Source organism: Enterobacter sp. MGH 16 (assembly GCF_000493175.1).
Taxonomy (GTDB): Bacteria; Pseudomonadota; Gammaproteobacteria; order Enterobacterales; family Enterobacteriaceae; genus Enterobacter; species Enterobacter roggenkampii.
The window spans coordinates 1,595,993-1,826,678 of sequence record NZ_KI535695.1; the positions used below are offsets into that span (position 1 = coordinate 1,595,993).

228 protein-coding genes and 7 pseudogenes (2 of these 235 cut by a window edge) are annotated in these 230,686 nt (G+C 54.9%); 107 read left to right on the forward strand and 128 right to left on the reverse strand.

Annotated elements, in window-relative coordinates; genetic code table 11:
- The 7 genes in view from L362_RS15125 to L362_RS15095 are tightly spaced (at most 22 nt apart) and all read left to right on the forward strand, a layout consistent with a single transcriptional unit that may run on beyond the window.
- On the forward strand, positions 1-495 hold the 3' portion of the coding sequence (locus L362_RS15125; RefSeq protein WP_008501698.1) for a MurR/RpiR family transcriptional regulator. Its footprint begins 360 nt before the window's first position; 495 of the gene's 855 nt are visible here — the last part of the coding sequence; the start codon falls outside the window, past its left edge; the stop codon is at positions 493-495.
- A gap of 12 nt (positions 496-507) precedes the next feature.
- Positions 508-1,083: a D-alanyl-D-alanine dipeptidase gene (ddpX, locus tag L362_RS15120; protein ID WP_023344192.1), complete on the forward strand. Its 576-nt coding sequence runs from the start codon at positions 508-510 to the stop codon at positions 1,081-1,083.
- A 15-nt stretch (positions 1,084-1,098) separates the two neighbouring features.
- On the forward strand, positions 1,099-2,631 hold the full coding sequence (locus tag L362_RS15115; RefSeq protein ID WP_023344193.1) for an ABC transporter substrate-binding protein: 1,533 nt from the start codon (positions 1,099-1,101) through the stop codon (positions 2,629-2,631).
- Between the two features lie 22 nt (positions 2,632-2,653).
- A complete protein-coding gene (locus tag L362_RS15110; RefSeq protein ID WP_008501701.1) occupies positions 2,654-3,676 on the forward strand; it encodes an ABC transporter permease in 1,023 nt (340 codons plus the stop codon).
- Positions 3,673-4,566: a D,D-dipeptide ABC transporter permease gene (gene ddpC / locus L362_RS15105; protein ID WP_023327530.1), complete on the forward strand. Its 894-nt coding sequence runs from the start codon at positions 3,673-3,675 to the stop codon at positions 4,564-4,566. The genes L362_RS15110 and ddpC overlap by 4 nt, the downstream gene beginning before the upstream one ends.
- Positions 4,566-5,552: an ABC transporter ATP-binding protein gene (locus L362_RS15100; protein WP_023327531.1), complete on the forward strand. Its 987-nt coding sequence runs from the start codon at positions 4,566-4,568 to the stop codon at positions 5,550-5,552. Before ddpC ends, L362_RS15100 begins: the two co-directional genes overlap by 1 nt.
- Positions 5,545-6,474, forward strand: coding sequence for an oligopeptide/dipeptide ABC transporter ATP-binding protein (locus L362_RS15095; protein ID WP_008501705.1), 930 nt, complete (start codon positions 5,545-5,547; stop codon positions 6,472-6,474). Before L362_RS15100 ends, L362_RS15095 begins: the two co-directional genes overlap by 8 nt.
- Here the strand turns inward: L362_RS15095 and L362_RS15090 are convergent.
- Positions 6,471-7,220, reverse strand: a complete 750-nt coding sequence (locus L362_RS15090; RefSeq protein WP_008501706.1) for an SDR family NAD(P)-dependent oxidoreductase — start codon at positions 7,218-7,220, stop codon at positions 6,471-6,473. The two genes, L362_RS15095 and L362_RS15090, sit on opposite strands and share 4 nt — an antisense overlap.
- Before the next feature lie 116 nt (positions 7,221-7,336).
- On the opposite strand from L362_RS15090, the gene L362_RS15085 reads away from it, so the two are divergent.
- A complete protein-coding gene (locus L362_RS15085; RefSeq protein WP_023344194.1) occupies positions 7,337-8,242 on the forward strand; it encodes a LysR family transcriptional regulator in 906 nt (301 codons plus the stop codon).
- 23 nt (positions 8,243-8,265) lie between these two features.
- Here the strand turns inward: L362_RS15085 and L362_RS15080 are convergent, their stop codons facing one another.
- Complete coding sequence (locus L362_RS15080) at positions 8,266-8,694, reverse strand: OsmC family protein (protein WP_008501708.1); 429 nt, start codon at positions 8,692-8,694, stop codon at positions 8,266-8,268.
- Positions 8,695-8,809: 115 nt separating this feature from the next.
- On the opposite strand from L362_RS15080, the gene L362_RS15075 reads away from it, so the two are divergent.
- Positions 8,810-9,769, forward strand: coding sequence for a hypothetical protein (locus L362_RS15075; RefSeq protein ID WP_023344195.1), 960 nt, complete (start codon positions 8,810-8,812; stop codon positions 9,767-9,769).
- 19 nt (positions 9,770-9,788) lie between these two features.
- Here L362_RS15075 and L362_RS15070 read toward each other — a convergent pair whose 3' ends face one another.
- Complete coding sequence (locus tag L362_RS15070) at positions 9,789-10,664, reverse strand: LysR family transcriptional regulator (RefSeq protein WP_023344196.1); 876 nt, start codon at positions 10,662-10,664, stop codon at positions 9,789-9,791.
- Between the two features lie 110 nt (positions 10,665-10,774).
- On the opposite strand from L362_RS15070, the gene L362_RS15065 reads away from it, so the two are divergent.
- The 12 genes from L362_RS15065 (at position 10,775) to L362_RS15010 (ending at position 25,131) form a co-directional block, all read left to right on the forward strand.
- Positions 10,775-11,626, forward strand: a complete 852-nt coding sequence (locus L362_RS15065) for a Vmh family MBL fold metallo-hydrolase (protein WP_023292348.1) — start codon at positions 10,775-10,777, stop codon at positions 11,624-11,626.
- 232 nt (positions 11,627-11,858) lie between these two features.
- Complete coding sequence (gene bdm / locus L362_RS15060; protein ID WP_023344197.1) at positions 11,859-12,074, forward strand: biofilm-dependent modulation protein; 216 nt, start codon at positions 11,859-11,861, stop codon at positions 12,072-12,074.
- Positions 12,075-12,169: 95 nt separating this feature from the next.
- A complete protein-coding gene (sra, locus tag L362_RS15055; RefSeq protein ID WP_008501714.1) occupies positions 12,170-12,307 on the forward strand; it encodes a stationary-phase-induced ribosome-associated protein in 138 nt (45 codons plus the stop codon).
- Positions 12,308-12,483: 176 nt separating this feature from the next.
- Positions 12,484-14,181, forward strand: a complete 1,698-nt coding sequence (locus tag L362_RS15050) for an NAD-dependent malic enzyme (RefSeq protein ID WP_023344198.1) — start codon at positions 12,484-12,486, stop codon at positions 14,179-14,181.
- 768 nt (positions 14,182-14,949) lie between these two features.
- The gene (locus L362_RS15045) at positions 14,950-16,659 is read left to right on the forward strand and encodes an ABC-F family ATP-binding cassette domain-containing protein (protein ID WP_023344199.1); all 1,710 of its coding nucleotides are present in this window, start codon (positions 14,950-14,952) and stop codon (positions 16,657-16,659) included.
- A gap of 197 nt (positions 16,660-16,856) precedes the next feature.
- Positions 16,857-17,867 (forward strand): alcohol dehydrogenase AdhP, encoded by a 1,011-nt coding sequence (gene adhP / locus L362_RS15040; RefSeq protein ID WP_023327537.1) that lies wholly within the window; start codon positions 16,857-16,859, stop codon positions 17,865-17,867.
- Between the two features lie 149 nt (positions 17,868-18,016).
- The gene (locus L362_RS15035) at positions 18,017-19,636 is read left to right on the forward strand and encodes a TIGR04028 family ABC transporter substrate-binding protein (RefSeq protein WP_023344200.1); all 1,620 of its coding nucleotides are present in this window, start codon (positions 18,017-18,019) and stop codon (positions 19,634-19,636) included.
- A gap of 10 nt (positions 19,637-19,646) precedes the next feature.
- Positions 19,647-20,591: an ABC transporter permease gene (locus L362_RS15030; RefSeq protein WP_023344201.1), complete on the forward strand. Its 945-nt coding sequence runs from the start codon at positions 19,647-19,649 to the stop codon at positions 20,589-20,591.
- Positions 20,588-21,439: an ABC transporter permease gene (locus L362_RS15025; protein ID WP_023344202.1), complete on the forward strand. Its 852-nt coding sequence runs from the start codon at positions 20,588-20,590 to the stop codon at positions 21,437-21,439. Before L362_RS15030 ends, L362_RS15025 begins: the two co-directional genes overlap by 4 nt.
- Positions 21,436-23,043 (forward strand): dipeptide ABC transporter ATP-binding protein, encoded by a 1,608-nt coding sequence (locus L362_RS15020; protein WP_023344203.1) that lies wholly within the window; start codon positions 21,436-21,438, stop codon positions 23,041-23,043. Before L362_RS15025 ends, L362_RS15020 begins: the two co-directional genes overlap by 4 nt.
- On the forward strand, positions 23,040-24,029 hold the full coding sequence (locus tag L362_RS15015; RefSeq protein WP_023344204.1) for a putative FMN-dependent luciferase-like monooxygenase: 990 nt from the start codon (positions 23,040-23,042) through the stop codon (positions 24,027-24,029). The genes L362_RS15020 and L362_RS15015 overlap by 4 nt, the downstream gene beginning before the upstream one ends.
- A 10-nt stretch (positions 24,030-24,039) precedes the next feature.
- On the forward strand, positions 24,040-25,131 hold the full coding sequence (locus L362_RS15010; protein WP_023327543.1) for an alkylhydroperoxidase domain protein: 1,092 nt from the start codon (positions 24,040-24,042) through the stop codon (positions 25,129-25,131).
- 6 nt (positions 25,132-25,137) lie between these two features.
- On the opposite strand, the gene araJ is transcribed toward L362_RS15010, so the two are convergent.
- Positions 25,138-26,313, reverse strand: coding sequence for an MFS transporter AraJ (araJ, locus tag L362_RS15005; protein ID WP_023344205.1), 1,176 nt, complete (start codon positions 26,311-26,313; stop codon positions 25,138-25,140).
- A 165-nt stretch (positions 26,314-26,478) separates the two neighbouring features.
- On the opposite strand from araJ, the gene ppk2 reads away from it, so the two are divergent.
- Positions 26,479-27,297 (forward strand): polyphosphate kinase 2, encoded by an 819-nt coding sequence (gene ppk2, locus L362_RS15000; RefSeq protein WP_023344206.1) that lies wholly within the window; start codon positions 26,479-26,481, stop codon positions 27,295-27,297.
- 58 nt (positions 27,298-27,355) lie between these two features.
- Here the strand turns inward: ppk2 and fdnI are convergent, their stop codons facing one another.
- From fdnI to fdnG, 3 genes are read right to left on the reverse strand one after another with little or no spacing between them, the layout of a single operon-like run.
- Positions 27,356-28,012: a formate dehydrogenase-N subunit gamma gene (gene fdnI, locus L362_RS14995; protein ID WP_008501728.1), complete on the reverse strand. Its 657-nt coding sequence runs from the start codon at positions 28,010-28,012 to the stop codon at positions 27,356-27,358.
- Complete coding sequence (gene fdxH, locus L362_RS14990; protein ID WP_023344207.1) at positions 28,005-28,889, reverse strand: formate dehydrogenase subunit beta; 885 nt, start codon at positions 28,887-28,889, stop codon at positions 28,005-28,007. Before fdxH ends, fdnI begins: the two co-directional genes overlap by 8 nt.
- Before the next feature lie 11 nt (positions 28,890-28,900).
- Positions 28,901-31,948, reverse strand: coding sequence for a formate dehydrogenase-N subunit alpha (gene fdnG, locus L362_RS14985; RefSeq protein ID WP_155249604.1), 3,048 nt, complete (start codon positions 31,946-31,948; stop codon positions 28,901-28,903).
- 220 nt (positions 31,949-32,168) lie between these two features.
- Here fdnG and yddG point away from each other — a divergent pair, with 220 nt between their 5' ends.
- Together yddG and L362_RS14970 are read left to right on the forward strand one after the other, a co-directional pair.
- Positions 32,169-33,047, forward strand: coding sequence for an aromatic amino acid DMT transporter YddG (gene yddG / locus L362_RS14975; RefSeq protein ID WP_023292335.1), 879 nt, complete (start codon positions 32,169-32,171; stop codon positions 33,045-33,047).
- 629 nt (positions 33,048-33,676) lie between these two features.
- Positions 33,677-34,786 carry a porin OmpC gene (locus L362_RS14970; RefSeq protein ID WP_023344209.1) on the forward strand — a complete coding sequence of 370 codons (1,110 nt, stop codon included), beginning with the start codon at positions 33,677-33,679 and terminating at the stop codon, positions 34,784-34,786.
- Between the two features lie 52 nt (positions 34,787-34,838).
- On the opposite strand, the gene L362_RS14965 is transcribed toward L362_RS14970, so the two are convergent.
- The gene (locus tag L362_RS14965) at positions 34,839-35,783 is read right to left on the reverse strand and encodes a LysR substrate-binding domain-containing protein (RefSeq protein ID WP_023344210.1); all 945 of its coding nucleotides are present in this window, start codon (positions 35,781-35,783) and stop codon (positions 34,839-34,841) included.
- 170 nt (positions 35,784-35,953) lie between these two features.
- On the opposite strand from L362_RS14965, the gene L362_RS14960 reads away from it, so the two are divergent.
- From L362_RS14960 to L362_RS14930, 8 genes and pseudogenes are all read left to right on the forward strand, one after another.
- Positions 35,954-36,904, forward strand: coding sequence for a branched-chain amino acid ABC transporter permease (locus L362_RS14960; RefSeq protein ID WP_032637742.1), 951 nt, complete (start codon positions 35,954-35,956; stop codon positions 36,902-36,904).
- Between the two features lie 8 nt (positions 36,905-36,912).
- On the forward strand, positions 36,913-38,019 hold the full coding sequence (locus L362_RS14955) for a branched-chain amino acid ABC transporter permease (protein ID WP_023344212.1): 1,107 nt from the start codon (positions 36,913-36,915) through the stop codon (positions 38,017-38,019).
- A 20-nt stretch (positions 38,020-38,039) separates the two neighbouring features.
- A pseudogene (locus L362_RS14950) lies at positions 38,040-38,552 on the forward strand (ABC transporter ATP-binding protein); the annotation flags it as partial.
- A gap of 105 nt (positions 38,553-38,657) precedes the next feature.
- Positions 38,658-38,783, forward strand: coding sequence for an ABC transporter ATP-binding protein C-terminal domain-containing protein (locus L362_RS25080; RefSeq protein WP_369796354.1), 126 nt, complete (start codon positions 38,658-38,660; stop codon positions 38,781-38,783).
- On the forward strand, positions 38,776-39,495 hold the full coding sequence (locus tag L362_RS14945; protein ID WP_023344214.1) for an ABC transporter ATP-binding protein: 720 nt from the start codon (positions 38,776-38,778) through the stop codon (positions 39,493-39,495). The genes L362_RS25080 and L362_RS14945 overlap by 8 nt, the downstream gene beginning before the upstream one ends.
- 28 nt (positions 39,496-39,523) lie before the next feature.
- Positions 39,524-40,681 (forward strand): branched-chain amino acid ABC transporter substrate-binding protein, encoded by a 1,158-nt coding sequence (locus L362_RS14940; protein WP_023344215.1) that lies wholly within the window; start codon positions 39,524-39,526, stop codon positions 40,679-40,681.
- Between the two features lie 17 nt (positions 40,682-40,698).
- Positions 40,699-41,181 carry an L-2-amino-thiazoline-4-carboxylic acid hydrolase gene (locus L362_RS14935; RefSeq protein WP_023344216.1) on the forward strand — a complete coding sequence of 161 codons (483 nt, stop codon included), beginning with the start codon at positions 40,699-40,701 and terminating at the stop codon, positions 41,179-41,181.
- Positions 41,178-42,404 carry a Zn-dependent hydrolase gene (locus L362_RS14930; RefSeq protein ID WP_023344217.1) on the forward strand — a complete coding sequence of 409 codons (1,227 nt, stop codon included), beginning with the start codon at positions 41,178-41,180 and terminating at the stop codon, positions 42,402-42,404. Before L362_RS14935 ends, L362_RS14930 begins: the two co-directional genes overlap by 4 nt.
- Before the next feature lie 66 nt (positions 42,405-42,470).
- Here the strand turns inward: L362_RS14930 and L362_RS14925 are convergent, their stop codons facing one another.
- Complete coding sequence (locus tag L362_RS14925; RefSeq protein ID WP_021240210.1) at positions 42,471-43,958, reverse strand: MFS transporter; 1,488 nt, start codon at positions 43,956-43,958, stop codon at positions 42,471-42,473.
- Positions 43,959-44,075: 117 nt separating this feature from the next.
- Between L362_RS14925 and L362_RS14920 the strand changes: the two genes are divergently transcribed.
- The 6 genes from L362_RS14920 to narI all read left to right on the forward strand — a co-directional run bounded on the left by L362_RS14920 (position 44,076) and on the right by narI (position 52,928).
- Positions 44,076-44,651 carry a TetR family transcriptional regulator gene (locus L362_RS14920; protein WP_021240211.1) on the forward strand — a complete coding sequence of 192 codons (576 nt, stop codon included), beginning with the start codon at positions 44,076-44,078 and terminating at the stop codon, positions 44,649-44,651.
- A 207-nt stretch (positions 44,652-44,858) separates the two neighbouring features.
- The gene (locus tag L362_RS14915; RefSeq protein WP_023344218.1) at positions 44,859-46,247 is read left to right on the forward strand and encodes a NarK family nitrate/nitrite MFS transporter; all 1,389 of its coding nucleotides are present in this window, start codon (positions 44,859-44,861) and stop codon (positions 46,245-46,247) included.
- Positions 46,248-46,274: 27 nt separating this feature from the next.
- Positions 46,275-50,015, forward strand: coding sequence for a nitrate reductase subunit alpha (locus L362_RS14910; protein ID WP_023344219.1), 3,741 nt, complete (start codon positions 46,275-46,277; stop codon positions 50,013-50,015).
- Complete coding sequence (gene narH, locus L362_RS14905; RefSeq protein WP_023344220.1) at positions 50,012-51,556, forward strand: nitrate reductase subunit beta; 1,545 nt, start codon at positions 50,012-50,014, stop codon at positions 51,554-51,556. Before L362_RS14910 ends, narH begins: the two co-directional genes overlap by 4 nt.
- Positions 51,556-52,251 (forward strand): nitrate reductase molybdenum cofactor assembly chaperone, encoded by a 696-nt coding sequence (narW, locus tag L362_RS14900; protein ID WP_023344221.1) that lies wholly within the window; start codon positions 51,556-51,558, stop codon positions 52,249-52,251. The genes narH and narW overlap by 1 nt, the downstream gene beginning before the upstream one ends.
- Positions 52,248-52,928 carry a respiratory nitrate reductase subunit gamma gene (narI, locus tag L362_RS14895; RefSeq protein WP_014883923.1) on the forward strand — a complete coding sequence of 227 codons (681 nt, stop codon included), beginning with the start codon at positions 52,248-52,250 and terminating at the stop codon, positions 52,926-52,928. The genes narW and narI overlap by 4 nt, the downstream gene beginning before the upstream one ends.
- A gap of 86 nt (positions 52,929-53,014) precedes the next feature.
- On the opposite strand, the gene L362_RS14890 is transcribed toward narI, so the two are convergent.
- The gene (locus tag L362_RS14890; protein ID WP_023344222.1) at positions 53,015-53,464 is read right to left on the reverse strand and encodes a hypothetical protein; all 450 of its coding nucleotides are present in this window, start codon (positions 53,462-53,464) and stop codon (positions 53,015-53,017) included.
- 46 nt (positions 53,465-53,510) lie between these two features.
- Positions 53,511-54,356, reverse strand: coding sequence for an N-hydroxyarylamine O-acetyltransferase (gene nhoA / locus L362_RS14885; RefSeq protein WP_023344223.1), 846 nt, complete (start codon positions 54,354-54,356; stop codon positions 53,511-53,513).
- Between the two features lie 108 nt (positions 54,357-54,464).
- Between nhoA and L362_RS14880 the strand changes: the two genes are divergently transcribed.
- Positions 54,465-55,037, forward strand: coding sequence for a flavin reductase family protein (locus tag L362_RS14880; protein ID WP_008501752.1), 573 nt, complete (start codon positions 54,465-54,467; stop codon positions 55,035-55,037).
- A gap of 35 nt (positions 55,038-55,072) precedes the next feature.
- Here the strand turns inward: L362_RS14880 and fusA are convergent, their stop codons facing one another.
- On the reverse strand, positions 55,073-57,172 hold the full coding sequence (fusA, locus tag L362_RS14875) for an elongation factor G (protein WP_023344224.1): 2,100 nt from the start codon (positions 57,170-57,172) through the stop codon (positions 55,073-55,075).
- Between the two features lie 160 nt (positions 57,173-57,332).
- Here fusA and L362_RS14870 point away from each other — a divergent pair, with 160 nt between their 5' ends.
- On the forward strand, positions 57,333-57,632 hold the full coding sequence (locus tag L362_RS14870; RefSeq protein WP_008501755.1) for an ArsR/SmtB family transcription factor: 300 nt from the start codon (positions 57,333-57,335) through the stop codon (positions 57,630-57,632).
- On the opposite strand, the gene L362_RS14865 is transcribed toward L362_RS14870, so the two are convergent.
- Both L362_RS14865 and L362_RS14860 read right to left on the reverse strand, forming a co-directional pair.
- Complete coding sequence (locus L362_RS14865; protein ID WP_021240222.1) at positions 57,625-58,266, reverse strand: ECs1377 family protein; 642 nt, start codon at positions 58,264-58,266, stop codon at positions 57,625-57,627. The genes L362_RS14870 and L362_RS14865 overlap by 8 nt on opposite strands.
- 121 nt (positions 58,267-58,387) lie before the next feature.
- Positions 58,388-59,719, reverse strand: coding sequence for a 2-hydroxycarboxylate transporter family protein (locus L362_RS14860; protein WP_023344225.1), 1,332 nt, complete (start codon positions 59,717-59,719; stop codon positions 58,388-58,390).
- 415 nt (positions 59,720-60,134) lie between these two features.
- On the opposite strand from L362_RS14860, the gene L362_RS14855 reads away from it, so the two are divergent.
- Complete coding sequence (locus tag L362_RS14855) at positions 60,135-61,820, forward strand: NAD-dependent malic enzyme (RefSeq protein ID WP_023344226.1); 1,686 nt, start codon at positions 60,135-60,137, stop codon at positions 61,818-61,820.
- Between the two features lie 44 nt (positions 61,821-61,864).
- Here the strand turns inward: L362_RS14855 and L362_RS14850 are convergent, their stop codons facing one another.
- From L362_RS14850 to L362_RS14795, 11 genes and pseudogenes are all read right to left on the reverse strand, one after another.
- On the reverse strand, positions 61,865-62,866 hold the full coding sequence (locus L362_RS14850; RefSeq protein WP_023344227.1) for a Kdo(2)-lipid IV(A) acyltransferase: 1,002 nt from the start codon (positions 62,864-62,866) through the stop codon (positions 61,865-61,867).
- A gap of 184 nt (positions 62,867-63,050) precedes the next feature.
- Entirely contained in the window at positions 63,051-63,281 is a 231-nt protein-coding gene (gene pptA, locus L362_RS14845) for a tautomerase PptA (protein WP_008501760.1), read from the reverse strand.
- 37 nt (positions 63,282-63,318) lie between these two features.
- Entirely contained in the window at positions 63,319-63,936 is a 618-nt protein-coding gene (locus L362_RS14840; RefSeq protein ID WP_023344228.1) for a glutathione S-transferase family protein, read from the reverse strand.
- Positions 63,937-63,977: 41 nt separating this feature from the next.
- Positions 63,978-64,865 carry an ABC transporter substrate-binding protein gene (locus tag L362_RS14835; RefSeq protein WP_023344229.1) on the reverse strand — a complete coding sequence of 296 codons (888 nt, stop codon included), beginning with the start codon at positions 64,863-64,865 and terminating at the stop codon, positions 63,978-63,980.
- A 9-nt stretch (positions 64,866-64,874) separates the two neighbouring features.
- On the reverse strand, positions 64,875-65,648 hold the full coding sequence (locus tag L362_RS14830; protein WP_023344230.1) for an amino acid ABC transporter ATP-binding protein: 774 nt from the start codon (positions 65,646-65,648) through the stop codon (positions 64,875-64,877).
- Positions 65,632-66,558, reverse strand: a complete 927-nt coding sequence (locus L362_RS14825; protein WP_008501764.1) for an amino acid ABC transporter permease — start codon at positions 66,556-66,558, stop codon at positions 65,632-65,634. Before L362_RS14825 ends, L362_RS14830 begins: the two co-directional genes overlap by 17 nt.
- Positions 66,559-66,567: 9 nt before the next feature.
- Positions 66,568-67,077 carry a GNAT family N-acetyltransferase gene (locus tag L362_RS14820; protein WP_023344231.1) on the reverse strand — a complete coding sequence of 170 codons (510 nt, stop codon included), beginning with the start codon at positions 67,075-67,077 and terminating at the stop codon, positions 66,568-66,570.
- 9 nt (positions 67,078-67,086) lie between these two features.
- Positions 67,087-69,350 (reverse strand): annotated as a pseudogene (locus L362_RS24885) (NtaA/DmoA family FMN-dependent monooxygenase).
- 16 nt (positions 69,351-69,366) lie between these two features.
- On the reverse strand, positions 69,367-70,488 hold the full coding sequence (locus L362_RS14805) for an amidohydrolase (protein ID WP_021240231.1): 1,122 nt from the start codon (positions 70,486-70,488) through the stop codon (positions 69,367-69,369).
- On the reverse strand, positions 70,485-71,486 hold the full coding sequence (locus L362_RS14800) for an LLM class flavin-dependent oxidoreductase (RefSeq protein WP_023344233.1): 1,002 nt from the start codon (positions 71,484-71,486) through the stop codon (positions 70,485-70,487). Before L362_RS14800 ends, L362_RS14805 begins: the two co-directional genes overlap by 4 nt.
- A 110-nt stretch (positions 71,487-71,596) precedes the next feature.
- Entirely contained in the window at positions 71,597-72,136 is a 540-nt protein-coding gene (locus tag L362_RS14795) for an AAA family ATPase (RefSeq protein ID WP_023344234.1), read from the reverse strand.
- A gap of 341 nt (positions 72,137-72,477) precedes the next feature.
- Between L362_RS14795 and L362_RS14790 the strand changes: the two genes are divergently transcribed.
- Positions 72,478-74,013, forward strand: coding sequence for a methyl-accepting chemotaxis protein (locus L362_RS14790; protein WP_023344235.1), 1,536 nt, complete (start codon positions 72,478-72,480; stop codon positions 74,011-74,013).
- Here the strand turns inward: L362_RS14790 and L362_RS14785 are convergent.
- Entirely contained in the window at positions 74,010-74,408 is a 399-nt protein-coding gene (locus L362_RS14785) for a (R)-mandelonitrile lyase (RefSeq protein WP_021240234.1), read from the reverse strand. The two genes, L362_RS14790 and L362_RS14785, sit on opposite strands and share 4 nt — an antisense overlap.
- A 108-nt stretch (positions 74,409-74,516) precedes the next feature.
- Between L362_RS14785 and L362_RS14780 the strand changes: the two genes are divergently transcribed.
- Together L362_RS14780 and ansP are read left to right on the forward strand one after the other, a co-directional pair.
- On the forward strand, positions 74,517-75,431 hold the full coding sequence (locus L362_RS14780) for a LysR family transcriptional regulator (protein ID WP_008501773.1): 915 nt from the start codon (positions 74,517-74,519) through the stop codon (positions 75,429-75,431).
- Between the two features lie 304 nt (positions 75,432-75,735).
- Positions 75,736-77,232, forward strand: coding sequence for an L-asparagine permease (gene ansP / locus L362_RS14775; protein ID WP_023344236.1), 1,497 nt, complete (start codon positions 75,736-75,738; stop codon positions 77,230-77,232).
- Positions 77,233-77,324: 92 nt separating this feature from the next.
- Here the strand turns inward: ansP and L362_RS14770 are convergent, their stop codons facing one another.
- Positions 77,325-78,386, reverse strand: a complete 1,062-nt coding sequence (locus tag L362_RS14770) for a 7-bladed beta-propeller protein YncE (protein WP_023292302.1) — start codon at positions 78,384-78,386, stop codon at positions 77,325-77,327.
- A gap of 241 nt (positions 78,387-78,627) precedes the next feature.
- Here L362_RS14770 and pqqU point away from each other — a divergent pair, with 241 nt between their 5' ends.
- Positions 78,628-80,742 carry a TonB-dependent receptor PqqU gene (gene pqqU / locus L362_RS14765; protein WP_023344237.1) on the forward strand — a complete coding sequence of 705 codons (2,115 nt, stop codon included), beginning with the start codon at positions 78,628-78,630 and terminating at the stop codon, positions 80,740-80,742.
- 119 nt (positions 80,743-80,861) lie between these two features.
- On the opposite strand, the gene L362_RS14760 is transcribed toward pqqU, so the two are convergent.
- The 3 genes from L362_RS14760 to L362_RS14750 form a co-directional block, all read right to left on the reverse strand.
- A complete protein-coding gene (locus L362_RS14760) occupies positions 80,862-81,530 on the reverse strand; it encodes a GntR family transcriptional regulator (RefSeq protein WP_023344238.1) in 669 nt (222 codons plus the stop codon).
- Between the two features lie 255 nt (positions 81,531-81,785).
- Positions 81,786-82,826, reverse strand: coding sequence for an NADP-dependent oxidoreductase (locus L362_RS14755; protein WP_023344239.1), 1,041 nt, complete (start codon positions 82,824-82,826; stop codon positions 81,786-81,788).
- A 65-nt stretch (positions 82,827-82,891) separates the two neighbouring features.
- Positions 82,892-83,467: a helix-turn-helix domain-containing protein gene (locus tag L362_RS14750; protein ID WP_008501301.1), complete on the reverse strand. Its 576-nt coding sequence runs from the start codon at positions 83,465-83,467 to the stop codon at positions 82,892-82,894.
- Positions 83,468-83,615: 148 nt separating this feature from the next.
- Here L362_RS14750 and L362_RS14745 point away from each other — a divergent pair, with 148 nt between their 5' ends.
- Together L362_RS14745 and L362_RS14740 are read left to right on the forward strand one after the other, a co-directional pair.
- Entirely contained in the window at positions 83,616-84,134 is a 519-nt protein-coding gene (locus tag L362_RS14745; protein ID WP_023292298.1) for a GNAT family N-acetyltransferase, read from the forward strand.
- The gene (locus tag L362_RS14740; RefSeq protein WP_023292297.1) at positions 84,131-84,580 is read left to right on the forward strand and encodes a DMT family transporter; all 450 of its coding nucleotides are present in this window, start codon (positions 84,131-84,133) and stop codon (positions 84,578-84,580) included. The genes L362_RS14745 and L362_RS14740 overlap by 4 nt, the downstream gene beginning before the upstream one ends.
- A gap of 3 nt (positions 84,581-84,583) precedes the next feature.
- Here L362_RS14740 and L362_RS14735 read toward each other — a convergent pair whose 3' ends face one another.
- Entirely contained in the window at positions 84,584-84,817 is a 234-nt protein-coding gene (locus L362_RS14735; protein WP_023292296.1) for a YdcY family protein, read from the reverse strand.
- Positions 84,818-84,917: 100 nt separating this feature from the next.
- Positions 84,918-86,516: an ABC transporter substrate-binding protein gene (locus L362_RS14730; RefSeq protein WP_023344240.1), complete on the reverse strand. Its 1,599-nt coding sequence runs from the start codon at positions 86,514-86,516 to the stop codon at positions 84,918-84,920.
- Positions 86,517-86,799: 283 nt separating this feature from the next.
- Here L362_RS14730 and L362_RS14725 point away from each other — a divergent pair, with 283 nt between their 5' ends.
- From L362_RS14725 to L362_RS14715, 3 genes are read left to right on the forward strand one after another with little or no spacing between them, the layout of a single operon-like run.
- Complete coding sequence (locus L362_RS14725; RefSeq protein ID WP_023344241.1) at positions 86,800-88,149, forward strand: SrfA family protein; 1,350 nt, start codon at positions 86,800-86,802, stop codon at positions 88,147-88,149.
- A 4-nt stretch (positions 88,150-88,153) separates the two neighbouring features.
- Positions 88,154-91,135, forward strand: coding sequence for a virulence factor SrfB (locus L362_RS14720; protein WP_023344242.1), 2,982 nt, complete (start codon positions 88,154-88,156; stop codon positions 91,133-91,135).
- Positions 91,132-93,309 carry a virulence factor SrfC family protein gene (locus L362_RS14715; protein ID WP_023344243.1) on the forward strand — a complete coding sequence of 726 codons (2,178 nt, stop codon included), beginning with the start codon at positions 91,132-91,134 and terminating at the stop codon, positions 93,307-93,309. The genes L362_RS14720 and L362_RS14715 overlap by 4 nt, the downstream gene beginning before the upstream one ends.
- A gap of 70 nt (positions 93,310-93,379) precedes the next feature.
- On the opposite strand, the gene L362_RS14710 is transcribed toward L362_RS14715, so the two are convergent.
- From L362_RS14710 to L362_RS14675, 9 genes are all read right to left on the reverse strand, one after another.
- Positions 93,380-94,135, reverse strand: coding sequence for an alpha/beta fold hydrolase (locus L362_RS14710; RefSeq protein WP_023344244.1), 756 nt, complete (start codon positions 94,133-94,135; stop codon positions 93,380-93,382).
- 86 nt (positions 94,136-94,221) lie between these two features.
- A complete protein-coding gene (locus L362_RS0122910; RefSeq protein WP_013096478.1) occupies positions 94,222-94,395 on the reverse strand; it encodes a GhoT/OrtT family toxin in 174 nt (57 codons plus the stop codon).
- A gap of 182 nt (positions 94,396-94,577) precedes the next feature.
- Positions 94,578-96,002, reverse strand: coding sequence for an aminobutyraldehyde dehydrogenase (gene patD / locus L362_RS14705; protein WP_021240249.1), 1,425 nt, complete (start codon positions 96,000-96,002; stop codon positions 94,578-94,580).
- Positions 96,003-96,026: 24 nt separating this feature from the next.
- Complete coding sequence (locus L362_RS14700; protein WP_023292290.1) at positions 96,027-96,833, reverse strand: ABC transporter permease; 807 nt, start codon at positions 96,831-96,833, stop codon at positions 96,027-96,029.
- Entirely contained in the window at positions 96,823-97,767 is a 945-nt protein-coding gene (locus tag L362_RS14695; RefSeq protein WP_023292289.1) for an ABC transporter permease, read from the reverse strand. Before L362_RS14695 ends, L362_RS14700 begins: the two co-directional genes overlap by 11 nt.
- 1 nt (position 97,768) lies before the next feature.
- Positions 97,769-98,782, reverse strand: a complete 1,014-nt coding sequence (locus tag L362_RS14690; protein ID WP_023344245.1) for an ABC transporter ATP-binding protein — start codon at positions 98,780-98,782, stop codon at positions 97,769-97,771.
- A 17-nt stretch (positions 98,783-98,799) separates the two neighbouring features.
- A complete protein-coding gene (gene ydcS / locus L362_RS14685; RefSeq protein WP_023344246.1) occupies positions 98,800-99,945 on the reverse strand; it encodes a putative ABC transporter substrate-binding protein YdcS in 1,146 nt (381 codons plus the stop codon).
- A 271-nt stretch (positions 99,946-100,216) separates the two neighbouring features.
- Positions 100,217-101,626, reverse strand: a complete 1,410-nt coding sequence (locus L362_RS14680; RefSeq protein ID WP_023344247.1) for an aminotransferase-like domain-containing protein — start codon at positions 101,624-101,626, stop codon at positions 100,217-100,219.
- An 82-nt stretch (positions 101,627-101,708) separates the two neighbouring features.
- Positions 101,709-101,897, reverse strand: a complete 189-nt coding sequence (locus L362_RS14675; RefSeq protein WP_023344248.1) for a cold shock small protein YmcF — start codon at positions 101,895-101,897, stop codon at positions 101,709-101,711.
- A gap of 459 nt (positions 101,898-102,356) precedes the next feature.
- On the opposite strand from L362_RS14675, the gene L362_RS24890 reads away from it, so the two are divergent.
- The 6 genes from L362_RS24890 to hslJ all read left to right on the forward strand — a co-directional run bounded on the left by L362_RS24890 (position 102,357) and on the right by hslJ (position 106,443).
- Complete coding sequence (locus L362_RS24890; protein ID WP_023292286.1) at positions 102,357-102,728, forward strand: hypothetical protein; 372 nt, start codon at positions 102,357-102,359, stop codon at positions 102,726-102,728.
- A complete protein-coding gene (locus L362_RS14670; RefSeq protein ID WP_023344249.1) occupies positions 102,725-103,219 on the forward strand; it encodes a DUF3828 domain-containing protein in 495 nt (164 codons plus the stop codon). The genes L362_RS24890 and L362_RS14670 overlap by 4 nt, the downstream gene beginning before the upstream one ends.
- A 121-nt stretch (positions 103,220-103,340) precedes the next feature.
- Positions 103,341-104,741 (forward strand): cytochrome ubiquinol oxidase subunit I, encoded by a 1,401-nt coding sequence (locus L362_RS14665; protein ID WP_023344250.1) that lies wholly within the window; start codon positions 103,341-103,343, stop codon positions 104,739-104,741.
- On the forward strand, positions 104,741-105,751 hold the full coding sequence (gene cydB / locus L362_RS14660; RefSeq protein ID WP_023344251.1) for a cytochrome d ubiquinol oxidase subunit II: 1,011 nt from the start codon (positions 104,741-104,743) through the stop codon (positions 105,749-105,751). The genes L362_RS14665 and cydB overlap by 1 nt, the downstream gene beginning before the upstream one ends.
- Positions 105,751-105,879 carry a DUF2474 domain-containing protein gene (locus L362_RS14655; protein WP_008501283.1) on the forward strand — a complete coding sequence of 43 codons (129 nt, stop codon included), beginning with the start codon at positions 105,751-105,753 and terminating at the stop codon, positions 105,877-105,879. Before cydB ends, L362_RS14655 begins: the two co-directional genes overlap by 1 nt.
- Before the next feature lie 126 nt (positions 105,880-106,005).
- A complete protein-coding gene (gene hslJ / locus L362_RS14650) occupies positions 106,006-106,443 on the forward strand; it encodes a heat shock protein HslJ (RefSeq protein ID WP_023344252.1) in 438 nt (145 codons plus the stop codon).
- Here the strand turns inward: hslJ and L362_RS14645 are convergent, their stop codons facing one another.
- The gene (locus L362_RS14645) at positions 106,444-106,710 is read right to left on the reverse strand and encodes a putative hemolysin (RefSeq protein ID WP_008501281.1); all 267 of its coding nucleotides are present in this window, start codon (positions 106,708-106,710) and stop codon (positions 106,444-106,446) included.
- A 272-nt stretch (positions 106,711-106,982) separates the two neighbouring features.
- Here L362_RS14645 and nifJ point away from each other — a divergent pair, with 272 nt between their 5' ends.
- Positions 106,983-110,507, forward strand: coding sequence for a pyruvate:ferredoxin (flavodoxin) oxidoreductase (gene nifJ, locus L362_RS14640; protein WP_023344253.1), 3,525 nt, complete (start codon positions 106,983-106,985; stop codon positions 110,505-110,507).
- 388 nt (positions 110,508-110,895) lie between these two features.
- Positions 110,896-112,056 (forward strand): porin OmpC, encoded by a 1,161-nt coding sequence (ompC, locus tag L362_RS14635; protein WP_008501279.1) that lies wholly within the window; start codon positions 110,896-110,898, stop codon positions 112,054-112,056.
- A 338-nt stretch (positions 112,057-112,394) separates the two neighbouring features.
- Here ompC and L362_RS24895 read toward each other — a convergent pair whose 3' ends face one another.
- The 7 genes from L362_RS24895 to L362_RS24610 all read right to left on the reverse strand — a co-directional run bounded on the left by L362_RS24895 (position 112,395) and on the right by L362_RS24610 (position 116,214).
- On the reverse strand, positions 112,395-112,472 hold the full coding sequence (locus L362_RS24895) for a hypothetical protein (RefSeq protein ID WP_223239581.1): 78 nt from the start codon (positions 112,470-112,472) through the stop codon (positions 112,395-112,397).
- Between the two features lie 68 nt (positions 112,473-112,540).
- The gene (locus L362_RS14630) at positions 112,541-112,963 is read right to left on the reverse strand and encodes a GFA family protein (RefSeq protein WP_008501278.1); all 423 of its coding nucleotides are present in this window, start codon (positions 112,961-112,963) and stop codon (positions 112,541-112,543) included.
- 2 nt (positions 112,964-112,965) lie between these two features.
- Entirely contained in the window at positions 112,966-113,163 is a 198-nt protein-coding gene (locus tag L362_RS14625; protein ID WP_008501277.1) for a hypothetical protein, read from the reverse strand.
- A gap of 39 nt (positions 113,164-113,202) precedes the next feature.
- Positions 113,203-113,652, reverse strand: a complete 450-nt coding sequence (locus L362_RS14620) for a hypothetical protein (protein ID WP_008501276.1) — start codon at positions 113,650-113,652, stop codon at positions 113,203-113,205.
- Positions 113,653-113,841: 189 nt separating this feature from the next.
- Positions 113,842-114,183: a DUF1294 domain-containing protein gene (locus tag L362_RS0122915; RefSeq protein WP_032637746.1), complete on the reverse strand. Its 342-nt coding sequence runs from the start codon at positions 114,181-114,183 to the stop codon at positions 113,842-113,844.
- Positions 114,184-114,278: 95 nt separating this feature from the next.
- Positions 114,279-115,802 (reverse strand): EAL domain-containing protein, encoded by a 1,524-nt coding sequence (locus L362_RS14615; RefSeq protein ID WP_023344254.1) that lies wholly within the window; start codon positions 115,800-115,802, stop codon positions 114,279-114,281.
- Positions 115,803-116,004: 202 nt separating this feature from the next.
- Entirely contained in the window at positions 116,005-116,214 is a 210-nt protein-coding gene (locus tag L362_RS24610) for a hypothetical protein (protein ID WP_126287803.1), read from the reverse strand.
- 288 nt (positions 116,215-116,502) lie between these two features.
- Here L362_RS24610 and L362_RS14610 point away from each other — a divergent pair, with 288 nt between their 5' ends.
- Positions 116,503-116,913 carry an ASCH domain-containing protein gene (locus L362_RS14610; RefSeq protein WP_023344255.1) on the forward strand — a complete coding sequence of 137 codons (411 nt, stop codon included), beginning with the start codon at positions 116,503-116,505 and terminating at the stop codon, positions 116,911-116,913.
- Positions 116,914-116,946: 33 nt separating this feature from the next.
- Here the strand turns inward: L362_RS14610 and L362_RS14605 are convergent, their stop codons facing one another.
- Entirely contained in the window at positions 116,947-117,462 is a 516-nt protein-coding gene (locus tag L362_RS14605) for a GNAT family N-acetyltransferase (protein ID WP_023344256.1), read from the reverse strand.
- A 286-nt stretch (positions 117,463-117,748) separates the two neighbouring features.
- Between L362_RS14605 and L362_RS14600 the strand changes: the two genes are divergently transcribed.
- A complete protein-coding gene (locus L362_RS14600; protein ID WP_023344257.1) occupies positions 117,749-118,117 on the forward strand; it encodes a hypothetical protein in 369 nt (122 codons plus the stop codon).
- A gap of 54 nt (positions 118,118-118,171) precedes the next feature.
- Positions 118,172-118,413: pseudogene (locus tag L362_RS24615) on the forward strand (transposase); the annotation flags it as partial.
- Here the strand turns inward: L362_RS24615 and L362_RS23775 are convergent.
- Entirely contained in the window at positions 118,378-119,094 is a 717-nt protein-coding gene (locus tag L362_RS23775; RefSeq protein ID WP_023344258.1) for a YnfC family lipoprotein, read from the reverse strand. The pseudogene L362_RS24615 and the gene L362_RS23775 overlap by 36 nt on opposite strands.
- Positions 119,095-119,245: 151 nt before the next feature.
- Here L362_RS23775 and L362_RS25085 point away from each other — a divergent pair.
- Both L362_RS25085 and L362_RS14595 read left to right on the forward strand, forming a co-directional pair.
- Positions 119,246-119,335 (forward strand): annotated as a pseudogene (locus L362_RS25085) (hypothetical protein); the annotation flags it as partial.
- Between the two features lie 313 nt (positions 119,336-119,648).
- The gene (locus tag L362_RS14595; protein WP_023344259.1) at positions 119,649-120,323 is read left to right on the forward strand and encodes an SOS response-associated peptidase; all 675 of its coding nucleotides are present in this window, start codon (positions 119,649-119,651) and stop codon (positions 120,321-120,323) included.
- A gap of 51 nt (positions 120,324-120,374) precedes the next feature.
- On the opposite strand, the gene cspF is transcribed toward L362_RS14595, so the two are convergent.
- On the reverse strand, positions 120,375-120,587 hold the full coding sequence (cspF, locus tag L362_RS23785) for a cold shock-like protein CspF (protein WP_071787680.1): 213 nt from the start codon (positions 120,585-120,587) through the stop codon (positions 120,375-120,377).
- 288 nt (positions 120,588-120,875) lie between these two features.
- Here cspF and L362_RS14590 point away from each other — a divergent pair, with 288 nt between their 5' ends.
- Entirely contained in the window at positions 120,876-121,094 is a 219-nt protein-coding gene (locus L362_RS14590) for a cold shock domain-containing protein (protein ID WP_023344260.1), read from the forward strand.
- A gap of 240 nt (positions 121,095-121,334) precedes the next feature.
- Here the strand turns inward: L362_RS14590 and L362_RS24900 are convergent, their stop codons facing one another.
- Positions 121,335-121,499, reverse strand: a complete 165-nt coding sequence (locus L362_RS24900; protein WP_213729873.1) for a YnfU family zinc-binding protein — start codon at positions 121,497-121,499, stop codon at positions 121,335-121,337.
- A gap of 150 nt (positions 121,500-121,649) precedes the next feature.
- On the opposite strand from L362_RS24900, the gene L362_RS23790 reads away from it, so the two are divergent.
- A complete protein-coding gene (locus L362_RS23790; protein ID WP_025910815.1) occupies positions 121,650-121,877 on the forward strand; it encodes a hypothetical protein in 228 nt (75 codons plus the stop codon).
- A gap of 172 nt (positions 121,878-122,049) precedes the next feature.
- A complete protein-coding gene (locus L362_RS24620) occupies positions 122,050-122,388 on the forward strand; it encodes a hypothetical protein (protein WP_126328652.1) in 339 nt (112 codons plus the stop codon).
- A 376-nt stretch (positions 122,389-122,764) separates the two neighbouring features.
- On the opposite strand, the gene L362_RS14585 is transcribed toward L362_RS24620, so the two are convergent.
- On the reverse strand, positions 122,765-124,033 hold the full coding sequence (locus L362_RS14585; RefSeq protein ID WP_023344261.1) for a Y-family DNA polymerase: 1,269 nt from the start codon (positions 124,031-124,033) through the stop codon (positions 122,765-122,767).
- A gap of 2 nt (positions 124,034-124,035) precedes the next feature.
- Positions 124,036-124,455 carry a translesion error-prone DNA polymerase V autoproteolytic subunit gene (locus L362_RS0122920; protein WP_032637749.1) on the reverse strand — a complete coding sequence of 140 codons (420 nt, stop codon included), beginning with the start codon at positions 124,453-124,455 and terminating at the stop codon, positions 124,036-124,038.
- Positions 124,456-124,731: 276 nt separating this feature from the next.
- Here L362_RS0122920 and L362_RS14580 point away from each other — a divergent pair, with 276 nt between their 5' ends.
- Positions 124,732-124,971 carry a DinI family protein gene (locus tag L362_RS14580; RefSeq protein ID WP_023344263.1) on the forward strand — a complete coding sequence of 80 codons (240 nt, stop codon included), beginning with the start codon at positions 124,732-124,734 and terminating at the stop codon, positions 124,969-124,971.
- Between the two features lie 135 nt (positions 124,972-125,106).
- Here the strand turns inward: L362_RS14580 and L362_RS25045 are convergent, their stop codons facing one another.
- The 25 genes and pseudogenes from L362_RS25045 to L362_RS14475 form a co-directional block, all read right to left on the reverse strand.
- Positions 125,107-125,421, reverse strand: coding sequence for a tail fiber assembly protein (locus L362_RS25045; RefSeq protein WP_023344264.1), 315 nt, complete (start codon positions 125,419-125,421; stop codon positions 125,107-125,109).
- A 1,561-nt stretch (positions 125,422-126,982) separates the two neighbouring features.
- Positions 126,983-127,390, reverse strand: a pseudogene (locus tag L362_RS23795) (phage tail protein); the annotation flags it as partial.
- Between the two features lie 63 nt (positions 127,391-127,453).
- Positions 127,454-127,687: a phage exclusion lipoprotein Cor gene (locus tag L362_RS14575; protein WP_023344266.1), complete on the reverse strand. Its 234-nt coding sequence runs from the start codon at positions 127,685-127,687 to the stop codon at positions 127,454-127,456.
- A gap of 107 nt (positions 127,688-127,794) precedes the next feature.
- Entirely contained in the window at positions 127,795-128,466 is a 672-nt protein-coding gene (locus tag L362_RS14570; RefSeq protein WP_023344267.1) for a hypothetical protein, read from the reverse strand.
- The gene (locus tag L362_RS14565; protein WP_023344268.1) at positions 128,467-128,781 is read right to left on the reverse strand and encodes a hypothetical protein; all 315 of its coding nucleotides are present in this window, start codon (positions 128,779-128,781) and stop codon (positions 128,467-128,469) included. It lies immediately after the preceding gene.
- A 43-nt stretch (positions 128,782-128,824) separates the two neighbouring features.
- Positions 128,825-132,013 carry a TipJ family phage tail tip protein gene (locus L362_RS14560; protein ID WP_023344269.1) on the reverse strand — a complete coding sequence of 1,063 codons (3,189 nt, stop codon included), beginning with the start codon at positions 132,011-132,013 and terminating at the stop codon, positions 128,825-128,827.
- Positions 132,014-132,063: 50 nt separating this feature from the next.
- Positions 132,064-132,654, reverse strand: a complete 591-nt coding sequence (locus L362_RS14555) for a tail assembly protein (protein ID WP_023344270.1) — start codon at positions 132,652-132,654, stop codon at positions 132,064-132,066.
- Entirely contained in the window at positions 132,654-133,376 is a 723-nt protein-coding gene (locus L362_RS14550) for a C40 family peptidase (RefSeq protein ID WP_023344271.1), read from the reverse strand. Before L362_RS14550 ends, L362_RS14555 begins: the two co-directional genes overlap by 1 nt.
- Before the next feature lies 1 nt (position 133,377).
- The gene (locus tag L362_RS14545; RefSeq protein ID WP_023344272.1) at positions 133,378-134,133 is read right to left on the reverse strand and encodes a phage minor tail protein L; all 756 of its coding nucleotides are present in this window, start codon (positions 134,131-134,133) and stop codon (positions 133,378-133,380) included.
- Positions 134,130-134,477 (reverse strand): phage tail protein, encoded by a 348-nt coding sequence (locus tag L362_RS14540; protein WP_023344273.1) that lies wholly within the window; start codon positions 134,475-134,477, stop codon positions 134,130-134,132. Before L362_RS14540 ends, L362_RS14545 begins: the two co-directional genes overlap by 4 nt.
- A gap of 335 nt (positions 134,478-134,812) precedes the next feature.
- A complete protein-coding gene (locus L362_RS14535; RefSeq protein WP_023344274.1) occupies positions 134,813-137,725 on the reverse strand; it encodes a phage tail tape measure protein in 2,913 nt (970 codons plus the stop codon).
- Positions 137,722-138,036, reverse strand: a complete 315-nt coding sequence (locus tag L362_RS0122935; RefSeq protein ID WP_032637752.1) for a DUF1799 domain-containing protein — start codon at positions 138,034-138,036, stop codon at positions 137,722-137,724. The genes L362_RS14535 and L362_RS0122935 overlap by 4 nt, the downstream gene beginning before the upstream one ends.
- On the reverse strand, positions 138,033-138,344 hold the full coding sequence (locus L362_RS14530) for a phage tail assembly chaperone (RefSeq protein WP_023344275.1): 312 nt from the start codon (positions 138,342-138,344) through the stop codon (positions 138,033-138,035). Before L362_RS14530 ends, L362_RS0122935 begins: the two co-directional genes overlap by 4 nt.
- 64 nt (positions 138,345-138,408) lie before the next feature.
- On the reverse strand, positions 138,409-139,080 hold the full coding sequence (locus L362_RS14525; protein WP_023344276.1) for a phage tail protein: 672 nt from the start codon (positions 139,078-139,080) through the stop codon (positions 138,409-138,411).
- A gap of 68 nt (positions 139,081-139,148) precedes the next feature.
- Complete coding sequence (locus tag L362_RS14520) at positions 139,149-139,559, reverse strand: DUF4128 domain-containing protein (protein WP_023344277.1); 411 nt, start codon at positions 139,557-139,559, stop codon at positions 139,149-139,151.
- Positions 139,556-140,140 carry a hypothetical protein gene (locus tag L362_RS14515; RefSeq protein ID WP_023344278.1) on the reverse strand — a complete coding sequence of 195 codons (585 nt, stop codon included), beginning with the start codon at positions 140,138-140,140 and terminating at the stop codon, positions 139,556-139,558. Before L362_RS14515 ends, L362_RS14520 begins: the two co-directional genes overlap by 4 nt.
- A 1-nt stretch (position 140,141) precedes the next feature.
- Positions 140,142-140,492, reverse strand: a complete 351-nt coding sequence (locus L362_RS14510) for a hypothetical protein (protein ID WP_023344279.1) — start codon at positions 140,490-140,492, stop codon at positions 140,142-140,144.
- Entirely contained in the window at positions 140,492-140,974 is a 483-nt protein-coding gene (locus L362_RS14505) for a DnaT-like ssDNA-binding protein (RefSeq protein WP_023344280.1), read from the reverse strand. The genes L362_RS14510 and L362_RS14505 overlap by 1 nt, the downstream gene beginning before the upstream one ends.
- Positions 140,975-141,010: 36 nt before the next feature.
- Positions 141,011-141,340: an Ig-like domain-containing protein gene (locus L362_RS25090; protein WP_196231164.1), complete on the reverse strand. Its 330-nt coding sequence runs from the start codon at positions 141,338-141,340 to the stop codon at positions 141,011-141,013.
- Positions 141,292-142,245 (reverse strand): major capsid protein, encoded by a 954-nt coding sequence (locus L362_RS14500; protein ID WP_023344281.1) that lies wholly within the window; start codon positions 142,243-142,245, stop codon positions 141,292-141,294. Before L362_RS14500 ends, L362_RS25090 begins: the two co-directional genes overlap by 49 nt.
- A gap of 11 nt (positions 142,246-142,256) precedes the next feature.
- Positions 142,257-143,027 (reverse strand): hypothetical protein, encoded by a 771-nt coding sequence (locus L362_RS14495; protein WP_023344282.1) that lies wholly within the window; start codon positions 143,025-143,027, stop codon positions 142,257-142,259.
- 80 nt (positions 143,028-143,107) lie between these two features.
- Positions 143,108-144,205 (reverse strand): phage minor head protein, encoded by a 1,098-nt coding sequence (locus L362_RS14490; RefSeq protein WP_023344283.1) that lies wholly within the window; start codon positions 144,203-144,205, stop codon positions 143,108-143,110.
- A gap of 1 nt (position 144,206) precedes the next feature.
- The gene (locus L362_RS14485) at positions 144,207-145,595 is read right to left on the reverse strand and encodes a DUF4055 domain-containing protein (protein ID WP_023344284.1); all 1,389 of its coding nucleotides are present in this window, start codon (positions 145,593-145,595) and stop codon (positions 144,207-144,209) included.
- A 1-nt stretch (position 145,596) separates the two neighbouring features.
- Positions 145,597-146,904: a terminase large subunit domain-containing protein gene (locus L362_RS14480; protein ID WP_023344285.1), complete on the reverse strand. Its 1,308-nt coding sequence runs from the start codon at positions 146,902-146,904 to the stop codon at positions 145,597-145,599.
- The gene (locus tag L362_RS14475; protein ID WP_023344286.1) at positions 146,882-147,868 is read right to left on the reverse strand and encodes a terminase small subunit; all 987 of its coding nucleotides are present in this window, start codon (positions 147,866-147,868) and stop codon (positions 146,882-146,884) included. The genes L362_RS14480 and L362_RS14475 overlap by 23 nt, the downstream gene beginning before the upstream one ends.
- Before the next feature lie 53 nt (positions 147,869-147,921).
- Between L362_RS14475 and L362_RS24625 the strand changes: the two genes are divergently transcribed.
- A complete protein-coding gene (locus L362_RS24625; RefSeq protein WP_023344287.1) occupies positions 147,922-148,266 on the forward strand; it encodes a hypothetical protein in 345 nt (114 codons plus the stop codon).
- 824 nt (positions 148,267-149,090) lie between these two features.
- Here the strand turns inward: L362_RS24625 and L362_RS24400 are convergent.
- The 12 genes from L362_RS24400 to L362_RS14420 form a co-directional block, all read right to left on the reverse strand.
- Positions 149,091-149,552, reverse strand: coding sequence for a lysis protein (locus L362_RS24400; protein WP_023344288.1), 462 nt, complete (start codon positions 149,550-149,552; stop codon positions 149,091-149,093).
- Complete coding sequence (locus L362_RS14465) at positions 149,549-150,043, reverse strand: lysozyme (RefSeq protein ID WP_023344289.1); 495 nt, start codon at positions 150,041-150,043, stop codon at positions 149,549-149,551. Before L362_RS14465 ends, L362_RS24400 begins: the two co-directional genes overlap by 4 nt.
- Complete coding sequence (locus tag L362_RS14460) at positions 150,021-150,245, reverse strand: class II holin family protein (RefSeq protein ID WP_023344290.1); 225 nt, start codon at positions 150,243-150,245, stop codon at positions 150,021-150,023. Before L362_RS14460 ends, L362_RS14465 begins: the two co-directional genes overlap by 23 nt.
- A 164-nt stretch (positions 150,246-150,409) precedes the next feature.
- On the reverse strand, positions 150,410-150,832 hold the full coding sequence (locus L362_RS14455) for a hypothetical protein (protein ID WP_131797661.1): 423 nt from the start codon (positions 150,830-150,832) through the stop codon (positions 150,410-150,412).
- A gap of 98 nt (positions 150,833-150,930) precedes the next feature.
- Positions 150,931-151,131 carry a hypothetical protein gene (locus L362_RS14450; protein WP_025913035.1) on the reverse strand — a complete coding sequence of 67 codons (201 nt, stop codon included), beginning with the start codon at positions 151,129-151,131 and terminating at the stop codon, positions 150,931-150,933.
- A 196-nt stretch (positions 151,132-151,327) separates the two neighbouring features.
- Positions 151,328-152,161, reverse strand: a complete 834-nt coding sequence (locus L362_RS14445) for an antitermination protein (RefSeq protein WP_023344293.1) — start codon at positions 152,159-152,161, stop codon at positions 151,328-151,330.
- A complete protein-coding gene (gene rusA, locus L362_RS14440) occupies positions 152,158-152,520 on the reverse strand; it encodes a crossover junction endodeoxyribonuclease RusA (protein ID WP_023344294.1) in 363 nt (120 codons plus the stop codon). The genes L362_RS14445 and rusA overlap by 4 nt, the downstream gene beginning before the upstream one ends.
- 2 nt (positions 152,521-152,522) lie before the next feature.
- Entirely contained in the window at positions 152,523-152,723 is a 201-nt protein-coding gene (locus L362_RS14435) for a hypothetical protein (protein ID WP_032637754.1), read from the reverse strand.
- Positions 152,724-152,727: 4 nt separating this feature from the next.
- Complete coding sequence (locus L362_RS14430) at positions 152,728-153,330, reverse strand: DUF1367 family protein (RefSeq protein ID WP_023344296.1); 603 nt, start codon at positions 153,328-153,330, stop codon at positions 152,728-152,730.
- A gap of 39 nt (positions 153,331-153,369) precedes the next feature.
- Positions 153,370-153,612 carry a hypothetical protein gene (locus tag L362_RS24910; RefSeq protein WP_229764313.1) on the reverse strand — a complete coding sequence of 81 codons (243 nt, stop codon included), beginning with the start codon at positions 153,610-153,612 and terminating at the stop codon, positions 153,370-153,372.
- A 106-nt stretch (positions 153,613-153,718) separates the two neighbouring features.
- Positions 153,719-153,943 carry a DinI family protein gene (locus L362_RS14425; protein ID WP_014832176.1) on the reverse strand — a complete coding sequence of 75 codons (225 nt, stop codon included), beginning with the start codon at positions 153,941-153,943 and terminating at the stop codon, positions 153,719-153,721.
- A gap of 366 nt (positions 153,944-154,309) precedes the next feature.
- Positions 154,310-154,759 (reverse strand): VOC family protein, encoded by a 450-nt coding sequence (locus L362_RS14420; protein WP_023344297.1) that lies wholly within the window; start codon positions 154,757-154,759, stop codon positions 154,310-154,312.
- Between the two features lie 486 nt (positions 154,760-155,245).
- Between L362_RS14420 and L362_RS14415 the strand changes: the two genes are divergently transcribed.
- Positions 155,246-156,427 (forward strand): diguanylate phosphodiesterase, encoded by a 1,182-nt coding sequence (locus L362_RS14415; RefSeq protein ID WP_023344298.1) that lies wholly within the window; start codon positions 155,246-155,248, stop codon positions 156,425-156,427.
- A 341-nt stretch (positions 156,428-156,768) separates the two neighbouring features.
- On the opposite strand, the gene L362_RS14410 is transcribed toward L362_RS14415, so the two are convergent.
- The 6 genes from L362_RS14410 to L362_RS14380 all read right to left on the reverse strand — a co-directional run bounded on the left by L362_RS14410 (position 156,769) and on the right by L362_RS14380 (position 160,483).
- On the reverse strand, positions 156,769-156,987 hold the full coding sequence (locus L362_RS14410) for a hypothetical protein (protein ID WP_014832178.1): 219 nt from the start codon (positions 156,985-156,987) through the stop codon (positions 156,769-156,771).
- Between the two features lie 303 nt (positions 156,988-157,290).
- On the reverse strand, positions 157,291-157,740 hold the full coding sequence (locus L362_RS14405) for a carboxymuconolactone decarboxylase family protein (protein ID WP_014832179.1): 450 nt from the start codon (positions 157,738-157,740) through the stop codon (positions 157,291-157,293).
- A 276-nt stretch (positions 157,741-158,016) separates the two neighbouring features.
- A complete protein-coding gene (locus L362_RS14395) occupies positions 158,017-158,703 on the reverse strand; it encodes a replication protein P (protein ID WP_023344300.1) in 687 nt (228 codons plus the stop codon).
- The gene (locus L362_RS14390) at positions 158,700-159,617 is read right to left on the reverse strand and encodes a replication protein (RefSeq protein ID WP_032637757.1); all 918 of its coding nucleotides are present in this window, start codon (positions 159,615-159,617) and stop codon (positions 158,700-158,702) included. Before L362_RS14390 ends, L362_RS14395 begins: the two co-directional genes overlap by 4 nt.
- An 84-nt stretch (positions 159,618-159,701) precedes the next feature.
- Positions 159,702-160,253 (reverse strand): toxin YdaT family protein, encoded by a 552-nt coding sequence (locus L362_RS14385; protein ID WP_023344302.1) that lies wholly within the window; start codon positions 160,251-160,253, stop codon positions 159,702-159,704.
- Between the two features lie 2 nt (positions 160,254-160,255).
- Positions 160,256-160,483 (reverse strand): transcriptional regulator, encoded by a 228-nt coding sequence (locus L362_RS14380; RefSeq protein ID WP_023344303.1) that lies wholly within the window; start codon positions 160,481-160,483, stop codon positions 160,256-160,258.
- Between the two features lie 72 nt (positions 160,484-160,555).
- Between L362_RS14380 and L362_RS14375 the strand changes: the two genes are divergently transcribed.
- The 11 genes and pseudogenes from L362_RS14375 to ttcA all read left to right on the forward strand — a co-directional run bounded on the left by L362_RS14375 (position 160,556) and on the right by ttcA (position 169,783).
- Positions 160,556-160,972, forward strand: a complete 417-nt coding sequence (locus L362_RS14375) for a helix-turn-helix domain-containing protein (protein ID WP_023344304.1) — start codon at positions 160,556-160,558, stop codon at positions 160,970-160,972.
- 77 nt (positions 160,973-161,049) lie between these two features.
- Positions 161,050-161,487 carry a hypothetical protein gene (locus L362_RS24630; protein WP_023344305.1) on the forward strand — a complete coding sequence of 146 codons (438 nt, stop codon included), beginning with the start codon at positions 161,050-161,052 and terminating at the stop codon, positions 161,485-161,487.
- Entirely contained in the window at positions 161,488-161,871 is a 384-nt protein-coding gene (locus L362_RS0122940) for a hypothetical protein (RefSeq protein ID WP_023344306.1), read from the forward strand. It abuts the gene before it with no gap.
- Positions 161,872-162,278: 407 nt separating this feature from the next.
- Positions 162,279-162,434 (forward strand): annotated as a pseudogene (locus tag L362_RS24915) (hypothetical protein); the annotation flags it as partial.
- Positions 162,427-162,591, forward strand: coding sequence for a YdaE family protein (locus L362_RS24805; RefSeq protein WP_023344307.1), 165 nt, complete (start codon positions 162,427-162,429; stop codon positions 162,589-162,591). The pseudogene L362_RS24915 and the gene L362_RS24805, both read left to right, overlap by 8 nt.
- Positions 162,592-162,731: 140 nt before the next feature.
- Positions 162,732-165,905, forward strand: coding sequence for a RecE family exodeoxyribonuclease (locus L362_RS14365; RefSeq protein WP_023344308.1), 3,174 nt, complete (start codon positions 162,732-162,734; stop codon positions 165,903-165,905).
- A 9-nt stretch (positions 165,906-165,914) separates the two neighbouring features.
- A complete protein-coding gene (locus L362_RS14360; protein ID WP_023344309.1) occupies positions 165,915-167,000 on the forward strand; it encodes a RecT family recombinase in 1,086 nt (361 codons plus the stop codon).
- A 38-nt stretch (positions 167,001-167,038) separates the two neighbouring features.
- Positions 167,039-167,281 carry a DUF4060 family protein gene (locus L362_RS14355; protein WP_020882485.1) on the forward strand — a complete coding sequence of 81 codons (243 nt, stop codon included), beginning with the start codon at positions 167,039-167,041 and terminating at the stop codon, positions 167,279-167,281.
- Positions 167,282-167,345: 64 nt separating this feature from the next.
- On the forward strand, positions 167,346-167,558 hold the full coding sequence (gene xisR / locus L362_RS23810; protein WP_023344310.1) for an excisionase family protein: 213 nt from the start codon (positions 167,346-167,348) through the stop codon (positions 167,556-167,558).
- A 1-nt stretch (position 167,559) separates the two neighbouring features.
- On the forward strand, positions 167,560-168,798 hold the full coding sequence (locus L362_RS14350) for a site-specific integrase (RefSeq protein ID WP_023344311.1): 1,239 nt from the start codon (positions 167,560-167,562) through the stop codon (positions 168,796-168,798).
- 49 nt (positions 168,799-168,847) lie between these two features.
- Positions 168,848-169,783: a tRNA 2-thiocytidine(32) synthetase TtcA gene (gene ttcA, locus L362_RS14345; protein WP_023344312.1), complete on the forward strand. Its 936-nt coding sequence runs from the start codon at positions 168,848-168,850 to the stop codon at positions 169,781-169,783.
- Positions 169,784-169,825: 42 nt separating this feature from the next.
- On the opposite strand, the gene dbpA is transcribed toward ttcA, so the two are convergent.
- From dbpA to L362_RS14330, 4 genes are all read right to left on the reverse strand, one after another.
- The gene (gene dbpA, locus L362_RS14340; protein WP_023327603.1) at positions 169,826-171,199 is read right to left on the reverse strand and encodes an ATP-dependent RNA helicase DbpA; all 1,374 of its coding nucleotides are present in this window, start codon (positions 171,197-171,199) and stop codon (positions 169,826-169,828) included.
- A gap of 27 nt (positions 171,200-171,226) precedes the next feature.
- Positions 171,227-171,391 carry a proline-rich small protein YnaL gene (locus L362_RS24920; protein ID WP_304665500.1) on the reverse strand — a complete coding sequence of 55 codons (165 nt, stop codon included), beginning with the start codon at positions 171,389-171,391 and terminating at the stop codon, positions 171,227-171,229.
- A 291-nt stretch (positions 171,392-171,682) separates the two neighbouring features.
- The gene (gene zntB, locus L362_RS14335; protein WP_023292275.1) at positions 171,683-172,666 is read right to left on the reverse strand and encodes a zinc transporter ZntB; all 984 of its coding nucleotides are present in this window, start codon (positions 172,664-172,666) and stop codon (positions 171,683-171,685) included.
- Positions 172,667-172,821: 155 nt separating this feature from the next.
- A complete protein-coding gene (locus tag L362_RS14330) occupies positions 172,822-173,964 on the reverse strand; it encodes a methyl-accepting chemotaxis protein (RefSeq protein ID WP_023344313.1) in 1,143 nt (380 codons plus the stop codon).
- 457 nt (positions 173,965-174,421) lie between these two features.
- On the opposite strand from L362_RS14330, the gene L362_RS14325 reads away from it, so the two are divergent.
- From L362_RS14325 to L362_RS14315, 4 genes are all read left to right on the forward strand, one after another.
- Positions 174,422-176,545, forward strand: a complete 2,124-nt coding sequence (locus L362_RS14325; protein ID WP_023344314.1) for a putative bifunctional diguanylate cyclase/phosphodiesterase — start codon at positions 174,422-174,424, stop codon at positions 176,543-176,545.
- Between the two features lie 92 nt (positions 176,546-176,637).
- On the forward strand, positions 176,638-177,873 hold the full coding sequence (locus L362_RS14320; RefSeq protein WP_023344315.1) for a sensor domain-containing diguanylate cyclase: 1,236 nt from the start codon (positions 176,638-176,640) through the stop codon (positions 177,871-177,873).
- 74 nt (positions 177,874-177,947) lie between these two features.
- The gene (locus tag L362_RS24635) at positions 177,948-178,088 is read left to right on the forward strand and encodes an Ecr family regulatory small membrane protein (protein ID WP_021240268.1); all 141 of its coding nucleotides are present in this window, start codon (positions 177,948-177,950) and stop codon (positions 178,086-178,088) included.
- Positions 178,089-178,305: 217 nt separating this feature from the next.
- The gene (locus L362_RS14315; RefSeq protein ID WP_008501260.1) at positions 178,306-178,869 is read left to right on the forward strand and encodes a DJ-1/PfpI family protein; all 564 of its coding nucleotides are present in this window, start codon (positions 178,306-178,308) and stop codon (positions 178,867-178,869) included.
- An 89-nt stretch (positions 178,870-178,958) separates the two neighbouring features.
- Here the strand turns inward: L362_RS14315 and L362_RS14310 are convergent, their stop codons facing one another.
- A complete protein-coding gene (locus L362_RS14310) occupies positions 178,959-180,575 on the reverse strand; it encodes a peptide ABC transporter substrate-binding protein (RefSeq protein WP_008501259.1) in 1,617 nt (538 codons plus the stop codon).
- 185 nt (positions 180,576-180,760) lie between these two features.
- Here L362_RS14310 and mpaA point away from each other — a divergent pair, with 185 nt between their 5' ends.
- Positions 180,761-181,474 carry a murein tripeptide amidase MpaA gene (mpaA, locus tag L362_RS14305; RefSeq protein ID WP_008501258.1) on the forward strand — a complete coding sequence of 238 codons (714 nt, stop codon included), beginning with the start codon at positions 180,761-180,763 and terminating at the stop codon, positions 181,472-181,474.
- On the opposite strand, the gene ycjG is transcribed toward mpaA, so the two are convergent.
- Complete coding sequence (gene ycjG / locus L362_RS14300; RefSeq protein ID WP_023344316.1) at positions 181,465-182,430, reverse strand: L-Ala-D/L-Glu epimerase; 966 nt, start codon at positions 182,428-182,430, stop codon at positions 181,465-181,467. The two genes, mpaA and ycjG, sit on opposite strands and share 10 nt — an antisense overlap.
- A 107-nt stretch (positions 182,431-182,537) precedes the next feature.
- Between ycjG and tpx the strand changes: the two genes are divergently transcribed.
- A complete protein-coding gene (gene tpx, locus L362_RS14295) occupies positions 182,538-183,044 on the forward strand; it encodes a thiol peroxidase (RefSeq protein WP_008501256.1) in 507 nt (168 codons plus the stop codon).
- A gap of 275 nt (positions 183,045-183,319) precedes the next feature.
- Complete coding sequence (locus L362_RS14290) at positions 183,320-184,528, forward strand: aldose 1-epimerase family protein (RefSeq protein ID WP_023344317.1); 1,209 nt, start codon at positions 183,320-183,322, stop codon at positions 184,526-184,528.
- A 44-nt stretch (positions 184,529-184,572) separates the two neighbouring features.
- On the opposite strand, the gene tyrR is transcribed toward L362_RS14290, so the two are convergent.
- The 3 genes from tyrR to L362_RS14275 all read right to left on the reverse strand — a co-directional run bounded on the left by tyrR (position 184,573) and on the right by L362_RS14275 (position 188,673).
- Positions 184,573-186,114: a transcriptional regulator TyrR gene (tyrR, locus tag L362_RS14285; protein WP_008501254.1), complete on the reverse strand. Its 1,542-nt coding sequence runs from the start codon at positions 186,112-186,114 to the stop codon at positions 184,573-184,575.
- Between the two features lie 112 nt (positions 186,115-186,226).
- Positions 186,227-187,279, reverse strand: coding sequence for a YcjF family protein (locus tag L362_RS14280; protein WP_023344318.1), 1,053 nt, complete (start codon positions 187,277-187,279; stop codon positions 186,227-186,229).
- Complete coding sequence (locus L362_RS14275; protein ID WP_023344319.1) at positions 187,276-188,673, reverse strand: YcjX family GTP-binding protein; 1,398 nt, start codon at positions 188,671-188,673, stop codon at positions 187,276-187,278. Before L362_RS14275 ends, L362_RS14280 begins: the two co-directional genes overlap by 4 nt.
- A gap of 155 nt (positions 188,674-188,828) precedes the next feature.
- Here L362_RS14275 and L362_RS14270 point away from each other — a divergent pair, with 155 nt between their 5' ends.
- Entirely contained in the window at positions 188,829-189,839 is a 1,011-nt protein-coding gene (locus L362_RS14270; RefSeq protein ID WP_008501251.1) for a LacI family DNA-binding transcriptional regulator, read from the forward strand.
- Positions 189,840-189,873: 34 nt separating this feature from the next.
- Here the strand turns inward: L362_RS14270 and L362_RS14265 are convergent, their stop codons facing one another.
- From L362_RS14265 to pspA, 15 genes are all read right to left on the reverse strand, one after another.
- Positions 189,874-190,788 carry an OmpG family monomeric porin gene (locus L362_RS14265; protein WP_023344320.1) on the reverse strand — a complete coding sequence of 305 codons (915 nt, stop codon included), beginning with the start codon at positions 190,786-190,788 and terminating at the stop codon, positions 189,874-189,876.
- 65 nt (positions 190,789-190,853) lie between these two features.
- Complete coding sequence (locus tag L362_RS14260) at positions 190,854-191,936, reverse strand: ABC transporter ATP-binding protein (RefSeq protein WP_023327612.1); 1,083 nt, start codon at positions 191,934-191,936, stop codon at positions 190,854-190,856.
- 13 nt (positions 191,937-191,949) lie between these two features.
- Positions 191,950-192,615 (reverse strand): beta-phosphoglucomutase, encoded by a 666-nt coding sequence (pgmB, locus tag L362_RS14255; protein ID WP_023327613.1) that lies wholly within the window; start codon positions 192,613-192,615, stop codon positions 191,950-191,952.
- Entirely contained in the window at positions 192,605-194,884 is a 2,280-nt protein-coding gene (locus L362_RS14250) for a glycoside hydrolase family 65 protein (RefSeq protein ID WP_023344321.1), read from the reverse strand. Before L362_RS14250 ends, pgmB begins: the two co-directional genes overlap by 11 nt.
- Positions 194,878-195,936, reverse strand: coding sequence for a Gfo/Idh/MocA family protein (locus L362_RS14245; protein WP_115423251.1), 1,059 nt, complete (start codon positions 195,934-195,936; stop codon positions 194,878-194,880). The genes L362_RS14250 and L362_RS14245 overlap by 7 nt, the downstream gene beginning before the upstream one ends.
- Positions 195,937-195,947: 11 nt before the next feature.
- Positions 195,948-196,736 (reverse strand): sugar phosphate isomerase/epimerase family protein, encoded by a 789-nt coding sequence (locus L362_RS14240; protein ID WP_023327616.1) that lies wholly within the window; start codon positions 196,734-196,736, stop codon positions 195,948-195,950.
- Between the two features lie 17 nt (positions 196,737-196,753).
- A complete protein-coding gene (locus L362_RS14235; protein ID WP_023327617.1) occupies positions 196,754-197,806 on the reverse strand; it encodes a zinc-dependent alcohol dehydrogenase in 1,053 nt (350 codons plus the stop codon).
- 28 nt (positions 197,807-197,834) lie between these two features.
- The gene (locus L362_RS14230) at positions 197,835-198,677 is read right to left on the reverse strand and encodes a carbohydrate ABC transporter permease (protein ID WP_008501243.1); all 843 of its coding nucleotides are present in this window, start codon (positions 198,675-198,677) and stop codon (positions 197,835-197,837) included.
- Positions 198,664-199,545, reverse strand: a complete 882-nt coding sequence (locus L362_RS14225) for a carbohydrate ABC transporter permease (protein WP_008501242.1) — start codon at positions 199,543-199,545, stop codon at positions 198,664-198,666. The genes L362_RS14230 and L362_RS14225 overlap by 14 nt, the downstream gene beginning before the upstream one ends.
- 22 nt (positions 199,546-199,567) lie before the next feature.
- The gene (locus tag L362_RS14220) at positions 199,568-200,860 is read right to left on the reverse strand and encodes an ABC transporter substrate-binding protein (RefSeq protein WP_023327619.1); all 1,293 of its coding nucleotides are present in this window, start codon (positions 200,858-200,860) and stop codon (positions 199,568-199,570) included.
- 14 nt (positions 200,861-200,874) lie between these two features.
- Entirely contained in the window at positions 200,875-202,572 is a 1,698-nt protein-coding gene (locus tag L362_RS14215; RefSeq protein ID WP_023344322.1) for a sugar phosphorylase, read from the reverse strand.
- 196 nt (positions 202,573-202,768) lie between these two features.
- The gene (gene pspD / locus L362_RS14210; protein WP_023292260.1) at positions 202,769-202,993 is read right to left on the reverse strand and encodes a phage shock protein PspD; all 225 of its coding nucleotides are present in this window, start codon (positions 202,991-202,993) and stop codon (positions 202,769-202,771) included.
- A gap of 12 nt (positions 202,994-203,005) precedes the next feature.
- Complete coding sequence (pspC, locus tag L362_RS14205; RefSeq protein ID WP_008501237.1) at positions 203,006-203,365, reverse strand: envelope stress response membrane protein PspC; 360 nt, start codon at positions 203,363-203,365, stop codon at positions 203,006-203,008.
- Positions 203,365-203,589 carry an envelope stress response membrane protein PspB gene (gene pspB / locus L362_RS14200; RefSeq protein WP_023344323.1) on the reverse strand — a complete coding sequence of 75 codons (225 nt, stop codon included), beginning with the start codon at positions 203,587-203,589 and terminating at the stop codon, positions 203,365-203,367. Before pspB ends, pspC begins: the two co-directional genes overlap by 1 nt.
- Before the next feature lie 49 nt (positions 203,590-203,638).
- Positions 203,639-204,307, reverse strand: a complete 669-nt coding sequence (pspA, locus tag L362_RS14195; RefSeq protein ID WP_021240283.1) for a phage shock protein PspA — start codon at positions 204,305-204,307, stop codon at positions 203,639-203,641.
- Positions 204,308-204,458: 151 nt separating this feature from the next.
- On the opposite strand from pspA, the gene pspF reads away from it, so the two are divergent.
- From pspF to L362_RS14150, 10 genes and pseudogenes are all read left to right on the forward strand, one after another.
- Positions 204,459-205,448, forward strand: a complete 990-nt coding sequence (gene pspF / locus L362_RS14190) for a phage shock protein operon transcriptional activator (RefSeq protein ID WP_162790824.1) — start codon at positions 204,459-204,461, stop codon at positions 205,446-205,448.
- A 76-nt stretch (positions 205,449-205,524) separates the two neighbouring features.
- The gene (locus L362_RS14185) at positions 205,525-206,406 is read left to right on the forward strand and encodes a hypothetical protein (RefSeq protein WP_021240285.1); all 882 of its coding nucleotides are present in this window, start codon (positions 205,525-205,527) and stop codon (positions 206,404-206,406) included.
- A gap of 91 nt (positions 206,407-206,497) precedes the next feature.
- Positions 206,498-206,713: a hypothetical protein gene (locus L362_RS14180; RefSeq protein WP_021240286.1), complete on the forward strand. Its 216-nt coding sequence runs from the start codon at positions 206,498-206,500 to the stop codon at positions 206,711-206,713.
- 195 nt (positions 206,714-206,908) lie between these two features.
- Positions 206,909-207,106: pseudogene (locus L362_RS25095) on the forward strand (site-specific integrase); the annotation flags it as partial.
- 66 nt (positions 207,107-207,172) lie between these two features.
- The gene (gene sapA / locus L362_RS14175) at positions 207,173-208,813 is read left to right on the forward strand and encodes an ABC transporter substrate-binding protein SapA (protein ID WP_008501231.1); all 1,641 of its coding nucleotides are present in this window, start codon (positions 207,173-207,175) and stop codon (positions 208,811-208,813) included.
- The gene (gene sapB, locus L362_RS14170) at positions 208,810-209,775 is read left to right on the forward strand and encodes a putrescine export ABC transporter permease SapB (protein ID WP_008501230.1); all 966 of its coding nucleotides are present in this window, start codon (positions 208,810-208,812) and stop codon (positions 209,773-209,775) included. The genes sapA and sapB overlap by 4 nt, the downstream gene beginning before the upstream one ends.
- Positions 209,762-210,652 (forward strand): putrescine export ABC transporter permease SapC, encoded by an 891-nt coding sequence (gene sapC, locus L362_RS14165; RefSeq protein WP_023327624.1) that lies wholly within the window; start codon positions 209,762-209,764, stop codon positions 210,650-210,652. Before sapB ends, sapC begins: the two co-directional genes overlap by 14 nt.
- Positions 210,652-211,644, forward strand: a complete 993-nt coding sequence (gene sapD, locus L362_RS14160) for a putrescine export ABC transporter ATP-binding protein SapD (RefSeq protein ID WP_023344325.1) — start codon at positions 210,652-210,654, stop codon at positions 211,642-211,644. The genes sapC and sapD overlap by 1 nt, the downstream gene beginning before the upstream one ends.
- A 1-nt stretch (position 211,645) precedes the next feature.
- A complete protein-coding gene (gene sapF, locus L362_RS14155) occupies positions 211,646-212,452 on the forward strand; it encodes a putrescine export ABC transporter ATP-binding protein SapF (protein WP_008501227.1) in 807 nt (268 codons plus the stop codon).
- Between the two features lie 148 nt (positions 212,453-212,600).
- Complete coding sequence (locus L362_RS14150; protein ID WP_023327625.1) at positions 212,601-213,542, forward strand: ATP-grasp fold amidoligase family protein; 942 nt, start codon at positions 212,601-212,603, stop codon at positions 213,540-213,542.
- On the opposite strand, the gene L362_RS14145 is transcribed toward L362_RS14150, so the two are convergent.
- Positions 213,523-214,587: an ATP-binding protein gene (locus L362_RS14145; RefSeq protein ID WP_008501225.1), complete on the reverse strand. Its 1,065-nt coding sequence runs from the start codon at positions 214,585-214,587 to the stop codon at positions 213,523-213,525. The genes L362_RS14150 and L362_RS14145 overlap by 20 nt on opposite strands.
- Entirely contained in the window at positions 214,584-215,288 is a 705-nt protein-coding gene (locus L362_RS14140; RefSeq protein ID WP_008501224.1) for a response regulator, read from the reverse strand. Before L362_RS14140 ends, L362_RS14145 begins: the two co-directional genes overlap by 4 nt.
- Before the next feature lie 271 nt (positions 215,289-215,559).
- Here L362_RS14140 and L362_RS14135 point away from each other — a divergent pair, with 271 nt between their 5' ends.
- From L362_RS14135 to pdeR, 6 genes are all read left to right on the forward strand, one after another.
- Positions 215,560-215,946, forward strand: a complete 387-nt coding sequence (locus L362_RS14135; RefSeq protein ID WP_032635959.1) for a colistin resistant protein CrrC — start codon at positions 215,560-215,562, stop codon at positions 215,944-215,946.
- Between the two features lie 95 nt (positions 215,947-216,041).
- The gene (locus L362_RS14130; protein ID WP_023344326.1) at positions 216,042-219,137 is read left to right on the forward strand and encodes a multidrug efflux RND transporter permease subunit; all 3,096 of its coding nucleotides are present in this window, start codon (positions 216,042-216,044) and stop codon (positions 219,135-219,137) included.
- 270 nt (positions 219,138-219,407) lie between these two features.
- The gene (gene fabI / locus L362_RS14125) at positions 219,408-220,196 is read left to right on the forward strand and encodes an enoyl-ACP reductase FabI (protein WP_003856831.1); all 789 of its coding nucleotides are present in this window, start codon (positions 219,408-219,410) and stop codon (positions 220,194-220,196) included.
- Between the two features lie 155 nt (positions 220,197-220,351).
- Positions 220,352-221,338 carry a CMD domain-containing protein gene (locus L362_RS14120; protein ID WP_023344327.1) on the forward strand — a complete coding sequence of 329 codons (987 nt, stop codon included), beginning with the start codon at positions 220,352-220,354 and terminating at the stop codon, positions 221,336-221,338.
- Between the two features lie 88 nt (positions 221,339-221,426).
- On the forward strand, positions 221,427-223,361 hold the full coding sequence (locus tag L362_RS14115; RefSeq protein WP_023344328.1) for an exoribonuclease II: 1,935 nt from the start codon (positions 221,427-221,429) through the stop codon (positions 223,359-223,361).
- 323 nt (positions 223,362-223,684) lie between these two features.
- Positions 223,685-225,676 (forward strand): cyclic di-GMP phosphodiesterase, encoded by a 1,992-nt coding sequence (gene pdeR, locus L362_RS14110; protein ID WP_021240293.1) that lies wholly within the window; start codon positions 223,685-223,687, stop codon positions 225,674-225,676.
- On the opposite strand, the gene L362_RS14105 is transcribed toward pdeR, so the two are convergent.
- Positions 225,673-226,542, reverse strand: coding sequence for a crotonase/enoyl-CoA hydratase family protein (locus tag L362_RS14105; RefSeq protein WP_008501218.1), 870 nt, complete (start codon positions 226,540-226,542; stop codon positions 225,673-225,675). The genes pdeR and L362_RS14105 overlap by 4 nt on opposite strands.
- A 193-nt stretch (positions 226,543-226,735) precedes the next feature.
- Between L362_RS14105 and L362_RS0122950 the strand changes: the two genes are divergently transcribed.
- The 3 genes from L362_RS0122950 (at position 226,736) to osmB (ending at position 228,193) form a co-directional block, all read left to right on the forward strand.
- Positions 226,736-226,918 carry a YciZ family protein gene (locus L362_RS0122950; protein ID WP_021240294.1) on the forward strand — a complete coding sequence of 61 codons (183 nt, stop codon included), beginning with the start codon at positions 226,736-226,738 and terminating at the stop codon, positions 226,916-226,918.
- Between the two features lie 44 nt (positions 226,919-226,962).
- Complete coding sequence (locus L362_RS14100) at positions 226,963-227,715, forward strand: DNA-binding transcriptional regulator YciT (protein ID WP_021240295.1); 753 nt, start codon at positions 226,963-226,965, stop codon at positions 227,713-227,715.
- A gap of 259 nt (positions 227,716-227,974) precedes the next feature.
- Positions 227,975-228,193 carry an osmotically-inducible lipoprotein OsmB gene (gene osmB, locus L362_RS14095; RefSeq protein WP_008501216.1) on the forward strand — a complete coding sequence of 73 codons (219 nt, stop codon included), beginning with the start codon at positions 227,975-227,977 and terminating at the stop codon, positions 228,191-228,193.
- A 105-nt stretch (positions 228,194-228,298) separates the two neighbouring features.
- Here the strand turns inward: osmB and yciH are convergent, their stop codons facing one another.
- The 3 genes from yciH to lapB all read right to left on the reverse strand — a co-directional run.
- On the reverse strand, positions 228,299-228,625 hold the full coding sequence (gene yciH, locus L362_RS14090; protein ID WP_023344329.1) for a stress response translation initiation inhibitor YciH: 327 nt from the start codon (positions 228,623-228,625) through the stop codon (positions 228,299-228,301).
- Positions 228,625-229,362, reverse strand: a complete 738-nt coding sequence (gene pyrF / locus L362_RS14085) for an orotidine-5'-phosphate decarboxylase (RefSeq protein WP_008501214.1) — start codon at positions 229,360-229,362, stop codon at positions 228,625-228,627. Before pyrF ends, yciH begins: the two co-directional genes overlap by 1 nt.
- 185 nt (positions 229,363-229,547) lie before the next feature.
- On the reverse strand, positions 229,548-230,686 hold the 3' portion of the coding sequence (gene lapB, locus L362_RS14080; protein ID WP_021240297.1) for a lipopolysaccharide assembly protein LapB. 31 nt of this gene lie beyond the right edge of the window; 1,139 of the gene's 1,170 nt are visible here — the last part of the coding sequence; the start codon falls outside the window, past its right edge; it ends in the stop codon at positions 229,548-229,550.

The window sequence follows — 230,686 nt, forward strand, 5'->3', positions numbered from 1 at the left end:
GACGCCTTCCGCCAGGTGGTACACCATCTGGCCCACGCGGACGCGGTCTTTGTGCTGGGGATCCAGTCCACGCGCGGGATCGCCAACGCCTTCTTCAGCCACCTTGAATACCTCCGCCCGCGCGTGAGCTATTCAGAGGGTGCATCCGGCAGCTGGGTGGAATCCCTTAACTCCGGGTTTGCGCACCCTTATGTCGTGCTGACCGATACGCGCACCTACTCCACGATGGCCCGCCAGTACTGCCGCGTCGCGAGCGAGAAAGGCATTCCGCTGGCCTTAATCACCGACATCTGGTGCCCGTGGGCGCGGGATTACCCGATGGATTTACTGCAGGTGAAAACCGATACCGGTCATTTCTGGGATTCACTTGCCCCCGTGAGCTGTCTGTTCAACCTGCTGCTGTCGGGCGTGGTGGAAGCGCTGGGCGATGCGCTCCCGGCGCGCCTGGCGGTAAACCGACAATTACAACAAGAGTTTGGTCAATTCGAACGCTAAAGGAGCGGAGCTATGCCCGTAGAGAGTGAACTGATTGATGTGGCGAAGACGTTCCCCACGCTGCATATCGATCTGAAGTACGCCACCGCCGACAACATCACAGGCCGCCCGATCTATCAGGAGACGCTGTGCCTGCTGCATACCGATGCCGCTACCGCGCTGGCAAAAGCCATCAGCATTGCCACGCTGGCCGGGCTGAAGCTGGTGGTCTACGACGCCTATCGCCCGCAGCAGGCGCAGGCCCAGCTGTGGGAGGCCTGCCCGAACCCGGAATATGTGGTCGACGTGGCAATTGGCTCTAACCACAGCCGCGGCACGGCCATCGACGTCACGCTGATGGACGAGCATAACGTCGTGCTGGATATGGGCGCCGGTTTTGACGAAATGCATGACCGCTCGCATCCGTATCACCCTTCTGTGCCGCCGCACGCCCAGCGCAACCGTCTGCTGTTGAACGCCATCATGTTCGGCGGCGGTTTTGTCGGGATCGGCAGCGAATGGTGGCACTTCGAACTGCCGAACGCCGCCAGCTACCCGCTGCTTGATGACCGTTTTGCCTGTTTTCCCCTGACGCACACCTCTCTTTGAACCTGGAGCACTGCCATGAAAACATCGCTTCTCTCGACCGTCATTGCCGCCACGCTGGCCCTGAGCGCCCCGCTGGCGCTGGCTGCCGTCCCGAAAGACATGCTGGTCATCGGTAAAGCCGCCGACCCGCAAACGCTCGACCCGGCCATCACCATCGATAACAACGACTGGACCGTCACCTATCCGTCCTACCAGCGTCTGGTCAAATACAAGCCAGGCTCTACCGAGGTGGAAGGCGATCTGTCGACGGGCTGGAAAGCCTCCGACGACCAGAAAGAGTGGACCTTCACCCTGGCGGATAACGCCAAATTCTCCGACGGCACGCCGGTCACCGCCGAGGCGGTCAAACTCTCCTTTGAACGCCTGCTGAAGCTCAGCCAGGGGCCGTCTGAGGCCTTCCCGAAAGATCTGAAAGTGGAGGCCGTTGATGAGCACACGGTGAAATTCACCCTCAGCCAGCCGTTCGCGCCTTTCCTCTACACCCTGGCGAACGACGGCGCCTCCATCATTAACCCGACGGTGCTGAAGGCCAATGCCGCGGACGACGCGCGCGGCTTTCTGGCGCAAAACACCGCTGGCTCCGGGCCGTTTATGTTGAAAAGCTGGCAGAAAGGCCAGCAGCTGGTGCTGGTGCCAAACCCGCACTGGTCGGGCGACAAGCCGCACTTCAAGCGCGTCTCGGTGAAAATTATCGGTGAGAGCGCGTCGCGCCGTCTCCAGCTTTCCCGCGGCGATCTGGACATTGCCGACTCCCTGCCGGTCGATCAGCTGGCGGCCCTGAAGCAGGAAGGCAAAGTCGCCGTCGCCGAATACCCGTCTCTGCGCGTGACCTACCTCTACCTCAACAACAGCAAAGCGCCGCTCAATCAGGTGGATTTACGCCGCGCGGTCTCCTGGGCGACGGACTATGAGGGGATGGTGAAAGGCATTCTGAGCGGCAACGGCAAGCAGATGCGCGGTCCGATCCCGGAAGGCATGTGGGGCTTTGACGCCACGGCCATGCAGTACAGCTTCGACGAAGCCAAAGCTAAAGCAGCCCTGGAGAAGGTCAAAGACAAGCCCGCCAGCCTGACCTTCCTCTACTCGGACAACGATCCAAACTGGGAGCCTATCGCCCTTTCGACTCAGGCCAGCCTCGGCAAGATCGGCATTAACGTCAAGCTGGAGAAGCTGGCCAACGCCACCATGCGAGACCGCGTCGGCAAAGGCGATTACGACATCGCCATCGGCAACTGGAGCCCGGATTTTGCCGACCCGTACATGTTTATGAACTACTGGTTCGAATCGGACAAGAAAGGTCTGCCGGGCAACCGTTCGTTCTATGAGAACAAAGAGGTCGATTCCCTGCTGCAGGCCGCGCTGAAAACCACCGACCAGGCGGAACGCACCAAAGATTACCAGCAGGCGCAAAAGGTGGTCATCGACGAGGCGGCCTACGTTTATCTGTTCCAGAAGAACTACCAGCTGGCGATGAACAAAGAGGTCAAAGGCTTCACCTTTAATCCGATGCTCGAGCAGGTGTTTAACATCGCCACCATGAGCAAGTAACCGTTTCGCCGGGGGAAAGTGTATGACGTTCTGGAGCATCGTGCGCCAGCGCTGCTGGGGGTTACTCCTGGTGGTGGCCGGTGTCTGTATTATCACTTTTATTATTTCACACCTGATCCCCGGCGATCCGGCCCGTCTGCTGGCCGGCGACCGCGCCAGCGACGACATCGTGCAGAACATTCGCCAGCAGCTGGGGCTGGATCAGCCGCTCTACGTTCAGTTTGGCCGCTACGTGGACGCCCTGGCCCACGGTGATTTAGGCACCTCCATCCGTACCGGACGCCCGGTTGCGGAAGACCTGAAGGCCTTTTTCCCCGCCACGCTGGAGCTGGCCTTTTGTTCCCTCCTGCTGGCGCTGGTCATCGGCGTGCCGCTGGGAATTTTATCGGCGGTGTACCGCAACCGCTGGCTGGATCACCTGGTGCGTTTGATGGCGATGACCGGGATCTCCACCCCGGCCTTCTGGCTTGGGCTGGGCGTCATTGTGCTGTTCTACGGGCACCTGCAAATCCTGCCGGGCGGCGGCAGGCTGGACGACTGGCTCGATCCGCCGACGCACGTCACCGGCTTTTATCTGCTGGACGCGCTGCTGGAAGGCAACGGCGAGGTCTTTTTCAATGCGCTGCAGCACCTGATTTTACCCTCGCTGACGCTGGCATTTGTGCATCTCGGCATCGTGGCGCGTCAGGTCCGTTCCGCGATGCTGGAGCAGCTTAGCGAAGACTACATCCGCACGGCCCGCGCCAGCGGCCTGCCCGGCTGGTATATCGTCCTGCGCTACGCCCTGCCGAATGCGATGATCCCGTCGATTACCGTGCTCGGGCTGGCGCTGGGGGATCTGCTTTACGGGGCCGTGCTGACCGAAACCGTCTTTGCCTGGCCGGGCATGGGCGCCTGGGTGGTGACGTCCATTCAGGCGCTCGATTTCCCCGCGGTGATGGGCTTTGCCGTCGTTGTTTCGCTGGCCTACGTGCTGGTTAATCTGGTGGTCGATCTGCTTTACCTGTGGATTGACCCGCGAATCGGGCGCGGAGGTGCCGAATGATGTTAACGCAGGAAACGCCCGTCCCGGTGAAAACCGCCAGACAACGCATCAACTGGGCAAAGCTGTTCTGGATGCTGCGTCAAAGTCCGCTCACGATCGTTGGCGGCGTCATTATGCTGGTGATGCTTTTCATTATGGTGGCCGCACCGTGGATCGTGCCGCACGACCCGAACGCGCTGGATCTGACCGCGCGCCTGCAGGCGCCGTCCGCGCAGCACTGGTTTGGTACCGACGAGGTGGGCCGCGATCTGTTCAGCCGCGTGCTGGCGGGCAGCCAGCAGTCCATTACCGCCGGGCTGGCGGTGGTGGTAATTGCGGGCGGCATCGGTTCGCTGCTGGGCTGTCTGTCCGGCGTGCTGGGCGGGCGCGGCGACGCCGTTATTATGCGGGTGATGGACATTATGCTCTCGATACCTTCCCTGGTGCTGACCATGGCGCTGGCCGCCGCGCTCGGGCCAAGCCTGTTTAACGCCATGCTGGCAATTGCGATTGTCCGCATTCCGTTTTACGTCCGCCTGGCGCGCGGGCAAACCCTGGTGGTGCGCCAGTTTACCTACGTGCAGGCCGCCCGCACCTTTGGCGCGTCCCGCTGGCATGTGATCCGCTGGCACATCCTGCGCAACGCCCTGCCGCCGCTGATTGTGCAGGCGTCGCTGGACATCGGTAGCGCCATCCTGATGGCCGCCACGCTGGGGTTTATTGGCCTGGGGGCGCAGCAACCGACCGCCGAATGGGGCGCGATGGTGGCCGTCGGCCGTAACTACGTTCTGGACCAGTGGTGGTACTGCGCGTTTCCCGGAGCGGCGATTTTGATTACCGCCGTGGGCTTTAACCTGTTTGGGGATGGCATCCGCGATCTGCTGGATCCGAAGTCAGGAGGTAAACAGTGATGACCGACCCGGTTCTCAAGATTGAAGACCTGCATCTGAGCTTCCCGATTTTCCGCGGCGAGGTCCACGCGCTGAACCACGTCTCGCTGGAGATCGGCAGGGGTGAAATTGTCGGCGTGGTGGGCGAATCCGGTTCGGGTAAATCCGTGACCGCCATGCTCGCCATGCGTCTGCTGCCGGAAGGCAGCTACCGCATTCATCATGGTCAGGTGAAATTACTCGGCGAAAATGTCCTGACGGCATCCGAGAAACAGCTTCGCCAGTGGCGCGGCGCAAAGGTCGCGATGATTTTTCAGGAGCCCATGACCGCCCTCAACCCGACGCGGCGGATTGGCAAACAGATGGTAGAGGTGATCCGCCAGCATCAACCGCTTTCCCGGCGTGAGGCGCAGCAGAAGGCGATTACCCTGCTGGAAGAGATGCAAATCCCGGATGCGAAAGCGGTCATGGCGCGCTATCCGTTTGAACTCTCCGGCGGCATGCGCCAGCGGGTGATGATTGCCCTTGCCTTCTCCTGCGAGCCGGAGCTGATCGTCGCCGACGAACCAACCACGGCGCTTGACGTCACCGTTCAGCTGCAGGTGCTGCGCCTGCTGAAGCACAAGGCGCGGGCCAGCGGCACCTCGGTGCTGTTTATCAGCCACGATATGGCCGTGGTGTCACAGCTCTGCGACAGAGTGTATGTAATGTATGCGGGCAGCGTGATCGAGAGCGGCACCACGCAAACGCTGATCCACCAGCCCGTGCATCCCTACTCTATTGGTCTGCTGCAGTGCGCGCCGGAAAACGGCCAGCCGCGCGCCCCGCTTCCCGCCATCCCCGGCACGGTGCCCAACCTCAGCCAGCTTCCACAGGGATGCGCATTCCGCGAGCGCTGCTTTGCCGCCGGGGCGAAATGCAGCGAAACGCCGCGCTTAGCGCCCACTGGCGCAGAGGGCCAACAGGCCGCCTGCTGGTATCCACAACGGGAGAAAGCCCATGTCTGATGTACTGCTGGAACTGGATAGCGTGCACGTGAACTTTGCGGCGCGCAAAAACTGGCTGGGTCGCGTGACGGAACGGGTCCATGCGCTCAACGGGCTCGACCTTGAGATCCGTCGGGGAGAAACGCTTGGCATTGTCGGGGAATCCGGCTGTGGGAAAAGCACGCTCGCCCAGCTGCTGATGGGCATGCTTAAGCCCAGCACCGGCGCCTGCCAGCGGGCGCACCACGCGGGCGGCATGCAGATGGTGTTTCAGGATCCGCTCTCCTCGCTTGACCCGCGCCTGCCGGTCTGGCGAATCATCACCGAGCCGGTGTGGGTGCAAAAGCGCAGCAGCGAGCGCGACCGCCGCCAGCTGGCTGAAAACCTGGCGCTGCAGGTGGGCATTCGCCCGGAATATCTCGACCGGCTTCCGCACGCCTTCTCCGGCGGGCAGCGCCAGCGCATCGCCATCGCCCGGGCGCTCTCGTCCGATCCGGATATCATCGTGCTCGATGAACCCACCAGCGCGCTGGATATTTCCGTGCAGGCGCAGATCCTTAACCTGCTGGTGACCCTTCAACAGCAGCGTAATCTGACCTACGTGTTGATCTCGCATAACGTCTCGGTGGTCCGGCACATGAGCGACCGCGTGGCGGTGATGTACCTTGGGCAGATTGTGGAGCTGGGCAGCGCCGCGCAGGTGCTTGGCGAGCCGCGCCATCCTTACACCCGCCTGCTGCTCGATTCGGTTCCGCGCACCGGTGAGCCGCTGGATGAAACGCTGGCCTTACGCAAAACGGAGCTTCCCGGCAACCGCCGTCTGCCCGAAGGCTGTTTTTTCCGCGACCGATGCCCGATGGCCGCGCAGGGGTGCGAGCGTCCTCAGCCGTTACAGCCCTCTCGCGAGGGCCGTGACGTCCGCTGCTGGCGCAGTCTGGGTTAGATTTGCGCCATCCCGCCGTCCACGAACAGCTCGGTGGCGTTAATAAAGCTGGCCGCATCGGAGGCCAGAAACGCCACCGCTTTACCCACCTCACCCGGCGCGCCTAAACGGCCGAGCGGTACCTGAGCGGCCAGCGCGTCGTACAGCCCCTGACGGTGTTCTTCCGGCACCAGGTCGCCGAGGCCAGGCGTTTTGATTGGGCCCGGGCTTACCACGTTGACGCGGATCCCGCGGCCCTGCAAATCCAGCGCCCAGGAGCGGGCAAAGTTACGCACGGCGGCCTTGCTGGCGCTATAGACGCTAAAGTTTGCCGTCCCCTTAATGGACACCGTCGAGCCGGTCAGAATAATCGAGGATCCGGCGGAGAGCAGCGGCAGCGCCTTCTGTACCGTAAACAGCACCCCGCGGACGTTAGTGCCGAAAATCCGGTCAAACTGCTCTTCGGTTATCGCGCCCAGCGGCAGCATATCGCCGCCACCCGCATTGGCGAACAGAATATCGAGGCGGCCTTCTTCTTTGGCTATCCGGGCATAGACCTCGTCCAGGTCCGCCAGTTTTGACACGTCAGCGCGAATGCCCACTGCCGTTGAAGCAATTTCAGCCACCGCCGCGTCCAGCTCGGCCTGACGACGTCCGGTGATGTACACCTTCGCGCCCTGTGCAGCAAGCTCCTGCGCCGTGGCAAGACCGATGCCGGTGCTGCCGCCGGTGACCAGTGCGATTTTTCCTGAGAGAGTCGTGTTCATGTCATTTACCTTTTGTTGGGTTTGCGTTGGACAAACTTTAGCCCTTGCGGGATTAGTGAAAAACCAGCAAAAATGAAAATGACTATTCACATACAGAAATAATCAGAGGGAGTCTCATGGATCAGCTCATGGCGATGCGCGCCTTTACCCGGGTGGTGGAAACCGGCAGCTTTACCCGCGCGGCGGACTCGCTGAACATGCCGATCGCCACGCTGAGCAAGCTGGTGAAATCGCTTGAGACGCATCTGGAGATACGCCTCCTGCACCGGACGACTCGCCGGGTGGTCGCGACGCCGGAAGGGATGGAATACTATGAAAAAGCGCTCAGGGTCTTGATAGATATCGAAGATATCGACACCGCGTTTCGCGTTTCCCGCGCGACGCCCAAAGGGCATTTGCGGGTTGACGTGGGCGGCTCCACCGCCCGGGACGTGCTCATCCCCCTGCTGCCGGATTTTATGCGGCGCTACCCGGATATCCGCATCGACCTTGGCGTGGCCGACCGGCCGGTGGATCTGATCAGCGGTAACGTAGACTGCGTGATCCGCGGCGGCCCGCTGGACGATTCGACCCTTATCGCTCGCCATATTGGTAACGCCGAAATGGTGACCTGCGCGACGCCGGGCTACCTGAAAAACCATGGCGTTCCAGCCTATCCACAGGAGCTGTGCAACGGCCACAAGCTCATTAGCTACCTCTCGCCCGTCACCGGGCGGGCGTTTCCCTTTCGCTTCAGGCGGCATGGCGAGGCGATGGAAATCAATATCCCCCATTATCTCGGCATAAATGAAAGTAATGCCCACCTGGCGGCGGCCGTGGCAGGATTGGGGATCGTGCAGACGTTTGAGTATTCGGCAAAGCCGTATTTACAGGCGGAAACGCTGGCGGCGATCCTGAGCGACTGGCGCCCTGCCGCCTATCCGTTTCACGTGGTATACCCGCAGAACCGCCATCTGACGCACCGTCTGAAGGTGTTTATTGCCTGGCTGGCGGAGGTGTTTCCCGCCGCGCTGAAGGGATAGCCGGGCGCCAGCCCGGCTGAGGCTTAGTTAAGCGTATAGTCCAGCGTAATTTCGGCTTTCAGTAGCTGCGAAACCGGACAGCCCGCTTTGGCTTTCTGAATAATACCGTCGAACTGCTGAGGGGCGATGCCGGGAACGGTCACCTTGCTCTTCAGGGCAACCTTGGTGATGGCAAAACCGCCGTCCGTTTTATCGAGGGAGACATCCGCGGTGGTATCAATGGCGTCGGCGGTATAGCCCGCTTCGCCGAGCATCAGCGACAGCGCCATCGAGAAGCAGGCCGCATGTGCCGCGCCGATAAGCTCTTCGGGGTTGGTCCCCTTTTCACCCTCAAAACGGGTATTAAAGCCATAAGGCTGTTGATTGAGAACGCCGCTCTCGGTGGAAACCGTTCCTTTACCGCGCTTAATGTCGCCAGACCAGTGTGCCGAACCGTGCTTATGAATAGTCATTCTTGCTCTCCTTTTGGCTTACAAAGGGTTAAGTATAGACTACGCATCTGACTGCCCCTGGAACACAGACAATTCCGGGACTTACACCTGCTGTACCGACAAAAAGGATAAACCTATGGCGCTAAAAATCAGGATGGCCGTTGCGATCGCTACCCTCGCTCTATCGTTGCCTTTGCAGGCGAAAACGCCCGAGAACTTTATCTATACCAGCTCCGGCGAGCTCGACGCGGCGTTCCCGCTCGTTGTGCGAAGCGATATCGGCGGCGTACAGATCGTCTACAACTGGCGCGCGCTTGAGCCTGAGAAGGATCGCTACGATTTCTCGCGCATTGAACGGGATCTCGCGCGTCTTAAGGCTGCCAGGAAAAAGCTTTTTATCCAGATTCAGGACCGTTTCTTTGAGGCGGACGCGCGCTACGTGCCGGATTATCTGATGCACGATAAGCAATACGGAGGCGGGATTGCGCCGCAGTTCGATAACCCCGGCGAAGGCAAGCCGGTCGGTTCAGGCTGGGTGGCGCGTCAGTGGGATCCCGAGGTGCGCCAGCGCTACCAGGCGCTGCTGGCCGCCCTCGCGAAACGCTTTGATGGCGAGGTATATGGCGTAAACCTGCCTGAAACCGCCATCGATCTTGACGAAAAAAATCCGCCCGCCGGATTTACCTGCGACAGCTATTTTGCGGGAGAAATGGAAAACCTGGCCTTTGCGCGCAAGGCTTTTCAGAAATCACACGTGGTGCAATACGTGAACTTCTGGCCGTGCGAATGGGATAATGACCACAACTACATGGGGCGTCTTTTTGCGTATGCCAGCGCCAACAGTGTCGGCCTCGGTGGGCCGGACATTGTTCCCAACCGCAAGGCGCATATGAAGAATGCCTATCCTTTCTTCCATAAAAATAAACAGACGCTGTCGCTTATCGCCATGGCGGTTCAGGAACCGACCCTGACCTATAAGAACCCTGAGACCGGCAAGCCCTTCACCAAAGCAGAATTTGATCGGTTCGCGGAAAATTATCTCGGGGCGGATATTATTTTCTGGAGCACGGCCTCCCCCTGGCTAAAGGCTAAGTAAACGACGGCAAACGCCGCGCTCAAGCCAGATAGCGGGCCAGCTCATCAAGGAACGCCCGCAGCGCGGCAGGCTGGTATTCCCGGGACTGATAAATGCCATGGATGGCCAGCGGCTTCGGCTCCAGCGCCTCCAGTACCGGCACCAGCCATCCCTGCTCCAGCGCGGCACGCGCTTCACGCTCCGGCAGCATGGCGATACCGCAGTGCTTAATCGCCGCGTCCATCAGCAGCGAAGAGATGCTGGCGCTCAGGTTGCCGCTGACGGCCACGCTCAGGCTTTCGCCCTCCGGCGTCAGGAAGTGCCAGGACTGCCCGGCAAAAAAGCTGTAGTGCAGGCAGTTATGCCGGGCTAGTTCTTCGGGGCTGACGGGGGTGCCGTGCTGCGCCAGATAGTCCGGCGAGGCGCAAAGGACCGAGCGACACTCCCCCAGCCGACGGGCAATCATGCCGGGCTCAGGGTTATCGGTAATGCGTACGGCGACGTCAATGCGCTCTCCCACCAGGCTGACCGGATGGTTGTTCACGTCCAGTTCGATGCGCAGCTGCGGGTAGCGCGAGAGCAGACCGGGCAGGACCGGCGCAATCAGGTGCATGGCGGTAAAGTGCGCGCAGGCCACCCGCAGGGTGCCAGACGGGAGATCTTTTTCCGACTGGCCTTCAATTTCCTGCGAGATCTGCGAGAGCGTCCGCGTTTTTTGCAGCACCTTTTCGCCTGCCGCGGTCAGCGTCAGCTTGCGCGTGGAGCGGTTTACCAGCCGCGTGCCCGCCCATTTCTCCATCTGCTCAAGGTAGCGGCTCACCATTGGGCGGGAAATACCCAGCGCCCGGGCCGCCGCGCTCAAACTTCCCAGCTCGCATATTCGGTTGTAAACCTGAGCGGCAATCACGCGATCCATATCAACTCCATCTGCTCGATTTATGAAACTAAGCATGTCTTGTTTCAGGAATTCTGGCAAATGCGAATTTCCGTACAATAGAGACATTCCTGAACAACAGAGACAACAGCATGAAATTCACTCACCTTGCCCTGCTTTCCACCCTTTTCACGCCGGCTGTTTTTGCCGCGCCGTTAAGCATTGATACCTATAACCCGCAGGAGAAAGGCATTTTCGCGGTCTCCTCCACGCTGGTCTCCGGCCCGAAAGAGGCGGTGCTGTTTGACGCGCAGTTCAGCGTGAAGGATGGCGAAGCGCTGGTAGAGAAAATTCGTCAAAGCGGTAAGACCCTGAACAAGATTGTGATCACCTCCGGCGATCCGGATTTCTATTTTGGCCTGCAGCCGCTGGTCAAAGCCTTCCCGAACGCCAAAGTGGTGGCCACGCAGCACGTGGTTGATCACATCAAGGCTACCAAAGACGCCAAGCTCGCCTTCTGGGGTCCGCAGATGAAAGACGGCGCGCCAACGGAGCTGGTCGTCCCGCAGGTTCTCGCCTCCACCACGTTTATGGTTGACGGGGAGAAGATCGACATCGAACAGCCTGACAGCTATGCGGCCTATGTATGGATCCCGTCCGCAAAGACCATCCTCGGCGGCACTGGCGTAGCCTGGGGGATTCACGTCTGGACGGCGGACACCCAGACAGCGGAAAGCCGTAAGCAGTGGCAGGAAACGCTGGTGAACATGGCGGCGCACAAACCCGAGCGCGTGATCCCGGGTCACTATCTGGGTACCCCGCCAGCCGGGACGGGTGCGATTGATTTTACCCGTGACTATCTCCAGCGCTTTGAAAAGGCCTTATCCGTTCATAAAGATTCTGCGGGCGTCATCAGCACCCTGAAAAAACAGTATCCGAATCTGGCTGAAGAGAGCTCGCTGGAATTAAGCGCTAAGGTGAATACCGGCGAAATGAAGTGGTAATTTAAACGCTGCTCCTGCTATTTTTTCGAGATAGCAGGAGCACCGTCATAATATTCTCTCAGCGCCACGTCGATTTACCCCTGCATTTCAAAAGCACACAAAAGCATACACTTATGTCATTTTTATTTCTAAGATGAATCTGAGCCACAACCGGGAAAATATTTGCCATTCTGTTTGTGAATTAAATTTTTTGCGAGCCGTACCATTAAACAGACAACGACACGGAGGCAGCATGTTTACTTATTACCCGGCAAATACCGCAGCAGCACAACCTCAACTCGTTAACGCGATTGCACAGGGTCTTCACGCCGAGCACGGTGCTGTGACTGAAGATGACATTTTGATGGAACTCACTAAGTGGGTGGAATCCACAGATAATGACATCCTCAGTGACATCTACCAGCAGACCATTAACTACGTCGTCAGCGGGCAAAACGCACCGTTGTAAAAACCTGCTAAGCTGGATCTGCAACCTAAGGGGTTACATTTCGTTTGCGTAAGCAAACTGGTCCTTAAAACTATCAACAGGATTGAGGAGTTAATATGAAATCGAACCGTCAGGCACGCCATATTCTGGGACTGAACTACAAGCTTTCTAATCAGCGCAAAGTGGTGATTGAAGGCGACCACGAAACCCAAGTCACTCACGCCACCGGCAGAAAACGCCACGCCGGCAAGTAAGTTCCAGACTGAGATCCAGAACACCATCGGTAATCCCGATGGTGTTTTTGTTTATGTGTTGCGGTAATTAATATTTAGCTCCTTTATAATACCGCCGGACCGCACCCCATCGCACAGGCCAGAAAGATGACAAACAGCAGTGTCAGGGACGGATCTTCATAAAAAGAGTGAGTGACATGGACAACAAACTGAAAAAACATCGTTCCTTATACATCCCATACGCCGGACCGGTTTTACTCGAATTCCCCCTGCTCAACAAAGGCAGCGCCTTCAGCATGGAAGAGCGCAGCAGCTTTAACCTGCTGGGTTTACTGCCCGAAGTGGTTGAAACCATTGAAGAACAGGCAGAGCGCGCGTGGATCCAGTACCAGGGTTTCAAAACGGAAATCGACAAACACATCTACCTGCGTAACATTCAGGACACCAACGAAACCCTCTTCTATCGCCTGGTGCAAAACCATCTCGAAGAGATGATGCCGGTGATCTACACCCCGACGGTGGGTGCCGCCTGCGAGCGTTTCTCCGAGATCTACCGCCGCTCCCGCGGGGTATTCATCTCTTATCAGAATCGTCACAACATGGACGATATTCTGCAGAACGTGCCTAACCACAACATTAAAGTAATTGTGGTGACCGACGGCGAACGTATTCTCGGCCTCGGCGACCAGGGCATCGGCGGGATGGGGATCCCTATCGGTAAACTTTCTCTTTATACCGCCTGCGGCGGGATCAGCCCGGCGTATACCCTGCCGGTGGTGCTGGACGTCGGCACCAACAACCAGCAGCTGCTCAACGACCCGCTCTATATGGGCTGGCGCCATCCGCGTATTACCGACGACGAGTACTATCAGTTTGTCGACGACTTCATCCAGGCCGTGAAGCACCGCTGGCCGGACGTGCTGCTGCAGTTCGAAGACTTCGCGCAGAAAAACGCGATGCCGCTGCTGAACCGCTATCGCGATGAGATCTGCTCCTTTAACGACGATATCCAGGGCACCGCGGCCGTGACGGTGGGTACGCTCATCGCCGCCAGCCGTGCGGCGGGAAGCCAGCTGAGCTACCAGAAAATCGTCTTCCTGGGCGCAGGCTCCGCGGGCTGCGGTATTGCCGAGCAGATTATCGCCCAGACGCAGCGCGAAGGCTTAAGCGAAGAGCTGGCCCGCTCCCGCGTCTTTATGGTGGACCGTTTCGGCCTGCTGACCGACGGCATGCCGAACCTGCTGCCGTTCCAGACCAAGCTGGTGCAGAAACGCGAAAACCTGAAAAACTGGGATACCGACAACGAAATCCTTTCCCTGCTGGACGTGGTGCGCAACGTGAAGCCGGATATTCTGATCGGCGTTTCCGGGCAAACCGGTCTCTTCACCGAAGAGATTATTCGCGAGATGCACAAGCACTGCGAGCGCCCTATCGTGATGCCGCTGTCTAACCCGACGTCCCGCGTGGAGGCGACGCCGCAGGACATCATCGCCTGGACCGAAGGTAATGCGCTGGTGGCCACCGGCAGCCCGTTCGATCCGGTGGTGTGGAAGGATAAAACCTATCCGATCGCCCAGTGCAACAACTCCTATATCTTCCCGGGCATTGGTTTGGGCGTTATCGCCTCCGGCGCGTCCCGCATCACCGACGAAATGCTGATGTCCGCGAGCGAGACCCTGGCGGGCCACTCGCCGCTGGTCAACGACGGCGAAGGTCTGGTTCTGCCCGAGCTGAAGGACATTCACAAGGTGTCGCGCGCTATCGCGTTCGCAGTGGGTAAAATGGCGCAGCAGCAGGGCGTGGCGGTGAAAACCTCTGCCGACGCGCTGCAGCAGGCCATCGACGACAACTTCTGGAAGCCTGAATACCGCAGCTATCGCCGTACGTCGATTTGATCCGCTTTGACCGTTCCCTCTCCCAGTGGGAGACGCGGTGCGGCCCAATCGCCCGGTGGCGCTTCGCTTACCGGGCCTACGGGGGCTCTCCCTGTGGGCTCAGGAATCCCAGTAATTTTTACCGGATGCGATGAATGTTGCTTCAGGAAAATGAATGACTTACAGCGACGCCCTGGTCCGGCTGTAAATCGCCGAAGCGTTTCCGTAAGGCCGGGGCGAGGCGCAGGGATGCGCCGAGAGGGCGTGGCCTGCAGGGATGCAGGCTCATGCCCGACCCGATAGCCTGAAGGAATAAGCTGAGGGCACCGCGAAGCGGCGATTTACCGCCGGGAGCCCGGGTCGCCAGGGTGGTGGCGACTGAGCCACCCTGGCACGTTCACCGGTCACATCGCTAAAGAGTAGCAAGGAACATAAAGTGAACGTAATGACCACCAGAGCCGTATGTTCCCCTCACCCTAACCCTCTCCCATAGGAGAGGGAATTACATTCGTCCCCCCCTAGCCAAACCCCTTTTCCCCCGCTACACTCCTTTCATCCATTAACCCACTGAATATATAAGGAGGCCAATTATGCTGTATCGTGAAATTTTCAATGTTTCACATACATTTGGTGATCGCACCCGCTCAAGCGTTATCGGTATCGTGCTGCGATAACTTCGGCTTGAGCGAAGACACCAACCCCTGAAATCCCTTCTCTCGGGCTTACTGAGTTATCGTCAGCGATGTTTGACGAGGCATAAACATGCCTGTAACTCTTGGGTAAGCAACAATGAGCACTTTACTCACTGCACAATCTTTACGCGTTGATACGGCGTTTGGCACGCTCTTCGACTCACTCTCCTTTACGCTGAAAAAAGGCGACCGCATTGGCCTGCTGGGCGACAACGGCTGCGGTAAAAGTACGCTGCTGAAGGTGCTGGACGGCACGGATTCCCCTGCTGCCGGAACGGTAGCGCTGGCCGGGCATTGCCTGATGGCGCGCGTGGAGCAACATCTCCCGGACGCTATTTTACCGCTCACCATGCTGGATGCCGTCCTGGCCCAGCTGCCCGTAGCGGAGCGGGACAGCCTGCGCTGGAGAGCCGAAACGCTGCTGGCAGGCATGGGCTTTACGCCGCAGGATATGATGCTGCACTCCGCCACGCTGAGCGGCGGGCAGCACACCCGCCTGCTGCTGGCCCGGGCGCTGATTCACGAGCCGGACCTGCTCCTGCTGGATGAACCCAGCAACCACCTGGACCTGCCGACCATGCTCTGGCTGGAGCACTTTTTACAGAACTGGTCGGGCAGCTTTGTGCTGGTCTCGCATGACAGACAGCTGCTGGATGCCGTCACCAACGGCAGCTGGATCCTGCGCGATAAAACGCTGCACTACTTTGCCCTTCCCTGCACGGCGGCACGTCAGGCGCTGGAAGCCAAAGATGAGACCGACGCGCAGCGCCACAAGGCGGAGCAAAAGGAGATCGACCGCGTGACCGCCAGCGCCAAACGTCTGGCGACCTGGGGTAAGGTTTACGACAACGAAGACCTGGCCCGCAAAGCCAAACAGATGGAAAAACAGGTCGAACGGCTCAAAGAGAGCCAGACCGCGCTCACGGCGGGCAGCCCGTGGACGTTAACCCTGCGCGGCGACGCGCTGCGGGCTGACCGTCTACTGGAGATGGAAAACCTCGGCGTCCCGCCCGCGCCTGGGCTACCGCCGCTGTTTAACATCGAAACGGCGCGGCTGAAAAGCGGCGATCGCGTGGCGATTGTCGGTCGTAACGGCTGCGGTAAATCGTCGTTGATGAAGCTTATCTGGCGACATTTTTCCGATGAACCGGCGGACAGTGGGCTGAAAATCCATCCGCGCGTCTCGCCGGGCTACTACGACCAGACGCTGCATCAGCTGCCGGACAACGCCACGCTGCTCGACGCGCTGGAGCCTTTTGCACCGGATCCGCAGAACCGCAAAATGGCGCTCATCAGCGCCGGGTTCCCGTGGTCCCGCCATGGGCAGAAAGTCAGCACGCTCAGCGGCGGCGAACGCTCGCGCCTGCTGTTCGTGGGCCTGACGCTTGCCCGCTACAGCCTGCTGATGCTGGATGAGCCCACCAACCACCTGGACATGGAAGGCAAAGAGGCGCTGGCGCAAACCCTTCAGCAGTTCGAAGGCGGCGTGCTGCTGGTCAGCCATGACCGTCAGTTAATTAGCCAAAGCTGCAACCGTTTCTGGCTAATTGAGGACGGTACGCTGAGCGAATGGCACGATGCAGAAGCGGTGTTTGAGCGGCTGCGTGAACGCGCGGGGCTCGTGACAGCCACTGCGCCCGCTGTCGCCGCGACGGTTCACCCCTCGCCGCATGACGATCTGCTTGAGCGGCTGATCGCGCTGGAAACGCTGCTGGAAGACGATCTGGCGCGCAAGCCAAAGCATCAAAAGCCGCAGCTCCAGGCGCAATGGCGTAAAGAGATTGAGGAGATAGAAGCCCAGCTGTAAGTCTGCGCCCGGCGAGCGCCTCGCCGGGCCAGCATTTTCCCCCCTTAATTATTAGAGGATCGCCGTATTCTTAATCTGAAATCGAATCAAATGATGACATTATGTTGCCGCAGCCTTGCATTACCAGGCTAATGTATTAATCCTTAAGGGGTATTACACCTGCTATGCAGATTCTTATCATGAACAAGGAGATACACATGAAGGCTGCTGTTGTCACTCAGGACCACCAGGTCAGCGTCACCGAAAAAACCTTACGCCCGCTTAAGCATGGGGAAGCCCTGCTGAAGATGGAGTGCTGTGGCGTATGCCATACCGATCTTCATGTGAAGAACGGTGATTTTGGCGACAAGACCGGGGTTATCCTGGGCCATGAAGGAATTGGTATCGTGAAAGAAGTCGGCCCTGGCGTGAAGTCGCTGAAAGTCGGCGACCGCGCAAGCGTGGCCTGGTTCTTTGAAGGCTGCGGCCACTGCGAATACTGTAATTCCGGCAACGAAACCCTGTGCCGTGACGTGAAAAACGCCGGTTACTCCGTCGACGGCGGCATGGCGGAAGAGTGCATCGTCACCGCGGATTACGCGGTAAAAGTGCCGGACGGTCTGGATTCGGCGGCGGCCAGCAGCATTACCTGCGCTGGCGTGACCACCTACAAAGCGGTGAAGGTGTCGGGTATTAAACCGGGCCAGTGGATTGCGATTTACGGTCTGGGCGGGCTGGGCAACCTCGCGCTGCAGTACGCCAAAAACGTCTTTAACGCCAAAGTCATCGCCCTTGACGTTAACGACGAACAGCTGAAGCTGGCGGCCAGCATGGGCGCGGACCTCACCATCAACTCCCGCAGCGAAGATGCCGCTAAAATTGTGCAGGAAAAAACCGGCGGCGCGCATGCCGCAGTCGTCACTGCCGTCGCAAAAGCGGCCTTCAACTCGGCGGTAGATGCCGTGCGTGCCGGTGGCCGCGTGGTCGCGGTTGGTCTGCCACCGGAAGCGATGAGCCTCGACATTCCGCGCCTGGTGCTGGACGGCATTCAGGTGGTGGGTTCGCTGGTTGGCACCCGTCAGGATCTGCAGGAGGCCTTCCAGTTTGCGGCCGAGGGCAAAGTGGTGCCGAAAGTGACGATGCGTCCTATCGAGGACATCAACGCCATCTTCAAAGAGATGGAACAGGGCCAGATCCGTGGCCGTATGGTGATTGACCTGCGTTCGTAATCACCCACCGTACATCGCCGCTCCTTACCGGGGCGGTTTTTTTATAGCCATTTTCCGGCAATCCTTATCTTAATTCCTTTGTTCCCTTGTTTTCCCCCGCGCCCGATGATGAATCCGACGCTAACAAGAAGATAACAAAGGAATTCACCATGCAAACCCCATTTCGTCTGCCGCTGCTGACGGCGCTCATTCTGACGACCACCGCAGCCTGGTCCGCCGATGCGCCGGTCAAAGGCGGTACGCTGATTTATCTGGAGCAACAGGCGCACACTAACCTCTACCCGCCCGCCGGCGGCTTCTACCCGAACGGCGGCATCCTGAACCAAATCACCGACAAGCTGACCTGGCAGAACCCAAAGACGCTGCAGGTCGAACCGTGGGTGGCCGAAAGCTGGACCACCAACGCCGATAAAACCGAATACACCTTCAAAATTCGCCCGGGCATCACCTTCTCCGACGGCACGCCGCTGGACGCCAACGCCGTAGCAAAAAACTTTGATACCTACGGCTTAGGCAACAAGGCGCAGCGCCTGCCGGTGTCAGAAGTGATCAATAACTACGATCGCAGCGAAGTGGTCGACCCGCTGACCGTGAAGTTCTACTTCAAAAAACCGTCGCCGGGATTCCTGCAGGGCACCGCCACGATTGGCTCGGGTCTGGTCTCGCTCAGCACGCTGAAGCGCAACTTTGAAGAGCTGGGTGACGCCCGGCATATCATTGGCTCTGGCCCGTTTGTGGTGAAGGACGAGAAACTGGGGCGCGAAGTGACGCTGGAAGCGCGAAAGGACTACCAGTGGGGGCCCAAAAATCTGGCGCAACAGGGGCCAGCCAATCTTGATGGCATCAAGTTTATCGTGACTCAGGAAGACAGCGTGCGCGTCGGCGCCCTGCTGGCCGGTCAGGCCGACTTTATTCGCCAGGTGCAGGCGTATGACGAAAAGCAGGCGACCGATCAGGGCTATAAGATCTACGCTGCCCCAACGCGCGGGGTGAACGACAGCATCAGCTTCCGCCCGGATAACCCGCTGGTCTCCGATATTCGCGTCCGCCAGGCGCTGCTGCATGCCACCAATGCAAAACAGGTGGTTGAGACCCTCTTCTCGGCTAACTATCCGCAGGCGAAGTCGGTGATTGCCAATTCCGCCGCTGGCTTTGTCGATCTCAGCGACAAATTGACCTTTGACCCGGCTAAAGCTAACCAGCTGCTGGACGAGGCGGGCTGGAAAGCGGGCAGCGACGGCATCCGCGCCAAAGACGGCCAGCGGCTGGCGCTGACGGTATATGAATCCCTGCCGCAGCCGCAAAATAAAGAGGTGCTGCAGCTGGTTGCCCAGCAGTGGCGTCAGGTGGGCGTGGCGCTGAGCGTGAAAGCCGGTGACGCAGGCAGCCGCACGCTGGATAACCTTGATCCGCTGAAGACCCCGTTAACCGTCTCCGAAGTGGGCCGCGCCGATCCTGACGTGGTGAAAAGCATGTTCTACCCCGCTAACCGCGACGCGCTGCTGCAAAAAGGCGGCTCCAGCGACAAGGTCAAAAGCTTCCGTGACGACAAGCTGAATGCGCTGCTGGTAAATATCTCCTCAGAGGTCGATCCGCAAAAACGCCTGCAGCTGACCGGCGATACCCAGCGCTACCTGCTGGATAACGCCTACGTCATTCCGATTTTCGAGGAACCGCAGGTCTTTGCCGGTGCGCCATGGCTGAAAGGCGTGAATTTTGAAGCGGTCGGCCGCCCGTCGTTCTACGGCGCGTGGCTTGAGAAACACTGAGGAGCTGACGATGTGCCACGCACTTCTTCAACGCTTTGGGCACGGGCTGCTGGTGCTGTGGGCCGCCTTTACCCTCTCGTTCGTGTTGCTCCAGGTGCTGCCGGGCGACGCGGTGCTGATTAAATTTCAGAACCCGGACCTGGGCTTAAGCCCGGCGCAAATCGAGGAGATGCGCGTGGCCTATGGCGCGGACAGCCCGCTGTGGCAGCAGTACGGCCACACGCTGCTGGCGATGCTGCGCGGGGATTTCGGCTACTCGTTACAGGCAGGCGTGCCGGTCAGCGAGCTGATTGCCAGCAATCTGCCGGATACCCTGAGCCTCGCCCTGCCCGCCTTTTTACTCGCGGTCCTGCTGGCGTTTGCGCTGGCCTTTGCGTCGCGTCTGCCGGGTCTGCGCTGGCTAAGTAATACCCTCCAGTCGCTGCCGGTCCTGTTTATTTCCTTACCGACGTTCTGGCTGGGGATTGCCCTCATCCAGCTCTTTTCTTTCCAGCTGCGGCTGATCCCGGTGATTAACCCGACGCCGCTGCAGGGGCTGATCCTGCCGATCGTGACCGTCGCGATCCCGATCTGCGCCCCGCTGGCGCAAATCCTGATGCGCAGCCTGGACCAGGTGGCGACGCAGCCGTTTGTCGCCGTGGCCCGCGCCAAAGGGCTGAGTGAAACCGCCGTCCTGTGGCGTCACTTCACCGGCAACGCCCTGCTGCCGGTACTCAATATTGCCGGGCTGCTGCTGGGCGAGCTGATTGCCGGAGCGCTAATCACCGAAACCGTTTTTGGCCGCAGCGGGCTCGGGCAGCTGACCCAGCAGGCGGTAAATAACCAGGACATCGCCGTGCTTCAGGCGGTGGTGATGATTTCCGCCCTCGGCTTTGTGCTGATCAATCTGCTGGTGGACCTGCTGATGCCGCTGCTGGATCCCCGTCTGCAAACCGTTACCGGAGGTGCATCATGAGCCTGGTCGATTACGCTGCTGCGGCGCGAAAACGCGTTCCCGGCTGGCAGGGCGTCGCGTGGCAGCCGGGACTGTGGCTGGCGTGGGCGGTGATTATTCTCGCGGTTTTTGCCGCCGTGGCGCCCGGCCTGTTAACCCACTACAGCCCGATTGAGGGCATCGCCGGAGCGCAACGTCTGGCGCCGCAGGCGGGCCACTGGCTCGGCACCGATCAGCTTGGCCGCGATGTTTACACCCGTATTGTGTACGGTGCGTCCCACTCCCTGAGCGCGGCGCTCGCTGCCGTCACGATGGGGCTGGTGGTGGGCACCGGTCTCGGGGTGATCGCCGGGGCGTTCGCGGGACGCGTCGAGTCTTTCCTGATGCGTTTTGTCGACGTGCTGTTGTCCATTCCGTCTCTGCTGCTCTCGCTGACGGTCATTATTCTGCTCGGGTTTGGCACCGTTAACGCCGCCATTGCCGTCGGCGTGGCCTCCATTGCCAGCTTCGCCCGCCTCGCGCGCGGTGAAGTGGTGCGCATCCGCCATACGGATTATGTCGAGGCGGCGTTTGGCAGCGGCGGGACGTTCCTGGCGGTGCTGTGGCGACACATCCTGCCCAATGCCTTAACCGCCGTCCTTGCCTTTGCCACGCTGCAGTTTGGTCAGGCCATTCTGGCCCTCTCCACGCTGAGCTTTCTCGGCTACGGCACCCCGCCGCCCGTACCGGAATGGGGCTTATTGATCGCCGAAGGGCGTAACTATCTCTCTACCGCCTGGTGGTTAACCACCTTCCCCGGCGTGGTCGTCATCGCCGTCGTGCTTGCCACCAACCGTATCAGCCAACAGTTCAGCGGAGGCCTGAAATGACCGTACTCTCGGTAGAAAACCTGACCATCAGCTACCGTACCGCGCGCCGGTGGCGCGAGGTGGTGCATAACGTCAGCTTCGCCCTTCGGCGGGGGGAAATGCTGGCCTTTGTCGGCGAATCCGGTTCCGGCAAAACGACCACGGCGCAGGCGATCATCGGTCTGCTGGCGGATAACGCCCGTCGGGATGCGGGGAAAATCGTGCTCAACGGCGAGGAGATTAGCCGGTGGTCAGCGAAGCGTCTCGATACCCTTCGCGGCGCGCGAATCAGCCTGGTTCCGCAGGATCCGGGTAATTCACTCAATCCGGTAAAGACGATCGGCGCGCAGGTCGGGGAAATTATTCAGCTGCACCAGAAGGTGACTCACGCCCAACGCGACGAGCAGGTGCTCGCCCTGCTGAAAAAGGTCGGCCTGAGCCACCCCGAACAGCGCATGACGCAGTATCCGCATCACCTCTCCGGCGGGATGAAACAGCGCGTGCTGATTGCCATCGCCATTGCCCTGAGCCCGGACGTCATCATTGCCGATGAGCCCACCAGCGCGCTGGACGTGACGGTGCAAAAACGCATTCTCGACCTGCTGGATATCCTGCGCCGGGAATCGGGCACCGCCGTTCTGTTTGTCACCCACGATCTGGCCCTGGCCGCCCAGCGCGCGGACAGGCTGCTGGTGTTTCGCAACGGCGAGGTTCAGGAGCACGGCGACACCGCCGATATCGTCCGCACGCCGCAGCACGCCTACACCCGTCAGCTGCTGAGCGATCTTCAGGGCCAGCGCCTGACCATCGCCCCGGTAGCCGGTCTCCCGCTCGCGTCACCGGCCATTCGCGCCCGCGCCATCAGCAAACGGTTCTCGCTGGGTAAAGGTCATCAGCTGCAGGCGCTGGATCGGGTGACGTTTGACGTCAGGCGCGGCAGCACGCACGCGCTGGTCGGTGAATCCGGCTCCGGGAAAACTACCCTCGCCCGTATTTTGCTGGGTTTTGAACAGGCGGACAGCGGACAGGTCATTATTGATGACATTGATGCCACCGACCTCAGCCGCGAGGCCCGCCGTCAGCTGCGCCAGAAGATCCAGTTTGTTTACCAGAACCCGTTCGCCTCTCTCGACCCGCGTCAGACGCTGTTCGAGATCATCGAAGAGCCCCTGAAGAACTTTTCTCGCCTCGCCAAGGCGGAGCGAAAGGTACGGGTGGAAACCGTGGCGCAGCGGGTTGCCCTGCCCGTCGAACTCCTGACCCGCACCGCAAGGGAGCTTTCAGGCGGACAGCGCCAGCGCGTAGCCATCGCCCGGGCGCTGATCCTGGAACCGACCATTCTGGTGCTGGACGAAGCCACCTCCGCGCTGGACGTCACCGTCCAGGCGCAAATTCTGGCACTGCTTCAGCAGCTGCAGCAGCAGCTGGGATTAACCTACCTGTTCATCACGCACGATCTCTCTACCGTTCGCCGGATCGCCCACAGCGTCACGGTGCTGCGCAGCGGTCAGGTGGTCGAACACGGTGACGTCGAGACCTTATTCACGTCACCACAGAACGACTATACCCGCGAGCTGATTGCCGCCATTCCCCATTTTTCACCCGCTAAGGAGGAGTTCGCATGACGCGAAAACGCCTGGGATTTTTCACCCGCCTGCTTGACGACGCCACGCCGAAAGAGCGCTATCGACTGGCTACAGAACAGATCCGCCACGCTGAACGCCACGGTTTTGACAGCGCCTGGATTGCGCAGCACCACTTCCATGAGAATGAAGGCGGCCTGCCATCGCCGCTGTTGTTTCTGGCCCACGTTGCGGCGCATACCGAAACCATTCGGCTGGGCACGGCCATCATCACCCTTCCGATGGAAAACCCGCTGCGCGTGGCGGAAGATGCGGCGGTGCTGGATTTACTCGCCGATGGACGTCTCGAAGTCGGCTTTGGTTCGGGCGGCACGCCGACCTCTTTCCTGCCGTTCGGACTGACGTTTGAACAGCGCGGCGCGGCCTTTGCCGACCATTTACATGTGATCCAGAGCGCCTGGCGCGGGGATTCGCTTACCCATCCGGATAACCACCTCTACCCGCCAGCGCCACAGCTGGCTGACAGGATCTGGATTGCCACCTTTTCCGTCGACGGCGCCGTTCGCGCCGCGCGGGCCGGACACGGTTTGATGCTCTCCCGCACGCAGCCGCGTCCGGCAGACCAGTTGGATCTCACGCTCGACGCGATCCAGAACCCGATTGTGGATGCCTACCTTGAGGCTCTGCCTGCCGGTATCGCACCGCGTATTCTGGCCTCCCGTACGGCATTCGTCGCCGACAGCGATGACTATGCGCTGAAGGTTGCGACGCCGGGTCTCACCAGACAGGCCCAGCAGCATCGCGCTGCCGGACACGCGGTTAAAGGTGACACCGTCACCGATTTTCGTCGCCAGTTCGACGCCCACATCGGTTCGCCCGAGACGGTGCTGCGTTCGCTGCAGGCCGATTCCGTTCTCCGGCGCGCCACGGACATCTCATTCCAGGTCCATTCGGTCGAGCCCACCCATCGAGACACGCTGCGCTCCATCGAACTGATCGCCGAACATATTGCCCCCCACATCCTTTGAGGAGACACCTATGTCATTAAGTCACGACATTCTCGCCGAGCTGGCGGAAATCAAACCCGGTTCCCCTCTGGCAGAGGCGCGCGCCACGCGGGACGCCGCCACGCGCCACGCCCAGGGCAGCTACGAAATCTTATTTACCCAGCAGGATAGCGATTTTGCGCTGGACGAGCGCTTCGCCGTCGCGGCAAAAGTTGCCAGGTGGCACAACGCGGAGGCGCTGGCCGCGCACTATGCGGGATTTGGCCTGGCAGACCCGACCTCAGACCGTCTGACCCCGGCGCTGAATTTCGCGCGCCTGCTGACCTTCTCCCCCGTCGAAGCCACGCCGACATCGTTAAGGGCGCTGACCCAGGCGGGTTGGAGCAAGGAAGGCATCGTGACGCTGGCGCAGCTTATCGCCTTTGTCAGCTTCCAGAGCCGACTGATTGCCGGGCTGCGGCTGCTGAACGACAGGCCCGTCGCCACAAGCGATGCGCCGGTGGCGGCGGGCGTCTGGCACACGACCGCCACCACGGCCACCGGAAAGGCGGCTCCCGTCGCCTTCACCCAGCAGGAGCTGGGCTGGGAGCCGTGGATCGCCGCCAAACCGCTGGCGGATTTTCGTGATGACGAGGTTGCGATCCTGGCGAAGTTTGGCCACACCGATTCCGACTATTTCCGCCTGCTGGGGCGCAACCTGCCGGTGCTTGAACAGCGCACGCTAACGGATAAAGGGATTTTTTATACGCCGGGGGGGTTGCCGCGCGCCGAGCGCGAGCTGGCGGCAACGGTCGCCAGTAAAATCAACGGCTGCATTTACTGCGCATCTGTCCATGCGCGGAAAGCCAGCCAGCTGTCTAAGGATGACGCGGCGGTAGAGGCCCTGCTGGCCGTGCGTCCGGGACAGTCCCTGAGCGAGGGGCAGTCTGCGCGCTGGCAGGCGGAGATTAATTTTGCGGCAGCGCTGTCGGTTACGCCGCCGGCCGCCACGCCGCTGCACCTTGCCGCGCTGGAAAAAGAGGGGCTGGACACCTTAGCCCAGCTTGATCTGGTGCAGTCCGCCGCGTTCTTCGCCTGGGCCAACCGCCTGATGCTGACCCTGGGCGAGCCCTGGCTTGCCTGACTTCCATCAGGCTAGCGCGCGAGCGTTAGCCTGAGCCTGCCTGGCCCGCAGGTAACCGTAGATCAGTAATGCACTCATGGCCGAGAACGAGAGTAACGCCGCAGGCAGCGTGACGTAGCGCCAGCTAAAGCCGAGGGTAATCATCATCCCGCCAAAGTACGCCCCGATCGCACTGCCGAGATTAAACGCCATCTGCCCTCCGGCCGCCCCCAGCATCTCGCCGCCCTTCGCATTTTGCAGAAGCAAAATTTGCAGCGGTGCAGAGAGCGCGAACAGCCCGGCGCAGCAGATAAAGCCCATCACCAGCGAGGCCGTTTTCAGTTCGCCCAGGGCGAAAAGCAGCAGCAGCGAGGCGACAATCACCATGTCGGTAGTCGCCGCAATGCGCAGCGGGCTAAAGCGCCCCGAGAGCTTGCCGCTCAACAGATTGCCCAACACCATGCCAAGGCCCATCAGCATCATGATGATCGTCATCATGCCTTCGGAAAAGCCAGAAACGTTGACCATAAACGGCTTAACGAAGCTGAACCACGCGAACACACCGGCGTTACCAAACATGGTGGCGGCAAAAATCAGCCAGGGCTCCGGTTTCTTCAGGAACTGGAACTGCTCGGTCAGTTTAATTTCTGATTTATCATGAATGTCCGGCACCCAGATCAGCACCGAGAGGATCACCAGCGCATCGAACAGGGCTATCAGGAAAAAGGTATAACGCCAGCTGAACTGGTGCCCCAGCCAGGTGCCGAGCGGCACACCCACCAGGTTGGCGACGGTCATTCCGGCGATCATCCCGGCCACCGCGACCGTCACCTTCCCCGGCGGCGCAATTTTAGACAGAATAATCGCCCCGACGCCGAAAATCGCGCCGTGCGGGAAACCAGAAATCAGCCGCCCCAGCGCCAGCCAGAAATAAGACGTAGAAAACGTAAACAGGGCGTTGCCAACAGCGCACATCGCCACCAGAAACAGCAGCGTGGTTTTTAACGAGAACTTGCCGGAGAAGAGCGCCACAATCGGGGCGCCAATCACCACGCCGAAGGCATAAAACGAGATCATATTCCCGGCGGAGGGAATCGAAATACCGGTGTCATGCGCCAGCTCGGTTAACACGCCCATGATGCCAAATTCAGCCATGCCCAGGCCAAATGTGCCAAGCGCCAACGAAAATATTGTCTTTTTCATACCTCAACCACGGGTTAATCACTCGCAGCGGGCATTATTGAATAATCTTGTATGGTGAGCCAGTTCAAATCAGATGGCTGACAGGTTAATCCATTAATTCAGGTGGATTACACTTCATAGTGCGGCCTCGCTTTTTCCACGCCGGACAACCTGAGGATGACAATCATGGGAAGCAAAAAGAAAACCCCTGTCGCTGTTGATGTCGTATCGAATGCACCGCTTAAGACCAAAGAGTATGAAAAAGAGCTCCGCCGCCTGCACGTCGAACTGGTTAAGCTCCAGCAGTGGGTCGTCGCCAAAGGGTTAAAAGTGTGTATTGTTTTTGAAGGACGCGATGGTGCTGGCAAAGGCGGCACCATTAAAGCGATCACCGAGCGCGTCAGCCCGCGCGTGTTTCGCGTTGTTGCGCTCCCTGCCCCAACGGAAAAAGAAAAAAGCCAGCTCTACTTCCAGCGCTATGTGCCCCACCTGCCTTCGGCGGGTGAAATCGTGATCTTCGATCGCAGCTGGTATAACCGCGCGGGCGTGGAACGAGTGATGGGGTTCTGCACGGAAGAACAGGCGGAGAAATTTTTAGGCGGCGCGCCGGTCATGGAAAAAGCGATGGTCGATGCCGGGATTATCCTGCTGAAGTACTGGCTGGAGGTGACGCCGAAAGAGCAGGAGCGCCGCCTGCGCGACCGTATTAACGATGGGCGTAAGATCTGGAAGCTGTCGCCGATGGATATTAAATCCTTTAACCTCTGGGATGAGTATACCCTTGCGCGCGACGCCATGTTTGAAGCCACCGATACCGCCTGGGCGCCGTGGTTTGTGGCGCGTTCAGAGGATAAAAAACGCGTGCGCCTGAATATTATTTCGCATCTGCTTTCGCAGATCCCGTATAAAGAAATTCACGTCGACAAGGTGGATTTACCGAAGCGCAAAATCGGCAAGGTCAAACCCACGAAATACCCGTTCCGGTATGTGGAAGAGCGGTTCTGATTTGAAGAGTAGGCCCGCGCAAGCGCAGCGCCGCCGGGCAAAGCCGACGGCGCAGGTTTTACTTCATCCCTTCCGTACTTTCCTGTTTTGCTTCCAGTCGCTCCACGTCACGATACCAGCGCGGGTGGTGTTTCTGCGCCCAGCGGCGGCTCACCTTCCCTTCAATCATGCCTTTAATCGATCCTTTCACCCAGAACGCCATATACATATGGATCAGGATGGCGTGAATCAGAATGATGGCCGACGTCGCGTGGATCAGCAGCGCGTAGCGAATCACCTGTATCGGGAAGTAGTGTGCAAAATACGGACGCCAGATCATCACCCCGGTCACCAGCAGCACAAAAATCATGCTCATGATGGTCCAGAACATCATCTTCTGCCCGGCGTTGTATTTCCCCACCTTCGCGACTTTGTGCTCGTTACCCTTCAGGACTTCAACGATCCCTTTCACCCACGGGATATCCTGCTTGTCGGGAATATTGTGATGGACGAAGCGCACGAACATAAACATCAGCACCACGAAAATCAGCACGCCGAAGAACGGGTGCAGAATGCGCCCCATCTGCGGCGTACCGAAGGTTTCGGTCAGCCACTGCAGCGTCGGGAAGAAGAACGAAATTCCCGATACCGCCACCAGGAAGAAGCAGATCACTACCGTCCAGTGACAGGCGCGATCGACAAATTTGGTGCGCACTATCATTTTCGACTTACTCATGATGCTCCTCCTCGTCGTCATCCACCTCTTTGTTTGGCCCGATACCGATGTAGTGATAAATCAGCCCGGCAAAGGTAGCGATAAAGCCCGCCGCGGAGAGCGGCTTGAGCGCCCCTTTCCACAGGTTGATGGAGGTATCGATCGCCGGATCCTTCGGCAGATTGTGGTACAGCTCCGGCTGGTCGCTATGGTGCAGCACATACATGACGTGCGTGCCGCCCACGCCCTGCGGGTTGTAAATGCCCGCTTTGTCGTAGCCCCGCGCTTTGAGCTTATCGACGCGTTCCTGCGCCACCTCCAGCATCTCTTTTTTGGTGCCGAAGTGAATGGCGCCGGTTGGACAGGTCTTCACGCAGGCAGGCTCCTGCCCGACGCTGACGCGGTCCACGCACAGGGTGCATTTGTATACCCGGTTATCCTCTTTATTGAGGCGCGGGATATTAAACGGACAGCCCGCGATGCAGTACCCGCAGCCGATGCAGTTGTCCTGCTGGAAATCGACGATCCCGTTGGCGTACTGGATAATTGCCCCGGCAGACGGGCACGCCTTCAGGCAGCCCGGATCTTCACAGTGCATGCAGCCGTCTTTGCGGATGAGCCACTCCAGTTTGCCGTTCTGGTCGGTTTCGCTAAAGCGCATCACCGTCCAGGATTTGGCACTCAGATCCGCCGGATTGTCGTACACCCCAACGCAGTGCCCCACCTCGTCGCGAATATCGTTCCACTCCGAACAGGCCACCTGACAGGCCTTACAGCCCACGCAGGAGGAGACGTCGATAAGCTTGGCGACCTCTGCCTTGTAGTCCCGCGCGCGGGGCGCGGGCGTTATGGGGTTGGTCGCGGAGCGTTTAATAATGTCTTGTGTTTCCATCGCCATTTAATCGCTCCTTACGCTTTCTCGATGTTGACCAGAAACGCTTTATACTCCGGCGTTTGCGAGTTGGAATCGCCGACGTTTGGCGTCAGGGTGTTGGCGATGTAACCTTTTTGCGCAACGCCCTCAAAGCCCCAGTGCAGCGGGATACCGACAGTTTCTACCTGCTGGCCGTGCACGTTCAGACTTTGCAAACGACGGGTGACCACCGCCACCGCGCGAATAAAGCCGCGCTTGCTGCTCACCTTCACGCGGTCGCCGTTGGCAATGCCCTTCGCTTTTGCCAGCGTTTCGCTTATCTCCACAAACTGTTCCGGCTGCGCGATGGCGTTAAGCCGCGCGTGCTTGGTCCAGGTATGGAAATGCTCGGTCAGGCGGTAGGTCGTCCCTACGTACGGGAACTTGTCCTTTTTGCCCAGGCGCAGCACGTCGTCTTCGTAGATCCGCACCACCGGGCTGGAGACCACGTTCGGGTGCAGCGGGTTGGTGCCGAGCGGCGTTTCCATCGGCTCGTAGTGTTCCGGGAACGGTCCTTCCGCCAGCTTGTTGAGGGCAAACAGGCGCCCCAGCCCTTCCGGCTGCATGATAAACGGCCCGGTGTTGCTGCCCGGCGCGGCGGTGCTGTAGTCCGGGATGTCGTTCCCCGTCCATTTCGCCCCGTTCCACTGGATCAGCATGCGCTTCGGATCCCACGGCTTGCCGTTGATATCCGCCGACGCGCGGTTGTAGAGCACGCGACGGTTCAGCGGCCATGCCCAAGCCCAGCCCAGCGTGTTGCCCAGGCCTGACGGGTCAGCGTTGTCGCGGTTGGCCATCTGGTTACCCTGCTCCGTCCAGCTGCCGGTGTAGATCCAGCAGGATGATGCCGTGGTACCGTCGTCACGCAGCAGCGCGAAGCTGTTCAGCAGCTGGCCTTTCTTCGCCACCAGGTTGCCGTTGGCGTCGTAGAGATCCGCCAGCGCCACGCCGTTGTTCTCTTTCGCGACCTCTTCGGATTCAGGACGATCCGGCTGCTTGTAGTGCCAGCTCATCTTCAGCAGCGGCTCAGCGCCTTTGCCGCCTTCAGTGCGGTACATTTCGCGCAGGCGGTGGTAAATCCCGGCCAGGATCTCGCCGTCGTTTCGCGCTTCGCCCGGGGCGTCCTGGCCTTTCCAGTGCCACTGCAGCCAGCGGCCAGAGTTGGCAATGGAGCCGTCCTCTTCCGCAAAGCAGGTGGACGGCAGGCGGAACACTTCGGTCTGAATCGAGGCCGGATCGACATCGTTCGATTCCCCGTGGTTCTGCCAGAAGGTGGAGGTCTCGGTCACCAGCGGATCGATAACCACCATGTACTTCAGCTTGCTCAGGCTGCGAACGACTTTGTTTTTGTCCGGGAAGGAGGCCACCGGGTTGAAGCCCTGGCAGATATACCCCGTGACGTCGCCCTTATCCATCATGTTGAAATACTTGATGACGTCATAAGCCTGATCCCACTTCGGCAGCCACTCAAAGCCCCAGTCGTTCTCTTTCTGCGCCGCATCGCCGTAGAAGGATTTCATCAGGCTGACGTAGAACTTCGGATAGTTGCTCCAGTAGTTCACCTGATCCGGCAGCGTCGCTTTTGGCGTGTTCGCCGCCAGATAGCTTTGCAAATCCGTCTGTTTTTCAGACGGCAGCGTCAGGTAGCCCGGCAGGCTGGTGGAGAGCAGGCCGAGATCGGTCAGGCCCTGAATGTTTGAGTGGCCGCGCAGCGCGTTCACGCCGCCCCCCGCCATGCCCATGTTGCCGAGCAGCAGCTGGATCATCGCCATGGTACGGATGTTCTGCGCGCCCACGGTGTGCTGCGTCCAGCCCAGCGCGTACAGGAACGTGGTGGTTCTGTCGGCGGCGCTGGTGGAAGCCAGCACTTCACACACCTTCAGGAAGTCCGCTTTCGGCGTGCCGCAGATGTTCTCCACGACGTCCGGCGTATAGCGGGAGACGTGCTGCTTCAGCAGGTTCCACACGCAGCGCGGATGCGTGAGCGTTTCATCGCGCATCGCATAGCCGTTTTCATCGAACTGATAGTTCCAGGACGTTTTATCGTACTGGCGTTTTTCGGCGTCATAGCCGCTAAACAGCCCGTCTTCGAAGGCAAAATCATCCCGCACCAGCAGGTTCGCGTTGGTGTAGTGCTTAACGTAGTCCGCGTTAATTTTGTTGTTTTCGATCAGGTACAGCAGCACGCCGGACAGGAACGTAATGTCCGTACCGGAGCGGATCGGCGCATAGATATCGGCCACCGATGCTGTACGCGTAAAGCGCGGATCGACGACGATAAGCGTCGCATCGTTGTTGTTTTTCGCTTCCATCGCCCAGCGGAACCCCACCGGATGGGCTTCAGCGGCGTTACCGCCCATCACCACCACGACGTTCGCGTTTTTGATATCAACCCAGTGGTTGGTCATCGCACCGCGACCAAATGTTGGAGCAAGACTTGCTACCGTTGGTCCGTGTCAGACGCGCGCCTGGTTGTCTACCGCCAGCATGCCGAGCGAGCGCACAAATTTTTGCGTCAGCATGCCGGTTTCATTACTGGCTGCCGAGGCGCATAGCATGCCGGTGGAAAGCCAGCGGTTGACCGTCACGCCCTGCGCATTCTTTTCAATAAAGTTGGCGTCGCGGTCGGCTTTCATCAATTTCGCAATACGGGAGAAGGCCTCATCCCAGGAGATACGCTGCCATTTGTCTGAGCCCGGCGCGCGGTATTCGGGGTAGCGCAGGCGGTTTTCGCTGTGGACGTAGTCCAGCAGCCCCGCCCCTTTCGGGCATAACGCCCCGCGGCTCACCGGATGATCCGGATCCCCTTCAATGTGATAAATCGCTTCTCTGGCGTTCTTCGCGCCATCGCCCAGGCTATACATTAAAAGCCCACAACCCACGGAGCAGTATGTGCAGGTGTTACGGATCTCTTTGGCGCGCAGCAGTTTATAGTTGCGTGCCTGAGCCAGCGCCATTTTGGGAGCAAATCCCAGCATTGCGGCTGTTGTTCCGGCCATACCGCCCGCGCAGATTTTAAAAAATTGTCTGCGGCTGACGTCCATTGCTGTCCTCGTTATCTGAAAAGACTTCGCGCCGCAAACTAACAGCAAAGCCCCTGATTTTTTTGCGTCAAATCAAGGTCATCAGCCTTCCCCCCCTTAATAGTCACCTCCGCAACGTTTCATTACCCCTTTTTGATTAACGGCTTAAGAGAATAATTCACGACAGCGACAGGCGTAATGCGATACATTTTTCCTTTAATTTTTATTGTGATGGCGAGTAATGGACAGAAAGAGAGCAACGCTTATTGGGCTGGCGGCAATACTGTTATGGAGCACCATGGTCGGCCTTATTCGCAGCGTGAGTGAAGGATTGGGCCCTGTTGGCGGTGCCGCGATGATTTACACCCTCAGCGGATTACTGTGTCTGGTGACGGTAGGATTTCCTGATATCCGACGGTTTTCTCCCCGCTATCTTATTGCCGGCAGCGTTTTATTTGTCAGCTACGAAATATGTCTGGCGCTGTCGCTGGGCTATGCCGCAACGCGATCGCAGGCGATTGAAGTGGGCATGGTCAATTACCTTTGGCCGAGCCTGACGATCGTATTTGCGATTTTGTTCAACGGGCAAAAGTCTACCCTGTGGGTGATCCCCGGCTTGCTCATTTCTCTGCTGGGCGTGTGCTGGGTATTGGGCGGCGAAGAAGGATTACACCTTGAGGAAATAACCCGGAATGTCGTTTCCAGCCCTCTGAGCTATGCGCTGGCGTTTGCCGGGGCCTTTATCTGGGCCGCCTATTGCACCGTCACCAGCAAATTTGCGAAAGGGCAAAACGGCATCACCCTGTTTGTTTTGCTGACCGCGCTGAGTCTGTGGGTGAAATATGCCCTGAGCGATCAGCCCGACATGGTGTTCACGCTTCCGGTAGTCGTGAAGCTGGTTATGTGCGGTATCGCGCTTGGGTTTGGTTACGCCGCCTGGAATATTGGCATCCTGCACGGTAACGTCACGGTTCTGGCTGCCGTATCCTATTTTACCCCCGTGCTTTCTGCCGCGCTTGCCGCCGCGGTGCTAAGCTCCCCCCTGTCATTCTCGTTCTGGCAAGGCGCGCTGATGGTCTGCGCCGGGTCGTTGCTCTGCTGGTACGCCACACGAAAATAACGCTGCTCGACTGGCCGGGGGAATTTCAACCCGGCAACATAATTAACATAAATTTAAAATGTGATCAGGCATCAGAATATTTATCATGATAATAGAGCGTCTGTTTAAGTTCGGTTTATATTGAACGCCTTCTGTAAAGCCATCTGAAGCGAGTTGACATAAACTGACAACTTAATGCAATTAGTGAGTGATGAATATTAACGCCCTGGATAGCATGGCGTGCAATAATTCAGCTCTGACAGTTTTATGATAATATGCGGAATAGACGCTGAAAAATTAAAACAACCCATTGTTTTTAAAGAAAAGTAGCAATACCACCCTCATTAAACCCTCGGAAATTGCGAAATTTAACGCGATAAACAAAAACCATCAGAAATTATAGTAAAAGCAATAATCCCACTGACTAAATAGCTATTAATCGTATAAATTCCAACCACATTGTTTGAATGATCGCCTTCTCAGACGATCGAGATCACACTAATTGAAATTATCTCTAATATTTTGAAACTTATTATTGAAATAAGACTACGAGATTTTTAAGAATAGCATGCCATTGACGAACAGCCTCGTTTAGAAATCGTTCAAAGTGGTTCAGGAAATACCGAAAAAAATTATAAGGAACATTTAAGATGAAACTTAAATTAGTTGCAGTGGCAGTCACTTCCATGCTGGCAGCAGGCGTTGTTAACGCTGCCGAAATTTACAACAAAGACGGTAACAAGCTGGATCTGTACGGTAAAGTGACAGGTCTGCACTATTTCTCTGATGATGCTGGCGCAGATGGCGATAAAACCTACATGCGTATCGGCTTCAAGGGTGAAACCCAGGTTAACGATCAGCTGTCCGGTTACGGCCAGTGGGAATACCAGATTCAGGGCAACAAGGACGAAGGCGACAACCAGTCCTGGACTCGTGTGGCGTTTGCAGGTCTGAAGTTCGCGGAAGCAGGTTCATTCGATTACGGTCGTAACTACGGCGTGATTTACGACGTGACCTCCTGGACCGACGTTCTGCCAGAATTCGGCGGTGACACCTACGGTGCCGACAACTTCATGCAGTCTCGTGCTAACGGCGTGGCAACCTACCGTAACCAGGACTTCTTCGGTCTGGTTGACGGCCTGAACTTTGCTCTGCAGTATCAGGGTAAAAACGGCAGCGTAAGTGGTGAAAACACCAGCGGTCGCAGCCTGCTGAACCAGAACGGTGACGGCTATGGCGCATCCCTGACTTACGATCTGGGCGAAGGCTTCAGCGTAGGTGGTGCAATGTCCTCCTCCCGTCGTACCGCTGACCAGAATGCGGCTGGCGTATACGGTGAAGGCGACCGCGCAGAAGTATACAGCGGTGGTGTGAAATACGACGCGAACAACATTTACCTCGCGGCGCAATACTCTCAGACCTACAATGCAACCCGTTTCGGTACCTCTAACAACAAGCGTACCGACATTTACGGCTTTGCAAATAAGGCGCAAAACTTCGAAGTTGTGGCCCAGTATCAGTTCGACTTTGGCCTGCGTCCGTCTATCGCTTACCTGCAGTCTAAAGGCAAAGACATCGAAAACTTCGGCGACCAGGATCTGGTGAAATACATCGATGTTGGCACGACCTATTATTTTAACAAAAACATGTCCACCTACGTGGATTACAAAATCAACCTGCTCGATGACAACACGTTCACTCGCCAGGCAGGCATCGGTACCGACAACATCGTAGCGCTGGGTCTGACCTACCAGTTCTAAATCTTGTCTCTCCAAAAGCCAGCTGAACAGCTGGCTTTTTTATCGCCCTCTTTTACCCGCCAGACGACTCCCCGCCCGCTGCCCGCCGCAGCCAGTTTTGCAGCAGCTTGCCGTCCTCGGTCATCTCTGAATCTGAGCGCACGCAGAGGTAGTAGTCGCGTCCGTCATCAATCGGTAGGTCAAAGATCTTCACCAGCTCGCCGCTCTCAAGATACGGCGCAATCAGCGGCTCCCGCATCAGCGCACACCCCAGACCCGCCTGTACGCCCGCCAGCGTCAGCAGACCGTCCTCAAACATTGGACCGCTGCGGCGAACGGGACGCTTCACCCCCTGCTGTACAAACCACTGCGCCCACGTAGTACGCTCCTCATCGTGCAGCAGCGGCATCTGCAGCAGTTGCTCAGGCGTGTCGATATGGCCGTGAATGCGCAAAAATGCGCGGCTGCACACCGGCACCATCTGTCCGGAAATCAGCTTTTCACTCTGATAGCCCGCCCACTGGCCGTTGCCAAAACGAATCGACATATCCGATGCGTCGCTCAGATAGTTACGGTGGTTGGCATACACCACGTTGATCTCGGTCTGCGGGTTGGCGCGCATAAACGCAGGCAAGCGCGGGATAAACCACCCCATACCAAAAAGCGGGATCAGGCTGATGGTGACCTGACGCGTTTGCGCCTGCTCCGCCAGGTGCTCCGTCGCCTGGCGCAGCACGTTAAACGCCGCACGGATCGAGCGGTAGTATTCCCGCCCGTGCTGGCTCAGCACCAGCCTGCGCCCCTGACGCTCCGTCAGCGACATTTGCAGGTACCCTTCGAGCACCCTGAGCTGATGGCTGACGGCCGACGGAGAAATGTCCAGCTCCTGCGCGGCCAGCGTGACGCTGCCCAGCCGGGCGATGGCCTCAAAGGCACGCACAGCCCGAAGCGGCGGATCGTTTGCAAGGCGACTTTCTGCATACGCAGGCAGGCCAACCAATTGTTCTGTTTTATTCATATGTTGATTTCTTTAGGCTTTTCACCCAAAAACAGGTCTTCATTATATTTATATAAATCATAAAGATAGAACAATATCTATTTATCATAAGAAATAATAGATGCGTATTTTACAATTTTATTCATTTATTGGATGGTAGCCGCAGAACGAGCACTTTGCGGGTACAGACGTTGGATACACTCATACAACAACTGATCAACGGTGTGATGCTGGGAAGCATCTACGCGCTGATCGCGCTGGGCTATACCATGGTGTATGGCATTTTGCGCATTATTAACTTTGCTCACGGCGATATTCTGATGGTCGGCGCGCTCACCACGCTCTCCGCCATGAACGCCCTGAATACCACTTTTCCGCATATGCCGCAGCTGTTGCAGCTCGGCGTTGCCCTGATGATTGCCATGGCCGTCTGCGCCCTGCTGGCGATGGCCGTGGAACGCTTTGCCTACCGTCGACTGCGCAACGCCCCGCGCCTCGCGCCGCTGATCTCGGGTATCGGCGTTTCGGTCCTGCTGCAAACCGTGGCGATGATTATCTGGACGCGCAACCCGCTGATGTTCCCGCAGATCCTGCCGATGGACCCTATCGCCGTCACGTCAGGCAGCGAAGCGCATCCTCCTGCCATCGTCACCGTCACCGGTATCGTCACCGTTGTCCTTGCGCTGGCGGTGATGACCGGGCTGTGGCTGCTGGTGGAATACACCCGTCTGGGGCGCGGCATGCGCGCCGTGGCGGAAAACCCGCGCGTGGCCACGCTGATGGGGGTTAACCCAAACGCCATTATTACCCTGACGTTTGCCATTGGCGGCGTATTTGCCGCGCTGGCAGGCGTGATGATGGCCAGCAATTACGGTAACGCCAGCTTCTCGATGGGCTTTTTGCCCGGGATAAAAGCCTTTACCGCCGCCGTGCTGGGGGGCATTGGCAACATTCGGGGCGCCATGATTGGCGGCATCCTGCTCGGCATTATCGAAGCGCTGGGCGCAGGCTACCTGGGTGAACTGACCCACGGCGTATTTGGCAGCAACTATCAGGATGTCTTTGCCTTTATGGTGCTGATCCTGGTGCTGGTCTTCCGTCCGGCTGGCCTGCTGGGCGAGCGCGTGGCGAACAGGGCGTAAGGAATTCCATGACAACACTTCAACTCCAGACCCCGGCGACGACGCGCAAATTCTGGTCAGGCATGAGCCTGTTCTGCCTCGCGCTGCTGATTGCGCCCGTGGTGGCCACGCAGCTAGGCGGCAACTACTGGGTGCGCGTCATCGACTTCGCCCTGCTCTACATCATGCTGGCGCTCGGGCTTAATATTGTGGTGGGCTATACCGGCCTGCTGGACATGGGCTTTATCGCCTTTTACGCGGTCGGCGCCTACCTCGCGGCACTGATGGCCTCGCCACACCTGCTGGAGGTGTTTCCGATCCTCGGCGTCTGGTTCCCGGACGGGTTGCACACCTCGTATCTGCTCATTATTCCGCTGGCCGCCCTCGTCGCGGCAGTCTGCGGGATTTTACTCGGTGCTCCTACGCTCAAGCTGCGCGGGGACTACCTGGCGATAGTGACCCTCGGCTTTGGCGAAATTATCCGCATCCTGATGCGTAACCTCGACCGTCCGGTAAACATTACCAACGGCGCAAAGGGCATTACCGGGGTGGATACGCTGAACCTGTTCGGCCTGAAGTTCAGCGGCGTATACCACTGGTTTGGTTTCAAAATACCCGCGCTGTGGCTGTGGTACTACCTGCTGATGCTGGTCATTGTGGCGATTATTTTTGTCTGCCTGCGCCTGCAGCATTCCCGCATTGGTCGCGCCTGGCACGCCATCCGCGAGGATGAAGATGTGGCGCGCGCGATGGGCATCAACGTGCGTAACTATAAGCTGCTCGCCTTTGCGATGGGCGCCTCCTTTGGCGGCGTGGCGGGTGCGCTTTTCGGCGCGTTTCAGGGCTTTGTCTCCCCGGAATCCTTCACGTTACAGGAATCGATTGCCGTACTGGCGATGGTGGTGCTGGGCGGCATGGGGCACATTCCGGGCGTGATCCTGGGCGCGGTACTGCTTACCGCCCTGCCGGAACTGCTGCGCAGCCAGGCAGCGCCAGTTCAGCAGGCGCTGTTCGGTACGGTGCTGATTGACCCTGAAGTGCTGCGCCAGCTGTTTTACGGTCTGGCACTGGTGCTGGTGATGCTGGTGCGCCCGTCCGGGATCTGGCCGGTACGCCACAAGGAGGCGAAGGCATGAGCCTGTTAACCGTACGCAACATGACAAAACGCTTCGGCGGCCTTACCGCTGTAGATGACGTTTCCTTAACCGTGAACAAAGGCGAGATCTACGGGCTGATCGGCCCCAACGGCGCGGGAAAAACCACCTGCTTTAACCTCATCACCGGCCTTTATCCGGCGGACAGCGGCGAGTTTTCGATAGCGGATAAGCCCTATTTCCCAAAACACATAGAGAAAGTGACCGTCGCCGGGATTGCGCGCACCTTTCAGAACGTGCGCCTCTTCAACGACATGTCGGTACTGGAAAACGTGATGGTGGGCCGCCACGTGCGCACCCGTAACGGCCTGTGGGCCGCGCTGAGCCGCCACAAACGCGCCCGTGAGGAAGAGAAACAGACCCGCGAACTGGCCTGGCACTGGCTGGACTATACCGGCATTGCGCAGTTCGCCCACTATCGAGCCTGCGATCTGGCCTATGGCCATCAGCGTCGCCTGGAAATCGCCCGCGCGCTGGCAACGGATCCGCTGCTGCTGGCGCTGGACGAACCCGCCGCCGGGATGAACGCGGCGGAAAAAGTGGCGCTCGGCGAGCTGCTCATCCGCATCCGCGATGACGGCAAAACCCTGCTGATGATTGAACATGACGTCAAGCTGGTGATGGGCATCTGCGATCGCCTGACGGTGCTCGATTACGGCAAAACGCTCGCCACCGGCACGCCGGAAAGCGTGCGGCGCGACCCGGCAGTGATCGCCGCCTGGCTTGGAGGTAACGCTCATGTCTGAATTACTGAAGGTGGAACGTCTGGACGTGCATTACGGCGGCATTCAGGCCGTACGCGATGTCTCATTTGCCCTGCGCGAGGGCGAACAGGCTACGCTGATCGGCGCTAACGGCGCGGGGAAAAGTTCCACCGTGCGCGCCATTACCGGGCTGGAAAGCTTTAGCGGCAGCATTGTCTTCAGCGGTAAAGCGGTGTGCAAACAGAGCCCGGAGACCCTGCTTCGCGACGGGCTGGTGATGGTCCCGGAGGGCCGCGGGATCTTCTCCCGCATGACGGTGCTGGAAAACCTGCAGATGGGCGCCTGGCTCAGGCGTGACACTGTCACCGTCAGGCGCGAGATGAACGAAATTTTCGAGCGCTTCCCGCGTCTGGGCGAACGCCAGCATCAGCTTGCCGGTCTGCTGTCCGGCGGCGAGCAACAGCTGCTGGCCCTTAACCGCGCCCTGCTTAGCCGCCCGCGCCTGCTGATCCTCGACGAGCCGTCAATGGGCCTTGCCCCGAAGATGGTCGAGAACATATTTGCCGTTATTGCCGGGCTGCGCGAGCGCGGCGTCGCCCTGCTGCTTATCGAACAAAACGCCCGGCTCGCGCTGGAGGTGACCGACAGCGCGTGGGTGATGGACAGCGGCAGCATTGTTCATCATGGCGAATCGACAGCGCTGCTCAACGACGACCAGATTGCACAGATTTATTTGGGCGAAATGCCCGTTTAACCACACCAGCCAACATCAGGGAAATACAATGAAAACAGTAAAAATCAGCGCGCTCAGCGCCGCTATTCTGCTCGGCAGCTTTGCCTCAACGTCCGCGTGGGCCGCTGACGGTGAAACCGTGGTCATCGGTCTGGCAGGCCCGCTGACCGGCCCGTCTGCCCGTATCGGGAAAGATCTGGAGAACGGCGCGCAGCTGGCTATCGATGACATCAACAAGCAGCACCCGACCATCGGCGGCAAAGCGGTGACCTTCAAACTGCAGTCCGAAGACGATCAGTCCGACCCGCGCACCGCCGTAGCCGTCGCGCAGCGTCTGGTGGATAGCGGCGTGGCGGGCGTGGTCGGCCACTGGAACACCGGCACCAGCATTCCGGCGGCCCGCATATATCACGATGCGGGTATTGCCCAGGTGGCGCCGGTCGCAACCGGTCATGCCTATACCCAGCAGGGTTTTGACACCAGCTTCCGCGTGATGGGCCACGACGATGACGGCGGCCAGCTCGCCGGTCAGTACGCGGTTAACACCCTGAAAGCCAAACGCATTGCGGTGATCGACGACCGCACCGCATTTGGACAGGGTCTGGCAGACCAGTTTATTAAATCGCTGGAAGCCCAGGGCGTGAAAATTGTCGATCGTCAGTACGTGGATGACAAAACGGTCGATTTCAGCGCCGTACTGACCGCCATCCGCAGTAAAAACGCCGATCTGATCTTCTTCGGCGGCGTCGACAGCCAGGCCGCACCGCTGGCGCGCCGCATCAAACAGCTGGGCATGAACGCCACGCTGATGGGCGCAGGCGGATTCGTCAGCCAGACGTTCCTCAAGCTGGCGCAGAAAGAAGGCGAAGGCGTTGTGGCGCTGGAGCCGGGTCTGCCCGTTGACCAGATGCCGGGTGGTAAAGCGTTCGAGCAGGCGTACCAGTCCCGCTACCACACCCATATCGAACTGCACGCCCCGTTCGCCTATGACGCCACCCGCGTGCTGGTGGCGGCGATGGAAAAAGCAGACTCCGTTGAGCCGTCCGACTATCTGCCCGCCCTGCGCGCCATCAGCTATTCCGGCGTGACCGGACAGATCGCGTTTGATAAAGAGGGCAACCTGAAATCGCCGTCGTTCACGGTCTATAAGGTTGTCGACGGCAAATGGCAGCCGCAGACCGTGCTGGGCGGCGCAAAAGCGAAGTAACGCAGCGAGGCAATGTGATGAGTGATAATAACGAGCTGGGCATTCTCGCCCGCCGCAAAATTGAAGCCGAAATTATTAAGCCAATTTATGAAATCCTGGTGCGCGAGATAGGGAAAGACCGCGCCCAGGCGGTGATTGGTGAGGCCATTGAGCAGGCCGCGATTGATGCTGGCAAAGGGTTTGCCAGCAAAGAACCCAACGGCGCGAACATCAAGAGCTTTATCGCCCTGCAGTATCTGTGGGAGAAAGATAATGCCCTGGAGGTGAAGGTGATCGACGCCGACGACCAGCAGTACAACTACAACGTGACCCGCTGTCGCTACGCGGAGATGTACCACGAGATGGGGCTGGGTGAAATTGGTCACCTGCTCTCCTGCGCGCGCGATGAAAAATTCATCGTGGGCTATGCGCCCGACGTAGAGCTAACCCGCACCACCACCATTATGCAGGGCGGCGCGTGCTGTGATTTCCGCTACCGCTGCAGTAAGGACAAGCCATGATCCGCGTCAACGCCGAACGGCTGTGGTCAACGCTTGAGATGATGGCGCAGATCGGCGGCACGCCCGCCGGTGGCGTCACCCGTCTGGCACTGAGCGAGGAAGATCGCGTTGCGCGTAATCTGCTTCGCGACTGGGCGCTGGACGCCGGTTTTACCTGTGCCGTCGACAGCATGGGCAATATGTTTATCCGTCGTGCGGGGAAAAATCCGCAGCTTGCCCCGGTCTTGACCGGTTCGCACGTGGATACGCAGCCGCTGGGGGGGAACTACGACGGGGTTTACGGCGTGCTGGCCGGGCTGGAGCTGCTGCGAACGCTCAACGACCATCACATTGAGACGGAACGTGACGTTGTGCTGGTCAACTGGACCAACGAAGAAGGCGCGCGCTTCGCGCCAGCCATGCTCGCTTCAGGGGTCTGGACGGGGCAATTTAGCGAAGCGTACGCCCATGCCCGCGCCGATCACGATGGCATCACCGTGGGTGAAGCCCTGGATAACATCGGCTACCGGGGTGAAGCCCCTGCCCGCGCGTTTCCGGTTTACGCCTGCTACGAGCTGCACATCGAGCAGGGCCCGATTCTGGAGGACGAAGGTCTGGATATCGGGCTCGTCCGCGCGGCAATGGGCCAGCGCTGGTTCACCCTGACGCTGGACGGGTTTGCCGCCCACGCGGGCACCACGCCGATGCACAGCCGCCGCGACGCGCTAACCGCCTTCGCGGAGCTGGCGCTGAAGGTGGAGGAGATTGGCTATCGGCATGCGCCGGACGGACGGGCGACGATCGGTATGGCGCAGGTTACGCCAAACTCGCGCAACGTCGTGCCGTCTCGGGTGGTCTGCAGCGTGGAGTTTCGCCATCCGGCGCAGACGGCGCTGGAAGCCATGGAGGCGGCGCTACATAAGGTGGCTGAAAGCCTGAGCCTGCGCGGGGTGGCGGCTGCCGTTAAGCGCATCTTTGACTACACGCCCATCGCGTTTGATGCCGAATGTCTGGCCCGCACGGAGAAGGCCGTGGCGGAACTGGGCTACTCGGCGAAACCGATGGTCTCCGGCGCGGGACATGACGCCTGCTATGTCAGCAAAATTGCCCCTGCCAGCATGATTTTTATCCCCTGCGTGAAGGGCATCAGCCATAACGAAGCGGAAAGGATCCTGCCGGAGTGGTCAGAGAAAGGGGCAAACGTGCTGTTGCACAGCGTGTTGGCCGCGGCCCAGGAAAAATAAACCGGGTGGCGCGGCTCGGACAACCGCGCCCGTAGGCCCGGTAAGCGCAGCGCCACCGGGCGTGTTTTACCCCTTCGGCACCTTCGCCAGGCTGAACCAGATCCCCACTGCCAGCAACAGCAGCATTCCGCCCGCACTCCCCAGCGCCACGCTGTGGGAAGTAATAAACGCACTTTTCGCCGCCTCAATCACCGGCTCCGCGAGGGACGGCGTCAGTTCCTGCGCCACCTTCATCGCTTCACCAATCGATGACGAGGCTTTATCGACGAGCGAGGCATGCAGCCCCTGCGGCAGCGCAATCGACGCCGAGAAGCTGCGGGTCAACAGCAGACCAAAAATGGCGATCCCCAGCCCGGCCCCCAGTTCATAGGACATGGTTTCAATGGCTCCGGCGGCAGCCGCCTTCTCTTTCGGCGCGGCCGCCATAATGGCCGAGGTCGAGGCCAGCAGCGCGCTGGCGGCACTGAAGCCGAGCAGCACCATCAGCCCCCACGCCTGCCACTGCTGCGTGCTGAAGTCGAGCGTCGACAGGCCGATAAAGCTGACCGCGCTCAGCCCCATGCCACCCGCAGCGACAATGCGTAGCCCCAGACGGCCCACCAGCACACCGGCAATCGGTCCGCTGAACCCGCTGGCCACCATTACCGGGAGCATAAACATGCCCGCCTCGAACGGCGTAAAGCCATGGACAAACTGCAGCTCCTGCGCCATCAGCAATTCAAAGCCCACCAGGGCGATCATCGCTGTCATCGCCATTACCACGCCGCTTAAAATGATGCGGTGACAGAACAGGCGCATATCGATCATCGGCACGCGGGCGCGAAGCTGGATGCGCACAAAAATAAACAGCATCACGGCCCCCGTCAGCAGGGTACACGCCACCAGCCACGGCGCCAGAGCGCCCTTAAGCGCGGTTTTGGCGCTGTAGACCAGCAGCAAAATCGCCACAATCAGCATGATGGCATGGCTGATATTCAGCGGCTGCTCCGGTCGGCCCTGTTGACGGGGGACAAAACGCGCGGCCAGCGACACCACCACCAGCACAATCGGTACGTTGATCAAAAACACCGATCCCCAGTAAAAATGCTCCAGCAGCATACCGCCAATCAGCGGGCCAAACGCTGCCCCGCCGGAACCGACCGCCGCCCAGACGCCGAGCGCGATGTTGCGATCTTTCGCATCGGTAAAGAGCGTGCGGATCCCCGCCAGAGTGGCAGGAATGATCATGGCCGCACCAATCGCCAGCGAGGCGCGCGCCGCGATCAGCCACCCTGCTGAGGGGGCAAACGCTGCCGCCAGCGATGACAGGCCAAACAGCGTGCTGCCGATCATCAACAACCGTTTAAAACCGATGCGGTCACCCAAGGCGCCCATCGGCAGCACCATTCCCGCCATCACCAACGAGTAAATATCGATGATCCACAATAGTTCATTGCCGCTGGCGCCCAGCGTCATGCTCAATGTCGGCGCCGCTACGTGCAGCACCGTCGCGTCAATCGCCACCGGGATATACACCAGCACGATAATCACTAACGCTAACCACTGACGAAACATAAATTTCCTTTTCATCTCAAACCTGGACACATGTCCAGATTGCGATCCTACGCAAAGTTGAACGCGTGTCCAGCTTTTTGTTACACTCGTTTCATTCCTATTGAGAGTAGTGAAAAAATGCAATATTTGAGCAAGGAAGAGAGACGGGAAGCGATCCTGCAGGCCGCGATGCGCGTAGCGCTGGCCGAGGGGCTGGCAGCCATGACGGTACGGCGAATTGCCGCTGAAGCGGGCGTCGCGACCGGACAGGTCCACCACCACTTCGCCTCCGGCGGCGAGCTAAAATCGCTGGCCTTTGTGCGCGTGATCCGCGAGCTGCTGGATGCCGACGTGGTGGGTGAAAACGCCAGCTGGCGGGAACGGCTGCACAGCATGCTCGGCAGTGACGACGGCGGGCTTGAGCCTTACATTCGCCTCTGGCGGGAAGCTCAAATTCTCGCCAGCCGGGATCCTGAAATCAACGCGGCTTACGCCCTGACTATGGAGATGTGGCATCAGGAGACCGTGGCGATTATCCGCGCCGGGGCGGAGGCCAACGCCTTTACGCTTACCGATCGCGCGGAAAATATTGCCTGGCGATTGATCGGGCTGGTTTGTGGGCTTGATGGGATCACGATTTTAAATATGCCCGAAATGGACGATGCGGCGTTTAATAAGCATCTCGATAAACTTATCTCCCTCGAATTGGGTTAATACTCCCAACGGAGTATTATTTACCGCGAGTTTTACAATTAGTAACACATTAAGCGAACCCATATTTCCTTTCGAATCTCAGGGGTTCGCTTTTTTATCTATCCTTTCAGTTGTATCCAAAAACATCCAATAATCCAACCAGCACACTCACATCTATCTAACTGTTTTCATTTGTTTTCTCTTCATTCTGGCGAGCAAGAGGGTGATATGTCACAACAAAGTGAGAAGAGTAATCCGCATCTGTTAAGTAACTGGAAACCGGAAAATGTGCAATTTTGGGAAAACAAAGGAAAACATATCGCGCGAAGAAACCTGTGGATTTCCGTCGCCTGTTTGCTGTTAGCGTTTTGCGTCTGGATGTTATTTAGCGCCATTGCCGTCAATCTGAATAAAGTCGGATTTAATTTCACCACCGATCAACTTTTTATGCTAACGGCATTACCTTCTCTCTCCGGCGCGATATTGCGCGTCCCCTATTCGTTTATGGTGCCCATATTTGGCGGACGATACTGGACGGTATTGAGTACCGTCATCCTGATCATTCCCTGCGTCTGGCTGGGGATGGCCATCCAGAACACCGCGACGCCTTACTGGATCTTTATCGTGATTGCCCTGCTCTGCGGCTTTGCAGGCGCCAACTTTGCCTCCAGCATGGGCAACATCAGCTTCTTCTTCCCCAAGGCAAAACAGGGTAGCGCGCTCGGTATTAACGGCGGGCTCGGCAACCTGGGCGTCAGCGTGATGCAGCTGGTCGCGCCGCTGGTGATCTTCCTGCCGATGTTTACCTTCCTGGGCGTGGAGGGCGTACCGCAGGATAACGGTTCCACCCTGTGGCTGGCCAATGCGGCCTGGATATGGGCGCCGCTGCTGCTGCTGGCCACCCTTGCGGCCTTCTTTGGAATGAACGATATCGCCAGCTCCAAGGCCTCTATCGCCAGCCAGCTCCCGGTGCTGAAGCGTTTTCATCTCTGGCTGCTGAGCCTGCTCTATCTGGCGACCTTCGGCTCGTTTATCGGTTTCTCGGCGGGCTTTGCCATGCTGTCAAAAACCCAGTTTCCGGACGTCAACATTCTGCACCTCGCCTTCTTTGGCCCTCTAATCGGTGCGCTGGCGCGTTCGGCGGGCGGGATGATCTCTGACAAACTGGGCGGCGTGCGGGTCACGCTGATTAACTTCGTTTTTATGGCCCTCTTCAGCGCCCTGATCTTCCTGACGCTGCCCGGCTCTGGCTCCGGCAGCTTTGTCGCGTTCTATCTGGTCTTTATGGGGCTGTTCCTCACCGCCGGGCTCGGCAGCGGATCGACCTTCCAGATGATCGCGATTATCTTCCGCCAAATCACGCTCGACCGCGTCAAAAAACAGGGCGGCACGGACGAGCAGGCGCAGCACGAAGCGGTGACAGAGACCGCCGCCGCGCTGGGCTTTATCTCCGCTATCGGCGCCGTTGGCGGGTTCTTCATTCCCAAAGCCTTTGGCACCTCGCTGGCGATGACCGGATCGCCGGTCGGCGCCATGAAGGTGTTCCTCGTGTTTTACATCGTCTGCGTGCTCGTTACCTGGCTGGTGTATGGCCGCAAATCCGCAAAACAAGAATAACTACACGTCCGAAGCAGGAGAAATGTCATGAGCAAACTGTTGGATCGCTTTCGTTATTTCAAAACAAAGGGGGACAGCTTCGCCAACGGGCACGGGCAGGTATATAACACCAACCGCGACTGGGAGGACGGCTACCGTCAGCGCTGGCAGTTCGACAAGATCGTGCGCTCCACCCACGGCGTGAACTGTACCGGCTCCTGCAGCTGGAAGATTTACGTTAAAAACGGCCTGGTGACCTGGGAAACCCAGCAGACCGACTATCCACGCACCCGCCCTGACCTGCCCAACCACGAACCGCGCGGCTGCCCGCGTGGCGCAAGCTACTCGTGGTATCTCTATAGCGCCAACCGTCTTAAATACCCGCTGGTGCGCCGCAGGCTGATTGAGCTCTGGCGCGAGGCGCTGGCGCAGCATACCGATCCGGTGCTGGCCTGGGATGCCATCCAGAGCGATCCGCAAAAGGCGCAAAGCTACAGGAAGGCGCGGGGTAAAGGCGGGTTTATCCGCTCGAACTGGAAAGAGCTGAACCAGCTGATTGCCGCCGCCAACGTCTGGACCATCAAAAACTATGGTCCGGACCGCGTGGCCGGTTTTTCCCCTATTCCGGCGATGTCGATGGTCTCCTACGCCGCCGGCACGCGCTATCTTTCCCTGCTGGGCGGTACCTGCCTGAGCTTCTACGACTGGTACTGCGACCTGCCGCCGGCGTCGCCGATGACCTGGGGCGAGCAGACCGACGTGCCGGAGTCCGCCGACTGGTACAACTCCAGCTACATCATCGCCTGGGGCTCGAACGTGCCGCAGACCCGAACCCCGGACGCCCATTTCTTCACCGAGGTGCGCTACAAGGGCACCAAAACCGTCGCCATCACGCCGGACTTCTCGGAAGTCGCGAAGCTGAGCGACCAGTGGCTGTCCCCCAAACAGGGCACCGACAGCGCCCTCGCCATGGCGATGGGCCACGTGATCCTCAAAGAGTTCCACCTCGATAACCCGAGCGACTACTTCCTTAACTACTGCCGCCGCTACACCGACATGCCGATGCTGGTGCTGCTGGACGAGCAGGCTGACGGTCGCGTGGTGCCTGGGCGTATGCTGCGCGCCTCGGACCTTGTCGACGGGCTGGGGGAAGCCAATAACCCTGAATGGAAGACCGTCGCCTTTGACGTAGCCGGAAACCTGGTGGTGCCAAACGGCTCCATCGGCTTTCGCTGGGGAGAAAAAGGCAAATGGAACCTGGAGCCACAGGCTGCGGGCCACGACACCGAACTGACGCTGTCGCTGCTCATCACCCACGACAGCGTGGCGGACGTCGCCTTCCCCTACTTTGGCGGCAACGAGAACCCGCATTTCCGCAGCGTGAAGCAGGATCCGGTACTGACGCGCCGCGTGCCGAGCAAAACCCTGACCCTCGCCGACGGCAGCGAGAAACGGGTAGTCAGCGTTTACGATCTGGTGCTGGCGAACTACGGTCTCGATCGCGGTCTGGAGGACAGCAACGCCGCAGAGAGCTATGACCAGGTCAAAGCCTATACCCCCGCCTGGGGCGAGCAGATCACCGGCGTGCCCGCCCGGCTGATTGAAAAAATCGCCCGCGAGTTTGCCGACACGGCGCACAAAACCCACGGCCGGTCGATGATCATTCTCGGTGCAGGGGTGAACCACTGGTACCACATGGACATGAACTACCGCGGGATGATCAACATGCTGGTCTTCTGCGGCTGCGTCGGGCAGAGCGGCGGCGGCTGGTCGCACTATGTCGGCCAGGAGAAGCTGCGCCCGCAAACCGGCTGGCTGCCGCTGGCCTTCGCGCTGGACTGGAACCGCCCGCCGCGCCAGATGAACAGCACCTCCTTCTTCTACAACCACGCCAGCCAGTGGCGCTACGAGAAGCTGACCGCGCAGGAGCTGCTCTCCCCGCTGGCGGACGCCTCGAGGTTCACCGGCCACCTGATTGATTTCAACGTCCGCGCCGAGCGCATGGGCTGGCTGCCGTCGGCGCCGCAGCTCAACCTCAACCCGCTGCACATAAAGGCCCGCGCGGACGCGGCGGGCATCACGCCGCAGGAGTACACCGTTCAGGCGTTAAAATCGGGCGATATCCGCTTCGCCTGCGAGCAGCCGGACAACGGCAAGAACCATCCGCGCAACCTGTTCGTCTGGCGCTCTAACCTGCTCGGCTCGTCCGGGAAAGGCCACGAGTACATGCTAAAATACCTGCTCGGCACCGAGAGCGGGATTCAGGGCGAGGATTTGGGCTCAACCGACGACGTGAAGCCTGAGGAAGTGGAGTGGCAGACCGCCGCCATTGAGGGCAAGCTCGACCTGCTGGTGACGCTCGACTTCCGCATGTCCAGCACCTGCCTGTTCTCGGATATCGTCCTGCCGACCGCCACCTGGTATGAAAAAGACGATATGAATACCTCGGACATGCATCCGTTTATTCACCCGCTCTCGGCCGCCGTCGACCCGGCATGGGAGTCCCGCAGCGACTGGGAGATCTACAAGGGCATCGCCAACGTCTTCTCCGAGGTTTGCGTCGGGCATCTCGGCACCGAAACGGACGTGGTGCTACAGCCGCTACAGCACGACTCCCCCGCGGAGCTGTCGCAGCCGTTTGACATTCAGGACTGGCGCAAAGGGGAATGCGATCTGATCCCCGGTAAAACGGCGCCGAACATCGCGGTCGTCGAGCGGAACTACCCGGAAACTTACGAGCGCTTCACCGCCCTCGGCCCGCTGATGGACACGCTCGGCAACGGCGGGAAAGGCATATCGTGGAACACGCAGAGCGAGGTCGATTTCCTCGGCAAGCTCAACTACGTCAAGCTCGACGGCCCGGCGAAAGGCCGCCCGCGCATTGAAACTGCCATTGACGCTTCAGAGGTGATCCTCGCCCTCGCGCCGGAAACCAACGGCCAGGTGGCGGTGAAGGCCTGGGAAGCGCTCGGCGAGCTGACCGGGCGCAATCACACCCATCTGGCGCTGAACAAGGAAGACGAGAAGATCCGCTTCCGCGATATCCAGGCGCAGCCGCGTAAAATCATCTCCAGCCCGACCTGGTCCGGCCTGGAGAGCGAGCACGTCTCCTATAACGCGGGCTATACCAACGTTCACGAGCTGATCCCGTGGCGCACCCTTTCCGGCCGCCAGCAGCTGTATCAGGATCATTCCTGGATGCGCGCCTTCGGTGAGAGTCTGGTGGCTTACCGTCCACCGATTGACACCCGCAGCGTCACCCATATGCGCGAGATCCCGCCGAACGGCTTCCCGGAAAAAGCGCTCAATTTCCTGACGCCGCACCAGAAATGGGGCATTCACTCCACCTACAGCGAAAACCTGCTGATGCAGACCCTGTCGCGCGGCGGCCCCATCGTCTGGATCAGCGAAACCGACGCGCGCGAGCTGGGCATTGAGGACAACGACTGGATCGAGGCCTTCAACGCCAACGGCGCCCTCACCGCCCGCGCGGTGGTCAGCCAGCGCGTGCCGCCGGGCATGACCATGATGTACCACGCTCAGGAGCGCATCCTGAACATCCCGGGTTCCGAGGTGACCGGACGGCGCGGCGGGATCCACAACTCTGTCACCCGCGTCTGCCCGAAACCGACGCACATGATCGGCGGCTACGCCCAGCTGGCGTACAGCTTCAACTATTACGGCACCGTCGGCTCCAACCGCGACGAGTTCATCATGATCCGCAAAATGAAAAACATTAACTGGCTGGACGGCGAAGGTCGAGATCAGGTCCAGGAGGCGAAAAAATGAAAATACGCTCACAGGTTGGCATGGTTCTGAATCTCGATAAATGCATCGGCTGCCACACCTGCTCGGTCACCTGCAAGAACGTCTGGACCGGGCGTGAAGGGATGGAATATGCGTGGTTCAACAACGTGGAGACCAAACCGGGGATCGGCTACCCGAAAAACTGGGAGGATCAGGAGGAGTGGCAAGGCGGCTGGATCCGCGGCATTCACGGCAAGCTGACCCCACGCCTCGGCGGCAAAATGGGGGTGCTGTCGAAGATTTTCGCCAACCCCGTCCTGCCGCAGATTGACGATTATTACGAACCCTTCACCTTTGACTATCAGGAACTGCACCGCGCCCCGGAGGGGGATCATCTCCCTACTGCCCGCCCCCGCTCGCTGATTGACGGCAAGCGGATGGACAAAATCGTCTGGGGCCCCAACTGGGAGGAGCTGCTGGGGGGCGAGTTCGAAAAACGCGCCCGCGACCGCAACTTCCAGAAGATCCAGAAGGAGATGTACGGCCAGTTCGAAAACACCTTCATGATGTACCTGCCGCGCCTGTGCGAGCATTGTCTCAACCCGAGCTGCGTCGCCACCTGCCCGAGCGGCGCGATTTACAAGCGCGAAGAGGACGGCATTGTGCTGATCGACCAGGACAAATGCCGCGGCTGGCGCCTGTGCATCAGCGGCTGTCCCTACAAGAAAATCTACTTCAACTGGAAGAGCGGCAAGTCAGAAAAATGCATCTTCTGCTACCCGCGCATTGAGTCCGGCCAGCCGACCGTCTGCTCGGAAACCTGCGTCGGGCGCATCCGCTACCTCGGCGTGCTGCTGTACGACGCGGACCGTATTGAAGAGGCGGCCAGCACCGAGCATGAAACCGATCTGTACGAGCGCCAGTGCGACGTGTTCCTCAACCCGAACGATCCGGCGGTGATTGAGGAAGCGCTGAAGCAGGGTATTCCGCAGAACGTCATCGACGCCGCCCAGCGTTCCCCGGTCTACAAAATGGCGATGGACTGGAAGCTGGCCCTGCCGCTGCACCCGGAATACCGCACCCTGCCGATGGTCTGGTACGTGCCGCCACTGTCGCCGATTCAGTCCTACGCGGACGCCGGCGGCCTGCCGCAGAGCGACGGCGTTCTTCCCGCAGTCGAAAGCCTGCGCATTCCGGTGCAGTATCTGGCGAACATGCTCAGCGCGGGCGATACCGGCCCGGTGCTGCGCGCCCTGAAGCGCATGATGGCAATGCGTCACTACAAGCGTTCCCAGACCGTGGAAGGCGTGACCGATACCCGCGCCATTGAAGAGGTCGGCCTGACCGAAGCGCAGGTTGAGGAGATGTACCGCTATCTGGCGATTGCCAACTACGAAGACCGCTTCGTGATCCCGACCAGCCACCGCGAAATGGCACGCGACGCCTTCCCGGAGAAAAACGGCTGCGGCTTCACCTTCGGCGACGGCTGCCACGGCTCCGATACGAAATTCAACCTCTTCAACAGCAGCCGCATCGACGCGATCAACATCACCGAGGTGCGCGAACATGGGGAGGGAGAGTAATGCAGATCCTCAAAATCATCGCGCTGCTGATCGAGTATCCCGATGAGATCCTGTGGGAAAACCGTGATGAAGCGCTTTCGTTAATTGCGCAGGACGCGCCCATGCTGCTGCCGTTTGCCCGCCAGCACCTGAGCGCCCCGCTGCTGGATAAACAGGCCGAATGGTGTGAGGTGTTTGAGCGCGGTCGCGCGACGTCGCTGCTGCTGTTCGAGCACGTTCACGCCGAGTCCCGCGATCGCGGCCAGGCGATGGTCGACCTGATGAGCCAGTATGAGAAAGCGGGTCTTGAGCTGGACTGCCGCGAGCTGCCGGACTATCTGCCGCTCTACCTGGAATATCTCAGCATCGTCACCGACGACGAAGCGCGTGACGGGCTGCAAAACGTCGCACCGATCCTGGCGCTTATCGGCGGCCGCCTGAAGCAGCGCGGCGTGGCGCACTATCAGCTGTTTGACGCTCTGCTGGCGCTGGCGGGCACGCGGCTTTCCAGCGACAGCGTGGCGAAACAGGTGTCCGGTGAAAAACGGGATGATACCCGTCAGGCGCTGGACGCCGTGTGGGAAGAGGAACAGGTGAAGTTTATCGAAGACAACGCCACATCGTGCGACAGCTCGCCGATGCAGCAATATCAACGACGCTTTAGCCAGGACGTCGCGCCGCAGTACGTGGACGTCAGCGCCGGAGGCCCAAAATGACACACTACCTGAACGTGTTTTTCTATGACATTTATCCGTACATCTGCGCCACCGTGTTTTTCCTCGGTAGCTGGTTGCGCTACGACTACGGACAGTACACCTGGCGCGCCTCGTCAAGCCAGATGCTCAGCAAGCGCGGGATGAACTGGGCCTCTAACCTGTTTCATATCGGGATTCTGGGGATCTTCTTCGGGCACCTGTTCGGCATGTTAACCCCGCACTGGATGTACGCCTGGTTTTTACCCGTCGCGGTTAAGCAGCAGCTGGCCATGATTGCGGGCGGAATTTGCGGCGTGCTGACGCTGATCGGCGGGTCGATGCTGCTGATTCGCCGCTTGTTCAACCAGCGGGTGCGTGCCACCTCCACCACGCCGGATATCATCATTATGAGTATCCTGCTGATACAGTGCATTCTGGGGCTATCGACCATTCCTTTCTCCGCGCAATATCCTGACGGAAGCGAGATGATGAAGCTGGTGGGCTGGGCGCAGGGGATCGTGACGTTTAAGGGCGGTTCATCAGAAATGCTGAGCGGCGTGGCGCCGATCTTCCGCGTGCATCTGGTGCTGGGGATGACGATCTTCCTCATCTTCCCCTTCACCCGCCTGGTGCACGTGTGGAGCGCGCCGTTTGAGTACTTTACGCGGCGGTATCAGGTGGTGAGATCGCGCCGTTGATTTGTCGGGTGGCGGCTACGCCTTACCCGACCTACGTTCACACGCCCGTAGGCCCGGTCAGGTGTAGACGCCACCGGGCCGCAATGTCAGAACAAAGTACTTCCGCTGACGACTGAAATAACCAACAGCAGCAGCAAGACTGTGACAATCAGACCAAAAGCCAGTAACGCCGCATGAAAAGCGAGCGTGGCCCCGGAAAAAAACAGTGCACCACTCACCCCCCATCTGTTCTCTTTGCGCATCCCAGCCGTGAAGGCAAGCCCTAATGCCACAACGGATAAAATGATTCCGCTATTGATAAGAATGCTGTCGATATCGAACGCTTTCTTTTTTGCCTCAACGGTCGGCTGTTCTCCCTTTATGCCAGCAATGATCCCTTTTTTTACCGCCGAAACCTTTTCAGCCACAACAATTTCAAGGGTCGTCGATTTTGTCGAAAAAGGACCAAAGGTGAACTGCACTAATGAGAGAAGCAGTGCAATAACCCCGAGTAACATTCCCACTGAACTGAATTTATTCCGCAACAAGATTTCCATATCAGCATGCCTTTGATGATGTTTAAACTAACCTGCCGGGTGGCGGCTATTTCCCTGCCTGCGGATGCGTATCAAATCCCGCCATCACTGCCGTCAGCTCGGCCAGGGTAAAGCCGTGCTTCGGGTCATCAACGCCCAGGCCAAACCGCTCCTGCATCAGCTTATACAGCGCCTCCGCATCCGGCAAATGGATCTGCTCCTCCACATGACCGTTCTGCCAGTGGGTAAAGTTGAAGTTGGTCAGCGTCAGCTTGCCGCCGTCCGGCAGATGGCGGCACATCAGCAGATGATGGCGGAAATGCGACTGCGGCCAGTGCGCCGACCAGAAATTTCCCATCACGTAATCGCTGAAATACTGCGTCGTCAGGTCAAAGTGGTACATCGACTGCCAGTGCTCGTGGTGGCGGAACTGCAGCACCCAGTCGTTGCCCTCGCTCAGCAGACGATACAGACCGTGCGGCGTTTCCTGCTCCTCGTTAGCGAGTAAACGAATCGGCGCCGTCAGCGTCTGGCCGCCAAACCCCACGTCGGCAATCCAGCGCTCACCGTTGAGCTCCACCAGCAGCAGGCGGTGCGTGCGCGGCGGCATTTGCGGCGGGCTCGCTAATACCACGCGCCCCAGCACGCTGCGCACGGTAAACCCGACTTCGCGCAATACCCGCTCAAACAGGCCGTTTTGCTCAAAGCAGTATCCCCCACGACGGGCGGTCAGCAATTTGTCGACCAGACACTGGTCTTCGAGATGAATTTCGCGCGGCAGGACGACATCGATATTCTCAAACGGGATCGCGCAGTTGTGATGTAAATGCAGTGCGCGCAGGGTGTCTATATCAGCAGAAGCCGGTTGCTTCCAGCCGATGCGGGCGAAATAGGCGGTCAGAAAGGGGGACATATATCAGTTTCCTTTGATAGTGATGCTGTGTTTATAAACTAATTCTACGCGCTCACTTTGATTTACGTGCTTTTTCGTCATACTCATCGTTACAGATGAGGAGATCCTATGAGCCACTTTCGCCCTGTTGAATTACGTCATGCCAGCCGTCTGCTGAACCACGGTCCTACCGTACTGATTACCAGTCGTGATGAAACGCTCGACAGACGTAACGTTATGGCCGCCGCATGGTCCATGCCCGTTGAGTTTGAACCGCCGCGCATCGCGATAGTCGTGGATAAAAGTACCTGGTCACGCGAGCTGATCGAACGCAGCGGGAAATTTGGCATCGTCATTCCCGGCGTGGCGGCGGCCAACTGGACTTACGCGGTGGGCAGCGTCAGCGGGCGCGACGAGGACAAATTCAACTGCTACGGGATCCCGGTCGTGAATGGCCCGGAGCTCGGTCTGCCGGTCATTGAAGAGAAATGCCTGGCGTGGATGGAATGCCGGTTATTACCCGTGACCTCCGCGGCAGAGAAATACGACACGCTGTTTGGTGAAGTGGTTTCAGCGGCAGCGGATGAACGGGCGTTTATTGCCGGACGCTGGCAGTTTGACGGGGATAAGCTCAATACCCTGCATCATCTTGGAGCCGGGACGTTTGTGGCGAGCGGGAAGATGGTGAAGGCGCTGGATTGAGAAAACCCTCCCCCTAATGGGAGAGGGTGACCGTACTACTTCGCACGCCGTGCAATAATCTCATCCGCAACATTCCGCGGGGCTTCCGCAAAATGATGGAACTCCATCGTATACGTCGCGCGTCCCTGGGACATCGAGCGCAATGTCGTGGCATAACCAAACATCTCCGCCAGCGGCACGTCAGCGCGAATAATCTGGCTTCCGTACTGCTCTGCCATCCCCTGCACCATGCCGCGGCGGGAAGAGAGATCGCCCATGATGTTACCGGCGTACTCTTCCGGTGTTTCCACCTCCACGTGCATGATCGGCTCAAGGATCGCCGGATCCGCCCTGCGGGCGCCCTCTTTAAAGCCGAGGATCGCCGCCATGCGGAACGCCATCTCCGAGGAGTCGACGTCGTGATACGAGCCAAACGTCAGCGTCGCTTTAACATCGACGACCGGATAGTCCGCCAGCACGCCGCTGTTCATCGCTTCCCGCAGCCCTTTCTCAACGGAAGGGATATACTCGCGCGGCACCACGCCGCCCTTGGTGGCATCTTCAAATTTAAAACCACTTCCGGGCTCCAGCGGCTCCAGACTCAGGACCACATGGCCGTACTGCCCTTTACCGCCGGACTGTCGGACAAATTTGCCTTCGATGTCCTTCACCGTTTTACGCAGGGTTTCACGGTAGGTCACCTGCGGACGACCGATATTTGCCTCGACGCCAAACTCACGCTTCATGCGATCGACAATAATCTCAAGGTGTAGCTCACCCATCCCGGAGATAATGGTCTGACCGGACTCTTCGTCAGTGTGCAGGCGGAAAGACGGATCTTCCGCCGCCAGACGCTGCAGCGCGATGCCCATTTTCTCCTGATCGCCTTTGGTTTTCGGCTCAATCGCCAGCGAGATCACCGGGTCCGGGAACTCCATGCGCTCAAGCGTAATGACGGCGTTCGGATCGGTGAGCGTGTCGCCGGTGGTTACGTCTTTCAGCCCCACGCAGGCCGCGATATCCCCGGCGCGCAGTTCGTCCACCTCGTGGCGATCGTTGGCATGCATCAGTACGATTCGCCCGATGCGCTCTTTCTTCCCTTTCACCGGGTTATACACCGCGTCGCCTTTACGCAGCACGCCAGAGTAGACGCGGATAAAGGTTAGCTGCCCGACGTACGGATCGCTCATCAGCTTGAACGCCAGCGCCGAGAACGGCTCATCATCGCTCGGGTGACGCTCTGCGTGCTGCCCTTTTTCATCCACGCCATCAATGGCCGGCACGTCCAGCGGCGACGGCATCAGCTCAATCACCGCATCGAGCATGCGCTGCACCCCTTTGTTTTTAAACGCGCTGCCGCAGAGCATCGGCTGGATCTCGCCCGAGATAGTGCGAATACGCAGCCCTTTAATAATTTCCGCTTCCGTCAGGTCGCCGGTTTCCAGGTACTTGTCCATCAGTTCATCGCTGGCTTCCGCCGCCGCAGAGACCATTTTTTCGCGCCACTCTTGCGCGGTACTGAGCAGATCGTCTGGTACTGGCGCATAGGTAAACGCCATGCCCTGAGTGGCATCGTCCCACAGAATGGTGCGCATCTTGATCAGATCCACCACGCCGGTGAAATGATCTTCGGCACCCACCGGGATGACAATCGGCACCGGATTGGCCTTCAGGCGTTCCTGCATCATCCGCACGACGCGGAAGAAGTCGGCACCCGGACGGTCCATTTTGTTGACGAAGGCCAGACGCGGTACGTGATATTTATTGGCCTGACGCCAGACGGTTTCCGACTGCGGCTGCACGCCGCCCACGGAGTCATATACCATCACGGCACCGTCGAGGACGCGCATGGAACGTTCCACCTCAATGGTGAAATCCACGTGCCCCGGGGTGTCGATGATGTTAATCCGGTGCGGCTCATAACCTCTGTCCATGCCTGGCCAGAAGCAGCTAACCGCCGCGGAGGTAATGGTGATCCCGCGCTCTTGCTCCTGCGCCATCCAGTCAGTGGTTGCCGCGCCATCGTGTACTTCACCCAGCTTGTGGCTCATCCCGGTATAAAACAGGATGCGCTCGGTGGTGGTGGTTTTACCGGCATCGATATGCGCGGAGATACCGATGTTGCGATAACGTTCGAGAGGAATGGGTCGGGGCATGATATTTCCTTAGTCAGTATGACGTGTTTGTGACGACCAGGATGGTCGTGCATTCGTTCGTTTGCTATAATAGTCCCATTGTACGAGTATTATCGAACTATTTTTTAAGGGTTGACCTATTGTTGATATAGCTCAATCTGACGCCATACGCAGGAAAACGATGATCCCTAACCACCCTGAAACTGAACAAATACTGCTGGAAAATGTGCTCTTTGCCCTCGGCAACCCGCTCCGGCTATCGATTATTCGCCGGCTCGCCGACGGCAGCGAACTGAGCTGTAACGCGCTGCGCCCGGAGGACGTGGTGAAGTCCACGATGACCCATCACTGGCGCGTATTGCGCGACAGCGGGGTCATCTGGCAGCGTCCGCAGGGACGCGAAAACATGATTTCATTGCGACGAGACGATCTGGATACCCGTTTTCCAGGGCTGATGGCGATACTGCTGCAGGTTAAGTAATTTCAGTCCCTTCCAGGCGATAGACCGGGACCTGCCGGGTTGTTTTGGTAAGCGTATCGAACACCTCGGCGTTGGACGTCACGATCCGCATCCCTGTTTTGCGTAACCGTTGTACATCAGCCGCGATGCGCTGAATGCCAAACCAGAAAAGCCCGTCGAGCGCGGTCACAGACAGCCCGTTGTCCAGCGCCAGTTTGAGGCGTTCCTTTGGCGCTTTCACCTGCTGGGCAATTTGCCGGTAAGACGCTTCCGTCGCGCCCGTGGCGTCACTGCGCTGGATCCGCGTCTTCAGGTGATAGGTAAACTCGTCAGGTATGCCGTCCAGATCCCGTTTAAGGCTGTAGACGCAGCCAAAGCGCTTGCCGTTAAACAGAACATTTTTCTGACTGAGCTGAAGCTCTTTTCTGACGGCATCAATCAACTGGGGCGCACGGGTGAGAAGCAGCCTGAAGGGCAGCTCGAAGCTGGTGACGTAATCCACATTAAGCAACGCGAGGCGCAGCCGCTCCTCTGCACCGGCCTTTTGCTCACGACACTCCTCCAGAACCTCTGCCCACTGGCGCGTCAGGCGCTCCGGTTCGGCAGCTTCGGTCAGGAGATATTTTTCAATCTGATAATCAACTCTTCCGGTCATCGTGTGGTATCCCGTCGCTGTGGCTGCGGTAATTCTATACAGCGCGGTGAGTTTTATAAAGGACTGAACCGCAGCGACACGCTGTAAATGTCGTTGCGATTCAGTATCCTGCCGATTCGAATCAGTGCGCCATAATCCAGCCCATCAGCAGCGTGGCGAAAATCACCGTTGAGGCACCGCCAATACGCGTCGCGATCTGCGCGAACGGCATGAGCGACATGCGGTTGGAGGCGGACAGAATGGCCACATCTCCCGTACCGCCCAGCCCACTGTGGCAGCAGGTCACAATTGCCGCTTCCACCGGATACATATTCAGACGCGACGCAATCACGTAGCCGCTCAGCGCCATCGCAATCACCACCGATCCGCATACCACTACATAGCCCACCGAGAAGACCGACACCACGCTTTCGAGCGGCACGTATAGCATCCCGAGGCCGATCATCAGCGGCCAGACCAGCGCAGCCGAAACGAATTTATAGCAGCTGTGCGCCCCCTGCTCCATTGAGGCCGGGATCACCCTGAAGTATTTACACAGGACGGCAATCAGGATCATCAGCACCGGGCCGGGAATATGGACCAGTTTTTCAAACAAGCCTCCGACGATGAAAAACGCGCACACCATCAGCAATCCGCCGCCCATCAAATGAAAATCCGTCTGCTGAGCGCCAGGCGCCCCGGCGAACAGGCTGGCGTCGTCTTTACTCCGCGTGAGCATGCCATTTCCCGAAAGCGAAGGACGTTTCGTCCCGAGACGCGCCAGCGAGCCGGCACAAATAATGGCGAAGATATTTCCGACGACCGCAGCGGGAGCCAGCTGCGCCACGTAGACGTCCGGCGTCTGCCCCAGGATTGCCGAATAGGCCAGAGACAGGGGCAAAATCCCCTCGCCAATTCCACCGCCAATGATAGGGACAATGATAAAGAAGAAGGTGTGGTAAGGCGTATACCCAAACAGCGTTCCCACAATAAGCCCGCTCAGCACGGCCATCAGTGTCCCCGCCACCAGCGGAACAAACATGCGCATCATGCCCTGGATCAGCAGCACCCGGTTCATCCCCAGAATGCTGCCGACCACCAGGCAGGCGATGACGAAATAGAGCAGATTCGCCTCCTTCATCAGCAGATGCACCGTATCAAGGGTTTGTTTCCCGAATGCGCCAAAATAGACCAGCACGGAAGGCACCATCAGACACAGGATCGCCGGGCCGCCGATGTCCTTCAGCACGGGGATTTGACGCCCCACTTTGGCAAACGCAAAGCCAAGGGTCATGATGACCGCCAGTCCGCCTATCATATTTTTTGGCAGCAGCCCTGCCCAGGCGGACGTCGCCACAATCGCGGCAATCCCGACGAACAGCATCAGCGGAACCGCGCCCACCTCGGTCGTGTTAAGCCCAAAAGCAAAACGCGAGGTCGACAGCGCGGAAGTCGGTACAGGATTATCTTTCATATAATCACCTGAAATTTGTGTTCGGATATACAGAGAAAGGAATAAGCGGAAAACTATTCCTGTTTCGAATAAATGTTCTTAAATAGAAAATAATGACTTTGGTGGCCTTTTCTCAAAAACAGGCTCAGCGTGAAATTAACATGGGCTTTCGAAGAGAAATGTGAACACAACAGCCCTTTCCTTTTAAATAATTTAATTCATTATTATGTAACTAAAGTTATTCATGGCATTCAATGCAATTCTTTTGAAATTAATAAAAACAGAAATAATGTGACCCTTATCACTCCTGCTCCGTTAGCTAAGCGCTAAATTAGCCCCCCAACAAAACACAGAAAACTCCGTGTCTTTATCATCCTTAAAGTCACTGTTTCTGCTCGTCTTATTTCTGTTTCGTTTAAATATTCAGGAGTTAACCATGTCTCGTAAAGACGTTCTGTACACGCCTTATAATGGCGCCGTACTGCTGGAAAATCCGTTATTAAATAAAGGCCTCGCCTTTATTAAGGAAGAGCGGGATAATTTTAATCTGCATGGGTTATTGCCGCATAACGTTGAAACCATTGAGGAGCAAACGGAGCGTGCCTGGGTGCAGTTCTGCCATTTTAAAAGCGATATTTCCCGCCATGTTTATTTGCGCAATATTCAGGACACCAATGAAACCCTCTTTTACAACCTCTTGCGTTCGCATCTGAAAGAGACGTTACCGATTATCTATACCCCGACGGTAGGTGAAGCCTGCGAGCATTTCTCCACGATTTATCGCCGCGCGCGCGGCTTGTTTATTTCATGGCCTAACCGCCACCGCATTGATGAGATGCTGCAAAGTTTCTCGCGCAACGACATTCGGGTGATTGTGGTAACGGACGGAGAACGCATTTTAGGCCTCGGCGATCAGGGTATCGGCGGTATGGGCATTCCGATTGGCAAGCTGTCGCTCTATACCGCCTGCGGAGGGATCCATCCGGCCTCCACCCTGCCGATTATGCTGGATGTCGGCACCAATAATCAGCAACACCTCGACGACCCGATGTACATGGGCTGGCGTCACCCGCGCATCAGCGACGACCAGTACGCTGAATTTATGGATATGTTTATCAGCACGGTTAAGGCGCGCTGGCCCAACGTCCTCCTGCAGTTTGAAGACTTTGCGCAGAAAAACGCCACCCGACTTCTGCAGCGCTACCGCGACCAGCTGTGCTGCTTCAATGATGATATCCAGGGCACGGCAGCCGTCACCGCCGGTACGCTGATCGCGGCGGCCCACGCGGCGGGGACGCGCATTCGCGATCAGCGCGTGGTGTTCCTGGGCAGCGGCTCTGCCGGATGCGGGATTGCTGAAAAAATTGTCGCGCTGATGGTCGGTGACGGCCTGAGCGAGTCGGAAGCCCGCAGCCGGATCTTTATGGTCGATCGCTTCGGCCTGCTAACCGACGACATGACTAACCTGCTCGATTTCCAGAAAAACCTGCTCACCGCGCGCGACGCCGTTAGTCGCTGGCAGGTAGACTCGCAAAATATTTCCCTGCTGGACGTGGTGAAAAACGCACATCCCACGGTGATGATCGGCGTTTCAGGCCAGCCGGGGCTGTTCAGTGAAGAGATCGTCAAAGAGATGCATCGCCACTGTCCGCGCCCAATCATCATGCCGCTCTCGAACCCAACGTCGCGGGCGGAAGCCCAGCCGCAGGACCTTATCGCCTGGACCCAGGGTGCCGCGCTGGTGGCCACCGGCAGTCCGTTCGCCCCGGTATTCTGGGAGAATGCGCACTATGAGATTGCCCAGTGCAACAACGCCTATATCTTCCCGGGCCTGGGGCTGGGCGTGCTGGCCTGTAACGCGCGCCGGGTGACGGAAGAGATGCTGATGGCAGCAAGCCGCAGCCTGGCCACGCAGTCTCCGCTCGTGACCACGGAAAGAGGAGGATTGCTGCCGCCGGTAGATCAGATTGAAACGGTCTCACGCCAGATTGCCGTTGCCGTCGCCCGGGCCGCCATTGAACAAGGCGTGGCGCCAGCATTAGATGATGAAACCCTGATGGCGCGTATCGAGAAAACCTGGTGGCAGGCGGACTATGCGCCGTACCGCCGATCCGCGCTGTAGCGTCGGTCATGCCCTCACCGCAGGGTGAGGGCATCGCTGTGGTGTCAGTGCTGTATGCCTGAACGGTCAGAAAAATCGCTGGCGGTGAGACTTTCACCCCGAGTTGCCGCCTGTTTCAGACGGGCATACCGGTCAGGTACCCCTTCAGGACGGGTTTTGAAGCGACGGTGCAGCCACATATACTGCTCTGGGGCCATGCGTACGGCCTGCTCAATTGCCCTGTTCATCTGCGTCGCCACGGCTTCTTTATCGCCGCCCTGCAGCGCCTCGCTGATATCCTCCAGAATAATCAGCTCGTAACCGGTGCCATCCGCCCTGCGGCGCGGCACAAAGGGGATAACGGCAGGGTTAGCGCTTTTGACCAGCATATAGCTGCCCGCCGTCGTCGCGGCATCCGGCACCGCAAAGAACGGCACAAACACGCTGTTGGTTTTGCCATAGTCGTGATCCGGGGCGTACCACAAAATTTCATTCTGCTTCAGCGCGCGGATCATGCCCTTTAAATCATGGCGATCGAGCATGGTTTTGTTGGCGCGCAGGCGCCCTCGCGTCTGAAGCCAGTCCAGCAGAGCATTGTTATTAGGACGATAGACCCCGATACCGGGGTTAAGCATGCCAAATATCCGCGCGCCCAGCTCAAGGGTCAGAAAATGTATCCCTACCAGCACCACGCCTTTTCCCTGCGCCCTCGCCTTTTCCATATGCTCATAACCCTGCACGGTAAAGCATTTCTTTACCCGCCACGCAGGCCAGAACCATGCCATTCCGGTTTCGATTACCCCCATTCCTACCGATTCAAAATTACGCTGCAGCAATGACTCGCGTTCATCCTTTTTCATCTCCGGGAAACAAAGCTCCAGGTTGCGGCGGGCAATCTCGACGCGGCGAGGCAGTAAGCGCATCGCCAGTCGACCCAGGCCATGACCGATTCTGAACAGAAGCGGATAAGGGAGCAGCATGATGAGCCACAGAGCCGCAATGCCGGCCCAGCTTAGCCAGTAACGGGGATGAAGAAAGGCGAATGAAAAACGGGGTAATTTTGTCATCAGAAAATTATCCTTTAACGTGTCTGTCCTTAATTGATTCTGTTGGAGATCTTTCCTAAGGATGAATAATATGCCAGTCACAAACGTTAATTGTAGCGGATAAGACAAAACGCATTTTTATCGATTTTTGCGAAAAAAGGGAAGACGAGCCGGGAAGGATTTATCCGCTCCCCGGCAGAAGATCTTACATCGAATACCCGGGCTTCTTAATAAGCTCCTCCAGCTTCGGTCCAATTTCGGTATCCCAGACCTGCGCCTTCCAGTCTTCAGGCGCGATCTGCTTCAGCGCCACCGACACGGAACTGTCTTTGCTGTTGAAATGGCGAATAATCACGTCGGCAATATCCGCCGCCAGGGCAGCTTTCTGTTCGTCGTTTAAATCACGGGGAAAACATTTAATATCTACGTGTGGCATGTGCAGGCTTCCGGTTGTGAATGTGGGTTCCACGTTATCAGATAATTTTGTTTGCCTTTAACACCTTGTGCAGTTCCGGTCGCTGACATACGGCGTCCGCAATCGCCGTGAATTTAGGGGTATTTTCGGCAAACCAGGCGTGACGGGGTCCCCAGGTGCGCGCGACCGCAATATACACATCCAGCAGCGTCAGCCGTTCCCCCAGCGCAAACGGGGCAGCCTTAAGCTGGCTTTCGAACCACATATAGAGGGATTTCCGGTATTCGATGCAGTTTTTCTGCAGCTGTTCCGGCGCATCCGGCACCCAGCGTTCGGGATAGTCTGCATAGGTAAACGTGGGATAGACGTTGGCTACGAACCAGATGAGCAAACGCTGAAACTGCTGACGCTCTGCCTGCCCCACGGGTGGAGCAAGATCGGGACATCTGTCGAGCACCATCAGGGCAATCGCCGCCGTTTCGGTCATGATGGCGCCATTTTCCAGCTCCAGCGTCGGCACCTGACACAGCGGATTGAGCTTGTGCAGCAATTCACGCTGCGGACCGGGCTGGTCAAACCCGTCCACGTTGATGAATTGATAAGGGATATCAGCCAGGGTCAGCATCACCTCACTGATTGCCGAGCCCCAGCCGGGTACGCCATAAAGTTTAATCATGTTACCCCCTCAGGAGTGAAAATCCTAAGTGTAGAGCACCATTAGTAGGTTATCCCAGGCGGGTTGACCTCCGATTGCGTCACCGCTTCGCCCTGCTCGCCCCAGCGCGCCAGCACCTTCTGGTACTCTCCGCGCTCAATCGCACCGTTCAGCGCGGCCTGCAGGGCATAAACCAGTTGATTGCCTTTTTTGGTCGTGGTGGCGACATAAGCTTTCTTCGGCCCTAAACCGACCACGCGGGTTTTGCCGGTGAGCGCCGCTTTGTAAGCTGAAACCGACTGGGGGCCGAAGAACACATCCGCCCTGCCGGACTGGATATAGAGATTGCCCGAGGCATCGTCGTGAAGATAGACCGGCAGCGCAGGCGCCCGTCCCGCCTTTTTATTCTCTTCGTTCCAGCCCAGCAGGATGCGCTCCTGATTGGTACCCGAGCCGACAATCACCTTTTTCCCGGCCAGATCTTCCGCGCTTTTGATTGACTGAATCTCGCTGGTGGATTTCACCGAAAATGCCAGCGAATCGACGCGGTAGGTCGCAAAATCAAACTTCTCTTTACGCTGTTCGGTCACCGCAATGTTCACCAGCGCCACGTCGTAGCGCCCGGAGGCGATCCCCAGCGGCCAGTCTTCCCACGCCGTCGGCACCAGCTTTAGCTTCAGCCCCAGGCTGCCCGCCAGCAGGCGGGCGATATCCGGGTCGCTGCCGATCCGCGTGCGGTTATCGCTGGCCAGCAGCGCCAGCGGCGGGGAGTTCAGCATCGAGACGGCGACCGTCAGCGTACCTGGCTCAACGAATTTATAGCCGGCGGGGATCTTCGCCACGGCCTGCCGATCCACCGTCACCGGCAGCGGCTGCTCGTTGGCTTTCAGATCGATGCTGGCGTGGCTCGCCGTCGTGAAGACCAGCCCCGCCAGAAGTCCATATTTCATCTGCGCTCCTTACAGCACTTTTGACAGGAACTGGCGCGTTCGCGCATGTGACGGACGGTTTAATACCTCGTCACTGCTGCCCTGCTCGACGATTTTTCCGTCGACCATAAACACCACCTGATCCGCCACCTCGCGGGCAAAGCCGATCTCGTGGGTCACTACCACCAGTGTGGTGCCGGACCGGGCCAGTTTTTTGATCACGTCCAGCACCTCTCCCACCAACTCTGGATCCAGCGCCGAGGTGGGTTCATCAAACAGCATCACGCGGGGACGTAACGTCAGCGCGCGGGCAATGGCAATGCGCTGCTGCTGGCCGCCGGAGAGATGGCGGGACCAGGCGTCGGCTTTATCCCGCAGCCCGACCACGTCCAGCAGGCTGTACGCGGTTTCCACCGCCTCTTTTTTGCTGAGCTTTTTATGCGCGATGGGCGCCTCAATCAGGTTTTCCAGCACCGTGAGATGGGGAAAGAGATTGAAGTTCTGGAACACATAGCCCACGTTGACGCGCTGTTTGAGGATCTCTTTCTCCTTCAGCTCGTAGAGCTTGTCGCCCTGGCGACGGTAGCCAATGTAGTCCCCGTCGATCTGAATAAAGCCTTCGTCGACGCGCTCCAGGTGGTTTATGGTGCGCAGCAGCGTCGATTTACCGGAGCCTGAGGGCCCGAGAATGACCGTCACGGACCCGGGCGGGATCTCAAGCGACACGTTGTCGAGCGCCTTATGGCGTCCAAAATATTTGCTGACGCCGGTAATCGAGATATGTCCTTCAGGAGAGGCTTGCATGGATAGGCTCCTGTGCTGGCGTGGTGGTGACGGAACGGGTGCGACGGGCGGCACGGTTCTGATTAACCGCAGAGCGGCGTTCGCTGCGGGCGAGTGCGCGTTCAACACCGTACTGGATAGCGGACAGGACGGTGGTGATCGCCAGGTACCAGGCGGCACCGACCATCAGCAGCGGGATCACCTCCTGCGTGCGGTTGTAGATCATCTGAATGGTATAGAACAGCTCCGGCATCGCCAGGACGTAGACCATCGCCGTGCCCTTGGCGAGGCTGATGATTTCATTGAACCCCGACGGCAGGATGGTGCGCAGCGCCTGAGGCAAAATGATGCGCACCGTGCGGCGCCAGGCCGGCAGGCCGAGCGCGGCGGCGGCCTCATACTGCCCGTGATCGACCCCGAGGAAACCACCGCGAATGATCTCGGCGGTATAGGCGCTCTGCACCAGCGTTAGCCCCACCACGGCGGTAGAGAACTGCCCCAGCACGTTGATGGTTTCAAAGCTGCCCCAGGTAATGCCGGTGAACGGCACGCCGAGCGAGAGCGTGTCGTAGAGATAGGAAAAGTTGTACAGGATGATCAGCACGACGATCAGCGGCAGCGACCGAAACAGCCAGATGTACGCCCACGCCAGGCTGCTCAGCAGCCAGGATGACGAGAGTCTCGCCAGCGCCAGCATGCCGCCAAACACCACGCTCAGCACGGTGCCGATCAGCGTCAGCAGCAGGGTCTGCCCGACGCCTTCGAGGATCACCGGGTCGAAGAACCAGCGGGCGAACACCGCCCACTCCCAGCGCGGGTTAAAGGCGACTGACTGAATCACGACCGCCAGGACAAACAGCGCCACCGCGGCGCCGACGGCCCGCAGCGGATAACGCGCCGGGACCACCTTAATGGTTTCAACGTTGCTCATCGTCGTTCCTCATGCGGTTTTGCTGAACGCTTCACGTACCAGCGTTTTGGTGAAACGCAGCCGACCGTCAAACGGCGGCTGGCTATACTCTTCCGGATCGCGGTTCAGATCGAACTGCGGCTGATAGCCCTGGCTAAGATAGAGCCTCACCGCTTCCGGCTGACGAAAGCCGGTTGTCAGGTAGATCTGACTGTACCCTGCCAGCACCGCCCTGCGCTCAAGCTCCTGCACCACGCGCCCGGCAAGCCCCTGCTGACGCAGGGTTTTGTCCGTCCAGATGCGTTTGATTTCCGCGGTGCGTTCGTCGAACGGTTTGTACGCGCCGGTGGCGATAATCTTCCCGTCGCGCTCCAGGACGATAAACAGCCCCTGCGGCGCTAAATACCACTCGGTGAGCTCCACTTCCGCGTCTTTAGAAAAGTAGTCCCCGTAGCGGGCCGCATATTCACCGAACAGCCCCTCGATAATGGGCTGAAGCTCGGTATCTTCCGGTGAAACATCACGAAATCGTTCGCTCATCACGCCTCCTTAATCGCCCAGGCCCGCCGGGTTCACTTCGGACTGAGGAATGCGCTCAACCCCTTCACCCCAGCGGTTCAGCACTTTGTCGTAATCGCCGTTTTTGATGACGCCGTTCAGCGCGGTTTGCACCGGCTCAACCAGCCCGCTGCCTTTTTTCAGCGTCACCGCGATGTGCGCCGCCTTCGGCCAGCCGCCGTCGACGCTGCCCACCAGTTTGGTTTTCCCGTTCAGTGCCGCTTTCCAGGCGCCAATCACGTTCGGGCCAAAGTAGGCATCCGCGCGCCCGGACTGCAGCGCCAGGGTTTGGGCCGCATCGTCTTTGGTGTAGATCGGGGTAAAGGGCTTCAGTCCCTTCTTCAGGTTTTCGGCATTCCACGCCAGCAGGATGGCCTCCTGGTTGGTGCCGGAGCCCACGATAATCTTCAGCCCGGCGATGTCCTCCGCTTTCTGAAGCGATTTGATCGGGCTGGTGGATTTCACGTAGAAACCGAGGGAATCCTTACGGTAGGTGGCGAAATCAAACTTCTGTTTGCGCTCTTTAGTGACGGTGATGTTGCTGATGGCGGCATCGTATTTCCCGGACGCGACGCCCAGCGGCCAGTCTTCCCAGGAGGTGGGCACCACGTTGAGCTCCAGCCCGAGGCTGTCGGCGACCAGACGCGCGACGTCAACTTCGCTTCCCAGCAGCGTTTTGTTGTCGTCGGAGAAGACCGTCAGCGGCGGCTGATTGAGTCCCGCCACCGCCACGGTAAATTTCCCCGGCACGGCAAAGCGATAGTCTTTCGGCAGCTGCGCCACCGCCTCGCTATTTTTCGCGGTGTTAATCGGCGTTTTATTGGCCTCGATGCTTACGCCGGTGCCGTTAATGTTGACGTTCTCTGCCCAGACGGCAGGGGTAAAGGCCAGCGCGAGCGCCAGAACAAGCGATGATTTCTGCATAGCGGGGTTCTCTTTTATTGTTGTGTGTACTGGTTTTTCGGTTGGTCTAAGCCAAGGCTTTCGCGCAGCGTGGTGCCCGGGTAGTCGGTACGGAACAGCCCGCGAGACTGAAGAATCGGTACCACCTGGTCAACAAAGCGCGGGAAGGTGTCCGGCGTGCCGCCCTGAATAATGAAGCCGTCTGCGGCATAGCCTTCAAACCAGGCCTGAAGACCGTCTGCCACCTCCTCCGGCGTGCCGGAAAAGCGCGGACGCGGCGAAGCGGCCTCAAGCGCCACCTGACGCAGGGTTAAGCTGCGTTCGCGAGCGTTACGCTTGATTTCATCGGTGGTGCTGCGGAAGCTATTTTTGCCTAAGTCGCCGATATCCGGGAACGGCTCGTCGAGCGGATACTGGCTGAAGTCGTGATGTTCAAAATAACGCCCGAGGTAATTGAGGGCGTCATTAATCGACACCAGCGCCGCCGTGGTCTGGTACTGGTTTTCCACGTCATCGGCATCTTTCCCCACAATCACGCTGACGCCCTGGAAAATATGGAGATCCGACGCGCGGCGGCCGTTTGTTTCCAGCTGCTGTTTTACGTCGCGGTAAAAGGCTTTTGCCTCATCGAGCGTCTCGTGGTGGGTGAAAATGGCGTCGGCATGTTTCGCCGCCAGCTTTTTCCCGTCGTCCGACGCCCCGGCCTGAAAGACAATCGGGCGACCCTGCGGCGTGCGGCCAATATTCAGCGGACCGGCGACCTGGAAGAAGTCACCGTGGTGATCGAGCGTATGCAGTTTCGCCGGGTCAAAAAACTGGCCGCTCTCTTTGTTACGAATAAACGCGTCCCCTTCCCAGGAATCCCACAGCCCTTTCACCACGTCGAGATACTCATCGGCAATCCGGTAGCGCAGCGCATGCTCGGGGTGTTTTTCGCGGGAAAAGTTCTTCGCCGACCCCTCCAGCGGTGAGGTCACCACGTTCCAGCCCGCGCGGCCATTGCTCAGGTGATCGAGGCTGGCGAACTGGCGCGCCGTGGTAAAGGGCTCGCTGTAGGAGGTGGATAAGGTTCCCACCAGCCCCAGGCGCGAGGTAATGCTGGCCAGTGCGGAAAGCACGGTTAACGGTTCAAACCGATTCAGAAAATGGGGGATCGATTTCTCGTTGATATAGAGACCATCGGCCACGAAGAGAAAATCGAGCTTCCCTTCCTCGGCCTTTAACGCCGTCGCTTTCACGAAGTCAAAGTTAATACTGGCGTCGGCGATCGCCGCAGGATGGCGCCAGGCGGACATATTCCCGGATGCACCATGCAGAATGGTGCCCAGCCGCAGTTGTCGGGTTGCAGACATCTTTACCTCTCCTGAATTAAACGTGTTGCAGAGCTTTTTCCGCAAGCTGTGCAAAATAGCGGGCGGCGGGCTCAATCAGTGCTTCATCCGGATTAAAGGCCGGGTGATGTAAACCAAACGGACTGTTGCTGCCAATGCTGACAAACGCGCCGGGAACAGACTGCAAATAGACCGCAAAATCTTCCCCGCCCATATGCAGTTCCGCGTGCCGGGTTTCATATCCGGCCTCACGCGCGACCGAGGTGGCAAAATCAGCCCAGCGTTCGTCATTCACCAGTGCGGTAGGCCCGGCATACCAGGTGATATCAATCTGCGCGCTGAAGGCGCTGGCAAAACCGGCGGCGATTTCGCCCACGCGGGCTTTCACATTCTGCTGTACTTCCGTGCGATGGGTTCGCAACGTGCCTTCCAGCTCGACGCTTTCCGGCAGCACGTTCCAGGTGTTGCCGCCCGCAATACGTGTCACGCTCAGCACCACCGAATCCAGCGTGTTGACGTTGCGGCTGGCGACGCTTTGCAGCGCCGTTACCAGCTGGCTTGCCAGCACGATGGCGTCGTTGCCTTCATGAGGACGTGCGGCGTGCGCGCCTTTACCGGTAATGCGGATCACGAAGCGGTCGACGTTGGCGTAGAACGGCCCGCCGCGGGTGGCGAACTCACCGACCGGCAGGCCAGGCTCGTTGTGCATACCGAAAATCGCGCTGACATCGCGCAGCGCACCGGCCCGCACCATGCTCTTCGCACCGCCAAAGTTCTCTTCAGCAGGCTGAAACAGGATGCGCACCCGGCCGTTAAGCGAGGCCTCCCGCTCTTTCAGCTTTAACGCGGCGCCGAGGATGACGCTGGTGTGAATATCGTGTCCGCAGGCGTGCATCACCCCGGCATGCTGTGAGCTAAACGGTACGCCGCTGCGCTCCTCGATCGGCAGCGCGTCAATGTCGGCACGCAGCGCAACCAGCCTGCTGCCCGTCCCGATTTCCGCCACCAGCCCGGTCGACAGATCGTAAGGCTGCGGGGCGATCCCGGCATTCGTCAGCCACTGGCGCAGGCGCGCGGTGGTTTCGACCTCCTGGCCGGACAGCTCCGGGTTCTGGTGCAGTTCGCGGCGCCAGGCAATCAGTTGTTCGCCAAAACTCATACGGTGACCTCCTTGTTAAGACGCGCCCCGGCAAGCAGACGCAGCGACGCGACGCGCGTAGCCCCCTCCGCCACCGGCGTGTCGATGATAAATTCGTCAATGCCCCACTGCTGGTGCAGCGCGTTGAGCTGTTCCACTACCGACTCAGCCGTGCCCGCCAGCAGCGACTGCGCGCGACGTGCAATGCGCACCGGCTCACTGCCCGCCTGGCGCGCAAACGCGTAGGCCTGCTCTTCGCTGGCCACGGTGACACGCTGCCCGTTTGCCAGCTCAACGCCCCACACTTCGACCTTCTGCGCCAGCGCGTCTGCCTCGGCCTGCGTCGGCGCGACAATCGCCTGCACCGCCACTATTACGTCCCGCGCGCTGTTCTCACGCCAGGTCGATACCACCTCGCGCAGCAGGTCCGGGTCACCGTTCAGGTGTGCGGCAAACACAAAGTGCCAGTCGAGCCTGGCGGCCAGCAGCGCGCTGTCGGTACTCGCGCCCAGCAGGAAACCCTCAGCAGGCAACGGCGGCAGCGGCGTGGCGCGGACGGCCTCTTCAATAGCGTGATGCTCAGGACGGATCCAGCGGTCGAGCTGGGCCAATTGTTCGGCGAAGCTGCCCTTTTCCTGTTGATTCAGGCCCTGCTGCAGCGCGCGGGTTGAGAGCGGTAATCCACCGGGGGCTTTCCCGACGCCGAGATCGACGCGGCCAGGCGCCAGCGCGGCCAGCACGTTGAAGTTCTCGGCCACTTTATAGGGGCTGTAGTGCTGAAGCATTACGCCGCCTGACCCGACGCGAATGCGCGTGGTTTGCCCGAGGATCCAGGCAATCAGCAGCTCCGGCGAAGGGCTGGCAAGCTGTGGGGTGTTGTGGTGTTCGGCAATCCAGAAGCGGTGATAGCCCAGATTTTCTGCCTGCTGCGCCAGCGCCAGGGTACGCGCCAGTGCATCGGCAGCCGTTTCGTTTTCAGCGATGGGGCTTTTATCCAGAATGCTGATTCGCCATGACATGTTGCGTTCTCGTTTGACTTAACATGTCGACATTATTAAAGGCGCATTTCACCTCTGAGAAACAATTAATTTACATTTAGTTTGCCGGAAAACAGATATATAAAACCCTGCTAAGAATAAGATTTTAAGGAGGCAATCAGCGTTTCCACCTGCTCCCGACGGGTAATGCGGACGAAGCGAATATGGCTATATTGCGGGTTTTGCAGGTCGGCTTCATAGCGCGTGCGGTTGTTACGCCAGGTTTTCATCGTCCAGATGATAATGGATTCTCTGCTGAAGAACGCGCGTCGGAAACTCTCTTTGTTTCCCGTTCCCGGCCAAAGCTCGTGTTTATGCCAGGCTCGTTTTATTGCTCGGGTGACGGCCTGCCAGAGGGTGCGGGTAAACCCGTAATCCACCCAGACCACCACATCGACATTGCGCCATTTCACCGGTCGCGTGCGGTTGTAGTTACCGTCGAGCACCCAGTCTGACGAAGCCTGTAGCGCCTGCGCCAGCTTTGCCTGAAACTCGTCATCCGGCGTTCCCTGCCAGTCAGAGCGCCAGTAGAGTCTGTCCATCTCGATACAGGGAATAGACAGCGCGGTCGCAATCTGCTTCGCCAGCGTGCTTTTTCCGCTCCCGCTGGTACCGATGACGTTAATTTTCACCTCAGCCTCCCTGTATTTACGAAAATGTGACCAAATGATAGCGTTTTCATCCTGTTAACGAAACGCTATTTCAGCATGACAATTTTTCCTGAGAGACGATCTCCCTCTTGCAGTTTGGCTTATGTCATTTATTTAAGTCGATTCAAAATAACACCCAGTAAAATATTTTCAATTTTATTACATTCGACAACATTAACAGATTAAAAATAATGAATACCGGGTATTTCGGAGAGTCTCAATTTCAGCGAGAATATATCCAGGCCGTTATTAAAATAATCATACTTATCTTGCCGGAGCGCTTTCCGGATTTTTTATTCTTGCACAACATCATGGAGTTACTCATGAGGCGTAACACCCCCGTTACACAAAACGAGTATTTGCTTAACGCCGGTTCGACGTTAATGTCCACTACCGATATAAAAAGTCATATTACCTATGCTAACTCCGCTTTTATAGAAGCCAGCGGATATAAAGAAGAGCATCTTCTGGGGGAGCCGCATAACCTCATCCGCCATCCCGACATGCCTGCCGAAGCGTTTGGCGACATGTGGTTTACCCTCCAGCAGGGCGAGACCTGGACAGGTCTGGTGAAGAACCGTCGTCATAATGGCGATCACTACTGGGTGCGGGCCAACGTGACGCCGGTCTGGCAGGGGGAATCCCTGACCGGCTATATTTCGGTGCGCAATATCCCCTCACGGGAAGAGATCGCGGCCAGTGAAAATCTGTATGCAAAAGTACGTAATAATGAATTAAAACATCATCGTTTTTATAAAGGACTGTTCGTTCGGCGCGGTATATTTTCCTTTTTGTCGCTCTTTAAATGTCTCAGTACCGGAAAACGAATTCAGCTTGGTATTACTGCGACAGCGTTACTTTCCTGCCTGGCGATGTATTTATTCCGCGATCGTCTCGTTCAGGCCGCCACTCTGGTGCTGCTTTTTTCTGCGCTGTCCTGTTATCTCCATGCGCAGATCGCCCGGCCGGTAAAATCCATTGTTCAACAGATGCAGCGCGTGGTTTCAGGACGTAAAACGGACTATTACCATTTTGACAGGATCGATGATATCGGGCTGATGATGCGCCTGGTGAATCAGTCTGGTTTAAACCTGAACTCGCTGGTTGATGATGTCGGGGCACAAATCAGCGGTATTGGCACCATCAGCCAGCAGGTCGCGAAAGAAGGCGCGGCGCTGCAGGCGCGCTCTGAGGAAACCGCAGATTTCTTGCAGCAAACCGCATCTGCGGTGGAAGAGATCGCCAGCGCCGTGAAGCAGACGGCCGAAACCGCGAACGAGGCGATTCAGATGGCGGATCGCACCCGCGACAGCGCCCACTGCGGTGAAGCGATGATGAAAGAGACCATCGGTATGATGCAGTCCGTTTCGCAGGATAACGGCCAGATCGTCGATATTATCAGCGTTATCGATCGTATTGCCTTCCAGACCAATATTCTTGCGCTGAATGCCGCCGTGGAAGCGGCGCGCGCGGGTGAAGCCGGCCGCGGCTTTGCCGTGGTCGCGGCTGAGGTGCGCAATCTTGCGCAGCACTCCGCGACGGCGGCGAAAGAGATCAAAGCGCTGATCGAGAAAAACGTTGCCAGCGTCAACGCTGGCGTGGAGAAGGTGGGACAAACCGAATCACAGCTGACGGTTATGATCGACAACGTGCTGCGGGTCTCCTCCCTGATTAAGGAGATCGGCCACGCTACGCAGGAGCAAACCCAGGCGCTGACGCTCATCAACGCCTCCCTCTCCCGTATCGGCGCAATGACCCAGAGCAATACGGGGATGGTGGATAACGTCACTCACGCCGCGAATCACCTGACGCAGCGGACGACGCGCCTGCAGCAGGCGATTGCCGTTTTTGGCGGTTAGCCGTTCGGGTACTGCTCGTCGGTCACTTTTTCCAGCCACGTTACCGGGCTGCCGTTTACCGCTTCGGCGATGGCAAGATGTGTCATCGCCGTTTGCGCACTTGCGCCGTGCCAGTGCTTCACGCCGGGTGGGATCCAGGCGATATCGCCCTGATTCAGGATTTCCGCCTCTTCGCCCCACGCCTGTAACCAGCCGCGACCCTGCGTCACAATCAGCGTTTGTCCCAGGGGATGCGTATGCCAGGCCGTGCGCGCGCCCGGCTCAAAGGTTACGGTTGCCCCGCCGACGCTGGCAGGTTCGGTCGCCTGAAAGGGCGCGTCAATGCGAACAGCCCCGGTAAACCAGGCTTCCGGTCCTCGTACTGAAGGTAATGAACCGCTGCGGATAATTTTCATCTTATGCTCCTCGTTGACTGTTGCGTTAACAGTAGCGCAAAGCACTCCGCAGCATTAGGGTGCATAATCAGATTGGACACATGACTGAAACTCATAAATAGAACCGCGATGCTAAAAGATAATTTCAACGATCTGCTCTCCTTTATGGTGGTGGCCCGCGAGCGCAGCTTTACGCGCGCAGCGGCGCAGCTGGGCGTCTCTCAATCGGCACTGAGCCATGCGATGCGCAAGCTTGAAGCGCGATTAGACGTTCGCCTGTTAACCCGCACAACCCGCAGCGTGGTTCCGACACCCGCGGGTGAGCAGCTTTTTTCGCGCCTCAGCCCGCATCTGCTGGAGATCGAACAGGAACTCACGGCGCTTCGCAGCAGCCGCGACAAACCCGCAGGCGCTATCCGCATCGTCGCCGGCGAGCACGCGATGGACGCCGTGCTCTGGCCGGTACTGAAGGCTTTTATGCTGCAGTATCCTGACATTAACGTCGAAGTGACGGTCGACAATGGCCTGACAGATATCGTCGATGGCCGCTTCGACGCGGGGGTTCGCCTGGGTGAACAGGTGGCAAAAGACATGATTGCGGTGCGGATTGCGCCGGACATGCGCATGGCGGTTGTCGGCTCCCCGGATTACCTGGCTCGTTTTGGTGTGCCGCTCGTGCCGGAGCAGCTGGGTGAACACCGCTGTATCAATCTCCGCCTGCCCACCCGAGGGGGATTGTATGACTGGGAATTTGAGCGCGACGGGCGCGAGCTTCGCGTGCGGGTTGACGGACAGCTTACGCTCAATAACCTGTCGCAGCGCATCGACGCCGCGGAGAATGGTCTCGGATTAGCCTACGTGCCCGAGTCCTCGGTTCTGGACGCTCTGAATCAGGGACGGCTGGTCAGGGTCCTTGAATCGTGGTGCCCCACGTTTGAAGGATACCACCTCTATTATCCGAGCCGTCGGCAGCACACAACCGCGTTCAGGTTACTTCTCGATGCCCTGCAGCAGCAAAAATTTATACCATCTGGTAATAATTAAGAGAATCTGATGATTAAATAATCAACCCCACCATTGTTTTGACTAAAAACTCATCACGTTTCAGCGTGTTGTGATCCCCGTCTGCTCTGACCACACGATTTCCTTCGACGTGCATCACTTTCGGCACGGTTATATTTTGCGTCGCTTATGAATTGCAGGTAGGATGCCTCGCCATGTTTCGCCTTATCCATACGCAGAATGACTGGGAAGGCGACATGTGTTTGCGCAGAAGCAATCGTTTGTATTGCGCTCTGCCAGGCAGGACTATCACGATAATGGTTCAGACAGGCAAACAGGTAACTCAATGAAAACAAGCAATAAAAGCGCAGCCGATCATCACGCTGCTAAACGTCGCTGGTTGAACTCCCACGAAGAGGGCTACCACAAAGCGATGGGCAACCGTCAGGTTCAAATGATCGCCATCGGCGGCGCTATCGGAACGGGTCTGTTTTTAGGTGCGGGTGCACGTCTGCAGATGGCTGGCCCGGCTCTCGCCCTGGTCTATCTGGTGTGCGGGATCTTCTCTTTCTTCATTCTCCGCGCGCTGGGCGAGCTGGTACTGCATCGCCCTTCCAGCGGCAGCTTCGTCTCTTACGCCCGTGAATTCCTCGGTGAAAAAGCCGCTTACGTGGCGGGCTGGATGTACTTCGTCAACTGGGCGATGACCGGTATCGTCGACATCACCGCCGTTGCGCTGTATATGCACTACTGGGGCGCGTTTGGCGATGTGCCGCAGTGGGTCTTTGCGCTTGGCGCGCTGGCGATTGTCGGCACCATGAACATGATCGGCGTGAAGTGGTTCGCGGAGATGGAGTTCTGGTTTGCGCTGGTTAAAGTGCTGGCCATCGTGGTGTTCCTGGTCGTGGGTACCGTCTTCCTCGGCAGCGGTAGGCCGCTGGATGGCAATGCCACCGGCTTCCACCTGATAACCGATAACGGCGGATTCTTCCCGCACGGTCTGCTGCCTGCGCTGGTGCTGGTTCAGGGCGTCGTGTTCGCCTTCGCCTCCATCGAGCTGGTGGGCACCGCAGCAGGTGAATGTAAAGATCCGCAGACGATGGTACCAAAAGCCATCAACAGCGTGATCTGGCGTATCGGTCTGTTCTACGTCGGCTCCGTGGTGCTGCTGGTGCTGCTGCTGCCGTGGAACGCCTATCAGGCGGGCCAGAGTCCATTCGTCACCTTCTTCTCGAAGCTGGGCGTGCCGTACGTGGGCAGCATCATGAACATCGTGGTCCTGACCGCAGCGCTCTCCAGCCTGAACTCCGGCCTCTACTCGACCGGTCGTATCCTGCGCTCCATGTCGATGGGCGGTTCTGCGCCGAAGTTCATGTCCAAGATGAGCAAGCAGCACGTGCCGTACGCCGGTATTCTGGCGACGCTGGTGGTCTATGTCTTCGGCGTGTTCCTGAACTATCTGGTGCCGTCTCAGGTATTCGAAATCGTTCTGAACGTGGCGGCACTGGGGATTATCGCGTCCTGGGGCTTTATCGTGGTCTGCCAGATGCGTCTGCGCAAAGCGATTAAAGAAGGCAAAGCTGCTGACGTCAGCTTTAAGCTGCCTGGCGCGCCGGTGACCTCCTGGCTCACCCTGCTCTTCCTGTTCAGCGTGCTGGTGCTGATGGCCTTCGACTACCCGAACGGCACCTACACCATCGCGACCATTCCGCTGCTGGCCGTGCTGCTGATTGCGGGCTGGTTCGGCGTGCGTAAACGCGTTCATGAAATTCACAGCACCGCGCCGGTTCATCCTGACGATGAAAAACACGACGCCCCGCTGGTAGAAGAAACCTCGCGTTAATAAAAAAGCCGGGTGGCGGCTTCGCCTTACCCGGCCTGCATTTCATGGTTTTGTAGGCCCGGTAAGCGGCAGCGCCACCGGGCAATCCCATCTTACAGCGCGATACGCATCACATCGTCAGGCTGGGTGGCTTCCTGCTGGCGGGTGGATTTCTGTTTCACCGTCACGTACAGGGTTTTGCCATCCGCAGAGAGCGCCAGGCTGTTCGGGTAGACCGGCGTGTCGAAGGTTTTAGTGACCTTATACGATTTCGCGTCAATCACGCTCACCTTGCCGGCTTCACGGTGCGTCACGTAGGCTTCATTGCGGGTCGGGTTAAACAGGACCGCCAGAGATGCCGGCGCGGCGATTTTCTCGATCACGCTACCGTCTTTCAGGCTCACCACCAGCACTTCCGGCTGTTTTGAATCGGTCAGGAACGCGCGCTGACCGGCAGTGTCGAGGCTCAGGTTCAGGTAGAAGTGCTCTTTACCGTCATCCTGCACCTTTTTACGGGCAATAATTTTATTGCTGGCCGTATCAATCGTCACCAGTTCGCCGTCCGCATTCGTGGTGTACAGACGTTTCGCCTGCGCATCCAGCGCCAGGCCGGTGCTGTAGGTGCCCGTATTGGCAATGGTTTCTTTCAGCTTCAGCGTGGCGCCATCCACGACCCAAATCACGCTCTCTTTACCGACACCGGTAATGTAAATCGTGTTGCTCGCGTCATCTGCCACCAGCTGGCGCGGCTGCAGCGGTTTGACGGTTTCGCTGCGCTGACGCCCGTCCAGCACCAGTCGCCCTTTTACGTCACCCGTTTTTGCATCAATCGCGGTTACCGCGCCGTTGATCGTATTGCCGAACCACAGCGTTTGAGTCGCCTTGTCAAAGGTGGCACCAAAGGGTTTCAGATCGCTATGGATTGCCTGCGTCACGTCCAGCGTGACCGGATCAAGACGGTAGACAACCCCGCCCTTGTCGGTTTTACGGCTTTGCGAGGTCGCCACCCACAGCGCATTCTCCTGCTGGCTCACGGCCATTTCATACGCCCCTTTGCCCACCGCTTTACGCAGTACCTCTTCGGCGGCATGCACCTGGAACGTCCCGGCAAGCAGTAAAGTGGCAGACAGCAGCGACAGGCTCAAACGCGGCGAGCACAGTTGACGTAAAGACATATCAATTCCTTTTCTGAAAAGTGGGGTTGGGCTGACATCACTTCCGGCAGACAACGTCATGGCATTGTCTTTTGATAATGAGAATAGTAATCATTAATGTGTTAAATGTGGAGTTTTTCTTTCCCGCTTCGCCTTCCATTAACGCAATGTGCGGTTATAGTTTTCAAAACTTTTACAAAACCTTTAACATATATGGACATGTTCCATTTGGTTCGTTTATACACCACAACCGGTTTTATTCATGAAAATCATTTCTGCCCGTAAGGCTTCTCTCCCGCTGCTGCTGGTTCCTGTTATTTTTGCGCCGCTCACCGCCGTGAGCGCAGAGGAACAGACCATGATCGTCAGCGCCACGCCGCAAACCGTATCGGAGCTCGATACTCCGGCCGCGGTCAGCGTCGTCAATGGCGACGATATGCGCCAGGCCGCGCCCCGCATTAACCTGTCTGAATCCCTTGGCAGCGTACCCGGGCTGCAAATTCAGAACCGTCAAAACTACGCCCAGGATCTCCAGCTTTCGATGCGCGGATTTGGCGCCCGCTCAACCTTCGGGGTGCGCGGTATCCGTATGTACGTCGATGGTATTCCAGCCACCATGCCGGACGGACAGGGTCAGACCTCCAACATCGACCTTTCCAGCGTGGAGAGCGTTGAAGTGCTGCGCGGTCCCTTCTCTGCCCTGTACGGCAACGCCTCTGGCGGCGTAATCAACATCAACACCCAGACCGGGCAGCAGCCGCCGACCATTGAAGCCAGCAGCTATTACGGCAGTTACGGGACCTGGCGCTATGGCATGAAAGCCACCGGCGCGATGGGTGACGGCACCCACGCCGGGGACGTGGATTACACCGTCTCCACCACCCGCTTCACCACCAAAGGCTACCGCGACCACAGCGGCGCGCGGAAAAATCTCGCTAACGCCAAACTGGGTGTACGCATTGACGACGCCAGCAAGCTGACGCTGATTTTCAACAGCGTGGACATGAAGGCCAACGATCCGGGTGGATTGAATTACCAGGAGTGGCGGGACAACCCGCGTCAGTCGCCGCGCGGCGATCAGTACAACACCCGTAAGACCATCAAGCAGACCCAGGCCGGCCTGCGCTACGATCGCCAGCTCAGCGCTCAGGACGACCTGAGCGTGATGATGTACGCCGGCGAGCGTGAAATGACGCAGTACCAGTCGATTCCGTATCAGCCGCAGCTAAAAGCCACTCACTCCGGCGGGGTGATTGATATGCAGCGCCACTATCAGGGCGTGGATACCCGCTGGACACACCGCGGCGAGCTGCTGGTTCCGGTGACCTTCACCACCGGTCTGAACTACGAAAACATGAGCGAAGACCGTCGCGGATACGAGAACTTCGTGATGCGCAACGACGTGCCGGACTACGGCGTCAAAGGCGATAAACGTCGTGACGAACGCAACCTGATGTGGAACGTCGATCCTTATCTGCAAACGAGCTGGCAGCTGACGCAGAAACTCTCTGTCGACGCGGGTGTCCGCTACAGTTCGGTCTGGTTTGATTCCAACGACCACTACGTTACGCCGGGCAACGGCGATGACAGCGGTGACGCGAGCTACCACAAGTGGCTCCCGGCGGGCGCCGTGAAGTATGCGGTGACGGATGCGTGGAACCTCTACGCTGCCGCAGGGCGTGGCTTTGAAACGCCAACCATCAACGAGCTCTCCTATCGCGCCGATAACCAGGGCGGTCTGAATATTGGCCTGAAGCCGTCCACGAATAATACGTATGAAGTGGGCAGCAAAACCCGAATCGGCAACGGCCTGCTGACGGCGGCGTTGTTCCGCACCGATACGGATGACGAGATCGTGGTGGACTCCAGTTCCGGCGGCCGTACAACCTATAAAAATGCCGGGAAAACCCGTCGTCAGGGTGTCGAAATTTCCCTGGATCAGCAGTTCGCGGAGAACTGGAAGCTGAAGATGGCCTGGACGTACCTGGATGCCACCTACCGGACTAACGTCTGCAGCGACGCAGACTGTAACGGTAACCGTATGCCGGGGATTGCGCGCAACATGGGCTTCGCCTCGTTTGGCTGGCAGCCGGAGGAAGGCTGGTATGCGGGGACAGACGTGCGCTACATGAGCGATATCATGGCCGACGACGAAAACACCGCGAAAGCGCCGTCCTATACGGTAGTCGGGCTGAATACCGGGTATAAATTTAACTACGGCAACTGGGGAATGGACGTCTTTGGCCGCGTCGATAACCTGTTCGACAAAGAGTACGCGGGCTCGGTAATTGTCAACGAGTCCAACGGTCGTTATTACGAGCCTGCACCGGGCCGAAACTATGGCGTCGGGCTGTCGGTCTCTTATCGCTTCGAGTAAGCAAAAAGAAAAGTTTATTTTATAAATGAAATAACCCTCCTGATGGCATTAAGCCATCAGGAGTTATTCACCAGATAAATAATTAGCGGCGGTATATAGTCGCTCTAATAAATAATCTCTCAGTTAAAATATTGTCGCTGTAAAAGAGAATCTGCTTCATCAATCAACTTATCAATCGCCTTCTGGCTCGCATCAACATCTCTCCGCTCAAGGGCCGAAAGAAGCTCGTCATAGTGATACGTTGCCGTTTTGATGTCGTTAAGTTCGTGATGCAGGTAGTTCATGCAGGGCCCGATGCGGACCCATAGCTGTTCAATTAAGGCATTAAGCGTAGGCATTTCCGCATACTGATAAAGCGTAAACCTGAAGATACGATTCGCATGCAATGCCTGCTGAACGTTTCCATTGCGCATGGCCTCATGGAAGGCCTCTGACATTTTGCGCAACGCCTCCAGCTTGCCGTCTGACATATTCTGGCATGCTGCGGCAACCGCCATTGGCTCAAGCTGTTTTCTGATGGCGTTAATCTCGTTATAACGCTCCAGCGTCACTTCAGGGACCAGAAATGCCTGTGCGGGCGTGGCGTGAAGCGCGCCTGAGGAGACCAGGCGCAACAGCGCTTCGCGGACCGGCGTAATACTGGTGCCTAATTTATCAGCAATCTCTTTCGTAATCAGTCGTGCTCCTGGTTTGAGAGAGCCTGTAATTAACGCCCCTTTCAAACTGTGTTCAACCTGCATGGTAAGGCTAACCCTTTGGGCTTTTTCTAAGTGATCCAAATCAAGCATGTGGAATTCCTGTAGCTAAAACTTAATGCTATTTTTAAACGCCAGTTTTAATAAAACGGCGCCGGTACGATATATCCTGTATCGTCATGCCTGGTGGTGGGAAGTACAAAAAACAGCAAAAAAAGTAAACGTCATTTTTTTTATCGTTTTCGGGCTCATCGGGGATGATGGCGCGAAAAGTCATGTCCAGTAATTAAAGACAATATATCGTATCTTCACAAATAAATATGGCGGGAAACCCCGCCATATTGCGCTTTATTTATTGTCACTCGCGACGCGAATCACGACTTTGCCGAAGTTTCGTCCTTCCAGCAGGCCAATGAGCGCCTCGGGGGCGTTTTCCAGCCCGTCCGTGACCTGTTCGCGATAGTGGATTTTTCCCTCCTGCACCCAGCGCCCCATCTCTTCCTGGAACTCATGGATGCGATGTCCATAGTCCTGGCCGATGATAAAGCCCTGCATCCGAATGCGTTTCTTGAGAAGGGTCGCCATCAGAAGCGGCAGGCGGTCCGGCCCGTCAGGCAAGCCCGTCGCGTTGTAGCCGCTCACCAGGCCACACACCGGCACGCGCGCGGAGGTGTTCAGCAGGGGCAGCACGGCGTCAAACACTTTCCCGCCAACGTTTTCATAGTAGACATCAATGCCGTTCGGGCAGGCCTGCTTGAGCTGGTCGGCAAAATCCGCGGCGTGGTGATCCAGACACTCGTCAAACCCGAGCACCTCAACGGCATGGCGGCATTTCTCTGCGCCACCGGCGACGCCGACCACCCGGCAACCTTTGATTTTGCCGATCTGCCCAACCGTCGCGCCAACCGGGCCGGTCGCCGCCGCCACCACCAGCGTTTCACCCGCTTTCGGTTGACCGATATCCAGCAGCCCCATATAAGCGGTAAAGCCCGGCATACCCATTACGCCCAGCGACCAGGAAGGATGAGACGGATTTTCGCCCAGCTTCACCAGGCCGCTGCCGTCCGAAAGTTCATACTCCTGCCAGCCGCTGTAGCCCAGCACCCATTCACCGGCTTTAAAATCGGGATGGTTTGACTGCTCAACGCGGCTGACCGTTCCCCCCACCATCACCGCACCGAGCTCAACCGGCGGTGAATAGGATGGCGCGTCGCTCATGCGACCCCGCATATAAGGATCCAGCGACAGCCAGACGGTACGAAGCAGAAGCTGCCCCGCACCCGGCTCCGGAACAGGCTGCGTTTCCAGACGAAAATTTTCCGCGACCGGTGCGCCCTGTGGACGAGAGGCCAGCACCCAGCGGCGGTTATGCGAAACAGAGTGATTCATCAGGATCTCCTTCTGGTACAAATGTCATTACAGCCTGGCTCACGTTCAGCGTTATCGCATTAGCATTACGAGCCAGACTGATTGAGGCGTACAACCAGATAGATGCAGGTTTCATTCGTCTCGTTGATGAACCGGCAGTCATTAGGCGGCCCCAGCTCAAGACAGTCTCCGGCGTGCATCTCGTGGCGCGTATCGCCCTCCTGAAACACCAGCTCACCGGACTGCAGCCAGATAAGCTGACGCGCCAGCGCGTAAGAAGAGGCCGGCATCGGAACATCGCTGCCCGCAGGCAGTTCAACCTGAACAAGGTCGATGGGCAGATCGGTACGGGGGGAAACATGGCGGCGGAGGTAGTGCGTCTGAGGGTCGCGCCAGACGGGCTGGTTTGCCAGGCGCAGCAGCTTGCCCTCCTGCATTTCGGCCCGGGCAATGAGCGTTGACATGCTGATGCCAAACGCCCCCGACAGGCGGGCAAGCAAGGTGGCTGTCGGGCTACTGTCCCCGCGCTCGATTTTATGGATCATGGCGCGGGAGACGCCTGCCCGGTCCGCCAGCTCGCTCAGGGACCACCCGCGAGACTCGCGTTCAAGGCGAATTCTTGCGCTAATCCGTTGATTCATTGTGTCTGTTATGGTGTTCATGACGTCATACTATAGTGTATGAACGGCAATTCAATGGGCTTTTGATAACAAAAAAATATGGCTTATGCCGTAGCGATCGGGCGATACAGTTGTGTAATATCGTAGCGATAACGTAATACTATAGTGAACAACACACAGAGGCTTCATCATGATCGTTCGTCATGCCTGCAAAGAAGACTGCGCTGCGATAGGCGAGATTTACAACCACGCGGTGCTGCACACTGCCGCGATCTGGAACGATAAAACCGTCGATACCGATAACCGCATCGCCTGGTTTGAGGCGCGCTCGCTTGCGGGCTACCCGGTTCTGGTGAGCGAGGAAGACGGCGTAATCACCGGCTACGCCTCTTTCGGCGACTGGCGCGCCTTTGACGGCTTCCGTCATACGGTTGAGCACTCGGTCTACGTCCACCCGGCCCATCAGGGCAAAGGGATTGGCCGCACGCTGATGAAGGCGCTGATTAACGAGGCCCGCGCCATCGGTAAACACGTGATGGTGGCCGGGATTGAAGCGCAAAACCATGCCTCGATTCATCTCCATGAAACGCTCGGCTTTGTGACGACGGGACAAATGCCGCAGGTGGGAACCAAGTTTGGCCGCTGGCTGGACTTAACCTTTATGCAGCTGCAGCTGGACGAGCGCAGCGACCCGGACGCGATCCCATGAATCAGTCACTGACGCTGGCGTTTCTGGTGGCGGCGGGCATCGGTCTGGTGGTGCAAAACACCCTGATGGTGCGTATCACCCAGTCCTCCTCCACCATTCTTATCGCGATGCTGCTGAATTCGCTGGTCGGCATCGTGCTGTTTGTCAGCATTCTGCTGCTGAAACAGGGCGTCGCCGGGTTCAGCGAGCTCGCCGCAACGGTGCGCTGGTGGACGCTTATCCCGGGGCTGCTGGGGTCGTTTTTTGTGTTTGCCAGCATCAGCGGCTATCAGAACGTTGGCGCGGCGACGACCATCGCCGTACTGGTGGCAAGCCAGCTGATTGGCGGGCTGGTGCTGGACGTGCTGAGGAGCCAGGGCATCCCGCTGCGCGCCCTGATCGGCCCGGTGTGCGGCGCGGTGATGCTGGTGGTCGGGGCCTGGCTGGTGGCGCGACGCCAGTTTTGAACGTTACAGTATGGTGCCGCCTTTCGTCAGCTGTTCCTCACGCGCGTCCATCTCCTCTTTATGCTGCTTACCGTGGTGCGAAATTGCGGTGCGCAGACGCTGCTGCTGAGTGTAGCGCTCTTCACGGCTCAGCTCCGCATCATCGCTTAATTCGATCAGCAGTTCGTTCATGTGGGTAATCACGCTCTCTTCGATAGCGGCATCGACGCGGGCGATAACTTCGTTTAAATGTGACATTGTCACTCCTCGTTATGTGCCCGGTGGCGCTACGCTTACCGGGCCTACAGGTGCCAAATGTAGGCCGGGTAAGGCGGAGCCGCCACCCGGCTAAAAAGGCTTAGTTCAGCTTCGCTTTTGAGAAATCGCTGCCCATCAGGCTTACGCTGTACCCGCTCACGTTGCTGCGGGTCGCGTAGAACGTTTTCCCGTTTGCGAGCGCAATCCACGGCGCCTGCTGATAGAAAATCTCCTGCGCCTGGCCATAGAGCTTCGCGCGCTCGGCCGGGCTGCTGGTCAGCTTCGCTTTTTGTACGAGGGCATCATACCCCTTATCGCACCAGCGCGCGGCGTTTGAGCCGGTTTTAATGCTGTTGCAGCCGAGCAGCACGTCGGCAAAGTTGTCCGGGTCGCCGTTGTCGGACATCCAGCCAAACAGCGCGGAGTCATGCTCGCCTTTACGCATTCCGGAGAGATATTCGCCCCACTCGTAGGAGACAATTTTGGCCTTCACGCCGACTTTCGCCCAGTCGCTCTGGATCATCTCCGCGATACGACGCGAGTTCGGGTTATACGGACGCTGCACCGGCATTGACCACAGCGTGACTTCCGCGCCCTTCTCCAGACCCGCCTGCTTCAGCAGGGCTTTCGCTTTTTCAGGATCGTAGCTGTAGTCCTTCAGGTCTTTATTGAAGCCCAGCATATTTGGCGGGATCGGCGATTTTGCCACCGTGCCCGATCCCATAAAGACCGCATTAACGATGGCCTTCTTGTCGGTCGCGTAGTTGAGCGCCTGACGCACCAGCACGTTATCAAACGGTTTTTTCTCGGTGTTAAACGCCAGATAACCGACGTTCAGCGCATCGACGACGTGCAGCGTCAGGTCTTTGTTGTTCTTGATGGCGTCAAACTGTACCGGGGATGGCGCAGGAATGATCTGGCACTCGTTGGTCTGCAGCTTCGCCAGGCGGGTTTCCACGTTTGGCGTAATGGAGAAGATGAGATGCTTCGTCGGCACCTCGCCTTCCCAGTAGTTCGGGTTCGCGACGTAGCGGATCAGCGAATCCACTTTGTACTGCTGCAGCACGTATGGCCCGGTACCAATCGGCCAGGTGTCCACGTTTTCAGGCGTGCCTTTTTTCAGCATCGCGTCGGCGTATTCCGCGGAGAGAATCGAGGCGAAATCCATCCCCCAGTCGGCCAGAAACGCAGCGTTGGGTTCGCTGAGGGTGAACTGGACGTGGTAGTCATCGACCTTTTTCACGTCCTGGATCAGCTTATCGAGACCCACATCGTTAAAGTATTCGTAGTTGCCCTGCGACACGTTGTGGAACGGGTGTTTAGGGTCTTTCTGGCGCATGACCGAGAAAATAACGTCATCGGCATTAAAATCGCGCGTCGGTTTGAAGTATTTGTTGCTGTTGAACTTCACCCCTTTACGCAGGGTAAAGGTATAGGTCTTGCCGTCCGGGGAGATTGTCCAGGACTCCGCCAGCGACGGCACCGGAGTATTTTTCACCGGGTCGAAATTGATCAGGCGGTTATAGAGCACCTGAGAGCTGGCCACAAAAGACGGGCCAGAGCTGGCGATTTGTGGGTTGAAGGACTCGGGGGAGGCTTCTGAACAGTAAATAAGGGTGTCGTTGTTTGCCGCCCATGCGGCACCGGCTGGTAACAGCGCGCTCAGCGCAAGGGCGAGCAGTGTTTTCCCTGTAGACATGGTTATAACCCTGACAGTTTTATTATATAGGACAGTAATAACAGCACAGGCGTTTTGACCTGGCAAATAACGAAACACTATCAGGTTATTCTAAAGCCGCGGTTTTTGCTGTTTTAACCGCCAGCGCCCAGAAAGACGATTTGTCTTAAGTGCCATTATTCGTCAAGCACAACCGTCACTTTCTATGCCGCAAGAAATCGGCGCTTTTAGCGTCTCTTCCTCCGTTTGGTTGCGTCCTCGGTTCGTTAAAGTAATGGTGTGAAGAAGTATATGGGATCAAATCGTGGCAAAAACTCTTTTACGCAGCGGTAATCTGGATGATTTTCAGGCCGTTGGCGGCGGCGGACAAGCCGTTTTCGAATCAGCGTTGCAAATCCGGGAAGCGCTCCGGTTGCGCAAACAACAGGCCATCGTCGACTGTCTGGCGATTCCTCAGGTCAACGACAGCGGCGACCGCGTGGACTGGTATTCCCCGGTTGAAGGGAGCGTAACCAGCTGGAAAGCGGCCGATGAAGATGATCGCTATCGCGCCCTGCGCTATCTGGAAAACACGCTCGCCAGCGTCGAGTCATTAAGCAAGAAATGCCTGCAGTCGCCCAAAACCGCGCAACAGCTCTTTGGCTCTCTGCTGTCGAAGGCATTTCAGTTCCCGGGCGAAAACTTCCTCTTCCTGGTGGACGGAAAGCCGGTCATCAGCTTCTGGGGATTTGTAAACCTCAACGAGAACGCGCGCGACGATGTCCTCGACTGCCTGCGTGAGTCCCTGATCCCTGAGCCAGCCCCCGTTGTGATTGACGATCCTGAACCCGAGCCTGAGCCAGAGCCGGTGATGACCTTTGAGCATGCTGACGAGCCGCTGGTCGCCCCGTCCACGGTGGTGCGTATTACGCCGGAGGAGCTGTATGAGCCCGAACCGGCCCCCGTCGTTGCGCAACCAGTCCAGGAACCTGCTCCGGCGAACATCGTGAAAAAGCGCCGCGTTCCCCTGTGGACCCTGCCGGTTGCCGCCGTGATCGTTGCCGCCGTTGCCGCCCCGCTGCTGTGGCCAAAACAGGCGCCTTCCGCTGAGCCCGCCCCGGCGCCCGCACCTGAACCCGTGGAGATTGCGCCAAAGCCGATCAAGGCGGTTGAACCGCTGGCGCTGAAGTTACCGCTGCATCAGGCTGAGGTCGTGGCCAGCAAAGAAAAAGAAGCGGCTCCGGCTGAAGCTGCGCCACAACCCGCTCCGGTGGTGATTGTCGCCATTCCGAAAGACGCCATGGTGATGGAAGCGAATCAGGTGAAAGCGGGATCGACGCGCTTCCTGAACGGCACCTGGCGCGCCATCCTCGACGTGAAGGATCCGGTCACCGGCAAGCCGCCGTCGCTGCGCTATCAGATCCAGAACAACAAAGGTTTCGCCCGCGTTGTCCACGGCGACAACATTGTCTGCCGCGCGGAGGTCTTCTCCGGGCTGCACAGCAATGGCGAGCTGATGATTAAGAGTCGCGGTACTGCCCGCTGCACCGACGGTTCCCGCTACCCGATGCCGGAAGTGGCCTGTAAAGCAGGCACCAGCGATATCGCAGAATGTCGCGCCCGTTATGATGCCAACACCGTCGTCCCACTGACGTTCAAGAAAGCAGGTGCCTGATCCTATGCTGGTAAATCTTTGCGACTATAAACAAAGCGTCACGCTTATTGCCAACAGCGGCGTGCAGTTCCTCGATTTCGGTCTGACGCCGCAGGACTCCGCCAGCAACGGGCGCTTCGTACGTAAAACCGCGAACGGCCCGCTGTTGCGCCTCGATTTCGACCTGGTCAACGGTCGCTATACCCTGCCGGGCATGAACGGCGGCCAGCCTGAAGTGGTCAAGCCGGAAACCACTATTCCGCTGCATCAATCGCTGACGGTACTGGATGGCGTCTGGCTTCCGGTTCCTTTCCTGCGCTTCAACCCGCCGCGGACGTTTGTGGAAGGGCCGGATAACTGGGCGCGCGTTCAGGTGCGCAAGCTTGAGACCCCCGACACGGCAGGCAATACCCACCGCGTGACCCTCGCGCTTGACAGCCAGATTGCCGACCATGCCACGTCCGCGCTCTCCCCGGTGGAAAACGATATTCTGAACGGCACCCGCTTCGCGCTGGCCTGGCGCGATAGCGAGGTAGAAAGTTTCCTCGATCAGACCTGGATTGACGGCTGGCTGCGCGAGGCGTTTACCCAGTATGCCGACGGCGTTGAGAACCGCTCTGAACGCGACCTGCAGCAGGCGATGCGCAGCTTTGAGTATCAGGCCCACTGGCTCAACCTGCTGACCATGCTCGGTGAACAGCTCACCGTGCCTGAGGTGAAATTTGTCACCCATACGCTCAGCACGCCTGCCATTCCGGTCGACCTGATCCTCGACGTGGGCAATACCCACACCTGCGGCGTCATTATTGAAGACCACGGCGATGCCAACGATGGGCTGCGCCAGACCGCCGAGCTGCAGGTCCGCTCGCTCAGCGAGCCGCAGTTCCTGAACGAACCGCTGTTCACCAGTCGTCTCGAGTTTTCGGAAGCGCGTTTTGGCAAGCAGCACTTCTCGGTGGAAAGCGGTCGCGAAGATGCCTTCGTCTGGCCGTCGATTGTCCGCGTCGGTGATGAAGCCCGCAAGCTGGCGATGCAGCGTCTGGGCACCGAGGGCAACAGCGGTATCTCCAGCCCGCGTCGCTACCTGTGGGATGAAACCCCGGTCGTGCAGGACTGGCGCTTTAGCCAGATGAACAGCAAGACCCGGCGTGAACCGCTTGCCACCGCGTTCCCGCTGATGAACCTGATGAACGATGACGGCGAGCCGCTCTTCACGCTGCCGCAGGACGAGCGCCTGCCGGTCTTCTCGCCGCAGTACAGCCGCAGCACCCTGATGACCCATATGCTGTGCGAGCTGCTGGCACAGGCGCTGGGGCAGATCAACAGCGTCGCCACGCGCCTGCGCCTGGGCTTCCCTGCCTCGCCGCGCCAGCTGCGCACGCTGATCCTGACGCTGCCCTCCGCCATGCCAAAGCAGGAGCGCGAGATCTTCCGACGCCGCATGTTTGAAGCCATCGCCATTGTCTGGAAAGCGATGGGCTGGCACCCGCAGGATGAGGATTTTGTCACCCGCAAACAGCAGGAAAAAAGCGTGGTGCCGGTACCGGAAATCCAGATGGAGTGGGATGAAGCCAGCTGCGGTCAGCTGGTCTGGCTGTATAACGAAGCCATCTCCCGCTTTGGCGGCCAGACCGAAGCCTTCTTCGCCTCCCTTGCCCGTCCGGACCGTGAGCCTGAGCCGGGCAGCCAGCCGGGACGCGCGCTGCGCGTCGCGTCCATCGACATCGGCGGCGGCACAACGGATATGGCGATCACCCATTACCAGCTGGACGACGGATCCGGCAATAACGTCAAAATCACCCCGCAGCTGCTGTTCCGGGAAGGGTTTAAGGTCGCGGGCGACGATACGCTTCTGGACGTGATTCAGCGCTACGTATTGCCCGCCCTGCAAACGCAGCTGCAAAAATCCGGTATCGCAGACGCCTCGCTGCTGATGGCTTCACTGTTCGGCGACTCCGGGCGCATTGATACCCAGGCCGTACTGCGCCAGCAGACGGCGCTGCAGCTGTTTATGCCGCTTGGTCATGCGATTCTTGCCGGGTGGGAGTCAAGCGACGTTGACGATCCGCTGGCTGGTCTGCACGCCACCTTTGGCGATCTCCTGCCGCAGAAGCCGACCCGCAACGTGATGAACTATCTGCAGCAGGCGATCGACCATGCCCTGCCTGCGGGTTCTGACGCTTTTGACCTCTTCGCCGTGCCGCTGCACGTCAATTTCCGCGAAATGCAGGATGCGATGCTGGCCGGGCAGTTTACGCTGGCCTCCCCGCTCCACGCGGTGTGTGAGGCGATCTCCCATTATAGCTGCGACATTCTGCTGATCACCGGACGCCCGGGCTGCCTGCCTGGCGTTCAGGCGCTGATTCGCCACCTGCAGCCGGTGCCGGTCAACCGCATCGTCTGGCTGGATAAATACCAGGTGCATGAGTGGTATCCGTTCAGCCAGCAGGGACGCATTGGCAACCCGAAATCGACCGCTGCCGTGGGGGCCATGCTCTGCAGCCTGGCGCTTGACCTGCGTCTGCCGCGCTTCAACTTTAAAGCCGCGGACATTGGCGCGTATTCCACCGTGCGCTATCTGGGCGTGCTGGATAACACCGTCAATACCCTGCGCGAGGAAAACGTCTGGTATCAGGATATCGATCTCGATAAACCCGGCGCGAAGCTTGACGCGCGTCTGCACTTCCCGCTGCGCGGTAACGTCACCCTCGGCTTCCGCCAGCTGGCGAACGCGCGCTGGCCTGCCACGCCGCTCTACACGCTCAGCATTAACTCGGCCGAACTGGCAAAAGCGATTGCCGGCGACGGCGTGCTGAACGTGCGGCTCAAACTCTGCGGCGGCAGCAAGCATGAAGGCCCGGAGGCCTTCGAGCTGAGCGATGCCTGGCTGCAGGACGGCACGCCGGTGGCGCCTGACGCCTTAACCTTCAAACTGAATACCCTGGCCGACCGCCGACACAGCGGCAGCCACTACTGGATCGACAGCGGGAGCGTATACCTGAAATGACAGCGACGACCACCACCACTCAGGCCTTAATCGGGTGGATCAACGAGACGCGCCTGAACGCCCCCGTGCTGGATAACGATGCCGACGCCCTGCTTGCCCGCATCAACGCGGCGCAGGCGCGCGAGCAGGCCATTGAACGCGCCATGACCCGCCAGCGCAGCATCGGGCTTTACGGCCATTCGCAGAGCGCGAAAGCGCACCTGCTGTTGTCGCTATGCGGCAGCGGCAATGGTCGACTGAACGTGACGCCAGGCCAGCGCACCTTTGACTATTTTTCGCATATCAATCCGGGACATGCCCTGACCAACATGGCCGTCCGCTTCACCCGGGAAACCCCGGCGGCGCTTGACGAGGCGTTTCCGCTGCGCCTGAGCCTGGTCACCGAGGCCGAGTTGGTGCAGCTGTTTATTGCCCGCACGACGCTGCACCCGCAGATGCGCGCGGTGGATAAGGCGGTCATCGAGACCCGTCTGGAGAAATGGCGCGGGCTGCGCCAGCCGCAGAGCGTGCCCGGCATCACGGCGCAGGACGTGGGAGCGATTGCCCGCTTCTGGCAGAGCACGGTACCCGCCGCGAAACAGCAAATTGATGATGCCCTGTGGCACGAGTTCGCCCAACTGGTGCCTTCGCTCGATCTCAGCACCCGCGCCAGCGTCTGGTCGTTGCTGTGGGGCGAGCAGCAGGAACTGACCCAGCAGTGGTTAAATCTGGCCCATGTGCTGCACCAGACCAGCCATGCCAGCGAGATTGCGGCCCCCCTTAGCCTGCTGGTGGACAGCTTCGGGCTGCCTGGCGAAGGGTTCCTGACGCACGACGGCTCGGTAGCGCTGCAGAGTACGCAAGAGACGCTTCTCCATCCGCTGAACAACGGTGAGATGCTGAACGCCATCAGCCTCCCCGTCGATGTGCTGGCCTTCCTGACCCGCGAGCTGGTACTTCCGGTTGAGAACGGCGCGCTGGATAATGTCGATATCATGGATATCCCGGTGTTTGAAGACCGCCATGCCGATCCCCTACGCCAGGCAAAATCCCAGTGGCTGCTTGAGCACTACCGTCAACAGCTCCAGCCGGATGTGCTGGTCATCTGCAACGCGACGGCGCAGCACGAACAGACGGCCAAAAAAGCAAAAGTGTTAATGAACTGGGTCAGGGAGACGCAGCCTGCGGAAGAATCTGCCCTGCCGGGTCTGGTATGGGCGATAACCCCGCACGACGCGCGCTTTACCACCCGGCAGAATCTCGATGAAGCCGTACAGCATCTGCTCGGAAAGCCCGGCTTGCGCTGGGGCACGCTACAGGCTCTGGACAGCCACAGCATGCAGCGCGTCATTGAGTGGCTGTCTCAGGCCACGCTGCCCGCGCAGCGACAGAAGCGTCTCGGCACGCTCAAAAACGCGCTGCGTCTGGAGCTCTCGGCGATGATGCAAAGCTACCTGGCACCGCTGGTTGAGGAGCCAGGTATCCGACGCACTCAGGCAGAAAACATGGTGCGCACGCTGCAAAGCAGTGCCGCCCGCCACGGCGAGCTGCTTGAAGGCCTGCTGCCGCCGCTGAAGGCCTTTGAAACGCTGTTAGCCGTTCAGCAGCCGCGCGAGGAGCAGGTTAACGGGCTATTTACGGATACCATTGACCTGTTTGCCGAGAACGCCCAGGAAAGCGCCGGTCTGTACCAGACCAAAGACAAAGCGCGCCTGGCACACAAAGTCTGGATAAATCATCTGCGCCAGTGGAGCCGCAACGAGGCGACAGCCGCCCGTCTTGGGCTGGATCCTGCGGTGTTGCAGCAAATTGCGGATGTGCTGGTGGTCACCAGCTACCGGCTGGATCTGCCTCAGCAGCTGCAGCGAATTGTCGAAGCGGATAAGAGTAGCGCTGCGCAACTGCATGCCGTGATGGGCAATTTCGTTGGCTGGCTGGGTTACGACAAGACGCCCGTGGCGACGCGCCCGGCAAGCCGCGTCCGCAAGGGGCAGGCCATCTTCGTCACCCCGGTGGTGAGCAGCGCCGAGCCCCGCCTGACGCGTCTGGGTGAACAGCCGGTCCATGCGGCTACCGCGTACGTTTACGACTGGCTGGTCGCACTCTATAGCCGCGCGATCGAGAACATTGATTACCAGCACCCGCATGATGTTCAGCCTGACGCTCGTCAGGCACTACGGGCTTTAATAATGTAGCCGCCTTCTTGCCGGGTGGCGCTGCGCTTACCCGGCCTACATTTCGCCACGATGATACATTGCACAATAATTACATCGTCATACACCCGGCTAATGCCTGCGCCAGCGCAGAAGGGGTTTCCCACGACATAGAGTGCCCCGCCGCAGGGATAATTTTTACCTCAACGCCTTTCTGTTGCAGATTTTCCACATCGTCATCCGGCAGAGAGAGCTCGCCAAAAATCAACGTTACCGGGCAAGGAAGTGACAGAAACTGCGCTTCCCATTCCGGTTCAACGCCCGCCACCAGGCTGGATGCACCGCGCCAGACGGCATAAGCCGCATTGCTCTGCAGGCACCCTGCCCACGCGCTTTTTTCTGCGCTGAGCATAGCGTCATAACCCTGCTCCAGAAACTGTTGCTCGCTTTGCGCCGCGATTGACCGGCTGAACATCCCCCCACCCGCGTGAAAATTGGGTTCTGACACCATCAGTCCCTTCACGCGCGTAGCCAGCAGCCCCGCCGTTTCGATAGCAATACTGCCGCCCATGCTGTGGCCGTATAACCAGAAGGAATCCAGTTTAAGATGGTCAATCAGCTCCGCCACAACGTGCGCCTGGTCAGTGGTTTTATAGCTGTAGTGCTCAGGCTTATCGCTGTAGCCGCTGCCGGGCAAGTCGATGAGAATCGCTCTGCGCGCGCCAAAAAGCGGGTCACAAACGACGCGGGGATATTCATAGGAAGCGGCGCAGCCCAGCCCGTGAATGAACACCACGGGATCGCCGGAGCCGGGCAAGTCGTGCCAGCGTACGGTGCAACCGGCCTGCTGCGAGTAAAAACTGTTCATAAGCACTCCTTTTATGATGCACTGTGTATTTATACAGTTATCACATCAGGAATGCTATGTTCATCTTTTAAAACTGGAAGCGTGCTTCAGAAAAGCGAGACCAGCAGCGCAACGGGAAAGCTCATTGGCCAGGTTGACCCCACCAGGAAAGCGCTCAGCAGGCGGATACGTTTGCGGTCTTTTGAGAGGAACCAGGTGATTAACGCGCAGATGGAAGCCATGATTGCGTAAAAAACCAACATCTTTTGATACAACGTCATTCTGTATACCAGAGCCGAAAAAATAACCGCACGCAATATGCGTCATATGTTGACACAGATCAAGTTTTTTCGTTACAGAATAACCACTTAAAAATTACGGCTAATAACAATTGAGTATCTTACGTAACACATCTGGCGGGCAAAGAGAACGCCTGACCGCGCAAGCGGCCAGGCTAAGCGGATCAGTGTTTGATCATGACATGCCGGACAACCGTATAATCCTCAAGCCCGTAGACCGACATATCTTTCCCGTAGCCCGATAATTTCATGCCGCCGTGCGGCATTTCGCTCACCAGCATAAAATGGGTATTCACCCAGGTGCAGCCGTACTGCAGGCGCGCGCTCAGGCGATGGGCGCGCCCCACGTCTTTGGTCCAGACCGATGACGCCAGGCCGTATTGCGAGTCGTTTGCCCAGGCCAGCACCTGCGCCTCGTCATCAAACTCGGTGACGCTCACCACCGGGCCAAACACCTCGCGCTGAACGATGGCGTCGTCCTGTTTTGCTCCCGCCAGAAGGGTTGGCTGGAAGTAGTAGCCCGCCCCCTCTTTTTTGCTCCCGCCGGTGACAACCCGGATATGGCCGAGCGCTTTCGCCTCATCGACGGCCTGACAGACGCGTGACAAATGGGCGGCCGAGCTGAGCGGTCCCAGTTCGGTCGAGGTGTCTTCCGGCGCCCCCATTTTAAGGCTGGCGACTGCGGCACCCAGTTTTTCAACCAGTTGGGCATAGATTCCCTTCTGGGCATAAATGCGGCAGGCTGCCGTACAGTCCTGCCCGGCATTGTAGAAGCCAAACGTCCGCACCCCTTCGACCACCGCATCCAGATCGGCATCATCAAACACGATCACCGGCGCTTTGCCGCCCAGCTCCATATGGGTGCGTTTAATCGAGGACGCCGTATGGCCGATGATATGTTCCCCGGTCGCAATCGAACCGGTCAGCGAAACCATGCGGACCTTCTCGTGCCCGGTGAGCGGGTCGCCGACCGTTTTCCCGCGACCAAACAGCACGTTCAGAACGCCCGCCGGGAAGATATCTTTTGCCAGCTCTGCCAGCTTCAGCGCGGTCAGGGGCGTGATCTCAGAGGGCTTTATCACCACGCAGTTCCCTGCCGCCAGCGCGGGGGCCAGCTTCCAGGCTGCCATCATCAGCGGGTAGTTCCACGGCGCGATAGAGGCCACCACGCCCACCGGATCGCGGCGAATCATCGACGTGTGGCCGTCAAGGTACTCGCCCGCTGCCAGACCGTTCAGGCAGCGGGCGGCCCCGGCAAAGAAACGGAAAACGTCGACCACCGCCGGAATTTCATCCCCCAGCGCGCAGTGCAGCGGCTTGCCGCAGTTGAGGGACTCGAGCCGGGCAAACGCCTCACCGTGCGCTTCAATCGCATCCGCCAGCTTCAGCAGGCACTCGGCGCGGGTTTTCGGCGTCGTTTGTCCCCACGCCGCAAAAGCACGGTCAGCCGCCAGCACCGCCGCATCGACCTGGGCCGCTGACGCCTCAGCAATTTCCAGCAGCACCTCTCCGGTGGCCGGGTTATAAACCGGCTGTTTTTCACCTTCTCCGGCAACCAGCTCACCGTTTATCAGCAGATGTTTTTGCATAGCATTTTCCTGTTGAATTCACTGTTATTTCCCGCTGCCGGCAATGTTTTCGCCGTCGCGGGTTAGCCACCAGGCTCCCAGAATGGGGATAGTTGTCACCAGCATCACCAGCAGAGCCACGACGTTGGTGACCGGCACGTCGCGCGGACGCCCGAGCTGGTTGAGCAACCACAGCGGTAACGTGCGCTCGTGTCCCGCCGTAAACGTTGTGACGATGATCTCGTCAAACGACAGGGCAAACGCCAGCATTCCCCCGGCCAGCAGCGCGGAACCCAGATTGGGCAGCACCACATAGCGAAAGGTTTGCCACCCGTCAGCCCCGAGATCCATCGACGCTTCCACCAGGCTCCAGGAGGTGCGTCTGAACCGGGCAATCACGTTGTTAAACACCACCACCACGCAGAAGGTGGCGTGTCCGACCACGATGGTGAAAAACCCCGGCTCAAGATTGATCGTTTTGAAAGCCGTCAACAGCGCCAGGCCGGTGATGATCCCCGGTAACGCAATCGGCAACAGCAGCAGCAGAGAGATCGCATTCTTGCCAAAAAACGCGCTTCGCCACAGCGCTGCTGCAGCAAGCGTGCCAAGCACAAGGGCAATAGCGGTAGAGAGCGCGGCAATCTGAAGTGACAACGTCACGGATTCGATGATATCGCCGCGCCCCGCCGCCACGCTAAACCACTTCAGCGTCAGCCCCTGTGGCGGAAAGCTGAAGGCGGCGTCCTCGGTGTTGAAGGCATAGGTCGCGATGATCAGCAGCGGGAAGTGCAGGAAGATGACGCCTCCCCACGCTGCCACTTTCAGGAACAGCGGTGCGCGTTCAGAGTGCATCGAATGCTCCCAGACGTTTCACGAACGCCAGATAAAGAGAAATCAGCACGATGGGAACCAGCGTGAACGCGGCGGCCATCGGCATATTGCCGATAGCGCCCTGCTGGGAGTAGACCATGTTACCAATGAAGTAGCCCGGCGGGCCGACCAGCTGAGGAACGATGAAATCCCCCAGCGTCAGGGAAAAGGTGAAGATTGAACCCGCCGCAATGCCCGGGATGGCCAGCGGCAGAACGACATAGCGGAACGTCTGCCGGGGACGCGCGCCGAGGTCGGCTGAGGCCTGCAGCAGCGAGGCCGGAAGGCGTTCCAGCGCCGCCTGGACGGGCAGGATCATAAACGGCAGCCAGATGTAAACGAAGACCAGAAACCGTCCCAGCCCGGAGGTGGACAAGGTGTTGCCGCCAATTGCCGGGAGCGTCAGGATCGAGGTCAGAATCGGCTCCAGGCCGAGATGGCTGAGAAACCACTGGGCCACGCCGTCCTTCGCCAGCAGCAGCGTCCAGGCGTAGGCTTTAACGATATAGCTCGCCCACATTGGCAGCATCACGGCGATATAGAAAAACGCTTTCCACTTGCCGCTGGTGTAACGCGCCATGTACCAGGCCATCGGGAATGCGAGGATGGCGCTGGCAATGGTCACCGCAATCGCCATCGTTAACGTGCGCAGGATGATGTCGTAGTTTGCCGGGTTGAAGAGCGCCTGAATGTTCGCCAGCGTGAGATCCGGCGTGACCGCCATGGTGAAATCGTCAAAGGTGTAAAACCCCTGCCACAGCAGCGTCAGCAGCGACCCTAAATAGACGATGCCAAACCACATCAGCGGCGCAAGCAGAAGCAGGAACAGACCGAGCGACGGCTTTCGCCAGAACAGGGCCGTCATGCGGCTCAGACGGCCGCGCGGGGCGGGAGGATGCGCAACGCTCATATCCATTTCACCTCTCCTCGTGAAGGCGGATCATCGCCTCGCGCGACCATGACGCCATGACCGCCTGCCCCGGCGCAATGCCGCTCAGCGGCGAGGCGTCACTGAAGTTAGCCTGGCTCACCAGCAGTTTGGCGCCATCGGCGAGCTTCAGCTCCAGACGCGTGGCAGCCCCCTGATACTGTACGGCCTGCACGACGCCCTGAACCTGAACGTCACCCTGTTCATTAAGGCGAATATGTTCAGGGCGCAGGGAAAAGGTGCCCTCCATGCCGCAAAGCGTCTGCGCAAGGCCCGCATCAAAAACGTTGGAGGTGCCGACAAAACCGGCGACAAACGGCGTGCGCGGACGCATGTAGAGATCGCGTGGGGTATCCACCTGCTCGATGCGCCCGTTATTGAACACCGCCACCCGGTCCGACATGGAAAGGGCCTCGCCCTGATCGTGGGTGACAAAAATAAAGGTGATGCCGAGTTCTTGCTGAAGTTTCTTCAGCTCGAACTGCATTTGTTCCCGCAGCTTGAGATCGAGTGCCCCTAAAGGCTCGTCCAGCAGCAGGACGCGCGGTTCATTCACCAGCGCGCGGGCGATGGCGACACGCTGACGCTGGCCGCCGGAAAGTTGCGAAGGTTTACGGGCGATGGCAAAACTCAGGCCCACTTTTTCCAGAGCATCGCGGGCCTGCGCATGGCGTTTTTTCTTGTCGACGCCTTTGACCATCAGCCCGTAGGCGACATTGTCGAGGATCGACATATGCGGGAACAGCGCATAGTCCTGAAACACGGTGTTCACGTCCCGCTCCCAGGGGGGCAGTTCGCTCGCCTCTTTGCCGAAGATGGAAATCGTCCCGCCTGACAGCTGTTCAAAACCGGCGATCAGACGCAGGCAGGTGGTTTTGCCGGAGCCCGAAGGCCCCAGCATGGAGAAAAACTCTCCGTCGCGGATCGCAATGGTGACCCCATCCACCGCCCGGACGTCGCCGTACAGACGGGAAACATTGTTAAACTCGACTGCGTACGTCATGTTCTGCTCCCGGGCAATTAACGACCGCCCATGATGGCGATGTAATCCTGCGTCCAGCGGCTGTAAGGGACAAATTTGCCGCCTTCTGCGATGGGGGTTTTCCAGAACATGATTTTGTCGAACTCATTATAACCGTTTGTTTCGCAGCCTTTATCGCCCAGCAGCGTGCTGGCTTTACACCCTTCCGGCACCACGGGCAGGGAGCCAAACCATGCGGCCAGATCGCCCTGCACTTTTGGCGTCAGCGACCAGTTCATCCATTTGTAGGCGCACATCGGGTGTTTAGCCTGCGCGTGCAGCATGGTGGTGTCCGCCCAGCCTGTCACCCCCTCTTTCGGGAAGACGGTGGCAATGGGCTGGTTCTCGGCCTTCAGGGCATTCGCCTGATACGGCCAGGCGCTGGAGGCCACCACGCCCTCGTTTTTGAAATCGCTCATCTGGACGGTGGTGTCATGCCAGTAACGGTGGATCAGCGCATGCTGGTCGCGCAGCACTTTCAGCACGGCGGCATACTGTGCTTCGGTGAGCTGGTAAGGGTCTTTGATACCCAACTGCGGCTGGGTCGCTTTGACGAACAGCGCCGCATCGGCGATATAAATCGGGCCGTCATAGGCCTGCACGCGTCCCTGATTGGTTTTACCGTCCGGCAGATCCTGTTTGGTAAAGACGACGCTCCAGCTGTCCGGCGGCGTCGGGAAGGTTTTGGTGTTGTACATCAGCAGGTTTGGCCCCCACTGGTACGGCGTGCCGTAGACTTTACCGCCGACGTTAAACCATTCCCCTTTCACAATCCGCTCGTCGAGGGTTTTCCAGTTGGGGATAAGATCGGGGTTAATCGGCTGGACGCGTTTGCCCATGATCAGCCGCAGGGAGGCATCACCTGAGGCGGTCACCAGGTCATATCCCCCTTTCGCCATCAGGCTGACCATTTCATCCGACGTGGCCGCCGTTTTGACGTTGACCGCACACCCGGTCTCTTTTTCAAACTGAGTGACCCAATCGTAGTTTTTATCCGTCTGCCCCCGCTCGATATATCCCGGCCAGGCGATAATATCCAGTCGACCTTCCCCGTCGCCAATGGCCTTTGGTGGTTCTGCGGCTTGCGCTGTCATGATAGTCATGCCGAGCGCGCACAGGCTGCTGCGGGCAAATTTTTTGCTCATAAGAGTTACTCCTGTCGCAATGAAATTTAGCGGCAGCCGTGCCGTAAAAATATCTCCCTTATTAAACGTAGACCGCGCAAATGCGCCGCACCGTTCGGCTTCAGGAAATTTCATCAAGGTGTGACCGAGGGCGCATTCCCCGTTAACTGGATTATAGACAAGGGGTTAGGCGCGAGAGACGGTATGCAGATTTCCTATGACGGGTCACCGCGAAATAGTCGCAGCGCCGTCATCAGGATAAGAATTGATTATTTAAATAACGGAGAAAGGATTATTCCAGCATCGTGCTAATTAATTTTCCTAACTGAATGACCGCCTGCTCTTCCCGCTCTCCCCAGGCCCAGGAGGTATTAAAACGAAAGAACGGCGTCCACGCGTCAGAGGTGGAAAACATTTTTCCGGGAGCAATGCTGATGTGGTGCGTTAAGGCGTTTTCGCTCAGCAGCCCCGCGTCCAGCTGTGCCGGCAGTTCCAGCCATAAAAAGTAGCCGCTGTCGTTATGGTGAATTTTGACGCCCGCAGGCATATGGCGAAGAAGTGACTGCCAGGCCTGCTGCTTTCGCTCGGCCAGCGTACGCCGCAGGCGGCGCAGGTGGGCGTCGTAGCGTTTGGTCGCCAGGTAATCCACCAGCGCCAGCTGCATGGGAGAACTGGTTGAAAGCGTGCTCATCAGCTGCAGCTGCTGAATGCGCCGCGCGTGTTTTCCTGCCGCCACCCAGCCGATGCGAAAACCGGCCACCAGACATTTTGAAAAGGACGAGCAGTGTAGCGTCATGTCCTGACGATCCCACGCTTTCGCCGGGAGCGGCTTTTCACGTCCAAAATAGAGCTCGCTGTAGACGTCATCTTCAATCAGCGGGACGTTGTGCTGGGTTAACAGGGCGACAAGCTGGGCTTTTTTCTCCGCGCTCAGCGTGAAGCCGAGCGGGTTTTGGCTGTTAGTCATGATCCAGCAGGCTTTAACCGGGTATTCATTCAGCGCCTGCTCTAAGGCATTGAGATCGATCCCCTCGCGAACGTCCGTCGCAATCGACAACGCTTTGAGCTTCAGGCGTTCCAGCGCCTGCAGCGCACCGTAAAAACAGGGGTTTTCGACAATCACCCAGTCACCCGGCTCGGTTACCGCCTGAAGGCTAAGATTCAGCGCTTCGAGCGCGCCTGCGGTGATCACGATCTCTTCCGGGGAGATGTTCATCCCCTGCTGCGCGTAGCGGCGGGCAATGGCGTGGCGGAGATCGACGTTTCCCGGCGGCAGGTTCTCAATCACGCTCATCGCCGTCGCGGTTTTGCTGACGTTTGCCAGCGAACGGTTGAGCTGCTGAAGCGGGAAAAGCCTGGGGTCGGGAAACGCGGAAGCAAAAGGAACAACGGACGGGTCGCGGCTGGCCTGTAAGACGTCGAAGATGTAGGTATTGATATCCACCGCTTCGTCACGCATCACCTGAGCGGGTGGCGCAGGCTGTTGTGCGGTCGGGCGCGAGGCAACGTAATAGCCCGACTGCGGTCTGGCGACAATGCGCCCCTGACTTTCCAGCATCTGATACGCGTGGCCAACGGTCATAAAACTCATGCCGCTGCTTGCCACCTGCTCTCGCAGGGAAGGCAGCTTATCGCCCGGCAGCCATACGCCAAGCTCAATCTGCGAGATAATTTGTTGCGCCAGACGCTGGTATTTTTTCATCAGATTCTCCTTAAGACCGACAGTGTATATCAGCAGGAGAAAAAGAGAAGATTTAGCGAACTGTTATAGTCTGGAAGATGAATTACTTACAGTATTCGGTCACGTGGCTCTGAGCGGAACGCGCGGCGGCCAGGTGGTCGAGCGTGATCATCGACGATTTGCAAAAAATGCATTTCGCGCCAAACGGGTTTTTCTCAGACACGTCAAAGGCTGAGGTACGGTACTGCGAGCCATGACAGCATGGGCAGCGAAAATGGATATATGAAGTCATAGGTTTCTCCTGAAACGTAAAAACGTAAATTACTAATGGGCCGATTGGGCATAATGGTTTTAAACAAAACGAATCGGAATGTAGATAAAGACCCAAGAGAGGCTGCGGAGAGGCACAACGTGATGAGAACTGCTTTATAAAACTACGTCAGATATTTATTTGGACTCAAAACCAGAAGGCCATTAACGCACGACGCTGACGACAAAGCAAGCGGTTTAATGCGGAAAATTCATAAAAAGAATGTTTTTATTCCCTGATGCTCGTCCATGTTATTAAATATTGATGTTTACAATCCCCGGCCATACAGACATAACCACATGAAATATAAATATAATATATAACATTTTTTGCCTACTCATATCATCAACCACAGAGTATTAACAACAGGCTGATGAACACTCTGCTACTTGTCTTGCTCAAGCAGGAATTTCGCTCTTACCTTACAGAAAGGAACTATCAATGAGTTGGAATAAAGACGCGGCTGTTTCTTACCTCCGCTCGCATGCGCTTGGACACTCTCATAACGAATGCGCGAAGTTTACACGTCGTGCCATAATCGCTGGCGGCATTACGCTTGAACGTACACATGATGCAAAGGATTATGGACCAAAACTTTTGCGTGCAGGATTTAAAGAGGTTCCTCCTGGTTCAACGTTGCTTAGCGGAGATGTGGCTGTAATTCAGCCCTATCCCGGGGGAAACTCAAGCGGCCATATGACAATGTTCGACGGCACTCGGTGGATCTCAGATTTTACCCAGCTCAGTATGTACCCCGGACCCGGTTACCGCCGCGCACAACCAACCTATAAGATTTACAGGATGAGTCGATGATGAGGGGGATTATAATTACTCTGGCGTTATTATTATCAGCTTGTACGTGCGTACCTCAGCAGAGTGCTGCCGAACGGGCGGAAGAATTTTACTCCAACTATCTGACATTTTTTGCGGAAAGTGATGGTGAATACCCTCAGCTTAGAGAGTACGTTGCGGCAGATACGCTATCCCGACTTAACGAGATAGAGTCTATTCCTGAACAGGAAATCCTGGGGTCAGATTATTTCGCTTATGTTCAGGATTATGATCCCTCTTGGGTGAAGCGGCTCGAGGTTGGTGCGCCGTATCAATTCATCAATGGCGAAGTTCTTCCTGTCCGGATTGGTATTGAGAACGGCGGGTTTCTTAATCTTGAAGTCTATATGCGTCGTGAAGACGGAAAGTGGAAAATTTACCGCGTGAGTGACGTAACCGATCGCTACGAGCACCCCATATTTAATGCCGGAGCAATTACTCGGGCAAAGTCATTAGCGAAAAGCGGACTTTAAGCACATCTATAAATAATACACTGGGCAAACTGTTATAGGTAAATATGCCGGGTCTGTTTCTGCAACCCAGAGCTGGCGAGGCTTAGAATGGCATCGACATAATTACATCGCGGAGTTTTGCATGTTTGGTTTGGATGCTTTTCACCTTGCGCGGATACAGTTTGCCTTTACCGTATCCTTCCACATTATTTTCCCGGCCATCACCATTGGTCTCGCAAGCTACCTTGCCGTACTCGAAGGGCTGTGGCTGAAAACAAAAAATCCGGTCTGGCGCTCGCTGTACCATTTCTGGTCGAAGATTTTTGCCGTCAACTTTGGCATGGGCGTGGTCTCCGGGCTGGTGATGGCCTACCAGTTTGGCACCAACTGGAGCGGCTTTTCGCAGTTTGCGGGCAGTATTACCGGCCCGCTTCTGACCTATGAAGTGCTTACCGCCTTCTTCCTCGAAGCCGGGTTCCTCGGCGTGATGCTGTTCGGCTGGAATAAAGTCGGGCCGAGGCTGCACTTCTTTTCCACCTGCATGGTGGCACTGGGGACCATTATCTCCACCTTTTGGATCCTCTCCTCCAACAGCTGGATGCAAACCCCGCAGGGCTATGAGATCGTCAACGGTCAGGTGGTACCGGTGGACTGGTTCGCCGTGGTGTTTAACCCCTCCTTCCCTTACCGCCTGCTGCACATGTCGATAGCCGCGTTCCTGAGCAGCGCCCTGTTTGTTGGCGCATCCGCGGCATGGCATCTGCTGCGCGAGAATAATACCCCCGCCATCCGGGCAATGTTTTCAATGGCGCTGTGGATGACGCTGATTGTCGCGCCCCTCCAGGCCATGGTGGGCGATATGCACGGGCTGAACACCTTAAAGTACCAGCCCGCGAAAATTGCCGCCATTGAAGGGCACTGGGAAAACCCGCCGGGCGAGCCTACCCCGCTACTGCTGTTTGGCTGGCCGGATATGGAACAGGAGCGCACCCGCTTTGGACTGGAGATCCCCGCACTCGGCAGCCTTATTCTGACGCACAGTCTGGATAAACAGGTACCGGCGCTCAAAGAGTTTCCAAAGGAAGACCGCCCAAATTCCACCATCGTCTTCTGGTCGTTCCGCATTATGGCGGGCCTGGGCATGCTGATGCTGCTGCTTGGGGTGACGGCACTCTGGCTGCGCTATAAAAAGCGCATTTATTCTTCCCGTCCTTTCCTGTGGTTTGCCCTGCTGATGGGGCCCTCCGGGCTGATTGCTATTCTGGCCGGGTGGATCACCACCGAAGTGGGCCGCCAGCCGTGGGTGGTCTATGGGCTCCAGCGCACGAAGGATGCGGTTTCTGCCCATGGCGATTTGCATATGAGCGTGAGCCTGCTGGCCTTCTTCGTTGTTTACACCTCGGTATTTGGCGTGGGTTACAGCTATATGGTGCGCCTCATCCGAAAAGGCCCGCAGCCGCATGAATCTTTCGCCACCGAGTCCGACGGACGTCCGGCGCGCCCGCTTTCTGCCGTCACAACTGAACATAAGGAGCAGCCGTAATGGGTATCGATCTTTCCATTATCTGGTTTGTGATCATCGTCTTTGCCACGCTGATGTATATCGTGATGGACGGTTTTGATCTGGGGATTGGCATTCTGTTCCCGGCCACGCAGAACGCCGACGATCGCGATGTGATGGTTAACAGCGTCGCGCCGGTCTGGGACGGGAATGAAACCTGGCTGGTGCTGGGCGGGGCCGCCCTGTTCGGCGCCTTTCCGCTGGCCTACGCCGTGATTATCGATGCCCTCACCATTCCGCTCACATTAATGCTGATCGGTCTTATTTTTCGTGGCGTAGCGTTTGAGTTTCGCTTTAAAGCCACGCCAGCACACCGTCCTTTCTGGGATAAGGCATTTATAGGCGGTTCCATTCTGGCGACGTTTACCCAGGGCGTGACGGTGGGCGCCGTCATTAACGGCTTTACCGTCACCGGCCGGGCCTATACCGGCGGCCCCTTTGACTGGTTTACCGCGTTTAATCTGTTTTGCGGCGCGGGCCTGGTGGTGGCCTACGCGCTGTTAGGCTCGACCTGGCTGGTAATGAAAAGCGAAAATGCATTGCAACATCGGATGCGTCAGGTATCGAAAACCCTGTTAATCGTGCTGCTGGCGTTTATTGCGGCGATCAGCCTCTGGACACCGCTGGCGCAGCCGGCCATCGAGGCGCGCTGGTTTACGCTGCCGAATCTGTTCTATCTGCTGCCCGTCCCGGCCCTGGTGGTGATTTTTAGTTTGTATCAGTGGCGCTGCCTGAATAATCCCGACAGCCATAGCCGACCGTTTATCCTGACGCTGGGGCTGATCTTCCTCGGCTTTAGCGGGCTTGGGATCAGCATCTGGCCGCACATCATTCCACCGTCAATCACCCTGTGGCAGGCCGCCGCACCGACGCAAAGCCAGGGCTTTATGCTGGTTGGCGCGCTATTGATCATTCCCGTTATCCTGGTCTACACCTTCTGGAGTTACTACGTATTTCGCGGCAAAGTTCAGCATGGGGAGGGTTATCACTGATGCAACAACCGGTCTGGAAAAGATTACTGTGGCTGGCCATTATCTGGGGCGGCAGCGTACTGGCGCTGGCTGCGGTCAGTATGCTCTTCCGTATGCTGATGACGGCGGCAGGGTTTAAATCACATTAACGTCATCCCGGGCAACCGCTGCGTTGCCCGGCTCCTCCCCGCACTTTCAGATAAACCCCATTAACGCATGGCAGAGTATCGTTACACTGGAAAAAGATTCACAGTGTTTATAGTTTGAGAAGAAAAATGAAAAAGCTCATTGCGTTAAGTGTTATCAGTCTTGTCCTTACCGGCTGCGTTAATCCGGGTAAAGCCTCCGTTCAGCCGGAGCAACTTAAGAACCACCGCTTTGTGCTGGAAAGTGTGGACGGTAAGGCCGTGAAGACCGCGACAACGCAACCTGAGATCGGTTTTAGCGCACTGCCAGATATCAGCCTGGTGAATAACATCAGCGTTTCTGGCCAGATGTGTAACCGCTTCAACGGACAGGGGAAATTGTCCGAAGGCGAGCTGAAGGTGAAAACGCTGGCCATGGCTCGCAAGCTCTGTAATGAGCCGCAGCTTAACGAGCTGGATCAGGCCATCGGCGACATGCTGCGCAAAGGCGCGCAGGTCGATCTGACTGAAGACCAGTTAACGCTGGCGACAGCCGATAAAACGCTGATGTTTAAGCGTGCAGAATAATCAGTAGTTACCGCAGGTTCCAACGGCAAGCGACTGTTCACTGCAGCGTTTGCCGTTTGGCAAGGCGCACATCCCAATAGCTGAACCATCAAGCTGGCGAGCTACCGACAGCGAACCGCCAATCATCGCGCAGTTGGCCTGACCGGAGCTGGACATCGCGGCTTTCATACCCGGCACCACGTGCGCGGCCGTTGCCTGCTGGACAGGTTCACTGCTGCATGCCGACAACAATAATGCGGCACACCCTACCAAAAATGCTGAGCGCATGCTCTCTCCCCCATGAATAATGCGAAACCTATGCATAATAGGCATCCCATCCCGTGCCGTCGAGAGCGGAAGTGCGTATTTATGCGCTCCTGAAACAATTTCTCGCAATTTTTCTGCCAAAAGTTTGATCTACTCATTGATGGCAGGAATAACGAGGACACAAAAGCGAAAATCGAAAAATCCCCCGTTTGCTAGAATACACAGATAATATTCAGGGTTTGTTGCCGTAATACAGACCCCTATTTTTTTGCGCAATGTAAGGGTGTTGTCCTATGCAAACTATTGACGGTAATGGTGCAGTTGCCTCAGTCGCGTTTCGCACCAGTGAAGTTATCGCCATCTACCCGATTACGCCAAGTTCTACCATGGCTGAGCAGGCGGACGCCTGGGCGGGTAACGGGTTAAAAAACGTCTGGGGCGATGTCCCGCGAGTGGTTGAGATGCAGTCTGAAGCCGGTGCAATTGCCACGGTGCACGGCGCGCTTCAGACCGGGGCGCTTTCCACGTCGTTTACCTCTTCCCAGGGATTGTTATTAATGATCCCGACGCTGTACAAACTTGCCGGACAACTGACTCCCTTCGTTCTGCACGTCGCTGCGCGTACCGTTGCCACCCACGCGCTCTCTATCTTTGGCGATCATTCTGACGTGATGGCCGTTCGCCAGACCGGCTGCGCGATGCTGTGCGCCAGCAGCGTTCAGGAAGCCCAGGACTTTGCCCTGATTTCGCATATCGCCACGCTCAAAAGCCGGGTGCCGTTTATTCATTTCTTTGATGGTTTCCGTACGTCCCACGAAATTAACAAAATCGTTCCGCTGGCTGACGAGACAATTCTGAATCTGCTTCCGCAGGCGGACATTGACGCCCATCGCGCCCGCGCTCTGAATCCGGAACACCCGGTGATTCGCGGCACGTCGGCGAACCCGGATACCTATTTCCAGTCCCGCGAGGCCACCAACCCGTGGTACAACGCAGTTTACGACCATGTTGAACAGGCGATGAATGACTTTGCTGCCGCAACGGGTCGGGAATACAAACCCTTTGAGTATTACGGCCATCCGCAGGCGGAACGGGTCATTGTGCTGATGGGATCGGCCATTGGCACCTGCGAGGAAGTTGTTGATGAGCTGCTGACGCGCGGCGAAAAAGTTGGCGTGCTAAAAGTGCGTCTTTATCGGCCGTTCTCGGCGAAACATCTCCTCTCTGCGCTGCCGGAAAGCGCGCGTACCGTTGCGGTGCTCGATCGCACCAAAGAGCCGGGCGCGCAGGCGGAACCGCTGTATCTGGATGTGATGACCGCCCTGGCCGAGGCCTTTAATCATGGCGAACGTGAAACGCTGCCGCGCGTGATCGGGGGGCGTTACGGTTTGTCCTCCAAAGAGTTCGGACCGGACTGCGTGCTGGCGGTCTTCAACGAGCTCAGCGAAGCGAAGCCCAAGCCGCGCTTTACCGTCGGCATTTATGATGATGTGACGAATCTGTCCCTGTCGTTGCCGGAAAACACCCTGCCCTCAACCGCCAAACTCGAGGCGCTGTTCTATGGTCTGGGCAGTGACGGCAGCGTCTCCGCGACCAAAAACAACATCAAAATCATCGGGAACTCCACACCGTGGTACGCCCAGGGGTACTTCGTCTATGACTCCAAGAAAGCCGGCGGCCTGACCGTTTCCCACCTGCGGGTGAGCGAACAGCCCATCCGCTCTGCGTATCTAATTTCTCAGGCTGATTTTGTTGGCTGTCACCAGCTGCAGTTCATTGATAAGTACCAGATGGCCGAGCGCCTGAAACCTGGCGGTATTTTCCTCCTGAATACGCCATACAGCGCGGATGAAGTCTGGTCGCGCCTGCCGCAGGAAGTGCAGGCGGTGCTGAACCAGAAAAAAGCCCGTTTCTATGTGGTTAACGCGGCGAAAATTGCCCGCGAATGTGGCCTTGCCGCGCGTATCAATACCGTTATGCAGATGGCCTTCTTCCATCTGACGAATATCCTGCCGGGCGACAGCGCGCTGGCGGAACTGCAGGGCGCGATTGCCAAAAGCTACAGCAGCAAGGGCCAGGAGCTGGTCGAGCGTAACTGGCAAGCGCTGGCCCTGGCGCGCGAGTCGCTGTTTGAGGTCCCGCTGCAGCCGGTCAATTCCGCAAGCCCGAACCGCCCTCCGGTGGTATCCGATGCGGCACCTGATTTCGTGAAGACCGTGACGGCGGCGATGCTGGCCGGTCTGGGTGATGCCCTGCCCGTCTCTGCCCTACCGCCGGATGGCACCTGGCCGATGGGCACCACCCGCTGGGAAAAACGCAACATCGCCGAAGCGATCCCCATCTGGAAAGAAGATCTGTGTACCCAGTGCAACCACTGCGTGGCGGCCTGCCCGCACTCTGCCATTCGTGCCAAAGTGGTGTCGCCGGAAGAGATGGAGGCCGCCCCGGCCAGCCTGCATTCCCTGGATGTAAAATCCCGCGATATGCGCGGACAGAAATACGTTCTGCAGGTCGCGCCGGAAGACTGCACCGGCTGTAACCTGTGCGTCGAGGTTTGTCCGGCGAAAGACAGGCAGAACCCGGAGATTAAAGCCATCAATATGATGTCGCGTCTGGAGCACGTCGAAGAAGAGAAAGTGAATTATGACTTCTTCCTGAATCTGCCGGAAATCGATCGCAGCAAACTGGAACGCATTGATATTCGCACTTCGCAGCTGATCACGCCGCTGTTTGAATACTCCGGCGCCTGCTCGGGCTGCGGTGAAACACCGTATATCAAGCTGCTTACCCAGCTGTACGGTGACAGGATGCTGATTGCCAACGCCACCGGCTGTTCGTCTATCTATGGCGGCAACCTGCCCTCCACGCCGTATACCACTGACACCAACGGTCGCGGTCCCGCGTGGGCCAACTCGCTGTTCGAGGATAACGCCGAATTTGGTCTGGGCTTCCGCCTGACCGTTGACCAGCACCGCGCGCGCGTGATGCGCCTGCTGGAGCAGTTTGCCGGGCAGATCCCCGCCGGGCTCAATGACGCGCTTCACGCCGACGCGACGCCAGAGGTACGTCGTGAGCAGGTTGCAGAGCTGCGTCAGGCGCTTCAGGGCGTGGCGGGCGCTGAACAGCTGCTGACCGACGCGGACGCCCTGGTCGAAAAATCGATCTGGCTGATTGGCGGTGACGGCTGGGCTTATGACATCGGCTTTGGCGGACTGGACCACGTGCTAAGCCTGACGGAAAACGTCAATATCCTGGTGCTGGATACGCAGTGTTATTCCAACACCGGTGGTCAGGCGTCGAAAGCCACGCCGCTGGGTGCCGTCACGAAATTCGGTGAGCACGGGAAACGCAAGGCACGCAAAGATCTCGGGGTGAGCATGATGATGTACGGTCACGTTTACGTCGCGCAAATCTCGCTGGGGGCACAGCTTAACCAGACGGTGAAGGCGATCCAGGAGGCGGAAGCGTATCCCGGCCCGTCGCTGATCATTGCCTACAGCCCGTGTGAAGAGCATGGCTACGACCTGGCACTCAGCCACGATCAGATGCGACAGCTAACCGCGACCGGCTTCTGGCCGCTGTACCGGTTCGATCCGCGCCGTGCGGACGAGGGTAAATTACCGCTGGCACTGGATTCACGTCCGCCGTCAGATGCTCTGGCCGAGACGTTAATGCAGGAACAGCGCTTCCGCCGCCTTAACGCGCAGCAGCCGGAAGTGGCCGAACAGCTATGGAAAGACGCTGCGGCGGATCTGCAAAAACGGTATGACTTCCTGGCGCAGCTGGCGGGTAAAGCCGAAAAATCGACCAACGACTAGTCTCTCTGCCCGGCGCGTCCGGGCATTTTTTTGCCATAAAAAAACCCGGTGTATTCACACCGGGCGAATCCAGACAATCATTAAATATCTATTTAGTTCCCTAAATATTATTCATGCGAATTATGGATAAATAATCTTAAAGGCATATAACGCCATCAAGAATAGCTTAATTCACACCTGATTAATAATTTTAATTTATTATGTTTAGCCTTAAAGCATTCACCAAACCAATGACCATTACCGTTGATGTATTCAGTTTAGATTTTACTTAGTTCGTAACAATTATAATTTATTACTCTTACACGGGAGTGATTTAGCATGAGACAACTTTCGCATTCGGAAAGTTCAACAGGTAATTAAATAAAAACAACCGCAAAGGAATATCAACATGCAAAGAAAAGTACTGGCCCTGATGATTCCGGCTCTGTTAATGGCTGGCGCAACTCATGCAGCAGAGATTTATAATAAAGACGGTAACAAATTAGATCTGTACGGAAAGGTAGATGGTCTGCACTATTTCTCCGATGATAAAGGCGCTGACGGGGATCAAACCTACATGCGTCTGGGCTTTAAAGGCGAAACCCAGATCAACGACATGATGACTGGCTACGCACAGTGGGAATACAACATTCAGGCCAATAACACCGAAGGGTCTGATAACCAGTCCTGGACGCGTCTGGCCTTCGCCGGTATCAAAGTGGGTGACTACGGTTCCTTCGATTACGGTCGTAACTATGGCGTACTGTACGACGTAGAAGGCTGGACCGATATGCTGCCTGAGTTCGGCGGCGACTCCTACACCAAAGCCGACAACTTCATGACCGGCCGCGCCAATGGCGTAGCAACCTACCGTAACACCGACTTCTATGGTCTGGTGCAGGGTCTGAACTTTGCGCTGCAGTATCAGGGCAAAAATGAAGGCAGCAACTGTGACGAAAATGGTTGTTCTCAGGAAGGAACGAACAACCGTTCTGATAACAACATTCGTAACCAAAACGGTGACGGTTTCGGTATCTCCACAACCTATGACTTTGGCATGGGGATTACTGCGGGTGCAGCGTATACCTCTTCAGATCGTACTAATGACCAGGTGATCGCAGGCACCGGTGCAGCATCTCAATATGCTGGCGGCGATAAAGCGGACGCATGGACCGCGGGTCTGAAATATGACGCTAACAATATCTACCTGGCGGCAATGTACTCTGAAACCCGCAATATGACGCCATACGGTTCCAGTGACAGCACTTCAGGCGGCGGTATTGCCAACAAAACCCAGAACTTCGAAGTGACCGCACAGTACCAGTTCGACTTCGGCCTGCGTCCGTCCCTTTCCTACCTGCAGTCTAAAGGCAAGGACCTTGGCAACGGCCAGGGCGACCAGGATTTGGTTAAGTACGCTGACGTCGGCGCAACCTATTACTTCAACAAAAACATGTCCACCTACGTTGATTACAAAATCAACCTGCTGGATGAAGATGACAGCTTCTACAAAAACAACGGCATCGGCACGGATGATGTCGTGGCACTGGGCCTGGTTTACCAGTTCTGATTGCCAGAGCCCGCATCAGTATGCGGGCTCACCCATCTCTTGACGTTCGTCACAAAAAGCAGGTTCTGAAATCACGTGGTTGAGGGTAAGTTGAGGTAAAGCTGTTTAAACTCAGGTGATAGCCTTTCCATCACTAAGGATAACAGCGTTGTTTGGTCGTGTATCCGTTGTCGTACTAACTCTTTTAGCGCTCATCTGGATGGCGTTAATTTTTGATTTTGCTGATATTGTCGGGCATCTCAGTGCTGTGTTGAACCACCTGGATGGCGGTTAACATTATTCCCTGAGAAATGAAAAGCCACCAGCAGTGCCGGTGGCGGGAAAACGCACAGGTTGCGTTATTTTTTCACGGGTTGAGGCTTTTTATCACCTGATTCAGGGGCCTCACGCGGATCGTCTTTTTCAACACAAAGCATAGTTTCTCCTGTTTCAGATAACCACCCTCCACTATAGCCAGGCTGATTACAGAGTGGCCAGGCGGCAATTACGCCTGACCTGTTCCTTTCTTGCGAAAAGAGAGGTAGCCAAACACCCCGCTATCTCCATCCGAGGGATGGTTAACCCCGTCCATCACCGTCACTTCAGGGAAATCGAACGGTGAGACGTTATCAAAGCAGGCCACATTCACGCCGTATTCGTTTGGATTAGAACGCCGCTGATGGAACGTGTAAATTCCGCACACCGAGCAGAAAAAGTGCCGTGCCGTTCCCGTATTGAAGCGGTACTCCGTGAGCTTATCCTCACCTTTGGTCACGGTAATCCCTGACAGCGGCGCAGAGACGACGACCGCACCCCGCATGCGACAAAAGGAACAACTGCAGCGCCGCGCGGTATTCAGGCCATCCGTTAGCGCAACGGTAAAGGCCACCGCGCCACAATGGCACTGCGCATGACGAATATCAGCCATGGCTAGATCCCCTTCCTCACCAGGTCAGCAGCCTTGACGAAAACCTCATCCTCTACACCATCGCCTTTCTGCCTGCCGAGCCTGACCAGCTCATCAACAATGCTGTCGCGATCGATTGGTTTCTGGGCAGAAACCAGCCCAATAACGGCCGCCCCAATCGCCAGCCCCACTAATCCTGTTTGTTCGTCTTTGTTCTTCATACTCATGCTCCTGATACAACAAACAAGCGTAGCATGATTTTAAAAGCGCGGGGTTAGCCCGTATTTTGGCGCTTTGATATTTGCCGCCCAAATTTTGATATCGTTTTGCAGGAGAATAGTGAAATCAGATTTCAGATGCGTCACCATGCCATTAACGCTGTCTGCATCCACCACTGAAAAATGTTCAATTCTGTTCTTTCCTATTTGAACACAATTATATTTGGCGGGCAGCACCTTACCATTCACATTAAGCGGCAGATTATTCTCACTACAGCGGCCTTCCGTAATATATGACACCAGCAAATTAGCGGATTTCCTCCCGGGCTGGGATACGCTCACCATGACGGGAAAACCTTCCGAGGTCTGCGTCATATCATAAAGCACCGCATTTTTCATATACCAGGTATTATATTCCCGCTCCTGAAAAGCGGACCAGGCAGGTGCAGAATAAAGCACCAGCGCTGCCAGCGTAATAGAGACTATTTTCATGGGATGTTGCCGTCCGTGTTGTTGCACGTATTATTCAGATTGTGCAAAAAACAGCAACAACTTAAGAATAGTCCTACTACTATTGGCAGTGATGGAGGATTTATTCACGACGCGCTATCCGAATGACCGTCTTATCAACGTAGTGCTGGCATCTGAAAAACTCAGGTTAACTTGATGTCAAAACGGCCATCAAGAAGAAACAGGCGAGAAATGGTAAACCGCCGCCATCACGGCGATGCTAACGACAATGCTTAAGAAGAAGTAGGTTTTAAACGGCTGCTTTTGTGTTTTATGGCGAAAGAGCTGTTGGCCTACAATCGCGCCAGGCCAGCCGCCCGTTACGCCAAATACCAGCAGCGTGGCTTCCGGAACCCTGCGCATGCCTTTCCGCGCCGCCATTTTATCGGCACCATACATGACCAACGTCAGCATATTGATCAGCAGAAACCACATAGCCAAAGGGCTCGAGGTAAAAAGACTGCCGATCGCAGCAAAGATCAGAAGTAAATAACAAACGCGATTGAGGGTCATAGTACTGGCCAGAGAAGTGTTGAGCGGTTTTCGACGCCGCATTATACGCTACTTATGAATGTATCGGGCGGGAATTGCTGACAACAGGACAAACGTCACTCCACCCTCGCTTTAACCTTTGGCTTCGATAACAGAATTTTTATCAACTCCTTAAAAGGAACGGGTTTGTAGAAGAAGTAGCCCTGTAAAAACGTGATGTTATTGCGCATGAGGTAATCAAGCTGTTCCTGGGTTTCAACCCCTTCCGCCACAATACGGATTGACAGTTTTTTTGCCAGTTCCAGTACCGAATCCAGTATCAGGGTGGAATCCTCATTCTCATTAACCCTGGCAACAAAGCTTTGGTCGATTTTGATGTAATCAATGTGCAGGTCCTGCAGGTAGGACAGGCCGGAATATCCCGTTCCAAAATCATCCAGCGCGATTGCAAATCCCTTGTTATGCAGCCCATTCAGGGTTTTAACGAGATGTTCATCTACGTGGAGAGGTTCACGCTCGGTCACCTCCACAACGAGGTTAAGATCCTGTTGCACAAAGCTGCGCTTATAATTCAGACACTCTTCAAAAAAGGTAGAGGCAACGATATGAGACGCGCTGAAATTAATCCCGACATGAAATCCTTCCGGCAGCAGCGTAGAAATTGCATTCATCTGCGTTGCAACCTGACGCATTAAGCTTTGGGTTAAGGGAATGATTAGCCCTGTTTTCTCAGCAAGAGGAATAAATGACGAGGGAGAAATAAACCCGGATTGCGGATGCTTCCATCTTGCCAGCACCTCTACACCGCGCAAGGTGCCCTCTTTTCCGCTCACGACGGGCTGGTAATAGGGAATAATTTCATTTCTGTAGATGGCGGTACGCAGCGATTCTTCCGGCGAAATATCCTTAGACAGATATCGCTGAAGAAGATAAGCAGAAAGAGAGGAAACGAGCAGCAGAAATAACACCACTCCACCGGCCTGGTCGAATAATCGCGTTAGGCTAAAAAGAGGCGGAGCGTTAAATTGAATCGCGAAGGCATAATCAACGTCTTTTACCGTCAGAACATCGTTGTTTGAATGGGCTGCCGTCAAGACATCGCCAGATTGGCCTAAACGACGATTGCCGACCAGCAGCGAATACGCCACGCCACGTAGTGGCATATTCAGCGCATCCCGGATATGGCTGTCGCTGATGCTCACCATGATTCGGCTTCCGGCATGATTTGTCTGGTATAAGAGAACCGGCAGGCCGTTGACCGTACTTTTCGATGGAACAAGTAACAATGGCGCTTCAGGCAGCGCTGACCCGTTAACCAACAACACGCGGTTTCCCGGCAAGGAGGAACACCAGACCACATCTTTTTTCAGAATAACGATCGTTCTCAGATGGGGTTGTAATGCCGCTTCAGTGCCGAGCCGATACTGTCCTTCAGCATCACACTCATTCTCAGCAAGCCGCATTGCAACCTGGGTCGCATGATGAGCTTCTGTAAGAATGACGTGCATATTCCTAACGACGTAATGTGCCCCGGCAAGGCTGTCAGCCCGCGCCGAGTACCAGACCTGGATATTGATGATAAAAACGCCCAGCACAAAAATTGCCGTGGCTGCAGCTATGGAGATAGGTGCATGGCGCATTCAGGGTTCTCGACTCGAGTGACGTTGCCGCTTCGGTGATGCTGAAGTGATTGAATTATCTTCGCCTTAAGCATGGTTGATAAAGAAAGAAATACCATGTCCGCCGTCAGAAATTTTCCCCAAACCAGGCTCCGTCTTTGCACCTTCTCAAATGGGTAAATAAAAAGGCCGCCGAACGGCAGCCCTGGTTGTTAAGTGCTTATTAGTATTGCTTTATTGTCTTGACCGGCGTTCTTTCTGACCAGTCAGGCCGCTCGCCAGCCATGATTGCACGCTGTTGTGATGGCGTCACAGACTGCGTTATTTCAGGCATCGACTTGTATTCAGGTTGCTTAGGTGGGTTGAGAACCAGATCGGAGCTACAGCCTGACAGCAGCAAAACCGCCAGTAGAGATGTATTAAGCTTGAACACGCTAACCCCTTCCAATGGGATAAAAGTTACAGAAAATGCGTGGTGCCGATAGCATCCCGATGACTCGTTACTGATTATAACGTCACGCGCCGGGCTGCAGGCAGCAGATTCACCACACAGATACCCCCATAAGAATATATTTACACAACCAATGCATGCAACCCTTTGTATTCCAGCCAGCCTGTGTACAAAAGTAGAAGGAAAGCCGATTACGCTTCAAATATCGAGGGAGTTTATGCTAAAACCACTATTATGTTTCTTATGGTCAAGGGTTGAGAAGGGATTTGAATGGTTAAGGTTGAAGAATTAAAAATGAAGTACCCAGGCGCAGCGGCCTGGCAAATGGGTGACAGCCCGGAACTGGCGAACGTGCTTGCGAACCTGATTAAAAAAGGGCTCAAAACGGCCACCTGCGGATCTTTTGCCTCGTACTCGCAGGATGTATCTGCTCCACGGATAGGAAGCTACAACATAATCCTTGATGGTCAGAATGTCCCGGTCTGTGTGATCCGGCTGGTTTCCATGCGACTGGTGCGTTTTTGCGATGTTAATGAGGAATTCGCTCGCAAAGAGGGTGAAGGTGATTTAAGCCTTGAATACTGGCGGAAAGAGCATCAGCGATTTTTCTTCCGCGAAGGCCATTTTTCTGAAGATATGGAACTGATCGCAGAAGAATTTGAATTGGTTGAGGTGCTGTAAGCTGAGATAAAGTGGCAGAGATGTGTCGCTTAATTAAGCAGGCTTACTCATGTTAAGCTCATACACAACGCATTCCGTATCGTAGTGCCTCTCTATGGCTTTATAAGACATACCTAACCTTTTCATTACACGCTGCGATGCGATATTTTCTGGATCGGCCACGGCCACCAGATAAGATGCTCCCACCCGTTCTACAGCGTAATCAACGATCGCTTTCGCTGCCTCTGTAGCATAGCCTTTGCCATTGTGTTCAGGCACGAGGCGCCAGCCAATCTCTAATGGTGCCCCCTCCACGTTCGCCAGGTGCTGGAGGCATGCTGCACCAACGATCGCACCAGAAGATTTCTCTCTGATAGCCCACCATGAGAAGTGATACTTATCCCAGCGAGCCTGCACCCTTCTGATGCCCTCCCAGGTTTCTTCGGGCGTTTTAACGATACCCTTATTGATATAGCGCATCACCTCAGCATCACTATCCATTACCCTTAAGCCTTCATAATGTGAATCATTAAAGGGTTCCAGGATTAAGCGGACCGTTTCTATATTCATCTTAAATTCCTCTTGCATTCAGCCAGTACCTTCGTTGAACTCGTCCCGATAAAACACCCTAGCACAATGTAAGTTACTTCCGCTTTGGCACACAGGGATCATGGGTGGCGCTGGGCTTGTGCTTTGGTTTACGTCTTGTCGAAGATTTTATATCAAATAATCTCTGCTTTATCCCATGGAAGGAAAATCAATGGCGTTATGCGCTAGCGGTGATATTAACCATTGAATGGATCTAATCTCGCTAATTGCCCTACAATGCCTAACTTACAAGCTAAAGGAAAATGACATGTTCCCCTTTCTGAACACATTTAAGCGATTAATAAGCAAACAGCAAGAAACACATACCGCTCCTCAGAAATATTCAAATGATCAGCTTATCCAGTGGGCTACCGGTTGCATGCTGGAAGGGCTCCCGGATGACTTCTACCAGGCCAGACTGCTATGCACTCGCCAATCCGATCCTGAAAACCCCGATGGATGGATAGTCAACGTTAATCATGATGTGATGCTTAACCCTGACTCCGAATATGAGCGGTTCCAGCCAGCCGATGACCTCTACCCTACCCAGTGTGTGGAAATGTTACTTGATGGCAAGGAATGGAGTAATGCATCAATAACATTCAATAAAGAAAACGCATCGTTTAAATGGAGTTAGCCATTATGAAGCCCAACCGCAGATGAACATTGTAATGGTTTATCCGATCAGCAAGTCAAGCCGGGTAAGCCGACGCAGAATGCGTTTATCGAACGGTTCACCGGACGTACCGGACAGAAATCCTGGATTTTTACCTGTTCTGAACGCTGAATGAAGCACGGGAAATCACTGAACGCTGGCTGAATGAATACAACAGCGAGCGTCCTCATGAATCCCTGAATAACCTGACGCCGGAGGTAGCTTATTGGAATCGTTTTAATCTAGTAGAATTCAACTTTCGTTTGCGCTGTCATTGAAACTGGTTTCGGCGCCGGATTACCTGCGTTCTGTACTGTGGCATTACATATTTCAGGCACAAGCATTTCATTATAATGACAAGAACTGGTTGCTGTATAACCCTCCGAGAAAACTGATGAGTTTATTAGTTTATAATCAAGAGGCTTTCTTTTTTTATCAACATAAGATATTTCATTTTTAGACATAACGCTTTCTGAACTATAAAATTCAGAGCGCGTCAAATTATCGTCTTCATCATAAAAATGTTCAGATATTTTTTTGCCTAAAAAATAGGTGTCTTTAATTAATCCATTCGGGTAAAGAGTGTAACGCAACTCGTCACCGTTTTCATTTTTACTCAAAATGTGACATTTTTCATCAAGTTGTATTGAGAAAGGCTTGCCATCTCTATGGCCAATAAGACTTCCATTTGTATATTTTAGAATGGTTTCATGCCCAGAAGAAACATTATCAAGGTTTAAGCTATCAACACAACCATTTTTATTCAGTCTGATGGAGATTTTATAAGTGATTTTTCCATTCTCCTCAACATCAGTATCTAAGGATTTAACAGCCCCCTTAACTGGATTGAAATCAAACATAGTCGATAAGTTATAAAGTAGAGGTATGTAGTGATTTTCTGCAAAAGCCATACTAGAAAATAAGGAAGTACAAAGGAAAAGAGTAGAAGTTTTTATCATTTTTAAATCTTAGCTCAAGTTACCCTCAAATTAAGTAAGCTCATTACAGCATGCTTACTGCTAATCTTCAACATTGATACTGGCGGAGATGATTGCGCCACAACTGCGCCGTTTGCCGTAAAGTCGCTATCGTATCCAAACGTCTGAACGCTACCCTTTATCACGTATCGGCGCCAGATTTCACGCAGCAGTAAAACGTGCTGGCATTCGCCGCCGGAATCCGTACCATACGCGGCATACAATTTTTGCCCCTGCTGGCTCCGAAGGTAGTACTCAATGCAACAGAATCAAGAGATTAACAAAAAAGAGCAATACAACCTGAATAAGCTACGCTGATTTTGCCAACTCATTGATATCATTTACTTTACCATTGAATTCAATTAGTTATAGCATAATAACTTCTCCCTAAAGCTACCCAGAACTACATTTTTAATGCCCTTTTTTTGCCCCTATTTCGCATTTTTGCCCCTAAATTTGCCCCTAACACTAGCCAGTGCGCCACCCTTCTTCTCCCTGCCCTATACTTTAAGTCTGACATCTGGCTGGAGGTTTCTATGTGTGGGCGTTTTGCACAAGCTCAAACGCGTGAAGAATACCTGGCTTACCTGTCCGATGAAGCTGATCGCGACATCGCATACGACCCTGAACCTATTGGCCGATACAACGTCGCGCCCGGCACCAAAGTGCTGCTGTTGAGCGAACGCGACGAGCAGCTGCATCTTGATCCGGTTTTCTGGGGTTATGCGCCCGGATGGTGGGATAAGCCGCCACTGATTAACGCTCGCGTCGAAACCGCGGCCGCAAGCAGAATGTTTAAACCTCTGTGGCAACATGGCCGGGCGATCTGCTTTGCAGATGGATGGTTCGAATGGAAGAAAGAAGGTGACAAGAAACAGCCTTATTTTATCCATCGGGCAGACGGTCAGCCGATTTTTATGGCGGCGATCGGCAGCACACCGTTTGAGCGAGGCGATGAGGCAGAAGGTTTTCTGATAGTGACGTCTGCCGCTGACAAAGGCCTAGTGGATATTCACGACCGCCGGCCCCTGGTCCTATCGCCAGAAGCGGCCCGGGAATGGATGCGCCAGGACGTTGGAGGGAAAGAAGCGGAAGAGATTGTATCTGACGGCTCTGTACCAGCTGAGATGTTTATCTGGCATGCTGTGACCCGTGAAGTAGGAAATGTAAAAAATCAGGGGAGAAAATTGATAGAACAAATAGATATATAATCTGATGTACTTTTGATGTGTACTTTATATTTGGTTCAATATTATCTCACTTTAAGAAAGAAATATATTTGCAGCCATCGGACCACTAAGCCCATTTATACGATAAAATTCAACACGAACGCCAGGTTTTAACGTTTGGCTTTCATTATTTCTTAATGCAGAAATATGTAAAAAAACATCTTTTCTGCCATCTGATGGGATAATCAATCCCTTTCCGCTCTTGAAGTCAAAACTTTTGACAATTCCTGTCATTTTACGAGACAAATATTTTCCTAATGGCAATCCAGATTTGACTATACAGGATTGGTTAATAATAGCTAATCCTATTTTATTGGCCTTCCGGAAGGCTAAAATAAAATTTGCTTAATCATTCAGCATGTGCCTTAATGGTTTGACTGATTCGTTGCGATGATGAATCTAACTTTTCCAAAAGCCGTTCTCATAACCAGGTGTTATCTCTGATACCTCCTCCTCTTGAGTCCATACATATACCAGCATACGTTTCTTATCATGAGCTTGCTTGTCATTTTGAAATGTTCAAACGGAGTTTGTATGTCATCTAAAATCATAGGCCTTGTTAAGTGGTTTAACGAAGATAAGGGGTTTGGCTTTATCTCCCCACTCGATGGAAGTAAAGATGTTCTTGTTCACACTTCTTCCCTGCTGGGAGAAACATTTAATACTCTGTTTGAAGGACAAAAAGTCAAATTCGCTATCATAGCTGGAACTAAAGGTCCAATCGCTGCCAAGGTAACACTTTGCGATAGATAATTTTTAGATGGTTTACTTTAGCCAGCATGACTTTATCAGTGGAAGGTGATTGTTCGGTTACGCACATCATTACAACAGGCCAGCCTATTTACTTACCATCAAGTTTGCTGACCGATGTGATGAAATGCAGGACTGCTGCATGAACAGTCTCAAAGCAGAAGCTAACTGCTTATAAAATACTAAAGTGCGTAAGAGGTTAGGCAGCCTCTAAAAGCATCACTTCTTATTTTTTTAATTTTTTTAGAAGCGCTGGGAAGATTTGAATAAAGCACAGCAGTATGGGCACACCAATTGAGCCCCCTTTTGTACACGATTGTAACTATGTTCGGAATCTTTTGAGCAGTTTGGACAAGGACATTTTACTAAATAATTACGGCGGAATTGAGTGTTTTTACGTGCTGACATAGACTTCTCCAGTTCAAATGGACCGTTACAGTACACGTTAAGTCAGTATAATGCTTGTTTTAATTTCGATAGAGGCAAAAAAAAATGAACAAACAGCCCCCCTTTCGAACACCTGCAGGGGCTAAAAGCCCTCAAAATACATGGTGATATATGAAAAAAGTAATCATTTTTTTTAATGGTAAGCCAAGTAAAGTTATCACTGTGCTTAAAGGTGTGACATCAATACGCGAAGAATATCCTAATGGAGAAGTGATAAACCTTCAGATAATGTCAGCAGGTTTTCCCTCTTTAACAGGTGACCATGAAGTGGTCTATGTGGCATCAGATCGAGAGCTTACCTCTCAGGAAATATTAGATGCGGCGCAGAAGTATCTTTGACTCAAGGGATTCAACGCCAACGTTCATGAAATCATTATTATAACTACGTTTAATTATTATAGCCTGCTTAACGCAGGCTTTTTTTACCCCCACACAAACATTTATAATTAAGACATGTACATCTAACACCATGGCAATATGACTTTATTGCTGAAGAAACCATAAGGCTTCCATGAAAATTCTATATTACACAGTATTAATAGTTATTGAAGCCCCATTCTCAGATAATAATATCAACCCTCTTATCTTAGGTCTCTTGCATGACCGAAACTATTCAAGTAAGTCAAACCGAGGCGTTAAACTTCCATCCCATGCATTCATTGGTTCAGAGGGTCAGGCAGTTTTAGAGTGGGAGTCTGAAAAAGATGGAGCAGAAAAACTAAAAAAAAGACTCTACCAGATGCTGCATGGAATTACACGTTTAGAAGAGTCTCCCACAGCAATTTTTCTAATGATTTGCCCAGAAGATAAAACCTTAACCTTTGTTTCAAGACTTAAAGTAAAAAAATGAACATCGATATTTTAACCTTCACCATCTGAAAATACCGTGACCGTGAAAACTGCGAAAGAAAATCATGAGGCACATCAGTAAATTTTGTATCATTTGCTAAGCATTGCTGTTACATTCGTTTTAATGATGAATCCTCCTCAGCGGCAGGGCTAACTAACCTGATGATTTGTATATCAAGCGGCTCATCGTGAATTTCTGAAGCAGCGAGTCACGAGTGGTTAGCTCAATGACTCACCGGGAGGCACCCGGCATCATATCCATAAGACCCTGTATAATTGCAGGGGCTTATTTACATTACAAAAGCATAGTAGTAGACATATTACTCTTAATACTCATAGCCGATAATTAGGTTCGAATGAATATACCGTTTAAAGAATCATCTAACTTTTATTAGGTCTGAATACCTCGTAGTATATCGTGGAGATAACATATCCCGTTTCATCTGCCATTGCTGCTGTATGCCCTGCCCGGCAAAATAAAGCGTTCCCTTTCCATCTTTCGCGTTCAGATAATCCAGAACTTCCATCAACCTATCGCTACCAGCACGCGGCGCGTTCTCGTCGAACAAGTTGAGCTGGGCCACACCATGGCTAAAGAAGTCACCCAGCATAATGCCGGCTTTCTGGTAACGGTGTCCGTCTTTCCAGATTTTGTCCAGGCACTTTACCGCGGCGTTAATGATGTCGCGTGAATCCTGAGTGGGGGTAAGAAACTTCATGGACGCACTGTTACCGTAATACGGCTCGTTAAGCGCAAAGGGAGAGGTTTTCACGAACGCAGAGATAAACCGGCAATACTGGTGCTCACCACGAAGCTTTTCAGCACCACGGGCCGCATAGCTGCAGATGGCCTGACGCATCTGCTCATAGTCCGTGACGCGCTCGCCGAACGATCGGCTGCAGACGATTTCCTGCTTTGCCGGCGCAAACTCCTCCAGCTCAAGACAAGGTTCTCCGCGCAACTCCCGGACCGTTCGCTCGAGTACCACGTTAAAATGTTTACGGATAATCCATGTGCTTTGTTCTGAGAGATCCAGAGCCGTTTTGATGCCCATGGCGTTTAACTTCTTACTGATGCGCCTGCCGACGCCCCATACATCTTCTACAGGCACAATAGCCAACAACCGACGCTGGCGATCGATATTGGACAAATCAACCACTCCGCCCGTCTGCCTCTGCCATTTCTTGGCGGCGTGATTTGCCAGCTTAGCGAGTGTTTTTGTCTGCGCGATGCCAACCCCAACGGTCAGGTGCGTACGCTTCAGAACGGTAGCACGGATCTCTTTGCCGAACTCTGTCAGGTCCCGGCAGTTGCGAACACCTGTCAGGTCGCAAAAAGCTTCATCGATACTGTAAATTTCGACGCGGGGGCTCATTTCCTCAAGCGTCGTCATTACCCGGTTCGACATATCAGCATACAGCTCATAGTTGCTACTGAAGCAAACAACGCCAGCGCGCCGGAACAGCTCTTTTTGCTTGAAGAACGGCTCTCCCATAGTAATTCCAGCGGCTTTGGCCTCGGCGCTGCGTGCTATTACACAGCCGTCATTGTTCGAGAGAACGACCACTGGTCGCCCTCTCAGGTCTGGCCTGAATACCGTCTCGCATGATGCGTAGAACGAATTCACATCACAGAGCGCAAACATGTTCAGCTCGCAGATTTAACGATGAAAGTCACGACGCCGAAAACGTCGAGCGTATCCTCGCTACCGACGATGATCGGTGAGTACGCGCTGTTCATTGGAATGAGCTGCACTGTCGGGCGCAGTTGCAGTCGCTTAACAGTAAACTCCCCTTCCACCGCGGCGATGACGATATCTCCATGCTCAGCATTCCGGGAACTATCCACCACCAGCAGATCGCCGTCGCTGATCCCGGCTTCAATCATCGAGTCCCCTGCAGCTTTAACGAAATATGTTGAGCTGGGGTGAGCGACAAGTAACTCATTGAGATCAATGCGCTGTTCAACGTAATCAGCCGCGGGGCTTGGGAAACCGCACTGGACTAAGTCACTGAAAAGTGGAAGAGCGATAATTTCTCGCAGTTCTGCAGGCCTAATGAATTCCACGATACGCACCTCAAATACTGTTTTTATATACAGTAGTTTTAACTCTGGTGCTGATCAAGATGCCCCTTCTCGTATGTGTGGCTACTTCATAGCCGCTTCGCTTCTAAATATTTAAAGCTGTTGAAGTTTTAGTAATTGTAAATTTTCAAGAACGCGGTTCGTTTGCTCAATTAAGTATCTACGTGTGCGCGATATCGGTATTGCTCCAAATTGCCTTGACTTTAAATGTTTTAAAAGCAAAAACACTGAATACATAAACAGCAACAAAGGAACTCTATGTTCGTTGAGCTTGTTTACGACAAACGTAATGTTGAAGGGTTTACCGGTGCCAGGGAAATTATTCTTTCCGAACTAACCAAGCGTGTGCATCGTATCTTTCCTGATGCAACAGTAAATGTTAAGCCGATGCAGGCGAACAGCCTCAATAGTGATGCCAGCAAGAGCGATCGAGAAAAACTCAACCGCATGCTGGAGGAAATGTTTGAAGAGTCCGATATGTGGCTTATCCCGAATTAAACATATTGATTGCCTTGACGTTACAGTTACTACCATCCATGGCTGGTAGTCTTTGAATTCTCGTTTATTTGGAATTTGTCATTCAGCCGCAACCCCATTCTTGCATAGGACGAGGTTACGGCTATTCATCCACCATCAGACCGGAACTTGTGGCCAGCCAGGTTTTTCAGCGCGTAGATCGACACGGCTGAGTAGTACACGATAACGCTTCCAGACCAGCAACCCAGCTTTTTCTTCATCACTTGCAAGATCAACGTCTACTGCCTCCTGCAGCGATTCGATAATAGCATCGGCTTCCGCTCTCATTTCGTGTTGCGTGTTGAGGTTGTCCAAGTATGGGATAACCGGGCGTTCCCCTTCGACAAGGATTTCCCCTTCTACCAGGCTTTCAGGCCCACTCACCGCACGGTAACTTGTTTCTGTTACAGCCCAGTATTCTTTATCTGGCATAAGTATAGCCTCCTACATCGAGATATAGTCCACCACCAGACACGGCGGACAGGTATTGATAAAAAATGTTAGGGTACGAGCGGAACGGGATCTCCGCTGTAAACTTCCCGTTAATCGGTATATTGATCATATCCCCTGAAGCTTCATTAGTGCTGCCGATGGCAGCCACGCCTGCTGTAGCGCCGTTGTTGGCAGAAAGTAAACAGGTAAGCGCCGTGAGTGGGTTAAGTGAACTAACGTCTACCGCCGTTCGTGGTGTCGCTGTTCCTCCGGCTAATACGCGGTTGACGGAGTACCATGCCCCCTGTAGAAATGCCCTTCCATCAACCGTGTTAACCCCGCGCACGCCGTTCGATGCATCAACACGGAAACTGCCGAGATATCTGCGTGACGTATCATCTGTCTTTGTATGCGCCGGATAAGCATAAGGTGTTGGCACCGTCGTGGAGATTTCAATCGCAGGCGTTCCATTGTTTGAATACAGGTAAACGTGATACCAGGTTGACGCTGTGGTAGCCCCAATATTTGCCGTAACTGGCGCCGATACTTCCAGGGGAGCACCTGTAGAGGGGATCACAGCTGCGCCAGCAGAAACCGTTACTGTCGTTGTCGACACGGTCAGATCTAAACCACGGATAAAGCGCTTATTGATCGAATCGGTTACACGAGTGTTTACCTGCTCAATTCTTGCCGCCAGTGTTGCGGCATCCATGCTGCCTGAGTTATTGATGCGGCCAAAGAGTTGCCCCCAGATAACACCAACGGCACGCGCTGCCAGAATATCGGTAGCAGTATCTTTATAGACATCACTGGCCCTAGAAAGGTCAATACTCACCTGTGACGCGGTCGTGGTTGAAGCGCTTCCCGCCTGAGCGCTGTTTGGATAGGTATTCGTGGGCGCGAATACGCCGCTGGTTGACGCTGTATTAGCAAAAACACCCGTTCCGGACGCGCCGATCGTGCCTTTAGCGTTTGGCGCTTCCCCATGAAAAATGCCAGCCTGAGCTGTTGTACCACCGGTTAATGCCACTTGCGCAATCGAGCCCGCCTGCACACCATTGTAATCAGGGCAGCGGAAGTGGTCCGCATCAACCTCTGCGAATGCCTGCCTCAGCTTAGGGTCTGCCAGCCATTGAGAGTTAGTCACCACTGGAAGAGACCCTGAGGACATTGCAGCCTTAACGCTGGTGTAGGTCGCATAAGGCAATATCTGTCCATCATATGCAACGCCACCAGTGGGGATTGTTGCGCGCGTGGGAGAATACATTGGCAGACCGAGAGGGATAGTGGCCACGCCGTTTATGGCAGCCAAAGCAGTTTCTACATCACCGATGGCAATACGATCCGATTCGGCTTCCTGAGCGGATTGGGCTGCATCGGTCTTTGACTGTGCAGCACTGGCTTCTGACTGAGCCGCAGCATCAGCTTTCTGCGTAGCTGTGGTCGCTGCGCTTTCGGACGCGGTTTTATTCTGTACAACCTCTGTTTTGTCTAAGGCTACCTGTTGCGCGTCCACATGAATCTGAGCAGCCAAGGTTTGAAGAGCATCCACATCAATGCTGTTAAGTAACTCGACAATCTTCAGCCATGACGGACCGGAGAACGAGGAACCGTCGGGGAGCCTGACAGTGATGTTACCATCGTCACTGAAGATAGCCTGCCAGTTCTGCTTGTCATAGTTCAGACCACGCAAAGCCTCAGTTGTCTGCGCCACCAGCGCGGCCGTCACCAGATTCTGGGTAGCACGCGGCACGGCATTCCAGGTAGAAGCAGATTGTGTTGGGCCGGGGAATTTGCTAACTAACGCTAACTCTATATCGCTGTCGACTGTTTTCACCGGCAGGGTATATGTGATACCACCCACAGTTGAGACAATGAAGTCACCTGCTGCAATTTCGCTTCTGAAAGAAGTTCCGATTCCAGCAACAATAGCGGACCCGTTTGTCAGAGTGATAGTTCCTGCAGACATATGCGCTCCTTTCGGGCAATAAAAAAACCCCGCAAGAGCGAGGTTTATTAAAAAATGATTGAGTTAGTGGCAAGTGGTACAACTGAACGTGTTTGCGCTAACCCATGACCAGTTAAATGGGTAACCGGCACGGTACTGGGTCTGGTTATTTTGCTTGCGCACGCCGTAAATCTGGACGATGTTTTCCTGTCCGCCGATCAGGGCCGTTCCGGTACATATGGGTTGCTGCTTCTGAAGAACGCCAGCGCAACCAGAGAGCAATGCAGCCACCGCCAGGCAAAGAATCATGTATTTCATAGTGGTTATATCCCAGGGTATTCAAGGTGCTAAACATTAACAAGATGAATCAAAGGGATATAATTGATTCTGTAGATCAATTTCATAAGATTGATCGCTGAAAACGATCAATCGTAGTTGGCGCAGTTGATGGCCATAATCACGTTTCTCAGATTTGAATACGCGACGTTCTGAAGGTTACCGCTGGGGGTTGTTTGTGGCCGGGCGAATATCCGCGTATTGCTTCCCTCAGGTTTTGCCATGCTCTTGTAAATTGCCAAGTAGGGCTGCGGCTGGCCGCCAGCCGAGATAACTCCAGTAATTAGACCTAGCATAGCAGGCATACAAGCCCATTTCCCCGCCAGCGTGGTATTGATGTTATAGCCTGAACTAGCATCTACACCGGCATTGCCGAGTGTTACCACATCGCTGAGCGTACGCGTTTCATTTGTCAAAATCAGCGTCCCTGACGCATCCCATACAGCCAGTCCATAGTTTGGTTTTGTCTGTGGGAAAATAGAGAAAAAATAAACGTACGCTGTGCCTGTTGCATTTGGCCTGAGGAAATCAACTGTGATGGTGTTCCCGCTTATCGTCTGGGTGATTTCCACCTCAACAGTGCAATGAACGAAGGCGACTACGGGCTGACCTGAGGGAAATGTGTGCGTCACTTTGGTGTTGAAACCCGATGTTCCCTGAAGAGCCGCTGTTTTTCGAGCCTGTAGAGCAATTGGCGAACTGTTCGCGGTCACCCATACTTCTCCTGCCGTCGTTGTCAGTAAAACGCCATACTGCGCCATTTATGCCCTCTCTATCTGGAAAATGAGATACGCCGCAGCCGCAGGCTCAGTCCCTGCGGAGTAGTCGGTATCGTCTACTGCCGATACCGTTGCGGTGCCACCTGAAATAGTGATCTTCCTCCGGCTCGTTCCCCACTGATCACCGTTCATGATCTGAAAATAAGTAAGCTTACACCCCGGTGGAAGCACGACTGAGTAAGAGCCTGTTTTCTGGTTCTGAGCCAACTGAAGATATCCACTTACACTGACTGGCTTAATCCCATAGTTGTTCACCCTGCCTGAGGCGTCCCAGGTTTCAACACCGTACTGAGCCATAGCTGTTCATCCTAAAAAAAGAGCCCCGTCTGAGGCCCAATGTTTACCACGTTCCCGTAATTCTCCCGATCTGCACCCTCAACACATTGTTGGCGTCACGCACACTGATTGTCTGGTTTGTCTGTTTCATGGCTCCCTCTCCAGCTGTCGAACCGTAGTTCTCGAATGTTCCTGATTTATCCAGCCTCCATCCGACAGACCCAGCAACGTAGTTATTGGACTGGATGAAGCCGCCAATTTTGGCATTGGTGATCGTGCCATCCTGAATAAACGCTGAGCTGATAAACACCTGACCATTCACCACTGCGAAAGGAGAATACTGCGTGTCTCCACTACCGCTCATCAGCACAAACTGGTTAGCATTGAAACCGACCCGCGTCACAACCGGTTTGCCAGCCTCAGCCAGCACGGCAATCGACATTCCAGCGTTATACATCACATCGTTGATGCGAACCCCTGCCTTCAGGGTATAAATCGCCGTGGCGCCGTCCGCATCAACAACTGCAGTAAGCTTATCTTCAAGCGTTGCCGTGACGTCCTCAATTTGCGCCTGTACTCTCGTGGAGAGTTCAGCCATAGCTTTATCGACCTCGGCTATTGTCGTTCTGACAACGAGGATTTGAGCGCGAACCTCACCATACTGCGCCCACTGATGATCAACCGTTGCGTTGTTCGCCAGTGCGTTTAGAAGTGCAGCCTCCAAATCTGTATCGATGTCGCTTGTAAGCCGATCGCCATCAGCAGAGCTCAGGAAGTCATCTGCTATATCACCCAGATAGTCATCAGCATTATCGTTAGACAAGCCGCGAATCCAGTCGGTATAACCTGATTCATTTCCTGTTTTGTCCACCAGCTGCGCGCGATACCAGAATTCCTGCCCCGCCCTGAGTCCAAGCTGGGTATATTCAGCAGATGGATAAGGCACGTCTGACAGAAGTAGCGGATCTGAGAAGTCGCTGTTGGATGTGTACTGGATTTCTGTTTTTAGAGTATCGCCGGTGTTTGCCGGGAACCCCCAGTTCAGACGAATACCCCAGTTAATGCCCGTAGCCATGAAGCCCACTGGCTTGGGTGGATTGCCTACTTTACCCGTCAGCATTTTCTCTTCTGAATATCCCCATCCTGAAGATATTTCGGCAGCATTGATGGCCCGCACGCGCACAAGATAACGTCCGGCATAAATTCCCGGAACGTCGAATGACGTGGTGGAGCTGCGCGGCACGTTAACCCAGTTCCCGTCGTTGCGGCGCCATTGCGCCTCATAGGCGATAGCATTTTGAGCCTGGTACCAGCTCACGCGCATGGTTTCGATGCTGATATTCTGCTGAACTACTGAAAACGAGCTAATCACTATGTTGGCAGGCGGCGACTGGTTACCGGGAGGAATGACACTAACCGGCCGCTGATCTATGACGGCACCTGTATCAATACGGGCATATTTATCCGGATCGTGATTTGCCCCCGTGATGGTATATGTCCCGTCATTGTTATCAGTGACACTAATTACCCTGTACTGCTGCGCATAGAGTTCATCACTTTCAATAACCCATACAGCCTCGGCCTGTGGAAGCTCGCTAAAAGCGGTGGTCACGGTGACCATTTCACCGGACAGGGACTGAATCGTCCGGGATTGGGTAATACCCGACGGTAGGTTTACCATTATCCTGTCGCCGACCTTAGCACTTGGTACCCGGTCAAGTTTGAGTACACGACCATTAACCGCAGATAATCGACCACCTAAATCTCGGCCAGAGAGATTTCGGTCAGCGACAGCAATTATGTAGCCAGGCTGAGGGATATTGCCGTCCAGACCAACGTCAAACGTTACAACCCTGTCTTTATTGTTGGTCAGGATCCCCCAGCGCCCTTTCCTGTTAGCCTCAGATTGCCGGGTGCATCCGATAGCGGTGATCTCAAGCTGGTTGAAACCATAGCGCGCCACCAACTCCTGTTCGAAGACTGGCTCCATTGCATCTGCATACCCATTTGCCGGATCAGACCAGGAAACAAGAGCGTTCGTGTAGCGACTTTTGGTTGTACTGCTGGAATATACGAATTTGCCGTCAACGACATTAGCATGCGTGTAGGTAAAATCGACATCTCTGGGCATGTCTGCAAGGGCAACAATTTGGTCATCTCCCCAGTAGGTCATGCCTCGAAAAATGGCGGCAAAATCTCGCAGGACGGTGTAAGCGTCATTTCGATCCTGAATGTATACGTTGCAGGTGTAACGAGGTTCAGTTCCGCTGCCGCCCTTACCATCCGGTACCGATTGATCACAATATTGAGCGATCTGATAAAGCGTCCATTTGTCGATATTGGCTGCCGTTAGCCGATTACCAAGGCCGAAGCGGTCAGTAACAACCAGATCGTAAAATATCCACGCAGGGTTATCCGTCCATGCCCACTTAAATGCTCCCGTCCAGGTGCCGCTGTACGTTCGTGTTTCTGGGTCATAGGTATCGGGCACACGAATAACACGCCCGCGGGGCTCGCAAGAAATTTGCGGAATTGAGCCATTGAACTGGCTCGAGTCAAATTCGATGTATAGTAACGCGGTATTCGGATAACGCAGTTTGGCGTCGATTACTTCCGTGAAGCTTTGCAGAGTCAACTTATCGCCGATCTTCGCGCTATTTGCGTCAGCTGTAATCTTACGCAGCCTGATGGTCCAGGTGCTGCCAGCCTGAGGTAAATCGATACGGTGGCTGCGCTCGTAACCAGAAGTCGTTTTCCCGGTCACGCTGGTATTTAGCACCATCTGCCAGGTACCGCCATCTGTCTGCAGGTCAATTGCGTAGTTGACCGAATAGCCAACCAGATCGCCATCGTCCTCCTGTTTGAAGAGAGAAGGCCATTTTAGACGCAGGCGAACAGCTGAAAGCTGCGTATTGGTAAAAGTACGCGTCCATGCGGTGGTGCTGGAAACTTCGGTACCCACATTAATTTCGTTTTCGGTACCCGGGATCCCTTGAATGTATTTTTGCGCCTGAGTTCCAGAACGAAACTCCCACGCCACACCGCTGAAGTTCTGTGAACCATCTGCGTTCTCAAGTGCGGTGCCATCGAGATAAATATCGCGCGCAGTAAGGCCACCAGCAAACTCCCCCTCTCCCAGCGCGAGAAGGATTTTTGTCTTGGCTACTGACTGCAGGTCGTCTGGCTGTTCTGTAGGAGTTCTTGAGCTTGAACTGCCGCCCTTGCGGCCTTTAATAGCGGTTGCTATAGCCATATTGCGCCCATAAAAAAAGCCACCAGGAGGTGGCTTGTTGATAAATCTATTTACTGTTGGTCTTCTACATAGATACCGGCGGAGATGATCGCGCCACCTATACGGCGCCGTCCGTACAAGAGTGGTACCGGATTGCCCTGAGCTGTCGTATTTGTTACTCCACCAAAGGCATAACTGGCCTTGTTGTCTGCCGATTGCTTGCTGGCAAGTCCGGTTGTCTGTGGAGATAGCATCTGCACAACACCGCCAAGGGCCATCGCAGCGCCAAATTGCATTAGAGGAACGCCGACAGCACCACCGCCAAAGTATGACGCCACAGCACCAACTGCGACCAAAGCCACGCCTAAGATGGTCTGGAATACTCCACCACGTTTACTCCCGATGATAACCGGCGCGATACGGATGTCAGCTGTACTCTGATCCATAGAGAGCTCATCATCGTTCAGGTTACGCTTACCGCTGAAAACAGCATAGGTTAGGCCGCGCTGCTTGCTGGTATTCAAAAAACGCTCGAAGCCTGGCACGATAACGCACAATGCTCGGATAGCTTCTTTTGGTGAGGCTACTGAAAGTTGGAATTCGCGGCCAAACGTAGTCCCCAAAACACCATATAGGCGAATAGTACGGACGGATTCGTACATTATCCCTCCTGCATGATTATGCTTTTATGCCTGACAATTTTCATGGTTCTCTCCATCCAGTAACCTCCATATGGCACACGTTGACTGAGGTGACCATAAAGATGATGCAGTAGCATGTTGCCTTCCAGCAGAATCCCCGCGTGATTCCACTTATCAGCCTGAACCTGCATGATCACCATATCGCCAGGTTTTGGCGGCCCGTCGAATTCACGGAATCCGCACTCATACCAGCAATCCTGATAGAAGTTGTCCGGATAGTCGTTTTCCCACCACGGATAATCAACACGGTAATCCTGAAGTTCGACATCTTGCTCCTGCCGGAAATAGCTCATCACCAGCCCCCAACAGTCGTAGTGTCCGAGCACAAACGGGCGCCCGAGCAGCGGCAATTCTCCGCGGGGAGTAATGGTACGAAAGTCTCCTTCCGGCCAACTCACAATATGCCAGGGCAGCATCGTTGCATCGCATTGAGCCTTGTCCAGTTCGCTTGGTTGGGACGTCGCGTCAGGGTGACTGTGTACGATTCCCGTTATCGTCCCCCAGTCTTCAGCAGCAGCGTAATCCTCTGGTGAAAGGTGAAACTGTTCCGTTGGTTCAGCCGCCAGGTTACGGCATGGGAAATAGCGTTCCACCCGGCTTTTCTGCGCTATCACGCCACAGCATTCGCGGGGATATTCTTTCGCTGCATGCGCCAGGATGTCCTGAATTGTTTTCTGACGCATATTAGCTCCTGATCAAAGATGTTCCCGGAAAACCACCGAAAGAAAGTTCATTGTGTTCACCAAACCGAAGCTTGCAGGCGGTGAGCGTGCCGTTACATTCATCCAATGAGGGATCGCTTACCGGATTGTTGTTTTTGTCGAAGTAAAGCGTGCCCGTATAATCGCACCCATCGCCGGTGCGATACTTATTCCGGATGCACCAGGTACACAGGGAATGAAGCTGGCGCGTCGGGATCATCAACCCCTGCAGATCCATCGGGCTGGTAAGAACAAACTCGATACTTTCACCGGGAAGCTCGCTATTTTTACCGTCGATATAGAAAACCCGCTTTCTCACCTGCAAGGGATCTGCTGTTGGATTTCCATCCGGGAAATTGCGCTCATCCAGGTAATGCGCAAAAGTGTCATGAATCGTAACTTTGGCCTGCAGCATATCGTCATAGGCCAGACAGAGCGCAGTGATAGAGCTGTCAATGTTGGCAACGGTGAGCGTCGGCTGGGCGCTGCTGCCATCGGTTGAAGCTTCCAGTCCCTCGAGCTTATATGGCCAGGCACCATACTCTTCGCCCTGCCACCAGATACTCTTCGCCTTTAACTTTGATTCGTCGCCACCAGCAGCCGCAATCTCTTCTTCAGTATGCGGGAGGTTATAAGCGTGAAAGCGTAGAACGTCGTCCAGACCAAACGCAGAACCGTCTACCTCCAGAAGACGTATTTTTTCACCCGGTTCGAGGCGTTGATAATCTTCAGTAATCATGATGCGTATGCCTGTTTGAAGGTTGCTTTTATGGTCATCACTTTGCTGGATAGCGGCTGGGCTTTAATGGAATCAGCTTCAATCCGGTATAAACCGGTTTCGCCAACAGGAGACGTCCAGATAAAGGATTTTGTGATGTGCTTGCGGCAAAAACTCAGCGCATCGAGCATCTCTGCCTTTTTTCCCGTTAAGGTCATCGGCCATGACTGTTTTTCAGGATTGATGCCTTCACCGGCGATCTGTTCAAAGCCGTCTCCAAAGGAAGCAGAGCGCGTTACGTGAGTAAACTCCCCTTCCATGCCCGCCTGAATCTGGGTTCGCCAGATAAATGTTTCGATCGCCAACTTTCCTCCGGGTATAAAAAAACCCGCCGAAGCGGGTTGAATTCGAATAGTGGCAGAAAGAATTTTTTCTCCTACTACCTATTCATTACGTATATTTGAATGGCTTTTACACTACTTCACTACACAGCGAGTTCTTATGAAAACACTACTAGTTGCCGTTCTTTCTTTAATACTTGTGGCGCCCTCGATCTCTTATGCAAAAGGTTCTCGTGGTCATTATACAAACGGGAAAGGCTCCTCACACAAGGGTGGGACATATACAACCCATAAGTATCTGCCCCGTAAATAATTAATCTTGTGATAGCAGGCTCAAACAAGGGACTGCTATCAGTTTATCAACGGCTTTTCATCGCGTTCCAAATCAACCTTCCGGGTTGCAACTCCTTAGCAATTCCAGCACGAACAGACTGATCGATGGTCTGTTTGTAAGCCCGAGAAATAGCATCGTTATTGCCGGAAGTCTGCTGGTGAGTGTTCTGGTTTTGAACGACCACGGAAGTTTGAACGGTTACGCCACCAGCTGCATTCGATTGCAGCCCATACATTGGGGCTGTGCCAACATAACCGCCGTTTGCATACCCCTGAGCTCCACGCATAAGCGCATAGAGATTGCCGACACCTAATACACTTGTCGCTTCCTTCGTAAACACAAACTCACCGCCGTGTACCACGCCTTTCGGTTGGTACTTACCGCCATCTCCCGTGTAGCCGCCTCCATCAAAACCGGGGACCAAACCACCACCTGAGAAACCAAAAAACGCCCCGATACCCGTTCCACCAAAGGCTGACTTCATTCCATTAACCAGAGCCAGTTGGGTCAGCATCTGGGCGATGCCCTTGAGGAAAGTGGAAAGGAAATCTGAGAAGTTAGATTTACCTGTTGTGAAGAAATCAGTCAGGGTGCTGGCCATCCCGGTGAACGCGTTACTAGTAACCTTCTGCACCTGGGAGTACACATTGGTCGCGCTGTCTTCGAAATCAGCCCAGCCCTTTTTCGCGCCGGTCAGCCAGTCTCCGCGTAGCTGATCCTCAGCATCATAGTAATCGTTAGCTGCCTTAAGCTGTTTCTGATATCCCTCTTCATCCAGCGAACCACCAGTATTTTTCCAGCCGGCGGCGAGCTGACTTTTTGCCAGCTCTCGCTGCGCCCGGCGGTCACTCATCCCCGCGCCACCCAGTAATGCGGCCTGTTTCTCAGCCATCTGCGTGACGTATTTGTGCGAGGTATCCATGCGCTTGTTCAGCAGTTCTTGTGCCGTAATCTGATCACCTAACAGGGCTTTCTGCCGCGCTAACTGCAGCACCTCGTCTTTACTCGCGAGCAGAGATTGCTCCTGCTTTGTCAGAGAGCGAGATCGGGAGGCCTCCTCCAGTACCTGAAATTTCGCTTCAGTCGTCCACAGTTCTTTGCGCTGCTGGCTGATAGTGTCGTTAAGCCCTTTATGCTGCTGCAACGCGCGTAACTGTGCCTGAAGCGCCAGCAGCTCGGCCTGGGCAGCATCCGTGCTGCGATCGCCAGCCGATAAAGTGCCCTGCTTTCCGGTTTTCGTATTTTTACCAAAAGAAGCGACTCCTTCGCGATCCTTCTGGGTGGTTGTGGTACTTATCTTTCTGGTCGTATCGAGGTATTTGCCTGCACTAATATCAGCCGCATCCCAGTCTTTTTTCAGCTGAGAAACGCTGTAGCCATAAGCACCGGCCATTTGTTCGTTGTAATCCTGCCATCCCCGCAATGTATCTGTTTTCGCCCAGTCGGGAATGAGATTAATCGCGGCAGCGATAGAGGAAGAAATAATCTGGTTCAGCTTCTGGAAAACGATCGCTACGCTGTAATAAATTGCGTTGAATTCCTTCAGTGTGTTTGATGCCAGCTCTGCTACCCACTGACCGATATTCTGCATGGCCTCAGACGCCCAGCCCTTGATATCCAGCCACAGGCGACCAAACGGTGCCAGCGAGTCATAAGCCTGCTCTCCGCGCTCAGCCATTGTATCGCCAAACAAATCCATGGCCTGTGTAACGGCCGCTGTCTGGTCCTTTTGCTTTATCAGATCGTCAACATGCTTAAGTTGTGAAACGGTCAGGAAATTATATTGTTCGTTGAGACTCTGCAGCGCTTTAACAGGGTCTTTTTCGATGTCCTTATAGGCTTTGGTGATGTCCTGCGCCGAGACTATACCGGTCTGAACCGCCAGTGCCGTGGAACCCGCTGCTTTTTCAAGTTGCTTCTGTGTCAGCGATCCCATGCCAACCAGTTCAGTCATTAAACTCTGAACGGTTCCTACAGTCGCGCCAGTAGAGGCAGCAATAGACTGGGAGGAAGCCATGATCTGGAGCGCTGACGTGCCGGCAATGTTGCCAGTTCTGATAATGGCCTTGTTGATTTCGTCGTAGGCGGTGAAGTAGTCCGATCCCGCTTTTGCCGCAATCAGTACAGCGCCAGCCAGGCCACCAATGGCCACTCGGGCAGGAGTCACCATCGACAACATCGCTTTCAGAGCATTGCCTACACCGCCAAACGAGTCACGGAGCTGACCGCCCTGCTGAATAGCAACCATATAAACCGGCATACCGGAAGCCAGTGAAGTCACAATGTCGGTCATTTGCATCGGGAGATAACGCATAGCATTGCGATATTGGCCCGCGCTGATGGCCCCAGACTTCCATGCTTCCTCCTGCTCTTTCAGCTTTGCGATCATTGGTGCAGCACGATCGGATACGCCGAGCTGGGCAGCTTTTAGCTCTAACAGTTCTGCGCGCGTTTTTCCGATTGCTGTGACCTGCTCTTCCAGCGAATCGATAAAGGTTTTGCCCGCCGCAGCTGCACGCTGCGCTGCCTGAGCCTGTTCAATGCGAGCCCGCCCCTCTGCGGTTTCAGACTCCATTACCTGTGCCAGTTTTGCCCGCGTCGTCTCAAGCACGCTGTTGTAACGAGTAAAATCCTCGTCTCCCACCAGCCCTTTACCGCGAAATTTCGCCAGGCTCTGCTGAATAGTGTCCAGTTCATCCAGCGCCTTGTTTACCGGGCTGATTTTATTCAGCAGGTTCTGCAGTTCCTGACGCTGCTGCTTCAGGCTTTCGCTGTTCTTCTTCTGGTTATCGATTCCTGTGCGGAACGCACTGTTCAGGTCATCCGCTTTACCTGCAGCGGCGGTCGCGGTCTCCTGAAAGCGATCCAGTGCCTGGTTACCACGCTCCAGCTCAGTGGTATTTACGCGCAGGGAAATCGTGGCGATGTCGTTACTCATTCCGCCCTCTCTTTATGCATAACTTTTAGTGCGGCGCTCTCCATGATTCGGATGTCCGAAAGCGCGGTTGCCTCGTCGTCGACGTGGTGCAGGCGCATCACCCAGGGCAGCACATTGTAATCAAGCCCTGATGCGCCTCCCATGCCCGTGCGCCACTGCGTGCTGACAGTCTGAAACACCAGGAATGAAGGCCATACATCTGGCCAGACGTCGATGTATTGATCGTCGTAGTCATCCGGCGTAAGCCCGTATGGCGCCAGGTCTGCCGCTGTGGGTTCAGGCGTATAGAATGCAGAGGCAACCGCTATCAGTTTTTTTCGCGCTGCCCCATCAGTTCGCGATAGTAGGTTTCAGGGATAGCCTTCATTGCAGCCGGATAGTTTTCCAGCAGCACCGACAGATTCTCCGCGTTGAATGCATCGGGGAGCGCCCAGCCAGAAATAATTTCCATCAGAAAATCAGTGGCGGTTTTGCCTTCCAGTTTTTCCAGATCAGCCAGCTCTTTGAGTGGCTTATGATTGAACGTGAAGGTCAGTACACCATCCTCATCGCCAGCGCGGGGGATCGAGACATTGGCCTTGAATGTAGGTTTGGGCTGAAGGGTGAATTTGGTCGCCATCGATACCTCTTAACGAAAAAAAGCCTCCGTGATGGGAGGCATGGAATAGTGAAAGCTCTGACGGCTAGGAGGCAGCGTCAGTCACCTTGTAGAACGTCATCGCCGGTGACTGCAGGTTCAGCACCACACTCACTGTCTCTACCTCGTTAACTGCAGTAGTTGGCGTATCGTCAAAAGATGCCGTGGCCGCCCAGTAACGGTTCTCCTTCGCCTTCGGCACGTACATGTACGCCGCCACAGTCTCTTCGTCTTCGTCCAACTGGCGCAGCAACGGATATACCGGAAGATTTGAGTCGTGAGCGATCGAGTAGGTCTGCGAGACTGCGGATTTATAGGTGTTCAGGTTTCGCTGGCGGTCATCACTCAGGAACTGAATCTGTGTGGTGTTCTGATCGCCGCCGGATTTCGACACCTCGGTAATTTGCGGCAGCTCGGTCCATTCAAGCACTTTGCGGATCGAACCGGTACCGCCACCAGCGGCATATTTGTTTTTGTTGGTGGTATTGATATTGCGAAGAGTTACGGCGCTTTCGGCAATCGCATCAATTTTTGCAATGACGTTATCAACACCAGACCAGTTGCAGTTCACATGAACAATATCACCCACCTTGAGTGCGTCCGCTTCGCTCACGGTGATCACCATATTTTCGGCGTTCGTCGCCCCGGTGAAAGTAATGGCTGGGCCATAACCCGATGCCAGATAGACGTGAGCGCCGTTAGGCAATGCAAAGCCCATATTGGTTACTCCTTTAGAAACGGGAAAACCGGCTCAAGGCCGGTCAGTTGTGGGACATCAGAGGGAAATCAGCTGTTAATGTCTGCCCGATAATTCAGGCTGACAGGAACGGTGTAGGACACAGGTGTAGGGACGCCGCGGAATATGCCAGGCGCGCTGCTAATCCAGCAGGTAAAGTCTTTGCCTGCAATTTCCTGCCCCTCGGGGAACAATTCCGCCACTCTGCCCGCCAGAGCAATAACGGAGGTACGGCCGGAGCCGGCTGGCGCCACGACATTAATCTGGTACACGCCAGAATAAGTCCGGCAGCGCAAGCCGAGATCGATTGTTAGCGGCGTAACGGGCATATCGTGAACGGCCAGGTACATCTCGTTAGCAGGAGGTGTAAACGGCACGTTCTCCCATGCAACCGAAATGCCCTCAGCATCGGCCCAGGTACCCAGTCTGGCGGCCAGTGCAGATGCAATATCTGGAATCACTTAGTCACCTCCCTGACAGCTTCCTCAAAGAAGCGTTGAAACTCAGCAGCAGTTATGCGGACCATGCCGCCCGGCGCCTGTGTGGAATGCCCCATTTCAAGCGGGTAGGCATAGGGCACGTTGTTGCAGAAATAAATGGCCTTCATCCCGACTTTGAAGAGCGATAGCGTGTAGTTCCCGGCCGCTTTTGTCAGATCACCTGTCTTATCAACCCGGCCTGTCTCGTCAGTCGCTGGCGCATCAAAGGACACCTGCCAGTTACCGCGAAAGCGTCCGCCCGTATACCCCGGCGGTGCTTTGATATCCATCCCATCCACCACCCGGGCTTTTTTCTTCAGTCGCCCGGTTTTGGTCAGGTTGGCAGGGTCCGATTTTTGCGCTTCGTTATGGTCGTATACCGCCTGATTGTAAGAAGCTGCCGTCTGGTTGATGCCCCAGAGCTCGGGGTTGCCGACAGGTGACATCATCACCAGTTGATTAAGGATCCGAATGCCGACAGCACGTACGACCGCTTCCTGATTCGCTTTGGCTTTGTCCACGAACACGGTGATGGCAGCCGTAAACGCCTTATTATCGCTCATGCTATGCCCTCAACTGAGATTTGTAGCAGAGCACCACCGCACCCGGTTTCACGGGGTTAGGTTTTACTACGCGGTGGCTTACGCCGTCCACGTCGATCAGATCGCCTGTTTTAATGTCCTTCTCAGCACTGAAGACAATCCGAACATCGCCGTTTTCAATGACGGTTCCATCAATTTCGCCTGGCGCGTAATCCGTCTTAACTCCTATGGCTGTGAACTGGATATCCTCGGAACGATGCTCCACACCACCGATGACGATTAACGAGCCCTTACGCGTGACGTTGTATGCAATGCCGTTCTGCTTGAGCATACGAATCGCTGTCGCCTGCATTCGCTGATAGTTAATGGCCATTACGCGCGCTCCGCGAAAGTATTGATTGCATATCCACGCCCACCAGCCAGGTTGCCGAGAATAGCCATTACCGCCGGGTAAGTTGGCGTAAACACCTCACCGTCGGCAACCGCATAAGTCATGGTTACGGCGCCTTCGACACGTTCGGTTTTAACCGCGGCCTCACGAACGCTTGAAAGCAAATCGCCATCAATCGCCTCGATAGCCAGCATGCATTGTGCGGTGATAACCTGCCGCGGCACCTGGTCGGGTGGGAAGTCGTGTCCATCCAGAATGACATTTGCGCGTGGCCAGGCCAGCGGCTGTCGAGGGTCTGCTTTGGAACCTACCCAATCAAGACCTTCCAGGTAGTCCATCGCCTTAATCAGTAATGGTGTGAGCTTTTCAGGCACCTCAACTCCTCTCAGCGTGGCAAATGACGCCAGTTCATCTTCGCTGGCGTAACTGTTAACGTCAGCGGCGGTGATATCAGTATTAATCATCTGAGCATCCGTTGAATGGGGCTTACGCCCCATCAGTTAGCCTGCAGCAGGCGCGGTGAAGGTGATTTCCTCACTCGATTTAGCAATACCATCAACAGTACCAGTGACTGTGAAAGTACCTGCCGTATCAGAGGTAAGTTTGACCGTCGCCCCACCAGCAGAGCCGGTTTGAGAACTGGCAGTGCTGAGCGTGCCGCCGGTTGAATTCCAGACAACGGTTTTGCCGGAAACACCTGCGCCGTTTAGCGTGTACTTCAGGGAAATGGTGACCGCATCGGTGCTGTCAGCGGCTGCGGAGGATTTATCCGCTGACAGCGTTACTCCCCCGCTGCGGATCCCAGTTTGATCAGCACGCCAGCCGTAGATTTGTTACTGGTGAAGTGCTTCTTCCAGTTACCTGCGGTGCCGATTTTGGTCAGGTCCGGGTTGTCACCTTTGGAGGTATCCCAGCTGTAACCCAGCAGGTCGACATTCACCACGCCTTCAGCACGGTACCCGATCGCCAGGTTTTCCTGATCGTTGATGTCGTAGGAACGGAACCCCGGAGCCTGAGACTCAGTAACAGTCACCGCCCCGGTCACCAGCCCGAGAATCGCATCCGCGTCCATGGTGTCGGTCACCAGCACAGGTTTACCCAGCGTACCTGGCTGGCCACCGTAGACCACCACGCCTGCTTCTTCGTAGATTTTGTTGGCGATCGCCTCATCCACGATGTCGAAGTAAGTGGCGGAGTGCATAACGAAGAGCACAACACGGTTGAACTTGTCGCCGTACTTACGCAGGCCGCGCGTCAGGGTCTTCTTACCGTCTGTTTCGATATCGGCGGTGACCACCATATCCGCGTTGGCGCCAATAGCTGCCGTCAGCGCCTTCAAGCCGTATTTCACGTAGCCTTCCAGCGTCGCGTCAGCCACGTCAGTGCCGATCACTTCGGAGAACTCGTCAACCGAGCGGCCGCGGCGTTTGAACGCTTCTTCGGTAGTTTCGTATGGACCGTATTTCCAAGGCGCTTTGACTGATACGGCTTCACCGGCGCCAATCTTCTTACCCGTCACTTTTTCGGTAGAGTTAACGTCACGCGATTCGATTGAGCCGCCCACTTTGTAGAAGGCTCGCTTGCGGAAATCGCCTTCAATCAGCTCGTTATCCAACAGGATCGCACCGTTGGAGGACGCGTTGAAAATTGCCAGGTTGTCCTGGCGACGCTCGAGGAAAGCGGTCTGCGCCAGATCGTCATAAATGATAAGGTCACTATTAACAGTGGTAGACATGGGTTAATCCCTTATTTCGGAAGTTTGAGGAAGGCCTGCTGGCCATGCTTGCGGATGTAGTCCGCTTTGTCGCTGGCGCTCATTTCGGAACGTTTCAGGCTGCCACCGCCGTTTGGTTTGTGTCCGCCCGCGCCGGTGCCTTCTGCGCGTGGGAACAGATGCGGAGCCGTCTCCTTAAGAGACTCCGCCCACTCAAGCGGGCTTAGTGGAGTCTTGCCGTCTTTACCGAACAGAACATCGCCATTTGCATCAACTGCTACGGCCTCGCCTTCGTCGTTGAGCTGGAATGTGCCTTTGGCACGCAGAATCAGATCGTCAGATGCTTCCGGCAGCGCGCCAGCTTTTGAGGCTGCTGCGCGGATTGCATCCCCCAGAACTCGATCCCGGAATTTGTTGGAGAACGCTTCGGCTTTGTCCGCGCGTTCATTAGCGGCTTTGATTTGCTTATCGACGTCAGCACGCAGACGCTCGGTGCGCTTATCGAGCACCTCATCGATTTTCCCGGCGGCAATCAGCTTTGCCTCTTCGTCGTCGGAAAAACGCTGGAGGATCCCGCGCACTGCATCAGGATCGATACCATCAAAGCGAGACAGGTTTTCTTTTTGTTGCTTAATGGTTCCCAGCAGCTCAGAGTTTTTCGATTTCAGGCCAGTTACTTCGTTGGTCACGCGCTCATCTATCAGCTTCTGGATTTCTGGGGTGATTTCGATACCACCGCCACCGCTGCCCTCTCCGCCGCTTTCAGGTGCGTAAAATTTCAGAAGCATGTTTCGAATTAACATAATTTCCCCTCGGGATTTTGCCGGGCCTCGCCCATAAAAAAGCCCCGGCGGATGCCAGGGCGTGGAGTAAGATGTGATTGTTAGTTGTCTGTGCCTGAGAGCTGCTTCAGCCGTTCCAGGCTGATCCACTCGCCTTTGTCAGTGAACATATCAGCCAGGTCGATTTCACCCGCGCGGAACAGACGTCCACGCTCGGCACCCAGAACCTGATCCTGGCGTTGTGCCGACTGGCGCGCGAGCCATTCCAGATACGAGGTTTTAGCTGGCACCTGGCCATCCATGCTGGCACGAGTGCCATCGTCCATCTCATCAATATCAATGCCGAGTTCGCGCCAGGACTTGAGAATCAGAGTTTCAGTAGAACGGCAGCAGAAATGAATCTTCCCGGGTCCCTGAAGATAAGGCACCTTATGCCCGACCGGTTTGTTATCCAGGGAGTAGCGCAGCAGGTCACGAATAATGCAGTCGTGGCTGGTTTTATTGTCCAGCGTAGAAAGCCACTGTTTGCCTTTCACGATATCGCTGTTGGCGCTGGTGAAGCTGTTGCGCGCTGTGGCAGCCAGATGATTCACAGCTGTTTTAGCGATGCTGGCGGCGTTTGCCCTGCTCATCTGCAGCGCGCCGTCGCGATAATCTTTATTGGCGTGGCCGCGAACACTGCGCGCGATAGTCTCTACAGTGTCGCCGGCAAGATACCCCCTGCGGACGGCGTTCACGATCCGCGCCAGCCTGTCCGATTCAAGATTATCCGCCCACTCACTTAGTAGCCTCCCCTGAAAGGGTTGCGCCATCGCCGCGGCATACACCATATCGGCGGTGATGCCCTGCAGCGGATAGTGAGACAGGACCTGTGATGGCAAAAGGGAATCGAACAGGCTCAGCTGATAATTTGCTTCGTTCTTTGCCAGCGCCACCAGCTCACCCTCGAGCCCTGCCTGCATGGTAGCTACGGCCTGATGATTAAGTTCGCGTACGCTGCCCAGTAAACTCTCCAGACGGCTAACGGTGAAGCTCTCAGGAGGCAATCTCTCCAGCGCATCCAGTAGACGTGCCGACAGGTCCGCGTCCGTCTCGTTAAGCAACTTCACCATCCGGTTTGCCACTCCAGTGGCGTAGCGGCTCAACCAGACGGAATGTGCGATCGACTCATCGCGCAAGCTTTCGTTAATGGTGGGCATATCAGCCTCCCGTCAACGTTGGTGCCTGATTGCGAAGCGCATCAATAACCTCGTCCGGGCTGTCTGCCGGGTCAATGAGATCGAGCTTCTGCAGCGAGCGAATCATATCGCTATCGCGCAGCGCACCGGACTGCCAGGCGTTGACGATTGCCGTCACCATGCCAGACTCGGCAACCTTCGCTATGAATTCCTGGTTGATGGTGTAACTCGTCGTTTCTCCCTTGATGCCGAGGTATTTCGCGCACCAGCCAAGTGCCAGCGTATAGGCCTCGGAAACGTTCGAGACGCAGATACCGAGCACCGACGTTGAGGATGTTTGCTCACCGCTCGCCTGGGTTGCCGTCTTCGCCGTGGCGTTCTGCTCAATCAGTCGGGCGCCCAGCTGCACCATGTAATCGCGCTTACTGTCCATGGCCTCTTTAGCCAGCATGTTCGGCTGCGCCTGGGCATAGCCAAACGAGCCCTCCTTGGGAAGCAAAAGCGGTGATCGGGAACCAATTTTCACGCCCTTCTTCTCGAGGTGATCGCGCCAGCCGGTATCGAGCCCAGTCATGTACGGCTGCACCTGGCCACAGAACCACACGCTGTCCTCATAATCAGCGCTGTTTCGGTAATGTCCGTGGTTTATCTCCACCAGCGCAGCCAGCGGTGAATCATCAATTGTGGGATCGTTGTTCTGGGCGCCAACGAAGGTAAACGGAATTTCATCCCAGTAGTCCTGCCCTTTGGGCTTAGGGTGGTACTCACTGTCAACTGTGTAGGTTCCGCTTGCGGTGCCACCTGCCCGGCGCCATACCCGGCAGATAAACTTCCCTTCTTCCAGCGCCAGCTCGCGGTACTGGATTTCATCCTTGTAAGCGTAACCATCCGGCTCTTCTACGCATTCACGAAGGACCACCAGCACAAGCTGATCGCGTCCGTTGATACGCTTTGTTCTCCAGTTGATGATGTTTTCTGCCGGATAGCGGAGGATGATCGCTTCATCGGAGGCTTCAGCGTAATCGACATAAAGCCCCTCACGCGCAACTTCCAGCACGTTCTCAGCCACCAGCTGTGACTGCTGATAGATGCTGGTTCCGGCCCCGTCAGCATTGTCCAACAGGTACTTCAGCTTTTCAGGACCATTAAACGTGGGGTCCTTGCGATACGCCATCCCAAGCATGCCGATCTTCGTATTGCCAGCAATCGCATAGAACACCGCGCGGCTCAGATAGTCCTCATTGCGCTTGCGATTGCGTGTGGATTTATCGGTTGGATCGAGATAAGGCAGATACTTATTGCCCGCCGCTTTTACGGCCTCAGCGCCTTTGCAAAAGTCTCTGTATTTCCGCCAGGCAGCAGAAGCCGCCCGGTGTTCTGGTCGAACCCAGGTGATGTCGTCGTTTGCCATATCAGAAAGTGGTGTCCATGGTGATTGAGTATGCCGGTTTCACGATCGGGTAATCCTTCACGATGAAGTAGCCACCAGCATCATTGGGGTGATCGTTATCTGCTGATTTGTCCGGTTCGCCATTGGCCGCCCAGATTTGCTGTTCGAGGCTCTCGGTATAAACCGGGCAGTTCTGGACGTTCACCAGATAGCGGCGTTCGCCGTTGGCGTTACAGAACATGGCGTTCATCGAGTTGATACGGTCCTTAACCGGCGGGTTGGCATCATCAACAATGACGCTGAATCCGGCATCGTTTAGCTGAGCAATATCGGTCTTGCTGGCGTTCTGCGATTTGCGTGAGTCACCAGAGGCATCCGGATAGATGTAAATCTCCCGGCTCTTCACGTAGCGTCCATCCTCGTAGCGCCAGAACTCTTCCTGGATGCGCTTAATCATCGCTGGCGTGTCGTAGACCTTCACCAGCTCACGCACCGCACGCGGCAAGCCGTTACGCTTTACGTGAACAATAGCGGCCATTTTCCCTACGTTGAAGTCCATACCGATAAACAGCGGATCCCCGTCCTGAATCTCGTCAGAACAGTTATTCAGCTTGCGGTTGAAGGTGTGGTAAATAGTCCCGCTGTTAAGGTTGGTGAACTTCCCTCGCAGGTATGCCTGAATCAGTTCGTCTGGGTAAGAACTCAGCAGCGACGGGATGTAATCAGGCGGTAGATTCTTCGCATTGTCGAACGTGCTGGCCTGAATCAGTCCATACAGCGCCGCAAGCTCTGGCTTTTCACGCACCGCCTTCACGAACTGCTGGTAGATGAACTTGAACCCTTCTGGCGTCGTCGTTACATCAATGCCATTACGTAGCCCATCAACCTTGTAACGCATACGAGCGATGATTTTTCGCCACGCCTGCTGCGCTTTGGCAGCCGCCATGACGTCCAGCTCATCCACCATCGCATTACCGATTTTGAAACCGACTATCGAGCCGGGCTTCTCCATCGAGCGGCAGATGGTTGTCCCGCGGTAGCGCCGCCCCTCGTAGAAATGAACCTCTTTGTTACCCTCGTTGATTTTGACGCTCAAGCCCCAGTCAAAGGCTACTTCTTCAATCGTCGGGTAGAAGATGTCACGGATCTGCGGATATGTTGGCGCGAAATAACCCTGGTTGATTTTAGGATGCTCCCACATCCCCTTACAGATGCCGCCACAACCTACCCACGTCTTACCGGAGCCGAACCCGGCAACGTAGGCTTTGAATTTGTGCTGCATCGCGAGGAAGCGCGCCTGAGGAATGTTAAGTGTCGGGCTGATCCCCATCTTCCGCCCTCGCGTCCACTACGTTGATATTGATCTGCACTGGGGTTGGTTCATCGTCTTCACCATCACCGGCCAGCTCTTTACGGAGTTTCTCAACCTCCAGCTGCCGACGTTCGATTTCAATCTGCTGCAGGCGCTGCGCAAACTCGCTATAAGCCAGGCCCAGGCGCTTCATGACAGCTTCGAACATTCGCTCGCGGCTGATTGCTGTGATTTCGACGCCATTTTTGCCGACCTTTACACCGGAGTAAGCGAGCCGAGAAGCTGCCGGGAGTTTGCGCGTATCGGGGAAATAAGGCTGGCCAATGCCGTCGCCATTGCAGCGTGGGCATTCTGGATTGGGCTCTCGGGTGTGGTCGTAACCGTAACCGCCGGAATCATCAGGTTCACGTCTGTCACGCTCAACAGCCTCGAGTCTTTTCTCTTCAAACTCGACAGCATCCCGCCACTGGTAGTGGTGACCGAATCCCCAGCAGTAACGGCAGGCACCGCGGCGATACTGCGAAAGCTGGTTTGCATCGAAGGTGGCGAGCTGCCACATCTGGGCGAGGACTTCATCGGCACAGCCAAGCGTGCGCGCAATGGAGGCTTTCTGCTGCTGCGCAATGGCCTGCGCAACGTTAGGATTCGTTATGAGCTGGCGGCCATAGTTCGGGTCACTGTATCCAGCTCGCTCTGCGGCTGCTGAAGCATTATGGTCTATCAGATACTCAGCAATGAAGCGCTTTATCTTAGGACTAAGCTCACTGTTCACTAGTCTGTCTGCGCACTTTTCCTTCTGCGCAGCGTGTAATGGCTTCTGCGCAAGTTTTTTCACGGATTGTGCTGAAGGTTTTTTGATATATCGGCGGGCTGTCGCGTAATTCAACCCCTTTACTTCACACCACTGCTTTGGTGAAATACCTGTGGTAGTATATTCGAATAGGTACTGTTGCAGAAGAATGCCCCAGTCCGGTTTGTTCATTTAAATTTCTCTTTAACATGATGAAACAATAGTCACCGCCCTAAGGAAAAACCATGGAAGATGATAAGAAAAGTAAAATATCCAATGAAACTAAAAAAAACAGTTGCTTTGAAGAGTTTTTAACAAAAGAAGATCTTTCGCGTGGTGAATTTGCACTTATCATTGCGACGGCGCTTTGTGCTCTGTTTACATTTTGCTCAACCATTTTCCATTTCTCATTACTAGGCACAAACTTCGGAAATAAATGCGTGATTGGCGCATTAACCATTTACGTAACAATAATGTTTATAATGACAGACCTGATACCCTCAAGTTCACCATCCAAGAAATGGTTCAGTATTTCTTGCAGAACCTTATCAATTGGCATTGTTATTTTATCATTAACTTTTTTTGTTTGAAAAAAATTGTGAAATGGGGCGCCCCATTTCACTTTAAAACTTCCGCAACATCTAAGTGAAGGATGTACTTCAATCGTAGCAATAAATATTTCCCAATTAACCACCAAAAGAATATGTACACCCTTTACTACGGTAGAAGACTTGTATGTTACAAACTAAATCAAAATAACCGTATTGACAGACAAACGACACAATTCACGTGGTGATAAAAACCGCCTATAGACAGAGGTGGTTTATAACATAATTGCTCGAGATAACTTAACGGGTGGTACTATCGTCAGCAGACAACCTCCAAGCAAACATAACAAAAACACTCCCGTCAACTTCGTTCACTTCAAAAAAATCTTTAAGATTTTCTCGAACATTGTCAGCAAGTCGGTCAGACTCTTTTTTTAATTTCAAGGAAGAGAACGAGCCATTTTCATTTATTTCGACATCACAATCCACTGTACCGATGTAGGTTTTAAATGAAATATCATATCCATTTAATGTTTTTTCTCGTATCCACGCTTACGTAAGTACTCAGTAATTTCAGCATGTTTATGCGAAGCATCGAATGTAATCAATCCCACAAAGGATGTTTTTCTATAGCTCACAGGCAACCACCTATTATTCAAATATCAACCACCCCGCGACGAAGTAGAAGGCAACTCTTAGCAAAGAGAGATATTTGTTCTGATATTCTTTATTCAATAGATGTTCATAAAACAATTATTTTTATCGACCAATCAAAAACATAAACATCTTGCTCAAAATTTTCATTTAAACGCCATATTCACCCAAGAAACAACTAACTGCTCTCCAGATGATAATCAACATCCTTATCATTTCAGACATTGTGACCTTAGATATTCCTGCAGATAATCTATCTGCTTCGTCACTGTGACGATTCGCTCTCTGAGGGTGAAATAATCCCGTTCAGCGGAGTCAGTAAGTCTGGGGCTGGAAGCATCGCCCAGGCCGCCGGTGCCGGCCGTTCCGTTCGCGGAACATCTGGCGTTGACGTGCAGCCCACACTTACCAGTGCTAACGCAACGCTGCAAATCTTCAAGCTGAGATTTCGCATCGGCTAATTCCTTCGTGTATTTGGCATCCAGCGCAGCGGCATCACGCTGGCGGGTCTGCATGTCTTTGATGGTGGCGTTGGCCAGGCTGAGTTTCTCAGTGGCTTTATCGCGCTGGTCTTTGTAGGTGATGGCGTTGTCGCGGTAGTGGTTAATCGCCCAGGCCATGGAAATCAGCAGGCAGATAACGACAGCACAGATGATGGCTGTTATTCGGCTCATTTCTGGCCCCACTCGCAAACTTCACGCTCAATCTCGCGCCGGGTGATCAGCCCCTTCCACTCCTTGCCACCGGCATACGTCCAGCGCTGCAGCTCTTTGCATGCTCCCGGAACATCACCGGCATTCAGTTTCTTCAGCAGCGTCGATCTGCTAAATGCGCCCGCTCCTGCGTTATACGTGAAGGAGTAAAGCGCGGCGCGGGTAGGTTCAGGGATGTGGACCTTAATCAGCGGGTCGATAGCTGCAGCTACCTTGCGCAGGTCAGATTGAAGCAAAGCGTCACATTCGTTATCGGTGTAGCGGTGACCGCGGCGAACGTCATCGCCGGTGTGGCCATCGCAAACAGTCCAGACGCCGACCACATCCTGATAGGCGTAATAACGCCGCCCTTCAAGACCATCTGCATTACCCAGCATGACAGCTGCAATAGAGATTGCACCTGATCCACCAACAATGGCGCCCACCAGCTTATTTCTCAGTGTAGGGTTCATCACGGCTCCTGCTGCGGCGGTTGTCTTCGCGGATTTTGAAATAGAGATTCGTCAGATAAGTCAGTACAGCGATAACGATACCCGCCAGCACACCGATAGCATTCCACTGCTCGGGACTGAAGGCGTTTAGAATGCCGTTGAGGATGCTGCCGGCTGAGGCGCCGTAAGCAACACCAGTGGTTAATTTGTCCATGCGATACATACTCTCACCTCGCTTCAGGCGGGTGCAGTGTTTGAAAGGCCTATGATCATAAGGGGGTTTAACAGGGGGAATAGCGATTATAGTTTCGCGAAGCTAATCGAAAAAAAACCGCCAAATGGCGGCATTATGGAAGTAACTACCAGCACTGTTGTTAGCTGAAATTATTAACTTTTATCGCTCAGGACGCATTCGCCATGTTCCAGAGGATTGCGTACATCCGATCCGACTGAATCATTTGTGATTTTGTAGGTTATAAGCTTTGCTTTTTTATTGAATACCATGGAAATAGCAGGGCCAGATAATTTTTTCTGGCTATCCATATTGCCGAAAACATTAATATTTTCAATCTGACCATCGGCATTAGGTACGGAACCATTGAAATAAAGTTCGATACCATAGTGCTGCCCCACCTTGTCTTTCCAACTGGCATATCGATGCCATCCGTCTTCTTTTTTAACGTCCTGCCAAGTGACGATGGTGCTTGTTTTAGAATGATTGGGGGTACATTTGAAAACTAACATCGTAGGCTGGCTAGTAGCATGTGCGGAACAAACCAAAAATAGTGAGGCAAAAACAACTTTTCTCATGGGGTTACCTATTGAAAAGAGGACGATTATACACTGTAGATTGATAATCGTCATTTATGTCCAGAGAAAATAACAAGATAGCGAGGTTTGATAGGCATTTACGTTCGTGACAGCTTTGGCTCTTCAATACGTCCACTTATCACTTCGACCTCTCCATTGTTGGCGAGATCATCTCCACGAGTCACATACCATGCGCCGTAGATAGTTTCACCCGACTCTAAATCGTCGATTTTTTCGTGCACGTAGTAAGCTATCTGCCTGCTGCCATTGTACTGAATCCAGTAATAGCCTTCTCTCATCATTACCCCCCTCCTATTCGATATAGAAAGTATAAGAGGCAATGAATAGTGATGGTTTTAGAAATTCTAAAATCGCTATGAAGCAAAAAGCCCCACGGGGCTAACCGCAGGGCTTTAAACGAAGGCAATAACCCATCGTTAGAGCAAAATTACCACAGATTCGGGAAAAGTAAATAGCTCACGATAAATTAACGCCCTATTTTGTTATCTGCTTCAGCTGCGCATCAGCCCACGCCTCTTCGATATCAAACTTGGTGATGAGCTGGTCGTAGAATGGCTTAACAGACTTCTTCCAAGTATCGAGGCTGATTGCATCCGTTATCTCCCTTAAAGCTGCATAAGCCTCCGTTGATGGAATTCGCTCAAACCCCCGCCCACTGCAGCGCTTGCAATCAGCCAGTACCGGAACGCCCTGCTGCTCTGTAAGAGCCTGATTAACAGCTTTCCCGCGGCCATGACAATCTTTACAGGCACAGCTTACTACCTTCTTCCCCTTACACTGAGGGCAGAGAACGCGCGCTACCTCCCTGACCTGCCTGTGCACCTCATACTCAGAAGGACGAATATCCTCCGCGCCCATGTTCAAAGACATCTTCACGAACCTCTTCTCTTTTGCAGGAGTGTGAGACTTCATGCTGAAAACCTCAGCGTCAATAAACCCTTCCCCATTGCAGCCATCGCACTGCTTCACGCTAGCGGCGCTGCGAGAATAATCCTCAAAAGCGAAGGTGGCTAACTGATGCATCACCAGTGGCTTAACCCCGGCATCCAGCTTGCGCAGCGCAGCCACCCGATCGCACTTAGTCAACGCGTACTCGGCCAGCAACTCAATCGCCCTCTCCCGGTCATTGTTGCTGATACCCATCTTCCCGAGAAAGGCGCTATAACCCAAGGCAGCCCGTTCCTGCGTCATGCCCATAGCGGCCATGATATCCGTTCCGGTTAATGAGTCTGACGCAGTAGCACGCGGAGAGTCGCTAATCATTGTCGATTTGGCGAAGTGATATTTGAGGGTATTTTCAAGATTCATGCGGTCTCCATCTCGGTAATGGTGAGTTCTAACTTTCCGCCCTTAACGACAGGCATTTTCACAACGCGATAGTCAATAACCTGGCAGTCATCCAGCCAGAATCCCGCCTTGGTTAAAGCGTCAAAAGCGGCCTTCTGCAGGTTATCCAGATCGCGGCGCCGGCGGTCGGGCATGTGACAATCGATACGGATTTTGAGTGGAGCGGCCGTGCGGATATTAAGCCGGGCGCTTCGAATAACAGTGGCCACCTCATAGCGATACGCGACGCCATCAGCACTAATGTGTGTACGCCCGCGGTTGTGCCGGTAATACCGGTTATTGCTCGGCGGCCAGGGCAAAGTGATTTGATATGTCTTCACGTTCACTCCCACATCCGGTTTCGCCAGCGGCTGTCCGGGCGCGCTGGTGTGTTAGATGTCGGAAGGAACGCACTGACAGTCCAGGTCACGTAATCCTGGTTAAGGCTGCGCTCAACTCGAACGCCGCGCGCTTTGTAACGCTTAACCAGTTCGTCGGCCTGTTCGGTGCTGCAATCGGTATGGTGGAACCAGGTCTTCTTCATTCCATCACCCCGCAAAGCCAAGCAGTTGAGCGGCGACATTTTCTGCCTCATCACGACTGCGGAATGAACGCGACAGGACCCAGCGCCAGAGTACATCGAGCGCTGCTTTATAAAGCTGCTGAAACTCTAGTTCGTCCATGTTGGCGAATGAAATGCTGCGAGGATGCTTTTTGAGTGTGCCGTCAGGTAGCTGAATGGCATCAAAGTGCCCTGCCTCGACGATTACCCATGAGCGGTAAGCATCGAAGGATTTACACAGGCTAATGCCATTTGTGACGCGTCGGTATGCAACCTGCTCAAGATACTGCTCAGCAGCATCGATCAGCGCGCCCTCATTCCCGCCATACGAAGCCCGGAACTTTGCGTAGCCGGTGATGAGCTTCCGCTCGTTGCTAGAGATAGCCCCGCCGGTTGGTTCCCAGTATTCAAAACCGAGATTGAGAAGCGCGAAAAAGCGCCGGTGAAATGCCGGGTTTCGTACCCGCCTGAACTCGGCAACAAGAACATCGCCGAGCCGGGTTTTGGATTGCAGGATATCGCTGGTCTCAGGCGTAGCCGGGATCAGTATTCCTGAGTGGTGTTTGATAAGTTGTAATTCTAGCGCCATGGTTCTCTCCGTGGCGCATCAGGTATAGGTTGTTCAGGCCTATGAAATAATAATATCAGACGGTGGTGTAACTCGGTACCCCAGTCGTTTTGCAAATTGCATAAACCCGTTGAGAGTAAATATTTCTTCCTCTTCGAGCAACGGTCGTAATGAAACTATTCCATTTACTCGATAAACCAGATATCTGCCCTCAGCCGGGAAGCTATAGATAACTGCTTTATCGGCCCTTCTGACCACGTCGTACCATTGATCATCTGCATTAAAGGCATCTGCACTACACACTATTTCCCCCAGAGCGACTTATTGACGCGGTAAACAGTAATCGGGAACAGCCAGGGGAACGCAAACAGCGATACTCTTTGAAACTGCTCCAGTGAAATTCACGCGATTAATAAAACCACTCGTCGGCGCTTTCCCAGGTCTCCTGCACGATTTGCTCAACCTCTTTCTTGTCGCCCCCGAAAACACTCAGACCATCATTGCTGGCACGCTTGATCGTTAGCTGACAATTATCAAACTGCTTGCTGAGCCTTTTGAGCAGTTCTGACTCTAGTGCAGGTATAGCTCCATCAGGAAGTTTCTTCATGCGATCAATGGCTAACTCGATTTTCATTTTTCCCTCCGCAACAAACACCTGTATGTATATACAGTATATTTATAAACGTATCTTACGGATTTTGCAACGATTAAAGAGTGTTAGAAGGATGGAGCGCTTCCAAGCTTGCAGGTATCGGTTTTAAGAACGATTTGGGACAGATCTCAGATTTGGTGGTCTACACAATAGTTATGTTGAATAGATTTCAGAGGAGTTTAGTGCAGTTTCACTACTAAATTGTGGTTTCGATATGAGATTTATAAAATGAAAATTCGTAAAGGCTATTATGGAGCTTGCTGTTACTAAGCAACAAATTTGTCAGCAAGCTCTAAAACGACATGAAACATTACCAGTGCGTAATGTAATCCAACCGGTTATCGAAATTTACTGAGATGCAGGCACTCTATCATCTTGACGGAAAGCCTCGATCCCGACTTTCTGACCATAAGAAAGTTCGAGTGTGTTGCCATCAGGATCAGCGAAGAAGACATAATAACCTACCGGTTCGCCTGCCTGAGCCGGTTCTTTTCGCAAGATGCCTTCCATTCTGGCCATCGCTACTTTATTGTCGATTTCTTCAATGCTTGAACAAGCTACTCCCAAGTGACCAAAATTACCTAAAGGGGTGTCAGTCACAGCATCAACCTGGACAAGGACAAGCGCAAAAGGGCGAGTTCGGTCACTTAACCATGCGACTTTACGTGCCTCCGGAAGGTCAGGCTCTCGCCTGTGTACGACTTCCATGCCAGCATAACGGCCGTAAAAATCGATACTTTTTTCCAAATCTCTAACAACAAACGCAACGTGCGTAAAACCGACATCAATCTCTTTCATTAGGCTAATCCTTTGACTATCTCCAGAATCGCCATCTTAAAAGCTCAAGTTAACTTGAGGTCAAGAGCCTTTCAATCAATGATTTTGCTGGATTTCTTGCACGTATTGTTCAATGTCGTTCAGGGTTGCAGCCTATGCTAACTAACTCCAGCAAAATGAAGATAAGGCCCGCTACACACAGAAGAAAAGATAAAGTTAAAGCCGCAATAAAAACCATTCGAAACTCCATGTAATCATTTTCACTACCAAATCTTAGAATCAATTTTTACTTTGTCACGTGCGCATACCAGGCAATTTTTATGTTGCAGAGCCAAACATATCTCGCGGGCTTTAACCACGGTTATTGAATGGTTTTTTGTGAAGCATTTTACTCTTCATGGACAATTTTAATGTTACCGGACTCTTTTTTGTAAATTTTTCAGTTAAATAGCCCTAACTGACCTTTCGCATGCTACTTTAGTAGAAAATCCTTTAAAGTGTGCAACTATGCTTACCACTCTCATCTACCGAAGCCACCTGCGAGCTGATACACCAATTCAATCCATAGTTGACATGGTTAGTGAAGCCAATTCCCGAAATGAACGTGCGGGGGTAACTGGTGTTTTACTTTTTAATGGCGTTCATTTCTTACAGCTTCTGGAAGGAGATGAAACCGCTGTAATGCAAATCTATAAAAAAATTTGTATGGATGCACTTCACTTTAACATTGTAGAACTCTTATCCGATTATGCCCCCTATCGACGATTTGGTCGCTCAGGCATGGAATTAATTGATATAAGACTATTCAGTAAAGAAGAGTGTCTGGACAGGGTTCTTCAACGTGGAACAACCCAACATAAATTGCTTTACAACGACAGAGCATTACGGTTTTTCCGTACATTTATAGATTCTGCTGAGACAGACAGCTATTATGAACTTCCTGATAGATTCAGTTGGTTTTTTTCATCCGATCAAATAAATGTATCATCGGTTGATCCCGATATTATCGAAGACATGCATGCAGTTATAGACCCTCTGGCTGCTCAAATTCATTCTTTTGTCTTGAGTGCAAAATCAGATAAAGGCGATATTAAAGCCAATAATTTATTTTTTGATTTGGAATCGAAGAGAGACTTGTTAAAAATCGTAGGGAGTTTCATTACCTCTTCACAACGAGTATCAATAACACTCCTGCCTTTAACCTTACTGAGGGTGCCTGATGCGATTGAAATATTGCTCGATTATATCAGAGAAAGTAACTTATACCCAGAACAAGTTATAGTTGAGTTTTCAGAGAGCGAAATAATCCCTGAAATTGATGAGTTCGCGCATTCAGTGCAGATACTCAAAAGTTGCGGATTAAGCGTTGCTATTAATGACTTTGGTATGGGTAATGCAGGTTTATTGTTTCTTTCGAAATTCCAGCCTGAGAAGCTCAAAATACACCCGCAACTGATACACAATATACATAAAGAAGGTTCCAAGCAGGCTATACTCCTAAGCTTAATCCGCTGCTGTGAACTTTTGGAAATAAGAATCTGTGCTACAGGAGTCGAGCAGACAGAAGAATGGATGTGGCTCGAATCCGCTGGGATATTTTGCTTCCAGGGCAATCTTTTTTCAAAATATGATAAAAATGGATATTTGAAGATCTTCTGGCCAGAATCTAATGAATTCAGCGAATGTTAAAAAGAACTTGTAGACTTATTACTTTTTCATAGGATTAACGCAGTCATACTCGGTGGGTGTCAAGCTGGAAGCGGGTGAACTAATACATAGGGAAAAGTCAGCGGGCCCGGCGGGTGCAAAGGCAATGCTTCAGTACTCAGTAAGATGCGGTAAACCGAGCAGGCTTAGATTGTTGGCCTCATTTTCGCTCACAGGAACCAGTTCATCTCTATCCCCTCCCACCAGCATTGATCCAATTAAATTTGGCTCTAAAAGCTCAGCTGGTATCGAACGGTCAGCGATACTTGCGCAGCAAACGTGCCGCGCATATACAGTGCTGGCTTACCTTTTATCAAACGTACTCACGCCTGCATACCCTTCCCCCTTGCGATGTTAATTCTGTCAATGCATTCCCTTAATGCTTTGACTTGCTCAGGGGTAAGTTCAGATTCATCGATTGTGGCCAGAAGAGCGTTGAGGGAGCGCTCAATATCGTTTTTAGTCAACCGTAAACAGATAACCTTAACCCAACGTGGCGAGAACTTGCTGAGGCCGATTGCTCTTGTGATACGTAGTTTCATGAGATGCCTCTTAACCGCCAGTGGTGGCGATTTCAAACTCGCTTATAACACACGTGGAGAAGACTTATGTGATTATTTCGCCATAGAAATTTCTAAGGGTCGTTTCACTTGAGGACAACCAGGCTTTCAGTAAACGCCTAAATTGGTTTTCCAGCATGTCACACAAGCGCCTCGTCATAACCCGAAGCGGCTTATCAAGTGAAGGTAGTTTTTACGGTCATGCACAGGCTGGGATGTCATTTGTGTGCCAGAAGCAGACTTTAATATAGCTCCAGAGTCCCTTATGGGAGCTATTTACATCTGTCAAGCTTTAGCAAGCGGCTTCATTCGAAAACTAATACCCATACGATTAATGGCATTCATGGTGGCAATAACAATGGTAAGTTCAACCAAATCTTTTTCACCGAATACAGAAAGCGCTGCGGAATATGCTTCATCGGAAGCATGTGTTTCACTAACACGGGTAACTTCTTCCGCCCATGAGAGGGCAGCTTGCTCTATATCCGAGAATAAATAGGTAGCTTCTCGCCAGACAGGCACCAATACAATCTTTTCGACGGACATGCCACTCTTGATAAGATCGCGAGTATGTATATCTATGCAGTGTGCACAACCATTGATCTGGGAAACTCTTAAAAAAATTAAATGGATCAGCTCGGCAGGTAAACCTGTACCAGTAGTGGCGTAATGATGGAGCGCTGCTATAGCCTTGCCACCTTTATCGGAAACTTGAAACCAGTTTGGACGCTTCATCGTTATTTCCACCTTTTTGAGTTGTTTAAAATAAAAAGATGCCTCACAGAATCGCTACGACTGAATGACAGAATTTAAATTAGTACGTCTGCTCAGACGTTGTAATCTTAACCATTGATGTCATAGATAAAAGAGACAAAAAATGAGTAAAACGGTAGGACAATTATGGGATACCTCATGCAGTAAAACTGGATAACAATTTTTAAAAGCAAACCCTGAGTGTTGATAAAATCCACGTTAGAGTCCGCTTCTCGCTCATAACAGACCATTTCCTCACTATGCCCTGCCATCTGCTTTCATCCGTTGATATTTAGCTTTCAAAAGCTCCGCCGGTGTCGGCCCTTTCGGAGCAACTGGCGCAGCCAACGCCCGACGAATAGGCGGAATCGGCTTCCCGGCTAGCACCCGCTTTTCCCACATGTCCAGAATATCGCCAGCTTCCCGCTCGAGTTCTTTATGGCTCAGTTGACCATCAGTTCCGCGGCGCCGCAGTTCGAGGCAAATATGGTAAAAAGCCGGCTTCGGCCACGGATATTGCTCGCTGCTCGGGTACCGGAACACCAGCTTGCGCCACTTCCAGTATTCGGCCATAACGTCAGCGACGGTGATCCCCAGCACGCAGCGCCCTTCCCTGCACCACTTGATGAACTTGCCTGGCGAAGGCAGAAAGGGACGCTCCTGGCGACGCACCATTCGCATGCCGGCCTCAACCTGCTCCATGCTGGTTATCCCATTTTCTTTGAAGGCCAACACCCACTGGCGGCGGATCTCATTCACCTCTTCCTGACTGCGATTAACCAGGCTTGCCGGGAACGCAGCTGCCAGCTGTAAGAATAGCCCGTTGATAATCTGCGCCACCTGCTGCGTTTGTTCGCGCTCGGTGTACTGTTCAGGCAGGTTATGTGCCACACGGCGAGCCTGTTCCCGGTCAAAATCGCGAATACTCTCGGCAAGGTTTTTCATGCCAGTACCCCGTCAATCCAGTCGGTGTTATGCAGGTCGATGCTGCCCCGGGAAGGTTTTACCGTTCCGGTTGCACGCAGCCGCTTGGTGGTGAGCTGATCCCACTGCTTGCGCAGACTCGAAGGGCTCAGGATGTTGTCTTTCCAGAACTCGTCCCGGTTGGCCCACTGGAACAGGTCACAAATTTCGTAGTGCGTGCGCTTGTCCTGGACACGCATCAGCCTGATGGTGTTTGCCCATTCCGCCCAGTTTGGCTCAGATAGCGATGCGTTGACGGTGAGAAGCCTGTCGTAAATCCAGCGTGCGGCCTTGAGGTCGTCAGCGGATCCCCATGATTTACCTGCTGGGGTGTATATCCCGGCGGCAGCTTCTGGATGGCGTGAGAGAAACTTTTGAGTTTTCTGGTTTCGGGATTCGTCAGAATTCCGAGACGAGGATCTTTTAATATTGTTCTTGTTATAGTCTTGGGTGTCTACCGTTTCCGGGAATGTTTTTCCCGTTTTCGGTAACACTTTTCCCGATTTCGGGAAGACTTTTCCCGTTTTCGGTTTGTCTAAAATCCAGGCGGAAAGGTCAGTATTTATACCGACAGTTTTCATCACTCCCTGCTTTTGACTGAATATAATTTTGCGTTCTGCGAGCGATTTGAGCGCATCAGAAACATGCGAATCACTCAGCCCTGTAAGCTCGGCGATCACCGTGTTCGTAACGCGGTCCTGCTTCTTGTTCCAGCCGTAGGTAAGCCAGATCACCGCCTCAAAACACTGCCACTCCCGGCCTGACATTCTCAGACGAGGCTTAAGCTGCTGAATCTCGTTAGCGACCTTGGTATACCCATTCGACAGGTCGGCCATACGACCTCCCGGTTGTTCAGTTCTGTTGGGGAAATTGATAATTTCAGCTATGTTTGACATACTTAGCTCCGCAATTACACTCCGTTTTTGCACCTGAAAGCCGTTGGTGTTCGAGCACCGCGGCTTTCGCCTTTTCTGAAGTATTCACATTGCCCCCAGCATGGTTGTGACCATCGCCAGCAGCGGCGCCGTAAGGTCCGGATCGATCCTGAACATTTCGAAAATCCCCTCGCCTAACTCCTTAAGCTTTTCCTTCTTCGGTGCATCGAGCATAAGAGCTTGCTTCGCCTCACTTACCTCTTTTTCTAATCTGGCCATGCGATGTGCAAACGAGTCGTTCTTTACAACACGGTCGCGGTATCGAAGCGGTAATACAGACATGATTGCGGGGACCAGCTGTTCGACGTTCTTTCGGTACGATGCAGAGTCTTCTTTGTTGTCGAGCCAGCGGAACAGCTTCACGTTCCAGACATCGGCCTGGCCTGAGAAATCCACGCCATCAAGTTGAAGTTCTTCCGCCGCCTCTTGGATTTGAAGCGCAACTGCTACGCGCCCTTCTACTGCAGCCCAAGCACGGACCGCTGAGCAGATATCACGATGATCAATATCCTGCGCTGCCGGTTCACTTTGATGACACCGGAATATCAGAGGATTAACCGAGGCTTTGCTACTCTGTTGAAATGAAACAGTCTGCATAGTTAAGGCTCCTGTTTAGGTAAACCATCAGTTGGGTTTGGGTAGAGATCAGGGCGTAGTTCGTGGGGAGTTACGCCTGTCATTTTGAAAATCGAGAAAATGTAACTTGGCGGGACGATCCCGTGGTCGCGATTCTTCCAATGGCTTACAGACATACTCGTCACACCAAGCGCGATGCTGAGCTTTCTGGCTGAGCCAGCGGCTTTAATTGCTTTATCAAGTGCGGACATGTGTTTCTCCTGCTTATGGATAGCAAAAGTAAACCACAGATTTACACCATATGCAAACCAAGGATTTATTGCGTGTATAAACCAAATATTTACAATGGCCCTATGAGAAAAGAAGAACCCAACCTTGTTTTGGTGAAACGCCTCACTGAGATCACTGATCGCGGTGTTACCAAAGCAGATATGGCACGAATAGCTGGAGTCACCCCTCAGGCCGTAAACGGCTGGTTCAAGAAAGGCGTGATTAGTAAGAAGTCGGCACTGGCCATAGCTGACGCTGCAGGCATTTCTGTTGCCTGGTTACTCGGCGAGGACGTTGGTGAGAAAGATGGACTCAAGCCGGACGAACAGCGCCTATTAGAACTTTATCGGCAACTACCAGTGGAAGAGCAACAGAACATGCTCCGTATCTTCGCGCTGCGCCTGAATGAACTTGATGAACTTTATGCGCGATACATGAAGGGGCGCATCAGAAGTGGAGATGCCTCCTAACTCTTTGCTCAAGTATTCTGTCCGGATTAAAATTTTACAAATTATCAGTACAGACTTTTTTGGAGTGAGTTATATATATGGAAAATAAAGAAAAGGTTTTATTTGTATATCCTACTTTGCTAAGGGAGGGGCAATCTTCAAAAAAACCTTATAAACCCGATTCACTTCTGATTGATATTTCCCCTTCTAAAAAAAATACCATTATTGTAACTGCTTCAATTTTATTACTGGTCCTTAAAAATACCTTTATAACCGTTGATGTGTATCTTGACAATGAAGCAATCACTCTTGATTCTGATTCTCTTGATGGTTTTCAAGAGGTTATGGACACAACGTATGTCGGTGATGAATCCGTCATCGTCACGACGGCTATGCATGTAAGTAATGTTATATTTCCTTGCTCAGGCATTTACGAAATCAGAACCAGCTTAATGGTAAAAAATGAAGAAGGCGTCAAAACGCAAGTTGATTCTATAAGTTGTTTCTTAAGCGTTTTTGTCGCAGGGGGAAAGTAAATGGGTCAGGTATTTCACTTCGCACATCCTAGAGATAAACTTGAAAATGATAGCAACCATACCCATACTTCAAAGTATGGTTCTGGAAATGGTGGGGGGGATGACATGCTTGAAATTCGCATAGCTAAACTCGAAGCTGATGTGGAGAATATCAAGGTTAACCTTGCCGAAGCTCGTGAAGATATTAGAGAGTTGACGAAAACGACTTCTGCAACGAAAACAGATGTCTCAGTATTGTTACAAAAAGCTACTGAAATTGATGCTGCATTAGCCAAGCGCCCTACAGCTGATTCGATGAAAGTATGGTTTCTTACTATATTACTTTTTTCAGTCGCAATGCCCGTTATAACACTTTTAATTAACCTGTATTTGAAGAAGCCATAACCCGACCCCAGTGTCGGGTTTTTCATGCGGTTATGCCAAAACTTCAGCTAACGTCTACCCTACGAATATTAAGCTAGAATTTGAATAAATACCCTTGACCACCTCGCTGGTTTTGTTGTCCGCAACCATCAACTCTCCCTCCAACCCGTGTCCGCTTGTCCCAAACCCCGACCACTGCGTCGGTTTTTTTTTGCCTGCGATTCGTCAGGCTCATCACAATATCTATCCATATAAACCGTAGATTTACAAGCATCATTAACCATGAGCTGACATTAATATAAACCAGTGATTTAATCCATCTAACCAAGACGCACTACGAACCACCAAGGCAGGACGCCCACGAAGTAGCCGCCGACGGCATACGAATAGTCGGATGAGGTGGAGAGATTAACGCGCATCAGGTGTAAACGTTCCGCTGGCCGGCGATAAGGCAAACGAGGGTGAGAATGATTGATTTCGCACGCAAACCAGGACGGCAGCAGGCCATAAAACTTAACTTGTTCGAAGTGATTCTTCGCCGCTTGTGCTACCTAATGGCGCAAAAGGGGGATCCAGATGAGTAACTCAACGAAATGCGGGTACTGCGGCAAGCCGGTTAAACCGGGGGAAGTAGTCAATAGTACCCTTCTCTATCGCAACGGCGCACAGCTGGCGCGCAAAGAAAAAGAATACTGCTCTGAACGTTGTGCTTCGTACGACCAGATGGCCCACGAGGCATAACGTAAAAGCCGCGCAAGGCGGCCCGTACGTCCGGTGCTCCCGACCAAAGTTACACCGGAAAACTACTTAAAAAACCAAAGTTCACCCAATGGGCGCTATCTCTGGCCCGGGGATCTTACATCCAAAAAAGAGGATCTCACATGGAATTTTTCTATGTAGTTAAGGCTACGCAGAAATCTGGCAAAGAAGACGCAGTGATTTGGTTCACTGCGAAATCAGAAGCCCGTGCAAACCTGCAGCTCGATGTTGAGCTGGAAGATGCTGGTATTGAAACCGGACGCGGTAAGGATTACGCCAAACCGGTTCGCACCGATTTCCCGGTGTATAACGACCTCCCGGAAGAAAGCACCGTGGATTACACCTGGTGCAAACGCTACGAACTGCAGGACGATGGACGCACCTGGCTGCCAAAGGCTGGTGCTGAGTCTACTACAGCCATGGACAACACTGCCGCACCGGAAACGTCCGTTAATGTCGAAACTATCGTCGAGAGTGTCCCGCTTGAAAACCGCACTCCAGCGGTCCGTTTTGCTGTCCACCTGACCAGCGACAAATACCAGTCACATATCACTAAAGAGCAGCAGCTGGCTGCCAGCGAAATGTCACTGGATGAAGGCAACACTTATCTCCAGAACCTGCTCCAGGCAAAAAACGACATCCCTGAAGTTGCCGAACTCAGCCTGAACGCTGAGTGGAAACTGGTTCAGGCGATTAAGCTGGTATTCACGCCAGATGAAGCACACGAAACCGAAATTATCGCTGCATTCATGGCTGACTGGGCAAGAGCAGATGCCGGCGACCGCAATCAGTTAGTTGAAGAGTGGAGAAGCGGAAAGCTTGCTCTTCTCAAATCAGAAAGCACCAGCGGCGCCAACGTTACAACCGTTCAGGTTCTGGAACCTGATAACGGTATCCAGATTGACGAGAATGATGACGAAACCACTCGTTATCCAGTCGTGCGTATGCCGTTCCGGAAGCAGCTACTCGCCCAGTTCACCGCCAACGAACTGCGCCACCACTTAACCCGCGAAGAATACGAAGGTATCTGCGCGCTGGAAATGGACACTGACAACAGCTATGTCCAGAACCTGTTGCTGGCGGCAGAAAACTGCGAAGAGGTTAAGGGTTACGACACCAAAGACCTGTGGCGCTATACCGACGCCATTCGCAAGGTGTTCAGCCAAGATAAGCGTCACGAACTCGCTTTGGTTCTCCGTTTCACCAGAATCTGGGCGGCGACTGATTATATCGATCGCGGCACCCTGGTGCGCGAATGGACGGATGGTAATCGCATTTCTGAAGTAGGCTCTCCTGCACCTTTAAAACCAGCAAAGCCAGAAACTACAGAATCCTATAAACGAGCTGTTGCCCAGAACATGGCGAATCTGAGCATTGAGATCGCGATTGCTCTGCTGTACCCAGATGCAGTACCGGGACAAATCAACCGTACGCAACTCCTGGCCGCCAAAGAACTCGCTGACAAAAAAGATGAGTCGCACACCAAGGCTCTCAAGGTTCTTGGTAAAACTACCGACATCCTCGACTACGACGCCAACAGTATTTTTGGAGTTACCCGCGCTATTTCATGGTCTGGAGAAGAAAGCACAACCGAACTGCGTAGCCAGGTGCGTGAGTGGTTCACGGCGAACGGCATCTATGAAAACGGTGAGCGCTCTAAAGGCTATCCAGAATGGAGCGAAGACTCCCGCGCGGTTCGTCATTCCACAGTGGAAGAACCAAGTACTCCAAGCCAGCCAAAGGTCGCAAGCCTTGGCAGCGGCGTGTTCTCCATCGATGGTCTGATGCTTGGAAATACCGCCCCGGTCATCGATATCCCCTCAAATGAAGTCGAAAAAACGGAAAACACAGCGGAGACCACCAGCGATGTGCAGATGGAAACGACTCAGCCAGAGAAAGTCGAAAATACTGATCCGGTACAACCAGGCGAAGGCGCTGATGCAGCTAATACGCAAGCAGTTACCGTAGCGCCGGAAGAACAGCAGTCAGAGCCAGTAATCGAATACCCGGCTTACTTCGAGCCTGGCCGCTACGAAGGTCTGCCGAATGAGGTTTATCACGCAGCAAACGGTATTAGCTCAACCCAGGTAAAAGATGCCCGCGTCAGCCTGATGTACTTCAACGCGCGCCATGTGGCTAAAACTATCCCGCGCACAGCATCCAAAGTGCTGGACATGGGAAACCTGGTGCACGCCCTTGCATTGCAGCCGGAAAACCTTGAAGCAGAGTTCAGCGTAGAACCTGAGATCCCGGAGGGTGCTTTCACCACCACAGTAACTCTGCGCGAGTTCATAGATGCTTACAACGCCAGCCTGCCGGCGCAGCTGAGTGCAGACGATATTAAAGCGTTGCTTGAAGAACATAACGCATCCCTTCCCGCTCCAGTGCCGCCTGGCGCCAGCCTGGAAGAAACGGCTCAAAGCTATATGGCTCTCCCTGCTGAGTACCAGCGTATTGAAGAAGGCCAGAAGCAGACAGCAACGGCAATGAAGGCTTGCATCAAAGAGTACAACGCCACCCTGCCCGTGCCGGTTAAAACCAGCGGCAGCCGTGATGCGCTACTCGAGCAATTAGCGATCATCAATCCTGATTTGGTAGCACAGGAAGCGCAGAAACCGACGCCGCTGAAAGTGTCCGGCACCAAAGCAGACATGATCCAGGCAGTTAAATCAGTTAAGCCCGATGCCGTGTTCGTAGACGAGCTGTTAGATGCCTGGCGCGACAACCCTGGTGAAAAGATTCTGGTTACTCGCCAGCAGTTGGCCACAGCGCGAGCAATTCAGTCTGCACTCCTGGCGCACCCGACCGCCGGCATGCTGCTGACACATCCAAGCCGCGCCGTTGAAGTGAGCTATTTCGGTTTTGACGACGAAACAGGTTTAGAAGTGCGTGTACGTCCGGACCTCGAAATTGAACTGGACGGCGTGCGCATCGGTGCGGACCTGAAAACCATCAGCATGTGGAATGTGAAGCAAGAAAGCCTGCGCGCAAGACTGCATCGGGAAATCATTGACCGGGACTACCACCTCAGCGCGGCTATGTATTGCGAGACCGCGGCGCTGGACCAGTTCTTCTGGATTTTCGTCAACAAAGACGAGAACTACCACTGGATCGCCATCATTGAGGCATCCACCGAACTGCTGGAACTGGGCATGCTCGAGTACCGCAAAACGATGCGCGCCATCGCCACTGGCTTCGATACGGGCGAGTGGCCAGCGCCGATCACTACCGATTACACCGATGAACTGAACGACTTCGACCTGCGCCGCCTCGAAGCGCTGCGCGCTCAGGCTTAAGGGGGATTTATGCATAACACAAACGTTACCGTTGCTGACCAGAACACCGTTATTAACTCTAATGTGGCTCTGTTTGATTCCCAGTATCTGAATGCAATCAGCACGTTTGCGCAGATCATGGCGCAGGGCACCGCTACAGTTCCTAAGCATCTGCAGGGCAATCAGGCCGACTGCATGGCTGTCGCGATGCAAGCGGCACAGTGGCAGATGAATCCCTTTGCCGTAGCGCAGAAAACGCACCTGATTAACGGTGTGCTCGGGTATGAAGCGCAGCTGGTTAATGCCGTAATTTCACGCAGCGGCGTGCTGGCCAGTCGTTTTGAATATGAGTGGTTTGGGCCATGGGAAAAGGTCGTTGGAAAATTCCACATCCGTAAAAGCGATAAAGGCGAGTACCGCGTCCCGGGCTGGACCCTCGCTGACGAAGCCGGGATTGGCATCATTATCAGCGCAACCCTGAAAGGCGAGGATAAACCGAGAGAACTCGATTTACTGCTGGCTCAGGCCAGAACCCGAAACTCTACCCTATGGGCTGACGCCCCTCGCCAGCAGCTGGCGTACTTGGCCGTCAAACGCTGGGCGAGACTGTTCTGCCCGGATGTGATTCTGGGCGTTTACACCCCGGATGAGCTCGATGATCGCCGTGAAGAACGAGAGGTAAACCCCGCACCAGCGCAGCACGTTAGCCTCGCTGATATTTCAGGTGACAACGTCACTACTACTCAAACGGCTCATGAATCGGCACAAAACATCGATGCTCTAGCTGATGATTTCCGCGACCGCATCGAGGCGGCTCAGGATGTGGATAGCGCTAAAGCTCTGCGCGCAGATATTGAAACCGTGAAAGCAACGCTGGGTTCTGCCCTGTTCACTGAGCTGAAAAACAAGGCCGTGAAGCGTTATTACCTGGTTGATGCACGGAACAAAGTCGAAGCAGCCATCAATTCCTTGCCACCTTCAGATGAACCCGATGCAGCTGCGCGGTTCGCAGAGGTAGAGCGCGTTCTTGCGTCGTCTAAACGTCATCTGGGCGATGAATTGCATGGTCAGTTCAGCATCACTCTGGCGGATATGAAACCGGAATACGTGGACTAACGAGATCGGGAGGGGAAACCCTCCCTCAAGGAGAAAAAATGCGACTGATTAATCGAGGCAGTAAGCAATCCCCTTTGGCTCGCCAGGCATGTGAAATCGCACTCGCAGCCCACCAGCAAAGATATGGTGACTATGGGCGCAGCAAGATGAAAGAGACCTATACGGTGAGAGTGGAAGGCGTGAAGGTCTGGGTTGAAGTGGTCAACTGCAAGGCAAGCTACGTGGCCACAGCAATGACCGGTATGCGCCGACTGCGTTCCCTGCCCGGCCAGGCAAACTGAAACTGAAATATCAACGACTACAGACCGGCATATCTATACTCATGCCGGTTACCTGAGGTGAACCATGTCGCAGGTAATTTTTAACGAAGAATGGGTTGTTGGTGCAAGGCTCACAGAAAAAACAGGCCTGACCGAACGACAGATAGAGAAGTATCGTCAGGGCTGTTGGGTGGAAGGTGTCCATTTTAAACGGGTATCCCCATCTGGAGAAAGAACCTTGCGTGGCACAACCTGGTACAACTATCCGAGAATTAATCAGTTAATAAGGGATGCGTAAGATGGCAGCTTTGCCTACAGGTGTCGAAATCAGAAACAATAAGATTTGTATCTGGTTTATGTACCGGGGAAAGCGTTGCCGCGAAATTCTCAAAGGTTGGATTAACACCCCGGCGAACATCAAAAAAGCCGGGAATCTTCGGGCTGTGATCGTTAGTGAGATCAACCTTGGAGAGTTTGATTACCACCAGCGCTTTCCTTCATCGTCCAGAGCAAAAAAAACCGTAACCACTGTTTCAGTTCAAACTTTTTCAGAGCTGTGTGAACTTTGGACGAGCATTAAAGAAACCGAAATTAGCGCGAATACCATGCGTAAGACTCGCTCACAACTCGGTACGTTAATGCACATCATTAACGGAGATACGCCTGTTTCAACTATACGCCACAGCGACATTCTGAAATACAGAAAGGAGCTGTTGAACGGTGAGACACTTTACCTGGCAAATCCCAGAAGTAACAAACAGGGACGCACTGTGCGTACCGTGAACAACTATATATCGCTTCTGTGCTCCCTGCTTCGGTTTGCACACAAATCTGGCTTTATCAGTGGCAAGCCCTTCGAAGGAATCAAGAAACTACACAAAGGGAAAGTAAAACCGGATCCTTTAACGAAGCAGGAGTTTAGTTTGCTCTCGGAATCCGAGCGTGGCCAAAGCCTCAATATGTGGACATTCGCAGTTTATACTGGTGTCCGTCATGGAGAGCTTGCAGCTCTTGCCTGGGAAGATATCGATTGGGAAAAAGGCACGGCTCATATACAGCGCAATCTTAATGCCTTGGGCATGTTCGGCCCACCAAAAACCGAAGCAGGTAACCGGGTTATAACCCTTTTAGAGCCGGCACTTGAAGCCTTGAAAGCACAGCGCAAGCTGACAGCGCTACAGCCTAAAACCGAAATTGTCTTTAATCATCGCGAGTATGGCGCAGTGGAACATCAAAGCCTGCGATTCGTTTTCATACCCCGGATGCGCAAAGGAGAACAGAAAGCCTACTACTCTTTATCGAGCATCGGTGCGAGATTCAACGCAGCTGTAAAACGTGCTGGTATTCGCCGCCGGAATCCGTACCATACGCGGCATACTTTTGCCTGCTGGCTTTTATCTGCCGGCGCTAACCCGTCTTTCATAGCCAGCCAGATGGGGCATGAAAACGCGCAAATGGTTTATGAAGTCTACGGTGCGTGGATTGAAGAAATGAATGGCGAACAGGTGCTGATGCTTAACGATAAGCTGGCACGCTGAAAAATTTTTGCCCCTATTATGCCCCTATCGGCTCCGAAGGTAGTAATAAATGCAAGAAAATCAATCAAATACAAAGAAAGAGCAATACAACCTGAATAAACTGCAAAAGCGACTGCGCCGTAACGTGGGCGAAGCCATTGCAGACTTCAACATGATTGAAGAAGGCGACCGCATCATGGTTTGCCTGTCAGGGGGTAAAGACAGCTACACCATGCTGGAGATCCTGCGTAATCTTCAGCAAAGCGCGCCGGTGAATTTTTCCCTGGTGGCGGTCAACCTTGACCAGAAACAGCCGGGCTTCCCGGAGCACATTCTGCCGGAATACCTCGAAAATCTGGGCGTTGAGTACAAAATCGTCGAAGAAAATACCTACGGTATTGTGAAAGAGAAAATTCCTGAAGGGAAAACCACCTGCTCTCTGTGCTCTCGTCTGCGCCGCGGTATTCTGTATCGCACCGCGACCGAGCTGGGCGCGACCAAAATTGCGCTGGGACACCACCGCGACGATATCCTGCAAACCCTGTTCCTCAATATGTTCTACGGCGGCAAGATGAAAGGTATGCCGCCTAAGCTGATGAGTGATGACGGTAAACATATTGTGATCCGCCCGCTTGCTTACTGCCGTGAAAAAGACATCGAGCGTTTTTCTCAGGCAAAAGGGTTCCCGATCATTCCATGTAACCTCTGCGGCTCTCAGCCGAACCTGCAGCGTCAGGTGATTGGCGACATGCTGCGCGACTGGGATAAGCGCTATCCGGGACGTATCGAAACCATGTTCAGCGCCATGCAGAACGTCGTCCCTTCCCATCTCGCGGATGTGGAACTGTTCGACTTTAAAGGCATCAATCACGAGTCAGAAGTCGTGAACGGCGGCGATCTGGCGTTTGACCGGGAAGAGATCCCGATGCAGCCAGCAGGCTGGCAGCCGGAAGACGATGACAATCAGTTTGAAGCGTTGCGTCTGAACGTGCTTGAAGTGAAGTAAGCGGTTAGCGTCTCAGAAACACCGTCTGAGACGCTTCATGCTTTATTTCAGCAGACGTACGCGGCAGGTTTTACCCTTAATTTTCCCGTTTTGCAGCTGCTTCCATGCCTTATGGGCAACCGCCTGGCGAACCGCGACGTAGACATGCGCCGGATGGACCGCAATCTTACCGATATCTGCCCCGTCCAGACCCACATCCCCGGTCAGTGCACCGAGTACATCACCAGGACGCATCTTGGCTTTTTTACCGCCATCAATGCACAGGGTCGCCATTTCGGCCTCCAGCGGCACAAGGCTGACGCCGGCTGGGGGATTCATCCAGTTCAGCTTAATCTGCAGCATCTCAGAGAGAATATTGGCGCGCTGCGCCTCTTCAGGTGCGCAGAAGCTGATCGCCAGACCGCTGTTTCCTGCGCGCGCGGTACGGCCAATACGGTGCACGTGTACTTCTGGATCCCACGCCAGCTCAAAGTTCACCACCAGCTCAAGCGATTTGATATCCAGACCGCGCGCAGCGACGTCGGTCGCCACCAGCACGCGGGCGCTGCCGTTCGCGAAACGGACCAGCGTCTGATCGCGATCGCGCTGTTCAAGATCGCCATGCAGCGACAGTGCGCTCTGCCCGGCGGCATTCAGGGCATCACAAACCGACTGACAGTCTTTTTTGGTGTTACAGAACACCACGCAGGAGGCAGGCTGATGCTGGCTCAGTAATTTCTGCAGGAGTGGGATCTTCCCCTGCTGCGAGGTTTCAAAGAACTGCTGTTCGATGGCGGGCAGCGCATCTACGCTGTCGATTTCAATGGTAAGAGGATTTTTCTGCACGCGCCCGCTGATGGCGGCGATAGCTTCCGGCCAGGTTGCGGAGAACAGAAGCGTCTGGCGATCGGCCGGTGCGAAACGGATCACTTCGTCAATGGCCTCGCTGAAGCCCATATCCAGCATCCGATCGGCCTCATCCATCACCAGCGTTTGTAGCGCATCCAGCGAGACCGTGCCTTTTTGCAGGTGATCGAGCAGGCGTCCCGGCGTCGCGACAATGATGTGCGGCGCATGCTGAAGCGAATCACGCTGGGCACCGAACGGCTGCCCGCCGCAGAGGGTTAAAATCTTGGTGTTTGGCAGGAAACGTGCCAGGCGACGAAGTTCACCCGCAACCTGGTCTGCCAGCTCGCGGGTCGGACACAGCACCAAAGACTGGGTCTGAAAAAGCGCCGCATCGATATGCTGCAACAGGCCAAGGCCAAAGGCCGCCGTTTTCCCACTGCCCGTTTTCGCCTGCACGCGCACGTCACGGCCCTCAAGAATGGCGGGTAAGGCGGCCGCCTGAACAGGCGTCATCGTGAGGTATCCCAACTCGTTGAGGTTAGCGAGTTGGGCATCGGGCAGAACATTCAGGGTAGAAAAAGCGGTCACAATTGTCTCTCGTGGTGATCTTTGCGGTCAGATGGCGCGTATCCTCGCAGATCTCGCGGTCCGATGCGACAATTTAATCGGTTCTTCATCGGGCGGCGGGTCGGGCATCGGCTGGGGACGCGGGATGGGATCGGGCATAGGTACCGGATCGCTGGGGATAGGATCGGATTGACGCGATTGTGGCAGTAGCAGAGCGTTAAGGATGCTCATCATTCCCTCCATAATTTGCTGTCATCCCTTTTAGGGTAGACGCTCAGAATCAGGAGGCAAAAAAAAGCCGACTATGAAGTCGGCGTCGTACGAATCAATTGTGCTATGCAGTAATTCAAAAAAGGAAGTAAGACAATATGGAGCGCAACGCCCATCGCTTGACGTTGCATTCACCTGCGGGAGTAATATTGCACCTTACGGGGTAGATGTTTATTGACTTCGCTCAATTAAAAGAGCGTTTTAATCCCGGAAAAAGATGAAAAAAGCGTAAATTTACAGCCATTTACTACGATGCAACCACCATGCAACACCCCCAATCAAAACAACTAACATCACGCAAAACGCCGTAAAACCGTAGCGATAAGCGCCACCCGGAATTCCGCCCAGGTTGACGCCAAACAACCCTGTCAGAAACGTGCTCGGTAAAAACACCATCGCCATCAGGGACATCGTATAGGTTCTTCGCGCCAGCGACTCCTGCATCACCTGCGCGATTTCGTCCGCCATCACCGCCGTTCTGGCAATACAGGAATCAATTTCATCCAGCCCGCGGCCCAGCCTGTCGGCAATATCCTGCATTCTGCGCCGATGGTCGTCGTTCATCCAGGCGAGCCTTTCGCTGGCCAGCCGCGCATACACGTCGCGCTGCGGCGTCATGTAGCGGCGCATAACAATCAGCTGCTTGCGCAATAAGGCCAGAAAACCGCGCGGCGGGATCTGCTGATCGAGCAGGTTATCTTCCAGGTCGATGATTTTGTCGTGCAGCTCTTCAATAAACTCACTGGCGTGATCGGTAAGCGCGTCACAGACATCCACCAGCCAGCTGCCGCAGTCGATCGGCCCCGTGCCCTCTTTCAGATCGTTGACGATGTCATCCAGCGCCAGGACCTTACGCTGTCGGGTGGAGACAATCAGCCCATCGTCCATATAGACCCGCATCGCCACCAGCTGATCCGGACGTTCATCCGTGCTGCCGTTAATACAGCGGAGGGTAATCAGCGTCCCGTCACCCATGCGGCTTACGCGGGGCCGCAGACTTTCACCCGCCAGCGCATCGCGCACGTTATTGGGCAAGAGCGGGGTCGACGCCAGCCAGTCAGCGCTGTCCGGATGGGTATAGTTCAGATGCAGCCAGCAGGGATGCGCACTGTCGATCACATCATTATCTTCCAGCGGTCGGGCACCGCCGCGGCCGTCCAGCACCCACGCAAAAACTGCGTCAGGAACGTTAAGTTCAGATCCTTTAATGCTTTCCACAGCACCTCCACCTTTTTAACTCTTTCGGTGTCAGTCTAGCTTTCATGAGGGGTTAAGCAACAACTATGTATTCCATCGCGCTGAAATCGCTCGGGAATTGAGCTGGGTGGGCAGATGTATGAAAAAAGCCTGGCATGCCAGGCTTTGTGTCGCTTTCAGATAGAGTGCTCTGGCTGCTGGAGGAAGGAGGGTGAGCCGGTCGGTAATGGGGACGAAGACCCGTGATCCAATCTGAAATTCCGCGTGCGGGCCTGGAGTTCAATCACCTGATTGCGCAGTACATCCGAGGAGCCGTTGAGTTCCTCCGCCATCGCCACGTTGCTTTGCGTGACCCGCTCCAGCTCCGATAGCGCCAGCGTGATCTGGGAAATACCTTTCTCCTGCTCAGACGTCGACGCGGAGATTTCATCCATTAAGCGACTGACGTTTCCCGAGCCCGTCACGATTTCATGCATATTCTTCTCTGCCTGCGACACCACGGTCGCGCCCTGCGTGACGTTACTGCTGGTGACTTCAATCAGCGCTTTGATATTCTTCGCGGCCTCTGCGCTGCGGTGCGCCAGGTTTCTGACCTCTTCCGCAACGACAGAAAAACCTTTTCCATGGTCGCCCGCTCTTGCCGCCTCAACGGCCGCGTTGAGCGCCAGAATATTGGTCTGGAACGCAATGCCGTCAATCAGCGAAATGATCTCCGTCATCTGCTGGGCGCATTCGGTAATGGACTGCATATTGTTGGCAACCTGCCCCATCAGCTCCCCGCCCTTACGCGCCTGCAGCGTCGCCATATTCGCCTGTTCACTCGCCAGGCGGGTGTTATCGGCGTTATTTTTAGTGCTCGCCGCCATTTGCTCCATGCTGGCTGCGGTTTGCACTAAAGACGCAGACTGCTGTTCGGTTTTGACCGAGAGCTGAGCGCTACGTGTTGAGAGCTGATCCGATAAGGTCATGGCGGTTTGCGATGACGCCCTGATCTCACGCACCAGCGTCGCAATGTTGCCGGACAGGCTGTTGATCCCGGGAATGAGTCGCCCCGCACAGTTATTGCCAAACTCCGGGATAGAAACCCCCAGGTTGCCGGCAGTCACCTCTTCAATACTTTTCTTCACCGTATTGATCGGCGTCACAAGATACCGGGTCATATAGACCCAAAGCAAAAATAGCGCAACGAAATTGATAACGTTTAGGGAAATAAAGAGAGAGGGCTTGCTGGAAATTAGAACAACGACACCTGTGTTTACCAAAAATAGCGATAAAAGGAACCCGATAATAAAGGTTCGGACACTAATATTTCTTAGCATGATGATACCCACATTTTATATTTTGGTCGGCATCTAGACTTATAGCATTGGCACAAACGTTTTTCCTCGGAAACTTCACGGGTTTGTTGTTTCGCCGTTAGCAACCTGGGATTTAGCTTAAGTCAGATGAAAAAAGCGTATTAGTGAAAATGTTCTTCGCACCATGCTGTGATACTGGTCTGCCGCCACGTTAAGCGATACCATCCGCTGCGGCGAACCGATACAATCGCCGTTATATTTAAGGAGCTTTGCTACTTTTATTCGCTCTTGTTTAGCAATGCTTAATACGTTAACAATGAGAATATATTTTATATTCTTAATGCGATGTAGAGTATTAATATGACTGGTCATGCTTCACGATAAATAACTAATATTGTTTGAATGCGCATGTTCGTTGCCAGATTAAGATGTGCCCGGCAGGCGAAATCGGTAACCCTCTCAGGCGTGGGATTGCATAATGCTCAATATATCGTGGGACCCTGTGTTAATCGCTATCTCTTATCTGGTGGCATTTATCGCTTCCTTTGTGGCGCTGGACAGTGCCGGAAAGATCCCCCTTTCCAGCCGAAAGGCTGCCCTGTTCTGGCGCATTGCCGGGGGTATGACGCTGGGGATCGGCATCTGGTCGATGCACTTTATCGGCATGCTGTCGATGCAGATGCCGATGATGATGCGCTATGACCTCTGGTTAACCCTTGCGTCTCTGGGCGTCGCGATTATTGCGTCGACCACGGCCCTTGATATTGCCGTCGCGGGAAAAAAACGTTCTTCGTTTCGACCGATCGTTGCCACGGCTATCCTGAGCGCAGGCGTGGTATCTATGCACTATATCGGTATGGCTGCCCTGATGCTGGATGGCAGCATTATCTGGGATCGCCGTATTGTGGGGTTGTCGGTGGTCATTGCCGTGGTGGCGTCCGGCACGGCGCTGTGGCTGGCTTTCCGCCTGCGAGACAAAGGGGTTTTTATCGAGCGCCTTCTCGCCGCCCTGGTCATGGGCGCCGCCATTTGTGCGATGCACTATACCGGCATGAGCGCCGCGCATTACCCGGAAATGTCGCATACCCTCCCAGGCGGGATCGGCGAGCTGGGGTTATCCATCTGGGTTTCTGTCACCACGCTCTGCCTGCTTGGCGTGATGCTAATTATTTCCCTTATCGATTCTCACCGTCGCACCGGCCGGTTGACGGATAATCTTCGACAACTCAATCGGCAGCTTGAGCTCCAGGCGCGCTTTGATGCGCTCACCGGACTCGCGAATCGCCATCAGATGGATCTCCGCATGCAGGACTGCCTGCGCAGCGCGTTGCTGAGCAACAGGCAATTTGCCGTTATTTTCCTGAACGTCGATCACTTCAAACGCGTCAACGATACCTGGGGTCACAGCGTCGGCGATGAGTTATTGATCACCGTTGCACAGCGCATCACTTCCCGGCTCTCGCGTGAAATGACCCTGGCAAGGCTGGGAGGAGACGCTTTTATCCTGCTGGTGCCGGAATGTGACGACGACAAACTCAACGCCCTGCTCGCGTCGCTGCTCGAGGATGTGCGACGTCCTCTTTCGATCTGTGGTCATACGCTTAACACAACAATCAGTGCGGGCGTCAGCCTCTATCCTCAGGATGGCGAAACGCTGCATGAACTGAAACTCAAAGCAGATGCAGCCCTGCATCACGTCAAAGACGACGGCCGCAACGGCTGGGCGCGTTACAGAACCGAGATGTCGACAGCAATCCCGGCAAAACCCGGTTTTCTTCAGGAGCTCTCTCAGGCGCCTGAGCGCGATCAGTTTGAACTGTGGTACCAGCCAACCTGGTATGCGCAAGAGAAGACTATCCATGGTTTTGAAGCCCTGCTGCGCTGGCGGCACCCTGAGCAAGGCGTTGTGCTGCCTGGTCTGTTTATCCCCTCGCTGGAGCAAACCGGCTTAATTATTCCGGTGGGCAACTGGGCCATTGAAGCGGCATGTCGACAGCTGCATTTCTGGACTGAACAAGGGTTCAGCCAGTGGACGTTATCGCTCAACTTATCCCCCGTCCAGTTCGAGCAGCCGGACATTTTCCACATCGTGTCGTCGATGCTGGAAAAATATAACTTGTCCCCGTCCAGGCTGATCCTTGAGGTCACGGAGAGCACCGCGCTGAAAAATCTCGACCGCAGCATTGAGTTGCTCAACGCCTTTAATCATGCGGGGATCACCGTCTCGATTGATGATTTTGGTACGGGCTACTCCAACCTGCTGATGCTGAGCGTGCTGCCGGCAAAAGAGCTCAAGATCGACAAAAGCTTTGTAACGTCGATGCTGGAAAATGAAAAAACCTACAAGCTGGTTGAAACCATTATGAGTATCGCCCGCACCATGGAGATGAACGTGGTGGCTGAAGGGATTGAAACGGAAGAACAGCAGGCGGTTCTCACCCGTCTCGGCTGCGACTACCTGCAGGGTTACCTCTTCTCCCGCCCCTTACCTGCCGAACAGGTGCCGTGGCTGCTTCTGCAGATAAACTCAGAAAGGCAAATTATCCCCCTTAATAAAATTCAAACGGACGCCGCATTTATTTCACAAAAAAACCATGCCTGACGGGGTTTAGTAGAGTATGTTTCAAAGCAGAACACACGAGTCACGTCTGTCATGATTGTCAGGCGTATTAAGCCGATGAACAGGAAATGCCTATGTCGCAAAACGGTTTTGAAGCGCTGAACGCCATTAAAACACCCGTGTGGCTTATTTCACCCGTTTCGGAAGAGATCGTTTTTGCGAACGTGGTCGCAACGCAGCTTATGGGAGATAAGACGCTCGATCAGCTGCGTAAAGGCATCTATTCCGCGAATGCACAAGCTCTCCTGTCGATGTATGTACCTGAACTGAAAACCGAGCAGGAGATCGTCGAAATCTGGACAATAAGAAGCCGGGATGGGCTGGATACGCCGTTAAGCTGTCGTCTCTCGCTTGCCCGTTACGCCCCCTGGGGAGATGTGATTGTCTTCGAGGGGATCGCCCAACATATCCTCTCAGGACTGAAGGCCAGCCGCTCCGCAACCTACCGGCGAAAAAAACAGGGGTTTTACGCCCGTTTTTTTCAGACCAACAGCGCGCCGATGCTGTTAATCGATCCTGCCCGCGATGGTCAGATTGTTGATGCCAACCTGGCTGCGCTCAATTTTTACGGTTACTCGCATGATGGTATGTGCAGCAAGCATACCTGGGAAATCAATACCCTGGGGCGAGACGTGATGCCCATTATGACCGCGATTGCCGCGCTGCCCGGCGGCCATAAGCCGCTCAACTTTGTTCACCGCCTTGCCGATGGTTCCACCCGCCATGTTCAGACGTATGCCGGACCCATTGAGATCTACGGTGACAAGCTGATGCTGTGCATCATCCACGATATCACCGAGCAAAAAAGACTGGAGCAAGAGCTGGAACATGCCGCGTTACGTGACTCCATGACCGGGTTACTCAACCGACGCCAGTTCTACGCGATTACCGACCCCAACAATCTCAATAATCGACCTGCCCAGCAGCAGTTTAGCCTGCTGCTGGTGGACACCGATCACTTCAAAAACATCAACGACCTGTTTGGTCATTTGAAGGGCGATGAGGTGCTTATTGCCCTCTCCCGAACGCTGGAAGCCTGCAGTCGGGAGAACGACATGGTGTTCCGCTGGGGGGGCGAAGAGTTCGTCATCCTGCTGCCGCATACCTCTCTCGACACCGCGTTGCAGATTGCCGAGTCGATCCGTGCAGCCGTTGCCCGCATTACGATTCCGGGCTTACCACGGTTTACCGTCAGCATTGGCGTGGCGCGACATAACCCGGGGGAGACGATTGATGAGCTGTTTAAGCGTGTAGACGATGCGCTGTATCGCGCTAAAAATGATGGGCGCAATAAAGTCCTTGCAGCATGAAACTGGAGTATACGGGAAAGCCCCGCTACAATGCCTGCCTCGAATAAATTAACGTCAGGTGGGTAAAATCTGCAATGGGCAAAACAGAAATAATACTCACCTTAATTATTTTGCTCCTTATTATATTTGGCTTCTGGTTTATTTTTAGCGGGGAAATCTGGTATCTCGTCGAGTTTCTCGAAAATAGTCTTTATCCGACCTTCGACGCCCCTTAACGCACGTTTAATATCGTGTTTCACCTACCGAATTTGTCAGGTATCTGCCAGCCTGACGGCCGCGTAAGATACGCGTCGTTATCCTCCAACTACGTTGATAACGAATCATTTATTCACTTGCTTATGTTGCCCGTGCTCTGACGGGCTTTTTTATTTCCGGCATTTCAGCCACGCCAGGCTATATCTTAATCATCTTTAATGACAAGGGAGAGGAATGATGAGCAAGAAGATCCTGATGCTGGTTGGCGATTACGCCGAAGATTACGAAACCATGGTGCCTTTTCAGGCGTTACAGATGGTTGGTCATCAGGTGGATGCCGTCTGCCCCGACAAACCGAAGGGCGACTACATCATAACGGCAATCCATGATTTCGACGGCGCCCAGACCTATAGCGAAAAACCCGGTCACCGCTTTACCCTCAACGCCGACTTTTCCGCCGTAAAGGAGCAGGACTACGACGCGCTGCTCATCCCCGGCGGGAGAGCGCCCGAGTATCTGCGGCTAAATGAGGACGTGTTAAAGCTGGTGCAGGCGTTTGACGCCGCGCGCAAACCGATTGCAGCGGTGTGCCATGGCCCGCAGCTGCTTGCCGCCGCGGGCATCCTGAAAGGCCGTACCTGTAGCGCCTACCCGGCCTGTGCTCCTGAGGTCCGTCTCGCGGGAGGACACTATGCCACGATTGGCATCGATCAGGCACATGTCGACGGCAACCTGGTGACGGCTCCCGCGTGGCCCGCCCATCCGCAGTGGCTGGCGAAGTTTAATGCGTTGTTAGAATAATACGTCCCGCTCTTATCGCTGCCGGAAAGCACAGCGCGGTATCATCCATGGCAAAACTGGCGCTCACGTGCGCCAGTTCGCATTAACCATCAGTGCTTCTCAATATACATCGTCCGGCTATACGCCACGTCTTCTGGGTTATTAATCGGATATCCTTTCACCCACGGCTTAATCAGACGACCGTTGGTGTACTGGTAAATAGGCGCGATCGGCGCTTTCTCCATGAGGATTTTCTCCGCCATGTTGTAGTCCGTATTACGCGCTTTCGCCGTGGTTTCGAGCGTCGCCTGGTGGATTATTTTATCGTAAGCCGGGTCGTTGAAGCGCGAGATATTGCCGCTGTGGGTAGAGGTCAGCAGGGACAGGAAGGTCGAGGGCTCGTTGTAATCCCCCACCCATGACGCGCGGATCACATCAAAATTGCCGGTGTTGCGGCTGTCGATGTAGGTTTTCCACTCCTGATTTTGCAGCTTGACGTCCACACCGAGGTTTTTCTTCCACATGGACGCCACCGCAATGGCGATTTTCTGGTGGTTTTCCGACGTGTTGTACAGCAGGTTCAGCTTCAGCGGACGCTGAGGGCCGTAGCCTGCGGCCTGGAGCAAGGTTTTGGCCTGAGCGTTCAGCTCCTGCTGGGACATCTGCTCGAACGGCGAAGGTTCAGGCGTGAAGCCCGCCGTCACGTCAGGGGTAAAATGCCAGGCCGGTTTTTCGCCGGTACCCAGTACCTTATCCGCCATAATGCGGCGATCGATAGTCATGCTCAGCGCAAGACGGACCCGGGCATCGGCGGTCGGGCCCTTTTGCGTGTTAAACGCGTAGTAATAGGTCCCGAGCTGAGGCGGCGTATACACCTGGCCAGGAATATCCTTCAGGAGCTTCTGATACATGTTTTTCGGGAACGATTCGGTAATATCGATATCCCCTGCCAGATAGCGTTTCGTGGCGGACGATTCCTGATTAATCGGAATAAAGGTCACTTTTTGCAGGACAGTTTTCGCATTGTCCCAGTAGTGGGTGTTCGGCACGACAACCAGTTTTTCATTCACCACGCGCGCGTTCAGAACGTAGGCCCCGTTACCGACCAGCGCTCCTGGACGCGTCCACTCTTTCCCGCTTTCAACATTGGCTTTTTGCACCGGATAGAAGGCGAAGTTTGCCGTCAGGTTGCTAAACCACGGTAGCGGTTTATCCAGCTGGACGCGCAACGTTCTGGCATCCACCGCCGTCACGCCCAGGGTATCTGGCGCCGCTTTACCATCAATAATGGCCTGCGCGTTGCTGATGCCCGCCAGCGCCGCAAACCAGGCAAACGGAGAGGTCGTTTTCGGATCAACCAGACGCTGCCAGCTGTAGACAAAATCCTGCGCGGTAACCGGCGTACCGTCAGACCATTTTGCGTTATCGCGCAGGGTGAACGTCCAGATTCGATTATCGTTGCTCTGCCAGCGCGTCGCCACGCCCGGGGTCAGTTCCCCTCTCTCATTCTGATTTACCAGCCCTTCGAAAAGATCGCGAATCACCTGAATCTCTGGCAACCCCACCGCTTTTGCGGGATCGAGCGAAGCCGGTTCGTCTTTAATGTGTCTGACCAGCTCCTGTTTTTGCGCCAGCACCGTGCCCTGTGGCACATCGGCAGCGTATGAGAGTGAAGAGAGTCCGCACAGGCAAAGTGCGGCAAAAAGACGCGAAACAGGATGCTTCATAAGATCCCCTTTAAAAAATTCTGGTAAAAAGCAGATGCGTAATTATTTGTTTCGACAGTAAGAAATGCAAACAACTTACGCCTGAATAGTGATTTAAGGCAATTCTCAGCCGTTAAGGAAACTATTTGATTAACAGCGGCTTTTGCACAACACTGCCTGTAGAGACTTCGTTATCAGGATATCGTATGGCAACCACCCGACCCCGCGCGGAACGCGGCGCCTTCCCTCCGGGCGCTGAACAATATGGCCGCTCATTTTTAGGCGCATCGCTGATCTGGTTCCCGGCCCCCGATGCCGATCGCGACAGCGGTTTGGTTATTGCCGGCACGCACGGAGATGAGAACTCGTCTGTCGTCACGCTCTCGTGCGCGCTGCGGACGCTGACCCCGGCATTGCGACGTCACCACGTGATTCTTGCCGTGAATCCGGACGGCTGTCAGCTGGGATTACGGGCGAATGCACGAGGAATCGACCTGAACCGTAATTTCCCTGCGGCAAACTGGCGCGCCGGAGAAACGGTTTATCGCTGGAACAGCTCCGCCGAGGAGCGGGACGTGGTGCTGCTCACGGGCGATAAACCCGGATCGGAGCCGGAAACGCAGGCGCTGTGCCAGCTTATCCATAAGATCCACCCCGCCTGGGTTGTCTCCTTCCACGATCCGCTGGCCTGCATTGAAGATCCGCGCCACTCTGACCTGGGCGCATGGCTGGCCCAGGCGTTCGCCCTCCCGCTCGTCACCAGCGTGGGCTATGAGACACCCGGTTCATTCGGCAGCTGGTGCGCCGACTTGAGCCTGCCCTGCATCACCGCTGAGTTCCCGGCGATCTCCTCCGACGAAGCCAGCGAAAAATACTTAAAGGCAATGATGGATCTGTTGCGCTGGCAGCCTCAGAGGTGAAGTACGCCGCTGGTAAAATTAAGCGCCGGTGAAACGTCAACGGCCAGCCACGTCGGGCCATCCAGATCGGCGAAACGGACCTGATTGACCAGCGGCAGCGCCGCACCGATCGCCCGCGAGGTGCAAAGCATGCATCCCAGCATCAGGGCGAACCCCTGCGCCCGGGCGTCCGCCGCCAGGGCCAGGGCTTCAGTCAGTCCGCCAGTCTTGTCGAGTTTGATATTGACCATGTCATAGCTGCCCTTAAGCGCGCTCAAATTCTCGCGGGTATGACAGCTTTCATCCGCACAGACGGGCAACGGATGGATAAAATTCTTCAGCGCCGCATCCTCTTTTGCCGGCAGAGGCTGCTCAAGCATCGCCACGCCCAGATCGGCCAGCAGCTGGCATCGCGCGGCCAGCCCTTCGGGATGCCACGACTCGTTGGCGTCAACAATGAGCGTGGCTGACGGCACCGCCGAGCGAATGGCGACCATCCGCTCGCTGATCAGACGATCGTCGAGCTTCACTTTTAACAGCGTGGCCCCGTCGTCATAGAGCGCTTTCGCACTGGCGGCCATCTGCTCGGGCTCCCCAATCACGACCGTTTGCGCGGTCACGATCGATTCCGGCACGGCCACGCCCAGCAGTGACGTTAGCGATTTTCGCTGCTTAGCGGCTTCAAGGCTCCAGAGCGCACAGTCGATGGCGTTGCGCGCCGCCCCGGCGGATAAACGCTGCTGTAACGCGTCGCGCGTGAGGCCTTTTTGCAGGTCAGGTACCAGGGTCATGATCTGCGCCATCACGGATGCCAGACTTTCCCCATAGCGCGGGTAAGGCGTACATTCCCCGACGCCTTTAAACCCCTCTTCTTCGATTTCGACCACGACCACGCTGGCTTCACTTCGGCTGCCGCGAGAGATCACAAACGGGGTATGCAATGGCCAGGCTTCTTCATAGACCTTAACGCTTCTCATCAGTGACTCCTTGCGGCCCGGAAAGGCGAAAAATTTGGTTTGCCGTGTTATCTGCTGATGGCATACACTAGCCACGACGTTAACTATATGTAAACAGGAAGATATCTATGTCACAACTCGTTCATTTCCAGGGCAACCCGGTTGCTGTAGCAGGTTCCATTCCGCAGGCTGGCAGCAAAGCGCAGGCTTTTACTCTGGTGGCTAAAGATCTGTCTGACGTCACACTGGCTCAGTTTGCGGGCAAACGCAAAGTACTGAACATTTTCCCAAGCATTGATACCGGCGTTTGTGCCGCATCCGTGCGTAAATTCAACCAGCTGGCGACTGAAATGGACAACACCGTGGTGCTGTGCATTTCCGCTGACCTGCCGTTTGCCCAGTCCCGTTTCTGCGGTGCCGAAGGCCTGAGCAACGTTATCACCCTTTCCACCCTGCGCAGCGCTGATTTCCTCGAGAACTACGGCGTCAGCATCGCGGAAGGCCCACTGAAGGGTCTGGCAGCACGTGCTGTACTGGTTCTTGATGAAAACGACACTGTCGTTTTCAGCGAACTGGTTAACGAAATCACCACCGAGCCGGACTACACTGCCGCGCTGGACGTGCTGAAAGCATAATAAGTCCTTAGCATTCTATACAACCTATTCTCAACCTCGCTTCGGCGGGGTTTTTTATTAGAAAATAGCTGAATCGTTAAAGCTAAAATATTCATCGATCACAAAAAGCATGCAATAAAGACAGCAACATGTAACTTACGCGTGATCATTAGCGCATTCTAATTGTTAAAATCACCTAATTTTAACCTCAGTGAAGCCCATCACATTTCTCTTTTTGTCTAAACATTAGATTTGCTTACGAAAGTAAATAATCGTTTCAGCAAAAAGGATAAAATATGAAGATCAAATTCGCTTTTACGCTCCTGGCGGTCCTGGTTTCTGGCCATGCTGCGGCTAAAACCTGGGTGCTGACAAGTGCTGAAAGCAGCGTAGAGAAAGGAAACTGGAAGATTTCCAGTGATGAGCTGAAAGTTAAAGATCAGACGTTCAGCATTGAGCAAAAAGTCTTGCATGGCGGCAAGCAGGAAGGCAGTAAAGTCATCATTATTAGCAGTAAAGATGGCCTGACGATTACGCTGAGCCCGACCCGCGGCATGAACCTTCTGCACGTTGAAGGGTTTGGCACCCGACTGGGATGGAATTCACCCGTCAAAGAGGTCGTCAATCCTGCCTATATCAATCTTGAAAGCCGAAACGGTCTCGGCTGGCTGGATGGTTTCAACGAGATGATGGTGCGCTGTGGCTACGAGTGGACAGGTCATCCGGTCACCGCAGATGGACAAATTTACACCCTTCACGGCAGGGCCGGGAATACCCCGGTATCACAGGTGGAAGTTGAGGTGGCGGATGCCGCCCCGCATGAGATCCGCGTTCGGGGTTTGATCAAAGAGAGCACGTTCAAAAAAGCGGATCTGCAGACCATGACCGAACTGCGCTACGTTCCCGGAACCAACCAGTTCAGCCTGCATGATGTTCTCACTAACCATGCCGATTACCCTCACGATTACCAAATCATCTATCACAGCAACTTCGGCACGCCGATCCTTGAAGAAGGCGCACGTTTCCTTGCGCCAGCGGCGAGCGTAAGCCCATTCAATGACTACGCCAAAGCGGGCGTTAACGACTGGCAAACCTATGCCGGGCCGACAAAAGGCTTTGATGAGATGGTATTTAACATTCAGCCGCTCGCCGACAACAACCACGAAACGCTCGCGGCGGTGGTCAATAAAGCCGGCGATAAAGGCGCATCCATCCAGTTTGATACGCGCCAGCTGCCCGTGCTGACCTTATGGAAAAACACCGATACGCTGAAGCAGGGTTATGTCACGGGCATCGAACCGGGTACCAGCTACGCCTACCCCGTGACGATTGAACGCCAACAGAAGCGGGTTAAGCAGCTGCAGCCGGGCGCCAGCGCGCAGTTTGATCTGACCTATACCCTGCTCCACAGCCCGCAGCAGGTGAAAGAGGTTGAAAGCAGGATTGCGTCGATTCAGGGCGAGACAAAAACAGACATCGTTAACACGCCGCTGGCGAAGGAATAAATCTAAAGTGAAAAGTAAAAAGCCTCTTTGCAGAGGCTTTTTTGTTATTCGTCACCTTTCTTATGATTCAAACCATACTCACGTAGCTTATTGGCGATCGCGGTGTGCGAGACGCCCAGGCGTTTTGCCAGTTTGCGGGTGCTAGGATAGCTGCGGTACAGCTGCGTCAGCACAGAACGCTCGAAACGGCTGGTGATGTCATCAAGCGACCCTTCCATCGCCTCTTCCCCTACCGATACCGTTCCGGCGTCGTAATCCGGCAACAGGATATCCTGCGGGCGCAGCTCATACCCTTCAAGCTGGGTCAGCGCGCGATATACGGCGTTTTTGAGCTGACGAATGTTCCCCGGCCAGCCGTAGCGCATAAGCACCGTGCCCAGATCGGCAGACAGCTTCGGACGAGGAACCCCCTGCTCATCGGCAAAGCGGGCGACGAACAGCTCCGTAAGCGGCATGATGTCCTGCGGACAATCGCGCAGCGGCGGAATATTCAGCGTCAGGACGTTAAGGCGGTAATAGAGATCTTCGCGGAAGATCCCCTTTTGCACCAGTTCCACCAGGTTCTTCTGGGTGGCGCAAATGACGCGCACGTCCACATGCACTTCGTGATCCTCACCGACGCGGCGGAACGTGCCGTCGTTCAGGAAACGCAGCAGCTTAGCCTGCATACGCGGCGACATTTCGCCAATCTCGTCCAGCAGTACGGAACCGCCGTTAGCCTGCTCGAAGAACCCTTTCTTGCCCTCCGGCGCGTGACCAAACAGCTCGCTTTCAACGGCATCTTCCGGGATAGAGGCACAGTTAAGTGCCAGATAAGGCTTAGCCGCACGCGGGCTCGCCAGATGCACGGCGTGAGCCAGCAGGTCTTTCCCGGTGCCGGTATCGCCGGTAATCAGCAGCGGCGCGGTCAGGCTTGCGAGCTTACGCGCCTGATCAACCACATGACGCATTTTCGGGCTGACGGCAATAATCTGGCTGAACGCGCCAACGTCCTGACTGGAGAGGTTTTGCAGCTGACGACCCATGCGTAGCGTCGAGCGCAGCATGATCACCGCCCCGGTCAACACGCGGGTATTCCCTTCCCCTTTCAGATAGACCGGCGTGATCTCCATCAGGAAATTCTGCCCGTTAATCACCACATGCTCGCTGTGCGTGTTCTGCGGGTTGCTGTCCAGCCAGCGCTGGAAGTTAAAACCGGGGATCAGCTGCGCGGCGTGATGATTGCTCAGCTTCTCCTGGCTCTGCGCGAAAAGCTGGCAGCTCGCGTGGTTAACGCGCTCAACTTTGCTTTTCAAATCCAGAGAGAGGAACGGTTCAGGCATGGCTTCCAGCAGCGCACTCAGCGCCAGGTGCTCACGCTCGGACGGCATCCAGGGAATGGTGCGTACATCCGTAACGCCAGCGATACGGCGGATTTCCGCCATCAGGCTGCTGAAGGTATTAAATTCAATTTCGGCAAAATTGAGGTAAATTCGCCCGACAGGATCGATCTCAATGCCACGTAAATCAATGCTACGTAAAACAAGAAGATCGAGTAATTCGCGGGTCAGACCGAGACGGTCTTCACAGAAGACTTCAAGACGCATGGGAAATTCACCGTTTTAAGCCAATAACAGTAAAATGATATGTCAGAACACGGTGATCGGGAAGATGGCTGTCAACAAATATTGACAGCCAGCACGATTAGTGAACAAAACCTCACGGCGAAGGTTTTTTATTGAGCGTCTCTTTGAGCTGGCCGATCAGTTCACGCCTGAAATCCCCCAGCCGGGGCTTATCGCCGTCAATCCAGGGCAGCGGACGGCAGACTTCCATCGCTTTAATCCCCAGGCGTGCGGTTAATAATCCCGCACCGATGCCCTGAGCCGCACGGGCAGAAAGACGCGCCGCCAGATCCTGCGACATCCAGTCCATGCCCACTTCGCGCACCAGCTCACTCGCCCCGGCAAACGCGATATTGAGCAGGACCAGCTTAAACAGTCTGATCCGACTGTAGTAACCCAGCTCTATGCCGTAAAGGTTCGCAATACGGTTGATCAGGCGCAGGTTACGCCAGGCGATAAAAGCCATATCGACCAGCGCCAGCGGGCTGACGGCAATCATCAATGTGGATTCCGCCGCAGAACGGCTGATCTCGCGCCGCGCCTGAGCATCCAGCACCGGCTGTACCATGTGGGAATAGAGCGTCACCACTTCCCGGTCATTCTGGGTCTCATGGATGGCGGCATACCAGCGCTGAAGCGCCGAATGCGACTGATCGATTCCGGCCTGGCTGGCCAGCTTTTCACAGAACGCGCGCCCTTTCCCGGTGCCGTGACTGTGGAGCAGATCCCGCGCTTCATCACGCTCGTGCGCGCGCTGTCGCAGACGCCAGAGTCGACGCCATTCGGTGGCAACCGACCCGACGCCAGCCCCCACTATCAGCGCGCCTGCGGCACATCCGCCCAGCGCCACCCAGTCCTGCGTGTTCCAGGCATTCATCGTCCACTGCACGCCCTGACCCACCACGCTTACGCCAAACAGCGCCAGACCGGCGGTGACCATCCTGCGCCACAGGCTGCGTTTTGGACGCAGCGCGGCGTCCACGACCGCCTCCGCCGGACCATCCTCAACAACCGGCTCGTCCTGCAGCGCCGGGGCAAAGTTATCGGCCTGGGTACCGCTGAACGTCTGCGCCGTTTTGAACGCCTCCTGAGGGTTCTGCTCAAGCGTTCCGGTAAAGTCAATGCGCGGTTTTAACGGTTCCGTCATCGCAATTTATCTCCAATCAAAAACTCCAGCGCCGCATCCAGACGGATGTGCGGTAAAGGCCTGTCGACGCTCATGGCCTGCGGGCGGAAGGCTTCAAACTGAAAGCCCTGTTTCTGCCAGAAGGCCTGGCCCGGCAGCCGCGCAGGCACTTCGCCTGGGTAGACAGTAAGCGGTTCACCGTCGCTGAGCCGGTTGCCGCGTAATGCCGGTATTTTCTCGCCGTTAAGGTCAATTAGCCCGCTTTGCGTCGCCTGCACGGACGCGAGCCCAAGGCAATGCATGCCGATCCCTTCGAAGGCGGCGTTTTGCCAGGCGTCCTGTACCAGCTGCTGTAGCAGCGACACCATATTGGCATGCTGGTCGACGGTGACGTGATCGGCTTTTGTGGCCGCAAAGAGCAGTTTGTCGATCACCGGTGAGAAAAGACGGCGGAACAGCGTACGCTGCCCGTAGTGAAAACTTTGCATCAGCTGCGTCAGGGCAAGGCGCATGTCGTTGAATGCCTGTGGCCCGCTGTTGAGCGGCTGCAGACAATCCACCAGCACAATCTGGCGGTCAAATCGTAAAAAGTGGTTCTTATAGAATCCCTTGACCACCTTCTCACAGTAGTAATGGTAACGCTCGCGCAGCATACCGGCGTTAGTATGCTTATCCGCCTGCGCCAGCGTCGACTCGCCCACCCCATCCACATCCGGCCAGGGGAAAAACTGAAGCGCAGGCGCGCCCGCTAAATCACCCGGCAGAACAAAGCGCCCCGGCTGAATGAAGTGTAACCCTTCCTGTTTACACTGGTGTAAATACGCCGTCCAGGCGTCGGCAATGGCCGCCAGACGGTTTTCATCTGCTGGGGCAAGCGGGTCCAGCCCTTCGCACAGCTGTCGCCATTTGGCCGACCACCCGGCGCGTTGCCCCTGCAGCAATCCCGTCATCTGGCGTGACCAGCTGAGGTAATCCTGCGCCAGCATCGGCAGGTCGAGCAGCCATTCGCCGGGGTAATCGACGATTTCAAGGTATAGCGTGGAGGTATCCTTGAAATGGCGCATCAGGGATTCATTCGAGCGGAAACGCAGCGCAAGACGAATTTCACTGACCCCTCGCGTCGGCGTCGGCCACGCGGGCGGGTCGCCATAAAGCTGTGCCAGCCCTTCGTCATAGGTAAAACGGGGAATGCCAAAATCACGCTGTGGAACGCGCTTAACGCCCAGCAGACGCTCTTCCCGCACCGCGCCAAGCAACGGCAGACGCGCCCCGGCGTGCAGGTTCAGGAGCTGGTTCACCATCGCGGTGATAAACGCCGTCTTACCGCTTCGGCTCAACCCCGTCACCGCCAGTCGAAGATGACGGTCAACGCCGCGGTTTACCAGTGAATTGATTTCGTTTTTAAGTCGCTTCATCGCCGTCCTTCGTTGCCTGGAAGCCTTGAATGCATGGCTTCAGAATACAATAAATGGGGGCAGATCGTTGATTATCAATTCTTATTTATTGCTATTGCCGTTTTTTCTCCAGTAAGATGAACGCCATTGCTGTCAGTCCTGAGTGAGTAAGGTGTATGTCACCCACCATTTATGATATCGCACGGGTTGCGGGCGTATCGAAATCAACCGTTTCCCGCGTTCTGAATAAACAAACGAATATTTCTCCTGAAGCGCGTGACAAAGTGCTGAAGGCGATTGACGAATTAAATTATCAGCCCAACAAACTGGCCCGTGCCCTGACCTCTTCAGGATTCGATGCCATTATGGTTATTTCGACCCGTTCAACCAAAACCACTGCCGGCAATCCTTTTTTCTCCGATGTTCTTCATGCCATTACGGCAAAAGCGGAAGAAGAAGGATTCGATGTTATTTTACAAACCTCAAAAAGCAGTGAAGACGATCTCCTGAAATGCGTGAGTAAAATAAAACAGAAGATGATCAAAGGGATCATCATGCTGAGTTCGCCCGCAAATGAATCCTTTTTCACCACGCTGGACGCGTATGGCGTACCGGTAGTGGTTATCGGCAAAGTGGAAGGTGAGTATCAGAATATTTATTCCGTCGACACGGATAATTTTCATGACAGCGCCACGCTGACGGAAACCTTTATCAAAAACGGCCGCCGGAAAATTGCCTGCCTGCATGCGCCGCTTGAATATCATGTTTCGATCGATCGCCTGGCGGGTTATAAAGCCAGTCTGGAAAAGCACCATATTGCGATTAACCCGGACTGGATCATGGATGGTGGTTATACCCATGAGAGTGCGCTTAAGGCGGCTCTGGAACTGCTCTCTTCACCCACGCCGCCTGATGCCGTATTTGCTACCGACAGCATGAAGTTACTCGGCCTTTATCGCGCGGCGGACGAGTTAAATCTGATGATACCGGAACAGGTGGTGATAGCCGGATACAGTGACCCGATGCTGTCTCTCATTTTAACGCCCGCACCTGGCGGCTTTGATATCCCGACCCGCAAACTGGGGGAAGAGAGCTGCGATCTTCTCTTCAGGCGTATCGCGGGTCATCCCGCCCCGCAAAAAGTGCTTGTTGATACGCATTTTTTACTGGCGGCCTCGCTGCGCTAAAACCAGGGGCGGTTAGCCCCTGGAGGACCCACGGTCAGAATGCGTAATTTACCCCAACGCCCGCATAGTGGAAGCGGTCGTTTTTACCCTCGTCATGGTTTTCCCATTCGTAGGCGTATTCAAGCGTCATGGATAAACCGTTGTTGAAGTCATAGGCGTACTGCATACCCAGACGGTTGAAATCATGTCCTTCACGCTCAGGATCGTCCTGCCAGTCCCAGTTCGACCAGCGATCGAGCCCCAGTCGGGTGTAAGGCGTTAAGGTCGTCTGACCCAATGAAATAGGCAGGTAGGCGCGAATTTCCTGAGTGGAGAACTCGCCGTTATTACGTGAACCGTCCATATTGAAACCGCGCTCTAAATAGTAATTCACTTTAGCGGCAAAGGTGTCGTTAATGGTCCAGGTAAAGCCCGTTTCGGTTTCGACGCGGCTGTCTGAATAGCCGGTTTTTTCCAGATCGTTGGCAAACTGATACATGGCAAACCAGCCGCCGAAACGCCAGTCGTCGGTTAATTTTATATCCCAGTCAGGCTGAATTTTGTAGCGCTGCATATTTGCGCTGCCGTCTCTGACGCCGTGTTCATCCTTAAAGTGATAGCCATAATTACGGAAACCACCGGTCAGACCAAACGTGAAATCATCGGTACCAATAAAACGATAGCGTAATTCAAATTCCGGGCGATCGAAATAGGTCCCACGGGTCATGCTGCTATAATCAACCGGTCCTTCCTGATACATCGCCAGCGAAATAGTCCAGGCATCCCAGGTCGCATTAAACCACACGGAGGGTTCATATAATCCGTCTTTATCTTCTCCCTGGCCTTCGACGTTTTCAATTTCATACATCGCGCCAATATTAAATTCCCATTGTTTAGCCGTTTCTGTTGCATGTGCGCAGCTCACCCCTGCGCACAGCACGAGCGCAGCACTTTTTAGTAGAGTACTCATAAAATATTCCCTTTATAATTAACAAACAAAAAACCGGAAATTTGCATTTCCGGCAAACACCTTTCTTATCTAATAGCCGCTTCGGTATCGGCGTCGAAGAAATGGCACTTATTCATATCGAACTGGATGCCGATATTATCCCCTGCGGCATAATCATTCGCGGCTCCCGCGCGAACCACCAGCTCATGGCCGCCAACGGTGGCGTAGAGCATGAACTCTGCACCGGTCAATTCGGCTACGCTGACTTTCGCCGCGATATTTTCACCGCTACTCTGCTGGGTGAGAATATCTTCCGGGCGGATCCCAAAGACCACAGCTTTACGCTGATATCCAGCGGCCTGCAGTGCAGCAAGCTTGTTTTCCGGGATCGCCAGGCGCAGCGTTTCCGTGACGAAATAGCGGTCGTCGATGGCACCACGAACAAAGTTCATGGCTGGCGAGCCAATGAACCCCGCAACAAACATGTTTGCCGGCTCGTTGTATACCTGCTTCGGTGCACCGACCTGCTGAATAATGCCGTCTTTTAAGATCACAATACGGGTCGCCATCGTCATGGCTTCCGTCTGATCGTGGGTCACGTAAATCATCGTGGTATTGAGCTTCTGGTGGAGCTTGCTGATTTCAGCCCGCATCTGCACGCGAAGCTTGGCATCGAGGTTGGAGAGCGGTTCATCCATCAGAAACACGCCCGCTTCCCGAACGATCGCCCTGCCCAACGCCACGCGCTGACGCTGGCCGCCGGACAGCGCGCCGGGTTTACGCTTGAGGTACTCCCGTAAGCCGAGGATCTGTGCGGCCCAGTTGACGCGCTCTTCGATAACCGCCGGAGCGATTTTCTGCATCTTCAGGCCAAACGCCATGTTGTCGTAGACCGTCATATGCGGATAAAGCGCATAGTTCTGGAATACCATGGCGATATCGCGTGACTTAGCGGGCACATCGTTCATACAAACGCCGTCGATCACCAGTTCACCGGCGGAAATCTCCTCCAGCCCGGCAATCATGCGCAGCGTCGTCGATTTACCGCAACCGGACGGGCCGACAAAAACGATAAACTCCTTATCCTCGATTTCGAGGTTAAAATCCTTCACCACGTGGACCTGGTTATCGTAAATTTTCTGAATATGTTTCAGTGACAGTTGTGCCATTTTTAATTCCTTATCAATACGCCCGGGAGGCCCAGAAATCGGTCAGGCATTTCCAGGTCAGTTCCTGCGTTGAATGAAGCTGTAATCCCGCATGGGTCAGGCCTGAGCCAATCCCGACCGACAGCATGCCCGCCGCGTTGATCGCCGCCACGCCCGCGGGCGCATCTTCGACCCCGATGGCCGCCTCGGGGCGGACGTCCAGGCCTGCACACGCGGCGAGGAAGATCTCCGGGTCCGGCTTTGAACAGACGATACGGGAGGCATCGGCGCAAAAATCAAAGGCGTCATGAATACCCAGGGCATGCAGTATTCCAGGAGCGTTGAGGGAAACGGAGGCGAGCCCAATTTTGACCTTCGCCGCCCGAATGTCCGCCAGCACCTCCCGGATGCCCGGCAGCAGCGACGCCTCGGTCAACGACGACAGCGATGCGACGTAGAGCGCATTTTTCTTCCCCGCCAGCGCCAGGCATTGTTTGTCGTCAAACGCCCCCTCTTTCCCACCGTGTCGCAGGATCCGCTGTAGGGATTCCATGCGGCTAATTCCCTTCAGCTCCTCGTTAAACACCTCATCGATAGTGATGCCGATCTCCTGCGCGACCGAACGCCAGGCGAGAAAGTGCAGATGTGCGGTATCGGTGATGACCCCATCAAGATCGAATACAACAGCTTCAGGCTTCATGGCTGGCCTCCGTGGTAGCGGTCCCATTAAAAGACGTAAGAAATTCCCTACGGGACAGTGCCTGCCGCTCCGATACGCATACCGTTTTTCCCCACAGGGTTAACGTGACGGGCGCGGTGGTCTCGATGGTTAAAATGTCATTTTCAAACGCGAAGCGCAGGCGAGCGTTCTGCCAGCGCAGCGGGAAGGCAAGTTTTCGCCAGCGAGCGGGTAGCTTCGGCGCAAGATGCAGCTCTCCCTCAACAATCTGCATGCCGGCAAACCCCTGAATAACGCCGGACCAGATAGCCCCCGTGGCAGCGGCATGAATGCCGTCATCGCTGCTGTGCGGATCGTCGCCCAGATCGATAGCCACGCCAGCGCGCCAGAAGGCGTAGGCCCCTTCCGTATCGCCACAGCGGGCGGCCACAATGCCATGAATAGCCTTGCTCAGCGAAGAGTCATGGATCGTACGTGGCTCGTAAAACGCCAGGTTGGCCGCGCACTGGGCGGGGGTAAATTTCTCCGGCAACAGGTAGTTAAGCATCACCACGTCAGCCTGCTTGAGGATCTGCATCTCGTTAACTTCCGCGCGAGAGTAATCCAGCAGGATGGTCTGCTTACCCGCTTTGGCTTTATAGCGGCTTAAATCGATCGCCGGTTTCGCCATGAACGAATCGTCCTGCGGGATAACTCCCCCGGCGTCGGCTTCCGGCAGCCACAAGCGGGCCAGGAAGGTGGTCGCCTTCTCCATGAAGCAGGCATCTTCACGCTCAAACAACGACATAAACCGACATGCGCTGGCCACGTTGTACCAGGCCAGATAGTTGGTGTAGGCGTTGTTATTCACATGTTCGGTGTATTCGTCCGGCCCAATCACATCATGAATTTCCAGGCGCCCGTTAATCTCCGTAGCGCGGCCCATCCAGAACGTTGCCGTCTCCACCAGCAGGGTCAGCCCTTCATTGCGCATAAACGCGTCATCACGCGTGGCCTGCCAGTAGGCCACAACGGCCCAGGCAATGTCCGCCACGATGTGGTGTTCGGCCAGGGCGGAGGCCACTTTCTGCCGTAAGCCCGTACGGATGTTGATGGCTGCAAACTCCGGCGTCTCCTCTTTGCCGCTTGCGGCGCTCTCCCACGGGAACAGCGCGCCCGGCCAGCAGTTGCGGCGGGCTTTTTCCCGGGCCCCGGCCAGGTTCAGCCAGCGATAGCGCAGCAGACTGCGGGCCACCTGCGGACGGGTGAAAAGATGGAAAGGCAGCATGAATATTTCGGTGTCCCAGAAGACGTGGCCTTTATACCCCTCGCCGGTCAATCCCTTAGCGGCAATGCTGCTCCGCTCATCATGGGCTGGCGTCATGGTGGTCAGGTGCCAGACGGCATAGTCCAGCGCCATCTGATCGTCAGGAGCTGCAGAAGCCACTTCCACTCTGGCATCACGCCATACGTCTTCCCATGCACAGGCTGAACTCTCCAGCAGCGAGGCATATCCCCTTGCCGCACAAACCTTGAGATCCGCCAGCACGCTGCGCGCGAAAGACTCCTGCGACAGGGCTTTATCGCTGCGATGGGCCACCCAGACCAACTTATCCAGCGTGACAGTGTCACCCTGCGGTATCGTCAGGGAATAGTGAGCAGAGAGCCGACGATTTTTAGCGGTAAAGCAGCTTTCGCTGTCGGCTGATAGCTGACAAAAAGCCGAGATAACAACGTCAGAGTCCCGGTCCTGTGTTTCATACACACCCTGCATATAGTGCTGGTCGAATACCCTGACAGAAATTTCATCCAGATGCTGACGGCCGGTATTGGTTTGTGTTGCATCAATACCGGTTTTCATCACCACCTGCGAGGCTGCATCAAGCGGGGTGATCGCAAGCTGCATGGCCACAAGCGGCAGCTGCTCCAGAGAGACAAAACGACGACTCTCCAGGCGATAGCGCTTTCCGTTGGGCGAGCGCCAGACAACGCGGCGATGCAGCTCGCCGTTGGCAAATGCCAGCTCGCGCTGCCACTCAAGAATGTCCCCGGACAGAAGGGTAAAATTCACCCCGTCCAGCTCAACCTCGATACCGGTGATATCGGGCAAATTGATCAGCTCAGTGGTCTCATTACGTCCCGCCTGGTGATACAAGCCCGCAAGATACATCCCTCGGGTTTGCTGGGTGTAATCTTCTTCATGCGCAGCGCGAATGCCCATGTAGCCGTTACCGCATGCCATAATGGACGCGTACTTATTCAGACTGTGCGGACAAAAGCCCGGATCGGTTAATACAGACACGCTCAGCATAATGTTACGCTTTCTCCTGTTTCTGCCGACTGATAAAGCGCCGCGACAAGCTGCTGAATCACCAGCCCCTGTTCAGCATCTGCAATCATTACGGGCTCTCCCTGCACGTGGCGGACAAAGGCCTCCATGCTGCGTAAATGGCGCTGATCGTCAGCCTCTTCACGCTGAATCAGGGTCTGTAACGCCCCGGCGTCATCCTGATAAACGTGGGCCGGGAAAAGCGTCGCCCCCGCTTTTTCACCGCAAAACGCGACATTCATGATCGACTGCTCGCGGATATTTAGCGCAAACGAGGTGTCCAGACGCAAAATGCCGCCGTTGCAGAATTCGATGGTGCCAAACAGGGCATCTTCCACCGTAAACTGAGCAGGATCCCACTCGCCAAACTGGCCGCTGCTTTTCCGGGTTCCCAGCCTCTGGAAACCGTGCGCCGTGACCCTTTTGACCGCCGGGAAACCCAGCACGTACATCGCGGCATCCAGCATGTGAATACCAATGTCAATCAGCGGCCCACCGCCCTGCAGCGCTTTATTGGTGAAGACGCCCCAGCCCGGCACGCCGCAGCGCCGCAGCGCCTGCGCCGAGGTGAAGTAGATTTCGCCCAGCGTTCCGTTCATCACGGCCTCGCGCAGCAGTTGCGTATCGAGCGCAAAGCGGTGATGGAAGTCATATGCCAGCACTTTGCCCGCCTTGCGGGCAGCGATCCGCATCTCGTCGGCCTCTTGCGGCGTCATGGCAGGCGGTTTTTCGCACATCACATGACAGCCGGCCTCCAGCGCTGCCATCACATGCTCAAAATGGAATCGGTTTGGCGAACAAACGCTCACCACGTCCGGCTTAACCGCCTCCAGCATGGCGCACGCGTCCTGCCACGCCGACGGTATGGCATGGCGCTCCGCAAAAGCCTGTGCCTGTTCGAGGCGGCTGTCCATGACAGCCACCATCTGAACATCACTGCGCGTGGCGTAATACGAGGCATGCACTTTGTCCGCAACCTGCCCGGCGCCAATGATGGCGACGCGCAGTGGCGACGTTGTTGAAGCACTCATCACGCTCGTCATCCTTAGCATTCGCGTAAATAAGTGAGTGAATCCCGGTAAGCCTGAGCGGGATCCTCAGCGCGCACGCGACACTCGTATACCACATAGCCCTGGTAATTATCCGCACGCAGCTGATTGAACAGGCTGGCAAAATCGAGGCTACCGCTTCCCGGCTGGTAACGGTGATTATCGGCGATATGCACATGGCCCAGCAGATCGCGATGTTGATGCAGCGCCTCCGGCAGCGAATCTTCTTCAATGTTCATATGATAGAAATCGCCGATGATCTGCACATGCTTGAGGCCGTTCTCTTCGATATAGCGTCGTGCGTCAGCCAGGGTGTTGATCATGTGATCCTGATAGCGGTTCAGCGGCTCCAGGTAGACGGTGGTTCCGGTGCGCGCGGCCACCTCATCCAGCCAGCGCAGCGACGCACTCACCGCTTTGCGGTCGCCTTCCAGGCTGCGTGGAGAGGTCATCGGCGGCAAACGGAAGGTAAACATTCCCCAGGCTGCAGGCACGATAATGCCCTTGCCACCCACTTCGGCCAGGGCTTCCAGAATGCGTTCAATCTGCGCTAAACCGTTCAGACGACGCTCTTCGATAAAGTCACCAATCCAGCCATCGTATCCGCCGCAGGCGGTCGTGACCGGCAGGCCGGTGGCCTTAATCGCCGCTTTCACCTCGGCGAGATTTTCCACCAGTAGCTTGCCGTCAATCTCATAGCCATCAAAACCCATCGCCTTGATGTACTCGAATTTTTCCAGGATGTTGGACGGGAAAAAGGCCTGATTTTGTGTTGCGATTTTCATGAGTTGCTTTCCTTAGCTTAAAAAGTGACGCCCATTTTGATGCTCAGTTCCGGATGCTGATCCACATATTTCATGTAGCTTTCAGCGCTGGTGGTGAAGGTCACAACTGGGTCGATCAGATCTTCACAATTCAGATAACCGTTCATCAGCAGTTCCCAGCAGGTCTCTTCAATACGCTTGCGGCTCCAGCGCGGGTAATCCGGGTTTGGCTCACTGCAGGCGCGAGAGAAGACAATCTTCGCGTTGTTGAAATGCGCTTCACGCCCCAGGTTAAAGCCTGCTGAGAACGGTTTAGCGAACGCAACGTAGGATATGGTGCCGCCGTAGGCGAGGCCGCGCAGTGCGGACTGCAGCGCATCGGCAAAGCCGCTGGTCTCAATGATCACGTCTGCGCCCTGCTTTCCGGTCAGCTTTTTAATTTCCAGACCAACGTCTGTGCCGATTGGGTTCAGGCAGTGGTCCGCACCGTGACGACGGGCGATCTCGCAGCGGTGTTCGATCGGATCCACGCCGATAACAACTGACGCGCCCGCTTTTTTCGCCAGCTGAATCGCAATCTGTCCGATGGCTCCCAGGCCGACCACGACAACAAAGTCGCCCACGCGGACGTTGGCATCACGCACGCCGCTCATGGCAAACTGTGCCGGATCGTAGCAAACGGCGTTCTTCCACGAGGCGCCCTGCGGCATTTTGCGCAGCTTGTAGTTGTTGACGGCATTCACGATAACCGTCTCCTGCAGCGGACCGTAGCAGCAGACGCGATCGCCCGTCTGGTATTCCGTGACGTCCGCACCGCATTCGATGATGTCGCCAACAATCATGTTGCCCAGCTGGAACTTACCGAACTCGATACCGCGCGCTGCGCCCTCTTCACGCGGCGTGAACATCTGCCACTCCGCGTTGAACTCTTCATCGATAAACGGGCTTGCGGCGCGGAAATCGACCACTTCAGTGCCGTGCTTCGGGGCACCAAAGCGGGCACGAATTTTCACTTCATGTGCTTCCACAGCACGATCTTCATATTCCACCAGCGCCGCCACGCGTGGCGCTGTCGCAACTAATTTTTTCATGATTGACTCCTTGTTAAAATTGGCCGCCTCAGCCCTTCACGCCACCGGCGGTCAAACCACTTTTAATAAAACGTTCAGACAGGGCGTACATGATGACCACCGGAAGGGCCGTCACCAGCGATGCCGCCATCATGCGACCCCAGATATAATCGGGTGTGCTAAAGAGCGTGTTCAGCCCGACCGGCAAGGTGAAGTTGCTGGCGCTGGACAGGAAAATGGACGCAAACAGATAGTCGTTCCACGCCACCATGAAGCAGTAAACAAACACCGATACGAGCCCGGATATCGCCAGCGGTACGGTAATACGGAAGATGATTTGCAGGCGGTTAAGGCCGTCCATCATCGCGGCCTCTTCTATTTCGTCCGGAATGGTGTCGAAGTAGCTGCGCAGCATGAACACCGCCGTCGGTAACGTCTGCGTCACCATGGTGATAATCAGCGCCAGCTCGGTGTCGTAGATCCCAAGCGCGGTGATGATTTTGAACAACGGCACCACCAGCAAGATGCCGGAGAACATGTAGACGGTGTAAAAACTCGCGTTGATCGTCGTGCGTCCCTTAAAACGCAGCTTGGACAAGGCGTAAGCGCCCAGCGTACCGAGAAACACGGCAATCACCGATGAGGTCAGCGACACCACCATGCTGTTTCTGAAGTAATCCACAAACGGGAAGATCAGCGGGTTAAAGATGTCGATGTAATGCTGCAGCGTCCACGCCTGCGGCAGAATGGTTGGGTGGAGCGAGATCGCCTCTTTGGCGCTCTTGAATGACGTCATCAGCATCACGAAGAACGGGAACAGCGTGATGATCAGGAATACCGCCAGCCCGAGATAAAAACCAATACGGCTCAGTACGCGTTTATTTGTTGCCATTGAGGTTCACCCTTTTTCTGGTCAGCAGAATCACAGCGAAGATGATCACGAACAGCACCACAGAGATCGCCGCTGCTTTACCCAAGTCGTTGAAAGCGAATGCGGTTTTGTAGAGATAGACGCCCAAAATATCGACCTTCGTGGTCAGCAGGTAGACGTCAGCAAACATGTAGAACATCCAGATGGTGCGAAGCGTGACCACCGTGGCCAGTACCGGCATAATCGCGGGCAGCGTGACGATCCGAAAACGTTGCCAGGCATTCGCGCCGTCCATTTCCGCCGCTTCATACAGGGATTTATCAATAGTCTGTAAAATCGCCAGGAATGAGATAAACGCGTACGGGAAGTAACGCCAGATCGCGAACAGCACCACCAGTACGAAGCTGCTGTTCGGGTTGTCGAACCACAGCGGCGCCTGGTCATACAGGTGCAACAGGTCTACGCCCAGATAGTTCACAATGCCGTAGCCGTTGTTGAACATGTATTTCCAGGCAAACACCAGCGAAATAGACGGCGTGACGTAGGATAAAATCACCAGTGAACGTGCCGTCTTACGCAGGCGAAACTCGCGATTAAAGAAGATGGCGACGGCCAGCCCCAGCACCGTGCTGCCAATCACCACCAGCGCGGTGTACCAGAAGGTCATCCACAGCGAGTGCCAGAAAGCGGCATCGCCGAGGATGCGAATGTAATTGTCCAGTCCGACAAACACGGCGCTAATGCGCGGGTTGAGCGGCAAGCGTAAAAAACTGATTTCAATATTGGAAATCATTGGCCAGGCCACCAGGCCCCCCAGCAGAATCAGGCTGGGGGCCAACAGCAGCATGGCGAAAGGCATATCTGAACGACCAGAAAACAACGTCTTCATAATTTCCTTCCGCAGAGCGCTCCTATCGTTGTGTAATGAGATCAGTCAGTCGCTTCTGGCTGCTGCTTAACGTTGTGTTAAGGTCCTTCTGCCCCACCGTGACGTTATGTACCATGGAGCTGATAATGCCGGAGCCCGTCACGTCGCCCATGCGGGTGAAGTTTTTATCCCCAACCGCGCCAAACACCTGCACGTTCGGGAACTGTGCAATCAGCTCATATGGCAACTGCCCAAACGCTTTAATCACGTCGTTGTTTTTCCAGGTATCCGTGCCCACCACCCCTTTGTTTACCGGCAGCGCCGCGCCCGGCGACATCATGACCCAGTCCGTCGCGTTTTGAGCCTGTTCCATCCAGGTAACAAACTTCTCGGCCGCTTTGGTCTCCTCTTCGGTTTGTCCGGTGGTGATCGTCAGCGAGGTGATCATGCCGTACACCGCCGATGAGTTTTCAGTCGGGACAACGAAGCCCAGATTGGCAGGGTTTCCGTCCTTGTAGACGGCGGGCAGGATGTAGGTGGAGTAAACCGCCATCGGCGCAGAACCGTTCATGAAGGCGTCTTTGATCTCCATAACATCGTTCGAACCCGGCATGGTGGTCGCAGCCAGCGCTTTATAAAACGCCAGCGCTTTGGCCATTTCCGGGGTATCGATGTCGACATTCCCTTTTGCATCAAACACGTTCGCGCCACCGGAAAGGGCAAACTGAGAGAACGACTGTTCGGTCATCACGCTTTCCGCAGTCGGTAACGCGATGCCGTAATGTTTTTTAGCCGGGTCGTTCAGGCGCTGGCTGGCTTGCAGAAGCTGTTCCCAGTTATGCGGCTCCTCAATGCCCGCCGCGGCCAGCACATCTTTGTGGTACCACACGCCGGAGAGCCAGGCGCTGATCGGCACGCCCGTCCAGGCTGCGCCGTCTTCCGTGCGGACAACGCGCAAGATGCCGTCATAGAAGGTGTTTTCCCCCACCGCCTTAATTGCTTCAGCGATTGCGTCACGATCCAGAAGCTGTTCTTTATCCATCACTTTTGCATAGTCATGGCTGACCTCAATCACTTCAGGCAGCGCGCCGGTTCGCGCCAGCGTAATCACCTTGGTGTTGTAGGCATCCTCTTCTACCGGTACCTGTTTTATCGTGATGCCCGGGTTCTCTTTCTCGAATTTATCGATCAGTTTCGTAATAACGGCCTGACGCTCCTGCTCTACCGACGAGTGCATAAACTCAATGGTGACAGAGGACGCTTTGTCATCCTTACAGCCTGATAACAGGGCGCACGAAACCAGTGCTGATATCAGCACAATTCTGGGTATTTTCATGTTTAAGGTCCTTTTTAGTTTTCTTTAATCCACAATACCTGCCATGGATTTAGGATCAGAGTCGTGTCGGTAATATCTTTTCCGCTAATCAATTCCCTTCCCGAGTGAATATCGGACTCAACCGTTTGAGAATTATCACTGAAATTAAACAACGCTGTTATTTTCTCACCACAATCCGCCACGCGGACAATTTTTAAAACATGCTTCCCTGACGTACTGAAATAAGCCTCACTGTCAGGATGGAATGCTTTTTCCGCCCGGCGCAATACGATTAACTGATTTAACGCACTGTAAACCTGATAACGGAGACTATTTTTATCTTCAAGCGCGCAATCAATTTGACCCGCGGCATATCTCTCACGATTTATCGCACGGTTATATCCCAGGCGCTCTACGCCATCATAATCATTACGGGAGCCGAGAATACTCTGAATATAAACCGCAGGCACGCCGGGGAAGCTTAACAGGACAGCATGGGCCAGAATAAACCGGGCAATGCGTTCGCTATCATGACTTTCTCGCGTACTTAAGGCATCCAGATAGGTCACGTTAATTTCATACGGGCTTCGTGTGCCATCCGGGTTATTTTTCCAGTTAACCAACGCACCTTCGGTCTGGAGCTTTTCTACAAGCGAAAGGATCTCCGACTCCGGTAAAATTCCGCGCAATGGGTTAAGACCAATGCCGTCATGCGAGGCCAGGAAGTTGAACCAGGTGGTTTTTGTGGAAGGCAACGCCAGCGACGCAGCCCACTGGCTCAGCGTGCTGACATCCTGGCTGTGCACCGCATGCAGCACCAGCGGAGGCAACGAGAACTGATAAACCATCTGCGCTTCATTTTCGCCGTTACCGAAGTAAGAGACGTTATCTTTATGCGGAACGTTGGTCTCGGTGATAATCACCGTGCCGGGGGCAACCGCCTCGGTAATGGCGCGGAAAAGCTGGATGAGCTGGTGGGTTTGCTCAAGGTGAATGCAGCGCGTTCCCGGTATTTTCCACATGAACCCTACGGCATCCAGTCGAATATACCGCGCCCCTTCAATAAGGTAATGCAGCAGCACGTCGACCATCGCAATCAGTACCTGCGGAGAGGCGAAGTTGAGATCGATCTGGTCCTCACTGAAGGTGGTCCACAGATGTCGCACGCTGCCATCATGAAGTGTGAAAGGCGTAAGAAGCGGTAAGGCACGCGGACGCGTCACCGCGGATAAATCTGTCTCAGGATCGACAGAAATGAAGAAATCATCATATCCCGGCATTTGCTTCAGATAATTAGCAAACCAGGCACTTTTGGCCGACATATGATTGCAGACGAAATCAAACATCAAACTGGTTGACTGTTTTAATTCAGCAACGTCTCGCCATGTTCCCGTTTCAGGCGCAACTTCATGATAATCAATAACAGAAAAGCCATCGTCCGAAGACCACGGATAAAAAGGCAAAAGATGGACATGAGAAAAAGAATGCGAAAGCCATTTGTTATAAAAACGTGTAAAAACAGGGAGTGCTTTCTCCCCTTTCGCGGAAAACTGATCGGCATAGGTTATCAGAACGATATCTTTTTCATCCCAGCCCATTTTACGCCTTTCCGTAATAACAGAGGCGGCCTTTTCAATATTTTCCAGCAGCATATGAAGATGTGCTTCAGAAAACGTTTTTCCATAAACAAGATTAATGAGTGCTTTAATTTTTTCGTTCACTTGATTTTCCATGGTAGCGGTCCCACGGAATGGCAATCTACTCCCATGAAAAATATCTGTCAACGGACCGGGCAGGAGAAAAATGCGATTGCAAAGCAGCTCAGCGCAATATTGTGAGCTGCCGCAAAGAAAGCAGGTGAAATGAGGAAGTGCGGGTCATCATCGCCAGCCCCTCTCCTGGAAGAGAAAGGGCTGCTGCGAGCGGAAACTACTGGGATAAGTAGCGGCGTGACAGCCGTTTCGCCACCTTTTGCAACAGCGGTTCGAGCGCCACGGCCAGTACCATTCTGACCGGCTTGCGGGCAACCGATTTAATCGCCCACCCCGCTACCCCAGCCGGACCGTAACGTAACGCGGTCATCAGGACCAGCTTACCTGCGATTTTCAGGCCGGGTTTTACCTTCTGACCGGCCTGTTGCCAGTGTTGTTTCATCTCTTTTCTCTCTTAAAGCTGACGGAAACGACTTCTCAGCGTAAAGGTATCGGATGTGACATAACGTTCCATTTCCCGTAACCGCTTCTCACCGGCGGCGAGTTGCGCATCCACAGCATTGAGGAGATCGCTGCTGGTGGGAGCGCCTTCCGCCGCCAGCTCTCCTTCCGGCATCGGGTCAAGCACAAACGACAACACGATGTACGCAACCAGGGTAATAAATGCCAGACCGAAGAAGATCGACAGCACCGTCACCACGCGTACCAGCTTAACCGGGACGTCAAGATAGTGAGCCAGCCCGGCGCAGACGCCGCGCACCATGCCCTGCTGTGGAATTCGCCACAGCTTTTTGTTCAGATTCAGTCCAGACATTAACGGTCCCTCCAGTTTGGATGTTCAGCATCCAGAATGGCTTCCAGCGCCTGAATGCGATCACGCATTTTGTTCGCCTCATCGGAGAGCTGTATCAGACGCTGTTGTTCACTCTGGGAAAGTTCGCCCCGTGAGGAACGGTTGCTGTAGTGCAGCCATAACCAAATCGGCAAAACGAACAGCACGAAAATCGTCAGGGGAATAGCCAGAAAAAGCGCGCTCATGTGTACTCCTTGTCTTACGATGCGGCACGTTCAGGTGCCGCAGGCATTATTATTGGTTGTCTTGCTTCATTTTGGCTTTCAGAGCCGCCAGCTGCTCGCTGATTTCATCATCGGCCTTGAGGTCAGCGAACTGTTGATCCAGGGACTTTTGCTTACCGATGCCGTGGCTTTCGGCTTCCGCTTCCATCTGGTCGATACGACGCTCAAACGATTCAAAACGGGCCATCGCTTCATCCAGCTTACCGCTGTCAAGCTGGCGACGCACGTCGCGGGAGGAGCTTGCCGCCTGGTGACGCAGGGTCAGCGCCTGCTGACGCGCGCGGGTTTCGCTCAGCTTGTTTTCCAGCTCGCCAATCTCTTTCTTCATGCGGGTGAGCGTGTCATCCACCAGGGTCACTTCATGCTCGAGCGTCGCGACCAACTCTGCCAGCTTCTGTTTTTCGATCAGCGCCGCACGGGCCAGATCCTCTTTGTCTTTGCGCAGCGCGAGTTCTGCTTTTTCCTGCCATTCATTCAGCTGAGCGGTGGCCTGTTCAATACGACGCGTAAGCTGTTTTTTCTCAGCCAGCGCGCGGGCGGAGGTAGAGCGGACTTCAACCAGCGTGTCTTCCATTTCCTGAATCATCAGACGCACCAGCTTCTGCGGATCTTCCGCTTTCTCCAGCAGTGAGTTGATGTTGGCGTTCACGATGTCGGCAAAACGAGAAAAAATACCCATAATTGACTCCTCATAGTTCTGTTATCGGGCAATGCCCTGCTGTATGGATAATACAATTCCCGTGCCAATTTTTTATCTTATTGATTTAACGAGAACTGATTGATTTTTATGCAGCAAAGAACTATTCTTACCTGGTGAATATCGCTAAGGAGTGGTTAATTTCATCATGCCCGGATACAAAGACAATTTACTCGGCGAAGCAAACAGTTTTCTGGAAGTGCTGGAACAGGTGTCTCGCCTGGCGCCGCTCAATAAACCGGTGCTGATTATCGGCGAGCGCGGTACGGGTAAGGAACTCATCGCCAACCGTCTGCACTACTTATCCGGGCGCTGGGACGGCCCCTTCATTTCCCTTAACTGCGCGGCGCTGAATGAAAACCTGCTCGACACCGAGCTCTTCGGCCATGAAGCGGGCGCGTTTACCGGCGCCCAGAAACGCCATCCCGGACGCTTTGAGCGCGCCGACGGCGGTACGCTGTTTCTTGATGAGCTGGCCACCGCGCCCATGCTGGTGCAGGAGAAACTGCTGCGCGTGATTGAATACGGCGAACTGGAGCGCGTCGGCGGTAGTCAGCCGCTGCAAGTCAACGTGCGCCTGGTGTGCGCCACTAACGCCAACCTGCCGGAGAGGGTGGCAGAGGAAACATTCCGTGCCGACCTGCTTGACCGACTGGCCTTTGACGTCGTGCAGCTTCCTCCGCTGCGCGAGCGAAGAAGCGACATTATGCTGCTGGCAGACCAGTTTGCGATTCAGATGTGCCGCGAGCTCGGACTGCCGCTGTTCCCCGGCTTCAGCGATTATGCACGGGAGACGCTGCTCGCGTACCACTGGCCGGGCAATATCCGCGAGCTGAAAAACGTCGTGGAGCGTTCCGTCTATCGCCACGGCAGCAGCGAGACGGAGCTGGACAACATCATTATCGATCCTTTTCAGCGCAGCGCGCTGTCGTCCGCACCAACGTCTCCAGGCGACGCCCCTGCTCTTCCCTTTGATTTGCGCCAGTTCCAGCACGACCAGGAGAAACAGCTGCTGGAGCAAAGCCTGAAGATGGCGAAATACAACCAGAAACGGGCGGCTGAACTGCTGGGTCTGACCTACCATCAGTTAAGGGCATTGCTTAAAAAGCATCAAATGCGCTGACAATATCAGCATTTAACAGCAGACATTTTACAAAACCAAGCCTGGATAACTGCTCCACTCCTTAGGACAACATACAATGCCATTCAATAATAAAAACATACTTATTACTTTCCTATCCCTCTGCTCATTTCAGACTTATGCCGCACAATGCACAGCGGAAACTTTCGCTAAAAACAAATTGAACAACCTCATCCTCCTGAACCAGCAGACAAGAACCGAAATCCCTAAGTCAGTCGAAATCACTGTTGATAGCCCTGATGGGTATATCCGCGCATCGGCTCAAAGCAACTTTGATCAATGCGGTGAACTCACTGGCAGCAGTGTTAAAGAGGTCAAAACCTCACCGGGACCGAAAAATGTTTTCACGACTATCAATGAAATTCAGTTAAACAGAACGGAATTTGGCTGGCGCATTCAGTTGGATGCGAACGGCGTAATAGTCGATAATAACAGTCAGAAGGCCACACAATTATATCGGCAGACGCTGGAGGGGATGTACCAGCTGAACAACAATGGACTTATCAGCCACGTGGTTAATCGTTCGATTATTGCGGCCACAAAACCAGGAGATAAAGATAAAACCACAGTGGGCGCAATAGACTACGTATTCAATTCATCAGGGTTGCTGGCAAGGGTGGTAAGCAAAGGAAGTTTGGCGATAGATAACTATACAACTGTATACAGCTATGATGACAATGATCGCCTGATCAAAACCGAGTCCCCCTCAACCATAGAAGAGTATACCTACGATAACGAGGGCCGTGATCTGTCCCTGAGCAAGACCCAGACGTATTTCACCATTGAAAAAAACCTGACAACGTGTGAGGAGTGGAACTCGCATGGAGAATGCACACGCGCCAATATGGATACCACGATTGTCCCAGCCGATCGGACGGGTAAACAGTATGTGGAAAAACATAAGGCCGTGATGACGACGAAATATGAATACTGGAACTGACCATTCAACCCGCCAAATAGGGTAGCCAAAATGGTATTGGAATCGAAATTGATATTCGTGGTGTACCTGACTTCAGTAAATGTGGTGTGAGATGAAAATCATAATATTCGTTGTTTTACTTATTGCCAGTTTTATCCTCGTCCCGGACAGCTGGATTAATGATGTTTTCATGCAACATATCCAGATATCAGGCGATGGTGAAGAAGCCATGAATAACTATGATTTCACAGCAATTCTGATCAATTTTGGTCTGTCTGCAATGATAGCGTTTGTACTGATGATGCTTATGAAAGTGCTGAAAAAATGAACCAGGGTGGCAGGTACGCACGTAACAACAAAGTGAGCATTTTTACTCTATGCTATTTAGACTGTTCGTATGCCATTGCCTTACCCGTACTTGATCTGCTCTCAGATCTGGTGATAAACGGCCGCATTTTACCGGCTATTTTTCTTCAGAAAGTATGATCCCAGATCTGATAGCGACAACATGTCTTCCTGTCATTCACGGCATACATTCACAAGCTTGATGCTATCCGCCGGAGCGAATCCTTCGTTTATAGCGAGTCAGATGCGCCACGAAAATGCTAAGATAGTCCATGAGGTATATTCAAAGTGGATTGCAGGTATGAACGTGCATCGGGTTGTGACGCTGAGTGACCGACTGCAAATGTTACTGCCCCCATTATGCCCTCAGGCTTAAACGATACTGGATAATGTCGTTTAAAATTAGTAGGATAGCCACTTCATATTTAATACCTTAAAAATTATGCGTCTGGTTTTATCGTCCTTTTTTGCACTTGGTCTGTTTAGCAGCCAGGCCTTTGCCGCGCCCGGGCAAACGCCGCAGCCTGACATTCGTGACAGCGGCTTCGTCTATTGCGTAAGCGGCCAGGTGGATACCTTCAACCCGCAAAAAGCGGGCAGCGGCCTGATTGTGGATACCCTTGCCGCGCAGCTTTACGATCGTCTGCTTGATGTAGACCCGTACACCTACCGTCTTGTGCCCGAGCTTGCGGAAAGCTGGGAAGTGCTGGATAACGGCGCAACCTACCGTTTTCACCTGCGCGATGATGTTGCGTTTCAGCGTACGCCGTGGTTTACCCCCTCGCGCAAGCTGAATGCGGATGACGTGGTCTTCACCTTCCAGCGTATCTTCAACCGCAATCACCCGTGGCATAACGTTAACGGCAGCAATTTCCCCTATTTCGACAGCCTGCAGTTTGCCGACACCGTGAAAAGCGTGCGCAAGCTGGACAACCGCACGGTTGAATTCACGCTGACGCGCCCGGATGCCTCATTCCTGTGGCATCTGGCAACCCACTATGCGTCCGTCATGTCGGCCGAATACGCGGCGAAGCTGACGAAAAAAGATCGTCAGGAACTGCTCGATCGTCAGCCGGTCGGCACCGGTCCGTTCCAGCTGGCCGAATACCGCGCCGGGCAATATATTCGTCTGCAGCGCCACGAACATTTCTGGCGGGGTACGCCGCTGATGCCGCAGGTGGTGGTCGATCTCGGTTCTGGCGGGACGGGACGTCTGTCAAAACTGCTCACCGGGGAATGTGACGTGCTTGCCTGGCCCGCGGCCAGCCAGCTCACGATTTTGCGCGACGATCCGCGCCTGCGTCTGACGCTACGCCCGGGGATGAACATCGCGTATCTGGCCTTTAACACCGATAAGCCGCCGTTGAATAACCCTGCCGTTCGTCACGCCCTTGCGCTGGCCATCAACAACCAGCGCCTGATGCAGTCGATTTATTACGGTACGGCGGAAACCGCCGCCTCAATTTTACCGCGCGCCTCGTGGGCCTACGACGGTGAGGCTAAAATTACGGAATACAATCCGGCAAAAGCGCGTGAACAGCTGAAAGCGCTGGGCGCAGAAAACCTCACGCTGCAGCTTTGGGTGCCCACCAGCTCCCAGGCGTGGAACCCGAGCCCGCTCAAAACCGCCGAACTGCTGCAGGCGGATATGGCGCAGGTGGGCGTAAAAGTGATCATCGTACCGGTAGAGGGCCGTTTCCAGGAGGCGCGCCTGATGGACATGAATCATGATTTAACCCTGACCGGCTGGGCCACCGACAGTAACGATCCGGACAGCTTCTTCCGGCCGCTGCTGAGCTGTGCGGCGATAAACTCGCAGACCAACTACGCCCACTGGTGTAACCGGGAGTTTGACGCCGTGCTGCAAAAAGCGCTGGCTTCCCAACAGCTGGCCTCGCGCATCGACGCCTATGATGAAGCGCAGAAGATCTTAGCTCAGGAACTGCCGGTGCTGCCGCTGGCCTCTTCCCTGCGCCTTCAGGCGTATCGCTATGATATTAAAGGCCTGGTGCTGAGCCCGTTTGGCAACGCCTCGTTCGCCGGCGTGTCGCGTGAAAAAGAACAAGAGGTGAAAAAACCATGATTATTTTTACCTTGCGACGGCTCCTTTTGCTGCTGGTGACGCTCTTTTTCCTGAACTTTGTCGGCTTTAGCCTGAGCTATTTCACGCCCCACGCCCCGCTCCAGGGATCGTCGCTGTGGGATGCCTGGCTCTTCTGGTTTAACGGGCTGCTGCACTGGGATTTCGGCGTGTCCAGCATTAACGGGCAGCTGATTTCCGAGCAGTTGAAAGAGGTTTTCCCGGCCACGATGGAGCTGTGCATTCTGGCCTTCGGGTTTGCCCTGATGGTCGGGATCCCCGTGGGCATGCTGGCCGGGATATATCGCAACAAATGGCAGGATAAGTTTATCAGCGCCCTCGCCCTGCTCGGCTTCTCCATCCCGGTCTTCTGGCTGGCGCTTCTGCTGACGCTTTTCTTCTCGCTGACAATGGGCTGGCTACCGGTTTCTGGCCGTTTTGACCTGCTCTACACGGTTAAATCGGTGACGGGCTTTGCCATCATCGACGCGTGGCTGTCTGATTCGGTGTGGCGTCACGAGATGATCGTCAGCGCCCTGCGCCATATGGTATTGCCGGTGCTGACGCTGGCGGTTGCGCCAACAACCGAAGTGATCCGCCTGATGCGCCTGAGCACCATCGAGGTGTTTGACCAGAACTATGTCAAAGCCGCCGCCACGCGCGGACTGTCGCGCCTGACCATCCTGCGCCGCAACGTCCTGCACAACGCGTTGCCGCCGGTTATTCCGCGTCTGGGATTACAGTTCTCCACCATGCTCACGCTGGCCATGATCACCGAGATGGTCTTTAGCTGGCCTGGCCTCGGGCGGTGGCTGATTAACGCTATCCGCCAGCAGGACTACGCCGCGATTTCCGCAGGCGTGATGGTGATTGGTTCGCTGGTGATTATTGTCAACGTGTTGTCCGATATTCTGGGTGCCATGGCCAACCCATTGAAGCATAAGGAATGGTATGCCTTACGATAGCGTATACAGTGAAAAGCGCACGCCCGGTGTGCTGCGTACCGTGTGGCGTAAATTCTATGGCGATACCACGGCGATGATCGGCCTTTATGGCTGCGCCGGTCTGGTGTTGCTCTGTGTCTTTGGCTCCTGGTTTGCGCCGTACGGCATTGACCAGCAGTTCCTTGGCTATCAGCTGCTGCCGCCGTCCTGGTCGCGCTACGGAGAGGTCTCTTTCTTCCTGGGAACGGACGACCTCGGACGTGACGTGTTGAGCCGCCTGCTGAGCGGTGCGGCCCCGACGGTGGGCGGCGCGTTTGTGGTGACGCTCGCGGCCACGATCTGCGGGCTGGCGCTGGGTATTTTTGCGGGATCCACGCATGGCCTGCGCTCGGCGGTGCTTAACCACATTCTGGATACGCTGCTGTCGATTCCATCACTGCTGCTGGCGATCGTTGTGGTTGCCTTTGCCGGTCCGCACCTGTCGCATGCCATGTTCGCCGTCTGGCTGGCTATCCTGCCCCGCATCGTGCGCTCGGTTTACAGCATGGTGCATGACGAGCTGGAAAAAGAGTATGTCGTCGCTGCGCGTCTGGACGGCGCGACCACCTTCAATATTCTGTGGTTTGCCGTGTTGCCTAACATCGCCGCCGGGCTGGTCACCGAGATCACCCGCGCTCTGTCGATGGCGATCCTGGACATCGCGGCGCTCGGCTTCCTCGACCTCGGCGCGCAGCTGCCGTCGCCCGAATGGGGTGCGATGCTCGGTGACGCGCTGGAGTTAATTTACGTGGCACCGTGGACGGTTATGCTGCCGGGTGCGGCCATTATGGTGAGCGTGCTGCTGATCAACCTGCTGGGTGACGGTATTCGCCGTGCAATAAACGCGGGGGTGCAATAATGCCGCTTCTTGATATCCGCAACCTCACCATCGAATTCAAAACCGGTGAAGGCTGGGTTAAAGCCGTCGATCGCATCAGCATCACCCTCGCGGAGGGTGAAATTCGCGGGCTGGTGGGGGAATCCGGATCAGGCAAAAGCCTGATCGCCAAAGCCATCTGCGGCGTGGCGAAAGACAACTGGCGCGTCACCGCAGACCGTATGCGGTTTGATGATATCGACCTGCTGCGCCTCTCTCCCCGCGAGCGGCGTAAGCTGGTCGGGCACAACGTCTCCATGATTTTCCAGGAGCCGCAGTCCTGTCTCGACCCGTCCGAGCGCGTGGGCAAACAGCTGATGCAGAATATCCCCGGCTGGACCTATAAAGGCCGCTGGTGGCAGCGCGTGGGCTGGCGCAAGCGTCGCGCCATTGAGCTTTTACACCGCGTCGGGATTAAAGATCACAAAGATGCGATGCGCAGCTTCCCGTACGAGCTGACCGACGGTGAATGTCAGAAAGTGATGATTGCCATCGCGCTGGCCAATCAGCCGCGACTGCTGCTTGCGGATGAACCGACGAACGCGATGGAGCCCACCACGCAGGCGCAAATTTTCCGCCTGCTGTCGCGCCTCAACCAAAATAACAACACCACCATTTTGCTGATCAGCCATGACCTGCAAATGCTCAGCAAATGGGCGGATAAGATTGACGTGATGTACTGCGGACAAACGGTCGAAACCGCGCCGAGTGAAGACCTGATCACCGCGCCGCACCACCCGTATACGCAGGCGCTAATCCGCGCTATTCCCGATTTTGGCAGCGCCATGCCGCATAAGAGCCGCCTGAATACCCTGCCCGGGGCGATTCCGCTGCTGGAATCGTTGCCGATAGGCTGTCGTCTGGGGCCGCGTTGCCCGTATGCTCAGCGTAAATGTATCGAGACGCCACGCCTGACCGGGGCCAAAAATCATCTTTACGCCTGTCATTTCCCGCTGAACATGGAGAGAGAGTGAAATGGTCGAAACCTTGCTGGAAGTCCGCAACCTGAGTAAGACCTTTCGCTACCGCACGGGGCTGTTTCATCGTCAAACTGTCGACGCGGTAAAACCGCTCAGCTTTACCCTGCGTGAAAAACAGACCCTGGCAATCATCGGCGAGAACGGTTCCGGGAAATCCACCCTTGCGAAAATGCTCGCCGGTATGGTTGAACCGACGGCTGGCGAAGTATTGATTGACGATCACCCTCTCACGTTCGGGGATTACTCTTTCCGCAGCCAGCGCATCCGCATGATCTTCCAGGATCCGTCGACCTCGCTCAACCCACGCCAGCGCATTTCGCAGATCCTCGATTTTCCGCTGCGTCTGAACACCGACCTGGAGCCCGAGGCGCGCCGCAAGCGTATCTTCGAAACACTGCGCATGGTTGGGCTATTACCGGACCACGAAAGCTACTACCCGCACATGCTGGCTCCCGGCCAGAAACAGCGTCTGGGTCTGGCGCGTGCGTTGATTTTGCGCCCGAAAGTGATCATTGCTGACGAAGCGCTTGCCTCGCTGGATATGTCGATGCGTTCACAGCTGATTAACCTGATGCTGGAGCTGCAGGAAAAACAGGGCATCTCGTATATCTACGTCACCCAGCATCTGGGGATGATGAAACACATCAGCGATCAGGTGATGGTTATGCACCAGGGTGAAGTGGTCGAACGCGGCAGCACGGCGGATGTGATGGCCTCCCCGCTTCACGAGCTGACAAAACGGCTGATAGCCGGGCATTTCGGTGAAGCATTGACGGCCGATGCGTGGCGCAAAGATCGGTAAACAAACGTTGCACCGCTTAATAAGGATTAAATAGCCTTAACACGCTGTTTAATCCTTAACTTTTTCATCTCCATAGCTGCTCCATATTCTCAGCAAAATACATCAACAGTTCTTCTCCAGAATAACCGGACATTACGGAGGAGAAGAAATGAACAACGCCACTTACGTTCTCAAATATACCGAGTACCTCATCAGAAAATGTCGTTCATTTTTAATGACGGACCTGTATTTTCATACTGTGAGGCTCAAGAAAACATCGGGGAAGCACCCTGACATTAAATCACCCACGACGTTGAGTGAAAAAATATGTCATCGTCTGGTCTATGACCACAATAACATCTATACCCTGCTTGCCGATAAACTCGCCGTTCGGGAATACGTAATCTCCAGAACAACGCGTGCGAAAACGGTGCCATTACTTGGCGTGTACAGCAAGGTGTCCCAGATTGATTTTTCGACGCTCCCTGAAAAATTTGTCCTTAAGTGCAACCATGACAGTGGCAGCACAATAATATGTACGAACAAAGCGCAATTTAACGTCAGGGAAGCGTGTAAAAAACTCAGTCTCGCGTTAAAGAAAAATATGTACTACACCACGCGCGAATGGCAGTACAAAAACATTACGCCAAAAATACTTTGCGAACCGTTTGTCGATCTCTTCGATGATGCAAACAGGAACACAGCGCCCGAAATGCTGAGGATCCATTGCTTTCATGGCGTTGCCCACTATGTTGAAGCGGATTTTACGGATGACAGCGGCAAAGGTTTCATCAACGTTTACGACAGGTACTGGAACTTACAACCCTTTCAGATGGAATATCCGAATACACCGTTGGCGCCAGGCGAACCGGCCATGTTCCGGCAAGCGTTGCTGGCATCCCAGGAGCTGGCGGATGGTATTGACTACTGCCGCGTTGACCTCATGCTAAAAAAAGATGAAATCTATTTCAGTGAAATAACCTTAAGCCCGAGACGCGGTAAACTGTCGATTACCCCGCTGGAATGGGATGCTAAGCTAGGAAAAATATGGCATTTACCGCCGGCAGGCACATTTGACCTGCCGCTGACGCTCACGAGTCGGGCCAGGTGAGTTTAAATATCGAGTGGTTTTGCGTTGATAAGGTATAGGTAACATCGCCACCATGCGCCAGCATGATGGCTTTTACCACCGACAAGCCCAAACCACAGCCTTCCGGGTTCAACTGTCTGGCGCCGTTATCGCGCTGAAAGGGCTGAAACAGGAAGTCATGAAACTCCCTGGGAATACCCGGTCCCCCATCCTGAATCAGGATAAAATTGCCTTTATCCGAAACACCATTTTTTACCGTGAGCTTGCGCGAAGTGGAATAGTGTAAGGCATTGTCAAATAAAACGGTCAGACACTGATTGATGCGTAAGGGATCGAATACGCACTGCAGCTCCCTCAGTTCAGTATGGACGGTAAATGCCTTACGGTTGAACTCGGGCATGAAGGTATCGAGCGCGTCCTGTATTGTCCCTTTCAGATCCGTTCTGGCCTGGTATAACGTGTATCCTGCCCCGCCATCCGAACTGATAACCCGGAGATCTTCAATCAGACGGGTTAATCCTTCCGTCTGTTTGAGGAGGTTAGTAAACAGCACCGGATCCGGGGTAAACACCCCGTCAACTAGCCCCTGAAGCCTTCCGCGTAAAATGGTGACCGGGGTTCTCAGTTCATGCGCAATCGCAGCATTCCAGGATTTCCGCTGGATATCCAGCGTTTGCAGCTTTTCTGCCATTTCATTGAAATCCGTAACCAGGTGATTGATCTCTCCCAGCCGGGAACTGGCACAGAATGCCCTGGCGTCCAGATCGCCCTGAGAAATTTTTTTCAGGCTGGACGCGACCGCGTTTAGCGGGGTGAGTATTCGCGATGAAAGTTTGACCGTAAAGAATACGGCAATGATCAGGCTAATCGTCGTCGCGGTCCCAATCCATACCCAGTCCCACATCGTCATCTGCTCGTCATCGCCCGCAGCAGGGCCGCCGGGAAGATGATCCAGAATAAAGGAGTAAAAAAACCAGGAGCCCAGTATGGCGATGGCAATTATCGTAAACGTCAGCAACAGCATATACGTTAAGATCTGACGACTCAGGACAGACTCTTTATTCATTTCTTTTCCCCAAGCCGGTAACCCATGCCCCTGATGCTCTCGGGAACGCCATAAAGACCGGCCAGCTCCAGTTTTTTTCGCAGCTTACTCATATGGCTGTCGACGGTTCTGTCGAGCGTATCGCCTTCCGGCAAACACGCGTTGAGCAACTCTTCACGGGAACAGACCTTGCGCGGATACCGCACCAGGTAAGAAAGCAACTTAAATTCGGTCGTCGTTAAGACCGGGGAGATAACCTCGGGCCCCGCAGTAACCTCCACGTAGAAATCATCCGGATAGACCGTAATGAATGGCGTTCTGAGCGGCAGGGCCCCCGCCTGCTGAAGCGCAGGCTTTGTTCTACGCAGCACCGCCTCAACCCGTGCGACAACTTCCGAAGGGTTGAAGGGTTTGATGACGTAATCATCCGCGCCGAGCCTCAGACCCATAAGTTTATCGACGTCCTGATCGAGAGCGGAAACCATAATGACGGGGACAGCGCTTTCATGGCGAAGCGTGGTAAGCACGCTCCAGCCGTCACACACGGGCAGGTGAATGTCCAGCAAGATGAGATCCGGTTTATGGAGGCGATTGAGCGTTATCGCCTGCTCGCCCTGCCTGGCCCTGAGCGTTTTCATTCCCGAACGCTCTAAGTAGCTCATCAGTATATCGGCGATTTCGTCTTCATCTTCAACAACAAGGATCAGCGTATTTTTGTTCATATTATCTCCGCGGGTGAAATCCCTTTAAGCACGCTATCAGATATCTTGAGCACAATAAGACACAGCCTCCGGGAAAAAGTGCCGTAGTCACGAAAATTTCCCGGTTGATTTAAATGCCCGGTTATTTCTCCACACAGCCTACACATTCAGTCAATAAAGACTCGACAATGTCCGTTCAAAATCGCTAATGAGGCATAACGCGTTGTGCATTGCGGGCTGCAAATTACCACTGTTTCTTAAAGATTTTATGAAGTTGGCTGAAATAATGAACATGGAACTTTCTAAATATTTTTCTCCTAAAAAACTGGGTATATATTTCCTGTTTCTGCTGCTGTCGTGGGGATTACTTTATACCTGGCTGATGCTGGTACACAGAGTGGATGAGAAAGTCGCCTCGACGCTGCTCTCTTCACCCCTTATCTATGGCTGCATCGCATTGTCAGTGGTTTCTCTGGTCATACAAAATAAAGCCGGCGCGTTCATTGAGCTTCTTATCATCGCCTTCTGGCTGATGGTGATTTTTGTTTATCTCATTATTACGTTCACCGTGCTGTTAAACGCGATGCCCGATATTGAGGATCTGATCTTTTACTATGAATGTTATTTGATCATTTTTTTTGGTGGAGCACCGCTGTACCTCATTATGAGAATGATCTGAGCCCTTGCTCCACACATCCTCCATAAACCGCCCACTTCCGCTAAACAGGTGCGCGGTAGAGTCTCTGCCTCACTCTTTTACACAAAAATAACCCAATGCCTCATTTTTTTATTGACCGCCCTATTTTCGCCTGGGTCGTGGCGCTGTTTATCGTCCTGACGGGTCTCCTGTCTATTCCTCGTTTGCCGGTTGCGCAGTATCCGGCGGTGGCACCGCCGGGCATCATTATTTCCGTCAGTTACCCGGGGGCCAGCCCCGATATCATGAATACGTCGGTAGTATCGTTAATCGAGCGCGAAATCTCTGGCGTAGACAATTTGCTCTACTTCGAATCATCCAGCGACACAACCGGTTCGGCATCGATTACCGTCACGTTTAAACCCGGCACGGACATCAAGCTGGCACAGATGGATCTGCAGAACCAGATTAAGATCGTCGAGCCTCGTCTTCCGCAGGCGGTAAGACAAAACGGCATTAACGTCGAGGCCGCTAATTCTGGATTTTTAATGATGGTGGGGCTGAAGTCCACCAGCGGTCAATTCGAGGAAGCCGACTTAAGCGACTATTTTGCCCGAAACGTCAGTGACGAGCTTCGTCGCGTGCCCGGCGTAGGGAAAATTCAGCTGTTTGGCGGCGAAAAAGCGCTGCGTATCTGGCTGGATCCGATGAAGCTCCACAGCTACGGCCTCTCGGTGAGCGATGTACTTACTGCTGTTGGCCAGCAAAATGCCCTGGTTTCGCCCGGCAAAACGGGAGATGAACCGGCATCTGCGGGACAAGGCGTAACGTATCCCATCACCGTGAAGGGGCAACTCACTTCGGTAGAGGCGTTCAGAAACATTACCCTGAAATCAGATGCATCGGGCGCGAGGCTGAAACTGTCCGACGTCGCGCGCGTTGAGTCCGGCCTGCAAAGTTACGCTTTCGGTATCCGCGAAAATGGCGTGCCCGCAACGGCGGCGGCAATCCAGCTGTCGCCGGGTGCCAACGCAATGAGTACAGCTTCAGGCGTACGCGCGCGCATCGACGAGCTTTCCCTGGTGTTACCGGAAGGAATGGCGTTTACGGTTCCCTTCGATACCGCGCCGTTTGTGAAACTGTCTATCATGAAGGTGGTTCAGACCTTTGTAGAAGCGATGGTGCTGGTTTTCCTGGTGATGCTTCTGTTTCTGCATAAGATACGCTGTACGCTTATCCCGGCGATTGTTGCTCCCGTCGCACTTCTTGGCACCTTCACGGTGATGTTATTGAGCGGATACTCCATCAATATTCTGACGATGTTCGGCATGGTGCTGGCGATAGGGATTATCGTTGATGATGCCATTGTGGTTGTGGAGAACGTCGAACGACTGATGGCGGAAAAAAGCCTCTCCCCACGGGACGCTACCCAGCAGGCCATGCAGGAGATCGCCCCGGCGATTATCGGGATCACGCTGGTGCTCACTGCCATCTTTATCCCCATGGGGTTTGCTGAGGGTTCGGTCGGGATTATCTACCGACAATTTTGTATTTCCATGGCGGTCTCCATACTGCTGTCCGCGTTTCTGGCCCTGACGCTGACGCCAGCCCTGTGCGCAACGTTACTCAAGCCGCACAAGGCAGGAAAGAGCGGAAGTGGAAGGTTCGCGGCCAGGTTTAACGCGCGCTTTCGTTTGCTCACCGTCTGTTACGAAGCCGGGCTGGGTGCCGTTCTGAAGCGAACCGGGCGTATGCTGCTCCTGTACGTTGCGCTTTGCACGGCGCTGTTTGTTGGATTGTCTTCGCTACCGTCGTCCTTTCTGCCGGATGAAGATCAGGGCTACTTTATGTCCTCTATCCAGCTGCCTTCTGATGCCACGATGCAGCGCACCCTCGACGTGGTTAAAAAATTTGAAGCGGAAATTGCGGCCCGGCCGGACATTGAAAGCAACATTATGATCCTGGGGTTTGGCTTTTCAGGTTCAGGACCGAATTCGGCTATGGCCTTCACCACGCTGAAGGACTGGAAAAATCGGCAGGGCTCGACGGCTCAGGATGAAGCCGACCACATACAGGCCAGCATGACGAACGTCACTGATGCCGTCACAATGAGCCTGCTCCCGCCGGCCATTTCGGATATGGGCACCTCCTCGGGCTTCACATGGTACGTTCAGGACAGAGCGGGAGCGGGCTATGAGGCTCTAAAGAGGGCCGCCGACGCGCTGGTTCTGCAGGCTAATCAACGCCCTGAACTCAGCGATGTCTATATAGACGGTCTGCCGGAAGGAACCAGCCTTGCGCTCCAGGTTGACCGGGAAAAGGCGGAAGCGATGGGCGTCTCATTCGATGAAATCAACCAGACGCTCTCCGTCACCCTGGGCTCAAATTACGTCAACGACTATACGAACAACGGCCGCGTTCAACAGGTGATTATGCAGGCCGATGCCCCTTATCGAATGCAGCCCGAGCAGATACTGAAACTATCAGTGAAAAACCGGATGGGTGAGATGGTGCCGGTATCAACGTTTGCGACGATCTCCTGGAACGTTGCGCCGCAGCAGTTGACGCGCTACCAGGGTTATTCTGCTATACGGATTACCGGAAGTGCGGCGTCAGGCGTATCCAGCGGCACCGCAATGAAGGCCATGGAGGGCTTGTCCAGGAGCCTGCCTCAGGGCATGGCGGGTGAGTGGGCCGGGAGTTCGCTACAGGAGATAAAATCGGAATCGCAGCTTCCGGGCCTGATCGCCCTGTCGATACTGGTCGTGTTTATGGTGCTCGCCGCCCTGTATGAGAGCTGGTCTATTCCTTTTGCGGTCATGCTGGTTGTTCCACTGGGCCTTATCGGCGCGGTGATAGCGGTGTTTGTTGCCGGTATGACCAATGACGTGTTCTTTAAGGTCGGTCTGATTACGCTCATCGGCCTGTCGGCCAAGAACGCCATTCTGATTGTGGAGTTTGCCAGGCAGCTGCATCGCGAAGGGCAACCCCTGCTGGCGGCGACCATTCATGCCGCCAGTCAGCGTCTGCGCCCCATTCTGATGACATCGTTAGCCTTTACCTTAGGAGTTGTTCCTCTGATGCTGGCCACCGGTGCGAGCGACAGTACGCAGCATGCCATCGGTACCGGCGTATTTGGCGGCATGATTAGCGGTACGCTTCTCGCGATCTTCTTCGTACCGGTCTTCTTTATCGTTATTGCGCGCTTCATCGGCAACATCAGGAAAGCGTGAACACCCTTGCGGGATCGCGCCTCCTCGCTGGTTGGATGAGGCGAAGCTGTTGCCGGGTGATATACTGGACGAATGCTGAAATTTCGCGCCCCCGCGAGTCCGCGGCGCATTCTTCGGGGCATGCGACTTCGGAGAAGTGCGAGAAATATCGTGACACAAAGGGCCGTGAGTGGGCTATAATTTCGAGCTAATTTCGAATGATTTTGAAATACTGCCTGTAACGCTATGAATTACAAGGCAAAATAAGCAATGAATATAAGGATTAAAGCTATGGGTTTTCTTTCCGGTAAGCGCATTCTGGTGACTGGCGTTGCCAGCAAACTGTCCATCGCATACGGCATCGCACAGGCAATGCATCGCGAAGGCGCTGAGCTGGCGTTCACCTACCAGAACGACAAGCTGAAAGGCCGTGTTGAAGAGTTTGCCGCGCAGCTGGGTTCCAGCATTGTTCTGGAATGTGACGTTGCACAAGACGAAAGCATCGACGGCATGTTTGCTGAACTGGCAAAAGCATGGCCGAAATTCGACGGTTTCGTTCACTCCATCGGCTTCGCGCCTGGCGACCAGCTGGACGGCGACTACGTGAACGCGGTAACCCGTGATGGCTTCAAAATCGCGCACGACATCAGCTCCTACAGCTTCGTTGCGATGGCGAAATCCTGCCGCGCGATGCTGAACCCGGGCGCAGCCCTGCTGACCCTGTCCTACCTGGGCGCAGAACGTGCTATCCCTAACTACAACGTTATGGGTCTGGCTAAGGCGTCTCTGGAAGCCAACGTACGCTATATGGCGAACGCAATGGGTCCTGAAGGCGTGCGCGTTAACGCCATCTCTGCGGGTCCAATTCGCACCCTGGCCGCTTCCGGTATTAAAGATTTCCGTAAAATGCTGGCACACTGCGAAGCGGTTACCCCGATTCGTCGTACCGTTACCATTGAAGATGTGGGTAACTCTGCAGCATTCCTGTGCTCTGACCTTTCCGCGGGTATCTCCGGCGAAGTGGTTCACGTTGACGGCGGCTTCAACATCGCTGCAATGAACGAGCTGGAAATTAAATAAGCTGTGACTCTCTTCCCGCCCGGGAAGAGAGTATTTCCCCACCGCGTCACCCCTTCGTTATTCCGTTCTGCTATTTGTTATCACCTAACAATATTTTTCCCTTTATCTGCCTTACGCCAGGATATTGATCGCCATTTTGAGATCAAGGAACGCACATGGAACAACGCCGTTTTTCCGGCAAAGGCCACTGGTATCATGAAACCCAGTCAAACCACGCGCAGACGGATGTTCTGCCCCTGGTGCCCGAAGCCGCTAACGTCGACGATCGTTTTTTGCTCGATTTAGCCCTGCCTGATGAAATTGTCGCCGCCTGTTCTGGCTGGCTTACCCCTGCCAGAGCCTTATGCCACCAGCTGTTTCCGCTCTCAATTCCCGTGAACCGCCTGCATACGCTCAGCGCTTACGATCGACTCAGTACCGCGCTGACGGTCGCACAGGCCTGCGGCGTTCAGCGGCTCTGTAACCACTACGCCGCCCTCCTCGCCCCGCTTCCCGGCCCGGACTCCTCGCGCGAAAGCAACCGCCGCCTGGCGCAAATCACCCAGTATGCCCGCCAGCTCGCCAGCTCGCCTGATGTCATTGATGATAAAGCCCGGAACCAGCTTGATGAGGTGGGCCTGTCCACGTACGACATCGTGGTGATTAACCAGATTATCGGCTTTATCGGTTTTCAGGCACGCGTGGTCGCGATTTTTCAGGCCCTGTTGGGACATCCTGTTCGCTGGTTGCCGGGGCACCATATTCAGCCGCACACGATCCCCGCGCGCCACGATGCGTGGATGCCGCTTTTACCCGTCGTCGAGCTGCGCTACGCGAATGCGCATCAGCTGGAGTCCCTGTCCCGCTGGCAGGCCGAACCCGCGCTCGAGGCGTTGACGCCGGTGCTTTGTCATGAGCCGACGCTGCTCGACCTGACCGGAGAAATCCTGTTAAACAGCCGCGCGGAGATCCCGCAGACGTCACCCGCACTTTCGGCAGCGGTCGAACTGCTGACCCGCTCGCCGGACCGCTTCAGCGCCGCGCAGTTTACCCCGCTCACGGATCAAGGACTCCAGGGCGAATATGCCATCACGCTGCTTACCCAAAGTGCGTTTGATGGCTGGCTCAATCGCCTGAAAGTGGCGTTTGGTAAAGAGGAATAACCACACTCATTACCCAAAGACCGCTTGCTGAGACAGTGAGAATCGCGTAAAACTGTCAGCCGCTCAATGGCTACGAAAATAGAACATTATGTTTCAGGACAACCCGCTGCTAGCGCAGCTTAAACAGCAACTGCATTCCCAGACGCCGCGTGCAGAAGGGGTCGTAAAAGCCACGGAAAAGGGCTTTGGCTTCCTTGAAGTTGACGCGCAGAAAAGCTACTTCATTCCGCCACCGCAGATGAAGAAAGTGATGCATGGCGACCGCGTCATGGCCGTCATTCATACCGAAAAGGAACGTGAGTCCGCCGAGCCGGAAGAACTGATCGAACCGTTCCTGACCCGCTTTGTGGGCAAGGTGCAGCGAAAAGACGATCGTCTTTCTATCGTGCCGGATCATCCTCTGCTGAAAGATGCCATTCCCTGCCGCGCCGCCCGTGGCGTTGAGCATGATTTTAAAGAAGGTGACTGGGCCGTAGCAGAAATGCGCCGTCATCCTCTGAAGGGCGATCGCGGTTTTTATGCGGAACTGACCCAGTTCATTACCTTTGGCGCCGATCATTTCGTGCCATGGTGGGTTACGCTGGCACGCCACAATCTTGAAAAAGAAGCGCCGAACGGCGTGGCAACCGAGATGCAGGACGAAGGTCTGACGCGTCGCGATCTCACCGCGCTGGAGTTTGTCACCATCGACAGCGCCAGCACCGAAGATATGGACGATGCGCTCTACGCTGAAGAAAGCGCCGACGGCAAACTGCACCTGACCGTTGCCATTGCCGATCCCACCGCCTGGATTGTTGAAGGCAGCAAGCTTGACGAAACGGCGAAAATCCGTGCGTTCACGAACTACCTGCCGGGCTTCAACATCCCAATGCTGCCGCGTGAACTGTCAGACGATCTCTGCTCGCTGCGCCCAAATGAAGTGCGCCCGGTCCTTGCCTGCCGCATGACCATTGCCGCAGATGGCGCGATTGAAGACGATATCGAGTTCTTTGCTGCCACCATCGAGTCGAAAGCCAAGCTGGCCTACGATAACGTCTCCGACTGGCTGGAAAATACCGGTAGCTGGAAACCAGAATCAGACGCCATTGCCGCGCAGATCCGTCTGCTGCATCGCATCTGTCTGAACCGCGGCGAGTGGCGTCAAACCCATGCGCTGGTGTTCAAAGATCGCCCGGATTATCGCTTTGTTCTGGGTGAGAAAGGCGAAGTGCTGGATATCGTGGCCGAGCCGCGACGCATTGCGAACCGCATCGTTGAAGAAGCGATGATTTCCGCCAACATCTGTGCCGCACGCGTGCTGCGCGACAAGCTGGGCTTTGGTATTTACAACGTCCATACCGGCTTCGATCCTGCGAATACCGAAGCGCTGGCGGCCCTGCTGAAGAATCACGACGTGCACGTCGTTCCGGAAGAAGTGCTGACCCTGCCAGGCTTCTGCAAGCTTCGCCGCGAACTGGACGCGCAGCCCTCGGGCTTCCTGGACAGCCGCATTCGTCGCTTCCAGTCCTTCGCTGAAATCAGCACCGAGCCTGGCCCGCACTTTGGTCTCGGCCTCGAAGCCTATGCGACCTGGACGTCACCGATCCGTAAGTATGGCGATATGGTTAACCACCGTCTGCTGAAAGCAATTATCAAAGGCGAAACCGTTGCCCGCCCTCAGGAGGAGACCACGCTGCAGATGGCCGATCGTCGCCGTCTGAACCGCATGGCAGAACGTGACGTTGGCGACTGGCTGTACGCACGCTTCCTGCAGGATAAAGCCGGTACGGATACCCGTTTCGCCGCAGAAATCATTGATATCAGCCGCGGGGGAATGCGCGTCCGTCTGGTCGATAACGGTGCTGTCGCGTTTATTCCGGCGCCATTCCTGCATGCTGTTCGCGATGAAATGGTCTGTAGTCAGGAAAACGGTACGGTGCAAATTAAAGGTGAAACAGTTTACAAAGTCACCGACGTGATTGACGTCACTATCGCTGAAGTCCGTATGGAAACCCGCAGTATTATCGCGCGTCCTGTCGCCTGATAACCTGTTCAATTGTCGGTCATTTCCTTTCCGGAAAGGCCGACAATTTTTCTTTTTATCCCCGCCACAAAATCATTATTTTTTCTTACTATTTTCAGCCTCTCCTCGCCCAAATTCGCCATAATTATCTACAGTAAAAGAGTGTTGTTATATTCGGTTACGTGAATTTTTATACGCTTAGTATCCTTTTAAATCTGACTCGTTTTATTATAAGAATTCAGCGAAAAACAATAAGTTCACTTCGGTTTTGCCGCTGCTTCTCAACGGAAAAGTCGACTGCAAATGAATAATTGGTGCGCTACTGAACAGCTGCGGGAGAAAACATGATGGACGATCTGGAGCAGAATTTGCTGTTTCGCTACATGGGAACCCACAGCCCATGGTGGCGCTTGTCAGCTGACAGCAACGCTCTGCACCTTGCCGCCAGTGAAAATGCCGATGTCACTCAGGTGATTGCGCTGGACGACGATCAGGCCGATCTCATCCGTCATTTAACCGTTATTACCTCCAGCATTTCCATGACGCTCTCGTTATTCGGGGAAGATGTCCCGGTTCACCTTGTGGGCCGTAAAATTACCCGTAATGAGTGGGCCGGTACGGCTTCCGCCTGGAACGATACGCCCTCCGTGGCGCGCGACCTGGCTCAGGGACTCTCTTTTGCGGAACAGGTGGTGTCAGAGGCTAACTCCGTGATTGTTATTCTCGATCAGAATGGCAATATTCAGCGTTTTAACCGACTGAGCGAAGAGTATACCGGCCTCAAAGAGCAAGAAGTGATTGGCCAGAACGTGTTTAAGCTCTTTATGAGCCGCAGCGAAGCGGCTGCCTCAAAGCGCAATATTACCGGTTTCTTCCGCAACGGCAGCTCCTACGAAGTCGAACGCTGGATCAAAACGCGTAAAGGGCAACGACTGTTTCTGTTCAGAAACAAATTCGTTCACAGCGGCAGCGGTAAAAATGAAATTTTCCTTATCTGTTCCGGTACCGATATTACCGAGGAACGCCGCGCTCAGGAGCGGCTGCGCGTGCTGGCCAATACCGATACCATCACCGGCTTACCAAACCGCAATGCGATCCACGACCTGATCTCTGACGCCATCAGTCACCGCGGCGACACGCAGGTTGGCGTGGTGTATCTCGACCTGGATAACTTTAAAAAGGTCAACGACGCTTACGGGCATATGTTTGGCGATCAGCTGTTACAGGCTGTGGCGCTCGCCATTTTGAGCTGTCTGGATGAGGGACAGGTGCTGGCACGACTTGGCGGAGATGAGTTTATCGTCATGGCCACCCATACCTCTCAGGGCTCTCTGGAAGCGATGGCGTCGCGCATTTTAACCCGCCTGCGCCAGCCGTTCCGAATCGGCCTGATCGAAATTTACACCGGCTGTTCCCTGGGCATCGCCCTCGCCCCGCAGCACGGTAACGACCGGGAAAGCGTCATTCGTAACGCCGATACCGCCATGTACACCGCTAAAGAGAACGGCCGGGGCAAGTTCTGCGTCTTCTCGCCCGAGATGAACCAGCGCGTGTTTGAGTATCTCTGGCTGGATACCAACCTGCGTAAGGCGCTGGATAACGACCAGCTCCTGATCCACTACCAGCCTAAAATCACCTGGCGCGGCGAGGTCAGAAGTCTTGAAGCGCTGGTCCGCTGGCAATCGCCCGAACGCGGGTTGATCCCACCGCTGGAGTTTATCTCTTATGCCGAGGAGTCAGGGTTGATTGTGCCGCTGGGCCGCTGGGTGATGCTGGATGTGGTTCGCCAGGTGGCGAAATGGCGCGATAAGGGAATTAACCTGCGCGTGGCCGTGAACGTCTCTGCGCGTCAGCTGGCCGACCAGACTATCTTTAGCGACTTAAAGCAGGCGCTGAAGGATCTGAACTTTGAATACTGCCCGGTCGACGTCGAATTAACCGAAAGCTGTCTCATCGAGAACGAAGAGCTGGCGCTCTCCGTGATCCAGCAGTTCAGCAGGCTGGGGGCGCAAATTCATCTCGACGATTTTGGTACCGGCTACTCCTCCCTTTCTCAGCTGGCCCGCTTCCCTATTGACGCCATAAAACTCGATCAATCGTTCGTCAGGGATATTCATAAGCAGTCCATCTCCCAGTCTCTGGTGCGCGCCATCGTCGCGGTGGCGCAGGCGTTAAACCTGCAGGTGATTGCCGAAGGGGTGGAAAATGCAAAAGAAGACGCCTTTCTGACCAAGAACGGCGTCAACGAACGGCAGGGTTTTCTGTTTGCTAAGCCGATGCCCGCTGCCGCATTCGAGCGATGGCTAAAACGCTATCAGGCGCGGAAACAGCATTAACTGGCTTTACGCAACCCCGCCGCGTGATGGCGGTTTTGCAGCATGACCAGACGCTCCATGTAGGCGATATCTTTCGGTTCCAGGCAGAAAGCCGCGTCTACCCAGTCTTCCGTGATGTCCATCAATTCACTGCGCGGCAATTGCAGAACGCGCGTACGGGCGCGCAGCATCGCTCTTACGCCATTCAGTTTAGGCCGTAGCGTGTCGATGAAGGTTCGTGTGGAGACATAGCTTTGTCCGGGTTCAAACAGGAGATCCACCAGGCCATGCTGTTCGTACCATTCCGCCGTATGGGATTCCCCCTTGTAGATGAGTTCCTCCGCCAGCTTCATTCCTGAACGGCGAGCTACCAGAGAATATCCCCCCATGCCCGGGAACAGGTTAAAAGCAATCTCGGGAAAACCTAAACGTGCATCGCGCTGCGCCAGAACGAAATGGTGCGCAAGAGCGGCCTCAAACCCGCCCCCTAACGCGCTGCCTTCGACCATGGCCAGCGAGATGGCCCCCGTATCAAACCCCCGGGAGGCCGCATGCACGCAATCGACACAGGCGCGCGCATAGGCCCGTAACGCTTCACGTCGACCGTGCTGAATGCACTCGACGAAAAACTGCAGGTCACCGCCCACATTGTACATCTCAGGCACCAGCGATCCGGTCACCCAAAAATCGACCGCAAAACCAGACTGGCGGACGAGCCATGAAAGGTTCATGATCTCCTCTATTAACGCATGGTTGAAGCAAGGACGTGGCTGAGCCCGCAACATCATCCAGACTGTATGTCGCTCTGCCTCGTAATAGCCTGACAGCTGGGTGAACCGTTCAGTATCGGTAAACAGTGTGCAGGTAGGCTGATTGATAACTGTCATAGTCTAATTCCTCTTATAAAAAAGCGCGTTGCGCGCAGTTTTAGACTAATCCACTCAATAAGCCCGCAGCATGAGGGGGAATAATTTTATCACTTCCGTTTATGTAATTTGGTTATTGCATTTTTTCCCTTCTCTTTTGAAGCCAATTTCTGCATCATTGAAAATATTAACTTTTCGCGCCTGGGGTGAGATTATGTCAACTATTGACGCACAAGCTGTAGCACAACGAATTGATACCGTGCTGGATATCCTGGTGGCGGGCGATTATCACTCTGCTATCCGTAATCTTGAGATCCTGAAGTCTGAACTTCTTGCTCAGAATGGCGCTGACGATGCGCCCGAAAACAGACAGCCAAAAGCGCCGTGGGAAGTTTAACCCCCACCGTTTCCGACCTCGTTTCGCTTTATTAAATGGATGCTATGAATTCCCGACAACAACTCATTTTGCAGATGGTCATCGATCAGGGACGCGTAAGCGTAGTCGATCTCGCTAAAACCACTGGCGTTTCTGAAGTCACCATCCGTCAGGATCTTAATCTGCTGGAAAAACAGAGCTACCTGCGTCGCGCGCACGGCTATGCGGTCCCGCTGGACAGTGATGACGTTGAGACGCGCATGATGAACAACTACGCGCTCAAACGTGAACTGGCGGAATTTGCTGCGTCCCTGGTGAACAACGGCGAGACCGTCTTTATTGAAAACGGCAGCAGTAATGCCCTTCTGGCGCGAACGCTTGCCGATCAAAAAGACGTTACCATTATCACCGTCAGCAGCTATATCGCGCATTTACTTAAAGAGACGCGCTGCGAGGTGATTCTGCTGGGCGGCATCTATCAGAAAAAAAGTGAAAGCATGGTTGGCCCGCTGACCCGTCAGTACGTCCAGCAGGTTCATTTTAGTAAGGCCTTTATCGGGATTGACGGCTGGCAGCCGGAGACAGGCTTTACCGGCCGGGATATGATGCGCTCTGACGTGGTGAATGCCGTACTGGAAAAAGAGTGCGAAGCCATTGTGCTCACCGACAGCTCTAAATTTGGTGCCGTTCACCCTTACACGATGGGTCCCGCTTCACGCTTTAGCCGCGTGATTACCGATGACCGTTTGAGCGAAGCGCATCGCAATAAACTCGAAGAGAGCGGTTTGATCGTCAATATTATTAAAGCCAGCGCCTGATTTCCCTCCGCGCCCGTATTTCGGGCGCACACGTCTTTCTCTGAGATGATTCTTAACCCTGCTTTAAGAGTTTTTACCTGTTTAACCTGCCCTAAAGTCGTAAAATTACTATTAGCGATATAACAGGAAGTGACTATCACCTGCGTGATGAAGTAACGCCTGCGCGACCAGCTTTCACGGGGAAAAGAATTAAGTATTCGATTAGTCTATACTTAACGTGTACATCTTTCCGTGAATCGATAATTCAGGAGAAAGTATTATGACCTTAACCAGCAAAAAATTAGCCGCCGCTGTTCTGGCAATCACTGTCGCTATGTCCCTGAGCGCATGCTCTAACTGGTCTAAACGTGACCGTAACACCGCGATTGGTGCCGGTGCCGGTGCTCTCGGTGGTGCAGTATTAACGGATGGTAGTACGCTGGGTACATTAGGTGGCGCTGCTGTCGGTGGTATTATCGGTCACCAGGTTGGCAAATAACTATTATCTAAGCCTTCCTCGATATTGCGATATTTAAACGCATTTCAGGTCTGACATACGCACGTATATAACACGAGCCACGGCATTTGCCGTGGCTCATTTATTTTAGCCGCCTGCCAGTTTGACTTTCATGCCTTTGGCTTCGAGCAGTGATTTAATTAAATCACGTTTATCACCCTGGATTTCGATAATGCCGTCCTTCACGGCCCCGCCGCATCCACATTTCTTTTTCAGTTCGGCAGCCAGCTTTGTCAGTTCAGCATCATCCAGATCAATACCGGAAATAAGGCAGACCCCTTTCCCCTTACGTCCGCTGGTCTGACGCTGAATGCGCACGATACCGTCCCCCTTCGGACGTTCCACTTTGGCTTTCGGTTCGTCGATACGCCCGCTCTCGGTTGAGTAGACCAGACGGCTGTTGGAATCGGTCATTACGCCCCCTTTTTCAGCGATGCATTGATAGCCTTAAGCGTCTCAGCCGGGTTTGCAGACTGCGTCACCGGACGTCCGATAACCATATAGTCAACGCCCGCCGCCAGCGCCTGCTCAGGCGTCATGATGCGACGCTGATCGCCCACGTCGCTGCCCGCAGGACGGATCCCCGGCGTAACGAGTTTAAAATCCTGGCCCAGCGCTGATTTGAAACGTACCGCTTCCTGCGCGGAGCAGACTACGCCATCCAGGCCGCACTGCTGCGTCAGACGCGCGAGACGTTCGGCATGTTCCGCAGGTGACAACGTCACGCCAAGGTCGCGTAAATCATTTTCGTCCATACTGGTCAGCACGGTGACGGCGATAAGCAGCGGCGCGTCGTTACCGAACGGCAGGAGCGCCTCACGGGCAGCGGTCATCATTCTTGCCCCACCCGACGCATGGACGTTGACCATCCATACGCCCAGCTCGGCGGCTGCAGCAACGGCGTGGGCCGTGGTGTTCGGAATATCATGGAATTTGAGGTCGAGGAAAACGTCAAAGCCGCGCTGTTGCAGATCGCGAACGATTTGCGGTCCAAACAGCGTGAACATCTCTTTGCCAACTTTCAGGCGGCAATCGCGAGGGTCGATACCGTCGACAAACGCCAGTGCAGCGTCACGCTTATTGTAATCAAGCGCAACAACAACAGGAGAATCCGTAATTACGCGGGAAGTGGAGGATGTAACAGACGTCATGACCAGCCCTTTTCGTCTATGGGCGCGCAGCGGCGCGGAACAGATAAACGGCCAGCATTCTACCTGCCGACGCCGCAAATTGACAGAATCCATTTATCTGCCTGCCAGGCCGGCAAACCGCACGGTGCTCAGAAGGTGTTAAATATCTTCAGTATGTTGTAACTAAAATGAAGGCTTTTAAAAAATTACTGCCCGTCCAGGCCGCGGATGGGCTTGATGGTGGACCAGGCCCGGCAGGACGGACAATGCCAGTAGAGCGTGTAGGCGGTAAAACCACACTTCTGGCAACGGTAGCGCGGTTTGCTGCGCACCTGCTCGCCAACCATGTCGCGCAGCACCATCAGGCTCTCTTTCGCGCGCCCTTCTTCCGCATCGTTCAGGTGGTAATCCATCAGCTTATGGAAGACCCGCATGGTCGGATGACGCTGAAGCTGTCGGGTGATATAGACCTGCGCGGTGTCACCCCCCTCATACTGCTCAACAACGTCAGCAAGCATCAGTTCCGCGGTTGCGCCGGTATTCTCTTCCACGCAGCGACGCAGAAATGCCACCCACTCTTCCCGCTTGTCCAGCTGTTGATAGCAGGTTTGCAGCATTTCCAGCGTTTCACTGACCAGTTCTTTGTCCTGGTCGATAACCCGCAGCAGGCTTTCAACGGCTTTGGCGTAGTCGCCATTCGCCATAAAAACGCGCCCCATCATGATGGAGATACGGGCGCTGTTGCGGTCCGCGGCGGCACCTTTCTTCAGCAACGCCATGGCTTTGTCCATGTCGTCATTGCCCATCTGCTGAAGGGCAAGCTCACAGTAGAAATGGGCTATCTCAACGCGCTGCTTATCTTTACCCAGCTTCACCAGACGTTCAGCCGTATCAATGGCTTTCTGCCAGTCGCTGGTGGCCTGGTAAATCTGCAGCAACTGCTGCAGCGCGCCAATGCGGAAATCCGTTTCATCTACCAGCTGGGTGAACATATCTTCAGCGCGATCGTACAGCCCCGCGGCCATATAGTCTCGGCCCAGCTGTTGTACCGCCAGGAGACGCTGTTCGTAAGTCAGAGACGCGCTTTCCATCAGGGTCTGGTGGATACGGATGGCGCGGTCAACCTCGCCGCGAGAGCGGAACAGGTTACCGAGAGTGAGATGGGCTTCTACGGTCCCCGTATCCTCTTTCAGCATATCGAGGAACAGGTCTACCGCTTTGTCCTGCTGATTGCTCAGGAGGAAGTTCACCCCCGCAACGTAGTCGCGGGAGAGCCGGTTGGCCTCATCCTGTTTTGTTTGTTGCGCACTTCTGCGGCCCATATACCAGCCATAGGCTGCGGCGA

Coding starts and splice junctions, on each gene's coding strand:
- L362_RS14715 (WP_023344243.1), top strand. CDS start 91,132: ATGACAGCGACGACCACCACCACTCAGGCCTTAATCGGGTGGATCAAC.
- sapD (WP_023344325.1), top strand. CDS start 210,652: ATGCCGCTTCTTGATATCCGCAACCTCACCATCGAATTCAAAACCGGT.
- L362_RS14420 (WP_023344297.1), bottom strand. CDS start 154,759: ATGAAAGAGATTGATGTCGGTTTTACGCACGTTGCGTTTGTTGTTAGA.
- L362_RS14585 (WP_023344261.1), bottom strand. CDS start 124,033: ATGTTTGCGCTCTGTGATGTGAATTCGTTCTACGCATCATGCGAGACG.
- L362_RS14835 (WP_023344229.1), bottom strand. CDS start 64,865: ATGAAATATGGACTTCTGGCGGGGCTGGTCTTCACGACGGCGAGCCAC.
- L362_RS14365 (WP_023344308.1), top strand. CDS start 162,732: ATGGAATTTTTCTATGTAGTTAAGGCTACGCAGAAATCTGGCAAAGAA.
- L362_RS14780 (WP_008501773.1), top strand. CDS start 74,517: ATGCTAAAAGATAATTTCAACGATCTGCTCTCCTTTATGGTGGTGGCC.
- L362_RS14310 (WP_008501259.1), bottom strand. CDS start 180,575: ATGAAGCATCCTGTTTCGCGTCTTTTTGCCGCACTTTGCCTGTGCGGA.
- L362_RS14710 (WP_023344244.1), bottom strand. CDS start 94,135: ATGAACAGTTTTTACTCGCAGCAGGCCGGTTGCACCGTACGCTGGCAC.
- L362_RS14805 (WP_021240231.1), bottom strand. CDS start 70,488: ATGAGTTTTGGCGAACAACTGATTGCCTGGCGCCGCGAACTGCACCAG.
- L362_RS14785 (WP_021240234.1), bottom strand. CDS start 74,408: ATGAAAATTATCCGCAGCGGTTCATTACCTTCAGTACGAGGACCGGAA.
- patD (WP_021240249.1), bottom strand. CDS start 96,002: ATGCAAAAACATCTGCTGATAAACGGTGAGCTGGTTGCCGGAGAAGGT.
- L362_RS14100 (WP_021240295.1), top strand. CDS start 226,963: ATGAATTCCCGACAACAACTCATTTTGCAGATGGTCATCGATCAGGGA.
- L362_RS14850 (WP_023344227.1), bottom strand. CDS start 62,866: ATGACAAAATTACCCCGTTTTTCATTCGCCTTTCTTCATCCCCGTTAC.
- pyrF (WP_008501214.1), bottom strand. CDS start 229,362: ATGACGTCTGTTACATCCTCCACTTCCCGCGTAATTACGGATTCTCCT.
- pspD (WP_023292260.1), bottom strand. CDS start 202,993: ATGAAACAACACTGGCAACAGGCCGGTCAGAAGGTAAAACCCGGCCTG.
- L362_RS14510 (WP_023344279.1), bottom strand. CDS start 140,492: ATGGCCATTAACTATCAGCGAATGCAGGCGACAGCGATTCGTATGCTC.
- L362_RS14625 (WP_008501277.1), bottom strand. CDS start 113,163: ATGAAGAACAAAGACGAACAAACAGGATTAGTGGGGCTGGCGATTGGG.
- L362_RS14380 (WP_023344303.1), bottom strand. CDS start 160,483: ATGTCCGCACTTGATAAAGCAATTAAAGCCGCTGGCTCAGCCAGAAAG.
- ddpC (WP_023327530.1), top strand. CDS start 3,673: ATGATGTTAACGCAGGAAACGCCCGTCCCGGTGAAAACCGCCAGACAA.
- L362_RS14130 (WP_023344326.1), top strand. CDS start 216,042: ATGCCTCATTTTTTTATTGACCGCCCTATTTTCGCCTGGGTCGTGGCG.
- L362_RS14700 (WP_023292290.1), bottom strand. CDS start 96,833: ATGCACTCTGAACGCGCACCGCTGTTCCTGAAAGTGGCAGCGTGGGGA.
- L362_RS15010 (WP_023327543.1), top strand. CDS start 24,040: ATGTCATTAAGTCACGACATTCTCGCCGAGCTGGCGGAAATCAAACCC.
- L362_RS0122915 (WP_032637746.1), bottom strand. CDS start 114,183: ATGACCCTCAATCGCGTTTGTTATTTACTTCTGATCTTTGCTGCGATC.
- L362_RS14840 (WP_023344228.1), bottom strand. CDS start 63,936: ATGATTAAACTTTATGGCGTACCCGGCTGGGGCTCGGCAATCAGTGAG.
- L362_RS14315 (WP_008501260.1), top strand. CDS start 178,306: ATGAGCAAGAAGATCCTGATGCTGGTTGGCGATTACGCCGAAGATTAC.
- nifJ (WP_023344253.1), top strand. CDS start 106,983: ATGCAAACTATTGACGGTAATGGTGCAGTTGCCTCAGTCGCGTTTCGC.
- L362_RS14220 (WP_023327619.1), bottom strand. CDS start 200,860: ATGAAAATACCCAGAATTGTGCTGATATCAGCACTGGTTTCGTGCGCC.
- L362_RS14135 (WP_032635959.1), top strand. CDS start 215,560: ATGGAACTTTCTAAATATTTTTCTCCTAAAAAACTGGGTATATATTTC.
- L362_RS14435 (WP_032637754.1), bottom strand. CDS start 152,723: ATGAAGAAGACCTGGTTCCACCATACCGATTGCAGCACCGAACAGGCC.
- bdm (WP_023344197.1), top strand. CDS start 11,859: ATGTTTACTTATTACCCGGCAAATACCGCAGCAGCACAACCTCAACTC.
- hslJ (WP_023344252.1), top strand. CDS start 106,006: ATGAAAAAGCTCATTGCGTTAAGTGTTATCAGTCTTGTCCTTACCGGC.
- L362_RS14235 (WP_023327617.1), bottom strand. CDS start 197,806: ATGAAAAAATTAGTTGCGACAGCGCCACGCGTGGCGGCGCTGGTGGAA.
- L362_RS14755 (WP_023344239.1), bottom strand. CDS start 82,826: ATGAATCACTCTGTTTCGCATAACCGCCGCTGGGTGCTGGCCTCTCGT.
- ddpX (WP_023344192.1), top strand. CDS start 508: ATGCCCGTAGAGAGTGAACTGATTGATGTGGCGAAGACGTTCCCCACG.
- L362_RS14320 (WP_023344315.1), top strand. CDS start 176,638: ATGTCGCAAAACGGTTTTGAAGCGCTGAACGCCATTAAAACACCCGTG.
- ppk2 (WP_023344206.1), top strand. CDS start 26,479: ATGGGAAGCAAAAAGAAAACCCCTGTCGCTGTTGATGTCGTATCGAAT.
- L362_RS14880 (WP_008501752.1), top strand. CDS start 54,465: ATGAGCCACTTTCGCCCTGTTGAATTACGTCATGCCAGCCGTCTGCTG.
- L362_RS0122940 (WP_023344306.1), top strand. CDS start 161,488: ATGGGTCAGGTATTTCACTTCGCACATCCTAGAGATAAACTTGAAAAT.
- pdeR (WP_021240293.1), top strand. CDS start 223,685: ATGATGGACGATCTGGAGCAGAATTTGCTGTTTCGCTACATGGGAACC.
- L362_RS14940 (WP_023344215.1), top strand. CDS start 39,524: ATGAAAACAGTAAAAATCAGCGCGCTCAGCGCCGCTATTCTGCTCGGC.
- L362_RS14745 (WP_023292298.1), top strand. CDS start 83,616: ATGATCGTTCGTCATGCCTGCAAAGAAGACTGCGCTGCGATAGGCGAG.
- pspB (WP_023344323.1), bottom strand. CDS start 203,589: ATGAGCGCGCTTTTTCTGGCTATTCCCCTGACGATTTTCGTGCTGTTC.
- yddG (WP_023292335.1), top strand. CDS start 32,169: ATGGACAGAAAGAGAGCAACGCTTATTGGGCTGGCGGCAATACTGTTA.
- L362_RS14290 (WP_023344317.1), top strand. CDS start 183,320: ATGAAGATCAAATTCGCTTTTACGCTCCTGGCGGTCCTGGTTTCTGGC.
- L362_RS14230 (WP_008501243.1), bottom strand. CDS start 198,677: ATGGCAACAAATAAACGCGTACTGAGCCGTATTGGTTTTTATCTCGGG.
- L362_RS14265 (WP_023344320.1), bottom strand. CDS start 190,788: ATGAGTACTCTACTAAAAAGTGCTGCGCTCGTGCTGTGCGCAGGGGTG.
- L362_RS14215 (WP_023344322.1), bottom strand. CDS start 202,572: ATGGAAAATCAAGTGAACGAAAAAATTAAAGCACTCATTAATCTTGTT.
- narH (WP_023344220.1), top strand. CDS start 50,012: ATGAAAATACGCTCACAGGTTGGCATGGTTCTGAATCTCGATAAATGC.
- L362_RS14965 (WP_023344210.1), bottom strand. CDS start 35,783: ATGAATAAAACAGAACAATTGGTTGGCCTGCCTGCGTATGCAGAAAGT.
- L362_RS24805 (WP_023344307.1), top strand. CDS start 162,427: ATGAGTAACTCAACGAAATGCGGGTACTGCGGCAAGCCGGTTAAACCG.
- L362_RS14150 (WP_023327625.1), top strand. CDS start 212,601: ATGAACAACGCCACTTACGTTCTCAAATATACCGAGTACCTCATCAGA.
- L362_RS14525 (WP_023344276.1), bottom strand. CDS start 139,080: ATGGGCTTTGCATTGCCTAACGGCGCTCACGTCTATCTGGCATCGGGT.
- mpaA (WP_008501258.1), top strand. CDS start 180,761: ATGGCAACCACCCGACCCCGCGCGGAACGCGGCGCCTTCCCTCCGGGC.
- L362_RS14330 (WP_023344313.1), bottom strand. CDS start 173,964: ATGCTAAGAAATATTAGTGTCCGAACCTTTATTATCGGGTTCCTTTTA.
- L362_RS14575 (WP_023344266.1), bottom strand. CDS start 127,687: ATGAAATACATGATTCTTTGCCTGGCGGTGGCTGCATTGCTCTCTGGT.
- L362_RS14185 (WP_021240285.1), top strand. CDS start 205,525: ATGCCATTCAATAATAAAAACATACTTATTACTTTCCTATCCCTCTGC.
- L362_RS23775 (WP_023344258.1), bottom strand. CDS start 119,094: ATGATAAAAACTTCTACTCTTTTCCTTTGTACTTCCTTATTTTCTAGT.
- L362_RS15015 (WP_023344204.1), top strand. CDS start 23,040: ATGACGCGAAAACGCCTGGGATTTTTCACCCGCCTGCTTGACGACGCC.
- L362_RS14325 (WP_023344314.1), top strand. CDS start 174,422: ATGCTCAATATATCGTGGGACCCTGTGTTAATCGCTATCTCTTATCTG.
- L362_RS14830 (WP_023344230.1), bottom strand. CDS start 65,648: ATGCAAGCCTCTCCTGAAGGACATATCTCGATTACCGGCGTCAGCAAA.
- L362_RS14530 (WP_023344275.1), bottom strand. CDS start 138,344: ATGGCGACCAAATTCACCCTTCAGCCCAAACCTACATTCAAGGCCAAT.
- sapB (WP_008501230.1), top strand. CDS start 208,810: ATGATTATTTTTACCTTGCGACGGCTCCTTTTGCTGCTGGTGACGCTC.
- L362_RS14535 (WP_023344274.1), bottom strand. CDS start 137,725: ATGAGTAACGACATCGCCACGATTTCCCTGCGCGTAAATACCACTGAG.
- L362_RS14925 (WP_021240210.1), bottom strand. CDS start 43,958: ATGTTTCGTCAGTGGTTAGCGTTAGTGATTATCGTGCTGGTGTATATC.
- L362_RS14730 (WP_023344240.1), bottom strand. CDS start 86,516: ATGTCTACAGGGAAAACACTGCTCGCCCTTGCGCTGAGCGCGCTGTTA.
- L362_RS14105 (WP_008501218.1), bottom strand. CDS start 226,542: ATGACAGTTATCAATCAGCCTACCTGCACACTGTTTACCGATACTGAA.
- L362_RS14770 (WP_023292302.1), bottom strand. CDS start 78,386: ATGTCTTTACGTCAACTGTGCTCGCCGCGTTTGAGCCTGTCGCTGCTG.
- fusA (WP_023344224.1), bottom strand. CDS start 57,172: ATGCCCCGACCCATTCCTCTCGAACGTTATCGCAACATCGGTATCTCC.
- sapC (WP_023327624.1), top strand. CDS start 209,762: ATGCCTTACGATAGCGTATACAGTGAAAAGCGCACGCCCGGTGTGCTG.
- L362_RS24635 (WP_021240268.1), top strand. CDS start 177,948: ATGGGCAAAACAGAAATAATACTCACCTTAATTATTTTGCTCCTTATT.
- L362_RS24630 (WP_023344305.1), top strand. CDS start 161,050: ATGGAAAATAAAGAAAAGGTTTTATTTGTATATCCTACTTTGCTAAGG.
- tpx (WP_008501256.1), top strand. CDS start 182,538: ATGTCACAACTCGTTCATTTCCAGGGCAACCCGGTTGCTGTAGCAGGT.
- L362_RS14680 (WP_023344247.1), bottom strand. CDS start 101,626: ATGAAAAAATACCAGCGTCTGGCGCAACAAATTATCTCGCAGATTGAG.
- L362_RS23790 (WP_025910815.1), top strand. CDS start 121,650: ATGAAAAAAGTAATCATTTTTTTTAATGGTAAGCCAAGTAAAGTTATC.
- L362_RS14750 (WP_008501301.1), bottom strand. CDS start 83,467: ATGAACACCATAACAGACACAATGAATCAACGGATTAGCGCAAGAATT.
- L362_RS14490 (WP_023344283.1), bottom strand. CDS start 144,205: ATGCCCACCATTAACGAAAGCTTGCGCGATGAGTCGATCGCACATTCC.
- L362_RS14480 (WP_023344285.1), bottom strand. CDS start 146,904: ATGGGGATCAGCCCGACACTTAACATTCCTCAGGCGCGCTTCCTCGCG.
- L362_RS14415 (WP_023344298.1), top strand. CDS start 155,246: ATGCTTACCACTCTCATCTACCGAAGCCACCTGCGAGCTGATACACCA.
- fabI (WP_003856831.1), top strand. CDS start 219,408: ATGGGTTTTCTTTCCGGTAAGCGCATTCTGGTGACTGGCGTTGCCAGC.
- L362_RS14870 (WP_008501755.1), top strand. CDS start 57,333: ATGATCCCTAACCACCCTGAAACTGAACAAATACTGCTGGAAAATGTG.
- cydB (WP_023344251.1), top strand. CDS start 104,741: ATGGGTATCGATCTTTCCATTATCTGGTTTGTGATCATCGTCTTTGCC.
- L362_RS15020 (WP_023344203.1), top strand. CDS start 21,436: ATGACCGTACTCTCGGTAGAAAACCTGACCATCAGCTACCGTACCGCG.
- L362_RS14580 (WP_023344263.1), top strand. CDS start 124,732: ATGTTCGTTGAGCTTGTTTACGACAAACGTAATGTTGAAGGGTTTACC.
- L362_RS14825 (WP_008501764.1), bottom strand. CDS start 66,558: ATGAGCAACGTTGAAACCATTAAGGTGGTCCCGGCGCGTTATCCGCTG.
- L362_RS24620 (WP_126328652.1), top strand. CDS start 122,050: ATGAAAATTCTATATTACACAGTATTAATAGTTATTGAAGCCCCATTC.
- L362_RS14560 (WP_023344269.1), bottom strand. CDS start 132,013: ATGGCTATAGCAACCGCTATTAAAGGCCGCAAGGGCGGCAGTTCAAGC.
- L362_RS14565 (WP_023344268.1), bottom strand. CDS start 128,781: ATGGCTCAGTACGGTGTTGAAACCTGGGACGCCTCAGGCAGGGTGAAC.
- L362_RS14970 (WP_023344209.1), top strand. CDS start 33,677: ATGAAACTTAAATTAGTTGCAGTGGCAGTCACTTCCATGCTGGCAGCA.
- L362_RS15065 (WP_023292348.1), top strand. CDS start 10,775: ATGAAATTCACTCACCTTGCCCTGCTTTCCACCCTTTTCACGCCGGCT.
- ansP (WP_023344236.1), top strand. CDS start 75,736: ATGAAAACAAGCAATAAAAGCGCAGCCGATCATCACGCTGCTAAACGT.
- L362_RS14485 (WP_023344284.1), bottom strand. CDS start 145,595: ATGGCAAACGACGACATCACCTGGGTTCGACCAGAACACCGGGCGGCT.
- L362_RS14760 (WP_023344238.1), bottom strand. CDS start 81,530: ATGCTTGATTTGGATCACTTAGAAAAAGCCCAAAGGGTTAGCCTTACC.
- pspC (WP_008501237.1), bottom strand. CDS start 203,365: ATGTCTGGACTGAATCTGAACAAAAAGCTGTGGCGAATTCCACAGCAG.
- adhP (WP_023327537.1), top strand. CDS start 16,857: ATGAAGGCTGCTGTTGTCACTCAGGACCACCAGGTCAGCGTCACCGAA.
- L362_RS14920 (WP_021240211.1), top strand. CDS start 44,076: ATGCAATATTTGAGCAAGGAAGAGAGACGGGAAGCGATCCTGCAGGCC.
- L362_RS14360 (WP_023344309.1), top strand. CDS start 165,915: ATGCATAACACAAACGTTACCGTTGCTGACCAGAACACCGTTATTAAC.
- L362_RS15100 (WP_023327531.1), top strand. CDS start 4,566: ATGACCGACCCGGTTCTCAAGATTGAAGACCTGCATCTGAGCTTCCCG.
- L362_RS15045 (WP_023344199.1), top strand. CDS start 14,950: ATGAGCACTTTACTCACTGCACAATCTTTACGCGTTGATACGGCGTTT.
- L362_RS14820 (WP_023344231.1), bottom strand. CDS start 67,077: ATGAGCGAACGATTTCGTGATGTTTCACCGGAAGATACCGAGCTTCAG.
- narI (WP_014883923.1), top strand. CDS start 52,248: ATGACACACTACCTGAACGTGTTTTTCTATGACATTTATCCGTACATC.
- pgmB (WP_023327613.1), bottom strand. CDS start 192,615: ATGAAGCCTGAAGCTGTTGTATTCGATCTTGATGGGGTCATCACCGAT.
- L362_RS15050 (WP_023344198.1), top strand. CDS start 12,484: ATGGACAACAAACTGAAAAAACATCGTTCCTTATACATCCCATACGCC.
- L362_RS14665 (WP_023344250.1), top strand. CDS start 103,341: ATGTTTGGTTTGGATGCTTTTCACCTTGCGCGGATACAGTTTGCCTTT.
- L362_RS14955 (WP_023344212.1), top strand. CDS start 36,913: ATGACAACACTTCAACTCCAGACCCCGGCGACGACGCGCAAATTCTGG.
- L362_RS14280 (WP_023344318.1), bottom strand. CDS start 187,279: ATGACGGAACCGTTAAAACCGCGCATTGACTTTACCGGAACGCTTGAG.
- L362_RS14410 (WP_014832178.1), bottom strand. CDS start 156,987: ATGAAACTACGTATCACAAGAGCAATCGGCCTCAGCAAGTTCTCGCCA.
- pqqU (WP_023344237.1), top strand. CDS start 78,628: ATGAAAATCATTTCTGCCCGTAAGGCTTCTCTCCCGCTGCTGCTGGTT.
- L362_RS25045 (WP_023344264.1), bottom strand. CDS start 125,421: ATGCCAGATAAAGAATACTGGGCTGTAACAGAAACAAGTTACCGTGCG.
- narW (WP_023344221.1), top strand. CDS start 51,556: ATGCAGATCCTCAAAATCATCGCGCTGCTGATCGAGTATCCCGATGAG.
- L362_RS14855 (WP_023344226.1), top strand. CDS start 60,135: ATGTCTCGTAAAGACGTTCTGTACACGCCTTATAATGGCGCCGTACTG.
- L362_RS14145 (WP_008501225.1), bottom strand. CDS start 214,587: ATGAATAAAGAGTCTGTCCTGAGTCGTCAGATCTTAACGTATATGCTG.
- L362_RS14620 (WP_008501276.1), bottom strand. CDS start 113,652: ATGAAAATAGTCTCTATTACGCTGGCAGCGCTGGTGCTTTATTCTGCA.
- L362_RS14865 (WP_021240222.1), bottom strand. CDS start 58,266: ATGACCGGAAGAGTTGATTATCAGATTGAAAAATATCTCCTGACCGAA.
- L362_RS14790 (WP_023344235.1), top strand. CDS start 72,478: ATGAGGCGTAACACCCCCGTTACACAAAACGAGTATTTGCTTAACGCC.
- L362_RS14860 (WP_023344225.1), bottom strand. CDS start 59,719: ATGAAAGATAATCCTGTACCGACTTCCGCGCTGTCGACCTCGCGTTTT.
- ompC (WP_008501279.1), top strand. CDS start 110,896: ATGCAAAGAAAAGTACTGGCCCTGATGATTCCGGCTCTGTTAATGGCT.
- L362_RS14270 (WP_008501251.1), top strand. CDS start 188,829: ATGTCACCCACCATTTATGATATCGCACGGGTTGCGGGCGTATCGAAA.
- L362_RS24890 (WP_023292286.1), top strand. CDS start 102,357: ATGAGTTGGAATAAAGACGCGGCTGTTTCTTACCTCCGCTCGCATGCG.
- L362_RS14115 (WP_023344328.1), top strand. CDS start 221,427: ATGTTTCAGGACAACCCGCTGCTAGCGCAGCTTAAACAGCAACTGCAT.
- L362_RS14240 (WP_023327616.1), bottom strand. CDS start 196,736: ATGAAAATCGCAACACAAAATCAGGCCTTTTTCCCGTCCAACATCCTG.
- L362_RS14675 (WP_023344248.1), bottom strand. CDS start 101,897: ATGACTTCATATATCCATTTTCGCTGCCCATGCTGTCATGGCTCGCAG.
- sapA (WP_008501231.1), top strand. CDS start 207,173: ATGCGTCTGGTTTTATCGTCCTTTTTTGCACTTGGTCTGTTTAGCAGC.
- osmB (WP_008501216.1), top strand. CDS start 227,975: ATGACCTTAACCAGCAAAAAATTAGCCGCCGCTGTTCTGGCAATCACT.
- L362_RS14935 (WP_023344216.1), top strand. CDS start 40,699: ATGAGTGATAATAACGAGCTGGGCATTCTCGCCCGCCGCAAAATTGAA.
- nhoA (WP_023344223.1), bottom strand. CDS start 54,356: ATGTCCCCCTTTCTGACCGCCTATTTCGCCCGCATCGGCTGGAAGCAA.
- yciH (WP_023344329.1), bottom strand. CDS start 228,625: ATGACCGATTCCAACAGCCGTCTGGTCTACTCAACCGAGAGCGGGCGT.
- L362_RS14910 (WP_023344219.1), top strand. CDS start 46,275: ATGAGCAAACTGTTGGATCGCTTTCGTTATTTCAAAACAAAGGGGGAC.
- L362_RS15070 (WP_023344196.1), bottom strand. CDS start 10,664: ATGGATCGCGTGATTGCCGCTCAGGTTTACAACCGAATATGCGAGCTG.
- sapF (WP_008501227.1), top strand. CDS start 211,646: ATGGTCGAAACCTTGCTGGAAGTCCGCAACCTGAGTAAGACCTTTCGC.
- L362_RS0122950 (WP_021240294.1), top strand. CDS start 226,736: ATGTCAACTATTGACGCACAAGCTGTAGCACAACGAATTGATACCGTG.
- L362_RS14500 (WP_023344281.1), bottom strand. CDS start 142,245: ATGTCTACCACTGTTAATAGTGACCTTATCATTTATGACGATCTGGCG.
- pspA (WP_021240283.1), bottom strand. CDS start 204,307: ATGGGTATTTTTTCTCGTTTTGCCGACATCGTGAACGCCAACATCAAC.
- ttcA (WP_023344312.1), top strand. CDS start 168,848: ATGCAAGAAAATCAATCAAATACAAAGAAAGAGCAATACAACCTGAAT.
- L362_RS24900 (WP_213729873.1), bottom strand. CDS start 121,499: ATGTCAGCACGTAAAAACACTCAATTCCGCCGTAATTATTTAGTAAAA.
- tyrR (WP_008501254.1), bottom strand. CDS start 186,114: ATGCGTCTTGAAGTCTTCTGTGAAGACCGTCTCGGTCTGACCCGCGAA.
- L362_RS14615 (WP_023344254.1), bottom strand. CDS start 115,802: ATGCGCCATGCACCTATCTCCATAGCTGCAGCCACGGCAATTTTTGTG.
- L362_RS14180 (WP_021240286.1), top strand. CDS start 206,498: ATGAAAATCATAATATTCGTTGTTTTACTTATTGCCAGTTTTATCCTC.
- L362_RS15110 (WP_008501701.1), top strand. CDS start 2,654: ATGACGTTCTGGAGCATCGTGCGCCAGCGCTGCTGGGGGTTACTCCTG.
- araJ (WP_023344205.1), bottom strand. CDS start 26,313: ATGAAAAAGACAATATTTTCGTTGGCGCTTGGCACATTTGGCCTGGGC.
- pptA (WP_008501760.1), bottom strand. CDS start 63,281: ATGCCACACGTAGATATTAAATGTTTTCCCCGTGATTTAAACGACGAA.
- L362_RS15075 (WP_023344195.1), top strand. CDS start 8,810: ATGGCGCTAAAAATCAGGATGGCCGTTGCGATCGCTACCCTCGCTCTA.
- L362_RS14350 (WP_023344311.1), top strand. CDS start 167,560: ATGGCAGCTTTGCCTACAGGTGTCGAAATCAGAAACAATAAGATTTGT.
- L362_RS14690 (WP_023344245.1), bottom strand. CDS start 98,782: ATGACGTACGCAGTCGAGTTTAACAATGTTTCCCGTCTGTACGGCGAC.
- L362_RS14475 (WP_023344286.1), bottom strand. CDS start 147,868: ATGAACAAACCGGACTGGGGCATTCTTCTGCAACAGTACCTATTCGAA.
- L362_RS14915 (WP_023344218.1), top strand. CDS start 44,859: ATGTCACAACAAAGTGAGAAGAGTAATCCGCATCTGTTAAGTAACTGG.
- L362_RS14445 (WP_023344293.1), bottom strand. CDS start 152,161: ATGAATCTTGAAAATACCCTCAAATATCACTTCGCCAAATCGACAATG.
- L362_RS14590 (WP_023344260.1), top strand. CDS start 120,876: ATGTCATCTAAAATCATAGGCCTTGTTAAGTGGTTTAACGAAGATAAG.
- L362_RS14405 (WP_014832179.1), bottom strand. CDS start 157,740: ATGAAGCGTCCAAACTGGTTTCAAGTTTCCGATAAAGGTGGCAAGGCT.
- L362_RS14505 (WP_023344280.1), bottom strand. CDS start 140,974: ATGATTAATACTGATATCACCGCCGCTGACGTTAACAGTTACGCCAGC.
- L362_RS14630 (WP_008501278.1), bottom strand. CDS start 112,963: ATGGCTGATATTCGTCATGCGCAGTGCCATTGTGGCGCGGTGGCCTTT.
- L362_RS14550 (WP_023344271.1), bottom strand. CDS start 133,376: ATGCGTCAGAAAACAATTCAGGACATCCTGGCGCATGCAGCGAAAGAA.
- L362_RS14495 (WP_023344282.1), bottom strand. CDS start 143,027: ATGTTAATTCGAAACATGCTTCTGAAATTTTACGCACCTGAAAGCGGC.
- ycjG (WP_023344316.1), bottom strand. CDS start 182,430: ATGAGAAGCGTTAAGGTCTATGAAGAAGCCTGGCCATTGCATACCCCG.
- L362_RS14890 (WP_023344222.1), bottom strand. CDS start 53,464: ATGGAAATCTTGTTGCGGAATAAATTCAGTTCAGTGGGAATGTTACTC.
- L362_RS14610 (WP_023344255.1), top strand. CDS start 116,503: ATGGTTAAGGTTGAAGAATTAAAAATGAAGTACCCAGGCGCAGCGGCC.
- L362_RS14655 (WP_008501283.1), top strand. CDS start 105,751: ATGCAACAACCGGTCTGGAAAAGATTACTGTGGCTGGCCATTATCTGG.
- L362_RS14645 (WP_008501281.1), bottom strand. CDS start 106,710: ATGCGCTCAGCATTTTTGGTAGGGTGTGCCGCATTATTGTTGTCGGCA.
- L362_RS15080 (WP_008501708.1), bottom strand. CDS start 8,694: ATGACTATTCATAAGCACGGTTCGGCACACTGGTCTGGCGACATTAAG.
- L362_RS14670 (WP_023344249.1), top strand. CDS start 102,725: ATGATGAGGGGGATTATAATTACTCTGGCGTTATTATTATCAGCTTGT.
- L362_RS14275 (WP_023344319.1), bottom strand. CDS start 188,673: ATGAAGCGACTTAAAAACGAAATCAATTCACTGGTAAACCGCGGCGTT.
- L362_RS14570 (WP_023344267.1), bottom strand. CDS start 128,466: ATGGCGCAGTATGGCGTTTTACTGACAACGACGGCAGGAGAAGTATGG.
- L362_RS15035 (WP_023344200.1), top strand. CDS start 18,017: ATGCAAACCCCATTTCGTCTGCCGCTGCTGACGGCGCTCATTCTGACG.
- L362_RS14545 (WP_023344272.1), bottom strand. CDS start 134,133: ATGATTACTGAAGATTATCAACGCCTCGAACCGGGTGAAAAAATACGT.
- L362_RS14395 (WP_023344300.1), bottom strand. CDS start 158,703: ATGAAAAACCTTGCCGAGAGTATTCGCGATTTTGACCGGGAACAGGCT.
- L362_RS15090 (WP_008501706.1), bottom strand. CDS start 7,220: ATGAACACGACTCTCTCAGGAAAAATCGCACTGGTCACCGGCGGCAGC.
- L362_RS24625 (WP_023344287.1), top strand. CDS start 147,922: ATGGAAGATGATAAGAAAAGTAAAATATCCAATGAAACTAAAAAAAAC.
- L362_RS14735 (WP_023292296.1), bottom strand. CDS start 84,817: ATGTCACATTTAAACGAAGTTATCGCCCGCGTCGATGCCGCTATCGAA.
- L362_RS14260 (WP_023327612.1), bottom strand. CDS start 191,936: ATGGCACAACTGTCACTGAAACATATTCAGAAAATTTACGATAACCAG.
- L362_RS14930 (WP_023344217.1), top strand. CDS start 41,178: ATGATCCGCGTCAACGCCGAACGGCTGTGGTCAACGCTTGAGATGATG.
- L362_RS15025 (WP_023344202.1), top strand. CDS start 20,588: ATGAGCCTGGTCGATTACGCTGCTGCGGCGCGAAAACGCGTTCCCGGC.
- L362_RS24895 (WP_223239581.1), bottom strand. CDS start 112,472: ATGCTTTGTGTTGAAAAAGACGATCCGCGTGAGGCCCCTGAATCAGGT.
- L362_RS14595 (WP_023344259.1), top strand. CDS start 119,649: ATGTGTGGGCGTTTTGCACAAGCTCAAACGCGTGAAGAATACCTGGCT.
- L362_RS14945 (WP_023344214.1), top strand. CDS start 38,776: ATGTCTGAATTACTGAAGGTGGAACGTCTGGACGTGCATTACGGCGGC.
- L362_RS14720 (WP_023344242.1), top strand. CDS start 88,154: ATGCTGGTAAATCTTTGCGACTATAAACAAAGCGTCACGCTTATTGCC.
- L362_RS14600 (WP_023344257.1), top strand. CDS start 117,749: ATGTTCCCCTTTCTGAACACATTTAAGCGATTAATAAGCAAACAGCAA.
- L362_RS14515 (WP_023344278.1), bottom strand. CDS start 140,140: ATGAGCGATAATAAGGCGTTTACGGCTGCCATCACCGTGTTCGTGGAC.
- L362_RS24400 (WP_023344288.1), bottom strand. CDS start 149,552: ATGAGCCGAATAACAGCCATCATCTGTGCTGTCGTTATCTGCCTGCTG.
- L362_RS14390 (WP_032637757.1), bottom strand. CDS start 159,617: ATGTCAAACATAGCTGAAATTATCAATTTCCCCAACAGAACTGAACAA.
- L362_RS14225 (WP_008501242.1), bottom strand. CDS start 199,545: ATGAAGACGTTGTTTTCTGGTCGTTCAGATATGCCTTTCGCCATGCTG.
- L362_RS0122910 (WP_013096478.1), bottom strand. CDS start 94,395: ATGACGTTGTATCAAAAGATGTTGGTTTTTTACGCAATCATGGCTTCC.
- L362_RS14460 (WP_023344290.1), bottom strand. CDS start 150,245: ATGTATCGCATGGACAAATTAACCACTGGTGTTGCTTACGGCGCCTCA.
- L362_RS15095 (WP_008501705.1), top strand. CDS start 5,545: ATGTCTGATGTACTGCTGGAACTGGATAGCGTGCACGTGAACTTTGCG.
- L362_RS14555 (WP_023344270.1), bottom strand. CDS start 132,654: ATGTACGAATCCGTCCGTACTATTCGCCTATATGGTGTTTTGGGGACT.
- L362_RS14355 (WP_020882485.1), top strand. CDS start 167,039: ATGCGACTGATTAATCGAGGCAGTAAGCAATCCCCTTTGGCTCGCCAG.
- L362_RS14140 (WP_008501224.1), bottom strand. CDS start 215,288: ATGAACAAAAATACGCTGATCCTTGTTGTTGAAGATGAAGACGAAATC.
- sra (WP_008501714.1), top strand. CDS start 12,170: ATGAAATCGAACCGTCAGGCACGCCATATTCTGGGACTGAACTACAAG.
- fdnI (WP_008501728.1), bottom strand. CDS start 28,012: ATGAGTAAGTCGAAAATGATAGTGCGCACCAAATTTGTCGATCGCGCC.
- L362_RS15030 (WP_023344201.1), top strand. CDS start 19,647: ATGTGCCACGCACTTCTTCAACGCTTTGGGCACGGGCTGCTGGTGCTG.
- L362_RS15085 (WP_023344194.1), top strand. CDS start 7,337: ATGGATCAGCTCATGGCGATGCGCGCCTTTACCCGGGTGGTGGAAACC.
- L362_RS14605 (WP_023344256.1), bottom strand. CDS start 117,462: ATGAATATAGAAACGGTCCGCTTAATCCTGGAACCCTTTAATGATTCA.
- fdxH (WP_023344207.1), bottom strand. CDS start 28,889: ATGGCGATGGAAACACAAGACATTATTAAACGCTCCGCGACCAACCCC.
- L362_RS15115 (WP_023344193.1), top strand. CDS start 1,099: ATGAAAACATCGCTTCTCTCGACCGTCATTGCCGCCACGCTGGCCCTG.
- L362_RS14120 (WP_023344327.1), top strand. CDS start 220,352: ATGGAACAACGCCGTTTTTCCGGCAAAGGCCACTGGTATCATGAAACC.
- L362_RS14250 (WP_023344321.1), bottom strand. CDS start 194,884: ATGCTGAGCGTGTCTGTATTAACCGATCCGGGCTTTTGTCCGCACAGT.
- L362_RS14695 (WP_023292289.1), bottom strand. CDS start 97,767: ATGGATATGAGCGTTGCGCATCCTCCCGCCCCGCGCGGCCGTCTGAGC.
- L362_RS14385 (WP_023344302.1), bottom strand. CDS start 160,253: ATGCAGACTGTTTCATTTCAACAGAGTAGCAAAGCCTCGGTTAATCCT.
- ydcS (WP_023344246.1), bottom strand. CDS start 99,945: ATGAGCAAAAAATTTGCCCGCAGCAGCCTGTGCGCGCTCGGCATGACT.
- L362_RS14800 (WP_023344233.1), bottom strand. CDS start 71,486: ATGTCATGGCGAATCAGCATTCTGGATAAAAGCCCCATCGCTGAAAAC.
- L362_RS14465 (WP_023344289.1), bottom strand. CDS start 150,043: ATGAACCCTACACTGAGAAATAAGCTGGTGGGCGCCATTGTTGGTGGA.
- xisR (WP_023344310.1), top strand. CDS start 167,346: ATGTCGCAGGTAATTTTTAACGAAGAATGGGTTGTTGGTGCAAGGCTC.
- L362_RS14455 (WP_131797661.1), bottom strand. CDS start 150,832: ATGAGAAAAGTTGTTTTTGCCTCACTATTTTTGGTTTGTTCCGCACAT.
- L362_RS14450 (WP_025913035.1), bottom strand. CDS start 151,131: ATGAGAGAAGGCTATTACTGGATTCAGTACAATGGCAGCAGGCAGATA.
- L362_RS14740 (WP_023292297.1), top strand. CDS start 84,131: ATGAATCAGTCACTGACGCTGGCGTTTCTGGTGGCGGCGGGCATCGGT.
- L362_RS25080 (WP_369796354.1), top strand. CDS start 38,658: ATGGGCATCTGCGATCGCCTGACGGTGCTCGATTACGGCAAAACGCTC.
- L362_RS14430 (WP_023344296.1), bottom strand. CDS start 153,330: ATGGCGCTAGAATTACAACTTATCAAACACCACTCAGGAATACTGATC.
- L362_RS14425 (WP_014832176.1), bottom strand. CDS start 153,943: ATGAAAATCGAGTTAGCCATTGATCGCATGAAGAAACTTCCTGATGGA.